Raw genomic sequence first — 187,541 nt, forward strand, 5'->3', positions numbered from 1 at the left:
GGCGGGATCAGTAGGATCGGACGAGTGAGGCGCTTCGGCCGCCAGACGTCCCGATCGAGGTGGCCACGCGGTCTCCGATCACACCGTCGTGGTTGAGGTCGGCGGAGAACAGGAGTTCGGCGGCGCCGTTGTGCGCCTTGTCGAAGGACTGTTCGCCGGACCAGTGGCCGTTGGCGTCGAGGATCCAGGCGTACTTCATGTCGTCGAACGGGTTGGCATCGAGCACCCTCGTGCGTCCCTGGTCGTCCGAGGCGATCGCGAGCAGCCCCCAGTCGCCGCGCTGAGCCTGGACATCGCCCCAGCCATCGCGGGTCAGCGCGATCGGCGATGCGCCGTGCACCGAGGCATATGCCTTTCCGGTCGCCTGGTCGACGAACAGGGCATCGTCGCCGTTGCGGGCGATCAGCTGCTTCTGCGAACCGCTGACGGTCCCGTCGCCGTCGAAGTCGCGGCCGTAGATGCCTTCGGCCTTGCTGATCTCCGACCCTGCATAGGTGTCCTCGCCGATCCAGTTGCCCTTCGCGTCCAGCTTCCAGGACCAATGCGTCGCATTGGGGCCGAAGTCGCCGGGATTGCCGTCGAGCACGCGGAGGTTGCCCTCGCCGTCGCGACCGATCGCGGAAAGCTGAGATCCTCGATCGAGCTGCACCGGCTGATCCCCGCGCATAACCGAGATGCGCGTGCCGTCCTCGAGCTGGATCAGGGCCTTGCCCTGGGCATCGACGAGCAGCTCCAGGCTGGCGTTCTTCGCGACGACCTGGGGAAGAGCCGCCGGAATGACGCCGTCCCCGTTCAGGTCCTTCTGGAAGATCGCCTCGGCGCCGGCCGTGGCGACCGGATCCGACAGCGAATAGACGGTCTCGCTGGTCCAGACGCCCTTGGCATCGAGCTTCCAGGCGTACGCGACGCCACCCCCGGCGACGACGTCCAGCACCCGGATATTGCCGTCCGCATCCTTGCCGACAGCCGATAGGGACGATCCGCCGCGGGTCAGCAGGGTCGCAGCCCCGCCCGCATCGCGGCGGACCTCCGTCATCGGATTGGCGCCGTCCTTGACGTAGGCGCGCCCATCCCCGGCGTCGACGAACAGCTGCAGCTGCCCATTCTGGGCGACCAGCTTCGTCTCGCCGCCCACGATGACGCCGTCACCGTTGAAATCGCGTCCGTAGAGCGGCTCGAGCTTGGCGTAGTCCGCGTTGTAGAGCGCGGGGCCGTTATCGGCGATGCCGTAGTTCGCGGTGAGCTTCTTGTCGTAGTAGGGCTCGCCGCCGGTGGCGTTCCCGGACATCAGGAGATGAACCTGTCCGGTCGCGTCCCGGCCCACTGCGACCAGCCGGTCGGTCGGGCTGAGCTGCACCTTCAGACGGACGCCTGCGTTGCCGACCATGGCGCGGGGCGCTGCGGCTCCCACGGTCATCCAGGCCGTCCCGGTCACGTCCTCGACGGACAGCGTGAGGTCACCGTTCTTCACGACGGTGGTGAGCTTGTACTCAGGCGGATCGGTCGGGAGATCCAGCGGGATGCCCGGAGGCCGCGCGGTGATCTCCTTCTGCTGGAAGTCGACCGTGTGCAGTACGCCGTCGGCGGTCCTGGTGACCATGTCGCCGGGAGCGACCGTCAGCTTGACGCCGTCGGAGAAGGTGATCGTCATCGACGTCGCCGCAGGATTCCAGGCGACGTAGCTCTTCACGCCGTTCTTGACGTAGACCGATGCATAAGGGGAATTGGCGCGCGTCTTCGCGTCGATCGTGCCCATCGCGACGAGGCTCTCGATGAATTCGAGCGTGTAGGGCCGCGACTCCTCGCCACCGCCGTCCTTGTACTGCGGATTGGCACGGTAGTCGGCGAGCGCCGCCTCGGGGTTGGCCATCGCCAGATACATCTGGGTGCTGTTCATCCACTCGGTCGACCGGTCCGAGGTCTCGGAACGGAGATAGGCGAAGTCCTGCTCGATCTCCTGCGGGCTGAAGCCCATGAAGAGCGAGCTCTGCGGCAGGATCGGCGTCTCGTTGATGCTTTGGACGTAGTTCGGATCCGTACCGAAATACGTGGTGTACGATCCGCCGTTCGCGCCGAGGACGCCGATGCGCGACTTGTCGAAGCCATCCGGGAACACGTCGTTGTCGACGTTCAGATAGTACTCCATGAACGCTTCGCTCTCGGTGGTGTACAGATACAGCCCGAGGTTCTCGATGTCCGTCTGGCCGGTCGCGGCGCCCCAGCGGGCGACCGCGGCGTCGAAGTTCAGAGACTCCGTCGCCGATTCCTGGGTGATGCCCGAGCCTGTTCCAGACGCCCAGTTGTGGCCAGCGTAAGGATCGAAACCACGCAGGTAGGCGAACGTCGGGTCGTCACGACGCCAGTTGTTCACGTTCGCGATGACCATGTTGACCATCGCGCCGTAGTTGCTCTGCTTGGCCCATTCGGGATCCAGCATCGCGACAGTGGCGGCGGCGTTGATCATGTAGCCGAACTGGAGCGACATGTCGTTCGACTTGTCCTCCTGGTTGTACGAGCCGGGATAGCCCAGGAGTTCCTTCCACTTGCCGTCGTAGTAGAACTCCCACGCGTCGCCGTCGGACGCCGTGAACCACGTCGACAGCTGCTTCTCGGCGGCGCCGAGGAACACGTCGCGCGCCTGGCCGTAGTCAACCTGCTGCGCCAGCAGCGCGAGGTCGGTGTATTTCGCGATCTGGCGGGTGCCCCAGTAGGTGTCCTTCGCCATCGGGTTCTCGTTGCGCGACAAGAAGTCCTTCAGCTGATCGTGGATCAGCCCCTGGAGTTCGGCCTTCTGCGTGTCGGAGCCGAGGAACGGCATGATCGGCATGATCGGCGCCATCTGCATGTCGGTGCTGAACGTCGAACCGGCGAAGCCCTTCATGTCGCCGCGGGCCGAATGGTACGAGAAGGCCTCGGTCGCCGCGTCGCTGAACTTTGTCTGGTGACCGTATAGCGCCGTCAGGGGATCACTCGACAGATCCGCGCCGGTCGCCTTCATGTCCGTGGTCAGCGTGTAGGTCGTGACCAGCGTGTTGGTCGCCTTGTCGATGGAGTACGACATCTGCGTCCCGGTCACGAACGCGTATGCGTGCTGCCGGAACTCCTGCAGCGTGGCGACCGAGTTGTCCGGCAGGACCGCCACGGAATAGAAGTCCTGACCGCCGAGGTTGGAGCGCAGACCGGCATCGGTGTAGGTCCAGGTCGATCCCGGTGGTCCGAACACGCCGTACGACACGCCGTTGATGGTGATGCCGACGACGCCGTCCTGCTGGTACCAGACCTGCCCCGGGCCCGAATAGCCGCCGATGCTCGGCAGCGGTGTGACATGGGTGGTGTCGCTGGCCACCGTCGAACCCGGAGCACCGGCCAGCGTGCTGGCCGGGCCGCCGGCGGTCGCGCCCTGCTGGAAGTAGAGCGTGGAGCCGAGCGTGCCGCCGTCCTTCGTCGTCAACCCGGAGAACGGCACCTTCACGTAGCTGGACGCGCTGTTCGTCTGCACGGTGAGATCGCCGCTGCCGTTCGCACGCCACAACTCGACCTTGACCGAACCGTCCTTGAGGTCGGCCATCGCCTTTCCGGTGGAGGCGATCATCTTGCTGGTCGAATAGTTCTCGTAGCCGATTCCGGCGTCGGTCGCGTACCAGTCGTAGGTCTCCGTGCGGTCGACCTTGCCGTCGCCGTCGAAGTCGTAGGAAACGCGGAACTGCAGGCCGTCCGCGACGCTCGATCCCGCGTCGACGGGCACGTTGAACGCGAGAGCTCCGCCGTCGAAGGCACCGGTCAGGCCCGACATGCCGTAGCTGAGCGGATCGACCGGCGTGTCGCGCGCCGTCCGCGGCTGCTCGTGCAGATCGATCACGACGTCGTCGGTGGACTGGCGCGTCACGTAGGTGAACAGGCCGCCCTGGACCATCGTCGCGCGCATCTTGCCGTCCCAATCGGCGGTCGCGCTCCAGTCGCTCTGCCCGGCGAGCTTGGTCCCGCTGGCATTCAGTCCGGCAAGACCGAGCGTCAGGCTCTCGTAGGAATCGTAGCTGTATCCGTCCGACTTGACGGTCGGCGTCGGCGTGTACCCTACGGCGAGCCCCTGGGCCTCGGTGCGGAACGCCATCGGATCGGCATTCATCCAGCCTGACGAGAAATTGTCCCACTGGTGGTAGGCTAGCGGCGTGAACACGGAATTCGTCGGCGGCGCGCCCTGGAAGTCATCCGTCAGCGCCGGATCGATCGGCTTGTTGTTCTTGCTATCCGTCAAGCCGGTCTGCCCAGCAGGAAGCTGCGTCGTGATGTCACCCGCGCCGACTTTTACGATATTGTCCATGAACATCTCCCGCCCTCAGGCGAACGAATATTGATACGCAGCTCCACTTGCCAAGCGGAGCACGACTTTTACTATGCATACTTTGGTGTGGCCGGCCTCTCTACTAAGATGACCGAACGGCTGCTCAGTTAGTGGCGCCGTAAACTGGTCGCAAGCGCGATATTTTCGGCTACGATTGTAACAATCGCGCACGCCGTCGGCTTCGCCCCGCCCGCATGTCCGGCGGCTTGTCCGGTCACTCCGCGACGGCCTCGATATGTGCCACGAAGGCATAGCCCTGGCCGCGAACCGTTCTGATCGGGTTTGGCCTCGATGGGTCCGCCGCGATCTTTCTACGCAGGCGAAGGATCTGCACGTCCATGCTACGGTCGAACACGTCCTCATGGATGCGGGTCGCCTGAAGCAGATGCTCGCGGCTGAGGGGCCTACCGGGCGATCGGACGAAGGCGCTGAGCAACGCGAATTCGCTCTTGGTGAGTCTGACCACCGCTCCGGCAGGGTCGGTCAGCCTTCGCGGACGCGGCTCGAAAAGCCAGCCATCGAAGCGGACAGGCTGATCGCGCCGCGGAGGCGGATGGAGCGCGTCCATCGTCCGGCGTCGCAGCAATGCACGCAGCCGCGCCAGCAGGGTGCGATGACCGAAAGGCTTGAGGAGGCAGTCATCCGCGCCGAGGTTCAGCGCCACGCTGAGATCGACGTCCTCGTCCTCCGGGCACGTGAGCAGTATAACGGGAACGAAGGACTTCCGGCGCAGCTCCTTGAGCACGTCGAGCCCGTCGTCACCGTCGAGTTGCCGGTCCAGTATGACGGCGTCCGGCTCCCGGGCGGATAAGACACGGAAAAGTCCTCGCCGCTTCGATACCGTGGCGGCTTCCATGCCGTTCTCGGTAATGCACTTCACGATCCTTTCGCGCAGATCGTGGTCCGTGGTGAAGACCAGTGTCCGCGGCGCGCGGCGCGATGATGGTTTGCCGATGTTCTCCATCATGCGCGCGTTCCGAACGGGCGCCGCTGCGACGCAGTTGTTGGATCTTGCGACGGGGCACGCAGCCGGAGAGCCCATGAGCCATCGCAACAGTCCGAAGCCACCGCTGTCGTCCGGCGAAACATGCCATTCCCTTGGTCCCGCGTGGGGCGTTCGCTGCCATGGCCGTCTGCCAAGAAACCCGGCCGCTTGATGACGCCTGCCGTCCACGGTGCGCAATCATACGCGAGTCTGTATTCGCACCTACGATCGAAGGACGGCGGGCCGGAATTGGCCGAAGTCGGGTTCGCACGCCTGAACGGCAGTCCTCCATCCCATACCAGCGTACGGATCGGCAGGGGGGCCATTGTGTTGGATAGCCGTCCGAGCAGCAGTTCAACATCCAGCACGCGAGGGCATCATGAGCCTATCCCACCTAGCCACGGCCATGGCGACCGATGTCGACGGAGTTCGCATCCATCATTGGGTCGCCGGACCGGAGAACGGGCCAGTACTTCTACTCATCCACGGGTACCCGGAGATCTCGATCGCCTGGCGCCGAACGATCGAACCGCTGGTCGCGCAGGGCTTCCGGCTCGTGATCCCAGATCTGCGGGGCGCCGGTGGGTCGGCGCGTCCGGCCGGCGGCTACGACAAGAAGACGATGGCGGGCGACCTCGCAGGCGTCCTCGACAGCCTCGGCGTAACCCGCCCCGTGAACGTCGTCGGCCACGACATCGGCGCGATGGTGGCGTACGCCTTCGCCCGGCGCTTCCCGGAGCGGACGGAGCGTCTGGCGATCCTCGCATCGCCCGTACCGGGCACCGACGTGTTCGACGAGGCGTCGCGGGACGGCACGAAGGTGTGGCACTATTATTTCCACCAGGCGCCAGATCTTCCCGAAGCCCTCACGCAAGGGAGGGAGGCGCTCTACCTCGAGCGCTACTATCACGACATGGCCGTCGCGCCGTACTCGATCGACAACGAGACGTTCGAGACCTACGTCCGCTTCTACTCGCAGCCGGGCGGCATGCGGGCGGGCTTCGAATTCTATCGGGCCTTCCCCAAGGACGGCGCTGACAATCGGCGGTGGCAGGCGGAACAGGGACGTCTGACGATGCCCGTCCTCGCGCTCGCCGGCTCGAGCAGCCGCTATGCCAAACTCCTGGAGCCGATGATGCGCGAGGTCGCCGAGAACGTGTCGTTCGTGCCGGTGCCAGGCGCCGGACACTGGCTGCCCGAGGAGAACCCCGAAGTCGTGACCAAGGCCCTGATCGCGTTCATCGGCGGCGGCTAATTCACCTACGACACCCGCCGCATGACGGACGTGACGCTCAGCGCCGCCCGTCCCGATCGAGGTTCAAGCGGTGCGGTCCGGCACCATCCGATCGAGACGAACGAGGTCGGCGGCGAGACGGGGAGACGCGAAGTCCAGAAGGCTTCGCGTCTTCATCGGCATCCGTCCCTGTCCCGTGTAGACGATGGACAACGGGAGGGGAGCCGCCTCCCAATCCGCGAGCACGATACGAAGTCGCCCATCCGCGATGGCAGGAGCGGCCTGGTAGAGCATCGTCTGGGTGAGGCCCAGCCCGGCAACCGCTCCGTCGACCGCCCCCTCCCCCGAATTCACGGCGAACCTGGGCCGCACGGCGACCGTATGATCGCTCCGATCCCCGGGCTTTCGGAACCGCCACCAACTCGCGAGCTGAATGTTGTCGACGCCGACGCATGGCCACCGCTGCAGATCCTGCGGTTGCGTCGGCACGCCGTGCACGTCGAGAAGCGCCGGGCTGCCGACGATCACCCACCGCATGTCCCCGATCCTCCTGGCGACCAGCTGGCTGTCCGGCAGCACGCCGATCCGGACCGCGAGATCGACATGGTCGCCAACGAGGTCGAGGTGCTGGTCGGACAGGTTCAGCCGGACTGAGACCTCGGGATGCTCGGCGAGATAGTCTCCTATGATCGGAAGCACGTGCCGACGACCGAAGGACACCGGGGCGGTCACGAGGAGCGTCCCGCGCGGCGTGACGTATTCCCCGCCCGCCTGCCTCTCCGCTTCGCCGACCTCCTCCAGAATGCGACGGCTCGCCGCCAGATAGGTCGCGCCCTCCTCCGTCAGTTCCAGCCGGCGGGTCGACCGGATGAGCAGCCGGACTCCGAGATGCTCCTCGAGATCGGCCAGCTTGCGGCTCAGCGTGGGCAGCGGAACGCCGAGCTTGCGGCCGGCGGCGGACATGCTGCCCGCCTCGACGGTCTCGATCAGCAGTCCCATGGCTTCGAAGCGGTCCATATCCTTCCATAATTCGAGAGGATGCCTTTAGAAAGCCCCGTCTTATTCCAGTCCGCGAGGCGGGCTATCTGCGGTTCAGCGGAACGAACCGCTGTCCGGGAGATCGAAATGGAACCTCTCACACAGGCTGCAGCGCACCAGTCCACGTCGATCGCGGAAGCTGGCGCCACCTGCGGCGCGAAGGAAGAACAGGGCCCTCCCCTCCGGACGTATCGTGCCCCCCTACCATCGTCCGCATAGGCCGACCGGCCCCTAGAGCTACACTCGACCATCAAGGCAGCGATCCGAACTCCGGCGCCTGCATGCAGGTGCCGGACCGGCGCCCATCGACAATCACCTATTGGAGACCAGAAAGATGTCCCTCAAGATCTATCCGATCAACTTCGGCAACATGGAATTCGAGTCGAGCGGACTGGTGATGTTCCGGTCGCCCGGCACCATCGTCACGATCCCGATCATGGGCTTCCTGATCACCGGCGGGCAGGAACCGATCCTCGTCGACAGCGGTCCGCGCAGCACGGAAAGCGTGGAAGCGCTCGGCTATCCCTTCCTGGTGACGGAGGAGAACACGATCGACTACCATCTGGCACAGCACGGGCTGAAGCGGTCGGACATCCGCCACATAGTGCACACGCACGCCCATCTCGACCATGCCGGCGGCAGCTTCAACTTCCCGATGAGCACGCAGGTGAGCATCACGCGCCAGGAGATGCAGTTCATGGCGTCCGGCATCATGGGCCCCGGCATGTACACGGCCGACGACACCAAGCACTTCATCGACCGGCTTCACACCGCAGGCGCCCTCCGGATGTTCGATGTCGACGGCACCTTCGAGGAGGAGGTCATCCCCGGCGTCGCGGTTCGCCTGTCCGGCGGGCACACGCCCGGTTCGATCTCGGTACTCGTGGAGACCGACGAGGGCATCGCCAACATCTGTGGCGACATCGCCTACAACCTGCAGGATCAGATCATCGACCCGATGATCGAACGGGCGGCCCATGAGCCGAACATCACCGGCAACCGCGCGATGACCACGCTCGAGGAGAAGCGCGCGATCAAGCGGGCGCTCGCCTCCAGCCGGTTCCTGCTCCCAAGCCACGACGTTCCGGCGCTGGTGGAGGGCGGCAAGATCGTCGGCCTGGCACACACCGCGATCTCCAATCCCGCGGTCGATGTCACCAAGGCGGCAAGCTACACCCCGCTGGTCCAGAAGTTCGACATCGAGGCATACGCGTGAACGCCCCGGTCGCGGCGGCGGGGGCCGTCCCGCAGGACGGCGTTTCCGACGCCGCGATCGGACTTTCGGGCTGGCGCCTGTTTCTCATCGGCGTGACCTGTGCGGTCTGCGTCGCGAACAACTACTACAGTCAGCCCCTACTGATACAGATCGCAAGCGATCTCGGCATGTCGAAGGCGATGTCCGGGCTCGCCCCGACGCTGACCCAGGCCGGGATCGCGGCCGGTATGCTTTTCCTGCTTCCGCTCGGTGACCGTATCGACAACCGACGGATCGTCGTGACCCTCCTGATCATCCAGGCCGGTGCGATGGCGGCGATGTCCTCGACGGCCACGGCCTCGTTCTTCCTCGCCGGCGCCCTCGGTGCCGGCATGTGCGGGATCGTGACGTACCTGCTGCCCGCCTACGCCACCCGACTGGTACCGGCCGACCGACGCGGCGCGGTGACGGGCACCCTGGCCACCGGGATAATGCTCGGCATCATGGTTGGACGGTCGCTGGCCGGCATCGCCGGCTACGCGGTCGGCTGGCGCGCCGTCTTCGGATCCGCCGCCGCCGTGACGTTGATCATGGCGCTGGTCATGAAGCGGGCGATGCCCCGGACGCCGGGTCTTCGAACCGAGCGGTATGCCGATCTGCTCGTGTCGCTCGGCACGCTCGTGCGCGACGTCCCGCTGCTGCGAAGAGCGGCGCTTGTTCAGGCGCTCAGCTTCGGACTGTTCAACGCGCTGTGGGTCGGCGTCGCGCTCCGGCTCCAGGGCGAACCATTCAATCTGAACACGCGGGAGATCGGCGAACTCGCACTCGTCGCGATCACCGGCGCGCTGGCCGCTCCGCTGCTGGGTAGACTGGCCGACCGGTACGACATCGCCATCTCGGTCCGCCTCTCGTTCCTGATGATCACGCTGGGATGGGCCGCGATGCTGATATTCCCGGCAGGATATGTTGGTGTCGTCAGCGCGATGGTCCTCATCGGCATTGGCGCGACGGGAAGCGACGTGGCACTCCGCAGCGCCCTGTACGGGCTGGCTCCGGACATACGAATGCGGCTGAATTCCGTCTACTCCTTCGGAACGTTCGCCGGCGGCAGTCTCTTCTCCCTGATGACCCCGGTCATCCTGATCCATTCGGGCTGGTCGACAGTCTGCGTTGTCGCGATCGTCGCCTCCGTACTTGGACTGATCTTGACACCTCGACGGTAGCGGTCGCGAGGACGCCTCCTTGAGCATCTTCCAGCGGCGCCGTTCAGATGCCGGCCCATCCGAAACACGTGCTCCGACTGTCGTCGCCACGCCCAGCGTGCTTCGGTCCGTGTCCAGGGCCGGAACAGACCCCTTGATTTGCCGATGCTGATTGTGGAACGCTACCGCGGCTGACGTGCGGGGGCGGGAAATGCGAAAAGGGGGTATAGGCCGCTCGCAGTCGGCGGGCGGCGGCGGCCGTAGGCAAGGCGTGCAGCTAGCCGCAGAGGATGTGGCGCGACCGTTGCGAGGCCGCTTGCTGAGGGCGCTTCCGTTGACCCTGCTGGCGATCCCGCCAGCCACGGCCCAGTCCGTCAGCGACGAACCCTACGCGGTTTCGCCTGGAACCACGACCCCGCAGGATCAGGACATCACGGTCACCGGATCGCGCATCCGCGGCGGCAAGGCCTCGGCCGTGCCGTTGGCGACGCTCGGTGAGGACGACATCGCGTCCCAGATCCCCGCGAACCTCTCCGATCTCGTGAACCAGCTTCCCGCCATAAGCCCGGGAAGCACCTCGGGCAACAGTTCGGGAAACCTCTCGAACGGTCTTGCAGGCATCAACTCCGTCAATCTGCGCGGCCTCGGCGTGACGCGGTCGCTCGTCCTCGTCGACGGCCGACGCTCCGTGGGTTCGGCCATAAACGGGGTCGTCGACATCAACACCATTCCGCAGGCGCTGGTCCGGCGGGTCGAGGTCGTGACGGGCGGCGCCTCGGCGCAATACGGGTCCGACGCATTGGGCGGCGTCGTCAACTTCGTCCTGGACAAGGAGCGCCGAGGCATTTCGCTCAAGGCCGACCAAGGGGTGTCCGCGCACGGCGACGGCGCGTACCGCCGGCTCGAGGCGACTGCGGGACTGACGCTGTTCGACCACCGCCTCCACGTTCTGATCAACGGCGACTATTTCCGGCAGCACGGCCTCGCCACGATCCGCCGCGGATGGAACAACCGGGGCGTCTTCCAGATCAACAACCCCATCTACGCCCCTGGCATCGGGCAGCCGGAGCGGCTCGTGACCTCCGGCGTGGCACCGGCGACCTACACGCCCGGCGGACTGGTCACGGCCGGTCCATTCCGGGGAACGTACTTCGGGTCCGCCGGGCAGACCGGTCAGTTGAACTACGGCGCCTACAATCCGGCAATCGGCCCCTGGATGGCCGGCGGCGATACGCGCACCACGCTGGCGGGTCACCTGGCCACCAACTCGCTGATCCCCGACGAGGAGCGGATCGGACTGTTCAACCGGACCGCATTCGACGTGAACGACCGCATCACGGTGTTCGGCCAGATATCGTGGAACCGCTATTCGGGCCGGAGCTCCTACCAGCAGACCCCGAGCACCGGCGTGACCATCCTCCGCGATAACGCCTATCTGCAGTCGCAATACCCGCAGATCGCGGCCAACCTGGCCACGCTGGGTCTGAACTCCATCGCGATCGGGACCAGCAATTCCGGTTTCCCCGTCCCGGGAAGTTCCAACCGGCGCGACGTGTACCGCTATCTGGGCGGTGTGGAGGGCTCGGTCGATCTCCTTGGCCGGCGCTGGGAATGGAGCGGCAGCTACCAGCACGGCGTCGCGAAGGCCCGCGAGGAGCTCGTCAACGTCTGGAACACGTCCCGGATGGCGCTCGCCCAGGACGCGGTCGTCGTCGGCGGACGGATCGTCTGTCGCTCGACCATGGGTGATGCGGGGAACGGCTGCGTTCCCATCGATCGGCTGGGCACGGAGGGGCCGTCGCCGGAGGCCTTGGCCTATGTGTTCGGTACCGCGCAGCCGCGCCGCGACGAGACGATCAGACAGGACGTGGCAAGCATCGGCATGAGCGGTCCGGTCTTCGCGCTGCCGGGAGGTGATGCCTCGCTGGCCCTCGGCGGCGAGTGGCGTCGGGAGGGCGTATCCTCGGCGGTCGATCCCGCACTCCGGTCCGGGTGGCTGTACGGCAACTATCAACCGGCTCGAGGCCATTACTCCGTCCGTGAAGCCTATGCGGAGATCGAGCTGCCCGTCGTCTCGGGCCTGACGCTCAACGCCGCCGGACGCGTCGCGGACTATTCCACGTCCGGCACGTTCGGCACGTGGAAGACGGGTGCGTCCTGGGAGCTGATCGACGGGATCAGGCTGCGCGGAACCTACAGCCGCGACATCCGGGCACCCAATCTCGCCGACCTGTTCGCGGGCGCGGCTTCGCGCACGAACACCGTGATCCTGCCGAGCAACGCACCGGTCAGCGGTTCCGCGCAGATGATCGAGCAGACGCTGGCTAACCCAGAGCTGAAACCGGAACGCGCACGCAGCTGGACGGCCGGGACGGTACTCAGCCCGAAGTCGCTGCCCGGATTCACCGCGTCGTTCGACTATTTCTCCATAGCGATCACGGACGCGATCGGCGCGGCCACGGCGCAGAACACCGTGAACCTGTGCTATTCCGGAGCCAGCGTCTATTGCCCCAACCTCATATTCTCCAACGGCGCGCTCACGTCGGTCCTGGTGAGGCCGGTCAATCTCGCCAGCCAGCGGGAGCGTGGCTTCGACATCCAGGCCGACTACCGGCTGTCGCTCTCCGCGATCTCCAAGTCTCTGGCCGGCACGGTCAGGATCAACGGCATGGTGACCCATTACATAGCCAACGTCGTCGACAACCACATCTTCCCGGTCGACTACGCCGGCGTCAATGGCGACAGCACCTTTGGCAGCCCGGCCGTCCCCAGCTGGACGTACCGCGTCAGCGCGTTCTGGGAGACCGATCCGCTGACGGTGAACCTGGTCGCGCGAGGCTTCAGCTCGGGGGTCTACGGGAACGACTACATCGAGTGCTCCTCGAACTGCCCCGTCTCGAGCACGCGGTACAGGACCATCAACGACAACCATATCGGGGGCGCTACGTATCTGGATGCATCGGTCCGCGTCCGCTTCGCGGCCGGCGCCCGGGACGGCGCCTTCACGCTCGCGGTGACGAACGTCCTCGACAAGGCCCCGGTGCCGGTCGGCAACGGCCCGGACGGCAACAACTGGCCCGCCTACGCGCAGACCAACCGGCTTCTCTACGATGTGGTCGGTCGAGTCTATCGGCTCTCTGCCAGCCTGAACTTCTAATTCAGATCTGAGAAACGAACGCGCCATCACCGTAAGCGACTAGTCTAAGAAACGTGAAGGGGTCGACTTGCGCTCTCGCGACGCACAATGTTCGATGGACCTTGCTACAAAAGCGTATCTCTAGCAGGATGTAGCTAGCCAGTCTCACCGGTCGGAACGTAAGCCACAGAGGCAATCAGTTGGAGTCGAGGGAATGGTACGTCTAAAGCGTAGCTTGTCGGCTTCTCTGCTCTTGGGGCTGGTCGCCGCGTCAGGCTCGTCCGTAGAGCCAACCCTCGTCACGGCCGAGGAGGCTGCTCGGCCTGACGCCCCGCCCGACCCGCGGCGGAGCCTTTTCCCCGGCCCAGCTATTCACTTGCTGTCGCCCACTCCGCGTGACCTCATCCGCCCGCTGACGTCGCCTGTCCATCTCAAGATCGCCTTCGAGCCCACCAACGGCGCGTCGATCGCCTCCTCCGCGGTCGCCGTACGCTTGATGAAGCAGCCGTCAGTTGATCTTACTTCGCGCCTCGGGCGGTCGATCAGCCCTGCCGGCATCGACTTGCCGATCATGAAGCTGCCGCCCGGCCGCTTTCCGCTCCTCATCTCCGTCGTCGACAGCAACGGTGATCGCCGCGTGACGATTTACACCCTAACAATCGCGAAATGATTGAATGTCCATTCTGTATAGCGGAAATCGACGACAGCGCTGTCGCCTGCCGCCACTGCGGTCGTGATTTAACCGGACAGATCTACCTTCTTCGCAAGGTTGCCTTGCTCCAAACTGAAGTCGCCGAGCTCACCGCGCAGTTCACTCAGACCAGGATCGTCTCGTCCAGCGCGTCATCGGTTGCCCAGCCCGAGCCCGCCAGGTCCAGTGGAGCGATGGTCGGCCGGGACATCGGCGCCCTTGTAGGACTGGCGCTCTGTCCGGCGACGCTATTGATCGTCGCGCATTACCTTCTTGCCTTACACTTCGAGCTTCCACCGATCGCCCTGCTCCTGGCGACGCTGCTCATCCCGCTACCATTCGGCTACCTCGCGATAACTGGCACGACGCGTGGCCTCATTTTCTGGGGCACGTTGTTTCTGATCACCTCGCTTGTTTCAGTCTTAATCATGGGAGTGACCACTTATTGGATGGTCCGACTGTCGTCGGATTACGTGCCCGAAATGGAAATGATGCTTTCTCCGCTTCCGCAAACGAGTGCGGAGTGGCTCCAGGACTTCCGTTTCGCCTTCAGCATCTTCTTCAGCTTTGTGACCGGGATGTTGCTGGGGGTGCTGTATATTAACGCACGACAGTCGAACCATTCCAAGATTGCAGTCCTGCGGACCGATGTCGCGCTGTTGCGGCGGGGGCTGGTAAGGATAGTGTCGGCCCAAACCATGGAACGCATTAGCAAGTACGCCACGGCCATCAGCACCATCGCCTCGACCGCCGGTGCGATCTATTTCGGCATCAGCAAGCTCTAAGGCACTTTAATCCGGCTCGCGCGATACAACGGTGAACGCCGCCCAGTAGCTTGGATGCAGCCACTTATCGGACCAGCCCAGGACCGGGCTACCGTCGCTGCGACGCCCCGAACGTACGGTCCGCATAGCCATTTGCAGCGCCTCGGCACGACCAAGACGCCGCTGTTCGCGTTCCCGCATCGCCTCAACGGTAAGCACCGCGGTCGAGCCGTCCGAAACCCGCCAATGGCTTGCGAGCAAGGCGTGGGCACCTGCGTAGATGAAGCTGCGCGACAATGCGGAGAGGTTGTCGCCGCCAGTGTCGTTTCGCGGCGAAGCGGTGTTGCAGGCCGACAGCATCAGCCAGTCAGCGGAGAAATTGAGCTGCGCCGCCTCGGAAGCCGTCAGGACGCCGTCGTTATCTGCACTGTATACGAGGCCTGGTGCCGGCGGCGTGAAAATGAGCGACGGTTCCGCAAAGCCCGCGCTGCGTCCCTCGCCTGCCAGCGATCCGTGTGTAGCGATTGCAAGGAAGCGAGCGGAGGCGACCGCCTTGTCGGCGCGGAACGCTAGCTCGGTTGCGTCGTCCTGGACATGGACGTTCGAGTCGGGCGCGCCGGCTGCATGAGCAAGCGCGGTGAGTTCGCCTAGCGTGCCTGGCAGAGGACATAACGCGCGTACAAGATCGGCATTTGCCTTGGGGAGACCACCCGAGAGCGAGACGATGGCCGGCGTGACGGCGCGATCGCAGTCATTGCCGTCGCCGGTCAAGGTCGGGTTGCCATAGCCGACGAAATTCGCGCCGGCCTGCTCGCCCCTCGTGCGGCTTCTGGCCAGGGCCGACACGGACGGGAGGTAGGTGAAGGCGAAGCGATCGGCGAGCCAAGACGCAACCTTCAGCTGGGCCAGCCCCGCCCGATCGCTGCCGATAGGGGGCTGGCTCGTAGTGAGCAGTGCCAAGGGAAGGTCAGCGAGTTCCCGCGTGGCTGACACGTACAACTTGGTGACCCCGACGAGCGTGTGTTCCACCGGCGCGATCAGTGTGCGATAAAGTCCGTAGGCTGCCTCGAGATCGTAGACGGCCGCGTCATTCCAATCGGCATGGTCGTTCGGGCAGCTAAGCGCGTCCACGTTGCATCGTAATTTCTGTACGCGGATCGACGCGGCCGATCGCTGGCCGAGCGCCCGATAACGTGCCAATCCCGTTTGGGTAACGGCGAACACATAAACGTCGTCAAGCAGCGGCACGAGTACGACGATCGCCTCACCCGGTTTGAGCGCTCGACGGGCTTGGGCGAGAGGCACAGCGACAGGCGTGACGAGCTCTTGGTATTCGGGAAATTCGCCCGCAATCGAAGCATTGATCGCGCTGAGCTGCTGCGAGATCTCGGCGCGCCGCTCCCCGCCAGCGGAACCAGCCGGCATCTCGCCGCGCGACAAGCCCAGGAGTTCGCGTGCATCGATGCCGCGCGCCTCCTGTTCTAAGTCCTGCTTGCGCCGGACGAGGTTGGCCAGTCCCAACGACTTGGCGGCTTCCCGCGCCGATGCGAGCGCCAAAGCCCGCGCCGATGCCGAATTCACCAAATCCTGCATTACTTGGAACGTCTCATCCGCCAAACCGGGCTCGTCCACGTTGCGCATCGAGGCAATATTCAGGAAAGTTGCGAAGGCGAAGGCTGCGGGATCGTCGCCCTTGGTCGTCGATGCCGTGACCGTCATCTGTCCGGCCGCCGTTGATGACACCCGGGTTTGCTCACGCGCCGAAGCCACGGCTTCGCGTGCAAGGCTCAGCACCTCGTCGCCCGTTGGGTCGCGCGCGGCCAGCGACGTCGCGAGCGTGGTCAACGCGGGGATGCGCTGGGGGCTGTTCGCGCCGAGTGCCTCACGATCGATTTCGATCGCCTTGCGTACGAAGAGCTCCGCCTCGTCGCGTCGACCCAAGCCGAGAAGGGCGATCCCGTAGTTGTTGTACGAAGCGGCCAGCATTGCGTGGCGAGTCCCGAGCGCCTTCTCCCGGATCGCGATGGCGCGCGCTGACGCATCCGCCGCCTCCTTCCACTTGCGCCGACCGATATAGAGACCGCTCAGCGTGTTGTAGCTGTTGCCGACGCTCGGATGCGCGTCGCCCAACAGGCGCCGGAAGATCGCGAGTGCTTCACCTGCGGACGCTTCCGCTTCCTCTAGCCGGTTCTGGGACTTGAGTAGCTGCGCAAGGTTGTCGAGTGCCGTTGCCTGGACAAGATCTTCGCCGCCTTTAGCGGATCTACCCGCCTTGACCTCCTGTTGGTAGAACGACTCAGCTTCGACCGCCTTCCCCTGAAGGGAGAGGGAGTAGGCCATGTTCCCCAGCGAGACCCGGGTATCGGGATGCTGGGGACCTAGCTTCGTCATTCGCGTCCGTAGTGCGGCGAGGTGCAACTCGTGCGCAGTGTTGTATTCACCCAAGTCATCAAGCACGAGCGCCAGATTGTCCGCAGTTATCGCGGTCGAGGGATCGTCTTCGCCAAGTATCTCGCGCCTCGCTTCAAGCGCTGCGGACAGCATTTTTTTCGCCTCAATGCGTTGGCCGAGTGCCTGATAGGCCGTTCCGATTGCATTGTTGATGACCGACATTTCGTATCGGTCATTAGGCGTAACCTTGAGCCGAATTTCGCGTGCCTTGTAAAGCCATGAGAGCGCCTCTTCATTGCGGCCAAGCGCCACAAATGCCGTGGCGACGTTGACGTAGCTGACCGCGGCGGGCTCGCTATCATCGCCAAAAATGCGGCGGCTAAGCTCTAGTGCACGCTGTGCAGTCGACGCGGCCTCACGCGGCTTTCCTGCATGATGCAACACGACGGCCAGGTTGTTGAGCGTCGGCACCAGATAGGCGTCTGTCGGTACGGCCTTATCGCGGATCACCACGATATTGCGGAAACCGGCCTCGGCTTCGACGAGGCGACCGGCCTTGAATGCCGCAGTCGCAGCTTTCATCGCAGCGGCAAGTTCGGGTTTATCATCCGCATCGGTATCGACCGTATCAGGCGTCGCAGGCTCGATCTTCTGACCGAATTCCACGGCGAGGGAAGCGATGTCGCGTAGCAATTCGCCGAACGTGGCTGATGCAAAACCGTCAGTGTCGGCGTGCATAGCCACGAAGTTGGTTCGTGCGCGGTCAATCCGCCTCGAAAGCTCCGCCAGCGCGGTTCCAGCGCCGGTGTTGGGCAAATCTTGAAGCTCGTTCGCAGCGGCGCGATAGGCGGCAAGTACGTCTTCACCGACGTTGTAAGTCCGCCCCTCTCCCGTGGTGGTGCTCCAATAAGGGTCGGCCGCCTTTGTAGTCGCGTCGCCAAGCTGCCGAGCGAATATCTTCTCCAACCTGTTTCGCAGGGGCAGTAGTGATATCGGAAGGTGAACAGCGTCGAACGACACCTTCACGGACCGCGTCGTCGGCGCGGCCGACGAGGCCTTTCTTTCGGAGGCGGTAGTCGGGCTTCCTGATAGAAAAAACGCGACAAGAACTGTGCTTGTCAGCAACGCCGCTCGAGTGAGCTTTGCAGTACGCATCTGCCCTCCGGCATCATGGCCTCGATTACGTCTTCCTGTCATGTCCAGACCGGGCTACGTTCAACGATAATGGTTCAAGTGCGCAAGTCTGCCAAGACGAAAGGCGCACCCCGATTATCTGCGGACCCGTCAAGCAAAGGGTAAAAGATGAAAAAGTCAGTAAGTGCACTGCTTGCAACGTTGGCAATGCTGGTAGCCATCCCAGCTGACGCGCAGGACACGCGCTACGACATCGTCTGCAGTGGGACAAAGGTAGCGGCGAAGCTGACGGCCGACCATGATGTAGTGCCGGTAGGCGGCACGTCACCTTATCGGGAGGATTTCGGCATTGATCTGGATGGCGGCACAATCACACCCAAATCCAACCCGACTCCCGTGCACGTCTCAAATCAAGCCAGCCAGCCGCCAATCCTGTACGTCTTCCAGGTCGAGACCTATCACAGCCTCGACGAAGATGCCTCCGTCGAGTTCATCGAATTTCAGCCAGACGCTCTCAGCATCCACTGGTCGAGCCGAGCGTTCGGCACAAAAAGCTGGGTCGATAGAAATACTTGGATAGTCGACGCGACCTGCAAGAAGCGTTAGAGCACAGCTGGTTCCGGCGTTCGGCTGCGCGACACCGTACGTTCACGCGCCTTTAGGGGCATAAGGTGATCAGCCTCCATTGCGACGAGCGCCCTGCGCCGAGATATTATTTGACACTCGATCGGGCACATCGGCGGACTGAACGGCCGTGTATGCCCGGCCGTTCGGGGCGGCTGTCGCGGAGGGGGTAAAGCCACCCAAGTCACTTCCTCTCATTCTCGCGGTAGATGCCTATCGGCCGGGCGTCAGCACGCACGACGCATGTCCGTTGGGCGAGGCTCCCCGATACCACCGTATGATGGGGCGCTCCGTCGAGGCTGCTACATTCGGGGACGCTTTCGCCCGAGGAGTCCCCCATGTCCCACACCGTCGCCCAGGTTATCATCGACACGCTTCGGGAGGCCGGCGCGCGGCGATGCTACGGCGTTCCCGGCGACACGCTGAACCACGTCACGGACGCTATCCGTAAGAGCGACATGCGCTGGGTCCACGTCCGGCACGAGGAGGCGGCGGGCTTCGCGGCCGGGGCCGAGTCCATGCTCACCGGCGAACTGGCGATCTGCGCGGGATCCTGCGGCCCCGGCAGTCTGCACTTCATCAACGGACTCTTCGAAAGTCATCGGAACCGGGCTCCGGTTGTCCTGATCGCGAGCCAGATCGTCCGTGACGAGCTCGGGTTCGACTTCCCGCAGGAGGTCGATTTCAAGGCCGTCTACTCGTCCTGCAGCGTCTTCTGCGAAGAGATCCGCACACCCGCGCAAGCCAGGCGGATGACGGCGATGGCCGCTCAGGCGGCGCTCGCGAAGAAGGGCGTCGCCGTGCTGATCGTTCCGGCGGACGTCTCGCAGGCGAAGGCGCCGGACGAGCCGGCCTTCGCCGTCCACCGCGCCGAGCCGCGCGTGATCCCGTCCGCCAACCAGCTGATCGACATCGCCGCGATGCTCTCCGAAGGCGAGCGCATCGCGATCTACGGCGGTTCGGGTTGCGCGGGCGCGCATGACGAGGTGGTGCAGCTGGCTGAGAGACTGTCGGCGGTGGTCGCCCACACCTCGCGCGCCAAGGACTTCCTCGAGTACGACAATCCGTTCGACGTCGGCATGACCGGGGTGTTCGGTTCGGAAGCCGGCTACCATGCCCTGATGACATGCGACACGCTGCTGCTGCTCGGCTGCGACTTCGCGTGGCGTCAGTTCTACCCCGAGCATGCGAACATCATACAGATCGACATCGACGGCACCCATCTGGGTCGCCGGCATCCGATCAACATGGGCGTTGTCGGCGGCGTGAAGGAGACCCTGGAGGCGCTCCTGCCGCTGGTCGAGCCGAAGGAGAACACCGCCTTCCTCGACGAGTGTCTGAAGCACCGGTCGCGGGCCGTGGCCGCACAGGGGAAGCATGCGATCGCCGACGACAGGCACGCCATCCACCCGCAGTACCTGACCGAGACGATCGCAGCCCACGCGGAGCCCGATGCCGTGTTCACGGCCGACGGCGGATCGCCGATGGTCTGGTGCCTGCGACACGTCCCCTCGACCGGCCGCAACCGCACCATCATATCGCTCACGCATGGCACCATGGCGAACGCCATGCCTCAGGCGCTCGGTGCCAAGGCCGCGTTCCCGGACCGTCAGGTCATCTCCCTGTCCGGTGACGGCGGCATCGCGATGCTGCTCGGCGACCTGCTGACCGCCGTCCAGGAGAACATCCCGATCAAGGTCTGCATCTACAACAACGGCACGCTAGGCTTCGTCGAATTGGAGCAGAAGGTCGAAGGGCTGCTCGAGGCGTTCACCGAACTCAAGAACCCCGACTTCGCGCAGGTGGCGCAGGCCCTGGGATTCTGGAGCCGGCGTGTCGAACGATCGAGCGACGTCGACGACGCGGTCCGGCAGTGGCTCGCCGAACCGGGCCCCGCCCTGCTCGATGTCGTGACCGATCGCTTCGAACTCGTCATGCCGCCGAAGGTCGCGGCGAGCCAGGTGTTCGGCACCGCCCTGTACTCCGCTAAGGCGGTGCTCGCGGGCAAGTCTGACGACGTGCTCGGTCTGGTGAGCGGAGCCATACGCTAGGCGAGCCGTCCCCTGCGACGGCCGAGCACCGGCTCCATGCCGCATGGAAGACCCAACCGCTTCCGCCGGGTCATCACAGCCCGGCGGGAGCCGATCCTCACGGTCATTCATACGTGCATGCCGGGCGTGCGAATGTGGCCGTGGCGCGGTCAGCATCCGTTTGCGATGCTCCGGAGCAGGGAGACCAGTCGAATGCTTGAGCCAATAGGCGCCCGTCGCGGCGAGCCAACGTCCAGGAACGCATGGTGTCACGAAGTGCAGCTGGCAGCGTCGCCCGGAGCCGCTCGATCTCGAATGGGAACCGATCGGCCGGCGGAACGACACATTTCAATGCGGCGCTTCGGCGACGCGATCGGATAGAGCAGCATGAATGCCTCAACGCCAATATCCCCAGGAACGATCGAGCGCGGCCTGGCGGAACTCGGCCTGACGCTGCCCGAGGCGCCGCCTGCGGTATCCCACTACGATCCCTTCTCGATCGTCGGAACGATGGTCTACACGTCGGGCCAGCTGCCCTGGGCGCCCGACGGCATCCTCGCCTACCGCGGAAAGATCGGCCGGGAGCTTTCGCCCGAGGAAGGCTATGCGGCGTGTCGCCTCTCCGCCCTCTTCGGCCTCGCGCAGATCGTGAAGGCCGCCGGATCGCCGGACCGGATCGTCCGGCTGGTCCGCGTCGAGGGCGTGCTGAACGTCGCGCCGGGCTTCATCGAAACGCCGGGGGTGCTGGACGGAGCTTCCGACCTGCTGAACGCGGTCCTTGGCGAGCGCGGCCGTCATTCCCGCGCGATCGCGACCAATCCCGAGATGCCACTCGACTGCGCTTGCCTCATCTACCTATGGGCGGAGATCATGCCATGCCACTGACCGATGTGAAGGCGCACACGTTCGCCGAGGCTCCCGACGACTGGACCGAGGCTGCCCTGCGCGAGCTAGAGGCGAACCAGTTCAACGGGCGGGTCGGCCAGCAACTGGTATCCGAGACGCATCTGGTGCGCGTCTGGATGATCCATCTCGAGTCGGGCGAGCGCCTCCCGTTCCACCGTCATGTCCTCGACTACTTCTGGACGGCATTGCTGCCCGGGAAGGCGCGATCGCGTTACGGCGACGGCAGCGTCCGGCTGTACGAATACGAGCGCGGCGAGACCCTGCACCTGTCCTATTCCGGCGGGTCGTCGATGGTGCACGATCTGACCAACATCGGCGACACGCCGATCGCATTCGTGACGGTCGAGTTCATTGACAGTCCCAACCGCCCGTTGGAGCTCGACGCGGCGACGACGGGTCGGCTCAAGAGTGGGGACTGAGCCCATGGCGGTGCAGGCGCGCGATGAGGAGAACGGACTTCGGATCGTCTCCACGGAACAGCTGGACATCGCGGTCGAGGTGTCGGGACCTGCTGATGGCTCCGCCGTCATGCTGCTGCACGGCTGGCCGGACAGCCCGCGCACATGGGACCGTACGCTGCCCCGCCTGCACGCGAGCGGCTACCGCACGTTCGCCCCATATCTGCGAGGCTGCGGCCCGACCAGATTCCGAGACGACGCGGCCATGCGTTCCGGGCAACTCGCGGCGCTCGGCCGAGACGTGCTCGAAGCCGCGGATGCGCTCGGGCTCGCACGGTTCGCCGTCATCGGTCACGACTGGGGCGCGCGAGCCGCCTACATCGCGGCGAACCTGGCGCCCGATAGGATCACATCCTGCACGGCACTGTCGGTGGGCTGGGGCACGAACGCTCCCGATCAGCAGCTCTCGTTCCAACAAACGCAAAACTACTGGTATCACTGGCTGATGGCGTTGCCTCGAGGCGAAGCCGTCATCCGTGATGACCGGATGGCCTTCACGCGGTACATCTGGAACATCTGGAACCCGGGCTGGACGATCGACGACGAAGAGTTCGCCGCCACGGCCGCCTCCTTCGACAACCCAGACTGGGCCGACGTGGTGCTTCATTCATACCGCGTCCGCTGGGGTCTCGCGGCCGAGGATCCAAGCTGTGCCGACATGGAGCGGAAGATCGCCGCGTCTCCAACGATCCGGGTGCCGACGCTAGTGCTCCACGGCGGCAGCGATCCGTGCAACGCCCCATCGACCTCCGAGGCGAAGGAAGGGTTCTTCGAGGGCCCGTACGACAGGGTCGTACTCCCAGAACTCGGCCACTTCCCCCAACGTCAGGCCGCCGAAGCCGTTCTCGCTCCGACGGTCGCGTTCCTCCGCGAGCACGGCTGACGGCGTCCCCGCGCGACCACGGTCGGGACCTCGTCCAGCGGCGGCGGCGCGGTACGCTCACCTGGCGCTGACCGCGTATGAGCCTCGCCCCGTACAGGCACCGCGCTTGGGTGTTGCCGGGTGCTCGCCGGCGACGTCACGGACAGGCGAGGAGAAGTGAACCGCTCAGGACGGACACTTCGCTCCCGTATCGATCCAGGCTTGGGTGAGCGCGCCGAACTCCGCCTGGGTGCCGGGTGCTGGTGTCCTACCCTTACCGGGGTGCCAGCCCCACCCGACCAGCTTGTCGGTCCCGTTGTGGACCACGAGATCCGCCAGGGATTTATGGCCGTTGCGCGCCGGATCCTTGATCTGACGACAGATCTCGGCAAGCGACTTGCCCTGCCAGGCCATCTCGATCGGAGCCAGATGCCAGTTGGGGTTGCCGGGAATGCTGCCGGTTCCATTGACGAAATCGACGTTCGCCGGACCGTGACACGTCGCGCACTCCAGCCCCGCCACGCCCTTCCCTTCGGGTCCGCGCATCACCGCGGGCTGGTGCGGCGTAAGGGTGTCGTATTGCGTCGGACGATCGCTGCGGGGGTGGCAGTTCATGCAGCGTGGGCTCTGGATGACCTTGCCCATCTCCGTGAACAGGGCCACCGAGCGCGCGGCGGGGTCACGGATCTCGGCGAACGAGGCGGCAGGGCGCAACGCCCCGTGCCCGTCCCGCTCGCCGCGCGCGTAGACCGCGATCGGCAGCAGCAGCGTGGTCGTCATCAACGCGAGCAAGCCGGGCCCAGGACGCTTCATGCATTTTCTCCATGCGCGAAGGGAAGTCGGCGCACCGCCCGTCCAGTCAGGCGGCGCCAGGCGTTGGCGACCGCAGGGGCGGTCGGCGGCAGGCCAGGTTCGCCTACGCCCGTCGGCTTTTCCGACGACGCGATGATGGCGACCTCGACGGCCGGCATCTCCTCGATCCGCAGCGAGCGGTAGTCGTGGAAATTGCTCTGCAGGACGCGTCCCCCGTCGCCGAGCGTCAGATCGCCGTACAGCGCGTGGCCGAGTCCGAAGCCGATGCCGCCTTCCATCTGGGCGCGGATGACGTTCGGATTGATCGGAACGCCGCAATCGACCGCGCACCAGACCTTGTGCACCCGCGGAAGTCCGTCGGCGCGGCGCGAAACCTGCGCGATCTGCGCGACGTAGGTTCCGAAACTCTTGTGCAGAGCGACGCCGAAGGCGTGGCCGGCAGGCGGCGCATGGCCCCAGTCGGCTAGCTCGCCCACCCGGACGAGCACCGCCTTGGCGCGCGCGTCCTTCATCCTCGCGAGGCGCCCGGCGACCGGGTCCCGACCGCCAAGCGCCAGCAGCTCGTCGAGGAAGGTCTCTACGGTGTAGGCGGTATGCGTGTTGCCGACCGAGCGCCACCATAGCGGCGGCACAGCGCTTTGCATGACATGGACGCCGACCCGGTGGTTCGGCCAAGCGTAGCTGCTTTCGGAAGCGCCCTCGACCATGGTCGAGTCGACGCCGTCCTGCACGACGAACGCCTCCAACGGCGAGCCCATGACGATCGACTGGCCGGCGAGGACCTGGTCCCACGCGACGATCTCGCCGGCGGCGTCCAGTCCGCCGCGCAGGCGATGGACGAACAGCGGGCGATAGCGGCCGCCCTGGATGTCGTTCTCTCGGGTCCACGCGAACTTCACCGGAGCGTCACGGTACGCCGCGGCGGCAGCGCCCGCCTCCGTCGCGAAATCCATGTTGGGGGTGGCCCGACGGCCGAACGACCCGCCGGCGAACTGCTCGTGCAGCGTTGCCTTCTCCGGCGCGATCCCGAACGCCTTGGCGATCGCGTTCGTCTCACCGACCTGCCACTGACTGCCCATCCAGATGTCGAGCCGGCCGTCCTTGGCCTCGATCACCGCGTCGAGCGGCTCCATCGGCGCGTGAGCGAGATAGGGGAAGACATATTGCGCCTCGATCGTCTTGGCAGCGGCTTTCAACGCGGCATCGACGTCGCCGGTCGCTTCGGCCTGCGTGCCGGGAGTGGCCGCAGCGGCGGCCCACACCTTGATCAGCGCTTCGCTGGATCTCGTCTCCGCCTGCGAAAGGTCCCAGTCGACTTCGAGCGCCGCCCTGCCCTTCAGTGCCGGGTAGGTCCCCTTGGCGTAGACCACCACGCCCTGCGGAATGGTCTCCACAGCCAGCACCCCGGGCACGGCGAGAGCAGCCGACTTGTCGACGGAAACGACCTTGCCGCCGAATGCCGGCGGATGGAGAATGACCGCATTCACCATGCCGGGGCGCATAACATCCAGCGTGAAGATCGCCGACCCGTCGGACTTCATCGAGCTGTCGAGCTTGGGCGTGTCCTTGCCGATCAACGTCCACTGGTCCGGCGTCTTGAGCGTCGGCGTCTCCGGCACTGGCAGGCGCGCGGCTGCACTCGCCAATTCACCGAAGCTGGCCTTCTTGCGACCATGACGGACGACGCCGCGTGACACGCTCACTTCCGCGGCAGGGACGCGCCAGCGGCGGGCCGCAGCTTCGACCAGCATGGCGCGAGCGGCGGCGCCGGCGTTGCGCATCTGCATCCAGCTGTTCGCCATGGCCGTCGAGCCGCCGGTGCCCATCGTCCCGAACTGCAGGTTCTTATAGAGCGCGTCATTGGCCGGCGCGAACTCCATCCGCATCTGCGACCAGTCGGCGTCCAGTTCGTCGGCGACGATCGTGCTGAGACCGGTGGACGGTCCCTGCCCGAATTCGACGTGCTTGATGATCACGGTGACCGTGTCGTCCTCGGCGATGCGGACGAAGGCATTCGGCGAAAACGGTGCGGACGGTGCCGCGGCGGCAGCCCGCCGCCCCGCCGGCAGGGCGAGACCGATGACCAATGCCGCCGACCCGATGAACTGGCGCCGCGTGGTGACGGGAGTCATGCCGCAGCCTTCGTGCTGGCGGCGGCGTCCTTGATCGCCTGCCGGATCCGCAGATACGTCGCGCAACGGCAGATGTTGCCGGTCATCGCATGATCGATGTCGTCGTCGGTGGGATCGGGTTTGACCGAAAGCAGGCCAAGCGCCGACATGATCTGCCCGGATTGGCAGAAACCGCACTGCGGAACATCGATCGCGACCCACGCACGCTTCAAGGCGTCGGCCGTCGTGCCGCCGACCCCCTCGATCGTGGTCACGCCCTTACCCGCGACACTGCCGACGGTGGTCACGCAGGACCGCCGGTTCCTGCCATCGAGATGGACGGTGCATGCACCGCACTGTGCGACGCCGCAGCCGTATTTCGTCCCCGTGAGATGCAGCGTGTCGCGCAATACCCACAGCAGCGGGGTGTCGGGATCGCCGTCGAACCTGGCAGGCTTGCCGTTCAGGATGAAGTCGGTGCTCACTACGAAGGCCCCCCTCGGCATTGTAGCCGGCAGGCTAGCATCGCGGTCCATCGGCCGGACCCCATACTTCGGGATGGGGTCCTTCAAATCACGTGGCCGCTCCCCTTGCAGACAACCCTCGGGCGATCAGGTGGACAGGAAGGCGTACCACATGATCAGCAACGACAGCCGTGCCGCGAAGGCGCTGTGGCTCAGGGTCGCCAGACCGATCGCTACAGCGGAAGCGACCGCCGCGGCGGCAACGGTCAGCAGCAGTGGATCGGGGGAAAGCCGAACGACTGCGGCCGGCAGCGCGAGCAGGATACCCCATCCGCACCCCGCCGCGATGAACGCGACCCGGCGCTTCCAGGGACCGAGCGCCGCCATGCGCGTCAGCGACAGCAGCCCGAGCGACTCGCTGCGTCCGGCATGGGCAACGAGGGCGAAGATCAACAGCAGCAACGCCGCCGGGCTGCCGATGTGCCTATAGTCCCCGGCAACGCCGACGAGCGCGACGCATGCGGCAAGCAGCCTGAACGGCCGCCCGGCCCCGATCAGGAGAAACTCGCCGCCGACGAGCCCCGCCACCGGTGCCGCGACCAGTCGAGCGGGCGGCGCATCGCTCGTAACGGCAGGCGGCGCACCGGACGCGACGATGCGCGTCAGCATCGGGCCGATCCGCCCGGGACGAGGGCGGACGTGTGGTCGATGCAGCAGTCCGGCCAACACCGCGATCGCCAGCGCCACCAACGTCCAGACGGCGCGCGACGCGACGTAGCCCGGTGCCTCGATGCCTGCCATCACGTCGAGCGAGACTCGGCCGGGCAGGATGTCGTTGCTGCTGCCGACCATGAAGTCCTGTCCCTGCAACGGAGCCGGTCCGACCAGCGGCCTGACGTATCCGGGGAAATCGTAGAGGTTGCTGGTCAGGCTGGACGGCAGATCGGCGACCGCCGCCGGCATCGTGATGCTCGCGATCCACAGAAGGAAGAACACGAAGTCACCCAGGCCGCGCCGGGTCGCGGGCAGCGTATCGAGCAGACGACTGACCGCTGCGAGCCCTATCAGACTGGGAGCGGCGATGAGCCACAGTGGCCAAGTGATCCGTACCACGTCCAGCGGTCCCGGCACGATGAGCCAGCCGAGGAACCACCCTGCCACGGTAAGAGTGGCGAGCATTCCGAGCAGGACGATGGCATCGGCGGCGAACCGCCCCAGTGCGATGCCCATGCGCGACGCGGCGGTCACCTCCTCGACCTGCCAAGGTTGACGTCGCGTCACGTTCGAGCGGAGATACAGGAACCCGATTGGCAGCAGCAGCGCCGAGACGACGATGCCTAGCGACACGCCGAGCACGGACGACGTGATCACCGGCAGGTGCCTGCCCACCGCGATCTGGATGCCCGAGCCATCGTCCCGCGCGACCATGAAGCGCGCGCCCACCGGGCCGGCAATGAGCAGCAGCCACAGTCCCCAACTCCGCGCGTAGCGCGTCAGACTGGTGACGAGCGATGCGCGCGCGACGATCGCGGTCGTCATGCCGAGGTGACCCGCCCCTGCTCAACCCGCAGGATCGCACTGGCCTCAGGGGCCAACTCTTCGGCCAGATGCGTGGTCATGACCACGGCGGCGGTCCGCGCCTGCTCAAGGATGAGGCGGCCGACCTGCCGTGCCGTCTCACCGTCGAGCTCCGCGGTCGGCTCGTCGAGCGCCAGCAGCCGCGGTGCGCCGAGCAACGCCTGGGCGAAGATCAGCCGTCGCCGCATGCCGCCCGAAAACGTCGCTATGCGTCTGTTGATGTCTGCATGCAGCCCGATGGCCTCCGTGATGGCACCGAACTGCAAGTCGGCCGCCTTTCGGTCGAGGCCCTTGAGCACCGCCATGTGCAAAGCGAACTCTCGGGCCGTCAGGTCTTCCGGCAGATCGACGGCCTGCGGTGCGTAGCCGAGCGTGCGGCGCAGCGCCGTGCGGGCGGTCGGCAGCGGAACGCCGTCCCATGATATTGTGCCACGATCCGGCCTTTCGGCGCTCGCGACGATGCGCAGCAGCGTGGACTTGCCGGCACCGCTCGGCCCGGTGAGCAGGGTCAGACCCGTCGCGAACGTGACGCTGACGTCGGCCAGCACCGACTTGCGGCCATAGGACTTGGCAACGCCGCTAAATTCCAATGTCGTCATGCCTGGTGCATTACATCTGCAACACACTCAGGCAAGCGCGTTCGACCGACCCATACCTTGGTATGGGCTCGCATGCCGCCGGGACGATACGGCCTTCGAGCTTGCCGGATCATCGTCTGGCGCGGTCCGAGGACCGCGATCGGTCACTGCCCACGGATCAAAGTTGCAGGTCCAGTGCGGCGGATCGAATGGTGCTCCTCACCCTTCCCTTGATGCGGACGGGTTCGCGCCGGTGTCGTCGACGATGGTCGAGATCGTCCTGTCCACGGCTCGCCGCACGCCGCGCGCGGCAAGCATCATCTCGACGACGAAGCAGAGGATCGCGAGCATCGTCAGCAGGATGGCGCCCCCGAAGAGAGCGAACAGGAGTGCCGCCTCGGGTCGGTCGAGCAGCGCCGCGAGGAACAGCACGAAGACCGATGCGCATGTCATCGCGGCGGCGAGAGCGGCCGCCACCACGGCGGCGTCCAGCGCCTGCGACCGACGTCGAAGACTGCGCAGCCGGAACGCGTTCGGTTCATCGCATTGCTCCTCGGCAAGCTGGTCGGCCTGGTCGCCGACACGTGCCAGCCGGGTCGCGAACACGTTCAAGAGGGAACCGATCCCCGAAAGCATGAAGACCGGGGCTAGCGCGGTCTGAACGACGTGGGCCGTCGCGACGGCATCCAACGGATCTCCAACGGACATGCGACCTACCTATGATCGGCTGGCGACGTCGCGCCGATTGACCGCCGGGCCTGGAAAGCGAGGACAGGGCGATCCGCCCGTGCCCCATCGTGCCGGCAGCGATGATCGACGGACACGTCGCGTGAGACGTGCCCGGCGATCATGGCCCGATGGCCCTTGTTCAATCCCGAGGGATGCGCTCGCTCCACCTTCTGGTTTCGATCGGCGGCGCGACCACCCCGGCGGTGACGAGCACGGCGTGTGTCAGGATTTGACGAAGGCCAGCAGGTCCGGGTTCAGGACGTCAGCGTGCGTGGTCAGCATGCCGTGGGGGTAGCCCTTGTACACCTTCAGCGTGCCGTGCTTCAGCAGCTTGACCGACAGGAGCGCCGCGTCCGCGATCGGAACGACCTGGTCGTCGTCCCCGTGAAGCACGAGCGTCGGCACCGTGATGGCCTTCAGATCGTCGGTGTGGTCGGTCTCGGAAAAGGCCTTGATGCAGTCGTAGTGCGCCTTGGCGCCACCGATCATGCCCTGCCGCCACCAGTTCTGGATGGTGCCCGGGAAGATCTTCGCGCCCTCGCGGTTGAAGCCGTAGAACGGCCCGCTGGCGACATCGAGGTAGAACTGCGCGCGGTTGGCGGCGAGCGCCTGCCGGAACCCGTCGAACACGGACATCGGCGTGCCGCCGGGGTTCTTGTCGGACTTCACCATGATCGGTGGAATCGCGCTTACCAGGACGGCCTTTGCGACGCGGCCGGGCTTGGCCTTGGCCACGTAGCGGGCGACCTCGCCGCCGCCGGTCGAATGACCGATGTGCACGGCGTTTTTCAGGTCCAGGTGATCGGTCAGTTCGATCACGTCGGCCGCATAGGTGTCCATGTCGTTGCCCGTATCGGTCTGCGTCGAGCGCCCGTGGCCGCGGCGGTCGTGCGCGATGACGCGGAAGCCGTGGCCGAGGAAGAACAGCATCTGCGCATCCCAGTCGTCCGCGCTCAGCGGCCAGCCATGGTGGAACACGATCGGCTGCGCGTTCTTCGGACCCCAGTCCTTGAAGAAGATCTGCGTACCGTCCTTGGTCGTGAAGATTGCCATAGTCGTTTCTCCCATTGAGAGGTTGGCCCCGAACGGGGCGGCGAGCGCAGGCGCACCCGCGATGAGACCGGCGGCGATCATGCCGCCGAGAAGCTGGCGCCGGTTTGGATCGAGCAGCGCGGCGAAGTCGAGATCGGCGACGTTCACCGTGCCGCCTCCAGGTTCGCGATCGTCTCCTCGGTCGACCACAGGGCGTTCGCCAGCCAGCGGAAGTTCAGCAGCGCCGCCGCATAGGCGTCGCCCTCCGGAATCTTGCTCCCCGCCGTCGCATCGCGGACGACCACCACCTCCAAGCCGTGCTCGACGAAGTCGCGCAGATGGGACTCCACGCAGAAGTTGGCGGCCATGCCCGCGAGGATCACCTGCGTGGCACCGGTCTTGCGCAGCTGGAACAGCGTGTCGTTCGTCTGCGGCCCGGCGACCTTGTGCGGCGAGCAGACGACCGTCTGTCCGTCGTCGATCATGTCCTTCAACTCGGGAAGCCAGTCGGCGCCGGAACCGGCGAAGCCCTCGACGGAAAGCGGGTCCTTGCGCTCGAACATGCCCAGCTTGTGCATCATCGCCTCGCCCGGAGCCTGGAAGGTCCAACGGTGGTCGTGCGGATAGTAATAGTGTGGCGAGATGATCAGGGGGATGCCGAACCGCTTCGCGGCTTCAAAGAGCCGCTGCAGGTTCGGGACAGTCCCCTGCTCCGCGATGCTCTCCGCGAACACCGGATAGGCCGCGCCCGTCGGTCCGAGAAAGTCGATCTGCGGATCGGTGACGACGAGCGCGACGCGCGCGATGTCGAGCTGGAACGTGCTCGGTGGCAGGGCCGGATCGACCGGGTCCGCGTATGCGGGATTGCTTGGCGTGTAGGACATGGATGCCTCCGGGCAGCATGGGCCGACCGAAAAGGCCGTTGCCCGATCTCTGCCTCGTCAGGTCGCTTGCGAACATTCTACGAGTGGAGGCGGATACCCATACCAAGGGAGGCAATGGGGTCAGGCGCGTGCGCGAAGACGCTGCCCACGATGGCGATCGAAGCGGTTGGATACCGACAATGCTCAGGTATGGCGGCGTTCAACATGGTGTCTTGCGATCGGCTCCGACCGAACCGGTCGCGGCGAGCGCTTTGAATGCAGCCATCCGCGCGTACTTCTCGCAGGGAGTCAGGGCCACGTCCTTCGCTTCGGCCCGGAGTGCCTTGATCTCGCCGTGCCAGATCATCCGCATCAGGAAGTAGACCACGTCATCGTTCGCGGAGTGCGCACGAAGATGCTCGCGCATCTCGTCGGCGATGTCGGGCCCGGCGAAGCGCTGGACCGCCGCATAGTCCGCGAACGAGCGGCCGTGCGCCGGTTCGCTCATTTCGCGGCACACGTCGCGTAGAACGCGCCGTCGGGTTTCGGGCGGCAACTGCCTGGGATCGCCCCCTTCGAAGATGACTTCCGGTGCGACAGCGAGCGTACGGTCGAGGATGCGCTGGTCGAGCAGCACGAGCCAGGGAAGCAGCGGCCGGAACGCCGGTACGATGACCGGTACGCCGTATTGCTCCTTGAAGAAAAGCTGCTCTACCCGCCTGCGAGAGCCTTGCCCGTGCATCAGCCCGGCAAGCCATTCCGCCGCCAGATACTCGCGTACCGAACGATGGTGGAACCGGACGGCGCCGTAGATAGCTTCGTCGAAGACAGGTCGAGCGAGCAGCGCGATGCAGTCTGCTGGTGCCCAGCCCGTAAGGACGGACTCGACGCGCAGCCCCTCGCCAGCCTGCGCGCCGTCGGGAACGCGTATCAGCGGCTGCCTCATAAGGGTGGCGGCAGCGGCCAATAGACGGGCGCCTTCCCGCGCACGCTCAGGGGAAAGGGGTTGCGCTTCGGCCCTGTCCTGGTCGCGTTCCACGAGACGTCGATCGATGCTTGCACGCATGATGTCCAATCGGGATCCGATCCTGCCGCTCTGCCTCCAGAACCCGGTCAACTCCTCGAGGTCCTGCGGCCTTGCAGTGAACATGCCGGCATCCGCGCGTTCCACGGCGTCGAGGAACGCGCTGGCGTCGGCCACGCCTCGCGCTTGGAGGAAGGTCCGGATCTGACGCGGCGAAAGGTCATCTAGCGCGACCACGCGAAATGGCGGTCGCTCGACGACTTCGCGCGGCTCGGGAGCCGGTCCGGCGCTGGCCAGCCAGTCGCCATAGTCGCCGACGGGGTCCACCGGCGCAATCTTGGGAAAATAGGGAAACCGTCCAGCGCAGAACGTGAGGTCGGTCGCCGGCCGCCAGGCGTTAGCGCGGCTCGCTATGAACAGGTGGGTACGCTGCAATGCCGGTTCGATACGCCGCGCCACATGGCGCATCGCGCGTTCGAAATCCTTGGCGTCTCGCAACCGAGCCTCATCGACGGAGTCGAGGAAGAGCCATCCCTCGGAAGTGGACTTGATCCATGCGTCGAACTCCGGGGCGTCGCCGACCTCGAAGGCGTCGGCGAAATCGTCGACCACATGCTCGATGCGCATGAAGAACGCGGCCTGACCACCTTCGCGCAGTCTCAACGCCGCCTGCCGGATCTCTTCGGTCTTGCCTGCACCAGCTTCGGCGAGAAGGACGACACGATGCTCCGACTGCAGCTCTTTCCAACCGGTGGCACTGCCCCCGAACATCCGGTGCATCCCGACGTCATCGGAGCCCTCGGCTTCGGCCTTGAGATCGTGGAAGGTCCGGTCGAGAGGGATGAAGTCGGTGCGGGTTCGGATGACCATGGGGTGCTATAGCGCGACCGACGCTGGAAGGTCATGCGCCACGATCGTCCGCGTCCGTGCCGTCTCTCCTCCACCGTTGGCCCTGGCGCCCATTAGTCCAGCGCACGGCGCGGGGAGAGCTTCCGTTCCAGACTGCAGGCCTTCATCCCCGCTCGGACGAGCCGCTGAAGGCCGTGAGGTTTACGCGCAGCCAGTCCGCGACTGATACAGGCCCTTTGCCCGTCAGATCAAAGACCGTGCTCGTGGTTTCCGCCAACGCCGATTCCCGGAAGAGTCTGTCGAGACCGAGCAGGAGATCGGCGACCATGCCGTCCACACCGGACGCGGCCAGCGCATCGCGATGCTCCGACACCGTACGATGCTGATACGCGACCGCGCGGCCGAGAAGGCGCGACAGCTCGTCGGCGACCTCAGGCATGCTGACCGCAGCGGGGCCCGTGAGGTGATACGCCCGCTGGGAGTCGGCGAAGCGCGTCTCGAGCAGCGATGCGCGCGCGACATCGGCGACGTCCTGGACATCGACCAGGTTGACGCGCCCGTCGCCGGCGGCACCGCCCCACGAGCCGGAGGCGACCGGCGCCGCAGCCCGTGCGAGCACCGTCATGAACGATCCGGGTCGAAGGACCGTGTAGCCGATGTCACAGGTCGCAAGGTGGGCTTCTATCCTCATGTGCCAGTCGAAGGGGTGCAACTCGGTCGGAGGCCCCATCGCGGACAGCTTGACGATGTGCGTGACCCCGGCCGCCACCGCAGCGTCGATCAGCGCGATCTCGTTCGAGACCTGCCGATCGGAGGTGCCATGCGCGAGGAAAAAGCGGTCGGCCCCGCGCAATGCTTTGGCAAGAGTGGAGGGATCGTCGAAGTTTACGACAGCGACATCCGTCGTAGTGGTCCGCAATGAAGTCTGGTGACCTCGCGTCAGGGCGACAACGTCGACGGGATCTTCGGCGAGCCCTCTCAGAAGGGCTGCTCCGACCCGACCGGTTGCACCAGCCACGGCTATCCGCCGACGATTGTTTCCAGTGTGCATATCGATCGCCAATGTCCCGTTTGCGGTGCAAGTCGAAGTAGCAAGGCGATTGACGGGTTGGATCCCGCACGTCGGTATGGGCTCGGTGATCGAGCAGTAGCGCTCTAAAGGCCGAGCCCAAGACCATGTGATACGGACGAACGGCACCGTCCTCATGGAGCCGACGATTCGAAGCGGGCAAGCGGAGCAAAACGCGGCGCAGACTAGGTTCGGTACCATGCACCAAACCATCGAACCGTACCCGTTCGACCATTCCCGCCTACACTTGGGTCGCTTCAATCACGAGCAGCCGCGGGTTCGACGAAGCAACGGTTCGTTCGATCCGAAAGCGAAAGCCCGGCGGCGTGATGATCTCGGCCTGCCAATCGTAGGTGTTGTAAGTCGCCGAGCCCTTCACCGCGCCTGCCCACATCAATATCGGATCGATCGGATTGGCGAGCCGCACGCGTAGCATCACGCCCGTGGTTTCGGTTCCGTCGGCGACACGTGCGCGGTGCTGCTTATGGGCGAAGAACAACGGCACGAAGTCGGGGGAGATCGTACAGGCCCGCATGGTCGACCAGGTGCAGACCGTGCCGATCTCCAGGCACCGAGCGACGTCCGCGGAAGGCAATGCGAAACCCCGACAGACCATCGGTATCGTCATGCCGACAAGCGGGGTGAACGCCGATTCCAGTGTAGGCCAGCTCCGTTCGAAAGCTGCGACCTTCTCCACCGCCGCCTTCTCCCGTTCAGAGGGACTTCTGTCATCGACGTCGGCCGTGCGCGCCATCTTCGTGCGAACGCGAGCCAGTCCGTCTTCCAAAGCCCAGTAACGATCGCCTGACTGAAGGGCGACGTGCAACTCGACCATCTCCGTGTTGTCACGAGCCCAAAATCCGACTGCCTTCTGGACCTCGTCGGATCGCGATAGGGCATCGGCGTTCAACGCGGCCAGCAAGGACGACGGCAGGTTCGCAAGTTCGGTCCTGCATCGGCTTCGCAGATCCAGCTCGTCGAAGTCGGGAAACGCAGCGAGAAGATCGGGCAAACCGGCGGTCTTCGCGTCAATCACGCGTCACCGTCGCGCGAAACATCGTAGCTTCTCCCTTTTTTAGGTCTTCGGCCGCCATGCCGTCAGATTTCGGGCGACAACAGCGGTAGCGTAAACGCGAATATCGCGCCGCCCCCCGCCCGGTTTCGAGCCGTCAGATCACCGCCGAGGGCCTCGACGGCAGATCGGCAGATCTGAAGCCCCATCCCGATGCCGGTGGCCTTGGTCGTGTAGAACGGCTGGAACAGCTTCTCGAGGTCGTCCTCCGGAATGCCGGGCCCCGTGTCCGAAACCTCGACGCAGATGCCACTCTCCGCACGCGCTATGTCGAGCGATATCCTTCGCTCGCCCGGCATGTCCCGCATGGCGTCCGACGCGTTCGACACGAGGTTGACCAATATCTGCTGCAGATCGACCGGATCCCCCGGCACGGTGGGCAGGCCCTCGTCGCAGTTGATCTCGAGCGTAACGTCGGCGAGGCGCATCTCGCGCTCCAGCAGATCCCGGGTCTCGGCCGCCAGACTGCACAGGTCGACCGGCTGCTGGACCCGCCGCCCCGCGACGATGCTGTCACGTGTCCGCTTGACGATGCTCGCGACGCGCTGCGTCGTCTTCGTCAGACGCTCCAGACTGCGCGCCGCCGCGGCGATGTCGGGCGTTTCACGCTGGAGCCACCGGAGCGCAGTCTGCCCGTCCATCACCATCGAAGAGATCGGCTGGTTCAGCTCGTGCGCGATCGACGCCGAGAAGGCGCCGACCGTCGCGACGCGGTTGGCCCGCGCGAACTCCTCCTTGGCCGCCACCCTCAGTTCCTCGATCCGTTCCTGAGCCGTCAGATCGACGTGACTGGAGACATGCAGATCGTTCGCCAGCCGATTGACCGTGAAGTAGATGGGTATGCGTCGACCATCCTTGCCGAGCAGAACCGTCCGGCCATCGATGTGGTTGGTGCCGTAATACCCCATCTCGAGCTGTTGCAGCAGGACGTCCGGTCCGTCATCGGCATTCTGCGCCGGAGGATTGGCGACGAGTTCCGCGACGTCGCGGTATCCCATCATGCGAGCGAGCGCGTCGTTGACCCGCGTCGTCCGGATGGCCGCGAGGCACCGCTCGAAAGTGTCCGGGTTCTCCTTCATGTACGCCCGCAGGTCGGTGACGCCGGAAGCGCGGAGCTCTTCGAGCATCGGTCGCGTGCCGCTGAAATCCATCTCCGCGAAGGTGATGTTGCTCACGTCGAACAGACCGGAGTATCGCTCCTCGCGTTCCAGAAGCTCCGCCGCCCCCTCCCGCACGCGCTGCTCCAGGGTCTCCGTGAGGAGACGGACCTGTTCGCCGGCCAGCACCTCGTCGTGGACGTCCGTGGTTCCGCCGAAACGGCCGAGCAGCGTTCCATCTCCCGACGAGATCGGCAGCGCGTAGAGCGACATCCACCGGTAGGTCCCGTCCGCGTGACGCATGCGAAACCTGCTTCGCGCCTCGCTCTTGCCACTCCGCAGCACAACCGATCCGGCGAACGCCTGCTCGATGTCTTCCGGGTGAACGACGTCCCGCCAACCCTGCCGGCCGACGGCCTCGTCAACGGACTGCCCGGTCAGATCCGCATACCTTCGATTGAAGTAGTCCACCCGTCCGTCGGCATCGGCCCGCCATAGGATCTGGGGGACGGAATCCGTTATGTTCTGCAATTCGGCGCGGCTTTCCTCGAGCTCGGCGCGAACACGCTGGAGTTCCCGTCGGGCGAGCACATCCTCGTGGACGTCCGAGGTGCCGCCGTAATAGCGGAGGACCTCGCCATCCTCCGACCTGACGGGCCGACCTACGAGCGACACCCAGCGATACTCGCCGTTGGCGTACCGAAGCCGATAGTCGTGGCGGAGTTCGGCACCTACCGCGAAGGCGGCGCGGACCTTCTCGAGAAAGATCTCGCGGTCGTCGGGATGGACGTCCCGGATCCAATCCTGCCGCTCGATCGTCTCCCGGAAGTCACGCCCGATGATCTCCGTGTACCGCTTGTTGTAATAATCCACGTGCGCGTCGGGGGTGGCGCGCCAGAGGATCTGCGGAACGGAATCGGAGAAGTTCTGGAGTTCCGCACGACTGCGTTCGAGCTCGATCCGAAGCTCCGCCAGTTCCCGTTTGCTCTCGATCTCCTCATGGACGTCGGTGGCCCCTCCGAAGCGCTCCACCTCGCCGGTGATGGGCGACCGGACCGGCTGGTCGTAGAGGTGCATCCAACGGTAGTTGCCGTCCGCGTGCCGCAGTCGCGCATAGACGCTCGACGTCTCCTGGTTCGCCACGGCCTTCGCGACGGACTCCGCTGTGGAAGCTAGATCATTAGGGTGGATCGCCTCCATGTAGCGCTGCGCATCCAGGGACGAGCGGCGGTCCAGGCCGGTCACCTCCGTGACCCGCGCGTTGAAGTACTGGATCTCGCCCTGCGCGTTGGCCTTCCAGAGTATCTGTGGGACCGAGTTCGCGAAATACTCGACCTCGGCGCGACTGCTCTCGACATCGCGTCGCGCGAGTTCGAGCGTCTTGCGGCTCACGAGCAGGGCGCCGGTGACGTTGATGGCGACGCACGCGAACAGCAGGCGCAAGCCGCTGGCAAGCGTCGCCGCCGCACCGTGGACAAGCAACCAGGATACGACCGCGAGTACCGTGCAGATCACCGCCGCCCGCGTCACCTCGCGGCCGGATCCGACGCGGGCGATCAGCACGAGGACCGCCAGGTACAGGATCGAGACCGCGAACTCGAAGCTCGCTATGCTGTCGATCGCGAACACGAACGTCGCCAACAGGGTCGCCGCGACGAGCAGTACGGGCCTAGTCCAATTCTGCGGCATGCGCTTCGTCCCGAATGTCCCTGGTGGCGACGCGCCAGGCCTCGTTTCCCTCGCCGCCGACATGGCGGCCATCCCCTACCGACGTCCATATCGCGTCGGCACCGCTTCTTCTTCAAGTATTATACCTGAGGAGAGAGACCATGGACCACCATTCTTCTGCCCCGACCCGCTTCGTTGAAGCTGGCGGAACACGATATGCGTATCGCCGCTTCGGGAACGATACGGGACATCCCATCGTCCTGCTGCAACACTTCACCGGCGGCCTCGACCATTGGGATCCGCTGCTCACCGATGGCCTCGCCGCCGATCGCGACGTCATCCTCGTGGACAACGCCGGTGTCGGCGCTTCGACGGGGACGACGCCGACGACCATCGAGGAGATGGCGGTCTGCATCCTGGAATTCGTCGACGCGCTCGAGCTTGAAACGTTCGATCTCCTCGGGTTCTCGATGGGGGGCATGGTCGCCCAGGCGCTCGCCAAGACCAATCCAGCGAGGGTTCGGCGGCTCATCCTGGCGGGCACGAGTCCGCGCGGCGGGGACCCGACTCCGTACCAGGCGGAAGTGTCGCAGCGCGCCTCGGGCAGCGCATCGCTCGACGATTTCCTATGGTTGTTCTTCGGTCATTCCGAGGCCGGCAAGGATGCCGGCCGAGCGTTCTGGGAGCGCCGCCAGGCGCGTACGGAGGACCGGGATCCGCCAAGCGGGCGCGAGACGATCATGGCGCAGGTGGCGGCCGGGCGCGACTGGCTGCAGTCGCATGGGGAGCGCTTCGAGGACCTGAAGGCGATCACGATGCCGACGCTGGTCGTCAACGGAAGCAACGACGTGTTGCTGCCGACGATCAACTCGTATCATCTCGAACAGCACATCCCCAACGCCCAGCTCATCCTGTACCCGGATGCCGGGCACGCGGCCCACTTCCAGTATCCCGAACTGTTCCTCGCCCACGCCAAGCTGTTTCTCGAAGGCTGAGCAACACCCCACGGCGGATCTCGTTTCGGCGATCGGCCCCCAACACTTCAGAAACGGGACAGAAGAAACGCCCGGCTGCTCTAGCGGCCGGGCGTTTTCCCGTTTCACGCGGTCAACGGGCTGCGCGGACCAGAACGTCCTCGAGTTCACTGACCCGCGCGTTCCCGAGGTGCATCTTCGAAAGCTCGTCGAGGGCCGCCGTGCCCACCTTCTCCTCCGCATCCTTCCGGATGATGAGCGTCGCCTGGTCGGTTCCGCCGAGCAGCCCCTTCGGTTCGGCAAGGGCGCGGATCTCGTAACGCGCGTGCAGGTACTGCGGATGCCATAGGGGAATGACCACCCACCGCTTGTCGGCCACCGCCGCCTCGAACCGGTCGAAGCACTGAGCCTCCGTGCCGGTTTCGAAATGGTAGCCTGCCGCGGCGAGACCGTACTGCTCGACGATGGCCTTCGAGAATCGGCTGATCCCCGCCCCCGGATTGATGCCCTGGATCAGGCGATCCATGCGGTCCAGGGCATGCGGGCGCAGGAGATCGGAGACCGTGGCGACCACGGTCTCGGGCACGTAGCTCGGCACGCCCCAGATGCAGTAGGGCTCGTACAGGACGGTAATCTTGCGCACGTCCTCCTCGAAGGGCGCCAGATATCCGCCGTGGCTCGCCGGCAGCCAAGCCGACACGAGCATGTCGATCTCGCCGCGCCCCATGCGACGGAACATCTCCTCGTGCGGCGCGGCCGAGCGCTCGATGTCATGCCCGTGCCGCTTGAGCACCGCCTCGACTTCGAGGGCGCTCGCGTCGTGAAAGCCAAGATCGATGTGACCTACGCGGATTCTGCTCATTTCGGGATCTCCAGTTCGTACAGGGTGATCGGCCAGACAGTTCGGGACTTTCCGCCGTGGAAAAGGGCGACCCGATCCATCTGCGCAACCGGGAGGAACAAGCGGCCGTCGTCGGTCAGGAACGGAGCGTCGACCCAGTGCAGCGCAGGATCGCTCACCAGGATCTCGGTGTTTCCGTCCGGCCAGCGCCGCTTGACGCTGTCGGTCGCGAGTTCGGCGAAGTAGAGGCTGCCGTCGGCGCCCATCACCGTGCCGCCGACGGGGGGCAGGTCGACCCAGGGCTGGACCGCCGCCGCGAGCGCCGTCGGCGCGACGGCGGGATCGTTCAGAAGAGCCGTCGGCACACGGGACCACGGTCCTTCCAGGGGTCCGAACATCAGCCAGGCGCCGTCGGGGCTCACTTCGAGGGGATCGGAATGAACCTTGAGCGGGGAGCCATCGGGCGCTCGGACGATCTCGCCGCTGAGCACGATCGGTCGCCTATCGCGAGCGACCGTCGCAGGATGGCCGTCGAGCACCCGCCGGCCGCGTCCCGTCGACAGATCCAGCACGATCAGACCGGGATGCCCCGCGTCCGTCAGATAGGCGTGATTCCCGCTGAACCGGACGTCGTCGACGTAGCTGCCCTTCACCGCGAGGTCGGCGCCGAGAGGGAGCACGCGATCGACCCGACCGGTCGACAGGGCGATGCGGACTAGCTTCGCGCCGCCGGGCAGCGGGTCGCCGCCGAACTCGGGAGATCCCGTGTCCACGACCCACAACCCACCACGACCGTCCAGACGTATCGCGTTGATGTTCACGAACCCCGACGCCGGGTCGCGTCCGGGCTTCCACGCATTCCAGGCCGTATCGGGGTAGGCGTGCGGCGTGCGGTCCGGGCCGAGAAGCGCGAGCTGCGGACCGCTTCCGCCGGCCCAGCGCGGGCCGGCGAGGAAGATGCGCTTCCCGTCCACGGCCACAGCATTCCAGATCATCGAGCGGCTCTGCGCCACCCGGACCAGTTTGGGATGGGGGGTGGCGCTCCAGCCGGTGGAAGGCACCGCCGCCATCGTCGTTGCGGCTACTATCCCGAGGGCGATCGATCGTTTGGACATGGCGTTCTCCTGCCATCAATATGGCAGGCCGGCTCGGAATCCGGGATGGCCGCCTTGGTATGCCCGCCATGCGCTCATGCATGGGTCCATCGGCCGCTCCCCCTACCAATGGATGGGCGCGCCAGACCGGCGAACGCCTGTCCCGCCGGCGGGGCCCGCTGCACAATCAGGTCGACCGGGCCGGATGAAACACACGCCCCATCTGTGACGCTGCCTTCCCCTCCCCGGCAGCGGGCCGGCCCGGCACCCGACTGGAGAAAGGCGAATGATGACGACGTCAGAACCGATCCGCCCTCAGGGTCGCCTCCGTCTCTCGGTCGGCACCGCCGGTCTCCTCGTCACGCTCCTGGTCGCCTGGCTTCTCCATGCGTGACGCGGTCCCCTATCCCTCAAGCGTCGACCGGCTCCGCGGCGCCCGCGCCCTGCGCGGACCGGCGGATCGTCTGCGGCGGCTGCCCATACGTCCGCAGAAACGCCCGGCGCATGCGATCGCGATCGGTGAACCCCGTCTGCTGAGCGACCGCGTCGATGGAATGGTTGGTGTCCTCCATAAGCGCCCGGGCCGCCTCGACCCGGAGATGCTCGATCGCCTTGGCCGGCGACTGCCCGGTCTCCGACTGGAAGGCGCGACTGAACTGGCGCGGCGACAGATGGGCGACTTCGGCGAGATCCTCGACCGAAAGCCTGTTCGTGAGGTTTCGTCGCGCGAACGTCAGAACCGACTGCATGCGGTCGGACTTCGGTTCCAGCTCGAGCAACGTCGAGAACTGCGACTGCCCTCCGCTGCGGCGGTGGTAGACCACGAGCCGGCGCGCGATCTGCCGGGCTACCTCGATGCCCAGATCCTCCTCGACGAGCGCGAGGGCGAGATCGATCCCCGCGGTCATGCCGGCCGAGGTCCAGATGGGGCCATCCGCGATGAAGATGCGGTCCTCCTCGACGCGGATCCGCGGATAGCGCAGCGCCATGTCCCGCGCGTACATCCAATGGGTCGTGGCGCGTCGACCATCGAGCAGCCCCGCCTCCGCGAGCACCAGCGCGCCTATGCAGGGAGCGGCGATGCGCCGCGCGAACGCCGGGGCCCTTCTGACGAACGCAACCACCTCGGGGGTCGCGTCGTCCATGCTTCCGCCCACCACGAGGAGGTCCAGCGCCGCGCCGTCGAACCTCGTCGTCATCACCTCGAAGCCGACGGATGTCCGGACCGGACCGCCCTCTTCGGACAGCATCCGGACATCGTACAGCGGCTCTCCCGCATGGATGTTGGCCATTTCGAAGACGGTCGAGACCGCCAGGCTCATCGGCGAATAGCCGGGGTGGAGGATGAAGCCGACCTTGCGCATGCGAATTCCCGACGAATGTCCTTAAGCGACGCTTCTATGACATTTCGGACGTCTCGCATCAAGCCTATCTGCCAATCGACCGCGACGGGCGGCCCAACCGGAGAACTATGATGACGAACAAGGGAACGGCGCTCGTGACCGGCGCCTCCAGCGGGATCGGTGCCATCTACGCCGACCGTCTGGCGCGCCGTGGCCATGATCTGATCCTGGTCGCCCGGAACACCGAACGGCTGCAGTCCGTCGCGGCACGGATCACCGATGAGACCGGCCGTTCGGTCAACGTCGTGAGCGCCGATCTCGCGGACGGAGACGACCTCTTCAAGGTCGAACGGATCCTGCGGGACAACGCGGCGATCACGATGCTCGTGAACAATGCCGGCTTCGGTGGGGTCACCCCGCTGTTGCAGTCGGACGTGGATCGCATGGAGCTGATGGTCGACCTGAACGTGACGGCGCCGATGCGTCTCGCCTACGCGGCGGCGCCGGGCTTCGCCGAACGTGGTCGCGGCACCATCATCAACATCTCATCCATCGTCGCGATCGGACCCGAGATCCTGAACGGCGTCTACGGCGGCACGAAGGCCTTCGTACTCGCGTTCTCGCAGTCGCTTCAGCACGAACTCGCCGACAAGGGCGTGCGCGTCCAGGCCGTCCTGCCCGGCGGCACCGCGACCGAGTTCTGGGGCATCGCCGGCTACGGCGACTACGCCGACAGCCCGATGGTCATGCAGGCCGAGGACATGGTCGACGCGGCGCTCGCCGGACTCGATCTCGGCGAAGTCGTGACCATTCCGCCGCTGCAGGATGGCGCGCTGTGGGACGAGTACGAAGCGCAGCGTAGGCGCATCACGGCAGACCTCGCGCACGCGACGCCGGGTGCCCGCTACGTGGCTGCGGTCGCATGACGATCGAGCTCGAGGAGCGCACCATGCCGCTCGGCCTCCCCGACCCCGAGTTCGTGAGCATCGACGGTCGGTCCATCCGGATCGCACGCGGCGGAGCGGCGACGGGGTTGCCTATACTTCTGAGCAGTCCCTGGCCCGAAAGCATCTACGCCTTCCGGAACGTATGGCCTCAGCTGGAAGCCCTAGGGCCGCTGATCGCCGTCGACCTTCCAGGTTTCGGACGATCCGATGCGATCCCGGCCGATCTCACGCCGCAAGGCATGGGCGCCTTCTATGTCCGACTGCTCGACGAACTCGAAATCGAGCGTTGCCACCTGGTTGCCCCGGATGTGGGGACTGCGGCCTCCCTGTTCGCGGCGGCCATGGCTCCGGACCGCTTCGCGACGGTGACCGTGGGGAGTGGCGCCACGGACATGGCGCTCGTCGGTGATCAATTGCGCACGATCATCGAGGGGCCGCGCGAGGCGATCGATCCCGGCGACGACGCAGGCCCGGTCGTCGACGTCATCGAGGCGCTGATCGCCATCCAGCCACCCCAGGACGTGATGGAGGACTACCGCCTCTCGTCCGCCGACGGGCGGTACATGGAAGCGGCGGCCTACGTCCGTGCGTATCCGCAGGATCTTCCGCTGCTCCAGAGACTTCTGGGATCGATCGAGACGCCGGTCCTCGTCCTGTCCGGCCGCACCGATCCGCTGGTTCCGCCCTCGAACGGAGACCTGCTCGAGCACCTGCTTCCGCACTGTCGACACGAGGTGCTCGAAGCCGGCCACTTCGTCTGGGAGGACGCGGCCGACGACTACGCGCGGGCCGTGACGGACTGGATCCGAAGCCAAGGCCGCTTCGGCTGACACCGCTCAAACAATCAGTTCACTTCGAAAGGAAAATCCAATGCAACTCACCGACAACACGATCTTCATCACCGGCGCCACCTCCGGCATCGGACGCGCGCTCGCCGAAGCGTTCCACGCCAAGGGCAACCAGGTCATCATCTCCGGTCGTCGTCAGACGCTGATCGACGAGGTGATCGCGGCCAATCCGGGCATGGCGGGCATCCGCCTGGACATCACCGATCCCGCGAGCATCGACAGCGTCGCGAGCGAGCTGATCGCACGCTTTCCGAAACTGAACGTCCTCATCAACAATGCCGGGATCATGCCCTTCGACGACGCCTCGGGCCCGATCGACGATGCCGTCACGCAGGCGATCCTGACGACCAACCTGTTCGGTCCGATCCGCATGTCGTCCGCGCTGATCGAGCATCTCAAGAAGCAGCCGCGCAGCGTGATCCTCAACACGACATCGGTCGTCGCCTACGTGCCTCTCGCCACGAACGCCGTGTACTCGGCGAGCAAGGCCGCGCTGCACACCTTCACCATGTCGCAGCGCTTCATGCTGCGCGACACGTCGGTGCGAGTGCAGGAGATCGCGCCGCCGTGGGTGGACACCGATCTGATCGTCAAGAGCGGCGATCCGCGCGCGATGCAGCTCGACGCGTTCCTGGCCGAGACGATGGAGAAGCTCGCAGGCGACGACGAGGAGATCGTGGTCGACTCGATCAAGGAGGTCCGGGACAATCCCGGCGCCGGCGAGCACGCGCTCTTCAACAGCTTCAACACGTACATGATCGACAATCCGATCCCGACGGCGCTCGCCGCCTGACCCCGAGGGACGTGCGCTCTCCTCACCCGGGCGATCGCACGTCCTTCCAATCCGCCCGAGGTATCCATGCCGACCAAGACCACCATGGCTCAGCTGGCGAGGCTGACGGCGCTCATCGTCGGCGCGATCGCACTGTATTTCGCAGCGATGCCCGCTCTGCAGGACAGCTACATCGCGTCCATGCTTGCCGGTCTCGCCGTGGTGGTATTGGCGCCCCTGGTGCTCGAGCACGTCCCGTCCGACAGGCGTTCGCGTTCGCGTCGACGCCGTGACTAAGTTCGTCGCGGGCCCGGCCATGCACCGATGCATGGCCGACATGCGCGCACGGCCGTGGAGTCTCAAGCCACCCGGCGCCATCTTCGGCTGCACAGCAAGGAAGTCGAAATGACGAATGATCTCAGCAATGCGCGCGTTCTGGTGGTCGGTGGCAGCAGTGGCATCGGGTTGGCGACGGCCGCGGCGTTCAGCCGTGCCGGAGCGGCCGTGACGATCGGCTCCCGCAACGGATCGAAGCTCGAAGAGGCAGCAGACTCGATCGGCGTTCGCTCGGTCGTCCTGGACACGGGCAACAACCAGGCGATCGAGGACTTCTTCTCCGTCGAGCAACCGTTCGACCACATCGTCGTCTCTGCCGCGCAGACGAAGGGCGGCGCGGTCGGCACCCTGTCCCTCGAGGACGCCAAGGCCTCGATGGAGAGCAAGTTCTGGGGAGCGTACCGGATCGCGCGCGCCAGCCGCATCAGCGAAGGCGGCTCGCTCACGTTCGTATCCGGTTTCCTGTCCCATCGGCCGAGCGCGGCTTCGGTCCTTCAGGGCGCGATCAACGCCGCGATCGAAGCCCTCGCTCGCGGTCTGGCGCTGGAACGCGCGCCCGTGCGGGTCAACACCGTCTCTCCCGGGCTGATCGACACGCCGATCTACGGCGGAATGGCGGATGCGGACCGGGCCGCGATGTTCGAGCGCACCGCCACCCGGCTTCCGGTCGGGCGCGTCGGAAAGCCGGAGGACATAGCCTCCGCGATCCTGCTCCTCGCAACCAACCCTTTCGCCACCGGCTCGACCCTGACGGTCGACGGCGGCGGCTCCATCGCCTGAAGGGAACATGATCATGCGCCTACTCGCAGTCGCGCTGGCCATGGCGGCCATCACCTCACCGGCGATCGCCCAGACGCCCGGCGACGCCGCCGCGGTCGCTGCGACCCGCCCCGCGGAACTCATCGTCTCCGGCGACCTGTCGTCCCGGCAGCGTGCAGAGATCCTGAAGCCCGTGGACGCGTTCTACGGCTTCTGGGCGAACGGAAGCGCGGCGCTGCTCGACGCCGCGCTCGCACGGAACTTCGTCGACCACACTCTCCCACCCAACCGTCCGCAGGGCCCTGCCGGTCCAATGGCCGCGTCCAAGAGCTTCCTCGCCGCGGTTCCAGACCTGCGGGTCAAGGTCGTCCAGCGCCTCGTGGTCGGTGACCGGGTCGTATCCCACCTCCGGTTCTCCGGACACTTCACCGGACATCTCAGCGACAAGTCCGGTTCGGGTCAGCCCATCGACTTCATCGCCACGGACATCGTCCGCGTCCAGGCCGGCCGCATCACCGACAACTGGCATCTCGAGGACAACCTGACCTTCCTGCAGCAGGCCGGAGTGGTCGCACGGTGAGCCATCAAACCAAGGAATCAGCAATGCCAAGACGTTCCATGACCGCGCTGGCCCTCGCCGCCGCCGCACTGTCGGTGCCGATCGCCGCACAGCAGAAGACCGCTCCGGTGGAAGTCGTCGCCGATCTCAATGGCGCCATGCCGACCGGCGTCACGGTCGCCCCCAACGGCCGCATCTTCCTCAACTACCCGCAATGGGGCGACAATCCGCCGTTCGCGGTCGCCGAACTGAAGGGCGGCAAGCCGGTGGCCTATCCCGACGCCGCCAGCAACGATTCCGGACAGGGCGAGACGCGGGATCATTTCGTCAGCGTCCAGAGCGTCGTCGCGGACGGTGCCAACCGGCTGTGGGTGCTGGATACGGGGGCGCCCGGCTTCTCGGCCCCCGTGCCGGGCGGCGCGAAGCTCGTCGCCATCGATCTGGCCACCAACAGGGTCGTGAAGACCCTGGTTCTCGATCAGCCAGACGTCGTCCTGCAGACCACCTATCTGAACGATGTCCGCTTCGACCTGCGGCAAGGCGCCGAAGGCGTCGCGTACATCACGGACAGTTCGATCAAGGGTCCGGGCGGACTGATCGTCGTGGACATCGCCACCGGCAAGGCGGTACGCCGGCTGTCCGGTCACCCCTCGACCCTTCCCGATCCCGGCTTCACGCCCACGATCGAGGGACAGGTGCTGATGAACCGGCCTGCGGGCGGCACGCCCTCCCCCTGGCTGGTCGCCACCGATGGGATCGCGATCTCGCCGGACGGCACCACGCTCTACTACTGCGCCCTTTCCAGCCGTCACTTCTACAGCGTGCCCACCGCCCTCCTCCGCGATCCGGCGGCGACCGACGCGCAGATAGCCGCGGCGATCCGCGACCTCGGCCCCAAGGCGCCGTCGGACGGTCTGGCCGAAGACGCGAAGGGCAACGTGTACGCCGGCGACTACGAGCATGGGACCATCCGACGGTTCTCAGGCGGCAAATGGCAGACGATCGCGCAGGATCCGAAGATCCTATGGCCGGACACCCTGTCCGTCAGCAAGGACGGCTGGCTGTATTTCACCGCGAACCAGCTTCAGCGACAGGCCGGATTCCACGAGGGTCGCGACCTTCGCAAGCAACCCTATCAACTGCTGCGCGTCCGCATCGGCGCCGGCCCCGTCCTTTTGAAGTGAGGAAGACAATGACCGACACCGACCAGATCCAGGTGGTAGCCTATCTCGTGGCGAAGCCCGGCAAGGAGCAGGCCCTGACCGACGCGATCCTCGCGATCGTCCCCGAAGTCCGCAAGGAGGAAGGCTGCATCGCGTACGACCCGCATGTGATCCGCGGAACTCCGGGTACCGTGGTCATGTACGAGATCTGGGAAAACCAGGCCGCGCTCGACGCGCACGGCGATGCGCCCAACCTGAAGTCGCTTGCCGCCCGTTTCGATGAACTGCTTGGCGAACCGCTACGCGTCGAACGACTGCAACGCCTCGACTAGTCGATGAAGCCGTTTCCGACGGCGAAGGCCTGGCCTTCGGCCCTAAGCGCCGCATTCCCGCGGAGCTGACCGGTCAAGGCACGGGTGCATGACAATGGAAGCCGAGACGGCGACCATCGCCGTGGTTCCTAACCAGCGCGCCGAACGGCGCGCTGGTTCGACCCTTTCGTTATCGAACCAGACCATCCTCTGACAGGACCCGCATACATACCTCCGTCGGGGATGTTCGCGTGAGCCGGGTTTCCTAGTCTGTATCCGTGCCACACAATGCCCTCAAACCGACTGGGTCGGACGAATCAAGCGCGACGCAGTCCAGTCTCGCGCCGCGGAGTGCCACGGGCGTTCCGCCAGCCGAAAGCGAATGGAGCGACGCCTGGTATCGGGTGTTCATGCAAATTTCGGCGATCTCGTTCGTAGTCGTTGACGCCCGTCGGCGCGTGCGCCGCGCCAAGGAGCTCAGAGCGGCCGGCGTCACGAACCTCCTCGAGCATCTCAAGGAAAGCCCTGAGGATCTGGCGATCATCCGGAACGGCGCCGTGATCCTGGACCTCAACGATACCGCGGTGCGGGTGTTCGGCGGCACCGCGAAGGCGGAGTTCGTGGGACAGTCGACCGACCGCTTCTTCTCGCGCGACTGCACCGCGCTCGGGAACGTCTCCGATGCGTACGTCCAGGGCCAGAGGGAATTCCAGCAGCAGGCGAGCACCCTCCGGCTCGACGGGACACCGTTCGATTCCCTGTTCTGCGTCGTCTTGAACGTGCCGCGTGCCGAGGACGGCATCTGGTTGGCCGGCTTCATCGACATCACGGAGGAGCTTCGGCACCGAGCGGTCACCGAGGCTCTTCGTGACGAACTCGCGCACGTGTCGCGCATCTCGTTGCTAGGCGAACTCTCGGCGTCCATCGCTCACGAACTCGGCCAACCGCTGGGCGCGATCGGAATAACAGCGCGGACGGTGCTGAACATACTCGATCAGCCGGAACCGGACCTGCAGTCGATCCGGGGCGCCACGGAACGGATATCGCTTCAAGCCACTCGCGCCGGCGAGGTGATCCGGCGGGTCAGAGGAATGGCGGCACGACGTCCTGGCCGGACTTCGCTCGTCCCGATCGGTGAACTCCTGCGCGAAGCGGTTCGGTTCGTGCGTCATGAGCTCGAGCGCAACGCGATCGCGCTGTCCATCGGCATCGACGACGAGGATGCCCACGTCGCGGTCGACCGCATCCAAATCCAGCAGCTGCTCGTGAACCTCATCATGAACGCCATACAGGTCATGAGGGATCACGGCACCGAAGCGCCGGCGATATCCCTTAACGGAAGGCACGAGGGCGGAAGGCTGGTGCTCGACGTACGGGACACCGGCCCCGGCATTTCGGACGAGGACCTCCCCCTTGTCTTCAAGAGCTTCTTCACCTCGCGGTCCGATGGACTGGGCCTCGGCCTCAGCATCTGCAAGACCATCGTCGAGGCGCATGGGGGTACAATATCGGCGACGAACCGCACAGATCGTCCAGGGGCCGTCTTCGTCATCGAGATGCCGCTCCCGACGGGCGGTTGACGATTGACCGTGATGCCGCCGCCGGTGTCCGGCTAGATCGACGCCCACTCCTCCGCTCCGTCGTTTCGCTGGGGCCAGACAACGCCTTCGGCCGGGACCTCGTAGCTGCCCAGGCCGTCCATGATGTACGCGCGCAAGATTGGCGTCTCCTTCGCCGCCACCCGGATGACCGCGCATTCGCTCGTCCACTGTGCCATCAGGATCGGCATTCCCGCCCCCATGTCATCGTCGATCTCGGCACAGTTCAAGGAGTAGTTCGCGCCGGTGACGGCTAGGCCAGCAACGGCGAGGCTCGCGAGCAGGTTGCGCGCGGCCATCTGCTGCTTCACCAGCGTGACCGCCCCAGGTGACGTTCGCGCTGCACCGCTGGGACTGCAGAACGTCTCGAGTTCCTCGATCAGCTCGGCCGTGGCCAGATCGTCGATCTCGCCGAAACCGAAATCCAGGCGGTCCGCCACGGCGAGCAGCGATTCGAGCTGCCTACCGGTCGTGATGGAGGTCAATGGGACGTATGGCTGATGGTCGGGGGTGTCATTGTCGCCGGTCAGGTCCGAGGCGGTCAGATCGAACGCCGCGGCGAGAGACGCGATGGTCCCGGCCGCGGCTGGCAGACCGCGTTCGACGCGCTGGATGGTGGCGAGGCCAAGCCCAGCGATGCCGGCGAGATCCTCCTGGGTCATCGCGCGCGATGCGCGGAGCGCCTTCACTCTGTTCCCGATGGTCATTTCATAGCCGTCGCTGCCGTTCATGGGTCGCTCCTGGTTGATGCCACGATCCTGCAGGAGTTCGTAGCCATCAGACCACGTCATCGCCCCATCATCGAGCCTGCGCAGCACGTCAGCCGCCGTTCGAGTCAGCCCGCTCGACAACATGATTCTGGAGACGACCAGGCTGCCGATGGCGAAAGGTGGGATCGCAAAAGGCTTTCTGGATCAGGCCGTTCTCCCGCAGCCCCAGCAGGCGACTGGCGGCGGCACCATGAAGGGGCTTTCGCTGGCGGTCCCTTCCTATGTCTAAGCGCCCCCCCCTCGAAGACGTTAATGCCGCGGGGCGGCTGAACAGACGCCCCCGCCGGGCGACGGCAACGCGGTCGTGCGCTGGGGCCACGGGGCGCTTGCGTCATGCAGGGAAACTCGACGACCGCTATTTCGTGTTTCCCTGCACTGGGGGGAGCGATGATCGTCGATCCTTCCGATATTGCCTGCTCACGGCTGACGGGGGAAGACGCGCTCGGGCACACCGCGAAGAAAATCGCCGTCAGCCATCATTTCCAGGTGACGACCGCCGCCTGTAGGCAACTCCGGAGGTAGCCGATGCCAGTGTCCGTCGGAAAGGCATTGTGTACGTAGGTGCCGCCGTAGTGCTTGATGAGCGTCCGGATCGTCTTGGCGCCCTCCGCGCGGGATACGAGAAAGGGATGTATTGAGGGGCAGTCGCACTTGAGCCCGACGATCGCCCGGCCGACGCCCAGCGACAGATCGGCCTTGTGGAACTTGGCCTCGACATGCAGCCGTGTCCCCGAATGATGGGGATGGGTACCCTGTTGGCGCGAGAGCGTCGCGTGATGCTGATCGATGCCGAGCACGTCGAACTCGTGGAGGACGCCCGAGTTGCCCTTGACCCTTATGCCGATGTGCAGCTCGCCCTTGTCTATCACACCGGCCTTGAAGCGGGCAAAGGTGAAGGGGGTCGCACTCTTGAAGATCCCTGGACCCATCCTGAACTTGAACTCGTTGCTCGCGGCGCCGGCATTTAGAAACAGGACGGTCCATCCCGCGCCGCGTGCCGCTTGGACGGTCTCGGCCCAGAGATAGGCTTCGTAATAGTCGTCGAGTTTCGGATTGTCCTTCGGACTCGGCCAGAATTTCGCCGACGCGCCGAGCATTGCCTTCAAGGCGGTTTCGAGATCAGCTTTGGTAGCCATCGAGCATCCTTCTGACCTCCGCAATGATCGTGCTGGCATCGGAGGCGATGCCCATCCATTCCGCCAGCCCATCCGTGGTGATGGCCACGCCTCCGGCCGAAGATGCCGGTCGCCGGGCCACATCGGTCCGCGCGTTCGTGAACCGCAGGTCGGCGGGGTCTGGCACGAACTCGATCGAGCGGGCGTCAAGGACGCGCATGGTCTCAGCCATCATCTTGGGCGCGAGGACCAGGATCGCTTCATACTCCTCGATCACCCGCAGCAGCTCTCCACGCCCGTCGAGCACCGGGCCCTCCTCAGAGGGCGCGTCGCGAGACAGTCCCGCCGTGCCGAAGCCCGCCTCCCCCAACGCACCGCGCAGGGCGCGCAGCATCGACTCGATCTCCTCGTCGTCCAACCTTCATCCCCTCGTCGCCCGGAGCAGCTGTCTGTGGAGGACGAGCGATCGTCAAGCAGTCCACCGTTCCTCGACCAGCATCATCGCCGTCCTCCGTAGCGGGATACTGGCACCTTCACGACACCTACCATCGTACGGGGCGGCACCACACTGCGTGGAATGGCGGCACAGCGCGCACGGCGCGCAATACCGTCTCCAACAAAGGTGAAGGAGGACCGTCCGCCTTCGCCGAACCCGGAGACAAGACATGCGATTTGGTCGAGCAGCGAGCCTATTCCTCACGTCGGCGGCTGCGGCACTGGCGGTTGCCAGCGCTGCTGCCGCCCAGACTGCCCCATCGCCCCGCCTTCCCATCGAGCGAGGCTCCCCAAACCTGTCGCTGCGCGGCGAGACCATCGACGAGCTGATCGCGACATTCATCGCCAAGCACGAGCTGCCGGGATTGACCCTGGCCATCGTCCAGGCGCCTTACATTCCGCGCTCTTCCGGCTACGGCAAGACCAACCTCGATCTCGACGAGCTCGCTTCGACCAAGACGATGTGGAACATCGGTCCCATCACCCAGGCCTTCACTGCCGTCGCGGTCATGCAGCTGAAGGAGCAGGGCAAGCTCAACCTGTCGGGTCCGATATCGCGCCATGTCGACGGGCTTCCCGCGGCATGGGGTCGGGTCACGATCCTCCAGCTCATGCAGCATAGCTCGGGCATTCCCGACTACCGGGGCAAGCTCGACAACGCGAAGCGGTACGCCCCGCGGGACCTGATCGATCTCGTGCGCGGTGACCCGCTGCTGTTCAAGACCGGCACGCAGGTCCGCCTGAGCGCGACAGACGCGACGTTGCTCGCCCTCGCGATCGAGCACGCCAGCGGCATGCCCTACCGCGAATTCGTCCGCGTCAACCAGATCGAGCGCGAGGCCCTGGAGAGCACGATGTTCGCCGACGACTTCGCGAAATCCGCGAAGATCGACCGGCCGGCGTCGCATCCGGGGGACAATCAGCATTCGCGGTTCAAGTCCGAAGTACCGTTCATCAACCCGGTCGAGCCCGCGACCGGCTACCAGCTCGTCAACGGCCGCATGGTGGCGGTCGCGCCAGAGGCCTCCTCGAACCTCTTCGGCTTCGGCGACCTCTGGTCGTCCGCGGAGGACATCAGCAAGTGGGATATCGGCCTCGCCGGTTCGACCCTGATCAAGGAGGCGGCTGACCGCGACGTCGTCTACATGCCGACGAAGCTGGCCAACGGGACGGTCGTTCCCGCCATGATCGGCTGGGAGTTCACACATCACCCCGGCTTCATGGAGGTGAAGGGCGACTCCCCGGGCTTCAGCTCATACCTCAGCCGTTTCACAGAGTCCGACGAACTCGTCTGCGTCACGCTCCTGTCCAACAAGCAAGGCGTCGACCTCACGGTCCTCGCGCGCCAGATCGCCGCGGCCTATCGTGGCGAACTCGGTCCCGACATCGATCAGCGGCAGATCGTGGCGCAGGAGAGCAAGTACGGCCCGTCCGAGACCGTGGCACGGCTCAAGAGCGGGCTGGCGACCGCGAAGGTGCCGGTGTTCGCGACCTTCGATCACGCCGAGAACGCCCGCGGCGTCGGCGAGCAGCTCGGTGCCACGACCGTGGTCGTCTTCGGCAATCCGAAGGTCGGCACGAAGCTCATGCAGCAGGATCAGGCGATCGGTCTCGATCTCCCGTTGCGGATGCTCGTCTGGCAGGACGCGCGCGGCCGGACGTGGATCGGCTACCCGAACCTCGACGCCCTCGCCGGTCGGTATGGCTTGAAGGACGCCGGGACGATCAAGGCGATGACCGGCTTCATGGACGGGGCCGCGCGCAACGCCGCCAACGTCTACGCCTACTAGCAGGGAGCGAACCGATGCTCGATCTTCCCATCACCCGCCGCCGGACCTTCGGTCTCGCCGGAAGCGCGGCGCTTCTCGTGGCGGCACCACAGGCGCTCTGGGGTGCGACGCCGTCCGTCGGACCGAGCGGTCTGGCACCCGGTGCAAGCCTTCTGGCCGCACTTACCCGGGGTCTGGCCGCAGCCCCGCGCAGACGTCGTTTCACGTCCGTTCCCTTCATGATCGATCGCGACGACCTGTGGGACCACGAAGCGTCCGACCTTCTTCTCGCGTATCGCGGCGCGTTGACCCAGGTATGGGAGAACTCCGACATCGCGGCGCCGTGGCTCAACCTGATGCGCGAGGCGATGAACGGACAGAACTTCGCCCACGGCCACCCCGACTTCCTCGCAGTTTCGGCCACGCACGGCACGGCTCACCTCGCCCTGTTCAGTCAGGACATGTGGACGAAATACGGCCTCGCGGCGAACACGGGCGGCAAGTTCACCGAGAACACCCTGATCCGCGAGGCGCCCGGGGTCTCCCCCGGTGACGGCAGGCAGCGACTGGACGGCTTCTACGGGCCCGCGAACAACAACATCGTCACGCTCCAGCGCCGCGGCGCGGTCATCGTGGCCTGCCACGATTCGATCCACGCCATCGCGCGCGGCATCGTGGCCAAGGCAGGCGGAGACGCGGATGCGGTGGCGGCGGACCTGACGAACAACTTGATCCCCGGCGCAGTGCTCGTCCCGAGCGTCGTGGCCTATCTCGTCGAACTCCAGCACGCCGGATACACCTATGCAAAGGGGTCCTGACGACTTGCCTCTCGAAGGCTTCGCGGACCGCCTCGCCCGGAACCTGCCGGATCCAGGGGGCGTGCTGGAGCCGGGTAGGTGGCGCCCACTGCGCAGTCTGCTGTGGATGGCCGCCATGCTCGTGGTCCTGGTCGCGATCCTGTCGCTCCAGTCGGTCGTCCGCAGCGTCACGTCCGACGCGACGGCGATCCTCGCGATGGCCTTCGTCACCGTGGTTCTCGGATACGGCGCGTACGCGGCGCTCGTGCGGTGGGGGGAAAAGCGCGCGCCCGTCGAACTGCGCCTCGCGGCCCTTCCCGTCGAGCTCGCGATCGGCGTCGCCACGGGTGCCGCCATCATCGGCGCGACGATCGGGTTCCTCGCGCTTACCGGTGCATATTCGATCACGCCCGGCGTCTGGGGCGACAAACTGCACGACGTCCGCGAGACGCTCGGGACGGGGTTGCTCGAAGAGCTGTTGGCGCGACTGGTGATCTTCCGCCTGCTGGCGCGGGCATTCCGGGTCGATGTCGCGCTGGCCCTTTCCGCGGCACTGTTCGGCCTGGCCCATCTGGCCAATCCGGACGCGTCGACCGGTTCGGCCGTTGCCATCGCGATCGAGGCGGGCCTGACCTTCGCGGGCTTCTACCTCCTCACCGGACGCATATGGATGTCGGTCGGCGCGCACGCGGGCTGGAACTTCACGCTCGGCGCGATCTTCGGCGCCCGCGTCTCCGGGATGCCCGGCGAGGGCAGCCTGTTCACAAGCCTCCCCTCACCCGGCGCGCCGGTCTGGTTGACCGGCGGAGGCTTCGGACCTGAGGCGTCGCCGGTCGCGGTCATCATCGGTCTCGCGGTTTTCGTCGTCGTTCTGAGGCTGACGTTGGCGGGGAATGCCTGGTCGAGGTCGTCGCGACCGCCCTTGAGGAAGGGCAAACCCACCAAACGCGACGCCTGCTGACGCCATCACCACCGCGAAGACATGGAAGCGGGTGACCCTACGCAGGGGCACCCGGAAAGAATGCGATCGCTCCCACCCTGACAAAATACGGAGACAACCCATGTCAAGACTGATCGCATCGATCATCGCCGGCTGCGCCGCGGCATCAGGAGCAATCGCCTTCGCCCAGACGCTCCCGGCACCGGACCTCAACGGGTCGCCAGAGGTGACTGCGGCCCCCACGAAGGGGCTGATCCCCTCGATCAGCGGCCACACGGCCGCCTCGCCCATGCTCTACGCCCTCGACGCCCAGCCGAAGGAGCAGATCTCCCCGCTGGTGCAGCGGCAGTATCTGAGCGGCGCCCAGTCGACGTTCGTCAAGTGGACCGTGAAGGCGGGCGGCGTCTTCCCCCTCCACCATCATTCGAACGAACAGATCACCTGGATCGTCTCCGGGCGGTGCGACGTCTTCTCCCAAGGGCGCCGCTTCACGATGAAGGCCGGGACGATCATGGTCATCCCACCCAACGTACCGCATGAATTCCACTGCCCCGAAGACACGGTCGACATCGACTTCTTCGCCCCGGGACGCCAGGATTGGGCGGACGGCGCCCCGTCGATCGCGGCCGGCAAATAGCAATGCGCCACCGGATCAAAGCAGCAGGCTCCGTCACCGCTCTGGACATAATGCGTAGCGCCCGTACCGAAGATCGGGGATGGTCTTCGTCGGCCGTCCCAAAAACGGAGATGGGGTTTGGGTGTCTCGACAGGTTATCATGACGTCAACCCGCCAAGGGTGATAGTTAGTCACTTTAGGACTTTACCTTGACGCGTCCCCTCGAGTCCGATGGTCTTGGAGAAAAGGGTGAACGCCGGTTTGCCGAGCTCTGTGCCGACGCGCGCCTCGTCGCCAACAAGTCCGACCGGGACAGAGTCGGTTGGGACTATGTGGTCACGTGGCCGCTCGACAATGACGCTCCACTCGACAGCCGCCCCGCCCCGATCACCTGCCACGTGCAGGTGAAGACGGTCTGGGTCGGAAACGACACCATCACCCTCAACCTTGGCACGTTCGAGAACATCGTGAAGGACAGTCGGCCCGCATTCATCGCGGTTCTCGAGGTGGAAGACCCCGACTTGACCTTCGTCGGCGTTCGTCTGATCCATGTGGCCGGGAATTTCCTGGCCGAAATCTTGAAGCGCTTGCGACAGGCACAGGCCGATGGCGTGAGATCGGTCGGCCTCACCTACCAGGCATCGGCGGCCAAATGGGGAATGCCACTGGGTTCGGTCACGGGGGCGGCCCTTAGACCGGCGATGGACCACCATGTGGCTGACGGGATGGTCGCGTACGCGCGAGAGAAGGAGCGGCAGCTCGCTGAACTCGGCTACCAGCGCGGTCGGCTCAAAGTACGAACCACGGTAGAGGCAGCATCGATCGACGAGGCGATTGACGGCTTTCTCGGCCTTCGACCGCTTCGCGTGGCCGGAACCCAGTACAGCGAGACCAGGTTCGGCATCGCGATCGATCAGGAGAGACTGCCGTGGACCGGGAAGCACGGTGGGGACGAAGAACCATACATCGCCGTCAGTCCGCGTCGCATAGACCGTTGCGAAATCCGTGTGGTTCGCGACCGTGATGGCGAGACGGTGCCGATCGCGGCGGACCTCTTCAAGGTTCCGGTCCAGGTCACGGGTCCGAACCGCCTGGTTTTCGAAGCCCGTGGACCTCTCCTGAGGGTGCGGCTCGACGTCAGCGACTCGTCGAGTGCCGTCGCGTCCTCGATTCTCTTCGCCGCCACCGCCGGGATCGAGGAAGCGGCCGCAACGACGGCTGACTGGGCTGCCTTCTACCGCATCGGCGCCTGGGCCATCTCCGAACCGTTGACGATTCAGATAAGTCCCCGGCGCGGTGATGGGCCGCCGCCCATCAGGGGTGGCGTCGCTCCCGTCCCGGATGTGGAAGAGGCGCGCCACTATGAGCTCATGGCGTACGCCGCCGATGCGGCGCACTGGGCAATGGCACGCGCTCAGGCTCCGGACACCAAGCTGACCTCGCACCAACTGCTCGAAGCCGCCGAGGATTTCGAACTGCTTCGGCTGATGGAACAGTCGCCGAACGACTTGTCCCCGCTGACCTTCACGACAGACGCTGCGCCAACGCAGCCGAGCGATCACTACGACATACTATACATAAATCGGATCGTGTTCGGCGATCGCTCGCTTGCATACGCCGCCCGTACCCGAATGAGCGCCATGAAGGACGGGAACGTCATAACCTGGACTTCCGGGCCACTTCATCTGGCAATCGTTCGCAAGGTGAAGTCGAACGAGGAGGCGATGGCGAAATTCGCGAAGAACGCCCGTTGGCTGACGGGGGTCTCGGCGTCGTTCGGCCCCAGCGAGACGATCTCCATGCCCTGAGCCAAGGGATGAGATAGTGGTTCACAGACCAGCAGCAGCCACGTCCCGCGATGCCGATCGTCTATGTTCACGATCCGAGACCATGAAATGGAACATCGATGACTTCCATAGATCCGAAATCGACCAGTTGGGCGGCGCGACGCGAAAAGTGGGATCCGCAGAAGGAGGACGCTCGAGACGGTCCCGCCACCGACTATGCGCGCGTGATCCACTCGGCCTCCTTCCGTCGCCTTCAGGGCAAGACCCAGATCCTGAACCTCGGCGACAGCGACTTCTACCGGAACAGGCTCACCCACTCGATCGAGGTCGCGCAGATCGCCGGTGGCCTCGCCCGTCAGATGAAGAAGGACTTCGCGGAACATCCGGCCTTCGCCTGGATCCCCGAACTCGCGATGATCCAGGCGATCGGCGCCACACATGATCTGGGGCATCCGCCGTTCGGACACGGTGGCGAGTACGCTCTGAACTACGTCATGAGGGATGCCGGCGGATTCGAGGGCAACGGTCAGACGCTTCGAATTCTAGCCCGGCTCGAGCGCTTCTCCGAGAACGCGGGGGCCAACCTGACGCGCAGGACCATGCTCGGCGTCCTGAAGTATCCAGCGCCCTACCTGTCCATCCGCAACCCCGATCGAAAAGCCGAACCGCGGCTCATGAAGGGCACGAGCGTCGTGCAGCTAATCGACCGGGGGAGTTGCAAGCCGCCGAAATGCTACCTCGACACCGAACAGGACGTCGTCGACTGGCTTCTGCAGCCACTGAGCGACCAGGATCGCGACCGCTTCACGAGCTGGGACGCCGTTCCGGGCAAGCACGGCAAGACCAGACACAAGTCCTTCGACTGCAGCATAATGGATCTTGCCGACGACATTGCCTTCGGCGTCCATGACCTCGAGGATGCGCTTGCCATGGGGTTGATGGACGCCGACGATCTACGGGAGATGATCCCTGAGAACGTCTCCGGATGTTTCCTGGACGCGCTGAAGGAACGCTATCCGGACGAATTCGGAAACGACGTCCATGATGGCTTCATAGCAGCGCTAGCGGACGAAGGTCGTCGCAAGCGCTGCATCAGCCGAATGGTGCACCACTTCATCACCCACGTTCAGATCATTACAGACGAGGCGTTCGAGGCACCGTTGCTGCGCTATCGTGCCGATCTCCCGCTTCGTCAGCGCGTCTTCCTCGAAGCGCTCAAGGACGCGGTCATGATCAAGGTCATTCAGAGCGCGTCGGTCCAGCACCTCGAATTCAAGGGCCAGAACATGGTCGTCGCGGTGTACGACGCGCTGGCGTCCGATCCCGAGAAGCTGCTACCGGACTCCACGCGCGCGCGATACGCCGCCGCGGACGACAAGCGGCGGGTGATCTGCGACCACATCTCAGGCATGACCGACAGCTTCCTGCTCAAGACGTACGAGCGCCTGTTCAGCCCGCGCATGGGATCGGTGTTCGATCGAATCTAGCCGTCAATTGACGCTAGGCGCCAACGGCAAACATTTGGGGACCTACCATTGCCGGACGCACGGTTCGTTCACCGTGTGCCTATGACCTGCGAACGTAATGGGCGCGACCGACTAGCCGAACCGTTCAACTTGCAGCGGACATGATCTTAACCGTTGATCAACCGTGACCGCATAGCCGTTCCATGATTACCTAAGGACGGCCAGATGCGTTTCTACGCCAGCACTCGATTCCTGTTTCCGCGCAGTTTTCAACTACGGGTGTTCACGGTGTGCTTCGGCGCCGTGCATCTGCCACTGATCGCGTTCTGCGTGACGCAGATGATCGTGAACGCTTGGGACTGGCGGCTCTTCCTATCTCTGCTGGGGGCCACGCTAGTAGGCACGGCCGCCGGCATCGCAGGGCTTTCGGCGCTGCTAGCGCCGATCGCACACGCCACGAGCCTGCTGCGCGCGGTGCAACGCGGCGAGCCCATCGGACCGGTGCCTACGGGCGGCGAAGACCTGGTCGGCGCGCTGCTCGCGGGCGTTTCGGATGCCGCCGCCGAGACCGCCGCGCGGATCGACCGGCTGGCCGAAGCTGCTGAAAGAGACGTGCTGACCGGACTGCGCAACCGCCGCGGGTTCATGGACGCGATCGTCCCGCTGCTTAATGACGATCGCAGTTCGGTGGTCGGAATGATCGATCTCGATCACTTCAAGGGCATCAACGACCGCTTCGGGCACCGCGAAGGCGACCGCGTTCTCCGCGCGTTCCTGGAACGTGGCCTGCGGCGAACCGATCTGGCTGCGCGCTGGGGTGGTGAGGAGTTTGCCATCCTGCTGCCGGACACGGATCTGGACGAGGCCAACAAGATCGTGAACCGGCTGCGCGTCACGCTGAACGGGGAAGGCTTCGGTGTCTCGCCGAACGGTCCCGTGACCTTCTCGTGCGGCCTCGCGATCGTCCGCAACTATGCCTCGCTGACCGGAGCGATGCATAAGGCCGACGTCGCGTTGTACGACGCCAAGAGGGCCGGCCGGGACCGGGTTATCGCCTGCCCCGACGCAATACTCGCCGAATGATCGGCGAGCATCAAACCGATTACGCACGGACAGAATTAAGGCATCTTCCATGAGGTTCTCGCCGTCGCCGAGAACCTCATGTCAGTTTCCGTAGGGCCGCTTTGCCGACTCCCGCATGATCGGGATCTTCGGGCGATGGCTGCATTGAGGAAGGTAGACGTCTCTACTAACGCGGGCCGCTATCCTCTGTTGAGGGAAGATGCATCACATCAGGTGCCGAACGGACTCTTCAGTCGCGTTCGATCACTACCTTGCCGATCGCCTTGCCGGACTCGACACGCTCATGTGCCGAACGCGCACCTGCGACCGTGAACGGGTGCCGGCTGTCGATCAGGGGGGTGACGGCGCGTGCGTCGATCAGTTCGGCGAGACGCCGCAGGATCTCTCCGTGTTCATGGCGGTCGACGTTGTGGATGAGCTGGATCGGCATGAAGACGAGGTCGAGCCGAAGCGCCTTGAAGTGCATGTCTGTGAGATCGTAGGTGTCGTAACCGATGATGGTGACGACATGACCCTTCATCCTGGCCAACTTCAACGCCGACTGCAGGGAGCTGCCCCCGACGGTGTCGAAGACGATGTCGAAGCCGTCGCCCGCGGTGATACGCTGCACCGCGTCCTCCGGCGCTTCGCTGGGGTAGAGGATGATCTCCTCGGCTCCGAGCCCGCGGGCGACATCGCCCTTCTCCGGCGTCGAAACAGCCGCGGTCACCCGAGCTCCCATGGCCCGCGCGATCTGCACGGCGATGTGGCCGACGCCGCCGGTCCCGCCCTGGATGAGCACGTTGGACCGCGGCGTGATCCTAGCACGGCCAACCAACGCCTCCCATGCCGTTATCCCGACAAGCGGCACGGCCGCCGCTTCTCCGAAGCTCAGGCTCGATGGCATGAGGGCGAGCAGGTCGGCATCCGCCTCCATCTGGTCGGCGAGGGCACCCGGGATCCCCACGACGCCGCCGGCGCTGCCATAGACCTTGTCACCAGGCCGGAACTTCGTAACGCCAGCGCCGACCGATCGCACGATACCCGCGACATCGAAATGCAGGATCGCGGGGAAGGTCAGTCCCTGGGTGCCCTCCGATCCCTCGCGGATCTTGGTGTCGACGGGATTGACGCTCGTCGCCTTCACATCGACGATGACGTAGCCCGGGCGAGGCTGCGGATCGGCTATCTCGGTGTCTTCGAACACTTCGGTGGAGCCGTGACGCTGAATTACTATCGCTCGCATAATTCGTTCCAATCAGTTGCTACCGGACTGATTTAATGATTACCGAGCGTCGTCCATCACTCCGAATTTGCATGTCATTCCTTCCAATGCGGCGATAATGATGCTGAACTCGATCAGCGACCTGAGGCTCTTCCTGGCGATACTGGAACAGGGCTCGATCGCCGCTGCGGCCGCGCAGTCCCGCCTGACCGCCGCGGCTGCCAGCAAGCGGCTCATGGCGCTCGAGGACGGGATCGGAAAACGTCTGTTCCACAGAAGCACCCGCGCGCTGCGACCGACGTCCGACGCGCTAGAGTTCCTTCCCCTGGTGCGGGCGCTGGTGGCCAGAGCGGATGACGCGGATCGGTTCCTTGGCGGCTCAAGCGAGGTCTCCGGCCACCTCCGGCTTACCGCCTCGGCGACTTTCGCCGACCGCTTCCTCGGGCCTGTCCTCGACACGTTCCTCCGCCTCCATCCGAAGGTCACCATCGATGTCGATCTTACCGACCGCGTCCTCGATCTGATCAGCGAAGGGGTCGATGTCGCGATCCGCTACGGCAATCTCGAGGACTCGAGACTGGTAGCTCGCAGATTGCTGAAGGGGCGACAGATCCTGTGTGCCTCGCCGCAGTATCTCGACCAGTTCGGTCGCCCCGAAAAGCCTGACGATCTTCTTTCCCATCGCTGCCTCGTCCTGGGAAGCAACGACCGGTGGCGCATCGAGCAACACGGTCAGTGGGAGACGGTCCACGTGTCGCCGGCATTCACGTCGAGCATGGGCGCGATGGTGCGGCACATGGCGATCCGCGGCCACGGTATCGCGCTTCTGGCGGACTGGCTGGTTGACCAGGATCTGTCCGAAGGCGCGCTGGAACAGGTTCTGCCGGGCCTGATGACTCCCGAGGTCGGGATCTACGCGGTCTATCCGAGCCGGGACCATATGCCGGTCCGGCTTCGCATCCTGATCGATCACCTGGTGACGAGCTTGGGTGACGGGACCGAAGTGACGCCGACTGCGATCGAGCGCGGATGACGGTTTCGGCCCCCACAGTTTCGCATAATTTGGTCGCAGATACGGCGTTAGCGCAGAGTATTGGTCGACCTGCTTTCGACGATACTTCAGCCAGGAAAGAGAAAATGGGCGTGCCAGCTGCCGTCGGGCTCTTTGAAAAGGCTGACGCCACCCGAAGCAAGCGTCTCGCGGATGATCTCGACGACAGGGGCGAGAATGTCGTCGTCCTCATTCCACTGATCCCGCGTGTCCCACATCCGCCGCAGCGCACGGTGCAGGTCGTCGACCAGCTCCCCGTAGCCAGCCGCGTCGATGATCCGGCGCACAGCGGCGAAATCCTCCCACCCAGCCCCGTCAGCATCCATACCACCAAGAAGATATGACACCGTCTTAAGCGGTGTCACGAGTTCCGTTGCCGTCTCTCCTAGCGTCCGCAGATGGTTCTGATGGAGCCGGTGTGTACGGATGTGCGCATCGCTGCGACCTCGTGCACCGGGCGTGACGGCCGCCATGCTGTCGGCATGCAGCGTGTTCTGGCTCTTCGCGAATGGTGCTGAGAGGCGGCACACGGCATACTCGTCCCAGAAGACGACGGCGGCAGGGAACATGATGGCACGGTCGTACTCGGCGATCGTCGCTCCAAGCCGTGCATCCGGCACGAACCGCTCGTTCATGGCGTTCACCTCGACATGTCCGCACTCGTGCGCGATCAGACCGATGGAGAATTCGCGATCAGCCGGCGTGAGGGCATCACCGGCGATCAGCGGCACAAGCTGCTCTGCGCCGAAGACCAGATGGGTCTTCACGACGCCATCGCGTACGACGCGACACGCCTTCGCGACGCCGGTGAGCTCGTCGGTGTTCGTCCGATCGAGCGGGGGTAGACCGGCCATGCCCTGATCCACCGACGCAAGGGCGTCGTCGTAGTCGAAGCCCACTGTGATGCCATCGATGGTCGTCAAATCGATGAAAGACCCGAACAATGCCACGGCCTCGGCGACGGCCTGTCCAAGTTGCGTCGCGGCTTCCATGTTGTCGAAACCGATGACGCGGACGTTCAGCCCGGCGGGCGTCGTGCTCTTTGGCAGGTTGTCCCAATCGATTTCGTCCAACAATATTCTCCGGCCGCGGCCAGGTACGTGAAATCCTGGGACCGCGGACATGGGAATGACACTGGCCGGCGGCAAGTTGGCTCGATCAGGCGCCTAGCGCTCCGAAACCGAAACTATGCCGGTGCGACCTCGCGGTGATCTATATTGAGCGGAAGCGAAGCACCGTTCAAATGGATGCGTGCCCACACCGCCCAGCGATCAGCCGCTATACGACATCAGATTGGCGAACATTATCGGAGGTTCTTGATTTACGTGACTTCACCAGAACCAAGTCGAATTTCGCCGACCACTGATGCGGCACCTGACAAATCAGGCTGGATCCTCGCGGCGACCATGCTCGCGTCCAGCCTGGCCTTCATCGACGGTTCGGTCACCAACGTCGCGCTGCCGTCGATCGAGCGCGACCTGCACGGGGACGCCGCGTCGCTGCAATGGATCGTCAACGCCTATCTCCTGCCACTCTCGGCACTGCTGCTGGCAGGCGGCGCGGCGGGCGACCACTTCGGTCGCCGACGCATGCTGATTCTGGGCACGGCCGTATTCGCCGTGGCATCCATCCTCTGCGCGCTTGCGCCCGATCTTCGCCTTCTTCTCGCCGCGCGTGCCGCACAAGGCGTCGGCGCGGCCATGCTGATGCCCAACAGTCTCGGCATCCTCGGTTCCTCCTTCAAGGGCGAGGCGAGAGGTCGGGCGGTCGGCACCTGGGCGTCCGCCGGCGCGATCGCCAGCGCGGTGGGACCACCGCTCGGCGGCTGGCTCGTTGGCGCGGCGGGCTGGCGTGCGATCTTCATCATCAACGTGCCGGTCGCGCTCGCCGCGATAATCATCGCGTGGCGCTATGTGGAGGAGAGCGCTGAAGGCGAGCAGCCGCTCGACGTTCCCGGCGCGGTCCTCGCGACGCTGGCGCTCGGCACGCTCACTTGGGCGCTAACCCTTTGGTCGAGCGCCCACGCCGGGTCGCCGGAGGTATGGGCGGGACTTGTCGGCGGTGTAGTCCTCCTGGCGCTGTTCGTGTGGATCGAGCGCGGCCGGCGGAGCGACGCGATGATGCCGCTCGCGATGTTCGCGTCGCGCCCGTTCGTCGGTCTGACGCTGCTGACGTTCCTGCTCTACGGAGCGCTGGGCGGGCTGCTCGTACTCCTGCCGTACCTGCTGATCGTCGGCGGCGGCTACTCGCCGCTTCAGGCCGGCCTGGCACTTCTACCCTTCTCTCTGGTCATCGGCGCGGCATCGCGGCTCATGGGGAGGACGACCGAGCGGATCGGTCCGCGGTGGCCGCTGACTATCGGGCCGATCGTCACGGGTCTCGGCTTCCTGCTGCTGGTCCGCGTCGATCCGAGCGGCAGCTACTGGACCACCGTGATGCCCGGGATGATCGTCGTCGCGCTCGGCATGGCGGGCGCCGTGGCTCCGCTCACCACCGCAGTACTATCATCGGTGGATCAGTCGCACACGGGCACCGCCTCCGGCTTCAACAGCGCGATCGCGCGGACTGGCGGGTTGATCGCGACGGCGCTTGCCGGAGCGGTGATTGCCCAGACCGGCACCGCGCTCGTCGAGACGTTCAGGTACGCGGCAATACTTGCGGCCTTGTTCGCCATTGCCTCCGGCTGCGTCGCATTCGTCACGTTGGGGTCTTTGACGCCAGTCGGGGACGACCGCCCGGGGTAAGAAGAACGGCCGGATGTCGAACTCCCGCCGCGACGATGGCGCCGCGCGGGGGCGAAAGTGCTCGTGAGAACGGCGCTAATCGCAGTCTTAGGTTAGGCAGCGGACATCTCCCCTTCATGGCTCAAGGTCGCGGCCCGCGGTGATGGCTGTGGTTGTCCAACATCCTAGTCAGGCAGTATCGGTGAGCGTCTCAATCCTGTCGGCGGCGCTCGCCATGGCGGCTTGGTCCTGCTCCGGTCCGTAAGCGACACCCTCCGCTCGGATCACTTCGACATCCTTGACGCCGAGGAAGCGGAAGATCGCCTGAAGGTAGGTCGAAAGGTAGTCGTTCGCGGCGAACGGCCCTTGTGAATAGATCCCGCCCGATGACAGGACGAGATACACCTTGCTGGTCAGCAGCCCCTGTGGTCCCTCGGCCGTGTAGCTGAAGGTCTGGCCCGCAATCGAGACATGATCGATCCACGCCTTCAGGGTCGAGGGTACCGAGAAGTTGTACATGGGCGAACCGACCACCACCACGTCAGCTTCCTTGAGCTCGTCGACCAGCTCCTTGGCTCGGTTGATCGTACCGGCAAGTTTCGGGTCGGTGCTATTCTCGGGCGTCCATGCCTGCCGGATCGTCATGTCGACGTGAGGAAGCTGATTGGTGGCGACATCGCGGTACACGACCGTTGCACGGGGGTTCGCCGCTATGAGGCGCTCGACAAGTTCGCTGGAAAGGCGGCGTGTATGCGAGGTTTCGGTGTCGCTCGCGCTGGCGTCGACGTGCAGGATCCTCATTGGGGCGTCTCCGGTCTGGAATTGTGACCTGCACCAGCTATGTGACCCAAACCGCTTCGCCAACAAGGCATATTGGAAGGACCTGGTCACATGGAGCTGACTGCCCCGGAACCGATCCACGGCGAATGCCGCCGGTTCAGCAGCGTCCTGAGCCTGATCGGCGACAAGTGGACGGTGATGATCGTGATGACTCTGAACGACCGATCGCGTCGGTTCAACGACATCAAGCGAACGATCGGCGGCATCAGCCAACAGATGCTCGCGCGGACGCTGCGCGCTCTCGAACGCGACGGTATGGTGTCGCGTACCGTCCACCCGACGGTACCGCCCCAGGTCGAGTACGCCCTCACGGATCTTGGACGATCGCTGGCCGGCCCGATCCGCGAGCTCGGCTACTGGGCCGGCGCCCATATCGCGGAGATCGAGGGCAACCGGTTGGGTTTCGACGAGGCGAAGGGCGTCCCGTAACCACGAACGTGTGTCTCCGGCCTCTTGTCGGAGACCGCATTGGATCGACGATGTTGCTATGCATTCTCGTGCCACCGACCACTTGTGGCCGTTTGGAGTGCCTTCCCCCCTCCCCAGCTGCGAACGTCCGTTCATCATCTGAAGCCCTGCAGCCCTTCCATCAAACACGAGCTTGAGCGGAAATTCGCTTGCGTAGAACCCCCTCGCTCCGTCGGTCTGGAGGACCCAATCCATGCCGCATCGACAGTCTTAGCCAAGTTCGGTCTGGACCAAGTAGGCGGAATGGGGTGAGAGCGATGGACTCTGCATCGAAGGGTTACCACATGCGACGGTCGTTCCTGCTTTACGTCTGCCTGCTCGTATCGGCCTGCAATTTCGGCCGTGATGAGCCGACCGTCATCGACGGTACTAGCGCGGAGGCGTTCGATCGAACGTTAGGCGCCGCCAAGGCCGATCTGGGCCCGAAGGACCGCCTGAAGTTCGAGGCCGCCCTCTCGGAATTCAAAGCCCGAACCTTCGCCAAGGCAGATAGCCGTCAGGAGTATAACCGGCTCGTGCGCAAGGGGTTGAACGGGTTGACGGCGCCTCGCATCGTCGCGCAGTTCAACAAGGATGTCGATCGCGTCGGGGGCAAAGCCGCCGATGCCGTGTTCGACGCGAAACGCGTTTTCAACGGCAAATAGCGCTTTGCGAAGCTGACTTTGACTGTCGCGTGATTGATTTGGCGGGTCAGGTCGTGTCCGCTGGTGGTGAACGTCGGTCCCGGTCGCCACGATCGCGGCCGGAGCGCTGCCAAGGCCAGCAACCCTCGATCTCGGTCTCGAGCGAGAAGCTGAGGAAGGTGCGGATCATGACGATGCCACCGAGGAGGGCGACGCTCTGGAACGTGAGCGGTGCAGTGATCGTCGAGATGATGTCGGCGCCAACCAGCAGCTCCAGCCCGAGGAGGATGCCCCGCCCAAGGTTGGACCGGCAAGCCTGGTAGGCGGCTTGCCAATCACCACCTCGAAACCCTGATCGTATGAAAAGGACGGCCGCAAGAACGACGCCGCATATGATGATCACGACGCCGACCAGCTCAAGGAGCTTGGCGAGATGATCGACGAAGGCGTGGGCGACTTCGGTGTTCAATTGGATACTCCCGTTCCGCACCGCAGCGGCGTACAGAGCCTAGCCGACCTGAACGACGTTGAGCGTTCCAGCCGGCAGGGTGCGGATGATGTCGGCAGCCGGCACGGTCGGGTCCAGCCAGTCGGCCCACTGGCTGCGATCCAGGACCACTATCTGACGATCATGGTACGGTGCGATGTCCGGTCCGGGTGGCATCGTCAGCATCGTGAACGCCTCCCCCACCTCAGGCGTACTGCGCCAGATACCCGCAATGCAGAAGATCGGTTCATCGCGCTTGGTGAAAAGCCACTTGTCCTTGACCTTCTTCTTCGGGTCGCTGGGCTTCGTGAATTCGTAGAACCCGTCGGCGACGATCAGGCAACGGCCGCTGGTGAATTCGCGGCCATCCGAGCGGAAATTGTACACCGGCTTGCCGGTCGGACCAGGCCAGCTCCAACGCCGCTGCACCAGGTCCCCCACCCCGCGGCCGGCAGCGGTGCGCACGATGACAGCGGGGTCGGTGATCTTGATGTCAGCACGCGCCTCGACGTTGGGAACGCCTTCGGAGAATTCGATCCTGATCTTTAGATCAGAAAAGTCCTCGGCGATCGAGGCAATGTCCACTTCCAAACGGTAGTCGTTGCACACGGTTGAAACGCCCCTTCTTGTAGGTTCCGATCATACCCCTAGCTTTCGACCATGGACCGGAAGCCCACGCCCTTCAATTCGGACGCGCCGCTCGGCGATCGCCGCGCCATAATCCGGCGAAACCCCGACGATAATCAAGAGATCGAACTGATCGAGGCGGCATGGGGATCCGCCCCCCGGTTCGGCGCCAGCGGCCCAAATCGCTTCGTCCGGTCGGAAGGGAGGTCATTCCCAAACCGCCGATGCCTCATCGCGGCCTCAGAATTTCAAATCACGGCCGGTGGCAAGCGCTACCGTGTCACCCTCATCGGCGGGGACTTCTTCTACCTCGCCGGCGTCTGGGAGACCGTTATGACTGGATGCCCAGTCGGCTACAGGATCGTTACCGTTCAAGCGAACCGCGAGGTCGCGCGTTATCAGGACCGACAGGGAGCCATCATCCTGCGCGGACAGGTGATGCAGTGGCTCGACTTCACGGTGCCCGAAGTAGAACTGCTAGCGATGCCGTCTGATCGGACCTTTCGCGTGAAGCAGATCGGCGCCGGCGGACAGGCAACGCTCCCCTTCTAGAGCCGCAGCGTCGATCGTCGACTACATCCGATCACTTGCCGATCTCACGCCAGCCCTTCTCGCTCACCTCCACGTCGAACTTCTTCGCAGCGGCTTCAATGCGCTTCCACGCCGCATCGCGCTCGTCATCCGTGACGTCCTTCACCTGATTGAATCGGGCGATGGCGTTCCGGACGTGGCTGGCGTTCTCGAGAGGCTCCTTCTCCTGCTCGGGAAAGGCGAACGATCCCTTGTCCAGCTTCTTGCGGTCCTTCGGGCTCAACTCGGCCATCACCATCTCCATCGCGTTGCGGAGACCAAACGCACGAGAGACGTAGTGGATCACCGGGGCGCCTTTGGATCTTCGGCAATTGGTTCAAACTCCATTTCCGGACACGCCGGACCGAGTCGGTGTTCTCACTATGTTCGACATATGCTACTCTCGCCGCATGATCGTCGAACCAGCCATCAGGAAGGTGATACACGTCGACATGGACGCCTTCTTCGCGTCCGTGGAACAGCGTGACGATCCCTCGCTCAGGGGCAGGCCGGTGGCCGTGGGTCACGGCGCGTCGCGCGGCGTGGTCGCAGCCGCAAGCTACGAAGCACGCAAGTTCGGAGTCCGGTCCGCCCTGCCCTCCGTCACCGCCATGAGGCGCTGCCCCGAGCTGGTCTTCGTCCCGCCCCGCTTCGAGGTGTATCGCGCCGTCTCGGCGCAGATCCATGCTATCTTCGCGGAGTTCACCGATCTGATCCAGCCGCTCTCGCTCGACGAGGCCTATCTCGACGTGACCGCCAATCGCCGCGAGCTGCCGACGGCCTGGCTCACGGCAAAGGCGATCCGGGCCCGCATCCTGGAAGAGACCGGGCTCACGGCGTCGGCCGGCATCTCATACAACAAGTTCCTGGCCAAGCTGGCATCCGATCACCGCAAGCCGAACGGTCAATTCGCGGTCACCCCCGACATGGGTGCGGCCTGGGTCGAGACGCTGCCGGTCTCGCGCTTCCACGGCGTCGGCCCGGTCACCGCGGACAAGATGAAGCGGCTTGGCATCGAGACGGGCGCCGACCTGCGCGCAAAGTCGCTCGCCTTCCTTCAGCAGCACTTCGGCAGCTCGGCCAACTGGTACCACGCGATCGCGCGCGGCGAGGACCACCGGTCCGTCAATCCCAACCGCGTGCGAAAATCGTCCGGCTCGGAAACCACTTTCCGCGAGGACCTGACATCCGACTCAGACATCGAGGCCGGCGTGCTCCGGATGGCTGAGGACGTCTGGTCCTGGTGCGCGAACCGGCGGGCCTTCGGGCGGACCGTGACCGTAAAGGTGAAGTACGCGGACTTCCAGCAGATCACCCGCAGCCGCAGCCGCCCGACCGCGATCACCTCGGACGGCGAGCTTCAGTCCGTCAGCCTAGAGCTCGTCCGGTCGGTCCTTCCCACTACCAGGCCGATCCGGCTTGTCGGCGTGACCGTCTCGAACTTCGAGACCGGCGCGTCATCAAACGCACTCGAACTGTTCGATGCGGCCCCGATTGCGGCCTCCGTGCTGATTTCTGATTAGATGTGGAGGTTACGCGCATTATACAGTAATTGTAAAAGAATATGCCTCGCTACTGGCCAAAGTGAAGCGCAGCCGGCCCTCCTTGGATTAACTATTCAATTGTTAGGCAGGTTGCCCTCTATGAATATTACGCTTATTGGCGGAAACGCCATCCATATTACGTCCCGATAATACTTTGCTTGCGAATGCTGTTTTTTGGTAAGATGCGCAAAATTGATGAACATTCTAAGTTCGGTCGAAAAGCGGATTGGCTGACTTGTGCAATCCGAGCGCCGATTTCAGCAGTAGCCGATGCTCGCATCGCTGACGCTGAATAAACAAATCCGGTCGACTTCTGCTATCGAAAGATTAACTCCGATAAGATCCTGTTGTGAACACTCAGACAACCCTTCCCCGCCCACAACGTCGACATTCGTTAAAGTGTTATAGAAGGGAGCGGTGAGACGCGCGTCCCGAACCGTCTCAAAATCGAAAACTTGCCCATAAGGCGGCGTAGGACGAGTCCCGGTATCCCGCCGCGGTCAGGCCGTTTTTGGCAAAAGCGTGCTCAAGACGGCCGGTCAATGACAACCGCGGACTGACGGTCCAGATCGTTTGCAGCCGTGCGACGTCGACAGTGCGTCGACCACCAGCGCCAGCCGTGCCCGCAAAGGGGGTCCCGTTCGATCGGTAGACGGCATCGCTCGTCGTCTCACGCCAAGTGAACTGGTACTCGCCAGTCACACGAATTGCCTTGGCCGGCGTGACGGTCAGGCTGGGCGCGATGGCGACCAGGTTGGTCGGGGTCAGATAACCCTGATAGCTGTAGTAGATATTGTTGCCGTAGGGTGCGAACGCGTTTCTCAGCTTCCCCTTTCCGTTGGCGCCGCCACCCGTTGCATAGTCGAAGTGCAGACCGAGCCGGGGAGCCGTGTTCGCTTTGCCCAGCCGGTACGTTCCAGCCAGGAGTACTTGCCATGCATCGAGATCCCGGCCGCCATAGCTGCCGCCCTGATGATTGGCGGTCCAGTCGATCGTGACCGGTCCCGCCTCACCCCATAGATGCGCGCCGACATAAGTCCGCTCTTCGCGTTCCGTCTCGGCCCCCCATACAACCGCCCTGTTGCGGAGACGCCAGACGAACGGATCGAAATAGAGCTTTGAACCGCCGAACAAATGCTTGGGAAGCACGATGCCCGCGGTAACCCCGGTGAAGCGACGTCCCCAATCGATGGGGTCATCACCGATGCCGTCATTGCCGTAGGTCGTGTAGTAGAGGTCGAACACGTCGGCGCGCAGCGTCGATCCGCGTGCCCATGCCCGCACACCGGTCAGGCTGGTCTGCACCGTGTTGTTGTCGCGGTTCGCGAGCAGCAGGTTCGAGCCATCTATGAAGACCTGTCGGCCGACACGCGCGCCCACATCGGTCTGGCCGACTTGCCACGTGCCATCGACGAACGCCTGCTGGACGAGCAGCTTGTTCGACAACGTGCCCGAGGGCGAACCGATGTTCCTGCCATCCATCGGCCCGCGCGCGAGTTCGCCGTACGCACGAAAATGTTCGCCCAGATGGAGGTCGGCGGCGAGGAAGATGCGGTAGCTGTCCTGGCGTTGATGCTCGGACTTGCGGCCTTGCGGGTTGGAGAAGTAGTTTACGCGCGTGCGCAGTTCGCCCGACAGGGTCAGGTACACGTCGTCTGAACCAATCGGGATGAATTTCAAACGGTCGAAGACGTCGTCGCGCTTGGCTGGATCGCGCATGCTGCGCCAATCTTCAGCCCAACGCAGTGGATTGTAGCCTTGCTGCGTATTGCCGTCGCCGGCAGCTGCGTCAGGATATGGGGTGGCGACCGGTGTCGCCGGCACCTGCGTGTTCTGCGCCTCGACCTGAGACGGAGGCTGCTCCTGTGCGGAAGCGTGGTGCGTGGCGCTCAAGCCTACGATCGCAAGGCCGCAGCCCTGCAGTAGCGATAGCCGGTTCATGCCGTACCTCTCCGCCGACCGGTCAATGCCAAGCCGGTCATATGTCTGCTGGAAGATCGGCAGGGCGGAGTCGTGCCGCCCTGCCGAGCCCACGTCATTCCGCGAGTTCGCGCATCACCTTGATGAGGTCGGACTTGCCCTCGAAGCCGATGCCGGGAAGTTCCGGCATCGTGATGTGGCCGTCGATCACCTTCACGCCGTCCGGGAACCCACCATAAGGTTGGAACAAGTCCGGATAACTCTCATTGCCGCCAAGCCCGAGGCCGGCTGCGATGTTGAGCGACATCTGGTGACCGCCGTGCGGAATGCACCGCGATGGCGACCAGCCGAACTGCTTCAGCACCTCCAGCGTCCGCAGATACTCGACCAGCCCGTAGGACAGCGCGCAGTCGAACTGCAGCCAGTCGCGATCCGGGCGCATACCACCATGACGCAGCAGGTTGCGGGCGTCCTGATGCGAGAACAAATTCTCGCCGGTTGCCATAGGCCCGGGATAATATTCGGAGATCGCCGCCTGCAACGAGTAGTCGAGCGGATCGCCGATCTCCTCGTACCAGAACAACGGGTATTCACGCAGCATCTTGGCGTAGGCGATACCGGTCTCCAGATCGAAGCGGCCATTGGCATCGACCGCGAGCTGCGCTTCCGAACCGATCTCCTTCAGGACGGCTTCGATGCGGCCACGGTCTTCCTCGATCGAAGCGCCACCAATCTTCATTTTCACGACGTTGTAGCCGCGATCCAGATAACCGCGCATCTCGGCGCACAGCGCGCCGTTGTCCTTGCCGGGGTAATAATACCCACCCGCCGCGTAGACGAACACGCGTGGGTTCGCCTCGCGGTCGTGGCGCTCGGCCAGCAGGCGGAACAGCGGCTTGCCCTCGATCTTGGCGGCGGCATCCCAGATCGCCATGTCGAGCGTCCCGACCGCGACCGAGCGCTCGCCGTGGCCGCCGGGCTTCTCGTTGGTCATCATCGCCGCCCAGATCTTGGTCGGATCGAGATTGTCGCGCGTGTCGTCGAGCAGGCTGTCTGGTGCAGCCTCCAGGATCCGGTCGCGGAAGCGCTCGCGGATCAGTCCGCCTTGGCCATAGCGACCGTTGGAATTGAACCCGTAGCCGACGATGCGCTTGCCGTCGCGAACGACGTCGGTGACGACCGCGACCAGGCTCGCGGTCATCTTGCTGAAGTCGATATAGGCGTTGCGGATGGGGGACGAGATCGGCTGGGTGATCTCGCAGACGTCGATAATACGCATGATTGCTCCTTTTGGATCGATGATTGTGGGTGGTCAGGAATGGGTTTCGGTGGGGCCGGCGGGATGAAGGGTGATGCTGCGTGGCACCTCGCCCTTCTGCTCCGCGATCACGGTCCGCACCGTCTCGGCATCGAGCGCGCCCTCCCATTTCGCGATCGCGATCGTGGCGACACCGTTGCCGATGAGATTGGTGACGGCGCGCGCTTCGTTCATGAAACGGTCGACGCCGAGGAGCAGGACGAGCCCCGCTGCCGGGATGTCGGGAAAGGTCGACAAGGTTGCCGCCAGCGTGACGAAGCCACCGCCCGCCACGCCCGCCGATCCCTTCGAGGTCAGCAGCAACACCCCGAGGATGACGATCTGGTGCCACAACGTCAGCGGTGTGTTGGTCGCCTGCGCGATGAAGATCGCTGCCATGGTCAGGTAGATGCACGTGCCGTCGGCGTTGAACGTATAGCCGGTCGGCAGCACCAGACCGACGACCGGCTTGGCGACGCCGAGGCGCTCCAGCTTCGTCATCATCCGCGGCAGCACGGCTTCCGTCGAGCAGGTGGCAAAAGTGACGAGAAGCTCGTCCTTGAAGTACCGGAAGAATTGCAGGAGCGGAAAACCGGCCCAGCGCGCGACGCTGCCGATCACGAACACGACGAAGATGATCGAAGTGAGATACACCGCCAGCATCAGGTGACCGAGGCCCCAGAGCGAGCCGAGGCCGTGCCTGCCGATGGTGTACGCAACACCGGCACCAGCGCCGATCGGCGCCAGCTTCATGACCATGCCGACGATGCGGAACAGCGTCTGCAGCAGGGATTCGATCACCGCCATCAGCGGCTCGCCCCGCTTGCCGATCGAGACCAGCGCATAGCCAATCAGCACGGCGATCAGGATGATCTGCAGCATGGCGCCCTGTGCGAAGGCATCCGCCATCGTCTTCGGGATGATGTTCAGGAAGAAATCGACAACGCCGTGCTGCTCGCCGGCTGTCGGCTGGTATTTGGCGATGCCGCTGGCGTCGAGCGTCGAGACGTCGATGTTCATCCCCACGCCCGGCTTCATCACGTTGACGACTACCAGGCCGATCACCAGCGCGAGCGTCGAGACGATCTCGAAATAGATCAGCGCGCGCACGCCGATGCGCCCGACCTCCTTCACGTTGCCCATCTTCGCGATGCCAAGCACCACGGTGCCGAAGATGATCGGCGCGAGCAGCATCTTGATGAGCTTGATGAACGCGCCGGCAAGCGGCTGAAGCGAGACGGCTATGTCGGGGAACACAACCCCGATGAGTGCACCGATGGCGATGCCGATCAGTACCTGGATATATAACTGGCCTAGAAGGCGTCGCACCATGGCTTCTCTCCGGCTCTCTCGCTAAAACGACTTTTCTTATTTTTCTGCGAGCGTTCTCGACGCTGTAGCCATCGCGATCAAATGCTGATGTGGTTGCGGGTTATGCTCGATCGGCATATACGTATTTCGCGGTCTGAGGTTTGGACCGCAAGTTAGGACGAGCCGTGCAACTGGATTGGCTGGAAGACTTCCTTACGCTAGCCGAAGAGCGTAATTTCTCGCGCGCGGCACAGCGTCGCAACATCACGCAGCCCGCTTTCGGCCGGCGAATCCGATCGCTGGAGCAATGGGTCGGCGCTGCCTTGTTCACGCGCACGACGGCGGGCACCACGCTCAGCCCTGCCGGCGAAATGTTCCGGGGTTATATCCAGGTATCGGTACGCGACCTGTATCGCGCACGTGCCGCAGCGCTGGAAGTCGTGGATCAGGCGGCGTCGGTCCTCACCGTCGCCGCGACCCACGCTCTATCGTTCACGTTCTTCCCGCACTGGATCGTCGAGCACGCGCCGCACGAGCCGATCAACCTGAAGTCCGACAGCATGCAGGCTTGCGAGCGCATAATGCAGCGCGGGGAAGCCTCCTTCCTGCTCTCGCATCATCATCCGCTCCTGCCGACGTCGCTCGACACGCCGGATTTCCTCCGCGTCGAGGTGGACGAGGATCTGCTCGTGCCGCTGTGCCAGCCCGACGATACCGGCGCGCCACGATGGACACTGGACTCCCCCGAGGTGCCGTACCTGGCCTACAGTTCAGAATCCGGCCTGGGCGGAATCCTGAAGGCGGATTGGGAGGCCCGTAGCCTCGCCCCCCGCCTCGAAATGGTGCTGCAATCGCGGCTTGCAGCCGCGCTGCTATCGATGGCGATCGACGGGCGCGGTGTTGCCTGGGCGCCGCTCTCGCTGGCGCAGTCGGCGCTCGGATCGGGCAAGGTCGTGCTGGCTGCCGATGACATATATTCGACGAAGATCGCGATCGCTCTCGTACGGCCGGCTATATCGTTGTCGAAGGTATCCGAGGCGCTGTGGGCATCAGCCTGCGAACCTGCCGGTTCGAAGGGGGGCTGCACCGCCCCCCTCTCCCACATCATCCCTGAGCCGCAGTGACCTCACGGTTTCGGGCTACGATCTGCTTGTGGCTGAGCGGAGTCTTCGTCTCCATAAACCCCTTGATCAAAACGTCGCGATCGACCGGCGCCCTTGCCTTGTCCGCAGCAGACAATACGACCTGAAGCTCGGGCAAAGTCAGTTCGGTGCAATAGGCGGGCGTTCCTGGTTGCTGGTGCCAGGAGTGCGCAAGGTCGCCAGCATCCAGCGCATCGAAACCTGTCTCGTCCACCAGACCGCGCGCCACAGCCATGGCATGAGCATCATCGGCCGCAACGGGAATGGCAATCCGATGAGCCGTTCCGCTAGGCGTACCGCCATTCGCCAGCGTCTCGGCGAGAACTGCGTTGAACGCCTTTACCACCGGCCGGCCGAGGTGCTCGCTGACCCAGACGCTCTCCGGCTTGCCGCCGTCGACGTCTGCGATGTTGCCGTCGCGCATCGGATAATAGTTGGACGTGTCGATCACGACCGTGTCGGCGGGTACATCGACAAAAACACCGGCGACATCGGGTATCTTCGCAAACGGGATCGAAAGGATGATCACAGCGACATCCTTGACCGCGTCCTTGGCAACGACCGGGACAGCGCCGACCTCCGCTGCCTTATCGCGAACGGCTTCCGGCCCTTTCGACCCAGCGAGCTTCACCGTGTGTCCCGCCGCGACGAATTTCCGCGCAAGCGTAGCGCCAATGTTTCCCGCGCCGATAATGCCGATCTTCATGGTGATCCTTCCCAATGGTATGTGAGCTTAGCTGGCGTGACAGCGACGCCTTGGCAATCGCGGTCAGTTAATCGTGGAAATGGACGCTGTCGGCGACTGGTACGCGGTCCATCCGCATCCGGTTTCCCGGCGCCGCTTCGTCGGGATAGCCGAACGACATGCCGAACAGCATCTTCATCTTCGCGGGGATGCCGAGAACCTCACGGATCGTACCTGCGTAGAAACCTAGTGACGTCTGTGGGATACCGCCCAACCCTCTGGCCGCGAGCGACAGCAGGAATGTCTGGCCATACATGCCGATGTCGCCGGCTGTTCGCACGTTGTCACCAAAGGACGGCATGAACAGCAGCGCGACCTGCGGTGCGCCGAAGAACGAAAGGTTGAGCGCGGCCGCATGACGCCGCCCCTCCTTGTCCTCGCGCATGACGTTCATCGCCTCGTAATAGGCCTTGCCCTGCGCGTTCTTGCGCTCGCCGTAGCAGCCATAGAAGGCGCCCATGTCGAACGAGAAATCGGGCGAAAAGTCCGCCGCATCGTTCTTCTCATGCAGTATCCGCGAAAGCTCGGCCAGTTTCGCGCCACGGACGATATGCACGTCCCAAGGCTGCGTATTGCAGTTCGACGGGGCACACTGCGCGTCCTGCAGAACTGCGTCGAGAACGTCGTCGGGAACGACCTTGTCGAGAAACCCGCGATAGGAGCGACGCGTGCGTGCCGTCTCCTGGAAGGACAGCGTGCCGTCCGGCGATGTGCCGTTGTCGGAAGCGCTTAGCGTATTGGTCACGGGGTACCTCGTTGATTTTGATGGAACGGAGCCGGAATCTTTTTAGGCCGGCAGCTACTGGAGGCGGGGATCCCGGCCATATTGCGCGGGCACGCCAAGATGATCGCGCAGTGTCGCGCCCTGATAGTCCCGGTGGAACAGGCCGCGCTCCTGCAGGATCGGCACCAGCTCCTCGACGAGCGGGGGCAGACCGTCCTCATAGACGTCGGGACATAGCCAGAAACCGTCTGCCGCCCCCGCTTCGAACCAGGTCTGCATATGGTCGGCTGCTTCCACCGCTGGCCCGACGATCATCGGGTGATAGTCGATGACGCCGTGCGCCAGCACGTCCCGCAACGACCAGCCTTCGCTCGCGACCTTGAGCGCGTACGTCGAACGCGGGTCTTGTCGCGACGGACGCGCGGCGGCGAGCTGCGCTTTCGTCAGCGGCGCGCCGAGCTGCGCCGGATCGAGTGCCAATCCGAGCATCTGACCGAGATAGCCGACACGTGGCTCGAAGCTGAAACCCGACATCGCAATCCGGCGGTCGAGCGCCGCACGCCGGTTCGGCGCGATCGTCGTCATAAGGCCAGCGAAAAACTTGATCTCGTCCGGATCGCGACCGGCCCGTTCGGCCGCAGCGCGTAGCGCCATCCGCTGCGCGCGGGCGTCTTCCATCGTGAAGACGGCCCCGATCACGCCGCTCGCATACCGTCCGGCTACCTCGAGACCCTGATCGCCTCCACCTGCCTGGAAAATCACCGGCTGCCCCTGTTCGGACGGAGGCAACGGTAGCGGTCCGCTGGTCGCAAGATGGCGGCCACGTAGATTGACCGGCTTGATTTTGGCTGGATCGGCGAAACGTCCCGACGCCTGATCGTGCAGCCAGGCGCCTTGCTCCCAACTCCCCCACAGGCCTTGCACGATCTGGACGAACTCGTGCAGCCGTTCGTACTTCTCAGCGCGCGGCGGCAAGGCGCGACCGAAATTGGCGGCGACCACAGGATCGCTCGTCGGCACCGCGTTCCAGCCTGCGCGGCCGTGACTCATCAGGTCCAGCGCCTTGAACTGTCGCGCTAGGTTGAACGGCTCGCTGAACGTCGACGACCCCGTGGCCACCAAGCCAATCCGTTCCGTCCCGCGCGCGACCGCTGCGAGTGTCATCATCGGTTCGATGTTCAACTGCTGAGCATCGGTGCCGATGTCGGCCCTCAATGCCGGGAAGTCGGGCATGAACAGAAACTGGAATTTGCCGCGCTCGACAAGCTGCGCGTAGCGCACCAGGGTATCGAAGTTGGTGAAGCCAGTGGGATCGACGCCCGGCATGCGCCACGCCCCCGCCTGAGAGCCGTAGCCGTTCCCGAAGACCATGCCGATCAGCATCTGTTTGGACGTAGTAATGTCGCGTTGCTCCCCACGACGAATGATGCCTGTTCCCAGACACCGAAGTCTATTACTGGGGACACTCCCCGATTACAGGTCAGATATGGGGAGCCTCCCCGTTTATCAAGAAAGAATTTCGTGGCGCCATCATCGACCGCTCGCACGCCTCGCAAGGACGCTCAGGAAAATCGCGCGCATATTCTGGTCGTTGCGGGTCAGGCGTTCGATACCGAAGGCATCGATGTATCGATGGATGCGATCGCGAGACAGGCAGGCGTTGGCTCTGCGACGCTATACCGCAACTTCCCCAACAAGGATGCCCTTCTGGTTGCCCTGCTGGCCCCGCATCATGACAAATTGATGCGGGAAAGGGCTGCAATAGACCAAGAGGACGGTCATAGCGGTCGTAAGCTTCAGCGATGGATCGACGCCCTTGGCGACTGGATGCTTGCCTATGACGGTCTTTCTGCGCCGTTGCGGGACGCTTGGTCCACCACGACCTCCCCTCTTAGACCGACCTGCGCAAACCTAATCGAAATCACCGATCGATTTTTACGGGGTGCGCAGACCGATGGCTTTGCTCAACCGGACTTCTCAGGTCAGGATATTTTCCTTGGAGCTCTAGCGATAGCGTGGGCAAGCGGACGATCAACCACGCATCCAGAAACGCGAAATGTCCTGCGGAACCTGTTGCGAAATGGATGGACCGTTTCGGTACGAGGGCGACGCTAAACGACGCCTGAAGGGCTACGTCCTAGCTCACGGCAGAGAAGTGCCCGCCTTTCCACGAGGCCCCATAGTCGGCCATTCGCGCGCTCTTCCCCGTTTCCCAACTCCAGACACTCATTCATCCGCCAACTGCGACCACAGCTCAACCCGACATCCCGGCTGGCAACGTTGAGACGAAACCGCGAGTACCCCTGATATCACCGACTGTGTATCGGGGGGCATGCAGCTGACCTCATCACCTCCAGCACTCAGGTCCGAAACGGGCGACAGCCTGTCACCTCGGAGCAGCTGAATGGTAGACGGCGTGAGACAAGGGCGCGGCAGTGTACCCGGCCGTCCTACCACCTGGCGTGAACGGCTGGGCGCACTGCGCAATCTACCCCCCTTCCTCGCCATGGTGTGGGGTAGCAGCAGGGCTCTTACCGCCACGACGGTCGCCGTACGGTTGGTCCGAGCGCTTTTGCCCGTGGCAACGCTGTTCGTTGGCAAGCTCATCATCGACGAGGTCGTGCACCTGACCCATTTAACGGCCCGTCCGGTCGGACTCACGGGATGGCTGGGCTCCGGCCTGCTCGATCGGCTGGAAGCACTGCTGCTGGCCGAGTTCGCTCTGGCGGTCGCTTCCGACCTCCTTGGCCGGATCGTGTCGCTCGTTGACGGACTCCTCTCCGACCGTGTCAGCAATGACGCGAGCGTTAGGTTGATGGAGCACGCTGCCACCCTGGATCTCGCCGACTTCGAGGACGCAGCCTTCCAGGATCGCATGGATCGCGCGCGCATGCAGGCGAGCGGCCGCATGTCGCTGATGGGACAACTGTTCGGCCAGGCCCAGGACATCATCACGGTCGTGACCTTCGCCGCGGGCCTGGTCGTTTACGCCCCGTGGCTGATCGTGCTGCTCGCCGTTGCCCTGGTGCCCTCGTTCCTCGGCGAAGCGCACTTCAACGCGCTGAGCTACGCGCTCAGCTACATGCGCACGCCGCAGCGGCGCGAACTCGATTACGTGCGCCAGGTCGCAGCCAGCGCGGACACGGCCAAGGAGGTCAAGATCTTCGGCCTCAGCCCGTTCCTGATCGACCGCTATCGCACCATCTCACGCGACACCTACAGCGCGAGCCGACGGTTGGCGCTGCGCCGAGCGATTTGGGGCTCGGGCTTCGCAGCTCTCGGCACGATCGCCTATTACGCCGCCTACGCCTACATTGCTTGGCGCGCGGTAACCGGATCGATCTCCATCGGCGACCTCACCTTCCTTGCTGCCTCGTTCCTGCGGCTCCGCGGACTGCTGGAAGGACTGCTCACCGGCTTCTCGTCGACCGCCGGCCAGGCATTGTACATCGACGACCTGTTCTCCTTCTTTCGGACCGAGCCCGGCATCCGCTCGCCCGAGGGAGCGCTGCCGTTCCCAGATCCCGTCCGGCAAGGCTTTGTCTTCGAGGATGTTGGCTTCCGCTATCCGGGCGCCGAGCGATGGGCGGTGCGACACCTGTCCTTCACGTTGGGATCAGGCGAGGTTGTCGCACTGGTCGGCGAGAACGGCGCAGGCAAGACCACGCTCGTGAAGCTGCTGGCCCGGCTGTACGATCCGGTAGAGGGCCGTGTCCTGCTCGATGGCCGCGACCTGCGCGAATACGATCTCGACGGCCTGCGCGCCGCGATCGGCGTGATCTTCCAGGACTTCGTGCGTTACAACCTACCTGCCGCGGACAACATCGCGGTCGGTCGCATTGAGGCGCGCGGCGATCGCGAGCGGATCGAGGCAGCAGCGTCCGCCGCGCTCGCCGACAGCGTTGTTGCCAAACTGCCCGACGGTTACGACCAGATGATCGGCAAGCGGTTCCGGAACGGTGTCGACCTGTCCGGTGGCGAATGGCAGAAGATGGCGATCGCTCGCGCCTATATGCGCGATGCCCAGGTGTTGATCCTGGATGAACCCACAGCCGCACTGGATGCGCGCGCCGAGTACGAGGTGTTCCAGCGCTTCCGGGAACTGAGCGCAGGACGTTCGGCGGTGCTGATCTCGCACCGCTTCTCCAGCGTGCGCATGGCGGACCGTATACTCGTGCTCAGCGACGGCAGGGTGGAGGCATCGGGTACCCATGACGATCTCCTCGCTGCCAGAGGCCGCTATGCCGAACTGTTCGAGCTTCAGGCCGCAGGCTATCGATGATCCGCGGGCACCCGGCGTCGTCCTCCCTAGAGAGCGAGGCATGGGATTGTGGGGCCGGAAGTCTGCAGCCCTCCAAACCGAGCGGTAGGCGACTGCGTCCCGTGCGAGCGTCTGGTGCCGTTGCCGTCTGATTACCGGGCGGCAACGCCTACATGTCCATCTTACCCGCCAAGAGCTTGCGATCACGCACCGCAAGCTCGGTCTCGTCGACCGGAAACATCATCGCCAGGCCATTGGTAGCGGCGCGCTCCTGAACCTCTTCGACGAACGGCCGCAATTCGTTTTCGTAGTGGCGAAAGGCTGCACCGTGATCGTCGGGATACCGCCCGAGTGCGTCCGCTAGCCGGCCCGCGCCGATGATCGCCATCGAGCCGCCGAACCCTGCGAGCGGCGAGACGCAGTAGCCCGCGTCGCCGACCAAGGTCACACGACCGCGCGACCAGCAGGGCATCCTGATCTGATTGATCCTGTCGAAATAGAAGTCGTCGTCCCCGTCCACGCTGTCGAGCATTGCCGGGACTTTCCATCCCAAACCGTCAAACTGGTCGTGGATAAGGCGGCGTTGTTGCGCGCGATCGCGGTAGTTATAGTCGATCTCGCCGATCGTCCGAAAACCGAAGCCGATGTCGGTTCGATCCTCATAGCCGTTCAGCATCGCCATACGCCCAGGCACGCTGAAAACTTGTGACATGTTGGCGGGAAGCAACCCGATGTGCGGCACCACCTTCAGAAAGAAATAGCCGCCCAAGAAGTAGGCGAATTGCTCGCCCTCGCCAAAAACGAGCTTGCGCGTGTTGGACCGATTGCCGTCGCACCCGAAGACCAAAGCATAGTCGAGCCGGTCGCCGTTGCTCAAGCTCACCGACACGCCGTCTGTGCCCTCATCGAGCTCGACGATCGATTGGCCAAACAGGATTTCGACGTCGTCCTTCACCGCGGCAGAAAGGATATCCAGCAGATCATCACGGTGAATCTCGTATCGTTCGTGCGCCTCTGGTTCGTTGCCGATACCGATCGATCCCAAGGTGGCGTCATCGGCGTCCTTGAACTCAAAACCACGCGGGGGCAGCGCCTTAGCGCGCACCGCATCTGCAAGTCCCATGCGACCCAGGATTTCGATCGTCTCTCCTTCGATATCGACGGGCGTGCCGCCCCGCCGCAGTTCAGATGCCGTTTCGACGATCGTGACGCTGTGCCCGAGGCGGTTCAGCCAGTAGGCAGTAGCGAGGCCGGCGAAGCTAGCGCCGCTGACGAGCACGGATTTATGGCCTGCTTTGATCGCAGCTGGCATGACGGTTGACGAAGGCATAGGAACGTCCTCAAAATTGGATACGCTACAAATCTATACTGAGTATATATTGATGTTCAAGCCATGACCGGACCGACCCCAGACCGTAGAACTCGCAAGAGGCTCGTGACCCGACAAGCCATATCTGATGCCGCCACGCGCCTGTTCATGGAGCGTGGCTTTGACCGGGTGACGATCGACGAGATCGCGGAGGCGGCCGATGTCGGACGCATGACGGTCTTCAATCACTTCCCACGAAAGGAAGACATGTTCTTCGACCGCGAGCAGGAGGCTCATGATGTCGCTTTCGAGGCCATCAGATCGCGCCCACCGGGCACGTCGCCAATCGATGCCCTTGGCGAGCTTGCCCATCGCATGGCCGACCAGCGTGAACCGACCTTCCCACTGTTTGCGGATACCCAGTCCTTTGTCGAGACGGCACAGGCAAGCGAGGCGCTGAAGGCTCGCGCACGGCAGATGCGGGACGACTTTATCCGCGCTCTGGCCGTTGCTTTGGCGGAAGCTGTAGATCGCCCCAGCGATGATGCCGATGCCTACCTTGCTGCCGCGCTGATTACATCGGCGTGGAGCACCGCATTCGTACAGTCGCATGCCGAAATGAGCGAAACGGGCGACCTCGATGCAGCGAAGGGCACTTTCCTGGCATTGGTCGACCGAGGAGTGCGGGGCACGCGTGCTGCTCTGTCTGATACACCTTACGCCGCAGGTTCTTGACCCAGAAGGCGACATTCAACCCAACTTTGCCGATCCCCAACTTCGGACGTTCGTTCATCCGTTCAAAGGGATTGCTAACCCGTTTCGCAAAATGGATGTGTCGATTCTAAGATTTGGTGAACTCCTATGTTAAAAGATATTCTTAAAATTTCGATTTAATAAAAGTCCTGTAAATATACAGATCCGTATAACGTGATATATTCGATACGCCTAAAACTAATATTCCAACCTAAATAAAGCTAACATTCACAGACTCAGTATTTATCTTGACACAATTCTATCAGTTCACAGATATTTCGGACAATCCTCCCGCAGAAATCCTCCGTTCTTCCATATTGGGCTGCCCGCCTCCAATCCATATGAATAGCTTTCCCGAAAGGACGCGGCGCTTTCCATCCGATAGAACCGAACTCATGGCATCATTGTCCAGTAGAAATTGCACCTTACGGCTTTCACCGCGCGCAAGATGTATCCGCTGGAAGCCCTTGAGTGCTCGTATCGGCCCTTCTGCCTCATTCCGCGTAATGTAGAGCTGGACCACTTCGTCGCTGTCCATGCCACCTGTGTTCGTCACCTTCGTCGATACGATCACAGATCTGCCCGGGATGAGCCGTGTGGTGCTTGTTAGCGGCTTGGCATACCTAAACCGTGTAAAGCTCTTACCGTAGCCGAAAGGATAAAGCGGCCGACCTTTGAAATACCGATAGGTTCGGTTCTTCATCGTATAATCTTCGAAAGCTGGAAGATCGGCCACAGATCTGTAAAACGTCACCGGCAAACGGCCCGCGGGACTGAAATCGCCCGCGATGAGGTCTGCGACGGCGCGACCACCCTCGCCGCCCGGATACCAAGCTTCCACGATCGCCGGGATGTTGCGGTCGGCCCATTCGATCCCGAGCGCACTGCCGTTCATCAGTACCAGGACCAGCGGCTTGCCGGTGGCGTGCAGCTTCTCGAGCAGCGCCTGCTGCGGCTCTGGCAGATCAAGGCTCGATCGGTCTCCCCCGACGAAGCCCGGTGCATGGACGCGCATCTCCTCGCCCTCGACGTGCGCATTCAGACCCGCTGCGAAGACAACCAGCTCCGAGTTCCTGGCAGCGGCGATGGCTGCTTCCTCGCGCTGGCTGAAATTGCTCCAGAATAGGCGTTGATCGCCCCGCTGGCCTGACTGCCGCGCCTCAACTGTGATGGCGTATGGCTGTCCCGCACGAAGCGAGATTTCGCCGTCCGCAATGGTCGAGGGGTCGGCAGCGTCCCAAGCCCCAACCACCTCCTTGCCATCGATGAGGACGCGGTAACCGTTCTCGCTCTCCAACCTGAAGCGGTACGGGCCGCTTTCCGCTGGCGTCACGAAGCCGCTCCACCGGATCACCGTGCTGCGCTCCACGCGCACTGGTCGCCCCCAAGCGAACGCTACGGTACGGTCGACGGAGGTCTTTACCGGCGTACCCGCTGGGTCGGCACCGGCGAACTCCTCGCGTTTCAGGCCTCGAGCCGTGCAATCGCGGTCCAGGCAAAACGCCGCCTCGGGCACCTCTTTCAGCGGCAACCCGATCGTTCCGGTACCTTCGACGAACGTAATGCTGGCACCAGGAAATCGTGCCTTCAAGCCGGCAAGCAAGGTTACCGGCTTCGACGGCGTGCCGCTGTAGTTGCCGACCAAAGCATCGATGCTGTCCGCGTTCGGCCCGATCACCGCGATCGAACGGGGAGCATTCTTCAGCGGAAGGAGTCCGTCATTCTTGAGCAGCACCAGCGACTCGCGCGCTATGCGGGCATTGAGTTCGGCGTTCTCCCGCGTGTCATTGGCGGACGCGACGATTGCGGAATAGGGATTGTCCGGAGACCTATCGATCAGACCAAGACGCAGGCGAGCCTCCACCATCCGACGGACCGCTTGGTCGAGCAGCGGCTCCGGCAGCAGACCCTGCCGGACGGCGGAAACGATAATAGCCGGATCGCTGCTGTGGTTTTCGCCGAATTCTGAGCAGAACATGTCGGTGCCGGCTTTGATCGCAGCTGCGACCGCTTCCTGCGGCGTCCTGGTGTAGCCATGCGCGTCTGGTCGAAAGAAATCGGCGATGCCCGAACAGTCCGAGACAATATGCCCCTTCAATCCCCAGTCTGTCCGCAAATGGGATCCCAGCAGGGGACTTGCACAAGCTGGAACACCGTAAAGTGCGTTGTATGCGCACATGACCCCGCCCGCCTGCCCGATGGTCACGGCTGCGCGAAAGGCCGGCAGGTAGGTGTCCTCGAGATCGTAAGGCGAAGGCGCCACATTCTGCTTGTGCCGATCAGCTTCGGGGCCGCTGTGGACGGCAAAATGCTTTACGACCGCCAGCGTCTTGAAATAGGTCGGATCGGCACCTTGCAGGCCCTTGATGAAGGCAACGCCGAACCGGCTGGTCAGATAGGGGTCCTCGCCGAACGTCTCCTGACCGCGTCCCCACCGGGGATCGCGGAAGATATTGACGTTAGGCGACCATACGGTCAGCCCACGATACAGTGTCGAGCTCCCATCGAGGCCGACGGATCCGGCATATTTGGCCCGGAATTCGGTAGAAATGGCGTTCGCCGCCTGCTGGATAAGCTCAGGATGCCAGGTCGCGGCAAGACCGATCGCCTGCGGAAAGACAGTTGCCTCGCCGGCGCGTGCTACGCCGTGAAGGCCCTCGCTCCACCAATTGTACGCGGGAATGTGCAGCCGCGGGATTGCCGTGGAGTCGTTCTTAAGCTGGCTGGCCTTCTCTTCGAGCGTCATCTTCGCGACGATCGCAGCGGCACGTGCTTCGAAGCGTGGCGCGCCCGCGGTTCCGACCTGGATCGACTGGGAGTTTGCCGGAGCGGGTCCGAGCGCTGCCGCGACCGCGATCCACGATGCGATATATCTGCCAGGTGCGTTCATGACGAACCCATCTCCCGTTGCTTGTGTTTCGACCGGCGGAACAAGTGCGCGTCACGCGTGACGCCCTATTGTGCGTTCTTATCGTTCAATCGGTACCGTTCGATCCGCCCCACTAGAAGCCAATATGCAGCGACAGCCGCCAGGACGTGGCACCCGACGTAGATCAGCGCGCCATCATACGAGCCGGTCCGGCTGACGATCGCGCCGATTGCTATCGGCGTGATGATGCCGCCGACGCTGCCTGCCGCATTGAAAAGCGCGCCCGTGACGCCAATCGCCTCCTTGGGCGCGGTATCGGCAATCACGGTCCAACCGAGTGCACCGAAACCCTTGCCGAAGAACGCCGCGCACATGATCGCGACGACGACGGCATTGGCAGCGGTATAGTTGCACAGGATGATGGTGGCGCTAAGCCCGAGCCCGAGGGTTATCGGCAGCTTACGCGCGATCGTCAGCGAGCCCGTACGACGGAGCAGCCAGTCCGAGAAGAAGCCTGCGGACACGCCGCCAAGGCATCCGCAGACCGCCGGGAGAGCCGCGACGAACCCGGCTTGGAGCATCGAGAAATGCCGGGCCTCGACAAGATAGCTTGGGAACCATGATATGAAGAAGGTCGACAGGGAAGCGACGCAATACTGGGCGAAAAAGATCCCTAGCAGCATCCGGTTGGACAGCAGGCTTCGGATGACTTTCCCCGCCGGAACCATGTGAGGCGCATCAACCTTCGACGACGCGCTTCCGAGCTGCGTCAGCGCGCCCCGTGCAGTGATGTCGTCATACTCGTCGCGCGAAAGCCGGGTGTCGCTGTCAGGAGCCTGATACTCCCACCACCAGATCATGGCGAGGATCAGCCCCAGACCGCCCATGACGGTGAAGATGTGTTGCCATCCGGCGTAGTGGAAGAGAAAGCCCATCAACGGTGTGAAGACCGCCAGCGAGAGATACTGCGCCGAATTGAAGATCGCACCCGCGACGCCGCGTTCGTCTGAAGGGAACCAGGCGGCGATGATCCGCGAACATGCAGGAGTCACCGGCGCCTCCAGCACTCCGAGCAGAAGGCGTAGCGCGTAGAGCACGACGATCGGCGCTGCCACATACCCTACGCCGCTCGTCAGGATCGTCGCGATCGACCAGCCGACGAGGGCCACGAGGATGGCGATGCGCGAGCCTATGCGATCGACCAGATAGCCCGCGGGTATCTGCGCGAGGAAGTAGCTCCACGAAAATGCCGAGAAGAGCCAACCCATCGACAGCGGATCGATCGCGAGATCCTTTGCGAGGCCGGGCGCCGCCACCGAGAGCGTCGCTCGGTCGCCCGTGCTCAACGCGAGTACGGTCGTGATCAAGGCCAGCACTAGGAAGCGGCGATGCCGCCCGCGCGGCTTGCCATCGGAGTCCGGGTGTTTTGACGTCTCCGGATCTGTTCTATCCATGGCTCAGGCGAACGCTATCGAACCGTCGGGCCGTCTGGGAACGCGGCGTTCCCAGTGGACGTATCGGTCGGTCGCGAGATGGGCTTCGTCGATCTCGACGCCCCACCCCGCCCGATCCGCGCGCAGTTCCAGATGGCCCTCGCGTGGCAGATAGGGGTCGGTCACATAGTGCGCGTCTCCGACCGCCTCCCCTACCATCCCGGCGCGGCCTGCGGGTAGGACGTCGGCGTTCGGCAACCGATATTCGAGTATCTTGAAGTTGGGTTGGGCGGCGCAGAAGTGCAGGTTCACCGCGGTCGCGAGCGGTCCCATCGGGTTATGCGGTGCGACGGTCACGTAGTGTGCTTCCGCGATGGCAGCGATCTTGCGCATCTCCAACAGGCCCCCGACGACGCAGATATCGGGTTGGATGATATCGCATCCGCCGACCTGGAGCAGACGCAGAAACTCGAAACGGCTGTAAAGGGATTCACCGGTCGCCAGCGTGCAATTCAGACCGCGATGAAGTTCCCCCCATCGTTCGAAGTTTTCGGGCCTGATCGGCTCTTCGAAAAACAGCGGGTCGTACGGCGCCAGCGCATTGCCGAGTTGCGCAGCTAGGCGTGGCTCGAAAATTTTCGCATGCGCATCGAACGCGATATCGAAGGTCGGATCGGCCGCCTCGCGCAGTGCCCGGAAATACTCCGCGCTGGTACGGACAACCTCGCCCCAGCGGTTCGCGTGTATATCTATCCTGTACGGGCTGAGCTTGAAGGCATTGAAGCCCCAATCCTCGTTGAGCATAGCCATCGTCTCAGCGGCCGCGGGAACGTCGGGCGCTGTGTAGACACCCGAATAGACTCTGATCCGATCGCGTGCGTGGCCACCGAGCAGCATGTAAACCGGTACGTTCAACGCTTTTGCCGAGATGTCCCATAGGCAATGGTCGATCGCGGAGATCGCCGCCAACCCCAGAGCGCCCGGCGGAAAGCGCGCTTGCTGAACCAGCAACTGGATGAGGTACTCGATCCGGCGTGGATCATGTCCCGCGATAAAGTCGGCCAGATAATCGAGGATCGGCAGCAGGGCGCGATCGGGTCCGTGATTGTAACATTCGCCCCAACCGGTGACCCCCTCGTCGGTGTCGATGGCCACGAGGACCCTAGGCCGCCCGCCGTCCCTGGTCATGAATGCGCGGAGCCGATCGATCTTCATAACGCCGTCTCTATCCTTAGCCTGTGGGTGGTTGCGCCGTTTCGTTTCACGCGAGATCTGGCCCGGGAGGTCAGCGCCCCGCGGACAAACCGGCGGAGGCCGAGGCGGGAATCTCGTGGAGCAGCTGACGCAGCGCTCGCCACGTGTCGTCGGGCAGCGGCCAGGCCGCGGGGACGCGTGGCGATCCGCAATCGTCGCCGAGGATCTGCAGCGCTGCCTTCACGACCGACACATTCGCGCCGTTCCGCTCTTCGGACCGCAGGACCTCGAAGCCGGCAATACCCTCGATCAATGATCGAGCCTGCGCGTAGTCGCCCGATTCCAACGCAGTGCTAATGGCGACGGAGCGCTCGGGCCATACGTTGATCAGACCCGACGTAAAGCCACGTGCCCCTACGGCGTAGAACGCAGGCGCCCAGGTTTCGGCGAGTCCGCCGCTCCATACCAGCCGCGGATCGGTCGCCCTGATGGCATCAGCCAGCTTCAACGGCGTCGGACACGCCCATTTCACTCCGACTACCCCAGGAATGCCGCAGAGATCGACAATCGCGTCCAAGCCGATGCCGTCGTCGCGCAGATAGAGCAGCGCCGGAAGCCCCTGCGCCTCCTCGACGATCCGGGACACATACGCGACGACGCCGCGCGGTGCGACGAACGGGTCTGGCGGCTGATGGATCATCAGCGCACTCGCGCCCGCCTTCCGCGATGCGCGCGTCAGCGCGAGTGCGTCGCCGATGCCGCGACCGACACCGGCAACCAACGGTACCCGACCGTCGATCAGTTCGGAGGTCGCGTGAACCATGGCCTCGGCCTCGTCCGTCGTCAGCGCGTAGAATTCGCCGGTATTGCCGTTCGCGACGAGAACCGACACCCCTGCCTTCACCGCACGATCCACCACCGGCGCCAGCCGCAAAGGAGCGATCACGTCGTCAGGGTCGAAGGGGGTGACCAGAATGCCTGACACGCCCCGCAGCGCCTGCCGCAGGCGATCTTCCGCTTCCGTGGCCATCACGCTACCCCTCCCGTTGATCCATCTTGTAATCCTTATTTACAGGTGCGCGTCCGCTGTCAACTCCGTGCAATCGTGCTAGCTATCGTCGGGATGTTCCCTGAAGGTGTACTGAATTGAGCAATCTGATCTTGGTGCCCGAGAAGAAGGAACGTCTCGGGGACAGGCTCTACGGCCAAATCCTCGAACAAATCGCGTCCGGCACCCTTCGCCCGGGAGATAAGCTGCCGTCTGAGAACAAGCTGTGCGAGTTGTTCAACGTGTCGCGGCCGGTTGTCAGGCAGGCACTCGTCCGCCTTCAGGCGGACGGTATGGTGCTTACGCGCAAGGGACTCGGCACCGTCGTCCAGAACGCGCCTCCCGAAGGTCTCACGCGATTCTCACAGCCCAGCGACGTCGCACACATGCTGCGCTGCCTGGAACTGCGCCTCGCCATCGAGGGGGAGGCTGCCGCCTGGGCTGCTACCCGTCACTCCCTGCCCGAACTGAAACGCATTGGACGCGCGCTGGAACTCCTGGAGCAGCAGATGCAAGATGGCGCGATCACCGCGTCGGCCGATTTCGCCTTCCATCAGGCCGTTGCCGCGGCGAGCGGCAACATCCTATTCGAGCAAGTGCTCCAGTCGCTCGACGACGCCATCCGCCGTGGCATGGTCATCGCGCTAGGACTGACGAAGGAGCGCAGCCCGGAGCGCGCGAGACGCGTCCTGGATGAGCACAGGGCGATCTACGACGCAATTGCACGTCACGACTCGCAGGGCGCGAGCCTGGCGATGCGCTATCATCTCGACCGCGTCCGACAACGCGTGACGGACGGATCACGGGACCAATAAACGACTATTGACGCCCGCCACCTGTTAGTTCACTTTACATGTGGCTCCGGGTCAAAGGTCACATCGTGTCGGCGAACGCGCCGAGGCGATGAACTCAACCCCTGCTGAACATTGCCGGCGGGAGGGCCTAGCCCTCTCCAAGGCGATGTTCGCCGTACGTTTCCAACAGGTCCGTACGCAACGAACGGATCGGCCAACGAAGCCGCACGATAGGGGAGAGATGCATGAACAAGAGTCTCGTAATCGCACTGCTCGCAAGCAGCGCCTTCGTTCCGCCTGCTGCGCACGCGCAGGCTAACCAGACGCAAAACTCCCCGGCCGCTCAGCGTGATGCGGCAACGGTTGCAGCCGAACAGTCGGTCGATGCGCCCCTCGAAGCTGATGTATCGGCAGGCCCGCAGGCCGGTCAGGGCGATCCAGCCGCCGCTGCGGTCGAGGACATCGTCGTCACCGGATCGCGAGTGGCCCGCGCCGGCTATTCGGCTCCAACGCCCGTGACGATGCTGTCCACCGACAGCTTGAACGCGAAGGCGCCCGGCACGTTAGCGGACGGGCTGAACCAGCTGCCCGTCTTCACCGGATCGATCAGCAACGCACAGGATCGTGGCTCCAATGCCGGGCGGGTGAGGACCGGAAACTACCTCAATCTGCGCTCCCTCGGTCCACAACGGGTTCTGATCCTTCAGGACGGACTCCGCCTGCCGCCGACGGGCAACGCGGGCGGCACCGACGCCAACATGATACCGCAACTGCTGATCGAGCGGGTTGACGTCGTGACCGGCGGCGCGTCCGCCGCCTATGGCTCGGACGCGGTATCCGGCGTGGTCAACTTCGTGCTGGACAAGAAGTTCACCGGCTTGAAACTGCTGGGCCAGGCTGGCATCTCGACACGCGGCGACAGCGGATCGACGCGCATCGGTGCAGCCTTTGGCAAGAGCTTCCTAGACGACAGGCTCCACGTCATCGGGAGTGCGGAGCGGTATCATTCGGATGGCATCACGCTCAAATCATCACGCGCCGGTATCAATGAGAACTATGCGGTCATTGGTTCCGGCACGACCGCGGATCCGTTCAGAAACGTCGCCAACGTCCGGTTCTCTGCGGTATCGGACGGCAGCTACATCGTAGATGGGCCGCTTCGCGGACAACAATTCCTGCCGAACGGACGGGTCGGTCCGTTCAACGCGGGCACGCCTACGGGTCGCGCGGGCCTTGCCTTCGGCGGCGAGGGGGCAGTTTTTCCCGCGAACCGGAGCACGTTGAGCGCGGCAGCGACGACTGAGCAGTATTTGGGCCGCGTATCCTACGAGCTCGGCAGCGACGTCACCGCATATATTCAAGGCACTTACAACCGAGCGGTAAATTCGGACACGCCCCAGCCTGTCACTCGCAATGGCGCGACCGCCAGCACGCGGATCTTCGCCGAAAACGCGTTCTTGAACCCCGCTGATCGCGCTCTGCTTGGAGCAACGCCCAGCTTCACGACAGGCCGTTTCTTTACCGACTTCCCGTTCTATTCGGCACGGCAGAAGACCCAGTCCGCGATCGGCACCGCCGGTTTGGATGGACGGTTCGGCAGCAGCAGCTTCAAGTGGGATCTGAACTACACCTATGGCTGGACGCGCCTGGACTCGTCCGCCCGCGATCTTAATTTGCCGCGATACTACGCCGCAGTCGACGCCGTGCGGAATTCCGCAGGACAGATCGCGTGTCGGATCACCGTTACCAATCCCGGACTGCAGGATGGCTGCGTTCCGCTTAACGTTCTTGGCGTCGGAAACGCGTCGCCCGCGGCGATGTCGTATGTCATGCAACAGACGTTCTGGCGCGCGACCAATACCATGCATGACGCGCAGGGAAGTATCTCTGGCGAACCGTTCTCGACGTGGGCCGGTCCGGTATCGGTCGTCGTCGGCGGAGAATACCGCCGTCAGACGCTGGATCAGGTCAGCAACAGCAACCCGGCGACGCCACCCAACTTCACCGGCATTCGGGGAGTGCCGACCAACGCCGGTGCATTCTCCTTCACCAACGTCCCGTTCGCCATGGGCAAGTACACCATCAAGGAAGGTTTCGGCGAGATCGTCCTGCCGCTTGCCAAGGACTCGGTCATCGGCAAGTCACTCGATCTCAACGGTGCGTTTAGATACACCGACTATTCAACATCCGGCTCCGTCCAGACATGGAAACTGGGTGGCACCTACGAGCCGGGCGCAGGACTTCGGGCGCGCGTGACACTGTCCCGCGATATCCGAGCGCCCACACTATACGAGCTGTTCGCCGGCCCGTCGCTGCGGGTTCAAGGCTATTCGGACAGGCTGACCAATCAGCTTGCTCAGTACAATGAAGTGAATCAGGGCAACCCGAACCTGACGCCTGAGATCGGCTCCACGCTGACCGCGGGTTTGGTCTTCCAGCCGACGTTCCTGCCCGGATTTGCGATCTCGGCCGATTACTACCGGATCAAGATCAGGGACGCGATCGCCAGTCAGTATACGAGCGTCCAAGTGCTCGATCTGTGTGCCAACAGTAACTACGCCAGCCCGGTCTGCAGCCAGGTCATCAGGCCGCTCGGTCCGACCAACACCTCGCCTGCCAACTTCCCGAGCCAAGTCAACATCTTTCAGACGAACGTCGCCAGCGTCCGCACTAAGGGACTGGACGTCGAAGCATCGTACCGCACGCCTTTGTTCGGTGGCAGTCTTTCGAGCCGGCTGCTGACGACGCGGCTGTTCAGCTACACTTCGCAGAGCATTCCTGGATCCGCCCCGATCGAATACGCAGGCAACGCAGACTTTTCAGATACGGGAAACCAACCCTTTCCGATGCCGAAATGGCGGGGCACACTTGATCTGACCTATACCAATGGCGGCTTCACGATCAGTGGGCAAGAACGCTACATCGGCAGCTATAATCGTTCGAAGATTTTCGTGTATGACAAGAATAAGGTCGGCGCCGTCGCGTACACCGATCTAAACATAAGCTACGATATCAAGACAGCGTCCGGAACATTCCAGGTTTTCACCACCGTGAACAACCTGTTCGACCGGGGATATCCGATCACCGCGATCGGGTCGAATCCCGGTCTCGCCATCTCGACGTTCCGTTCGATCTACGACGTTACGGGCCGATACATAACAACTGGCGTCCGTATTCGCCTTTAGGCCTGATCTCCGGCGAAGGCGATCGCTTTCGCCGCAGCATTTTCGAACGGACTGCGGAACCGAATACTCGTCGGAATCCTATCTGAATTGACCGGCGGCGCCAGGATGACCAGGCGTCACCGCTGGAGACCAACAGCATGTCATCTCTTTCAAGTTTCGCCTCTTTCCGGGCGAGCTATCCTAGCCTTTCGGGCAAGCGGGTGCTCGTCACGGGAGGCGGTTCCGGTATCGGCGAAGGTCTCGTGGAAGCCTTCGTCGCACAGGGATGTCGCGTCGCTTTCGTCGACATTGCGGACGATGCCAGCAAAGCCCTGGTCTCCCGCCTAAGTTCCGAGGCAACATATGTCCCTATCTTCCGTCACTGCGACCTCACCGATCTTTCCGATCTGCGGACGGCGATCACGGACCTTGCCGCATCCCTCGGGGGGATCGACATCCTCATTAACAATGCCGGTAACGACGATCGGCATGCGCTGGAGGACGTGACGCCAGAGTATTGGGAACAGCGCCTGAACGTTAATCTCCGACATCAGTTCTTTGCAGCCCAAGCCGTGGCGCCGTCGATGAAGCGAGCCGGTGGAGGTGTCATCCTCAACTTCGGATCGATAAGTTGGCACCTCGGCCTGCCCGAGTTGGTCCTCTACCAGACCTGCAAGGCCGCCATCGAAGGCCTTACCCGAGGTCTCGCGCGTGACCTCGGATGCGATAACATCCGAGTAAACACGATTGTACCGGGAAACGTTCAGACACCCCGTCAAGAACTCTGGTACACGCCCGAAGGTGAGGCTAAGATCGTTGCCGCACAGTGCCTGAAAACCAGAGTTCAAACCGCCGATGTTGCGGCTCTAGTATTATTTCTCGCTTCGGATGACGCAAAAATGTGTACCGGCCACGACTACTTCGTCGATGCGGGATGGCGATAGCCGGAGGCCGGCGCGAGCACATGGTCGACACGGTGCGCCTGGACGCTGGCGATCGACATGCCTTCGGGAACGCGGGCAAGGGCTGCCCGCGGTAATCTCATACTCACGGTTCAGACACCTCTTCAAAACAGCCGGCGCGGCGCAGCTGCCGGACGATCCCGTTGAACGCCGCGGTCACACCCTGTGCCCTGCCGATCTCGTTCTCTTGGGCTGCGGCATCCCAGTAGAGTTCGAGTGGCCAGCGTTCCGGGCAGTGCGGCAGCAGGCAGCGCAGCGCCAACCGGATTTCGACGACGTCGACGCGAGCGTCCGAGCAGCGCGCAACACCGCTCCGCAAGATATGAACCGATAGCGCGATGACAACGCGCTGATGACGGACGAGCTTGGCCATCAATGAAAGTCGTGAGATTTGAACTTCACGACGGCTTCCGGATCCATGCCGTCCGCATGGGGCGGCCAGTAGGAGTTGCGCGGGTTCGGGCTCCAGCCCTTGTCGCCGCGGTCGGGGGAGCCGGCATGTTTCGCGCCGTCACCGCGGCCGGTCCGGTGCGGGAATGACATTTCGCCGACCCGGTGCAGCAGATCGCCGTGGTCGATGATCCGGTCGCAGATGACGTGGATGACCTCGCCCTCCTTCTGCACCCTGCCCTTCATGCCGATCATCGACGCGGACATCACGGTGCGGCGTTGGCGCTCGAACCGATCGGGCCACAGGATGCCGTTGGCGATTCCCGTCTCGTCCTCGATCGTGATGAACAGCACGCCCTTGGCAGAGCCGGGTTTTTGGCGAACGAGGATGATGCCGGCGACCTCGACATGCCGTCCGTCGCGAATGGTGGCCAGGTCCGCGCATTTGGTTACGCCACGCCTGGCCAGCTCATCGCGGACGAAGGTCAGCGGATGCGCGCGCAGCGAGAGTTGCAGCGCGCGATAGTCCTCGATCACCTCACGACCGTCGGACAGCGGACGCAGTTCGACATCCGGCTCAATCCCCTCCGCACTGACCGCCTGATCCGCGCGGTCGGCTGCAGCGAAAAGCGGCAACGGCGCTTCGCCGAGCCCCCTCACCTTCCACAAGCCCTGCCGACGATCGGCGCCAAAGCTGTGAAAGGCGTCGCCGTCGGCGAGCTTCTCGATCGCCGCGCGCTGCACGCCCGATCGCCGCCATACGTCTTCGACGCTCTCGAACGCGGTCAGCTCGCGCGCGCCGACGATCTTGGCGCCGTCCGCGTTGGACAGGCCACGGATCTGCCTGAGCCCTAGGCGTACGGCGAGGTACCGCCCGCCATACGGCTCCAGCGTACAGTCCCAGCGGCTTGCGTTGACGCAAGGGGGGCGAACCACGACGCCATGCTCACGCGCATCACGGACGATCTGGGCGGGCGCGTAGAAGCCCATCGGCTGCGCGTTCATCAGACTCGCGCAGAACACGTCAGGATGATGATGCTTCATCCACGACGACGCGTAGGAGATCTTGGCGAACGAGGCCGCGTGGCTTTCGGGGAAGCCGTACGACCCGAAGCCCTCGAGCTGGCGGAAGGTGCGCTCGGCAAACTCGCGCGGATAGCCACGCTCGACCATGCCCCCGATGAGCTTTTCGCTGAAGTGCGACACGCCGCCCGTGAACTTGAACGTCGCCATGGCGCGGCGCAGCTGGTCTGCTTCGGCCGGCGTGAAGCCGGCACCGACGATCGCGACCTTCATCGCCTGTTCCTGGAACAGCGGCACGCCGAGCGTCTTCTCGAGCACCGCGCGCAACTCGGGCCGCGGGTATTCCGGCTTCTCCAGGCCTTCGCGTCTGCGCAGATACGGGTGGACCATGTCCCCCTGGATCGGTCCCGGTCGTACGATCGCGACCTGAATGACGAGGTCGTAGAAGCGCCGTGGTTTCATCCGTGGCAGCATCGACATCTGCGCGCGGCTCTCGATCTGGAAGGTGCCGAGCGTGTCGGCCTTGGAGATCATCGCGTAGACGTCCGGATCATCGTCCTGCAGATCGGCCAGGCCGACGCGCAGCCCCTTGTCCGCCTCGAGCATGTTGAAGGCGCGGTTCATGCAGCCAAGCATGCCGAGACCCAGCACGTCGACCTTCATGAACTTCAGCGCATCGATGTCGTCTTTGTCCCATTCGATGATCTGCCGGTCTTCCATCGCGGCGGGTTCGATCGGGACCAGATCGTCGAGACGGTCATGGGTGAGCACGAAGCCGCCTGGATGCTGAGACATATGGCGCGGCACGCCGATGAGCTTGCGAGCAAGCTCGAGCGTCAGGCGCAGGCGACGATCGCCGATGTCGAGGTTCAGCTCGTTGACCTGCTTTTCGCCGACGCCTTCGGCCGACCAGCCCCACACCTGGCCAGCTAATGACGAAGTGAGATCCTCGGGCAGGCCAAGCGCCTTGCCGACGTCGCGCACGGCGCCGCGGGCGCGGTAGCGTGTAACGACCGCGGTCAACGCCGAGTGGTTGCGGCCATAGGTCTCGTAAATCCACTGGATGATCTCTTCGCGTCGCTCATGCTCGAAGTCGACGTCGATATCGGGGGGCTCGCGGCGCTCGCCCGATACGAACCGTTCGAACAGCAGCTCGTGCTTGATCGGGTCGATCGAGGTGACGCCAAGCACGAAGCAGACGCAGCTGTTGGCAGCCGAACCGCGCCCCTGGCACAGGATGCCGCGCCGGCGCGCCTCGCGGACGATCGCGTAGACGGTCAGGAAATACGGCGCATAGCCAAGCTCGCCGATCAGCCGCATCTCGTGTGCAATCTGCTCGGTATAGGCAGCTGGCACCGTACCGTTGAACATTACGTCGACGGCGTCTTCCGCCAGCTTCTGCAGCGCCTCTTGCGCGGTCAGTCCGTCGATCAGCCGCTCATGCGGGTATTGATAGGCCAGTTCGCCCAGATCGAAGGTGCACAGGCGGGCGATGTCGACGCTGGCGCGCAGCGCATCGGGATACGCCTTGAACCGCCGGACAATCTCGTCGGGGGATTTGAGCGCACGGTCGGCATTGACCTCACGCCGGTAGCCGAGCTCGTCGACGGTGCATTTCTCGCGCACAGCCGTCACGACGTCCTGCAGCAGCCGTGCTTCTGGCGCGTGGTAGAGGACATCCCCCGTCACCACCGCGCGAACGCCAGCGCCGCCCGCCTGCCGCGCCAGCGCGTCGATCCGCACGGCATCGTCCGGCCGGCGCCGCTGGAACAATGCCATATACCCACGCCGGCCATAGACCGTCTTCAGGTCGGCGAGCGCTGCCAGATTATCCTCGTCCGGCTCAACGGGCAGCAGGATGGCGATCATGCCCTCCGACCAGGGCTCGAGGTCATGCCAGTGGAGAAGACAGCCACCCTTCCCCGCCCGCTTCTTGCCCACTGTCAGCAGGCGCGTCAGGCGTGACCAGGCGGGGCGGTTGGTCGGGTAGAGCAGCAACTGCCGGCCACAGGACAGATTGACGCGCGTACCGGCGATCGAGCGAACGCCCGTCGCCTTCTGCGCTTCCCATGCGCGCACCACGCCCGCGACGGTGCCGATGTCGCTGACCCCGATCGAGGGATAGCCAAGCAGCGCCGCAGCCGCGAACAGCTCCTCGGGGCTCGACGCGCCGCGCAGCAGTGAGAAATGCGTGAGGACCTGAAGTTCGACATAGTCGGTCATGCGAACACGCCGTGCATCCACCAGCTGAGATCGCCGGTATCCTCGACGAACCCGTCGCCACGCCGGAACACCCAGTAGCGACCGCCGGTATCGTCCTCGACGCGGTAATAGTCGCGGACAGCCCACACTTCCGCGTCACGGCGCCACCACTCACCGTGGATCCGCTCGGGGCCGTCGCCGGCCACGACCTTGTGCGGCCGGCCGCGCCATTCGAACCGCCGAGGCGGCTGATCGGGCATGAGCGCGATGACGCCCCATAGCGGTTCGGGCCTCGCCAGCAGGCGCGTCGGTCGGCGCCATTTCGGCCAGCCCGCGGGCGCTACCACCGGGTCGGCGCGCATGACGGCACGCTCGGGCACGTGGCTTTCAACCGGCGCAATCCGAAACACGGCATCAGCGCCAATGCGGCCGGCAACGACGTCGACGAGACGGGCTGGATCACGCACGAGCACCTCACCGGCGAGAACAGCGCCGAGATCGACAGCGTCGAGCGGCTCGGTGTGCGGCGCCGCCAGATAGAATTGCTCGAGCCCCAAGCCCGGATCGATCCGTTCGATCCTGAGCTTCATGAGCCGCAACAGGTGCGAGACCTCGCGCGTCGGGCGTGAGGTGCCGACGGCTACGACCTGCTCGGTGCCATCGACGCGTAGGCCACCGAGCCGCAGTGATCGTACGCCAAGCCCCTTCGCGCGCAGCAGTTCGGCCATATCGCCGAGGAGATCTTCCATGACCTGCGCGATCGCGTCTGCGGTGACGATCGGTTCGAGCAATCGGCGCTCGACGATCGGCATGGCCTGGTCGGTCCGCGGCGTGATGGGTTCGGCGACCGCGCCGAGGGCCTGATCGAGCCGCGTGATCGCGGGCAGCCCGAGCCGACGTGCCAATGGCCCCCGCGCGACAGGTAAAAGATCGGCCACGCGTTCGAAGCCGAATTTGCGGGCGGCAGTGAGCGCCGTGCCTGCGAGGCGCAAGGCAGCGACCGGCAGGCCGCTGATCGCGTCGACGGTCCGCCCTGCCGGGACGATCGCGATGTCGGCAGACCCGAACCGGGCAACGGCGTGGGCCGCGCCTGCTGTGTCGGCGACCGCTACGCGTGCAGTGAACCCCGCACGCTGGCAAAAGGCGCGCAGACGCCGACAGAACCGCTCTTCGCCGCCATGAAGATGCGCGCAGCCGGTCAGGTCGAGCCATAGTCCATCGGGTGGCGTGGCCGCGGCGATCGGCGACCAGCGGCGCACCGCGCGCAGCGCGAGCTGGTCCAGTAGCGCGGCATCCGCCTCCGTCTCAGACGGTCGGATGTCGAGATCGGACACCAGCGCACGCGCGTGGGTCGCGGCCATCCCGATCGTGATCCCCAATGCGGCCGCGCCATCGCAGGCGGCCACCACCTCTTCGCGCCGGCCAACCTTGCCGACCAGCGCGAGCGGTGCCCTGTGGAACGCCGCAACGGTCTCTGCGACCCTGTCGTGACTGTCGGCTTGCGCTGGTCGGTGAAACGGATGGTTTGCCGCTTCCGAACGTCGGCCAAGTTCACGCATGGGTGGCTTGGCATGCACGGGCAGCGCTGCGATCTGGCCTTCCACATCCTGCCTGGTCGTTACGTCAGCGCGAGCCCAGCGCGCACCGGGCCGCCACCCGCCGCCCCGCGGTACGGAGCACGCACCGGGATCGTCGTCGACGGGAGGCTGAAGGGCGGGCCGCTCAGGCGGCCGCGTAGCGTGCCGGTCCAGCCGTCTCAGCCGCTCGATGGCTAAGTGCGGCAGGAACAGCGAGACAACCCGTCTCATCGCAGCCCTCCAAAATCATCGAAAATGCTTCGCCGCCACGCTGTCGTGCGACCTCGACCTGCCACCGTGACCGTCCGACGCCGGCAACCCCCAGGCGCTCGGAGGACGCACTGGCGATCCGCCAGCGCGTCCAGGCCGCGGACGGTTCGGCGAGCGGATCCTGGTCGCGGTTCCGTCTGCGTCGCAGGATGAGAACGGGAATGTCGGCGTCGGCCGCCACGAGTTGCAGGCGCCGGGTTGCTACCATCGACATCCGGCTTACCTCCGCGATCACTGCCGACGGCGTTCCGTCGCGCACCGCATCCTCGACGACGGCAAGTAGCGCCGCGTCGTCGCGTGGCTGTGCATGGATCAAGTCGGCAGGCGATAGCCCCGCCTGCTCGAGACCAGGTGCATAAAGATCGTTGCGACAGCTCACCCACAGCACCGGTCCGCCGGTATGGGCGGCCTCCCGCGCGGCTATGCCCGCCAGGAACAGCGTGGCCGCGGCATCGTCGACCATCGAACAACTTTGTGCGGCGACCTCGTGGAGCGCGCCGGCGCGAAGGCCCCTGCTCGCGAGGCGATCGTCCAGCGCAGAGATACCGAACGGCATGATGCGGTGATCCACCACGGGCGTAGCGATTGTCCGCAGGTGAGCGATGGTGGCCGGCAGGGACTCGAGGGCGGTGATCATGATGTCTAGACTCTACCTGTTCCCCTTATGTTCCGTTACCAGAACCGTTTGGTCAAGCGTCAGACTCGAGACTCCTGTGGATAAGGTGTTGCTAGGAATGCGATGTCAGGGCGTACCGACGCGACGACGACAAATGTCAAATGCTGCTGGCGATCCCTCACGCAGCGGGGATCCAGGCGCCGGTCCATCGGCGTGTCCCTGATCAAGGTCGGCGTGCAGCGCCTTCGTTGGATCCGGGCGCAATTCGGATCGAAATGCGCTGAGCATCGCATCCTGCCTCCCCGTTGCCAGCAGGCGCCCTACAAGCTCGGCCACCAGAACACTGGTCGCGGGCTTCGGATCGATCGACGTCTTGGACAAGCGGTGTCGCCCTTTGGCGCGATATGGTGTCTGCCTTGGAGCGAAAACGTACGATCCAGGCCTCCACGGTCCCTGCCGCAGGTCCTGAACAATAGCATTGCCGTAGCAAGGCGGAAGCGCGCGGGTTGCCCTAGCCTGCCACCGTTCGGTTCCGATCGACGTCTAAGCAACGATCGTTGGACCATGGATCAAAGTGTGAGGGCTTCGATCGAAACATCAAAGCGCGGCTCGGGGGGACACTCTTCGATTCTTCGGACCGCGACAATTGCGGTCGCAGCGACGGGCAGCATGACCTTGAAGGCCGATCGAAAAAGCGTGGCGGACTTGCCTCTTATCAGAAGACGGTTCGCATGATGCGCCGCGACGACCTCCGGGTCCCAGACTGCAAGATCACAGAGCGTAATGCGCAACTTGGGGTCGTCAGTCGCCCAGGCGCGCTCGGCATAATCGAGTATGGCCTTGCCATAGCACGCCTCTAGCACCGGCCTCGCCGCCTCGATCCGCGCGTGTCGAGAGAACATGACGTAGAGCAGGTCATTTCCGTCCACGCACACCTCCTGCGACGGCGCATCGAACTCGATCATGAGCGGTACGTATTCGCGGGCGCTCCCATTGTTCCGACAGGCATAATGCAGCGCACCGGAGGCGTCGGCCGCGTACACAGCCGGTCGCGCTTCGCCCGGACGCGGATCGATCGAGTGAACGTCGCCGTCAAGAAGCATCCGCGGACCGGCCAACGGCCAGACTTCGACCGGGCGTCGCGGCCCAAGGGCCGTAAGTCCCTTTTCCATGATCGCCGCGATGACCTTCCCAACATCATCCTCTGCGACGGCGATGCCACGATGCATGCGAAGCACGGCGTCAGCCGATCGACACGACAAGAGGAGGCTCCTGCTCGTCGTGCGGCTGAATGACGTCGATGGCGCTGGCCTGTTCCGCATCGCCGGGCGGTGGCTTGTCGGACTTGACGGCGAATGTAACGGTCCGGCCTGTCGCGAGGACCTCCCTGATTAGCCGCTCCAACACGTCCGACTGCTCGACCGTGGTCCCGACCCAGGCGTCGGCGACGAGGCGGACGAAAGCGCTATTGTCGAGATGTCGTCCGACGTTGCCGTAGGTGACGATGCGACCGCCGCGTGAACCGACCATCGTCTCGTCAGCCTCGATGAGCTTCCAGTGGTCGAGTGTCAGGTACATGCCCTTCACAAGGGCCTGGCTGTCCGGCGTGAACTGCATGCGCGGACATAGTTTCAAGAAAAACGGGTTCTCCAGCATCCGGTAGCCTTGCCGGGTCGCATTCTGCGGGCACCCACGCAGTAGCTCAAGGTGCCGCTCCATCCGCTCGAGCTCGAGCGCCAGCTGAGCGCTCGGGAGTCGGAACACCGCCCCGTCATCGTCGTCACCCTCCATTGCCTTGTACTGGACGATCACGAACGAGCGGTAGGTCTCGTTGAAGTAGACGAGATCGGCACCGAGCTGCTCCTCGAGCGGCAGATGGTTGGCCATGACCACGGTTAGCCTCGTGCGCTCGCTCTCGAACTGAGCCGCGCCGTGCGCCACCTCGCGTACGAACTCGAACCCAGGCACCCGCATGAGGTCGGCGACGACCATCAGGTCCTCGCGCTCGCGCATCTGCGGAAGCCCATCTAGAAACGACGTCGCGCGCTCACCGTCGACCGGTGGCTCCCACTCCTGGACGGGCGCGCGGTCGATGTCGGCGATGGCCAGGGCGGTGGTCAACGTGTCCTTCTGCATGGCGAGCGAGCGCCGTTGCTCCGGTGTGAGCCGTGCCAGCCGTTCCCGTCGAGTGGAACCGAAGCGGACCAACGCAGGACGGACGTCGGCCGCCAGGTCCATCAGCGCTTCGACCGCTGCGGTGAAGGTCGCCGGCGGCATCAAGCCGCCGACGCGCAGTCTCTGAACGAGGTGCCGACGAAACCGCGGGCCGACCGCCGCCGTCAGCGCGCGCTTCGATACCGGCGACGTGAGCTCGATCATCGGGCCGATGTTTAGCCGCCTGAAGCCGACTCCAGCGCGGAAGCCTCTTCTCGCCGGCGCGACGTGCGTGATCGACCGGCCGCCGACACTGATCAAGCAAGTGAGCGGGACGTTCCGGCTATGCGCGAAGTCCGGCACGACCTCGGGGAACACCCCCCTCCCATCGGCCTCCGCCTGCAACTGCTCTGCCCGCCCGACACTGAGATTGAGCACAAAACCCGCCGCGTCCGACATCGCTACTTCTTCTTTTTTCTAGCTTGCTCGGACGAATGCTCCGGCAGGAGCCGCTCGACGAACTCGCCGTCAGCACCCGGCCGGACCAGCCGCATCTGCCGAACCACTGTCGTCAACATCGTCATCGTCCCCATCATTCACCGCCTTACCCTCTTTGATCAACAGGATCGACGCTCGGATGCCCGACGGCGGCCATTCCGCCTCCGCAATCATGGCCATGATGGAAACATACCGCGGTGGTGGCATTCACAGCCTTCTCGATGTCTCTGAGATCACCCCGTTCCGCATCCTCGACCACACCTCTTGCGGACCCTTAGCACGCGCCGACTTTGGTCTCAGACTGCATCGAGACTGAAGTCGGCGAGAGCGGACCAATCGCGGTCGCCCATCCCGGCTTCGACCGCACCCGACATACGAGCCTCGGCGGCGGTCAGCATCGGCAGGCTCTTGCCCGTAGCCGCGGCCGCCGCAGTCGCGAGCCGGAGGTCCTTGAGCCCCAGGGCCATCCGGAAGCCGGCCTCGTAATCCCCCGCAACGATCTTCGCCCCGTAGTTCTCGTAGGCGCGACCGCCGAACAGCGTCTGCGTCATCAGGGCAAGGAAGGGTTCGGCCGCCAACCCGTTGGCACCGGTCAGGGCGACAGCCTCCGCCATCGCTTCGATCGCCATCGCGATCATCATGTTGCCCGCGATCTTGGCAGCGTTGGCCTGCCGCGGGTCCTCGCCCATGACGAAAGTCTTGCGGCCGATAAGGTCGAACAGCGGCTGGACGCGTGTGATAGCGGCCTCGGCTCCAGCGGCGATGATGTTGAGCTGCGCGGCCTCGGCGACGTCCGGACGGCCGAACACGGGCGCCGCGACATAGCCGATGCCGGCCTCGCCATGCAGCGTCCGCAGTTCCTCGACCAAATCGAGCGAGATCGTCGCGGCGACGACATGTACCAGCCCGGGCCTGGCCCGTTGCAGCACGCCGTGATTCAACAGCACCTCGCGGATCGCGTTGTCGTCCGAAAGCATCGTGAAGACCACATCGGCCTGGAAGACGTCGTCCGGCGTCGCGACGATGGTCACGCCGTCGACCGATCCGTCCGCGACCGGCGACCGGTTCCACGCGTGGACGGTATGCCCACCCCTGGCTAGATTGCGCGCCATCGCGCTGCCCATCTTCCCCAGCCCGATGAATCCAATGTCCATGGTCAATCTCCTAGTCCGAAGGCAACGCGCGGCGGCACGCTTACGTCGCAATGCCGCCGCCGATCGAGGCGCGGATCGCCTTCTTGGTCCCGCGGCCGTGAGGCGGACAGGATGTGCGATCAGGCTCACCCCTCTACGGCAGAGGTCCGGCCTGATCGCGATCGCCTGGCGCATCCCCATCGAAGGTTGCCTCGGCGCAATCACCAGTCCTCAGATCTCACCGGATGCCGAGAAAGCGTCCATCGCACGGGTCGAGTAGACGAGGCCAGCGCCGGCATTCAGCGCGATGGCGACGCCGAGCGCCTCGGTCAGTTCGTCTTCGCTCGCGCCGGCCTGACGGGCCGCCTTGGTATGCACGGTGATGCAACCATCACACCGCAGACTGACCGCGCATGCGACCGCGATGAGCTCCCGCGTCTTCTCGTCGAGATGTCCGGTCTTCGCGCCAGCGCCGCTCAGCGTCGCGTAGCCACGCGTGGTGTCCGGCGAGATCTTTCCGATGGCACCGACGCCAGCAAAGACCTGGTCGCGGTATCCGTTCCAATCCATCATGTGCATGCTTCTTCTCCTTAGGTGGTGAGTTCGGTTGTCTACTCGTCACGCATCTTGCGGACTTCGCTGGCGGTCACCCGTGAGGGCTTGGCGCCGTATCTCGCGGTCACGTAGTTCGCCGCGGCTGCGATCTCCGCGTCGGTGTAGGCCGCCCGGAAACTGGGCATGAACGCGCCGGCATGTTCGGGCGAACCGGTCCCGTTCAAGATCATCATCGCGACGTTCGCGGCGCTGGCGTCGTTCACGGCGCGGTTGCCGGTCAACTGCTGGTCCGAGGTGACCGCCCCTCGCCCACTCCAAGCATGGCAGCTCGCGCACGCCCCTTCAAAGATGCGCTTGCCGGCCGCATTGCCGACCGGGCCGACACTGGCGACCGCCGCTGCAGGTCCCGCCATAGCCGGCGACGCCTTCGTGCTGACAGGCGGCACGGTGCGCAGATAGGTGACCATCGCCGCGATGTCGGACGCCGTCATGCGGCTCGTGCTCAGTTCGACGGCTTCCGCCATCGGCCCGGACGCGACGCCGTGGCCGGGGGCGTGACCCTTCGCGAGATAGGAGGCGAGATCGTCGGCCGTCCACGCGCCGACGCCGCTCAGACGGTCGCTGGTGATGTTGTAGGCGTTCCAGCCCTCGGCCTGTCCACCGGCGAACTTCCGGCGGGTGTCCATCGCCTGCATCAGCGTTCGCGGGGTATGGCACTCGCCGCAATGCCCGGCCGCCTCGACGAGATACGCGCCGCGGTTCCACTCCGCGCTCCGCTCGGCGACCGGGCGGAAGCGCTGGTCGGGACTGAAGAACGCGCTCCATATCGCCATCAGCCACCGCTGGTTGAACGGGAACGCGAAGGTGTTGGGGATGTTCGCCTGCGCCACCGCGGGCAATGTCGCCAGGTAGCCTCGGATCGCCAGGACGTCGTCATCGGTCAGCAGCGTGTAGGAGGCGTATGGAAAAGCCGGGTACAGCCGCTCGCCCTGCCGCCCGATGCCCTTGTGGACCGCGCGCAGGAACTCCGGGTTCGTCCAGGCACCGATACCGGTCGCTCTGTCCGGCGTGATGTTCGGCGTGTAGATCGTCCCGAACGGCAGCTTGAACGGCCGCCCTCCCGCAAACGGCTTCCCGCCCTTCGCCGTATGACATGCCGCGCAGTCGGCGGCCTCCGTGAGGTACCGGCCCTTCGTAAGTGGATCGGCATTCGCGAGTTCCACGGGGACGCCCGTGACCTGCGAACCGCGGTAGGCGGCGAGATCGACCTGCGTCCCGCCTGCAAACGCAAGTGCGCCTGGAAGAACGAGCAGGCGGTATGCCACCACCAACGCGAAGATCAGCGCGGCAGCGAAAGGAAGGACCCATTTGCGACGTGCGAGGGTCATGCCCGTGCGTCCTTGGCCAGCAACGCCGGTTCGATCGGCATGCGCGTGAGATGGACGCCGGTGGCCGCATAGATCGCGTTGCAGACGGCGGGCTGCACCGACACCGTTCCCGGCTCGCCGATGCCGCCGGGGGCCTCGGCGTTCCGGACCACATGGACGTCGATCCGGGGAGTCTCGTCGATGCGCACGACGCGATAGTCGTGGAAGTTGCTCTGCTGGACCCGACCGTTCTCAAGGGTGATGCGGCCGTGGAGGGCCGCCGACAGCCCGAATACGACGCCGCCCTGGATCTGCGAGACGATGCCATCGGGGTTCACGGGGGTGCCGCAATCCACCGCCGTCGTCATCCGGGTCACGGACACCGCCCCATCGTCGTCGACCACCACCTCCGCGACCGTGCAGAGGTAGGTGCCGAATGCGAACTGAAGACTGATGCCGCGACCGGAACCGGCCGGCAGCGCCGTGCCCCAACCGGCCTTCTCGGCGGCGAGGTCCAGCACGGCGCGCGCGCGTGGATGCTTGCCGATCATGTCGCGTCGGAACGCCAGGGGATCCCGCCCCGCTTCGCGTGCCACGCGGTCCACGAAGCTCTCAGTCGCGAACACGTTGAGGTTCGGACCGACGCCCCGCCAGAACGCGGTCTGCACGCCACGCGGTTCGTGGCGCACCCAGTTCACGTAGCTCGCCGGGAAATCGTAAGGCGTCTCGGCCGCACCATCGACGGCATCGTTGTCGACCTTGCCGTCGAAGGCGGGCGGAAGCCATCTGCCCACCACCGTCGGTCCGACAGTCTTGTGGTACCAGGCGATCGGCCTGCCATCCACGAGCTTGGCCTGCAGCCAGGCACCGTACACGGACCGGTACGGCGCCTTGCCGATATCCTCCTCGCGGCTCCACACGACTTTGACGGGTCCATCCACCTGTCGGGCGATGCGTACCGCCTTGCGGATGCCGTCGACCTCGAGACGACGTCCGAAGCCGCCACCGATCAGGTGGTTGTGGACGACGACCTGGTCGGGGGTCAGCCCCGCCTCCTCGGCGGCTGCACGCTGCGCCATGGTCATGACCTGCGTTCCGACCCAGACTTCGCAGTGGCCTGGCGTCAGATGCACCGTGCAGTTCATGGGCTCCATCGGCGCATGCGCGAGAAGTGGCAGTTCGTATGCGGCGGAGACCACCCCGTCACCGACGAGCTTCCCGCGGGCACCAGTGTCGACGACGGTCACGCCCTTGCTCCGCCCGGCCGCCTGCAGGCCGGCGCGCAACGTCTCCGTCGAGACGTCGGCGAACTCGCCGTCATTCCACCTGATGTCGATGGCCGCGAGGCCACGCAGAGCCGCCCAGCTCGTATCGCCGACCACCGCGACCAGATCGTCGAGGACGACGATCTGCTTCACCCCGGGCAGACTGCGTGCCTGCGAGTCGTCGACACCAGCGACCTTCCCGCCGAGCACCGGTGACGACGCCAGTGCGGCGAAGCGAACGCCCTCCGGCATCGCATCGATGCCGTACTTCGTCGTCCCGTTGACCTTGTCGGGCGTGTCCAGACGGTGATGCGCGCGCCCGATCAAGCGGAACGCCGCCGGATCCTTCAGGACGGGATCGACAGGCGGCTTCTCGCGCATCGCCGCCCCGGCGATCTCACCGTACTGCAGGCGCCGGCCGCTCTGATCATGGATGACGGCGCCGGCCTCGGTGCGGCAGCTCGCGGGATCGACGCGCCACCGGCGTGCGGCCGCCGCGACGAGCATGGCGCGTGCACTGGCGCCGACCTTGCGCATCGGCAGCCAATAGCCCCGCATCGAGGTGGAGCCGCCCGTCGCCTGCACCTTGAAGATCGGGTTGCCGTACAGCGCGTCGCTCGCCGGCGCAGCCTCCAGCGTCACGCCCTCGAGCGGTAGGTCGAGCTCCTCGGCGATCAGCATCGCGAGACCGGTGTATATCCCCTGCCCCATCTCGGTCTGCGGCATGATCAGCGTCGCGCGACCATCCGTCGCTATGCGGATGAACGCGTCCGGCGCGAAGCCGCCCGCGGCGACCGGACTGGCCGCCGCCACCTCCGCCGAGCGAAGATTGACGCCGAGGAGGAAGGCCGCGCCGCCAAGCGTACCGGTCCGCAGCAGCTGACGCCGCGAGAGGGCCGCCTCAACCATGAGACGCGGCCCGTTTGATCCCGTCGCGGATGCGGACGTAGGTCCCGCACCGACAGATGTTGCCCGCCATCGCCGCGTCTATGGCCTTGTCGTCGGGGGTCGGATTGGCGGTCAGGAGCGCGGTCGCGGCCATGATCTGACCTGGCTGGCAGTATCCGCACTGGATAACCTCGAGGTCGAGCCACGCCTTCTGCACGCGCGCTCCGACCGGCGTCGCGCCAACCCCCTCGATCGTACGCACGGATCGGTCGCCCACCTCGCCGACCGGCAGGCGGCAGGACCGGACCGCGACGCCGTCCAGATGCACCGTGCATGCACCGCATTGGGCGATGCCGCAGCCGAACTTGGTGCCGGTCATGCCGAGCAGATCGCGCAGCACCCAGAGAAGCGGCGTGTCGCCGTCGACCGCCACCTCCCTGATCTCTTCGTTCACCCGCACGCTGACCATCGCAACCTCCGCTTCCCGGCGGTGCTAGGTCAGAGGGATCTCGCGAGGCAGACGTACATCGGTATGGGGAGCACGCGCGTCGGGCTGGGTGCCTGCCATGGTCGCGTCTCACCCATACCCTCGTCCAGTGGAAACCCGCCCGCGATGGCCCGATCCTCGCGCGGTTCCCTCTGGAGACATCACAACATGGCCTATCGAACGACCAACCCCGCGACCGGCAAGGTCGAGAAATCCTTCGAGACGATCACCGACGCGGCGCTCGCCGCGATCCTGGATGAGACCGGTCGCTGCTACCGCGAGGATTGGCCGCAACGGCCGATCGCCGAGCGCGCCGCCATCATAAAGCGCGCCGCCGCGATCATACGGAACGAACAGCAGGCTCTCGCCGAAGTCATGTCGCGCGACATGGGCAAACTCGTGCCGCAGGCGATCGGCGAACTGCAGCTCTCGGCAGCCATCCTGGACTACTATGCCGACACGGCTGCCGAATTCCTGAAGCCGAAACCCCTTCCCGGCGCACCCGGTGCCACGCTCCATCCGCAGCCGCTCGGCGCGTTGCTGGCGGTCGAGCCGTGGAACTTCCCCTTCTTCCAGCTCGCCCGCGTCGTCGGGCCGCAACTTATGGTCGGCAACGTCATGGTCGCCAAGCACGCCAGCAACGTGCCGCAGTGCGCGCTCGCGTTCGAGGACGTCATGCGCCGCGCGGGCGTGCCGGCCGGCGCCTATGCCAACCTCTTTGTCTCGACGGACCAGATCGGAACCGTGATCGACGATCCGCGCATTCGTGGCGTGACCCTGACCGGCAGCGAGAAGGCCGGCGCGACCGTCGCCGAGCGCGCCGCCAGGAACCTCAAGAAGTCCGTCCTGGAGCTCGGAGGCTCGGATCCCATGATCGTCCTCGAGGACGCGCCGGTGGAGGCCACGGTCTACAACGCCATGGTCGGGAAGATGAACAACACGGGCCAGAGTTGCGTCGCGACCAAGCGCATGATCGTCGTCGGCGAGGAGCGAGGGCGGGTCTTCCTCGAGGCGATGAAGGCGGCGATGGGCGCGCTCCAGGCTGGCGACCCCCTCGACCCTGCAACGACGCTCGGGCCCGTCTCGTCGGAAGGCGCCCTCCAGGGACTGCTTAAGCAGATCGAGGAGGCCAAGGCGGCAGGTGCCGACGTGACCCTCGGAGGAAACCGAATCGATCGTCAGGGCAGCTATCTGGAGGCAACGATCCTGACCGGCATCACGAAGGCCAATCCGGTCTACGCGCAGGAGATCTTCGGCCCCGTCCTCTCCTTCTACGTGGTCCCCGACGAGGCGGCTGCTATCGCGTTGGCGAACGACGTGCCCTTCGGCCTCGGTGGATCCGTCTTCACGGCGGATCTGGAGCGCGGGGAGCGGGTCGCGCTCGCCATCGAGAGCGGCATGGCCTTCGTGAACAACCCGACCTGGTCGACCCCGCAGATGCCGTTCGGCGGCATCAAGAACTCGGGCTACGGCCGGGAGCTCAGCCAGCTGGGCTTTGGCGAGTTCGTCAACTGGAAGCTGGTGGCGATCTCGCCGGCCGGAGCCCTTCCCCCCGGTGCGGACGCCGCGGGCTGACGCCGCGACCGGGGCTGCACGGTGCGGCCCCGGTCTACAGGCTAAGCAGTTCGACCTTGCGAACCATGTCGGCGACGGAGACGGACTTCAGCTTCCGCCCGGCGCTCGATCGATGCATCTTCACGGTTATCTCGGTGATCCCAAGCTCGTAGGCGATCTGCTTGTTCAGCAGGCCGCGGGCGACCCCGCGCAGGACGTCGATCTCGCGCGGCGTCAGGTTCTCCGCGAGCACGCGGACCTCGTTGCGCTCGGTCTCGTCCAGGCGACGCAGACGGTCGCGACGCAGGGCGTCGCCAACCGCGTCGAGCAGCTCCTGCTCGCGAAACGGCTTGGGCAGGAAGTCCAGCGCTCCCGCCTTCATCGCTCGAACCGACGTCGAAACGTCCGCATGTCCCGTGATGAAGATGATCGGGATCAGCACGCCGTCGTCCGCGAGCCGGGCCTGCAGATCGAGACCGCTCGACCCCGGCAGCCGGAGATCCAGTACGAGGCAGCTCGGACGGTCCGGCACGCCTTCCTGCAGCATCTCGGCGGTCGACGCATAGACCACCACGTCCATGCCAACCGAATTGAACATGTCCGTCAGGCTCGCACGAACATCGGGATCGTCGTCCACGACGAGCACGAGCGGCGAGTCCTTCAGCGATATGGGTTCTGAGCCGCTCGATGCGGCCGACGTTGCTGCTGTCACGAACGGCCTCCCTCGACACGTCTTTTGGAGTCCAATCCTAACCCGGCGGCGGCACCGTTTCCAGCACTTAGCGTGGGCGATCCCCCATACATGAGTATGGGGCCACCACCGCGCCGCATACCGGAAGCGGTCATCCCCATACCTCGGTACGGCTGGCCGCAATCGCAGAATCCCTCATCCTAGAGACCAGGACCGGCGCTCCCCATTCGGGCGTGGGCATCTCAGGAGCGCAGAACATGAAGGCCGCAGTACTCAACGCCAACGAGGGACGGTTCGACATCGAGGAGGTCAGCATCGACGCGCCGAAGGGCCGCGAGGTGCTCGTCGAGGTGAAGGCCTGCGGCCTCTGCCATTCGGATCTCCATCTCGCCGAGGCGAACTACGGCACGCCACTCCCGGCGGTTCTCGGCCACGAGCTGGCCGGCATCGTCAAGGAAGTCGGACCTGACGTGCGCGAGCTCAAGGTCGGCGACCACGTGGTCGGATCCCTCGTCCAGTTCTGCGGGCACTGCGTGTCCTGCCTGTCCGGGCGCACCTATCAGTGCGAGAATCCCCAGGAAACCATGCGGGCGGCCGCGGACGGCCAACGCCTGACGCGCACGTCGGACGGTGAACCCGTCTACACCGGATGGGGAACGGCCGCGTTCGCGGAACAGACCCTCGTGCACGAGAACCAGCTGGTGAAAGTTCCCGACGAGGTCCCCTTCCCGCAGGCGTCCATCCTCGGCTGCGGCGTCATCACCGGTGCCGGCGCCGCGATCAACACGGCCGACATGCGTCCGGGCGAGACCGCGGTCGTCATCGGTGTCGGCGGCGTCGGGTTGAACGTCATCGCCGGGGCCAAGCTCGCGGGCGCGGAACGGATCATCGCGATCGACACGCAGCCACAGAAGGAGGAGCTCGCTCGGAAGTTCGGCGCGACCGACTTCATCAACGCCAAGGACACCGATGCGGTCGCGGCCGTGAAGGCGCTGCTCCCGCGCGGTGCCGATCACGCCTTCGAGGTCATCGGCCTGACCTCCACGTCCGAGCAGGCGATCCAGATGGTCCGTCCCGGCGGGGGAGTCTACCTCATCGGCCTGCATCGCCCGGGTCAGACGTTCCCGCTAGCCGGTCTCGACGTGATCGTACGCCAGGTAGACCTGCGCGGCGTGTTCATGGGCTCGAGCAACATCAAACGCGACATCCCGATGTACGCCGACCTCTACCTGCAGGGGCGCTTCAACCTCGACGATCTGATCTCGCGCGAGGTCAACATCTCCGAGATCAACGAGGCCTACGAGGACCTGAAGCACGGCGCGATCGCCCGGTCCGTCATCACCTCGTTCTGATCAGCGCGACTTGAAGCTCTTCACCCATCCCGGCGCCAGCTCGCTGTCGGTGCACATTCTCCTCCGCGAGATCGGCGCACCGTTCGAGCTGGAGGTCGTGAACGTCACGACCAAGATGCGGACGGACGGCTCGGACTATCGGACGGCCGCACCGAGGGGCATGGTGCCGCTGCTGGTCCTCGAGGACGGCGCGCACCTGTCCGAGAACCTCGTCATCGCGCAGTACCTGTGCGACCGGGCGGACCGCCACGATCTGATGCCACCCTGTGCCTCCATGGCGAGATACCGCGTGATGGAATGGCAGAGCTTCGTCGCGGCCGAGCTCCACAAGAGCTTCATCCCCCTGAACTGGCAGATCGACGACGCGATGCGCAAGCTCGTCCTCGCCAGGATCGCAAACCGCCTCGCCTTCGTCGAACGCGATCTGGTCGGCCCGTATCTGACCGGCGACGTGTTCACGGCGGCCGACGCGTACTTCTTCGTCATCGGTAGCTGGACCCGCTTCTACGGCATCCCGCTCGATCCCTTCCCCAGGATTGCCGTCCTTCTCGCTTCGGTCGGCAACCGTCCATCCGTGAGGGCCGCGCTCGCGGCCGAGGGACACGGCATGGTCGATGTGCCCGATCCCGCCCCCCAACCATAGAGGTCATCATGAGTCAGCTTGCCAGCACCCGCTCCTCCGCCATCGACGTCGATGGCGTCCGCATCCACTTCTGCACTGCGGGAAACGATGACTCGCCGGTCCTGCTACTGATCCACGGCTACCCCGAAATGGCCATCGCATGGCGGAAGACCGTTGCGCCGCTGCTCGCCGCCGGCTTCCGCCTAGTCATGCCCGACCTTCGAGGCGCGGGCGGTTCGGCCCGCCCCCAGGGCGGGTATGACAAGCGGACGCTTGCGGCCGACCTGGCCGGCGTGCTCGACAGCCTCGGCATCGAGACGCCCGTGACCGTCGTTGGTCACGACATCGGAGCGATGGTCGCCTACGCGTTCGCGCGGCGGTTTCCCGAGCGCACCGCGCGGCTCGCCATCCTGGATTCCGTCATCCCGGGAACCCGGATGTTCGACGAGGCGTCGCGCGACGGCACCAAGGTCTGGCACTTCCACTTCCATCAGGCGCCGGATCTGCCCGAAGCCCTGACCCAAGGTCGAGAAGCCCTCTACCTCGAGCGCTACTACCACGACATGGCGTTCGACGCCGCCGCGATCGATCACGACACCTTCCAGACCTACGTCCGCCACTTCGCTCAACCAGGCGGCATGCGCGCGGGCTTCGAACTCTACCGATCGTTCGCGCAGGACATAGCCGACAATCGTCGTCTCCAAGCCGAACAGGGGCCGCTGACGATGCCGGTGCTGGCGCTCGCCGGCGCCGGCGGCCGTTACGCCGACCGAATAGGCCCGATGATGGAGGAGGTCGCCACCAACGTGTCGGTCGGCGTGATCCCCGGCGCCGGTCATTGGCTCGCCGAAGAGAATCCTTACGCGGTCGCCGAGGCCCTCACCGAGTTCGCGAACGCCACTCAGGAGAAAACGAAGTGATCCACCGCCTTCTGATCGATGGCCGACTGGTCGACGGCACGTCGACGCTCGACGTGATAGACCCGACGACGGGCGAGCCCTTCGTCAAGGCGCCGCGCGCCAGCGTTCAGCAAGCCGAGCAGGCGATCGCCGCGGCGAAGCGTGCGCAGCTCGGATGGGCGGCGCTCGGCTACGACGGTCGACGTCCCTATCTCGAGCGCTTCGCGGATGCCATGACCGCCAACCTCGACCGCATCGCCGAGACGCTCACGCGCGAGCGCGGCGGGCCGATCGCGGACTGCCGCTTCGAAGTCGGCCGGGCCACCGACGCCATCCGCCATTTCGCAGGTCAGCGGATCGAGGACCGCGTCATCCGACGGAATGCGCAGGAGCTCATCGTCGAACAGCGCTACGCGCAGGGCGTCGTCGTCGCGATCATGCCGTGGAACCGGCCGATGACGCTGCTGTCCTTCAAGCTCGGGCCGGCGCTCATCACCGGCAACACGGTGATCGCGAAGCCGGCGCCTTCCACCCCCCTCTCGACGTTGATCCTGGGCGAGCTTGCCGCCGACATCTTCCCGGCGGGCGTGTTCCAGACGCTCGCCGACGCGAACGACCTCGGCCCGCTGCTCACCAGCCACCCGGACATCGCCCATGTGAGTTTCACCGGATCGACGCCCACCGGCAAGAAGGTCCTCGATTCCGCCGCGGAGACGCTCAAGCGCTTCACGCTCGAGCTCGGCGGCAACGACGCGGCGATCGTACTCGATGACGTCGACATCGAGTGGGCCGCCGACAAGATCTATGCGGCCGCCTTCATCAACGCCGGACAGGTCTGCTACGCGACCAAGCGCGTGTATGCACCGGCCTCGCACGTCGAGGAGTTGGCGGCGGCACTTGCCAGACGCGCCCGGGCCGCAGTTCTCGGCGACGGCCTCGACCCGACCACCACGATGGGTCCGCTGCAGAACAGGATGCAGTATGAAAAGGTGCTCGGCTTCATAGCGAGCGCACATGCGGAGGGCGGGACGTTCGTCACCGGCGGGCAACCGACGGGAGATGGCTATTTCATCACCCCGGCGATCGTCACCGGTCTGCCGAACGACGCCCGGCTCGTGCGCGAGGAGCAGTTCGGCCCGATCCTGCCGATCCAGTCCTACGACCATGTGGACGAGGCGATCGCGGAGACCAACGCCAGCGAGTTCGGGCTCGGCGGCACGATCTGGACCGGCGATGTCGAGCGCGGCATCCAAGTCGCCGGACGCATCGAGACCGGCACCATCTGGGTCAACCAGCACATGGCGCTCCCGCTCGACGTGCCGTTCGGTGGCGCGAAGGAGTCCGGCATCGGGCTCCAGAACGGCGTCGAGGGCATGGAGGACTTCACCCAGCTCCGCATCCTGAACGCTAAACTGGCAGCTTGAGGAAAAGAGAAATGAAACCGACCTTCGACATCGGCGGCGACATGACCGTGCGCCGCCTCGGCTTCGGATCGATGCGACTGACTGGCCCCGGCGTATGGGGCCAGCCGCATGACCGTGACGCCGCCCTGGAAACACTGCGCCTGGTGCCGGAACTCGGCATCGATCTCATTGACACCGCCGACAGCTACGGTCCGGACGTCACCGAGCCGCTGATCCGGGAGGCGCTGTTTCCATACACCTCCGGTCTGCACGTCGCGACCAAGGCCGGCCTGCGTCGTCCGAGCCCGGGCAACTGGCTTCCTCACGGCGATCCGGACTATCTGATCGGGCAGGCGCACCGCAGCCGCGAGCTGCTGGGGGTGGATCGGATCGACCTGTGGCAGCTCCACCGGATCGATCCGGCCGTGCCGGCGGACGAGCAGTTCGCCGCGATCCGCACGCTCCTGGATACCGGCGTGATCCGACACGCGGGCCTCAGCGAGGTCGGCATCGCGGACATCGAAGCCGCCGGGAAGGTGTTCCCGGTCGCGACCGTGCAGAACCGGTACAACCTCGCCGACCGTGAAAGCGAAGCCGTCCTCGACCACTGCGAGGCGAACGGGATCGGCTTTATCCCCTGGTTCCCGCTCGCCGCCGGGCGCCTCACCCAAGCGGGCTCCGTCCTCGACCGCATCGCGCGGGCCCACGACGCGACGCCCGGGCAGATCGCCATCGCCTGGCTGCTTCGCCGCAGTCCCGTGATCCTGCCCATCCCCGGCACATCGAAGGCCGCCCATCTCCGCGAGAATGCGGCGGCGTCCGCCCTGATCCTCTCCGACGACGACTTCGGTCAACTCGACCGCGCAAGCCGCCCGAAGGGCTGACGCATTCGCGGAAACGCACCCCACCATCGCCGCCGAAATTTCTCAACGCGCAACTTGCCGCGTCGTCGAGACGCCCTATCTGGCGCTTGGTTCACGATATGCGAACTTACGAACATAACGTTTCTGGACACGAAGGACCTGCCATGACCCCGAAGCTACTCATCGACGGCGCGCTGGTCGATGGCGCAACCACCATCGACGTCATCAATCCCGCGACCGGCAAAGCCTTCGCGACCTCGCCAAAGGCCGACATCGCTCAGGCGGAAGCCGCGATCGCGGCCGCCAAGCGTGCGTTTCCCGCCTGGGCGGCACTGCCGTTCGCCGAGCGCGCGAAGAGGGTCGGCGAGTTCGCCAAGGCGATCGAGGCGCGCAAGGACGAGTTCGCGCGTCTTCTCACGCAGGAGGTCGGCAAGCCGCTCATCGAAGCCGGCTTCGAGGTCGCAGAGACCGTCGACGCGCTCGAGTTCTTCGCAGGCCAGGATCTGCAGCCCAAGGTGCTGCGTGACAACGGAGACGAGCTGATCGTCGAGCAGCGCTACCCGCAAGGCGTCGTCGCGGCCATCACGCCGTGGAACTTCCCGCTGGCACTGCTGGCGTACAAGATCGGCGCGGCGCTGGTGGCGGGGAACACCGTCATCTCGAAGCCTGCGCCGACGACGCCGCTGACCACCCTGCTCCTCGGTGAGGTCGCTGCGGACTTCTTCCCCGCGGGTGTCTTCCAGACCCTGGTCGACCAGAACGAGCTGGGACCGTTGCTGACCAGCCACCCCGACATCGCCCATGTCAGCTTCACCGGATCGACCCCCACTGGCAAGAAGGTGCTCGGCTCGGCGGCCGACACCCTCAAGCGGTTCACGCTCGAACTCGGCGGCAACGACGCCGCGATCGTTCTCGACGACGTCGACGTGAAGGCGATGGCGCCGAAGATCTTCTTCGCGGCCTTCATCAATGCCGGTCAGGTCTGCTTCGCGACCAAGCGGATCTATGCCCCGCGCGCGATGGTCGACGAGCTGGCAGCGGAACTCGCCAGGCTCGCCGACGAGGCGGTCGTCGGCGATGGCCTCGAACCGGGCACGACGATCGGCCCGATCCAGAACAAGATGCAGTACGACAAGGTGCTGGGCTTCATCGAGTCCGCGCGGGATGAGGGCGGCACCTTCCTGGCCGGCGGCCATGCAATCGAAGGCGACGGGTACTTCATCCGCCCGACCATCGTGACGGGCCTATCGCACAAGGCGCGCCTCGTTCGCGAGGAGCAGTTCGGCCCTGTTCTCCCCATTCTGCCTTACGACACGATCGAGGAGGCGATCCAGTACGCCAACGAAGTCGAATACGGTCTGGGCGGCATCGTCTGGGCGGGCGACATCGATCGCGGCGCGGAGGTCGCCTCAAAGATCGAAACCGGTACCATCTGGGTCAACCGGCATCTGGTCCTTCCCAAGGACATCCCCTTCGGCGGCGCCAAGCAGTCCGGCATCGGTGTCCAGAACGGCATCGAAGGCATCGAGGACTTCACGCAGCGCCGCATCCTCAGCGTGAAGAAGGCCGCCTGACCGAACCGGCCGGGAGTTTAGCTCCCGGCCGGTTTCCGCGGATGAACTGCATGACCTCGATCGCCACCCCATCGCGCGATCTGGCGATCGGCGGCGGCCTCCTAGCGGCGAGCCTGGGCGGCATATTCCTCTCCGTCGCGATCGGCATGGCCGCGTTCGGTCTGATCGCGCTTCCCAACCTTCTGTTCAAGGTGGGCTTCATCCATTCCGTTCCACGAAAGACATCGTAACCATGAAACTGTTCACCCATCCCGGCGCCAGCTCGATGTCAGTCCACATACTGCTTCACGAGACGGGTCTACCGTTCGAACTCGAAGTGGTCGACGTGACGGCGAAGACCCGCTCGGATGGTTCCGACTACCGTCTGGTCGCCGAGCGGGGGCTGGTGCCGCTGGTCCAGCTCGACGATGGATCGACGCTCACCGAGAATGTCGTGATCGCGCAGTATCTCGCTGATACCGCCGGTCGGGAGGACCTGATGCCGCGCCAGGGCAGCATCGAGCGATACCGTGTGATGGAATGGCAGAGCTATATCGCCGCCGATCTGCACAAGGCGTTCAGCCCCCTGTTCTGGCCGATCGACGATGAAGCGAAGGCCTTCGCGCGCGAACGCATCGCCGAACGGCTACGCATGATCGAAGCGAAGCTGGGGAATCAAGCCTACCTCACGGGCGACACGTTCACCGCCGCCGATGCCTATCTGTTCGTCATCGCCAGCTGGGCTCTGTTCTTCCAATTCGCTTTCGCCGCGCTACCAAACCTACGTTCCTATCTCTCGCGCATCGGCGCTCGTCCCAGCGTGCAGGCCGCGCTCGCCGCGGAGGGTCCGGGACTCGTCGGGATCATCACGGACTGACGGCGGCCCTCGACGGTCGGTCTTCGGAACACTATCTCACGCCCATGCGACCGTTGGTGCACCCTGCCCTGGACGACATCTCGGTCAGCGAGATCCTATTCGCGCTGGCTGATCCGCTGCGCCTGAGGATCTTCGCGGATCTCCTCGACGCGGACGGTCCCATGGGCTGCTCACCGTATCTGCAGTTCGGCGGCCGCACGGTGGCGAAGTCGACGCTATCGAAGCAGTTCACCATCCTGCGGGAGGCCGGCCTGATACGCAGCGAGCGGAAGGGTCCCGGCCTGCTCAGCGTCACGCGCTGGTCCGAGCTGGAGGAGCGCTACGGCGCGTTGATCCGGGCAGCCATCGAGGCGTTCCGAGCCGAGACCGCGCGACGCGACATGGCAGCCATGCGATTTGGAAAGGGCCTACGCGCTGATACGACCGCGGCGGCTTAAAATGCCGTCATCCAGCCTTCGTGGCTTCGCTGGCTGACTTCTCTGCCTCGACGGAGGGTACTGGAGACAGCGAAACCGGATCGCTCGCGGGAAAACTCTCTTCGAGCGCCTCGTCCAGCAAGTCTTCGCGATGGGACGCTGACACGTCGTACTTCAAATCCGCATTCGTCATGGTGGCACTCCCGAGGGGTTCGATCCTTCGATCTTGCCCGGGCGGCCACCGCCCTTAAACACGTGACTTGGTATGTAGGTGTCGGCGGCGCGACAGCGATGGTGGGTCGTCGCGAGGACGGATAGACACGAGCTGAGATCGGAAAAGTTGTGGCCTTCGACTGGGATGACCTGAGACTGTTCCTCGAGATCGCGCGGGCGGGAACGCTGACGTCGGCGGCGACCCGACTCAAGCTCAGCCAACCGACCGCGGGGCGGCGGCTGCGTGCGCTCGAGCAGTCGGTCGGCGCGGCGCTCTTCCAGCGGACGTCGAGCGGCTTCCTGCTCACGGACGAGGGAGAGGCGATGCTCCTCCATGCCGAACAGATGGCGGAGGAGGCCGTCACCCTCGAGCGCAAGCTCGCCGGAGGCGCGCGTGGCCTGGAAGGCGTCGTGCGCATGTCGGCGTCCGACTGGGTGTCCTCGCGGATCCTCGCGGCGCCGCTGGCCGACTTCGCGATCTCGCATTCCGGTCTCACGGTCGAGGTGATCGCGGACTCCCGGCTGATGGACCTGCAGCGGCGGGAGGCGGACCTCGCCGTCCGCTTCGTGCCTTTCTCGGGCGCGGACATAATCCATCGCCGGTTCCGTCGGATCAGATACGGCCTGTACGCCGCGTCCTCCTATCTCGACCGGTGCGGCGACCCCCTTTCGTCCGACGATGGCGCGGGACACCAGCTCGTCACCATGGACAGCGCGCTCGACCGACTGGTCGACGTGATGTGGCTCCGCTCACGTTGGCCGTCCGCGGCGCCGACCTTCCGGAGCAACAACAGGGAGGCGCAGGGGGCCGCCTGTGCCGCCGGCGCCGGGCTTGCGGTTCTTCCGCGCGTCATCGGGGATGCACTGGATGTGCAACTCCTCGGCGGGGAGGAACCGCCCGCACGCGATCTTTGGCTCGGCTATCATGAGGATCTGCGGCGCCTTCGCCGGTTACGACTCCTCGTCGAGCATCTCGATCAGGTTCTGCCCACCGACATCTGACTGGTCACCATACCCGAGTAGGGGGGACCTGAGGCGACCGTAGGATGGTCGCGCACCGCGTGTTCCGGCAGATTCGCATGACCGCAAGGACTGCGGATGATGCAGGAGCGCCACGATGCCGGTATCCACCGTCGAGGGTCTGCCAATGACGTGCGGTGCCGCGTCGTCGGACGGCTTCACCAGTTTCCAATGGCTCGTCATAGCGATCGGCGCGAGAGACGGGACCAAACCCCTGCAATGGTCGCCGATCGGCCGTTTGCTGCTCTCTCTCGTCGGCGGCGGACCCCAGCCCCTCGCCTCCCCGTGCCTTGAAAGCCTTCGCCGAACCGCGAGCCTCGCCCGCCATCACGGCTGGGCAATTCCAGCCGCGGAGATCGGCGCGTTCCTCGGTGCCGGCTGGTCCGAGCAGCAGCTCGAACAATTGATCGATAGCGTCGGACCGGCCGATCCATTCATCGATGAATGGCGGCCCTGCGAACCTGTCGCTGGCGAGCTGCCGGGGGAACGCCGATTTCAGGACCGAACATTGATGGAGACAGTACAATGAAGGCGATTGGTTATCACGCGGCGGGCAGCATCAACCGCGACGATGCCCTCCTCGACCTCGACATCCCGGCCCCCGAAGCAGGTCCTCGCGACCTTCTGGTGCGGGTGAAGGCGATCTCGGTCAACCCGGTCGACGTGAAGGTCCGCGGCAGCAGCGCCCGCACGGACGGCGACCCCAAGATCCTCGGATGGGATGCCGCGGGCATCGTCGAGGCGGTCGGTGCCGAAGTCAGCCTCTTCAACGTCGGGGACGAGGTCTTCTACGCGGGCGACCTCAGCCGCCCAGGCACCAACGCCGAGCTCCACGCCGTCGACGAACGCATCGTCGGCCACAAGCCCAAGTCGCTCAATTGGGCGGAGGCCGCGGCGCTGCCGTTGACCGCGATCACGGCGTGGGAGATCCTGTTCGATCGTCTGCGCGTACCCTACGGCCAGAAGAAGGGACCGGGCACGCTGCTCGTGATCAACGGCGCGGGCGGCGTCGGCTCGATCCTCATCCAGCTCGCTCGCCGGCTTACCGGACTCACCGTGATCGCCACGGCCTCGCGTCCCGAGACGATCGAGTGGGTCAAGAGCATGGGCGCCCACGTCGTCATCGACCATCACAAGCCGCTCGACGAGGAACTAGCGCGGATCGGACATCCCGAGGTGGACTACCTCGCCGGGCTCACGGCGAGCGACCACTACCTCTCCCTGTTCCCGAAGATCGTGGCGGCGCAGGGTCACATCGCTCTGATCGACGACCCCAAGAGCTTCGACATCGTGCCGCTGAAGCGCAAGTCGATCACCGTCGCCTGGGAGCTGATGTTCACCCGCTCGCTATACCAGACCGCCGACATGATCGAACAGCACAAGCTGCTGGAGGAGGTGTCGCATCTCGTCGATGCCGGCGTGCTGCGCACGACGCTGGCGCAGACCGTTTCGCCGATCAACGCGTCCAACCTGAAGATCGTGCACACGATCGTCGAGAGCGGAAAGTCCATCGGCAAGACGGTGCTCGAAGGCTTCTGAGTCTGTTGGAGGGCGGGCGGTCGACTGGCCTCCCGCCGCTTCAGCCTTTTCCGAGGGTCTCCTTCAGAACCGACGCGAAGGCGCGAAGCGCAGCCGGGACGTGACGATGACCGGGATAGAACATGAAAAGGCCGGGATAGGCAGGGCACCAAGGCTCGAGCATGGCGACGAGCGATCCATCGTCGAGATGGGGCCTGGCCAGCCGCTCGGGAACGTAGGCGATGCCGAGGCCGCCAAGAGCGGCCTCGATCATCAGCTCGGTCCGGTTGAGCGTGATCGTCCCGTCAACCGCTATGGTGGAAGTCTCGCCCGCCTGCTCGAACTCCCATCTGAACGGACGGCCGCCCGGCGTTCTCGAACACACGCACCGATGTCGCCGCAGATCCTCGGGGCATTCCGGGCGGGGATTGACGGCGAGATAGCCAGGCGACGCGACCGGAAGCATCCGGGACGGGCCTCCCAGACGCACGGCGACCATGTCGCGCGGTACGGCATCGCCGAGACGTATCCCGGCATCGAACCCCTCTGCCACGATGTCGACGAAATCCGGGTTCGCGACGAGGTCGATCGTCACGTGGGGAAATCTTGCGAGGAAGCTCGGGATCGCTTCGCGTACGAGCAGCATCGACACCGTCTCGGACGCGGTCACCCGAAGCGGGCCGGTCGGTTCGTCGGGATCTTCGCCCACCTCCATCAGCGCGGCGTCGAGCCCTTGGAGAACCGGCGCGAGACGCTCCACCAGCATGGCACCGGCATGCGTGGGCGCGACGCTGCGCGTCGTCCGGTTCAGGAGCCGGGTTCCGAGCCGACCTTCGAGGAGGGTCATCATGTGGCTGAGCGTCGATGGCGCCAACCCCAGAACATCCGCCGCCCGCCGGAAGCTGCGGTGCGTGGCGACTGCGGAGAGAGCACGCAGCTCGCTGAGGGTTGGTTGGCTATTCATGGTATTTGGCCATCAGTCCATGCCGGATGCGGTGGCTAATCTCAAGCAATGAAGCGAATTACATAGCGCCTGAAAGGAAATCACTAATGCAACATTGGTTCATCACCGGAGTGGGCAGCGGTCTCGGCCGGGCCATGACGGAGCATTTGCTCAAGCGCGGGGACCGGGTCTTCGGCACGGTCCGCAAGCTCGACACCGTGTCCGACATCTCGGCGCAGTACGGAGACCGATTCGAGGTCGCCCAGCTCGATCTGACGGATATCGATGCGATCCGTCCGGTCGTCGACGCAGCGTTCGCCACGGGTCCGATCGACGTCGTCGTCAACAACGCCGGTTACGGGCTGTTCGGCGCCGCCGAGGGACTGTCGCACGAGCAGATCAGGCATCAGCTCGATACGAACCTGGTCGGTCCGATCGAGATCGCACGGGCTGCGCTGCCCCATCTTCGCGAGCAGGGTCGAGGTCAGATCATCGCGATCTCGTCGTACGGCGGCCAGGCGACACACCCGGGCGCTTCGCTCTACCATGCCAGCAAGTGGGGCCTCGAGGGGTTCTTCGACTCCCTGGCGCAGGAGGTCGCATCGTTCGGCATCGGTGTCACCATCGTCGAGCCGGGCGCCTCGCGTACCGGCTTCCGCTCGAATGCCTTCGAGCGCATCGGCGCGGACGTGGACGCGTACCGGGACACGCCCCTGGGCCATCTGCGCACGGTGCTGACCGATCCGGCACGGACGCCGAACGGCGATCCCGAGGCCATGGCGGCGGCCATCGTCGAGAATGCCGACAGCGGCAACAAGGAGCTTCGGCTCGTCCTGGGCAGCGATGCCCAGATGATCCTGGATCGTGCCCTGAGCCAGCGGCTCGAGTCCGTCCGATCGCAGGCGGCTTCGGCGGCGGGGACGGATTTCCCGACGTCCGCATAAGGCTCGGAGGCTCGGGGGCTCGCTCGCGAGCCCCCACAGGCCATCTGTCAGTGACGTTTTACAGCTCTCGCTCCCCGACACGGCCACCTCCGCGTCGGGGGGCCTGGCAGCAAATCCTCGCGAGCTCGCGATCTTCGAAAACGTCGTCAGCCGATCGCGACAGTTCCGTCCGCACCGTGGCGACCGAAGGGCGCGAGGGGCAGAAACAGTGTGGAACGGACTCCGGATCGATCCTCCCGGTTCGCGATCTCGACGCTACCGCCGTGCGCCTCGGCTATCGTGCGACAAATGGAGAGCCCCAGTCCGAGACCGGATGGCTTCGTCGTGAAGAAGCGATCGAACAGCCGGTCGACGTGATCAGCGTCGATGCCGGGCCCCGTGTCCGAGATGACGCAGACGACCTGCCCGTCCCTCGACGCGGTCGTCGCGGTGATCTGGCGTGTCGGGCTCCGCCCGGCCTCGATGGCGTGAAGCGCGTTCGACAACAGGTTCACGATCACCTGCTCGATCTCGATGCTGTCCGCCAGTATCCACAGCTCGTCGTCGCATGGCGATAGCAGCAGCGATGTCTTGAGCGATCTGGCCTGGGGGGCGACGAGTGCCATAGCATCCTCGAGTATGGTGCCGAACGACGAGGTCCGCTTTCGGGTCGCGCTCGGAAGCGTCATCTGCCGAACACGGTTGATGACGGACGTGGCGCGACCGGCCTGCGTCGCGATCCGCGACAGCTGCGCCCTAGCCTCCTCAATGTCCGGCTGCGCCCGGTCCAACCACCGCAGCGCCGTCTCCGAACATAGATGGATGGCGGAAAGGGGCTGGCTCACCTCGTGGGCCAGCGAGGTGGCCAGCTCGCTGATGGAGGCGATGCGCGCGGCATGGGCGAAGTCGGACTGCAGGCGGCTGAGCTCGGACTCGGCCTTCCGCAATTCGCGCAGGTCCACCATGCCCACGATCGTGAGACGCTCGCCTGCATACGCAACGGGAGAGACCGCGAACAGGACATCGATCAGTTCGCCGTCCGCGGCGACGATCTGCGTCTCCTCGTCGAAATACTCGTTGCGCAACCTCGCGGCGAGCGACCTGCGGTAGGTATCCATCCTGGCCGTCCAAACGGGCGCGATCGGCTGCCCCACAAGCTCTTGCGTAGCCGTATGCAGGATCTCCGCCCCCCGCCGATTGACCTCGGCGAAGACCGATGCGCCGGCGATCTCGGCGACCTTGTCGGGATGCGCGACGAGGTAGGCGTCGAGCTGTTCGTCCGGAACGGCAAGGAGCTCGGACACCAGGCTCGGGCACCGGCTCCCGTCGACACGGTACAGGGCGATGGGCATCGTCTCGAAGATGACCTGGAAATACTCCCGGGTCCGTTCGCTCCGGGCGACGGCCTCTCGGAGATCGGTCACGTCGGTGAGGCAGAGGACCATCCAACGGGCCGCCGCCGCGTCGGTCGATAAGAGGGTAGTCGCCCTGCAGACCAGAACACGGCCTTCGGATGAGCCGACCGCCAGTTCGGAACGGCAGCGCTCCTTCCCTCCGAGTGCGCTCCCTAGGATGCTGCCCAGCTCCTGAAGCCCCCCCGGGATGGCCAGGTCCGCAAGCGACAACCCGGCCGGCGTACCGCCATCGAATAGAAGCTCGCGCGCGGCCTGGTTGCAGTCCGTGATCGACGCCCGCGTCAGCAGCTCAAGCGTTTCACCGGGAGCCGGCACGTGTGGATCCGCATCGTTGGACCCGTGTCGGGCGGCCAGGAAATCCATGACCGCACCGAGATCCACTTCGACGATCGCGGTATCCATGCCACCGAGTATCGCCGCCGCGTAAAGGTCCATCCCGGCGCGTCGGTCTTCCTGACGTCCGCCGGCCGCAAGCCGCGTCGCGTCGATGACATGGCTCACCTCGCCGTCGGAACCACGGCACACAGTCCGTTCGAGCTCGACGGTCAATGGCGTCCGGTCGCGATGCCGCCGTACCACTCCGTTGGGTCGAGCCGTGCCGCCCATGATGACCGGCGCGATCGGTCGCGTATGTAGCGTGTCGTCGATCGACTTCCCCACCATCTCGCGCTCGGTCCATCCGTAGAGCCGTTCGGCAGCAGGGGTCCAGCCGAGTACGACGCCTGTCGGGTCGCAGATCGCGATCGCCTCACGACCGGGTGCCGACCCCTCCACCGAATGGTGCTGCGATGACGTGACAACCTCCCCTGAAGATCTTCGGCAGGTTAGTCTCGGCGACGGCAGCCCACCATCCGTACCGAAAACCAAGGCGCCCATACCAAGGTATGGGGTGAAGCCCTTCGAGGACGGTGACACGGAACAAGCAGCACCCGTCCGGCGCTTCTGACACTCCTAGCCGGAAACCACCTTCGTATCATCCATCGATGCGTGACGCGCACCGTGCGCATGCCATGTGAACTGGAGAGTCAGAGTTCGTGCCAGTACCGTCCCAAGATACCACCAGTAATGCTCTGGTCGCGGTCGTCGACGACGACGAGGATGTACGAGCCGCGCTTGACGGCCTTCTCGGGAGTCTTGGATATCGGGCCGTCCTGTTCGACACTGCGGACGCTCTGCTCGCATCGACGCTTCTCAACGAGGTCGACTGCATCATAAGCGACGTCCAGATGCCGGGATCGAGTGGACTGCAGCTTGCGGAAGCAGTGCAGCCCCAGAGCATTCCGATCATCCTGATAACGGCCTTTCCCACCCCGGAAGTGGACCAGCGCGCTGCCGCAGCCGGTGTGATCAGCCTGCTTGTGAAGCCTTTCGAATCCAGCGACCTGATCGAGCAGCTTGCGGAACTACTCGACTAGCTGCGTTCGTTTCCCCGGCAGTCGACGCTCGACGGGAAGGCACGTTCCGCGGCAGCAGAACGCCGAAGAGCCATGCCTTCGTATGGCACGCCCTAGACCGTGATCCCCATCGCCACCCGCCGTCGCCCTGCCCTAGCTTGAGCGGATTGAACGGCGCCCGACCGGGCAGCGGAGGACGAAATGGATCGCAAGGACCTGACGACGGCGGCCGGAGCGCCGGTGGTCGACAATGTCAACATCATGACCGCAGGCCCGCGCGGACCGGCGCTGCTGCAGGACGTGTGGCTGCTGGAGAAGCTCGCGCACTTCGACCGGGAGGTGATCCCCGAACGGCGGATGCACGCCAAGGGCTCGGGTGCGTTCGGGACGTTCACCGTCACTCACGATATCAGCCGGTTCACGAAGGCGAAGCTCTTCTCGGAGATCGGAAAGAAGACGGAGGTCTTCCAGCGGTTCTCGACCGTCGCCGGCGAACGCGGCGCCGCGGACGCCGAACGCGACATCCGCGGCTGGGCGCTCAAGTTCTACACCGAGGAGGGCAACTGGGACATCGTTGGGAACAACACGCCCGTGTTCTTCTTCCGCGATCCGCTGCGCTTCCCCGATCTGAACCATGTGGTGAAGCGCGACCCCAGCACCGGCCTGCGCAGTGCGCAGAACAACTGGGATTTCTGGTCGCTGCTGCCCGAGGCGCTGCACCAGGTCACCATCGTCATGTCCGATCGCGGCATCCCCCGGAGCTACCGTCACATGCACGGCTTCGGCAGCCACACCTACAGCATGATCGACGCGGCCGGCGGCCGGGTGTGGGTCAAGTTCCACTTCCGCTGCCAGCAGGGCATCGAGAACCTCACCGATGCCGAGTCCGGGGCCGTCATCGGCGGCGACCGGGAAAGCCACGGGCGCGATCTCCTGGAGGCGATCGACTGCGGGAACTTTCCCCGCTGGCAGCTCAACATCCAGGTGATGACCGAGGATCAGGCCCGCCGGCATCATCACAATCCGTTCGATGTGACCAAGGTCTGGTCCAAGGGCGACTACCCGCTGATCCCCGCGGGCGACCTCGAGCTCAACCGGAATCCGGACAACTTCTTCGCAGACGTGGAGCAGGCGGCCTTCTCGCCCGCGAACATCGTGCCGGGCATCAGCTTCTCGCCCGACAAGATGCTGCAGGCGCGGCTGTTCTCGTACGGCGACGCGCAGCGCTATCGTCTTGGCGTCAATCATCACAGCATCCCCGTGAACGCACCCCGCTGCCCCTTCCACAGCTATCACCGAGACGGGCAGATGCGGGTGGACGGGAACCTCGGGGCCACCACCTCCTACTACCCGAACAGCACCGGCGTCTGGGCGGACCATCCCGAACTCGCGGAACCGCCGCTCGAGATCGGCGGTCTGGGGGACCACTGGGACCACCGCGTCGACGAGGACCACTTCGAGCAGCCCGGCAACCTGTTCCGGCTTATGGACGCGGCCGAGCGAACCCGTCTGTTCGGAAACACCGCGCGTGCCATCGACGGGGCGAACCTCAGCGTGAAGATGCGTCACATCGCAAACTGCACGAAAGCCGATCCCGCATATGGCGCCGGCGTCGCCGAAGCGCTGGGCCTGGGCATGCAGGCGGCGGGACAGTGAGCGTCGGCCAACCTGTGGCCCGATGCCCCCACGCCGCGTTTCGGGATCGCCGCAACGAGGCGCGAGCGGTCGTCGCCCCCGAGACGATCGACGGCAACCACATCAAGTCGAGGCGATGATCCAGATGGACACGGAACACGAGATCCCCGCGCAGCACATGCATGAGCGGACCGTGACCTGGCACGATCCCGTGCACGGCGCGAAGCTGGCGACGGGGCTGTCGGGTCTCGAGATCATGCGCGGCATCCGCGACGCGCGACTGCCGGCTCCGCCAATGGCGCGCCTCCTGGGATTTCGCTGCGTCGTCGCGGAACCCGGTGAGATCGGAATGCGGCTCGACTACGAGCAATCGCTCGAGAACACGATGGGCATGCTCCACGGCGGAGTGGCCGCCACCATGCTGGACACGGCGATGGGATGTGCCGCCAACACCCTGCTGCCGGTCGGCGCCGCCGTCGTGACGCTCGACCTCTCCGTGACCTATCTCCGCCCGATCACCACAGGGCAGACGCCCATCATGGCCACCGGTCGCGTGGTGAACCTTGGTCGTCGGACGGTGTATCTGACCGGCGAGGTCAAAGGTGCGGACGGGAAGCTGCTCGCGCACGCCGTCGGAAACTTCTCGATCGTCGGTCCCGCCCGGGGGACCAGGCCCGAAGGGACGCCGCCATCCGTGTGATCGCGGAGTGCCGAATTCGTCAGGAGGGACTCCATGTCACGTACCGGCCGCTACCCCCGTATGATGTTTCGGGAGATCCGCGGCGGCTAGGAAAGCGGCTAGACATCTGCCGGATGCACGAGGCGATGGACCGCTTCTTCATACCCGTCCCCGTCGTCCGCGTCCGGCGCGAGGAACGCGTGGCGCACGGGACGTGCAGCGACCACCGGGGCTAGTGCCCCGACACGAGATCCGGGTCGGACCGATCCGGCTAACCACATCGAAGGAGCAACGCCGCGATGGCCGACACGGAAACCGCGGTAACGCTGGCGAGAGCGCAGTTCGCGTTCACGGTGATGTTCCACTTCGTCTTCCCGAGCTTCTCGATCGGCCTTGCGAGCTATCTCGCCGTGCTCGAGGGCCTCTGGCTGCGAACGGGGCGGACCGTGTACCTAGGACTGTTCCGCTTCTGGCTGAAGATCTTCGCGATCGCGTTCGCCATGGGCGTCGTATCGGGCATCGTCATGTCATACCAGTTCGGCACGAACTGGGCCGTCTTTTCCGACAAGGCCGGCGGCATCATCGGGCCCCTGATGGGCTACGAGGTCCTCACCGCCTTCTTCCTCGAGGCGGGGTTCCTGGGGGTCATGCTGTTCGGCATGGGCCGGGTCGGGCCGCGTCTGCATTTCACCGCGACGCTGCTCGTGGCCGTCGGCACGCTGTTCTCCGCCTTCTGGATCGTCTCCGCGAACAGCTGGATGCACACGCCGGTCGGCTTCGCCATGAATGGCTCCGGCCAGTTCGTGCCGCTGGACTGGTGGCGCATCGTCTTCAACCCGAGCTTTCCCTACCGGCTCGTGCATACGGTGCTCGGCGCCTACCTGACGACCTCGTTGATCGTCGGCGCGGTCGGCGCCTGGCATCTGCTGCGCAACTCCCGCGACGATCACGCAAGGACGATGTTCTCGATGGCGATGTGGATGGTCGTCGTGGTCGCGCCGCTGCAGGCGTTCGCCGGCGACACGCAGGGTCTGAACACGCTCGAACACGAGCCCGCGAAGGTCATGGCCATGGAGGGGCACTACGAGAGCCATCCACACGGCGCTCCCCTCTACCTGTTCGGCATCCCGGACCAGAAGGCGGGTCGACTCCGCTACGCGGTCGGCCTTCCCAAGGTCTCCTCGCTCATCCTGCGCCACGATCCCGACGCCGCACTCGCGGGTCTGGACACCGTGCCACGCCGCGACTGGCCACCGGTTCCGATCGTCTTCTGGTCTTTCCGGGTGATGGTCGGTCTTGGGCTCCTGATGATCGCCTTGGGAGGTATAGGCCTCATCGCCCGCGCGAGAGGCCGGCTCTGGTCGTCGCGTTGGCTCCATCGGTTCGCGGTCGCGATGGGGCCTGCCGGCACCATCGCCGTGCTCGCCGGCTGGACGACCACGGAGGTCGGCCGACAACCCTTCACCGTGTACGGTCTGCTTCGCACGTCGGACTCGGTATCCCCCCTCGCCGCGCCTGCGGTGGCCGCCTCTCTGGCCGCCTTCGCACTGGTCTACTTCGTCGTCTTCGGGGCCGGCATCTGGTACATCCTGCATCTCATGTCGCGCTTGCCGGAACCAGGTGGGCACGCAGCCGACGCCGGCCTCACGGGCCCGATCCGATCGACCGGGATCACCTGCGCGCCTGCGGTGCTCGCCACGTCCGGAGGCAACCCGCATGACCTATAGTCCCGATCTCGCCACCGCATGGGCGTTCGTCATCGCGTTCGCGGTCTTCGGCTACGTCGTCATGGACGGGTTCGATCTTGGCCTCGGCATCCTGTTCCCGCTCATCCCGGAGGGGCGCGACCGGGATACGGCGATGAACTCGGTGGCGCCGGTCTGGGACGGCAACGAGACCTGGCTTGTGCTGGGGGGCGGTGGACTGCTGGCCGCCTTCCCGCTCGCATATGCCATCATCATGTCGGCGCTCTACCCGCCGATAATCGCGATGCTGCTCGGCCTCGTCTTCCGGGGCGTGGCCTTCGAATTCCGATGGCGCGATCCGAGGCACCAGCCTGCCTGGGACGCGGGCTTCTTCATCGGGTCCCTGGTCGCCGCCCTGTCCCAAGGCATCGTCGTCGGCGCCCTTCTCCAAGGCATACGCGTGGGCGGGCGCAGCTACGTCGGGGGCTGGTGGGACTGGGCCACGCCGTTCACGCTGCTCACCGGGATCAGCGTCGCGGCGGGCTATGCGCTGCTGGGCTCCACGTGGCTGATCATGCGGACGGAGGGCCGCCTGCAGGACCGCGCATACCGGTTCGCGCGCGCCCTCGGCCTGGCCTTCGTAGCCTGCCTCGCCCTCGTCAGCGCAGCGACACCTTTCCTGAAGCTCGCCTATTGGCGGCACTGGTTCGCCATGCCGGGTGTGCTGGCGACGGCGCAGGTGCCCCTGCTCGCCATCATCGGTACGATCCTGCTCTTGCGCGGTCTCGCGGGTCGCCGCGAACGGTCCCCCTTCTTCATCACGCTGGCCCTGTTCCTGCTGTCCTACGTCGGTCTCGGCATCAGCTTCTTCCCGGACATCATTCCGGGCGCGGTGACGATCGTGGAGGCGGCTGCGCCGCGAAGCAGCCTCCTGTTCCTGCTCGTCGGCGTCTGCGTCATGGTGCCGATCATCATCGCGTACACCGCCTGGGCGTACTGGGTGTTCCGGGGAAAGGTCGGCCATGAAGGCTACCACTGATGATGCCGGCGGGATCGGGCGCCGGCTCGCCTGGTTCTTCGGACTGTGGCTCGCAGGGGTGACCGCCGTCGGGATCGTCGGTGGCGTGATCCGATGGTGGCTGTTCCGCCATTGAACGATGACCCGTCGACGACGATCGACGCAGTAACCGTGGTGGTCGGCTCGACGGGCGATCGCTCTACGCTCAGACCCGCGCCTTCAACGGTTCGTAGGTCTGCCGGTACCTCTTGGGACCGACGAACGGTAGAAGCGCGTTGCGGACGAACGGCGGTAGCTTCGCCGCCCTCGACATCGCGTCGGTGAGAGCCTGCACGTGCGCCACCCGCGGTCGGCGCTGGGCATCGAAGGCAGCCAGCGCTTCCGAAACCTCCGAGTTTGTCGACACCAGCCGAGCGAGCACGATGGCATCCTCCATCGCGAGGGCCGCGCCTTCCGCCCAGACGGGTGCCGTTGCATGTGCCGCGTCGCCGATCAGCACCGCGCGTCCCGTGTGCCAGCGGTCGAGCCGAACCTCCTCCAACGGCGAATGGTACAGGCCCCCCGGTTGCGCGATCGCGTGGGAGACTGCGCTGCGGACCCGCTCGGGGAAACCCCGCGTCATTCGCTCGAGGCCCTCGACGGAGCCAAGCCCGGGCTGCGGACGGGTCAGCGCCGCCCACCCATAGACCTCGTCGGGACCCACCGGCATGAGAAGGACCATGCCTTCGTCGCCCGCCCAGACGGTCCAGTGCTCGATGCCGGGATTGGGCGCCATGAACCGCCAGCTCGTATCGGCGAGCAGCGCGTGGCCGGATCCCGCGTCGGCACCGAACGCCTGTGCGCGCACCACGGATCTGACGCCGTCCGCTCCGACGACCAGCCGGGCGTTCAACGTCTGCCCGCTGGCCAACGAGAGCTCGCCATGGGTCTGATGAAGGGACATCGACTGCACGTCGCCGCCGTAGCGGACCGACCCGACCGGCAATCCCCGCGAGAGCATCTTGAAGAGCGCGGATCGACGTACACTGCGCGGTTGCAGCGAAGCCCCCCAGAAGCCTTCCTCATCCACTTCGAACAGCAGCTTGTCGCGTGAGGTCCGGTATTGTCGACGCCGCAGCGGAAATCCGGCCTCCTCGATCTCGTCGCGCAGTCCGAGCGTCGTCAGCGCCGCGATCGCGTTGCCCGGCAGATTTATCGCCAGTCCACTGTCGCCAGGCTTCGAGGCTCGCTCGACGATCCTGAATGGCACCCCTTGCGAATGTAGCGCGCGTCCGAGGGCGAGCCCACCGATCCCTGCGCCTACGATTATGACGGTCTCCGCGTCCAACAGTGCCAAACTCAATTCCTCAGCGATGGGAAAGCGCGACGCCTTTAGTCGCGAGTATTCGAAACCGAACCTCCTGAAGTGTTACATTCGTAGCATTCATCGGACGGAGCGCTCGAGGTGCGGACCGAGGTTTCGCCGTCGCAGTCGGAGACCTTGTCTTGGGCTCGTCGCCTTCACGGAGATTGCGTCATCGATCCGTGGCCATCACCCGTAGGAAGGTCTCGACCATCGCATTGATCTGATCCGGCACGAAGATCGGCGAGAAATGCCCGGACGCCAGCGTTTTTGCGGTCAGCAGCTTCGGGGAATGCACGAGGATCTGCCCGAGGTCGGCCAACGCATTGGCGGCACCGGCATACCCCATTGGTAGGCGTGAACGCGACAGGGCCGGCACCGGATCGTAATCCAGCAGATGGTTCTTGAATGCCGACAACGCGACGTGGTCTGGCGTCTCCGCCACCCTGCTCATGATCCCATCTCTAATCGTTGGATCATCCTGCGGAATGAAAAGAAGGGCGGCTGCCTGAGCAAGTCCGGCTTCCAGACCGGACGTCTCGAGGACGTCGAGAAGCCCGGCCAGCCCGAGGCGCAGATCAAGGGGCGGGAACAGGACCGTGTCGATCATGAACAGACCCGCGACACGCTCGGGACACCTGCGCGCGAGTTCCAATCCCACGGCACCGCCCATGCTGTGCCCGATGACGGTCGCAAGGGTGATATCGAGTTCGTCGAGTAGCCAGACGATGTCGTCGACGAACATGCCGAGATCGTAATCCTGCACCGGCGCATCGCTGGTGCCGTGCCCCCTCAGGTTCGGGACGACGATCCGCCGGTTGCCGCCGAAGTGCTTAGACTGCGCCGAGAACGTCGAGCTGTCGCAGCACCAGCCGTGCAGGAAGAGGAGAACGTCCGCCGACGACCGATCTCCCTCATCGAGAACGGTGAGCTTCACGCCCTCCTTGTGCAGGGTCACCATCGTCATGCCAGCGCGGCCCGCGCGTTGCCCACCATGAACACCGGCATGGACGTCAGGTGGTTGCCCGAACTCGTGCGGTCCGCCGTCACCCCGCCTTCGCGAAACGGTGCCATCATGAGATTATGGCCGATCGCGATCTTCGTGAGTTCGGCAGGTTTCCAGTCGGCCAACACATGTCTCCCCGTGAGGCACCGCCCCTGTCGGTTCGAGATATCCGCGGGTAGACGATACGAACATCATGCTCTCGCGTGGGTCACGCCACACCGCGGTATGGTGGATCCATGCGAGGCACGATGGCAGCCGCCACATGGCCCGCGGCACCGCTCGGAATGAACTCTGGTCGAACGCGACTGCTTTTTCGTACGGTAGATATTAGATTGAACAAACGGCCGGCATGCCAGGTGCGGGGCCCGGCATCCCCTTGTCCGTCAAGCTGGATCTCGCACCGGTCTGCTCAACGACCGAGTGCGAGCATTGGCGTCGCACTCATCCATATAGCCATAGCCACCATCATGACGTTCTCCGTCAACGACAGGAATCCGAGCGGCACGTTGGTGGCGCCGCCGACGCAGGCACACTTCAACTCCCGCCGGTCGACGTAGACCGCCTTCACGACAGAGACGACACCGATCGTCCCGATGAACAGGGCGATCGGCGCCGAGAGCCACGTCAGCACCCCTGCCGCCATCAGCGCCCCCGCCGCCCCTTCCGCGTATGGGTAGATGTAGGAGTAGGGCACCCAGCGTTTCGCAAGCAGATCGTAGTTGAGGAACATGCTTGAGAAGCTCTCGACGTTCTGGAGCTTGAGCATGGCGAGAATACACATCGAGAACGCGATGGCCCATTCGCCGGCACGTGATGTGAACGGCGTGTCGAAGGCGGCATAGCTGGCTGCCAGTGCCATGACCGCCGCCATGGCGAACACTGCGACGACGGGCCGGTAGGTCACTGCCTTGGGATCGCGGACAGTCTTGCCGAAGAACCGGCGCAGGTCGTCGAAGCCGCCGACACGTTCACCGCCGACGAAGGTCTGCGGCGTCGTCTTCACCCCATGCTCAGCCTTGAAGGCATCGGTCTCCTCGCGGGTTCGAAGCCAATGGTCTTCGACCTCGTAACCCTGGCGACGCAACAGGTCCTTGGCCTTCAGGCCGAAGGGACACGTGTGCCCCGGCATCACCATCCGATAGATCGTCGCTTTTCTTGGGGCTGCGGTTGCCATCTGCCTTCTCCATCTCGTTCGCAAAGACCATATAGGATCCGTACCATGGTACGGAGGCAAGCATGTCAGGCATGACGATCGCAGGGCTCGCGCGCGAAGGCGGCGTCGGCGTGGAGACGGTGCGCTACTATCAGCGTCGCGGGTTTCTGAAGACGCCGGACCGGCCCGAGGGCTCTGGTTCAGGCGGCGGTATCCGGCGCTACGGAACCGAAGATGTCCAGCGGCTCCGGTTCATTCGATCGGCGCAGGGTTCCGGTTTCACCTTGGAACAGATCGGAGAGCTGCTTGCGCTGGATGCGACGGATGATCGCGCTCGAGCATACGAACTCGCCAACGAGCGGATCGCGGCTCTTGATGCCAAGATCGAGGAGCTTCAGCGCGTACGCACGTCCCTACACCGTCTCGCAAGGCAATGCGGCAGCGGCTCGGAGGGTCCGTGCCCTATCCTGAAGGCGTTCGAGGACGTCAGTTAGACGCAGTCCGCCCGCCATTGATCGGCGAAGCTACAGCGGCCCTTATCCACTGCTAAATGCGACCGAACCCATATCTCCTTTTGAGCGCGTAATTGCCCAAACGATTCCTCCCTACTCCCAGCTTTCTCCCGCCGGCTTACCGGTGAGAGCGTCGTTTTTCAGGGGCACCGCCACCGCGGGAGCGGCTGACGGAGCGTCGCTCGTAACGGCCGCAGGATAACGGGTTGCGTCATGGTCATGCGCCTGCCCGACGCTCTGCATCAGCTGGTGCCACTGGCAACTCGAAGTCGAAACCGAATTGGTCATCTTCGTCGTCGATGTCATTCCTACAATGCAACAGCCCAAGGTCGTCCTCGTTCCGTTCTGGATCGTCCGGATCGGAGTCCACCGGAGGAGGTGCGGTGCCCGCTACGTCGAACGCCAGCAACTGTATGAGAAGCAGCACCAAGCGGATGTTGACGTGGAATTGGAGCAGGTGAGGATCCTCGTCCACGATCCAGCGGCTTTCGTCGCCCCAGTCCTTCGGCTCCGGCTTTCGCAGGTCGCCATGCGTGAGACGGTTCCGAAACTGCCGCAGGTGTTCGGCGGCGATGCCCGGTAGCGAGCCGAGCGCGAGCATGCGCCGCATCTCGCGGCGACCGAAGTCCGTGCCGTCACCTGCAAGCGCCGCCGCGTCGAGCAGCGTGCGCCGCAGATAAGGCAGATGGCGGGTGTTCGCCGACGCCAGGTCCCGCCCCTTGGCGCCCCTGCCCGCGCGAGCCGGTTCGACCGCCTCGATCGCCCGCTCATACGCCGTCCATGCAAACGAGAAGACGATCGTAGCCGCGAGATGCTTCTCGGTGAACTCGTCGTCGGCCGCTTCGTATTCCGCAGCGGGGCGGCAGTACGCACTGGTCCCGTCCATATCGGTGTCGGCAAAGACGTCCGTGACGGAGTAGGCGAGCTTGAGATTGTAGGCGACGTCGTTCCAAGCAGCGGCTTGTCGAAGGGACAGCTCGGCCATGGCGCGGCTGAGCCGCCGCACGTGTTCCCGCAGACCTACGAGTTCATCCACCTCGTCCACGACGTTCCAGACGGGATCGACCGCCGAATAGCGCATGCGGACCTCACCCTGGTCGAAAGCCGTCCAGTCGAGCCGTGCAGCACCCGGCAGGGCGATGAAGTCCGGGATGGTCGAATGCGGAACGCGCGCGACGGGCTCGAGGCTGAGCCCGTCGGCCAAAGTTCGAAGGAAAGCGGCCACCCGCGCCTTCAGCAAGGCTGCCATTCCGACCTGTGACGACGGATGTCCCGTGGTCCACGTGGTTGTGGCAAGGTGATCGTCGATCGTGAGCAATGGACCCCGGCCGCCACGCAGCGCCGCAGCGTCCCTACGCTCAAGAACGTCGCCTGATCTCGAGAGAGTCCGCCACTCCGTCTCGCCGATCGTATATGAACTCCCGCAGGCCGGATGCGTCGGGGTATTCGATTCCCCAGCGACGACCGAGCAGCGCGCCGGTCCAGTCGACGAGGCGCACGACGTCCCGAAGCCAGGAATGCGTTCCGCACACGATGCCCAACATGCGGAAGATCAGATCGTCATCGACCTTCTCGCAGGTAGCAAGCTCACCCTCGGCCGCCGCCACCGTCCCCGCGATGGCAAGCAGGCGGTCGGCGACCATCACGGGGAATTTCGAACCGGCTTTCAGGATTCCCGCCTCGATCTGCTGCTTCAGCGGATCGATCGAGCGTAGTCGCAGGTCGGCGGCGAAGCCCTCGAGCAGCAGTCCGTGCCCGGCCAGGCCTGCCAGATAGATGATGCCGCTGAGACTCCGAAGGGTTGCAACCCATCGTTCGCCGACGATCTCGCGTCCCGGGGTGAAGGTCTCCGACACGGCGACCGCAACGTTGGCTAAACCAGCGGAGACCAACTCGGCGTCGATCGACGCGAGCAGGTCAGGAGGATCGATGTCGACGAGGGTATGCCCGAGCTCGGACAGCGCGTGCTCCAGATACTCTCCCATCTCGACGAAGAGAAATGTCCGGGCCGCGCTCAGGTAGAGCCGTGCCGCCTCCTCGTGATTGCCAAGCTAACTCTCGCAATTGGCAAGCTGATGCTTCGTCTGGCCTTCGTTGACCGCGATCGATGCGCCGCGCTGATGCTGCAACGCGTGGCGATATTGGATGGCGGCCTCGTCCAAACGACCCAGAGCGAGCAGGGCGAAGCCCATCTGGGAGAGGGCCGATGCCACCGCATTGTGCCGTTCCTCAAGGCGCTCAGCCGATCCTGGCGAAGTGCTCTCCGAAGCCTCGATCTGCTTCTGAAGGCAGTGCCTGTAGTGCTGGAAGGCTATGCGAGCGCTCGCTTCGGCCTCCAGCGCGGCACCCTCGCTCAGGGATACCATCGAACGGCAGAGCGCAACGTCTCCAAGAAGCCTCTCGTCAGTCGTGGCGCATTCCACCTGATCGGCGATGTCCAGCCCTTCGCGGGCGATCACGCGGTCGTTCGTCCGCTGCGCGAGCACGATCGTCTGCATCGCCAGGTCGCTTGCCGCCTCTACGAGTCCGGCTCCGATCGCAAGTCTGGCAGCCTCGCGCATGACGTACGCACCCTGCTCGTGCAGACGTCGCACGAAGAAGTAACGCATCAACGCCCGGACGATCCCCGTCGCGGAACGGACCAGTTCCTTGTCGTCGGGTCGACCACTCGCGAGGTGGAGGACGTGGAGAAGGTTGACGACTTCGTCCGCGTACCGGTCCAGAACATATGGCGTGGCCTCCGGCGTGTCGTACTGGAGCTCCATCACGGCGACCCAGGACTCGAAGTTCTGCACAACGCGACCGACGATGACGAGGTAGTCGGATAGGGATTCCGACTGCGCCCGCGCGATCGCGAAATGCCTCACAGGGGCAAGCACGTCGAGCCGAGCCACCCCATCGCCGATCGACCGCTCGCGCGTCAGATGCCAGCGTCGCAACGTTGCGACCGCGTCCGCATCGCCGGCATCGTTCAACCAGCCTTCGTCCAGGTAGAACGTGTAGACGCCTCCTGGGGCATTGCTCAACGCCCAGAGAAGCGTGCGGGCATCGTCGCCGAGCGCCGCGTAGGCGACGTCCAGACACTCCTCGAGCGACGTGCGGCGGTTCTGGTGTCGACGCCCCGGAATGCGCACGCAAGCGGCACCATGGCGTCGTATGGCAGCCAACGCTCCCGCGGAGCCGCCATAGGCGTCCATCAACGCGCCCGCGATGCGCAGAGTGAGAGCATGTCCGTCGCAGAAACCAACCAGCGCCTCAAGGTCCTCCGCTCGGTCGTCCGCAGCGCGGGCGGTCGCTTGGCCGAGCAGGTCGCGACTGTCGGACGAGTTCAAACCCCATAGGGCGATACTGACTTCCGCTGGAACGACGTAGAGGGAAAGCTGGCTCGTCGTGACAAGCTGTGTGTGCCGAGTGGCCGCGAACAGATCGCGCACCGCATCCTCGAGACCGTCGATGTCGTCCAGGCTCGAGCGTTCCACGCCGTCGAGCACGACGCGGGCATGGAGGAGCTCGAGGTGCGCTGGCAGCCCCGCCTGCGAGCAGGCGACACCCTCGGGACCGACAGCGGTGCGTAGAGCACATATTATCTCGCCGACCGAAGAGAAGCGCTCGACATCCAGCCACAGCACCGGACGACCATCGTTCATCCGCGCCAGGCCCTGGGCGACGAGCTCGGACTTTCCGATCCCTCCCGCACCGCAAACCAGTATCGATCCTCCCGTCGACAAAGCGGTTTCAAGCCTTTCCAACTCGACGATGCGTCCGAAGAACGGAGCTAGCGCTTGCGGGGGGCGGAGCTGATCCAACGGCGCACGGACCCGGAGCATGATGCTCTGCCGCGTCCGCGCGACCAGCCTGTCCTTCAGAGCACGGAGTTGCTCGGGCGAAAGACTGCGATGCAGATCGTGTTCCTTGTGGCAGTTCGAGCAGACGCGGACCAGATTGTCATGGTGGTGCGACCGGCTGATGGCCCAGGCGATGATGTGGGCGTTTTCCACGGCGGTGCCGGTATGGCACCGAGCGCATTCGTTACGGGCCTCGGCCATCAGATGCTCGATCACGGCAGTCGGTATCGCGGGTCTGTCACCGACCGTGGCGGACCACGGTCCGCTAAGCACCAGGCTGAAGCGGTCAAGCTCGTTCCTGCTGAAGCAGGTCCGCCCGTCACGATCCAAAGTCTGCAAGCTGCCAAAACCGTAGTCCTGCGCAAACCTCGCCCGCGTGTAGTTGAAGAGCAGTTCCGGCGTGACGCCCCAGTTGAGAGCGGCCTCGTGCTCGTTCAGTATCACGTCGTGCTTCTGATCTGCTTCCATGCCGACCATCTAATCCGACCCGGAAGATTTGTCGCTCGACGAACCATCTTCTCGAACGAAGGCAGCGGGCCGCCGGATCGGTCTCTAAATTTGTCCCGGACTGGTTATCGTATGGGCGTCAGCAGAGGTCGATCGCCAAAGAACGCCGCCAGGTTGCCGCGTAGCTGGTCGGAGATCCGGCCAAGACTCTCCTGCGTCCTCCCGGCGGTGTGAGGCGTCAGGATAAGGTTTGGAACGTCCTGCCACTTCGACGCCGGCGTCGGTTCCTCCTGGAACACGTCGAGCGCCGCGCCGCCCAGCCGCCCCGATCGAAGGCCCGCCACGAGTGCGTCCTCGTCGACCAGTCGACCGCGCGCTACGTTGACGAGAAGGCCGGCGGCTCCGATCGCTTCGATGACCTTACGGCCGACGACGCCGTGATTCGTGGCGTCGGACCGTGCAGTGACCACCAGCACGTCGCTCTCGTCCGCCAGGGTCAGAAGACTGGCCGCCCGCCGCCACGGGGTATCCTTCTCCCTCGGCCCCCACCATGCGACGTCCATGCGGAACGCGGTCGCCCGCTCGGCGACCGCGAGGCCGATGTCGCCGAGGCCCATGATGCCAAGCCGCAAGCCCGCGAGCGACCGATTGATGCGGGTCCCCGGCGCAGGCCATTCGCCCGAGCGCACGAAATCGCCGCCCCTCACCAGGTCGCGGTAATGGCCGATTATGCAGCCGAGCGCGTGGTCAGCGACGTCACCGTCGTTGACGTGACGTGCATGCGACAGCTGCAGACCCAGGCTTCGCGCCCAGGCGACGTCGATTCCATCGTACCCCGTCGAGGCGCACGCGACGAGACCGAGAGCGGGCATTCCCTGCACGAGAGCTTTATCCAGCGGCACCTCCCCCGCGACGACGAGTGCCTGCGTTTCCCTCAACCTCGGATCGTCCGAGGCCTCCCAGCCGGTGATCACGTCGTAACGATCCCGAAGGCCCGCGCCCAGAAACGAGAGATGACGGTGTGCGAGACAGACTACCGGTTTCGTGTTCACGACCATTCCTCAAATGCACAGATCCCGACCACGCCGCGGCCGCTTCGATCGGCGCCGGTGCCGCATCCCACGACCCGGCGTCTCGATACCTAGCGGCGTCCCGCGCGGCCGACACCCCTACGTGAGTACGGGGACAGGGACACCCGAGGCCTTGCGTCAAGGTCGCACGACCGATCCGCTCCACCTTCACGGCGGACGGATCGGTCGTCCAATCGCATCTCACCCCATGACCGCCTTGGGCTCCAGGTAGGCATCGAGGCCGAACGTCCCGTACTCCCGACCGATGCCGGAATGCTTGAAGCCCCCGAACGGCGCGCTCATCTCCATGGGGGCACCATTGATGATGACCCGACCCGCGACGATCCGTTCAGCGACCCTGCGCGCCCGGTCCTCGTCGGCCCCCGCGACATAGGCATGGAGGCCATAGTCCGTATCGTTCGCGATCTCGACGGCCTGCGCGTCGGTTTCGTACGGGATGATCGCGAGAACCGGACCGAAGATCTCCTCGCGCGCGATCACCATGTCGTTCCGAACGTCCGTGAAGATGGTCGGCTTCACGAACCAGCCATCGCTCGTGCCATCCGGGCGTCCCTCCCCGCCAGCGAGGAGCCGCGCACCCTCCGCCTGCCCCTGCCTGATGTAGGACTGCACGCGGTCCCACTGCCGCCGGCTCACCATCGGGCCGATCGCGATGGCCGGATCGCGCGGATCACCGGATGGGAAGGCACCAAGACCCGCCTGGATCGCCGCCTCGAACTCACCCAATCTACGCGATGGCACCAGGATCCGCGTGCCCGCGATGCACGCCTGCCCGCTGTTCCCGAAACCGGAGTTAAGGACGAAGGGTATGGCCGCCTCGAAATCGGCGTCGTCCATGATCACCATCGGGGACTTGCCGCCCAGTTCCAGCGTCACCCGTTTGAAGGTGTCGGCAGCGCTGCGCAGGATCGAACGGCCGGTCGCGGTCGATCCCGTGAAGGATATCTTCGCGACATCGGGATTGCGGCTCAGTTCCGCCCCGACGACGTCCCCCCGGCCGTTCACGATGTTGTACACGCCTGCCGGAAGACCGGCTTCGTGAAAGGCCTCGGCGACGATCTGCGTCTGCAGGGCGCTCATCTCGCTCGGCTTGATGACGCAGGTGGAGCCGGATGCGATCACCATCGCGAGCTTCCCGGCGATGAAGCCGGGGTTCGCGTTCCACGGCGTGATGAGGCCGACCACCCCGAGCGGCTCCATCGTGACGCGGGCGGTACCGATCTGCCGCTCCAGTTCATAACCTTCCAGAGTCTGGGCCGCGAGGCGGAACACGTTGATGGCATGATCCGCCATCCACGCCGAGCGGGAGATGGGCGCGCCGTACTCCTCGATGACCGCCTCGATGAGATCCTCGCGACGGGTTGTCAGCGCCTCGCCCAGACGGGCGAGCATTTCGAGACGCTGCGACTTCGAGGTCCGCGCCATTTCGGGGAATGCGCGCTTGGCGGCGGCGATCGCGGCGCGCGTGTCCTCCTCGTCGCCGAGGCGGACCTGTCCGATGACGTCCGCGGTCGCGGGATTGTGGAGGTCGAACATCTCGGCGCCGTGTGGGGCGACGAACGCGCCATCGATATAAATGCTGTCAACGATCTTCATGAGAGGTCTCCTTCGGACCCACATCTAGGTGCCTTCCGTATCACCGATTAGGCGGATAATCGTGGATGCGTTGATGAGGAAAGTCGGACAATGAAGACCGGACTAGGTGAATACGAAGCCGTCGTGGCGATCGCGCGCCGAGGCAGCTTCCGGGCCGCGGCGGACGAGTTGGGAGTGTCGACCTCCGCGCTCAGTCACGCGGTCTCGGCGCTCGAGGCCCGTCTCGGTGCAAGGCTGTTCAACCGCACGACGCGAAGCGTCTCCCCGACGGACGCCGGCGCGCAGTTCATCGCAAGGCTCGCCCCGGCGCTAGCGGAGATCAGCGGGGCGATAGAGGAGATCAACAATCACCGCGACACCCCGACAGGCACTCTGCGCATCAACACCTCCGCCGGTGCGGGACGGATGGTCCTGACGCCGCTCGTGCTGGAATACCTCCGCCGATATCCCGAGATGGAGCTCGTACTGGTGACGGAAGGGCGCCTCGTGGACATCGTCCAGCAGGGCTTCGACGCAGGCATCCGTATCATGGAGGCGGTGCCGCAGGACATGATCGCGGTCCCGATCGGCGGTGAGATCAGGATGGTCGTGGTCGGCTCCCCGGCGTACTTCGCGGACAGGGACAGGCCGCAGGTGCCGGCCGACCTGCTGCGTCACCGATGCATCCGCGCCCGGATGGCCACCGGTTCCGTGTGGCGTTGGGAGTTCGAGCGCCGCGGAGAGGCAATCGACATCGACGTTCCAGGCTCGCTCACGCTCGACGAGATGAGCCTGATCCTGGAGGCCGCGCTCGAAGGCGCGGGCCTCTGCTACGTCAGCGAATGGTCGGCCCGAACCCATATCGCCGCCGGCGAACTCATCCCGGTGCTCGAAGACTGGAGCCCACCCTACCCCGGCCTGTGCCTCTACTATCCGGGACGTCGCCACATACCGGCCGGCCTCCGCGCGTTCATCGACCTCATCCGCGAACAGAACCGGGAGGCGGACGCCGACCTTCCCGCGGCGAACTGATACCGCGCCGGATCAATCGGATCGCACTGCGACGCCATCGGCGGCACAGATCGCATCGACTGCGAGATCGATGTCGTCGTCGTCGAGGTACGGAGCCTGCGCGTAGATGATCGAGGGTTCACCGCTGAGGCGCGCCGCCAGATGGCCCAGACCGAGCAGCTGCTCTGCCCCCTTCACGCCCAGCGCGATCTCCGACGTGCCGACGCTTGCCACCTTCAGGATCAGTCGGTTGCCGAGATTGTCCCGCAACTGCATCGGCATGACGTTGGCGTCCGGGCGCTGCGCCGCGAAGATCAGGTGCATGCCGGCAGCGCGGGCCTTCACGCCCAGACGCGACACGTTCGCTGTGACCGCCGTCTTGTACTCCTCGGTCAGCATCCACTCCGCGAACTCGTCGTGGACGAGAAAGACGTACGGAAGCCGCTCGGCCGGGACGACCTTGGTGTTGAAGGCGCGGATGTCGCGGGCGCCATTGGTCCGGAACAGCTCGTACCGACGCTCCATCTCGGCGACGAGCAGCTCCATCACCTCGACCGCCCGCGTCTGATCCACGATGACGCCGCCCTGCAGATGGGGCAACCGTTCGACCGCCGCGTAATCGACGCCCATCTTCGGATCGATCAGATAGATGTGGGCGAGATCGCTGGTGTTCGTGGCGGCGATGTCCAGCAGCAGCGCCTGGATCAGCACCGACTTCCCCGATCCCGTCGCACCCGCCACGAGCGTGTGGGGCTCATGCCCCTGGCCGCCCGCGAAGGGACCGCCGAGATTGAGATAGAGGATCTCGCCGTCGAGCTCCTTCAGCCCGAGCACGAACGACATGTTCACGCCGGCCGCATTCCGGTTCAGCGCCCTCCGGCCCCAGACATCCCACAGCGACACCACCTGTCGCTGTGGTCGGGCCACGCCGACGACGATCTCGCCCGGAAGGGGGGAGATCGAGATCACCCGCATTCCGTGCGTCGTCAGCAGCGCCGACTGCCTGCCTTCGATGTCCTGCACGCTCAGCCGATCGCTGCCCATGAAGCGTATGAGCGCCGCGTTGGGAGTCAGCCGCGTCCCCAGGACCTTGGCCTGCAGGCTGTATCCCATCAACGCCGAGCGCAGCTTCTGGGCCGTCGCCTCGAGCCAGGCCTGCTCATCCGCCGAGTCCTGATGAACCTCCTGCGCACGCGCCTCGATCAGAGGTCCGATGGCGAGCGTCGAGGCCGCCCCGGCCGACGTCGCAGAAGTCGGCGACTGGCTGACCGTCATCTCGACGGCTTCCCCCTGTCCGACGGGAACACCGTCACCGTCCGTGGCCGGTGGCACCTGCGCGACGTACGGATCAACGTGACCCTCAGTCGGCGGGATGCTGGCCCCGCCTCCGATGGCGACCGCGGATGACGGTTCGGCCGTCGTCGGGCCGCCGACGGCCGGCGACGGGGCCCCTTCTTCGTCCTCGTCCTCGTCATAGTCGTGCACGACGGGAGTAATGGGCACTTCGCGCTCCGGCTCGAGCGTGATCGCCTTCGTCCAGTCCACACGGGGCGCCGGATCGCGATAGGACGGCCGCTCCCAGCTGTCGGTCTCCCCCAAGCCGGATCTGATCGGCTTCAGAGGCTTGCCGGCCTCATACGCCTTGATCAACTGGCGGAGACCTTCACGCGTGAAGGTCTCCTGAAGGCCATCGCTCACGCCCGGAACCGGATCCTGCTCGCCCAGACTGCTGCCGTCGGACGCGGGCCCGGAGATGAAGATGTGGGAATAGCCACGCAGATCGATCGGAACGGCGCCGCGCCGGATTCCGTCACGGACCTGTTCCAGCAGCGAGGCCTGTCCGAGAGCCGCGGTGCCGTCCAGGAGAAGGTCCGCGATCCTCGACAGCCACAGGTCGCGATCGAGCCGCCCGGGATCACCGAAAAGCGCGTCGTCGATGCGTGCGACCGTCTGCCGCAGTTGCTGCTGCGACTTGCGGCTGGCCTCCGCCGATCCGGACTGATCGACATACTTCGCCTCGGTGACGATCGCGCGCAGGCGGGGTGCTCCATCCTCACCCTCGACCAGGCACAGCGCAAGGATGTCGGCGATGCCCTCCTCGCGCTGGCCGAGCCACTCGGCGTAGTCATCGAGAAGGAACCAGGCGACCGCGGCCTGAGGGCGCAGCTCCTCCGCGACGAGCGCGCGGCTCAGCACCAGTCCGATCAGCTCGCCGGCCGACACGCCGCGCTTGGCGGCGCGCAGCACGATGTCGCCGGAGATCGAATTCGCGTCGTCGATCATCCGGCGCGCGAGCGCTGAGACGCGCTCGTCATCGAGACCCAGCGAGAGTTCGGTCAGCCGTCTGCGAACGAGCACGTTGAGGATGCGGAGTTCGGAGGTGGAGGACACGACGATGTTGCGCCCGTGCGTCCGTTGCCGCCGGTACCGTATGACGCTGATGCCCTGCGCGGCGAGCTGCCGCTTGTCGAGGAGGTCGTCGTAGGTCGCGACCCATTCGGCCATCTCATGCACCTCGTCGAACATCGCCTTGAGGCCCGAGTCCTGAAAGGAGATCTGCCGCGCCGGGAGGTAGTGTTCGCCCGCGCCGTGCGATTGCCGGCGGATCACGTTCGCGACGGCGTCGACATAGGACCAGCCGGCGTCCGGCTGCCTCGGGCACGTGAGGTAGACCGTCGCCTTCAGCTCGTCCTCAGCCGTCACCCGACGATAGGACCAGCGCGCCGGCACATGCTCGAGCAGACCGGGATTCGAACCTGCCGCCGGGACCGGGAACCACTGCTCGCGCGCCTGGCGCGACACGACGTCGTGAAGGAATGCGACGTCGATCTCGCGGGTGGCGTTCCCCGGACGCACGGTACCGCTGTCGAGCATCACGCCGATGCGGAGCTTGGACATGAAGTTGCGCGAGGTCTCGCTGACGACCACCGCATCCGGATCGCCTTCCGAACGGTCGAGCAGTTCGCCATAGACGCGGGAGAGCCGGGTCCGGTCGCGATGCCGCACCAGGACGTTGCAGTGCACCTCCTCCTGGTCCTGCACCGAACTCAGACCGTTCACCGTCGCGAGCGGCAGGCCGGCCGCATCGCAGTTGAACAGCATGATGGAGAGGTTCGACCTCTCGTGCGGTTGCAGATCGAGATATCGTTCGAGCAGTGCCCGTATCTGCTTGGCCGCCTCGGCCGGGTCGACGTCGGTCGTCGCCTCGGACGGATCGCGCACCGGGCGTTCGAGCAGGCTGTAGTCGTTCACAGTCCCGGTGTCGGAAAGGAGCACGGCCTCGCTGCCGTCGTATCCCACCGCGATCTCGGGGTAGAGCGGATGCGCGAGCTCGTCGCGGAGATCGGAGAAGAACAGGCGGGAGTCGCCGAAATTCACTTCGACGTCGGAAAGCAGGTATCCGGCGAGGCCGGCGACCGACCGCATCTTGACCGCGGATGCCGCGAGCCGAAGCGGATGCCACGGCGCCACGATCGCCGAGGGTGCGCTGCCGGCCACCGGGACGACGCCGAGGCTCAGCACCGGCTCCCACAGGTCCCGGCGGTTGAGGTCTCCGGGAGCGTGCGCGGAGAGCGTGTTCAGCAACGTCCCGTAGGTCGCTGCCTGCTCGATGAGGCCGGCCGATGCGTAGCCCGAAACCTGGAGCGCGCCGATGGCACCGACGTACGCGGTCTCGAAAGCCGTCCAGGCCGAACCGATCGCCGAAACCCCGGACGGATCGATGCGACCGCTCTGCGCGGCGGCCTTCAGCGCCTTGGAGAACGCCTTGCCGACGTCCTCGCCGCTCGCCGTGCGCGGCACCAGGGAACCGGCGTCCTGCCCGAAGGCGGGCTGCAGCGTTCCGACGTCGGCGAGCGAAACCGACTGCAGAGCACCCTTGCGGCTGACCGGCAACCGGGCGACGCTGCTACGGGTCATAGGCCGCTTCAACAGGCGCGCGAGGTCCTTCGGCAGTTCGAACCCGATGGCGTTCGGCTGCGCTATCCAGATCAGCTGGACCGTCGCACGCTCGGACCCCGAGGTCAGCACCACGTCGAACTTGATCTGGAGCGCGGCCCGCGAGCTCGACTCGTTCCGGCGATACTTCTTCCGCTTCTTGGCCCTGTCGAGCAGTTCCTCATACTCGAACAGGTAGGGCACATCCCACTCGACGGCCGTGCCCATGAGCGCCGGCAGGCCACGATAGCGGAGCCCGAACGCCAGGCCGACGTCGGCGTTGATGTCCAAGACCTGGGACCGACTGCGCCGAGCGGCACGGATGGTCAGCGTGCGCTTGCTCGCGAAGTTGATCTGTCCGAACAGGCGCTCCAACGCACGCAGAACTCCTTCCAGGAAGTCGTTGCACTCGATCGGCCGGCCGAAGATGAAGCGCTCCCACTTCACGCGGAGCGCCTTGTCCTGGCTCAGGTCGTCGCGGTGGGTCTCGAAGAATTCCCGATCATCATCCCGCGTCTCCTTCAGCGACCTCGACTTCAATGCCTCGAGGTAGTCGACGTCCTTCGGACTGAGCCGATCGGGCAAGGTGAACTCGAAGAAGGACAGCGTCTCCTGCGGCAGCGTGGTCTTCTTCAGCTTGATGCCGGAGAAGAGCTGGAGGACACTCTGTCCTTCCCATTCGAACTGCGCGAGCGCGTCGGCGGCTGCGTTCCAGCCCGGCGTCGCGGCGATGAAGGCCTCGATCGCCGGATGGACCTCGGCCGGGATGTCCTCCCTGACGCCCTCGAACTGGCTGCGCAGATCGTCACTCTCGATGATCTGGCGGTTGGGGCGCTGCTTGGCGAGCAGCGGCCGCCGGTCCGACACCAGCTTTTCGAACAGCCGGCTCCAGCTCCGCGACTTCTCGAGATCCTTGTCCCGGATGCCGAGGAAGTAGCCGCTGTCGCGCGGGAGGTGGAGCGCGGGCAGAGCCCAGCCCAACGCGTCGGAGACCGTCGTCGACTCATCCGCGATCCGCTCGCGCGTGAGCGCCACGTAGTTGGAGATCTGATGAAGGGTCCAGTCGTCGGCCGCGTTGAGCCCCTTGAGCGCGGCCCGCCACGCCGAGAGCTGGTTGTCGGGAAGCCCCAACCCGGCCGCCGCTGCTCCGACCCAGGGTTCGGAGTCCTCGGTCAACTGCTTCGCGCCGATCAGCGTCACGTCGCCGAGCGAGGCGCCCTGATCGTCGTCGGTGTTGGCCAGGAGAAGCGCGGGCCGGTCACATTCGGCATGCCGGATCGCGACGGTCCTCTCGTCCGTGACGACGTGGTCGGGCAGATCGAACCCGCCGATCAGCGTTCGCGGCAACTGGATCTTGAGCAACGCGTCGGTCTGGGGATCGACGAGCAGCGCGCTCGTGATCGCCGCCACCTGTTCGCCCGTCAGTCGGTCCAGGAGGTAGCGCGCCACACCTTCGCCATCACCGATGGCCGAAAGTCGCTGGCGGATGGATGCGGCGCCGGCGGCGCCGATGAGATCAGATGGTGTCACGCGGCTTGGGCTCGCTGAAAGGGATTTTCGACATAGGCGCACGAGTCCGACAGCCGCTTCAAGAGGCCAAGGCTCGCCAGCCGCTCCTCGAGCCGACGGGCGTTGTCCGAGAAGTCCTCCTGATCGGCGTCACCGCTCGCCACGAAATCGCGGGCCTGCGCGTCGCCTATCACGATGCCGTAGCGATCGTGGAGCAGTGCGAGGAAATCCCGGAACTCGAGACGCTTCGAGACCGAGCACACCACGAGCGTCTTCAGCAGACGATCGGTCGGGGCGTAGCGGACCCGGCGGCTGGACCGACGTGAGGAAAGCCCGATCGCGCGTGACCACGTCATGTGGATCTTGCCGATGTGCTGCTTGTGCCGACTGAGCGCGCGCGCCGCGAGCTGCTCGATGAGCGCGGCCGGGTCGGGGGCGATGTCGTCGTCATCCGCATCCGGCCATCCGAAGGCCTTTCGCAGAATGTCGCCGGCGTTCAGGACTGGATCGTCGGATGCGGTCGCGGCCTGCCACTCCTCGGTCTCGGCGACTTGCCGGACGAAGCGGTCGACCGCCTGCTGCGGCAGTCCGTTGTTCCGCTGATACGAATCCGCCGAGAGGTCGCGCACCACCGACTTCCTCGGCGAGACGATCTCGCAGACCAGCCGCACCGGATCCTGATCCAGCACATCACGGGCGCGTTCGAGCTGGTAGAGCATCATGTTCAGCCCCGTCATCGTCACCAGATGCGGTATGGCGTCATATGCGGGGATCGGCAGGCTGAGGATCGCGAGCCAGTCCTCGGCCAGACGGTCGAACAGCTTGTGGGACGCACATGGCAGAAACGCGCCTGCGCGCTCCGACTTCGCCAGCTGCGGGTCCCCCTGGATGGCGCGGGCCATGCGGTCGTAGGGTGCCGCGTTCTCGAGGAACCGGCTGACGAGAAGGCCGCGCAGGGCATCCGCATCGCGGCTCCGGCACAGCATCAGGTAGAGGAGCTCGCCGGTGCGGGCGAAGAAGCGGCGGTCGTTCGAGACCCCGCCGCGCGGATTGACGTTCGCATCCTCGTAGAGGGCGTTCGGACCGAACGGAAAGACGAACTTCGAACTCCAGCGCTTGTTGCTGGTCCCTTCGATGGCCGACCCCTGGAGGAAACCTATGACGGCCGCGAAGTCCTGGAAGCTCTCGAAGCGATCGCGGAGATACGTGAAATCCGGCTTGTCGAGACCACCCGCCGTCTCCGTGATCTTTTCGAGCCAGCTCGTCCAGGACGCGTCATCCGCACGATCCTCCGCCAGCACGGTCATGATGTGCGGGTTGTTGAACACGAGGTTGCGCAGGCGGAGCTGCAGCTGCGGACGGTAGGACAGGCTGTTGAGCGCATCCTCGCGAAGCGCGCGCCCCTCCCGGTGCTCCGCGAGCAGCACGGTCATGAACTCCAGGAAGGTCAACCACGGGGTCTGCTCATCGTACAGACGATGCCCCCAGATCGCCTCGTCGATCCAGAAGTCAGGCCCGCTCCGATCGTCGAAGCTCGTCGGGCGCGGCAGTATCTCGATCGTCATATCCGCACCACCACGCGACGCGCGACCGCTCGACCGTCACCGGCCAGGTCGATGAACCGGAGCATCAGCTCTCCCTCGTTGATCTCGTCGTCACCATCCAGCCTGCGCCGGTTCTCCGTCTCCCGGAGCAGCCGCGCCTTGAAGGCGAGGAGGTCCTCGTGACACTCGAGCGAGAAGCTGCTCGGCAGCGCGCCTTCCGCGACGCGCCCGAGGAACTCGAACCGGGTGGGCGACAGTGACAGGGTCACGGGCGGGATCTCGGATCCACGCACGAGTTTGACCGACACGCAGAAGCCGCCGGCGCCGTCCGTTATGATCGACACCTCCTCGCCGCCCTGCCGAGGGACGGAGATCAGCTCGTCGAGAAGCGGGCTGCGCTTGGATTGCGAGTAGCTGCCCGACGTGGCGAGAACCAGCTCGTCCTGGTTCTGGGCCAGCATGCCCGTGAAGATGCGGTTCAGCCCGCGCACGACCATGGACACGGCCTGTCGCGGCACCGCCTGCCTGTCCGCGACCTTGGCCGCCACGTCGAGGTAGAGACCGGCATACCGGAAGACGGTCAGATCCCACAGATCGTACGTCGCGGCCAGTTCGTCGGGCATGGTGAAGAACAGACGCTGCCGCTGCGCGCGGAGGGCGCCGAGGAACGCCCGCCGGTCCGTACCCTCCGCGCCCTCGAGATAGACCCGCTGGGCGCCGACATACGAGGGGGTCGCACCGTAGATCGGATCGGCGAGCACCAGCCGCGCATAGTCGTCCGCATAGGCCGGGTCGTCGGCTCCGTAGACGAGCAGATTGTCGACTCGGTTGCTGGTCTCGGCCCCGATGCCAAACATGTTCAGCTTGCGGAAGAGCTCGGTCTTCTCCGCCTTGCTCGGCCGAAGGTTCTCGCCGAAAATGTTGCGGTAGATGCTCGCGCGGTCCGCCTTTCCGCTCTGGACGATCGCCGGAACCTCGGCGCAGCTCATCAGGCCGTCACGAGCGTCGGGGTGCCCCAGGATGCTGTTGGCGACCAGTGCGAGCAGCTGCCGGACGGGGAAGTGGTTGCCGTTCCGCTCGCTCAGCTCGATGAGAGCGGTGATGCGCCGCCTGAAGGGGTCGTCGGGCGCCTCCCCCGTCAGACGCCGGCGGTTCTCGAAGATCGGACAGATGCCATCGCCCGCATTGGCGGCGCAGCTTCCACATCCCTCCCAGCCATCGTGGGAGGTGACCTCCTCGATGATCTGCATCGCCATCTCCGCGGCCGGCGATCGGCTGAGATCGTCCAGCCCGACGGAGATGCCGGCATCGGGGTTCCTGCCAGTCACCAGCAGTTCCTCGACGACGGCGGTGACGCGCCCGACCTCGGGGCTCGGCGGCGCGGACTTGAGCTTCTCCAGGAGCTGCCCATGATTGGCGGCTAGAAGGTAGGTCGTAGAGGCCGCGGGATCGGCGACGTCGCGGGCGAAGGCGACGATGATCTCGGCGCTCTCGTCCTCGCGAAGTTCGCTCAGGTCCTTGACGATGACGAGCGTCCGGGTGCCGACCTTGAGGGTCTGCACCTTGTCGCCCGCATTCCATACACCCGCGTCCCCGCCGAGCGCGGTCCAGACTTCCCGGCAATGGTACGTCTTTCCGTCACCCGCCGTGCCGGTGATGATGTGCGAGATGGCATTCTCGCCTTCGAAGTTCGCGACCAGCCTGCCAACCAATGGCGCCGGCAGCGTTATCGGGGCGATCTTGTGACGCTTCAACGCACGCTGGATGGACTCGTCGTACATGTTGTCGTTGGTGGGAATGGGGCCGTAGTTGCGTAGAAAACGTACCCATGCCGACGTTGAAGAATGTGCCGACAAACCGTTCCCCCTTGTGCCTACCCGCACTTGTAAGGGATCATCCTACGTAGGCAACGTAAACCAACAACGACTCGCTGAGCCCCTATTCCGCTGAACCGAGCTCAATGCGCGGTGCGCGTCTTCCCAATCGTGTTCAAACCCACTGACAACTACGCCCGAGGGTTTCAGCTCGAACGGCATCATCATGGCCAGCTTCACTGAGAGGGGGGACGGGACGGTCCCTAACCTGTTGGGGCGCCCCAAGCGCTGTCCCCCCTCTTGAAGACGTCTGCTTCTCAGGCCGCCAAGCGCAGAAAAGATCGAGTTTGGACCATTTCCTCGGTCTCGAAGAACAGGACCTCGTCCTGCGACGGGCGCACGAGCTGCCGAGGCTTCACGAGAAAGCGCTCGCCCGCGCGGACGAGCCAGAGCGTACGATCGACGGGCCGGCCTGCCTTCGCGAGAAGGGATGCCGTGTCGATGACCTCCGCATCGATCGCCAGCAGCTGCCCGTCGACGTCGACGATGTGACGGAACCCGATATCCCAGAATGCCATTTCGCTTCTCCTGCTATCCGAGCTTCGACAATCGCACGCGTGCGTGTCAGAACGTGTCACCCCCATATTCACGCAGCATGCAAAGCGCGTTGACGAGCGACATCTCCTCGACCGTCCGGCATGGCGTCTCCAACAGCAGCGGACTCGCGAACACCATCGCCGCCGCCTGCGCCCGCGACACGGCCACGTTGATGCGGTTGAGCGAGAACAGGAACGCGATGTCACGCGGCAGCTCCTCCCCGCTCGAGGTCGTCATGGAGACGAGGCAGATGGGTGCCTCCTGACCCTGGAAGCGATCGACAGTGCCGACGCGGATCGCGGGCGGGAGGTGAGCGCGCAGCGCGTTCACCTGCGCGTTGTACGGCGCCACGACCATGATGTCCCCGTGGCCGACGACGCGCTCGCGGCCGTTGCGGTCGCGGTACGTCGCGCCGACGAGTTCGTCGATGCGGGACGAGATCGCATCGATCTCCTCGGGGCTGACCTGCGAGCGCCCGAGATGGCTGACGGCACGCATTCCGGCACCGACCAGATCGACGCCGGTCGATGAGATGAGCGTCTGCAGGCCCGACGCTTCGTCGCTTCCGAGCCGCCCCTCGTACACCGCGCTCGATATGAACCCGCACACAGTCGGATGCATGCGTCGACTGATCGGGATGAATACGCCGCGATCGGGCGGCACGACGCGGTGCCCATCTATCAGGTACTCCAGACACGACCGGCCGCTGTCACCGGGGTGGCTGCCCTGCAGCGGTTGCGGCAGCTGCATCGGATCGCCCACCAGGACGATGTTGCGCGCGCACCGCGCCATGGCCAGGATGTTGGCGATCGAGACCTGCCCCGCCTCGTCGACGAACAGATAGTCGAAGGTCGGCGCGGCGTACCGCGCGAAGTGCCATGCGGTGGCGCCGACGACATGGGCGGACGCTATCTCGGGCGCGTCGTTGTCGCTGACGAAGACGATCCCGGAGTGGGCGTCGTCGTCACCGTCCTCCGACGCCTTCTGGACCACGCGGCAGTTGACCCCGTCCGTCCGTGCGCGGTCAACCACCGCCTTCAGGAGGTTGCCGATCGCCTTGTGGCTGTTCGAGGATACGGCGACGCGCTTGCCCGCCCGCACCAGGTCGACGATCGAAAGCGCGCTCACATACGTCTTCCCCGTCCCCGGCGGCCCCTGCATCGCCAGCGTCGTGCCCGCCATCGCGGCGATCGCGCGGCTCGTCTCGCTCGGCAGGTCCCCGTCCGCGGCGATGATCCCGTCCGGGCGCGTGCCGCCGACGAAGACCGGCGACGATCGCGACAGAAGATGCTCCACCGCCGGAAGCCGTCCAGAGCCGGCGATGATCTCATCGGTCACGGCCGCGACCGCGTCCTTCAGGATCGTGTTGCGCAGCGGGCGTGGCGGAAGGAGGTCGAGACGATCGGGCAACGGCCCCTTCGCCGTCGAACGGCGCAGCACGAGGGTGCATGCGTCGTTGTCGATCGACCTCAGATTCACGTCCTCCGGCATAGCCGCGGGTTTCACGCAAGGCATCTTGCCGGCGCGGAGCTTAGTCTCCTGCTGCGGGAACCGGTACGTCCGTTCGAACGACTGCCGGGTCACCTGCACGGGCGGACCAACGGCCTCCAGCCCCTGGATGCATTCCAGATCGTCGAGAAGCTCCTCGCTCTCCTGGGCCAGCCGGTCGAAGATCGCCCACCAGGTCGGCTTGTCCTCGCGCTTGTGGAACTGCCCGAGGTCCAGCAGCAGATCGGCGACGCGGTCGCCGAGCCTTTCGCGAACGGGCTGGAGCCGGCCGCGCAGCACCTCGACTTCCTCGTCCTCGGCGGCCACGTTGGACAGCGCCCCTGCATCGGGCACGTCGCCAAGCACCGGCCAGGGCATCGTTGCGGGCCTCGCATCGCGGATCAGCCAGTCGCGGAGCAGCTGCGTCGAGACGCAGTCCGTGCGGTTGTAGTCGTATATGTCGTCGAGCAGTTTCTGGTCACCGGTCTGACGCCATTCCTCGTAGAAGACGACGCTCGCGCCGGCCGTCGCGACGTCCGCGGCGCGCTTCTCCATGTAGAAGGCCTCCAGATCCTTGATGGAGTAGCCCTTCTCCGAAGCGATTATCGCGCCCCCCACGACCTTGAAAAGGTCGACGAAGCGGCGCTCGCGCTGAAGCTGATCCATCGCCGCCTCGCCGGTCCGATGTTCGGCCGTCAACCGCCGGAGAGCGGCGATCTCGTAGTTGGCATAATGATAGATGCGGGCCGACGGATGCCGGCTCATGTGCTCCACGAAGAACGCCAGAAGATCGGCGACGGCGCGCCCCTCCTCCTCGCGCGTATGCGCCCAGAATGCCCGGAACACCCATTCGCCAGCCTCGCGGTACCAGAGCCCATGCAGATACTCGAGGCCGCCAGGATAATAGGGATCGCCCTCGATGTCGTAGAAGATGTCCCCGTCGTCGGGGGCCGGCAGTATGCCGAAGCCCTTACCCGGCTCGGCGTTGCGAAGCTCGAACGAGGGTGGTGATCCCGCGCGTCGAGCGGTCTGCAGCCGAGCCTGTGTCACAAGCCTGCGCTGGGTCTCGACCGCCATCTTGGGCACGCGCTGTTCGCGGACCGCAAGGGCGCCCATCGTCACCACGCCCGCGGCCTCCAGCTTCTGCCGCTGAGACCGGCTTATGCCCGCGACGAGCGAGAGACTGTTCTCCCGGTCCCAGCGCTCGGCACAGGCCTCGCTCCAACGGCACAGCGTGCATGCCGAGACCGGTTCCGGTCGGGTCTCCGGACGGGCCGCGAGGAACTCGTGCATCATGCGCCGCGCATACCGCGCATAGGCGGAAACCTCCGCCAACCTGACCGTGAACCGTTCGCCGCTTCCCAGTTCGAGATGCGCCGCCTCGGGCGCGACGCCCTGCACCGTCGCGAGAAGGTCGCTGTACAGACAGAGCTGGAGGACGTGCTTGGGGTCGGGCTTGCGCTTCAGCTTGGTGTCGGCGACCTCGTACGACCAGGCCCCCAATGCAGAGGGCCGTTCGACCCGTTCGAGGAAGTCTGTGTAGCCGCCCCAGGCCCCTTCGAGCAGCGCGCCCTGGAAGATCACGTCGGGCCCTTCGGCCATCGCCGCATGGGTGAGCCGCACCGACTCCTCGAGCGGAATGCCGTCCTTGGGAATCTCCACGACGCTGCGTCCCTCGGCCTTCAAGCGCGCCAGGAACGCGAGTTCGTGCTCGTCGCCCTGTCGTTGCAGCAGCTCCGCCTCCGCGCCGTCCCGGCGCGGCCGGAGATCCCCGATCTCCATGAGCCGCAGGTCCAGCGTCGTCGCATGCCGACAGCCCTTGAACCGCATCAGGTCGGACGCGGAGAGCCTCAGGACGTCGTTGATCATACGCATGCGCAATCCCCTTTCCTCTGCTATAGCACACATGGGTGACAAAAGCTGTCAGGGTATTCTCCATGTCGTTTGCCAAGGCCCAGGAACTGCTCAAGCTGGCCATGATGGCGACGCGACGGAGCGGCGTGTCGCTCGAGGAGATCATCGAGGAGTTCGGCTGCGTGCACCGCTCGGCGCAGCGGATGACCGTGGCGCTCGAGGCGGCCTTCCCCCAGACGCAGGCCGACGACGGCGAAGACCGGAAGCGTCGCTGGCGAATTGCCGCGCGTGCCATCGCGCCGCTCCTTACACCCTCGGCCGAGGAACTCGCGGCGCTGACCACGGCGATCAACGAGCTCGACGTCGCGGGTCTGACTACCGAGGCGACCGCCGTGCGAGGCCTCAAGCAGAAGGTGCGCGCCCTCATACCTCCCGAGGCGGGAACGCGGCTCGCCGTCGACGAGGAGGCGCTGGCCGAAGCGCTCGGTCACGCGGCCCGCCCCGGACCACGGCCAGCGCAGAACGGCGCCGTCGATGCCGCCATCTACGAAGCGCTCAAGGGCCCCTTCCTGCTCCGGTTCCCCTACCGGACCCGCAGTCAGCCAAAACCCAGGGACAGGATCGTCGCGCCCCACGGCCTGCTGCTCGGAACGCGGCGCTACCTCGTCGGTCGCGACACGGCGAAGCCCGCATCCTCGCCGCTTCAGCACTACCGCGTGGAGGAGATCACGCGGGCCGAGGTCCTGCCGGACAGCTTCGAGATCGATCCGGGCTTCGACATCCGGACACATGCCGAGAAGGGGTTCGGCTCCTTCGAGAACGAAGCAGAGCACGGCGACGTCGTCTGGCGCTTCTCGCCGGATGCCGCTCCCCATGCACGGCGCTTCGTCTTCCATCCCACCCAGACCGCGGTCGAGGAGCCGGATGGGTCGCTGCTCGTGCGCTTCCGGGCCTCGGGCCACCTCGAAATGTGCTGGCACCTCTACTCGTGGGGCACGTCGGTCGAGGTGCTGCAACCGGCGGCGCTGAGGGATCTGGTCCACGGACACCGGCGGACATTCGGCGCCCTTCCGTGATCAGCCGGACGAACGTGTGAAGCCGGGTAGAATGATCCGCATCGGATGCGATCCGACGTACCGTGTCGACGCATGCCCGAGGAGACGATACCGACCGCCTTCACATCCCTTTGAGGCTGAGCCCAGCATACTCGTCGCACGGTCTTTTCGGACGCGCGATTGCTTTTCGGTCGCGCCATCTATCTCCTTAGCCTCACGATGAGGATCAATCGCCTCATATGATCTATTTCCCACTTCTAATGCAGGCAGTTCACGACTATGTCTGATCCCAGCGATGTCGAATCGCGTCGGAACGGTCTACGGCAGCTCTGCTCCCTGCCGACGGGCCGTACGAACTTTCCTCTCATCGGGGGCGCACATCGTTGGCATCCGCGGACCGTTCGGCATCCTCAGACCATGACCGTATTCGGGGACGAGACCGCATGGGAGTTCATCGCCGACTGTCTCGGCTCCGGCATGGAGATAACGTATCGCGCGCCCAACAAGCCGGAGAACGGCGACGCGTACGAGTTGATCGCCCCCCCCGAGGGCGGATCCAAAGGCATCTATATGAAGGTTGCTCTGGTTCCCGGAGTGAAAAAATTGGTAGGACTGAGCTTCCACTATGAACGACATTAACGCGATGATCGCTGCGGCCCATGCCGAGGCCGCTGCTCTGGCGCGTGGCGAAAGCCATGCCGCCGGATGCACCTGCGCCACCGGCCGGACCGAGGAGAGATACGTCACGGAGACGATCCCCTACGGCGACGGCGGCGACACCTTCCAGGTCGAGGTCCCCGTGATCCATTGCCTGGATTGCGATCTCGGCTTCACCGACCAGCGGGCCGAACGACTGCGGCACGCCGCGTTCTGCCGCCATCAGGGCTTCCTGGCCCCGGCGGACGTGAAGGCGCTTCGCGACTCGCTCGCCATGTCCCGGCGCGAGTTCGACGAGGCGTTCGGCATCCCGCCCGCTTCGATGGAACGCTGGGAGAATGGTCGACTCATCCAGAACCGTAGCATGGACACGCTCCTGCGCGCGCTCGCCAACCCGGCGACCGCCAACCGCGTCGATCGGCGGATCGTCCGCCGGGCGCCGTCGGAGACGAACGGCAACGTCATCACGGGGAAGTTCGGCGCGCTGGCGGCGAAACCGAGCGCCGAGCAGGCCGATGCCATCCGCCGGCGCGACGAGTTCAGACTGCGGAAGTACGGCTGAGTGTTCTGCGCGACGTTCTATTCGTACAAGGGGGGCGTCGGCCGCACCCTCGCCCTCGCCAACGTGGCGGTGCTGCTCGCCCAACGTGGCAAGAAGGTCCTCGTCGTCGATTTCGACCTCGAGGCGCCGGGCCTGACGACACTCGAGCCCTTCGTCGACGCCGACGGACTGCCCGGTATCGTCGACCTGGTCACGGCCTACGTCGATGACGGCGCCATGCCGCCTCTCGACGACTACGTGCATCGCTGCGTCATGCCCGTCGAAGTCATGGGCGAGTGGGTCGAAGACATAACGCTCGACATCCTTCCGGCCGGGCGGGACGACGACGACGGATACGGAGAACGCCTGAACCGGATCGACTGGAACGAGCTCTACGACAACCAGGACGGCTTCCTGTTCATGGAGAACGTCCGGGCGTCATGGGAATCGGCCGGCTACGACTATGTCCTCATAGACAGCAGGACCGGACACACTGACGTCGGCGGCATCTGCACTCGTCAGCTCCCGGATGCCGTCGTCGCCGTGTTCTTCCCCAACGAGCAGAACCTGATCGGATTGAGACAGGTCGTTCGCGGCGTTCGCCAGGGTGGCGGACGTCCGCAGCCGATCGAGCTTCTCTTCACCGCGTCGCGCGTGCCACGCCTCGACGACGAGCACGGCCACCTCAAACGCCGTCTCAACCGCTTCCAGCAGGAACTCGGCTACTCCGACGACCGCCTGGTCACGATCGAGCACTACGACAGCATGATGCTGCTCAACCAAGCCATCTTCGTCGTGGACAGGCCGACGTCCGGCCTGGCGGTGCAGTACCGCGAACTCGCGGCCCAGCTCGCGCAGTTCAACGACGACGATGCGGACGGCGCCTTCACCTACGCGAACATGGTCGCCAACACCTACAATTCGTCGCGACTGAGCGTCGACGGCGCGCGCGAGAGATCGCCCGAGGCCCGCCTAGAGCGGATCGGCAAGCTGCATGCGGACGACTGCATCGTCCAGTATGCGCTCGCACGCGCCTTCTACAGACTACGCAACCTGACGAGCGGGGCCGACGCGGCCGATGCGGCACTGGCGTCGATGGGGTCTACGCGGACGACGCGGGAGATCCAGCCAACGCTGCCGTCGAGCGCGCACCGCCTGCGGCTGAAGATCCTTTCCGAACTCGACCGTCACGGCGAGGCCATCGAGAGCGCGCACGCCATACTCGCGGACGATCAATCGACCGAGACCATGGTGATCGACGCAACGCTGGCATTCGCGAGCATCTCTCCGGAAACCCTATCGGCCACTCGCGACATGCCCGCGATCGCCAATGCGAGCCCAACGGCACTCCTGTCGGTCGCCCGCCAGCTGGCGCAGTCGCCCGCGGGGGCGGTAGCCGCGGCGGAGCTCGTCGAGATGGCGTTGCCGCGCATACCGCGACCGATCCCCGACGACGAATTCGACATCCATAGCATGCAGGTTATCCTCATCGCGGGAGGGAGCTTCGCGCGCGCGGTCGAACTAGCGGGGCCGATCGCCTCGGACACCGACGACCTGCAGACGGTCTTCAACACGGCGATGGCGAAATGGGGTCTGGTGGGCGAACCGGACATCGACGCTTTCATGCACGTCGCCCAACTGTTCGAACGCGTCACCGACGAATTCACCAACCCGAACTGGCACCAGTGCCTGGCTCTCTGCGACGCCGTTCTCGGCCGCGTCGACGCGATGCATGAGGCGGCACAGGCCGCGCGCTCGGCGATTCTGGAGACGAATCGCCGCGACTTCAGTTGCTGGCGGTACTTCGTCGTCAGCCCGGCGGAGTTCAACGAGGATCTGGAGGCGATCATTCGCTTTGGCGCAGAAGGCGGCCCCGCTCCCGCCGTCGTGGCGAGAGCCGTCAACGGCTAGGAGGCGGTGATGGCCGCCTCGGAGACGTGGCTGCCATCGCTTTCCAGTCGCTCGCCCCGCCGAGAGCGTCGCAACGAGGTCGACGAACAGGCAAGTGCGATCGTCCACGACCTACGGCGCGACCTGTCGTGTTCGGTCGTGGACGCCCGTCGCGAGTCCGTATGCCGCGGCTCGGCCCCCGGTCGCCTTCCCAGTCGGCGTCTCCGCCGGCCACCTGCGAAATTCCGTAAAGCCCCCCCGAACGCATCCGATCCGGCATCAACTCTCGTTGACAAGAACCAGATCGGATCGGCCTATTCCGGGTCAGCCCAGATGCGAAGACGAGGGGATGGCCATGCCAGAGGATGGATCCGAGGGTGTCGCTCACGAGCAGACGACCGACCGCCGCGCGAGACTGAATTCAAACGCCCGGAGGATCCTGACGGCGCGAACGATCCTCTGGGACGTCCTGCCGAAAGGGTACGCGCATGGACCGCTGCCGGACATGCTGCTGTGGCTCTACCTACACGTGGGTCGGTCGGAGGAGGCGTTGTACGACGCCACGGTCACGCCCACGACGAGGTCCAATGCCTTCCGCTGGACGAAGGTCCTTCTGCAGGACGGGTTCGCGGTCCGGACGGCGTCGGGCCTGGCTCTCACCCCTGCCGGCGTCGGAGTCGTTGAGACCGTTCTCGAGGAGCTTCCACCGATCGACTGGCCTCCCGTCCTGCAGTGACGTCGAAACATCGACGTCGAACGACCTGCCTGACGATGTCCCGGCGCCCGCACCGGGCGGCGAAGCATTCTCGACCGGTCTGGGGGTGTTCGCTCCGACGTGGCATGCCGACGGGATGAGGCCCCGGCAGATGCGTCGGCGAAGGCGCCGTCCATGGCCGTCCGCTTGGACTTTTCGAAATAGCGTCAGTCGTCCGATCGGTGGCATAGGCGAGCGACGATGGACCGCGCCGCCTACGATTCGCTGACGCCCATGGAGCGCAACTGCCTCCGCCTCGCGCATCACGAACGCAAGACCGAGCATATCGCCCACGAGCTCGGCATCGCCGCATCGACCGTCAACACGCACATCTTCGCCGCACGTCGCAAACTCGGCGGAATATCGCGGCTGACGGCGGCGGATCAGCTGCGAACGTTGGAAGCCGGCCTGGCACCGCTTCCCCACTCCGGCGGGACGGGGCTGACCGACGAACTAGAGTTCGAGAGCGATCGGCTGGCCCGGGAGGAAGCGCCTCCACAGACGGTATCTAGACCGCCGCTGTCGATTGCCGAGATCCCCACGATCGAGGCAACCCTTTCCACGCCCACCGAAGTTCGGGAGGAACGAGCGACCTTCGTCTTCGACGACATCGCTCCGAGACCCGGTGAGCGGGATCATCATGGCACCGCATTGCAGCGCGTGTTGATGATCCTCGCGATGGCGGTGCTGATTGGCCTCGTCCTGGTCGCCGCTCCGGCGATCTACGACTCCACGGCGCAGCGCATCGCGAACAGCCTCGAACGGCCCCACGCCAAGTAACCTCGGGTCCAACCGCCCGAGGCGGAGACCAGCATGCCACGCGTCACTTCGGAACACGTCGAGTCCACCCGCAAGGCCGTCATCACCGCCGAACGGTCGACGAACCGCGGCATAACCGACACGCTGACCTGCCTGCTCGCAATGCAGGGCGAGCGGACCGACGCCCGCGTCTTCATCGACACGCACTCCATCGAAGCGATGAAGCTGATGACCGAAAGCCTCGACATGCAGCTCGTTTCGCAAGCCCGGATCGCCCAGGCACACAGCGTGATGACGGGAATGATCAGCGCGTTCGAGGTACCGGGCTATGGCCCGGGCACATGCGTGCCGAACGAACCGGGCTCCGGCCGGAACGGGGTGGGTGACGAGTCCCGCCAAGAACTCGTCCGCGCCGATTGATTCCGGCGAACGGTCGTGATCGAACGCACGGATGCATCTGTACATCACCGGCTTCTGGATCCTGCTGCTCACGCTGACGGCGATCGCATGGCTAGGTCGACCCCGATCGACCACCGTGGCGACGGCATTGCGGGAACCCGAGACCGGCGTCGCCACGCTGCTGCTGGCGGCTGCGGTTCTGACCGTTCTACTACGACCGTCCGTCGCGACGCGGTTCGTCGGCATCGACCCGAGCATGGTGCTCATCGATGCCGGCCTGTTCGTCGGTCTGGCCTCCTACGGCGTCCGCTCCGGTAGATGGTGGGTCCTGTGCGCAGCAGCCCTCCAGCTGATCTCGACCACGGCACACCTGGCGCGGGTGTTCACGCCGGACATGTGGAGACTGGGGTATCAGGTGATGGAGGAAGCCTCGAGCTATCCGACGCTCATGCTTCTGGCGTGGGGCGTCTGGTCGCGCCATCGGCGTGCGAGGAGCGCAAGGCGATCGAGCAGCTTCTCCGTCATGCCGGGTCGGGATGCCAGCCCTCGGCGGTGACGGCGACCCTGCTGCTGCAGGAGTTCGGGTCGTTCGCCGCGGTGCTGGATGGCTCGACGGCCCGCCTGCGCCGCGCAGGTGCCGACGACAGGGCGATCGACGCCCTGCGTTGGTGCCGAAATGCCGTCCTTCTGTCCCTCCGGCGGCGGGCGTTCGAGCGGCCAATGATCGGCAGCTCGTCCGCGCTGCGGGACTATCTCCGCGTCGACATGGGGACCGGCAGCCGAGAACGGCTCCGCACCCTGCATCTCAATGCCAGAAACGAACTCCTGTCCGACGACGAGACCTCGATCGGCACGATCGACGCCGCACCGTTCTACCCCCGCGAGATCATCGGCCGCGCAATCGACGTCGGCGCCAGTTCGATCATACTGGTCCACAACCATCCGAGCGGAGATCCACGGCCCACACCCTGCGACGTCAAGGCGACGATCGCGCTGGAACGTCTGTGCGCAGGGCTCGACATCACGCTGCTGGACCACCTGGTCGTGGGTCGGCACGAGATCGTCAGCCTCCGCTCGCTCGGCCTGCTCGCTCGATGAACCGCCGTCGCCTGCGACTGGCGAGTGTCGACGACGCCATCGATCCGGGCCAGGCCCGGATCGACGACGTTCCCACGGGTTTCACGAGCACGCTTCTGCAAACCGACGGGGCAGCACGGGCTCACCGGCCTTCCCACCGCGAACTCGCGCAGACCTTGTTCGACCACCGGCGCGCCAGAGTGCGCTGGTTCGGCAAGCATACCAAGGTGTTCCAGGAGTCGGCGTGGGATGTCCTGCTCGAACTGTTCCTGTGCCACGAGGACGGACGGAGTCCCTCGACCACCAGTGTCGCATACGGCGCAGGGGTGCCGATCACCACGGCGTTGCGGGCGCTCAAGAAGCTCGAGGCGAATGGACTCGTCGAGAGCCGCATGGACGACGTCGACACGCGCGTCCGACGTATCGCGATGACGACCGACGCCGTACGCATGATGCGGGGCTATCTGGATGAAGTGTAGACGTTCCGGCACTGGCCCCGCCGGTCGTCCGGAAAGTCGGCCCCGGGGTCCGACGCCAGTCCCGGTCAGGAGCCTGTGAAGAGCTACGAAACGAGACTGCGCACCACAACCGTGCCGCCTAAGCGGACCTGACGCGGGCATACAGATATTGGGAGACGAGACGTGCTGATGATGGTGGAGGAAACGGCCGACAAGCGCCGGGCGCAGCGCGATCTCGAACGATCGGTGACCGCACGCCTGAAGTCGCAAGGCGTTCGGAACATCGGCTTCCCGAGCGGAAACCGCGATGAGACCGTCTATTCGAACGGATCCGGTTCTCTGTGGTGCGCATTCGGATCCGCCGAGGACGCGAAGATCCCCAGGCGTTGGAACGCCTTCGGTGTCTTCGACGACAAGCGACACGCTCAGATCATCACGGTCGAGATCAACATCCCGACGTTGACGAATTCCGGGACGGTCGCCGGCTTCTTCGCGCGGGATCCCGCGACGGGCATCGTCTACCTGATGCATGACGGCGGGATCGGCGGCGGCAAGCCCGGGGTCGGTCAAAGCGCCTTCCTCGCATGGTCCGACCACGAACTCATCGAGGTCGGCCGTTCCAACGGGGATGTCCGCGAAGGCATCCTGATCGGCCGCGTGGACGCGGGCGACATCACGTCTCGGATCTGGCGCTACGTTCAGACCGTTCGAGACTTCAAGGATGCGGTCGAAAGCGGCGCGCTCGACACCGACGCCGTGCGGCGGCGCGTCGCCGAATGGGACGCCTATCGCAAGGAGGCTCGCGGTCGACGGCGCGGGACGCGACGGGCCGAGATCGACTACATCTCGTACCACGGCGACGTAGTCGATCTGCTGCGCGACGAGCGCGAAGGTCGCAAGACCAAACGGGAGGAGGTTCTCAACAGCCCCCTCATCGACCTGTACGTCAGGGCCGGCGGGATGATGACCGAGCTCTTCGAGGTCAAGACCAGCATCAGCCGACAATCGCTGTACACGGCCATCGGCCAGCTCGTGACGCATTCGGCGGATGGCGGCGCAAACGTCCTGAAGACCCTCGTGATACCCGAGGGCGACCTGCCGGACGATCTCGTTCGGAGCATCGCCGCGCTGAACGTCGATGTCCGCCGCTTCCGCCTCAGCCGAGGCGCCAAACCCAAGATCTCACTGCTCTGAGCGCGGTGGCGGGCTCGCCGGTCGCCAACGCCGCCGACGCGAGCCGGCGTTATCAGATGACATCGAGACCCAAAGACATCTGACTAGAGGAGAGCGTTGCATGGATTCCGGGTTCACCAGGGAACAGTTCGATCTACTGCGCGACCACGCGGGAAGCCCAGCGGAGAACGGTCCGTCAGGACACGTCTACGCGGTGCTCAAGGACGCGCACTACGCCACGCGGGACTGGGCCGACGATCTTCAGTCGGCACACTTCCCGATAGGGCGGGTCAAGGCTCGGCGAGCGCCGATCAATCAGGGGGGCAATTACACGCCCTACACTTGGGCGAAGATCTACCCGCGCCCCGACGCCCCGAAGGTACTCGCCTACACCGTCGGCATCGACGCCGTCGGCGCGTTCATCGTGAAGATCGACACCGTGAACGGGGGTGGCGCCCTGCAAACGAAATTCGAAGCCGTGCGGGGGCCCACCAACGACGGAGCGCCGATCGCCGCGGTGATGGACGCCGCGACCGGCTTGGCGATGAGCCGGGAGGGTCTCGTTTCGTGGAGCGCGAAGGCCATAAGCGGCTTCTCGCCGACCTATGACGAACTGGTGCAGATGCTCGACCTCGGAGGACCGCTGCGCCTCATCACGGAACCCGACGCCGCACGGACGGCCGCGGCTGACTGGCGGCGGGCGATGACGGATGGCGTGGTCCGGCGGGGGTCGACGCGCTGGGTGCCGGACGGTGAGATCGTGCTCAAAACTCCGAAGGTGGAAGAGGACCGGACGACGCTCACCATGGGCGTGCTGCCCAAGGGAACCGGCTGGACGGTCGGCATCGCCGATCCGCTGGAGCCGGGATCACAAAACCCGCTATCGAACTTCGCCACGGACTCGACTGGCCGCCGCTACCTCGTCCACCAGGCCCGCCTCGGTTCGAACACGAAGAACATCCTCGAGACGGAGTTCCTCGAGGTCACCGGATTGACCCCGGTGGACGTCGAGGTGCCCGACGAGGGCCTAGGGCGCAAATGGGTCATCGTCGCCGACCTCGACGCCGATCCGGTCCAGATCCGTCGATCCACCGGCCGCTTCGTCCACCTGTGCGCGCTGGTGCGAGCGGCTCGCGTCTCCGCGAGCCAAGCCGGAGAGCAGGGAGACCAGAGCGTTCATTCGAAGACCGATACGGACTGGGTCGTTCGGATCGCGCCGGACGAGGTCGGCGGAACCTACGTCATCGCCCCCCGCCCCGCCCTCGACGAACGCCTCGTCATCAAGCGCCACGGCCTCGTCTCGATGACGCTGCACGATCACCTGGCCAAGATGGACGTTACGATGCGAAAGCTCCAGCATCCCCTCGGCTTCCAGATCGACGGAGAGATCCTGCGGCAGGACTCCAAACCGCTTCTCATCGAGATAAAGACGAGCATCTCGGCCGCCGACGTGCACACCGGCGTCGGACAGCTGCACCTCTACAGCCGGCTGATCCCAGGGCTGGATCAGCATGTGAAGGTGCTGCTGCTGCCGAAGATACCCGCCGCACAGGTGGTCGACGCGATCGCGGCAACCGGCATAGTCGTGCACACCTATTCCCTGACCGACACGGCGGAGGGTGGCGAAGCCGTATTCTCCAGCGCCTTCCTCGCTGTGTGCACGACCGGCTGAACCCGTTCGAAGTCGTGCGGATTTCTCCGCTCGGGGCTCGCGCCAACCTTCGGCCGAGCCCCAGCGCTGCGGATCATGCCCCCGAGCGGCGCAACCAACCATTTACCCGTTCCTGCTACGTTGTTCCCGTGTCCACACGCAGATCCTCACGCTCGGCATCGTCGCGCATCTCCAGTCCCATGAAGGAGCCTTCCAGGCCGCCGTCCGCGGCCACGTATCTGGCCTGGGCGTCGCTGCTAGGACTTGGAGTAGGGATCGGGAGCGTCGCGGTGGACCCGGGCGGTCGGGCACGGCTCGCGGCGGTCGTGAGACCGCTGGCGGTCCGGATGGACATGGTGCGCGCACGGGAGCCGCAGCGTGGCGACTTCTGGGCTGGGTGCGACGACGCGAGGGCGGCGGGAACCGCGCCGATCTATCGTGACGAGCCAGGGTATCGGACCACGATGGATGGTGACGGTGACGGCATCGCGTGCGAGCCGTATAGTTGACGCTACCGAGCCGTCCGTGTCGGTGAACGCCGTCTGGTAATCAGGCCGTCCGGCACTACCAACCGCGGCCAGGTGCCGCGCCGCCGACGATCTGCTTCCCCCCATCGACGTGTTCGACGTCGCGAGCGCGAGCTACCGAAAATCGGCCATGAGGTCGTCGATGGTCGGGTCCTCGTCGCTGACGAATGCCACGCCCCGTGCCGTGATGCGATGGCATCCACGACCGGCGTTCTCGACCTGCCCCTTTGCATAGAGCGACGACGAGCGCGCGGGCGCAAGCGCGTTGTTTATCCGGTTCTCCCAGATGTGCTCGTTGGGCCGGGTCGGTGATGCGGCACGTTCCGACGGGGTCCACGGAAGGGCGGCGGCGAGACGCTTCTTCAGTTCGCCATTCGTCCAGACTCCGCCGTCACGCATGACTTCGAGGATCGCGATCTGGATCGAGAGTTCGTCCGTCTCGAGCGTTGAACCAGCCATGCGACCTCCTTTCAATGATGCACCCGACACCAACACCGAAGTCCGGAGCGGTCCTTGCCCGGAACACACTCGAACAAGAAGAACGCCGGTTCGGCCTCGGCGACGGAATTCAATTCGAAGTTCTGGGCGCGATCTCTTGATCTTCCGGACGATTGCGGCGCAACCGTTCTTCCGCACAGTCGAGAGCCGCGGCAAGTTGAGCGGCGAGTAGCGACTCCCCAGCATCGTCGGCAGCCTGAACGAGCTTATCGAGTGCGACCTTGATTTCCTGCACGACGCTCACGTTCATGCCCCACCTCCAAGCCGGAAAGAGCACTGCATAAGCGGCCACGACCGACGACCACAATTGAAAAATGCTTCACGCAGTTGCTAGGAACCTGAGTCCGCGTACCGGGAACGTTGCATAACTTGGACCTGCGATGTGTCCGCTCGATTGTGGGAAGCTGCAAGAGAATCGTTGTTCGATACTATGTCAGTCGGGACTGGGTATGGGCAGCACGATGGAAAAGCGCGCTCCCTGTGCCATTCCCTCGGCTTCGATCGTGCCGCCGTGGCTTTCGATGATGGAGCGGCATACCGCGAGACCGATGCCCATGCCGCCGTTCTTGGTCGTGTAGAAGGATTCCCAGATGCGCTGCTCCTCCCCCGCGGGCAGCCCAGGTCCGCCATCCTCGATCGTCAGACGAACGCCACGATCGTCCGCAACACCGACAATTCCGAGACGCCGCTGTCCCGGCTCGATCACCTGCATGGCCTGCACCGCGTTCAGCACGAGATTGACGACGACCTGCTGCAGCTGGACGCGGTCACCTTCGATCATCGGCAGAACCGGGGCGAAGACGATCGTCGGGCTGATGCCGGCATGCTGAAGCTCGTTGCGGACGAACGGAAGCGCCTCCACTACGACCTCGTTTAGATCCAGCGCGGTGCGCACCGGCATCGCGGGCGATGCGACCGAGCGGATGCGCGCGACGATTCCGACCGCTCTCTGGGAGGCGTCCAGCGTCCGGCGGTTGAGCGAACGCAGGAAGGGCATGTCCGGCGGGTCGCGATCGAGCATGCGAACCGCCGTCTCGGAGTTCGTGCTGATCGCCGTCAGCGGCTGGCTGATCTCGTGCGCGACGGTCGCGGCCAGCTCCCCCAGCGTGGCGATCCGCGACGCGTGCGCGAACTCGGCCTGCACCTGCTCCAGTCGCGAGTACGCGGCGACGCGTTCGCTGATGTCGACGATGCCGCAGAGCACCGGCTGGTCCGAACGCCGTTCGGGTTCCGCCCATACGGTGAAGGCGACGTCGATGACGCGACCATCCACACGCTGAAGGCGGGTCTCGACCGGCGGCATCGTCCGACCCTGATAACGGCCGTCGATGGCGCGGGCGATCGTCGGGTAGCCGCTCGGCGGCCAGAGCCAGCCGACGCCCGACGGCATCCGGGCTTCCGGTGGAAGGCCGAAGATCTCCAGGGCGCGATCGTTGACGGCTGAGACCCGGACGGCCTGCAGCATCTGCGCCATCCGCCCGGCGTCGGCCAGCAGGTGCCCACCGAGATCCACCACCCCCTGGCTGCGATACGCCTGCAGAAGGCGGTCGGCGTCCGAGAAGTCGTATTCGACGAACCCGATGGACATGGCGTCGAGCAGCTTCCGGTGCTTGGTCTCGCTCCGCTTCAGTTCCGCGAACGCCCGGTTCCTGTCCCCGAGATCGACGACGCCGACGATCATGATGCCGCGCTTCGCGCTCTCCGGGGACCAGGCGACCGTGAACAGCACGTCGAGCAGCCGGCCATCGAGAGTGCGCAGCTTGGTCTCGCACACGAACTGCGGCTGCTTCTCCATGACGGCGATTAGCGCCTCGACGTAGTCCGGGATGCTCTCGTCGGGCCAGTACCGCGTGCTCCGCGGCCCCTTCAGGTCCTCGACGTCGTCGGCCGCGAACAGCTTCACGGCTGCCGCGTTCGCGTCGAGGACGTTCTCGAAGTTCATAAGCTCGCGCACATAGGCGGGGTTCGCGAGAAGATATGATCGGAGGTCCGTCACCCCATCCTTCCAAAGGCGGATGAGCTCGCTACCGACCTGCCGGAAGTCGGTTTCGAAGAATCCGACCGCGAGCGCCTGGAAGAGGTTCTCGTAACGGTAGGTGCTTTCGCGCGCCTGCTGACGCAACATCGTCAATTCCGAGGCGCTTCGGCCGGTCTCGAAAACGTCGACGACCTCGCCTGCAGCGTCGCGTCGTGCCGCCCACCGAACCTGGATCGGCATCGGGCCGGAAGCGGTGGGTCTGACGACTTCGCCTTCCCATGCATCGACACCGGCCAGACGCTCCGGCCAGGCACCGTCCTCGCCCAGCAGGACCGGGAGCGACGCGCCCAATGCCGCCGGTTTCGCGATCCCGTAGAGGATCTCCGACTGCATGTTCCAACCCAGTATCACGCCTGCCGCGTCGAACCTCACGACGCTCTCGTTCAGGACGTCAAAGCTGTCCACACCGTCTCCACCGTCCACCCCGCCGCGCTGCTGTGCTTCACGACGGCCCAAGCCGTCGGGGCCGGCGGTCCGACGGCGGCGGGACGCACCTGACCGACCCGCCCCGTCGCAGGCCCGCCCGGAGGAGGACCGCCGGAATCGTCGCCAACATCGATGCCGATCACGGCCTGCTCTACTACAATCAGGCCGTGACTCCACCATACCGGCGTATGTCTTGTTGGAGGACGTTCCGCACGTAGAAACAGGACCGTGCTCCGAGGCGGGGCTGAATGGTCGTGGAGCATCCTCTCCATCCGGAGCGCATGTCGGATGTCCGCAGAACAGCACCATTACCGGTTCTCGCCAGAGGAGAAGCCGCTGTTCCCCGGGGCGCCCTACTCGCCTCGGCACACTCCTCGAAATCGCGTGATCTACGCCGTGTCCGCGCTGGTGATGGCGATGGCCAGCGGCCTCGGGAACGGGCTGATCACCTCGAACATAAACTCGATCGCCGGGGACATGGGACTCTATGTCGTGGAGGCCAACCTCCTTGTCGCGGTCTACGTCGCGTTCAATGCGACGGCGAACCTTCTCCTGGTCAAGGCCCGCGTGCAGTTCGGCATTCCAGCGACCATGCACGTCGTCCTCGGCAGCCTGATCGCCGCCCAGATCGTGCAGATCCTCTCCCCGTCGCTCGGCACCGCGATACTCGCGCGGGCGGTCAGCGGGATCGCCGCGGGCGGTCTTACGACGCTGTCGCTCTACAACATATTCCAGGTCTTTCCGCTTCGCCTGCGCCCGGTCGCGGCGGTGATCGGCTTCACCCTTCCGCAGCTCGCCGTGCCCGTCGCACGCATGTTCCCGCTCGCGTCGATCGCGATCGACAGCTGGCGCGGCCTGCACCTCGTAGAGCTCGCGATGGCCATCTCCGCATGGGCGATGCTCAATCTCATGCCGCTTCCGCCGAACGTCCAGGAACGCGCCTTCGAGCCCCTCGACATCGTGACGGCCGCGCTGACGATCGTTGCGATGCTGCTCATCTGCACGGCGCTGGCGCTCGGACGGTACTACTGGTGGACCGACGCGGCCTTTCTCGGCTGGGCCTTCGCGGCGGGCCTGCCCCTTCTGGGATTGGCGCTCCTCATCGAAGACCGCCGCGCCAGACCACTCCTCTGGGTACGCTGGTACGCGACGCGCGACATTCTGTTCTTCACCCTCATCGCCGTCGTCATCCGCATCGCGCTCACCGAGCAGACCTATGCCGCCGTCGGGCTGCTGACGCTGGGTGGACTCACAAGCGACCAGCTCCACCCCTTGTTCGGCGTGGTGTTCCTCGCGATGGCGGCGGGCATCGCGACGGCGGCGCTGCTGCTGCGTCCCGAACGGATCGGCCCCCTGATGATGGCGGCCGCCTTCATCATCGCGGCGGGCGCGTGGTTGGACACGCATTCGACCAGCGTCACGCGGCCGCAGCAACTCTATCTCAGCCAGTCGCTCCTGGGGTTCGGGACAACGCTGTTCCTCGGCCCCGCCCTCATGTTCGGCATCGGACACATCATACGGCGCGGACCGAACTACCTTGTCAGCTTCGTCGTCCTCTTCAGCACGACGCAGAACGTCGGCGGCCTCGCCGGATCCGCCCTTCTCGGCAGCATTCAGCTCGCGCGCGAACGGCTCCATGCGGAGCGGCTTGCGGAGGCCCTGTCCCTCGGCGATCCGGTCGTCACCGCCAGGATAGCACAATATGCGGCTGCCATCGCGCCGCGCCTGACCGACCCGGTGGCCCGGGCGCAGCAGGCGAACGCCCTCCTCGGACAGGCGCTGCACGCGCAGGCGAGCGTGCTGGCGTTCAACGACACCTTCTGGGTGGTCACCCTGGTCTCGCTCGCCATCGGACTCTTCATCGCCGGCATCACCATGCTCGACCTGTTCCGGCAGCGCTCGGCTCCGCAGGCGGCGAGCCCGCGATGAGCGACGCCGAAGCCCCTGGCCCCAAGACGGGCGATGCCGAAACACCCAACCCGCCGGTGAACGACGAGGGTCCGGACCCCGCGACGAAGATGCCGGTCTGGCATCCGCCGAAGCAGAAGCCGTGGGTCACCGCCGCCCTGGCGCTCGCGCTGGTCGCCGCCGTCGCGATCATCCTGCAAGTATGGGGCATCGGCCCCTGGAGCGGCCGCGTCGAGCGAACCGACAACGCCCTCGTCCGCGGTCGGACGGTGGTGATGGCACCGCAGGTGAGCGGATACGTCAACCGGGTGCTGGTGCGCGACTTCGCGACGGTTCAGGAAAATCAGCTGCTCGCCATCATCGACGACGACATCTACCGGGCTCGCGTCGCCCAGGCGCGCGGCAACCTCGACGTGCAGCTCGCGGCGTTCGCCAACAGTCGACAGGCGCACCGCGCCCGCGCGGCAGGGATCGCAGGCGAGGACGCGACGATCGCGGACGCGTCGGCGCAGCTCCTGCGGGCGAAGGCGGACATGAGCCGAGCGCTCGATCTGGTGAGCGACGGCTCGATCTCGATCAGGGAGCGGGACCAGACCGCGGCGGCACTCGCTCAGGCCGAGGCGGGCCTGCGCCGCGCGACCGCGAACACGGAGATCGCCCGTGAGGACCTGCGGACCGTGGACGTCGGCCGTGAGGGTCTCGCCGCACAGGTCGAAGTCGCACGGGCGCAGCTCCGGCTCGCCGAGATCGACCTCCTCCACACCATCATCCGGGCGCCCGAAGCCGGGCAGCTGGGAGAGATACACGTCCGCCGGGGACAGTTCGTGACGAACGGGACATCCCTCGTGGAACTCGTGCCCCCCGATCGGTGGATCATCGCCCAGTACAAGGAGAGTCAGACCTACCGCATGACGGTCGGACAGGCGGCGACGTTCGCGGTCGATGCGCTGGGCGGCCAGCGGCTCAAAGGGCGCATCGTCCGGATCGCCCCGGCGACGGGGTGGGAGTTCGCCGTGCTCAAACCCGACAACGCGACCGGAAACTTCGTGAAGGTGCCACAGCGCCTTGGCGTGCTGATAGCGGTCGACCAGGGTCAACCGCTGGCTGGCAGACTACGCCCGGGCATGTCCGTCGAGACGCGAATTGACGTCGCGCCATGAGAACCTGCGGTTATGCGATGCTCGGCGTCGCCCTGTCAGCCTGCGCCGGCCCCAAGCCCGCACTCGCCCCCGGCGCGGCGATCGTCGTTCCAGCGGACTGGCGCTCCGGCGGCCTCGGCACGCGGGCGATCGAGGCACGCTGGTGGGAGCAGTTCCAGGATCCGGCGTTGAACGCCTTGGTGGAGCGGGCGCTTGCGGGAAACGTGGATCTCCTGATCGCCGGTTCGAGGATCGCGGAGGCCCGCGCGCAGTTCCGCCTCGTGGCAAGCCGCACTCGGCCATCGGTGGATCTCACGGTCGGTGGCGGTGAAAGCCGTAGCGTGAATGCACTGGGAAAAGGCCTGGATCAGACCCAGGCGAGCGGCGAGCTGTCCGTGGCGTACGAGCTGGACCTGTTCGGGCGGCTGTCCGCCGCGACCGACGCGCGGCGGCAGGCCTTGAAGGCGACCGGGTTCGCGCGCGATGCCACCCGCATAGCGCTGATCTCGACGGTGGTGAGCGGATACGTCGGTCTGCTGGCCCTGGACGAACGACTGCGGATCGCGATCGACACCGTCAGCTCTAGAGCAGAGGAACTCACGGTCCTGCGCAGACGGTCGACGAGCGGCTACGCGTCCAGCCTCGATCTCACCCGCGCCGAGGCGGAATACCAGGCGGTCGCACGGCTCGTCCCGGCGGGCCGGCTCGCGATCGCGCGACAGGAGAGCGCCCTCAGCGTCCTCGTCGGCGCCGCACCGGGCGCGATCGCGCGAGGCGCGGGCTTCGATCGGCTACAGGTAGTCGACATTCCGGCATCGCTGCCATCGACAGTGCTGCGACAGCGACCCGACGTCGTGGAGGCCGAGACGCAGATCGTAGCCGCCGACCGAAGTCTGGACGCGGCACGGGCGGCGTTCATGCCCCGCATCCAGTTGTCCGCCGGCGGCGGAGGAGTCGTCTCGACGGCCCTTGCCGGTCCGATCAGCCTGTTCTCCATCGGCGGATCGATACTTGCCCCACTGTTCCAGGGCGGAGCGCTGCGCGCCGAAGCCGACGCGGCCGCCGCCAGGCGCGATCAGGCAGCCTTCGCCTATCGCGGGACCGTCCTGGCGTCTTTCAAGGACGTGGAGGATGCCATGGCCGGCGTCGAGCGCGTCGGCGAGGAGCAGAGGACGGCCGAGCGGCAGGTCGCCTTCGTCAGCACGGCGTTCGACCTCTCGCGGCGAAGCTACCGCGCCGGCTATTCATCCTATCTCGATCAGCTGGATGCGGAACGTTCGCTGCTCGAAGCACAACTGCAGCTCGTCGATCTCCGTATGGACCGGATGGTCGCCGTCATCGCCCTGTACCGGAGCCTCGGCGGCGGCTGGCGGCAGTGATCGCAGCTAGCGTCGCGCGCTTTGACTTTCGATCGCGACACCGGAACCGATCGCGATCCGCCCCGCGCGTTCCGGCACTCACGCGACTTCGGCAACCAACGCCAGCGGAGCATGGTCGACCGCGTGCAAGCGGTGCGCGATGTGGGTCTCCTCGACGGCGAGATAGTCTCGCGTGATCGGCAGCGCATCGGAGTCGGCGGCGATCTGCAGCTGCATGACCATGAGGCCGTTGTAGCGAAACCCCATCTCGCAGAGCGCGAGATAGAAGGTCCACATGCGGTAGAACCGCGCATCGTAGAGATGTTCGATTTCACGCCGCTGACGTTCGACCCGCTCGCGCCAGTGGCGCAGCGTCTCGGCGTAGTGGGTGCGCAGCACCTCCATGTCCGTGGTCCACAGACCGGACCGCTCGATGGCGTCGAGTGCCTGGGATGCCGCGGGAATGTACCCGCCGGGAAACACGTGGCGTTCGATCCACGGGTTCACCCCGGGACCCGGGTCCTTCCGGCCGATCGAGTGGACCAATGCGAGGCCGCCGGGCTTGAGAAGCCGCTGGATGGCACCGAAATAGGTGTCGAACTCGGAACGGCCGACGTGCTCGAACATGCCGACGGACACGATGCGATCGAAGGGTCCTGCAACCGATCGATAGTCGATCAGCTCGAACCGGACGCGGTCCGCGAGACCCTCGGCGACGGCCCGCGCGCGCGCGACCCGCAGCTGCTCCCTGGACAGGGTGACGCCGACCACCTCCACGTCCGCGACCTTCGCCAGCGAGAGCGCCAGACCACCCCACCCGCACCCGATGTCGAGGATGCGCTGACCGTCGCGGAGCTCGAGCTTGGCCGCGATGTGCGCCTTCTTCGCGACCTGCGCCTCTTCGAGCGTCATGCCCGGACGGGAGAAATACGCGCAGCTGTACTGCATGTCGTCGTCGAGGAAGAGCCGGTAGAACTCGTCCGAGAGGTCGTAGTGATGGGCGACGTTGCGGCGGGAGCGCTCGGGCGTGTTCGTCGCCATGAACCCGGCCAGGGACCGCTTGAGCGAGGTCATGAGCCCCATCTGCGGTCGTCGCACGCCATTGCGCCCGATCAGCTCCATGAGCGACCAGAGCGAACCCGCCTCGATCTCGAGCCGCTCGTCCATGTACGCCTCCCCCAGCTGGAGGTCCGGGTCGGCGGCGATGGCGGCCGCGGTCCACGCGTCCGCGATGTGGATGGCGACGTCGAGATCCGGTCGCCTAGCGATCAGGCTTCCCACGGTGAAGGGCGCGTCTTCGCCGATCCGAACGGTCAGTCGCCCGACCGTGACCATCTTCGAGATCAGATCCTTGAACGTGTGCGAGATCGTCATGCGTCGTTCCTTCGCCAGAGAACCAGGCGTCGTGATCAAGCGGCGATGGGTGTTGCCCGCCTTGCGCACGAACCACGCTGGGTGCTGGTCGAGGATCAGACATTTCATTATCCAATCGCCATTCTACCTTGGAACGCCGTCCCCCGAACCATGGGATTAGCCACTACCTACCAGGGTCTTGGCGACACGATCGACCATGCCGGCGAGACCTGCGACGACGACCGGATGGACGAGCCTGCCGACCGGTTCGCTCGGCCGGCATACCCATGCTCGGCACGTCTCACCCCGCCGGGCACATTCCCACGTGCACGGGATTGGTGAGTGTGACCAACGCCCCCGTCCCTTAGCGGCATCGCCACGATCCTTCATACCGGATCACGTAGCGGTAGGTCCTTTGGTCCAAGGGGAATGCTCGCCCGTCCATGCGATAACGTTGGAAAGGAACTGGTGATCCGCACTGACCGGAACGTGGCACTCGAACAGATGAAGAGGATGCTCGTCTGGATCTGCGTCGTCGGCGTTCTGATGGTCATCGGAGCGCTTTGGTACATCTCGCAGTTCGGCCCCCTGACGATCGTCGTCGTGACGGCGACGATAGCCGGCGTCTTCGGGTCGGTCCTGCTGGGCTGCGGGCTGTTCGCTCTAGGGTTCTACAGTGACAAAAGCGGGTATGACGACATCGTCAGCAATGCGACCCATGGCCAGGACGCCAGAGGCGACGATCCGCGACGGTGACAGCGGAACGGTTGCACAACGCAAGTCAGTCAGATGGCCCAGGGACGGTAGCGTTAAGCCGTGGCGTATAGAGAAAAGGCAGTCATTCTGATCGTCGTTAGTTGTCCGCCACATATGGTTCACCTACCTCGAATGACGCACATCACATGCCACGCATCATCGAAGCCGTCGCAACTGTATCGAAGATACTCCAAGACCGGAACATTCCAAAACGGCGTTCGGACTCCGGCCTGTTGCGCAGCTGCACCAACCGCTAGTCGAACCGCAGTTTGTCCACCGCGGCCGTTTCGTCCGCTCGCTTGGCATCCCCCTCCCAACGGTCCGCGATCGTCCCGAGCATCGCCCTCGTTCGGAGATTGCGCCCCGGCTGGGCGTAGGCCCATTCGCGAGCCTGCGTCGCAAGGTCCCGCTCCTGGATGCCGCCTTCGAAGATCGCCTTCGTATAAACACCGCGCATATTGAAGCGCTCTATCATCATTCCCTGCTCGACCTCGTCGCTTGCCAAGCGTTCGACGGCGACCGCAACCGCGGGTTGAGGCCATACGCCGTTCAACTCCGCCGAATGAGCCAGGACGCGCCCGACGTAGGAAAGAACGACGTTGGTCCGCCTCACGACGGCAGCCTCCCGGATGACACCTTCGATCCACCCGTCAAGGAGCGCGCCGTCGACCACGCCGTCTCGCTCCCCTGGGACGGCCTCGAAGGCCATGAGGATGCGGTGCGAGGCGGTCGCGCGGGCGCTTTCCTCGGGGGTGGGCTCCGTCGCGTCGGCATCAGCGCCGTCGGCGACGTAGACATGGGTGAGCATGTCCACGAAGAACTCGGGGTCGCTCGCCATCAGTTCAAAAAGCGCGAGATCGCGGTGATGATGTTCAAGCAGCGGGAAGAAGTCGTACTCCAACCGAGCAAGCTCGATCTTCGGAACGTTCGGCCGCACTCGCAGCGACTTGAACAATTCTTCCAAGAGGTAGGCGTCCATGTCGCTTCGCATCGATTTCTCCGTCGCGACCTCGGCCTCCGCGACAAGGATCGATCGAAGAAGCGGCCAAGCGAGATCGTCCTGGCGACCGTAAGTGGCGTCGAGCGCCGCGCTTGGACGGCCGGCGGCTAGGAACAGGCCGACCAGCCTTGCGAGGTCCTCGGTAGCTCCGTCGAACCCGCGCGGCCGGCGGCGGGACCAGAACGCCCTGACGGCATCCTCCCCCTGGTCCTCGACGAGATCCCACGTCGATGGCTCCTCCGGCCATTCCGACAGCAGGAGCCCGACTTTCTCCTCAGTCCAGCCGCGCGCGGTCGCGATCGCGAGAAGGTCTTCATCGAACCCCTTCCCCCTCGCCGCCCGGATCTCACCCGCCAACGTGATTGCGAAGTTGGTCGGTCGACCAGCGTCGTCCGCGTCGGCGATCAGGTCTCCGACCATGCCACCCGGAACGACCGCAGCCGCCGCGGCAGCGACCAACCCAGGCAGGCGCACCGAGCGCGCGAGATCGAGGACCGCATCGACACCGCCAATCTCGGCGACCCTCGCCACCGCTGCGCGCCTCGACAATTCCAGATCGGCTCGGGCCGTAGCGGGATCAACAGCCATACGCGGTATCCACTCGTCGAAGAGCGCCCGTGCCCTGTGGAGCGGATCCTTGCCTTCTAGGGCTTCGGCGATCCGCCGAAGCCCTTCGACTTCTGAGGTCGGCAACGACCACTCGGCCTCGGGGAAACGCGCGTGCCGGTCGGCAAGCATCGTCAACTTGCGGCGCAGTTCGTTCCGCGTCTCGCCCTTGATAGTTTCAAGCGATCCGTTGAGGAGTTCGAGAAACTGCGCGCGGCGGGTCGGCGAGAGGAACGGAAACGCTTCGACGACCTGCGCCCAGCGGCTAGTGTCATCCACGACAAGCTCAAGGACGCGGTCGGCCACGGCGTCGTAGGTTTCAGCCACCAGCGCACGCGTGAGCATATCGCGGGACGAAGCGCCTGCGTCACGAAAGCGCGGCCTCTGCGTCGGCCCCTTGGCGTCGTGGATCTTCGGGAGGAGCTGGACGAGAAGGTTCCAGCCAACGGTAGGCTGCGCCTCGACGATCGCGTTGAGCGTGGCGAGCCGTTGATCCAATGGCGCATTGGTGCCTGGATCCCAAGCCACGAAGATGTCTCGCAGGGCGTTGATCGGACGATTGCCCGACCGGTCGTCAGGGTTGAGGGCCGCAAGCCGGGCTAACGCGAGCGACGCGCGCAACAGCCGACGGGGGTCCCACGCGAGCATTTCAAGTGCCCACAGCAGGTTCGACGTCGCGTTCCGTGGCGCCCCGAAGGGAGGCCTCTCTCCTAAGACCGCGCGAATGCGCTCGTCATCGCCCCCGAGCTGGCGCTCGAGGGCCGAGAGCAAAGGGTCGGGGGCGGCCTCCATGAGATAGGGCAGCTGTCGCTCCAGTGCGAGGATGACACCAATGTCGTCCGAAAGGCCGGGAAGTGCCGCCACGACTTCGTTGACAAACGAAGGTAGGTCTTGTCCGACGTCGAGGTCGGCCTCACCGTGCAGCGTTGCCAACATCAACAGGGTCCCGCTCAGTCCGTTTCGCAGCCATGTGCTGTGCGGGGCGTCCGAGGCGTTCAGGCGCTCCTCGCCGATCCGCGGCGGTCGCCCGTCGCCGAACACCTTCAAGGCCGCCCGCGTCAACAGATCCAGATGCTCGGGCCCGAGTAGGTGGGCGACGTTGACGAAGGCGTCAACGGGCGCTCGCAATTTCCAGATGCCCCCTTCGCGATCGAATGGCGCGTCGGCGATACTCAGTAGCGGTCGGATCCGCGACTCATAGGTGGCATAGTCCGTGCCAGCGAGTTCTGCGAGAACCGCTTTGTCCCCATCCCGTCCAGCGTCCCACCCACCTGCCAGAAGCGCGGGAAGCACGTCACCAGCTTGCGCCGTCCAAGCCGGCGGCTGGAACGTCGCCGACGGAATCTGCCGCTCGAGGATGGTCAGGCTACGGCCGGACCTCGTCGAAACAGCTGACGCTTCTTCGTCACCGTATCCCATTGTCTTCAACGCTTCGGCCATGTCGCGCGTCGAAGGCCTCTCAAGCCTGTTAAACCTCGCACCGCCAGCCTTGAACCCGATCGAACCGACGACCGGTCCGTAACCCGCGAGCATTCCCGCAACCGGCTGCGCCGGAGGCGACACGATGTATCCGTACCGCTCGTTGATCGCGAGTACGCGGCCCGCCTCGCTAGTATCGACTACCAGCGTTCGAGCCTCCAGGAACTCTCGCCGCTTGGCGTCAGCTGAGCGAATGGCCGCCACGGCGACGGCGTTCACCTCCTCCGGACCGTCCCCGACGTAGACGATCGAGCCCGCCTTCCCCAGCAGATGCGTGACGATGGCATCCGCCTGAGCAGCGCGCCCGCTAAGCACCACCTGTTCTGTCAACGGAGGCTTGAAGCGACGCGAGTACTCGGCCCAGAACTCGTCGGTGCTGCGCGCACCGGTCTGGGGAATTCGCCCGAGTACCTGTCGCGCATGCTTCGCGCCGACGGCTGCGTGTTGCTCCAGCCACTGCTCGAGCTGGGCACCATCAACGTACCGCACGTCGGCGAAGTCCCTGCTCTCCTTGTAGGGCTTGATGAAGTCGGGCAGCTTCTCGGCCGCCTTGTCCCAGCGGCGCGGGGTGGCGAACACGAACGTCATGTCCTTGCGCTCGGAGGGGCTCAGTTCCCCCACCCGCTTGTCGTAGTCGTTGATGAATTTCGACCGAGGATCGGCGTTGACGCCGAACTCCCAGATCGATCGTCCCGCCGGCACATAAGGTGGCGCCCCGGTCGCGTCGAGGACGCCGTCAAAGCCGCGGATCTGCCCTGACTCTCCACCTGGAAAGCGAAGATCCGTCACATCAGCTGCGGATGCGACAATAAGATCGCGGACTAGAACCGGGAAAGCGATGCGGGCACCGATCTGATCGGCCCATTGCTTCAGGTCCGTCGATGTTATCCACTGCAACTTTCAAATCCCCCTGACTCGCGACCGCTATTCGCTTGATTCGTCGGTCGGGTCCACTGCCATCGAGCCCCTCCGGACCTACGAAATCAGAGGCACGAGCCGGTCTATCATGTCGCATCGATGCCCAGCAGGATCGTCCCCCGGTCGAAATCGCCTTTGTCGGGACGCTCTCTTGCTAAGCTGGCTACCCCGATTCAAACTGTGCCCAACGACATCAGCTACGTAGCCAGCTACGCAGATCCGACGCGGCCGCGTGATCGCACGGCGGATCTTGCTCTGTACATAACCGTGGCGGGCTGAGCCATGGCTTCGGACATGGCCGTCCTGACCACCATTCGGCAACGTTTGCTTAAGCCGTATTGATGGATACCATTGGGAAAACGCTTGGAGAGGCGCCATGCTCATCGGCCATTCGCTGTCGGATGCCACCGGACGTATCCTGGCCGTGGATCACAACATCTGCGAGCTATTGCACCGTGACGAGGCCGAGCTTCGGGGAATGCTCTACGCCGACATCACCCATCCCGACGACCTGTCGTGGAACGTCGCGCTGATCGATGGTCTCGCAGCGGAGCACAAGCCGATCACGATCCGGAAGCGCTATCTTCGACCATCGGCCGGAGTGGTCTGGAGCGACGTGCACGTTTCGCGAATGTCCTCCGGTCCGGAACGCGGACGACTGATGGGTACGATACACCGCGTCGAGACGCACTCTCTGCGCAGTTCTCCCGAAAAGCTCTGGCGTGCGGCGTGCCGGGTCGATGCGAACCTGCAACGCCGTCGCGCCCTCCTCGGAGACGACCTCTTCACCGATCACGCCTGGTTGATCCTGGTCAGCCTGTACAGGACGGAGGCGGAAGGAAAATGCATCGATCTGCCCACGCTCGTCGAACGGGTCGCGCTACGGTCGACCAATCTGCAGCGCTGGCTGAAGGTTCTCACCGAACGCGGGTTCGTTGATCAGTTCGACAACCAGGTTTGCGTCGCACAGCTGACGGCCACCGGGGTCAACCATGTCGAGCAGCTTCTGGAAGAGACCTCCGGCGTTTGAAGCCGTCGCCGATGGCAGCCCCGAAAGAGCGCGACGGCGTTCATTCTTCACCCGTCACCTGTCAGCTGCCTTAAGCCGGTCCAGCCAGAGCCTCGGCGAAGCCGATAGGCAGTACTCCTCCATGTCCTGGACGTCGGCGAAGCCAAGCGCCGCGGCATAGCCGTCATTGATCATGCTGCCATCATCGACGATCATCGGCGTGTCGCCCATCTCGCGCTCGAAGCGCGACAACGTCGCCGGACTCACTCCCGCGGCTCGAGCGGCTGCCACCTGGGTCAATCCCCTGGCCAGGCGCGCGAGCCTCAGCCGTGGACCGAACGAAGGCGCCCCCGGCAGCGCCGGGTCGCGCCAACCGGGGACGAGCTGCACGAGAGACAGTCTCTCCTCGAGCGAGTGCACCAGATGCGACGTGGGTCGATGGGATCCCTGCTCAAGACGTAGGATGGTCCGCCTATCGACCTGCACGTACCGGGCGAGCTGTTCCTGAGACCATCCGCGCGCCATCCGCGCGTGACGAACCCGTTTGCCTATAGCGGACGGAATGGCCGTGCGGGGGAAGAGCCTGTTGATTCCCGAACCCATCGGGGACCAGTGCCATTTGCAGAAACCTGTGACAAGTTTTCACGACCTTGAGGCTCCCATTCCACAAGGTGGGCATGCCGGTCACCCCCTTCCCCAAAGCCCTCGGACGCCGTGATCGCGCCATCGAGGAACTCGTTCGGCTCTTGGCACGGCAGGCCGCCGCGGAGTACGTTGCGGGCGTGGGTCAGGCCGCTGCCCGCGAGACCGTTCCAGGACGCCGATGAGACGCCTCCCCGCCATGAACGATCATTACCGGGTCAATCCTCGGACTTGTCGCGGAGCCCCGCGACGGGCTGCCGCGTCCGGGCGTCTAATTCGCCGCGGTCAGATCTCGGCACGGCGAACAGGATGCACCACAACCCTGCAATCAGGACCTGGCGCCTTTCGTTCGTACGCCAGCGAGTTGCGCGAACCGGCGACGGTCTCGTCGTGACGTTGCGGATCGCCATCTACGGTCGCCATTCGACGGACAAGCAGAACCCCACTTCGAGTGCGGATCAGGCCGACGCCTGCCAGCGTGTCGTGGACTATCTCGGCGGGGAAATCGTCGAGACCTACCTCGATCCCGAAATCTCAGGCTACCGCCGGGACCGCCCAGGCCTTCAACGGATGCTCCGCGACGTGAGGGACGGCCGGATCGACGTCGTCGTGTGCGAGGCGCTCGACCGCATCGCCCGCGATGCAGAGGACGTCGCCTGGATCGGAAAGAAGCTGAAGTTCAGTCAGGTCAGGCTTCACACGGTCTCGGAGAACGAGATCGACGACATGAAGCTAGCGGTTGCCTCCATGCTCGGTTCGATCTTCCTTTCGCAGCTTCAGCAGAAGACACTCCGCGGCATGAAGGCGGCGGCGCTCGCTGGCCGGTTCGTCGGGGGCAAGGCCTACGGCTACCGCAAGGTCAACAGGATCGATGAACGGGGCCAACCGGTAAGGGGTCTGCTGGAGATCGTTCCGGAGGAGGCGGAAGTCGTCTGCCGGATATTCACCGAGTTCGCTTCAGGTCGGTCGGCCAGGGACATCGTCAAGCGGCTGAACGAGGACGGCGTACCGTCTCCGCGCGGTGGCCTCTGGAACCAGTCCACCGTGCGCGGCGACCCGAAGAAGCATGTCGGCGTCCTGAACAATCCGCTCTATCGCGGAGAACTGATATGGGGACGCCGCGAGTGGCGGAAGAACCCGGACTCCGAAAAGCGCGAGCGCCGCTATCGTCTGCGCGCGGAGGCCGAATGGGTGCGGATCGGCGTTCCCGACCTGCGCATCGTCAGCGACGAACTCGCCCTGCAGGCTGGTGCCGAACTCGAACGTCGCGCGCTTCCCGCCGGCAGTCGGAGCGCAGTGGGCGCACGGCGCAGCCGGCATCTTCTGTCTGGTCTGATCAAGTGCGGCGTCTGCGGAGCGAACTACGTCGTCGGCTCGAAGGACTACTATCGCTGCGCGTCGGTAAAGGAGCGTGGCACGTGCTCGAACACGACATCCGTGAAGATCTCGCGCATCGAGGACCTGGCGCTCTCGACGCTTCAGAGCGAACTGCTGACCGACGCGTCTGCCGAACTGTTCGCGGTCGAGTTCAATCGCGAGGTCGAGCGCCTGGCCAAGCTGCAGGGTTCGCACGAGACCGAAGCCGAGGAACGGCTGCGCGAGTTGGAGCAACAGATCGAGAACCTCGCGGCGAACATGCTGGCGGGTGTGGTGAGCCCGACGATCGCGCGGATGCTTCAGGAGCGCGAGGACGAATGCGAGGACCTCCGCCGGCGGCTGGCCCGGAACGCCGTCCAGGCGCCGACCGTCCTCGCCCACCCGATGCTTCGTAGGAGGTTCGAGGAACGCATCCGTTCACTGCGCGAGAGCCTGTCCGATCCCGACAACAGGTCCGCCGTGGCCAACGTGTTGAGCGAGCTCATAGAGGAAATCGTGATCCATCCCGCTTCGGGAGGCGTCGAGCCTGAGGCGGAGGTGGCTGCCAGCCTGTCCAAGCTGGTCAGCTTCGCAAACGCCGAAAGCCGGCCCCCTGTAAGGGACCGGCTTTCGAAAAGTGCGATAAAGGTGGTTGCGGGGACAGGATTTGAACCTGTGACCTTCAGGTTATGAGCCTGACGAGCTACCGGGCTGCTCCACCCCGCGACAGGGTACCATCTGGAGTGATGGGACCCGGGTTCCCGTTTGGGGAAAGGGTGTATGAGACATTGTGATGGGTTTTGGATATGGTGCGTTTAGCATGTCGCACGGGCTTCAATGCCTGGCGACGACCTACTCTTCCATCGCTTGAGCGATAGTACCATTGGCGCAGTCGGGTTTCACGGCCGAGTTCGGAATGGGATCGGGTGGGACACCGACGCTATAGCCACCAGGCAATGGAGCCGGTGCGACATGCGTTTGCGTTCATATCTGGGCCCCTCGGGTTTCGCGTTTCGGCGAAGCCTGAGGGTTTTAAAATCGATACCGTGCATGGTTTGTAGCCAGCCTCTCGGAACACCGAGTGCTGGTGTAGTGGTATTCGACCAATCCCTCGACGGCGAGGGGATTGGCAATCTGGCGTCGTCTTAATCATCCGCACTATCGTTGGCTAACTGGGTTACCCCAGTGTTGTCATTGATGGTGTGAGACTCTCAAGCGCGAATAGAGCAATTAGTATCGGTTAGCTCCATGCGTTACCGCACTTCTACATCCGATCTATCAACGTCGTGGTCTCCGACGGCTCTATGAAATCTTATCTCGAGGGAGGCTTCCCGCTTAGATGCTTTCAGCGGTTATCCCGTCCATACATAGCTACCCTGCTGCGCTCCTGGCGGAACGACAGGTACACCAGAGGTATGTTCAACCCGGTCCTCTCGTACTAGGGTCAACTCCTCTCAAATTTCGACGCCCACGGCAGATAGGGACCAAACTGTCTCGCGACGTTCTGAACCCAGCTCACGTACCACTTTAATTGGCGAACAGCCAAACCCTTGGGACCTGCTCCAGCCCCAGGATGTGATGAGCCGACATCGAGGTGCCAAACAACCCCGTCGATATGAGCTCTTGGGGGTTATCAGCCTGTTATCCCCGGCGTACCTTTTATCCGTTGAGCGATGGCCCTTCCACGAGGGACCACCGGATCACTATGACCGACTTTCGTCTCTGCTCGACTTGTCAGTCTCGCAGTCAGGCGGGCTTATGCCATTGCACTCTAACAGACGGTTTCCGACCGTCCTGAGCCCACCATTGCGCGCCTCCGTTACTCTTTAGGAGGCGACCGCCCCAGTCAAACTACCCGCCACAGAGGGTCCCTGTTCCGGCTTACGGAACGAGGTTAGACATCAGAAACAAACAGGGTGGTATTTCACCTATGGCTCCACATCAGCTGGCGCCGATGCTTCAAAGCCTCCCACCTATGCTACACAGTTTCTTCCTAATGCCACTCTGAAGCTGCAGTAAAGGTGCACGGGGTCTTTCCGTCTAACCGCGGGTACTCCGCATCTTCACGGAGAATTCAATTTCGCTGAGCATGTCCTGGAGACAGTGGGGAAGTCGTTACGCCATTCGTGCAGGTCGGAACTTACCCGACAAGGAATTTCGCTACCTTAGGACCGTTATAGTTACGGCCGCCGTTTACCTGGGCTTCATTTCAGAGCTTGCACCCCTCCACTTAACCTTCAGGCACCGGGCAGGCGTCAGGCCCTATACGTCGTCTTGAAGCCGACTTAGCAGAGCCCTGTGTTTTTGCTAAACAGTCGCTACCCCCTGGCCTGTGCCCCCTCAAAGTGCTTGCGCATAGTGAGGGCCTCCTTCTTCCGAAGGTACGGAGGCAATTTGCCGAGTTCCTTCAGGACACTTCTCTCAAGCGCCTTGGTATACTCTACCTGACCACCTGTGTCGGTTTCGGGTACGGTCTATACGGTGGGGCTATTTCCTGGAACCATTTCGAAGCCATCCCAATCCGATAAGGGATGACAACACACATGATCCGTCACACACCACCAGGCCCACGAATATTAACGTGGTTCCCATCGACTACCCCCTTCGGGCTCGTCTTAGGGGCCGGCTCACCCTGCGCGGATTAGCCTTGCGCAGGAACCCTTGGTCTTTCGGCGAGAGGGCATCTCACCCTCTTTATCGCTACTCATGTCTGCATTCGCACTTCCGATACCTCCACGACCCATTACCAGATCGCTTCACAGGCTTACGGAACGCTCCGCTACCGCGTACCACATAAGTGGCACACCCTAAGCTTCGGCACGTATCTTGAGCCCCGTTACATCTTCGCCGCAGGACCTCTTGTTTAGACCAGTGAGCTGTTACGCTTTCTTTAAAGGATGGCTGCTT

At 64.9% G+C, this 187,541-nt stretch carries 158 protein-coding genes, 1 tRNA gene, 2 rRNA genes and 1 pseudogene (1 of these 162 cut by a window edge); 83 read left to right on the plus strand and 79 right to left on the minus strand.

The window, feature by feature from the left end:
* Nucleotides 1-7: 7 nt before the first annotated feature.
* Both SJY41_RS14050 and SJY41_RS14055 read right to left on the minus strand, forming a co-directional pair.
* Nucleotides 8-4,321, minus strand: a complete 4,314-nt coding sequence (locus SJY41_RS14050) for a glycosyl hydrolase (RefSeq protein ID WP_380782687.1) — start codon at nt 4,319-4,321, stop codon at nt 8-10.
* 235 nt (nt 4,322-4,556) lie between these two features.
* Nucleotides 4,557-5,309, minus strand: a complete 753-nt coding sequence (locus SJY41_RS14055; protein ID WP_380782689.1) for a winged helix-turn-helix domain-containing protein — start codon at nt 5,307-5,309, stop codon at nt 4,557-4,559.
* Between the two features lie 397 nt (nt 5,310-5,706).
* Here SJY41_RS14055 and SJY41_RS14060 point away from each other — a divergent pair, with 397 nt between their 5' ends.
* Entirely contained in the window at nt 5,707-6,582 is an 876-nt protein-coding gene (locus SJY41_RS14060) for an alpha/beta fold hydrolase (protein ID WP_380782691.1), read from the plus strand.
* A gap of 63 nt (nt 6,583-6,645) precedes the next feature.
* On the opposite strand, the gene SJY41_RS14065 is transcribed toward SJY41_RS14060, so the two are convergent.
* Nucleotides 6,646-7,578 carry a LysR family transcriptional regulator gene (locus SJY41_RS14065; protein ID WP_380782692.1) on the minus strand — a complete coding sequence of 311 codons (933 nt, stop codon included), beginning with the start codon at nt 7,576-7,578 and terminating at the stop codon, nt 6,646-6,648.
* Between the two features lie 355 nt (nt 7,579-7,933).
* Here SJY41_RS14065 and SJY41_RS14070 point away from each other — a divergent pair, with 355 nt between their 5' ends.
* The 5 genes from SJY41_RS14070 to SJY41_RS14090 all read left to right on the plus strand — a co-directional run bounded on the left by SJY41_RS14070 (nt 7,934) and on the right by SJY41_RS14090 (nt 14,608).
* Nucleotides 7,934-8,815, plus strand: coding sequence for an N-acyl homoserine lactonase family protein (locus tag SJY41_RS14070; RefSeq protein ID WP_380782694.1), 882 nt, complete (start codon nt 7,934-7,936; stop codon nt 8,813-8,815).
* Nucleotides 8,812-10,017: an MFS transporter gene (locus SJY41_RS14075; protein ID WP_380782696.1), complete on the plus strand. Its 1,206-nt coding sequence runs from the start codon at nt 8,812-8,814 to the stop codon at nt 10,015-10,017. The genes SJY41_RS14070 and SJY41_RS14075 overlap by 4 nt, the downstream gene beginning before the upstream one ends.
* Before the next feature lie 313 nt (nt 10,018-10,330).
* Entirely contained in the window at nt 10,331-13,153 is a 2,823-nt protein-coding gene (locus tag SJY41_RS14080; protein ID WP_380782698.1) for a TonB-dependent receptor domain-containing protein, read from the plus strand.
* 214 nt (nt 13,154-13,367) lie between these two features.
* Entirely contained in the window at nt 13,368-13,802 is a 435-nt protein-coding gene (locus SJY41_RS14085; protein ID WP_380782700.1) for a hypothetical protein, read from the plus strand.
* Entirely contained in the window at nt 13,799-14,608 is an 810-nt protein-coding gene (locus SJY41_RS14090; RefSeq protein WP_380782702.1) for a hypothetical protein, read from the plus strand. Before SJY41_RS14085 ends, SJY41_RS14090 begins: the two co-directional genes overlap by 4 nt.
* Before the next feature lie 6 nt (nt 14,609-14,614).
* On the opposite strand, the gene SJY41_RS14095 is transcribed toward SJY41_RS14090, so the two are convergent.
* Complete coding sequence (locus SJY41_RS14095; protein WP_380782704.1) at nt 14,615-17,944, minus strand: tetratricopeptide repeat protein; 3,330 nt, start codon at nt 17,942-17,944, stop codon at nt 14,615-14,617.
* 336 nt (nt 17,945-18,280) lie between these two features.
* On the opposite strand from SJY41_RS14095, the gene SJY41_RS14100 reads away from it, so the two are divergent.
* From SJY41_RS14100 to SJY41_RS14120, 5 genes are all read left to right on the plus strand, one after another.
* Nucleotides 18,281-18,718, plus strand: a complete 438-nt coding sequence (locus tag SJY41_RS14100; protein ID WP_380782705.1) for a hypothetical protein — start codon at nt 18,281-18,283, stop codon at nt 18,716-18,718.
* A 356-nt stretch (nt 18,719-19,074) separates the two neighbouring features.
* The gene (locus tag SJY41_RS14105) at nt 19,075-20,787 is read left to right on the plus strand and encodes a thiamine pyrophosphate-dependent enzyme (RefSeq protein ID WP_380782707.1); all 1,713 of its coding nucleotides are present in this window, start codon (nt 19,075-19,077) and stop codon (nt 20,785-20,787) included.
* Between the two features lie 366 nt (nt 20,788-21,153).
* Nucleotides 21,154-21,651, plus strand: a complete 498-nt coding sequence (locus SJY41_RS14110) for a RidA family protein (protein WP_380782709.1) — start codon at nt 21,154-21,156, stop codon at nt 21,649-21,651.
* Complete coding sequence (locus SJY41_RS14115; protein ID WP_380782712.1) at nt 21,642-22,091, plus strand: hypothetical protein; 450 nt, start codon at nt 21,642-21,644, stop codon at nt 22,089-22,091. Before SJY41_RS14110 ends, SJY41_RS14115 begins: the two co-directional genes overlap by 10 nt.
* A 4-nt stretch (nt 22,092-22,095) precedes the next feature.
* Nucleotides 22,096-23,013, plus strand: coding sequence for an alpha/beta fold hydrolase (locus tag SJY41_RS14120; protein ID WP_380782714.1), 918 nt, complete (start codon nt 22,096-22,098; stop codon nt 23,011-23,013).
* 165 nt (nt 23,014-23,178) lie between these two features.
* On the opposite strand, the gene SJY41_RS14125 is transcribed toward SJY41_RS14120, so the two are convergent.
* From SJY41_RS14125 to SJY41_RS14165, 9 genes are all read right to left on the minus strand, one after another.
* Complete coding sequence (locus tag SJY41_RS14125) at nt 23,179-23,805, minus strand: Isoquinoline 1-oxidoreductase subunit (protein ID WP_380782717.1); 627 nt, start codon at nt 23,803-23,805, stop codon at nt 23,179-23,181.
* Entirely contained in the window at nt 23,802-25,937 is a 2,136-nt protein-coding gene (locus SJY41_RS14130) for a molybdopterin cofactor-binding domain-containing protein (RefSeq protein ID WP_380782719.1), read from the minus strand. Before SJY41_RS14130 ends, SJY41_RS14125 begins: the two co-directional genes overlap by 4 nt.
* Complete coding sequence (locus SJY41_RS14135) at nt 25,934-26,401, minus strand: (2Fe-2S)-binding protein (protein WP_380782721.1); 468 nt, start codon at nt 26,399-26,401, stop codon at nt 25,934-25,936. The genes SJY41_RS14130 and SJY41_RS14135 overlap by 4 nt, the downstream gene beginning before the upstream one ends.
* A 126-nt stretch (nt 26,402-26,527) precedes the next feature.
* Nucleotides 26,528-27,919, minus strand: a complete 1,392-nt coding sequence (locus tag SJY41_RS14140) for a hypothetical protein (RefSeq protein ID WP_380782723.1) — start codon at nt 27,917-27,919, stop codon at nt 26,528-26,530.
* Nucleotides 27,916-28,557, minus strand: coding sequence for an ATP-binding cassette domain-containing protein (locus SJY41_RS14145; protein WP_380782725.1), 642 nt, complete (start codon nt 28,555-28,557; stop codon nt 27,916-27,918). The genes SJY41_RS14140 and SJY41_RS14145 overlap by 4 nt, the downstream gene beginning before the upstream one ends.
* 198 nt (nt 28,558-28,755) lie before the next feature.
* On the minus strand, nt 28,756-29,244 hold the full coding sequence (locus tag SJY41_RS14150) for a DUF2721 domain-containing protein (RefSeq protein WP_380782728.1): 489 nt from the start codon (nt 29,242-29,244) through the stop codon (nt 28,756-28,758).
* A gap of 243 nt (nt 29,245-29,487) precedes the next feature.
* On the minus strand, nt 29,488-30,318 hold the full coding sequence (locus SJY41_RS14155) for an alpha/beta fold hydrolase (RefSeq protein WP_380784154.1): 831 nt from the start codon (nt 30,316-30,318) through the stop codon (nt 29,488-29,490).
* Nucleotides 30,319-30,461: 143 nt separating this feature from the next.
* On the minus strand, nt 30,462-31,181 hold the full coding sequence (locus SJY41_RS14160; protein WP_380782730.1) for a cysteine hydrolase: 720 nt from the start codon (nt 31,179-31,181) through the stop codon (nt 30,462-30,464).
* A gap of 199 nt (nt 31,182-31,380) precedes the next feature.
* Complete coding sequence (locus SJY41_RS14165) at nt 31,381-32,811, minus strand: hypothetical protein (protein WP_380782732.1); 1,431 nt, start codon at nt 32,809-32,811, stop codon at nt 31,381-31,383.
* Between SJY41_RS14165 and SJY41_RS14170 the strand changes: the two genes are divergently transcribed.
* A complete protein-coding gene (locus SJY41_RS14170) occupies nt 32,797-33,066 on the plus strand; it encodes a hypothetical protein (protein ID WP_380782734.1) in 270 nt (89 codons plus the stop codon). The two genes, SJY41_RS14165 and SJY41_RS14170, sit on opposite strands and share 15 nt — an antisense overlap.
* A 130-nt stretch (nt 33,067-33,196) precedes the next feature.
* On the opposite strand, the gene SJY41_RS14175 is transcribed toward SJY41_RS14170, so the two are convergent.
* From SJY41_RS14175 to SJY41_RS14185, 3 genes are all read right to left on the minus strand, one after another.
* Entirely contained in the window at nt 33,197-34,096 is a 900-nt protein-coding gene (locus SJY41_RS14175; protein WP_380782736.1) for an NmrA family NAD(P)-binding protein, read from the minus strand.
* 247 nt (nt 34,097-34,343) lie between these two features.
* Nucleotides 34,344-34,856: a hypothetical protein gene (locus SJY41_RS14180; protein ID WP_380782738.1), complete on the minus strand. Its 513-nt coding sequence runs from the start codon at nt 34,854-34,856 to the stop codon at nt 34,344-34,346.
* A 344-nt stretch (nt 34,857-35,200) separates the two neighbouring features.
* The gene (locus tag SJY41_RS14185) at nt 35,201-37,960 is read right to left on the minus strand and encodes a PAS domain-containing protein (RefSeq protein ID WP_380782740.1); all 2,760 of its coding nucleotides are present in this window, start codon (nt 37,958-37,960) and stop codon (nt 35,201-35,203) included.
* 140 nt (nt 37,961-38,100) lie between these two features.
* Here SJY41_RS14185 and SJY41_RS14190 point away from each other — a divergent pair, with 140 nt between their 5' ends.
* Nucleotides 38,101-38,934, plus strand: a complete 834-nt coding sequence (locus SJY41_RS14190; protein ID WP_380782742.1) for an alpha/beta fold hydrolase — start codon at nt 38,101-38,103, stop codon at nt 38,932-38,934.
* A 112-nt stretch (nt 38,935-39,046) separates the two neighbouring features.
* Here the strand turns inward: SJY41_RS14190 and SJY41_RS14195 are convergent, their stop codons facing one another.
* The 3 genes from SJY41_RS14195 to SJY41_RS14205 form a co-directional block, all read right to left on the minus strand.
* A complete protein-coding gene (locus SJY41_RS14195) occupies nt 39,047-39,775 on the minus strand; it encodes a glycine betaine ABC transporter substrate-binding protein (RefSeq protein WP_380782743.1) in 729 nt (242 codons plus the stop codon).
* A complete protein-coding gene (locus tag SJY41_RS14200) occupies nt 39,772-40,869 on the minus strand; it encodes an L-dopachrome tautomerase-related protein (protein ID WP_380782746.1) in 1,098 nt (365 codons plus the stop codon). The genes SJY41_RS14195 and SJY41_RS14200 overlap by 4 nt, the downstream gene beginning before the upstream one ends.
* A gap of 389 nt (nt 40,870-41,258) precedes the next feature.
* Nucleotides 41,259-42,212: a GlxA family transcriptional regulator gene (locus tag SJY41_RS14205; RefSeq protein WP_380782748.1), complete on the minus strand. Its 954-nt coding sequence runs from the start codon at nt 42,210-42,212 to the stop codon at nt 41,259-41,261.
* Between the two features lie 110 nt (nt 42,213-42,322).
* Here SJY41_RS14205 and SJY41_RS14210 point away from each other — a divergent pair, with 110 nt between their 5' ends.
* The 9 genes from SJY41_RS14210 to SJY41_RS14250 all read left to right on the plus strand — a co-directional run bounded on the left by SJY41_RS14210 (nt 42,323) and on the right by SJY41_RS14250 (nt 49,466).
* Entirely contained in the window at nt 42,323-43,117 is a 795-nt protein-coding gene (locus tag SJY41_RS14210) for an SDR family NAD(P)-dependent oxidoreductase (protein ID WP_380782750.1), read from the plus strand.
* Nucleotides 43,114-43,968 (plus strand): alpha/beta fold hydrolase, encoded by an 855-nt coding sequence (locus SJY41_RS14215; RefSeq protein ID WP_380782752.1) that lies wholly within the window; start codon nt 43,114-43,116, stop codon nt 43,966-43,968. The genes SJY41_RS14210 and SJY41_RS14215 overlap by 4 nt, the downstream gene beginning before the upstream one ends.
* A gap of 40 nt (nt 43,969-44,008) precedes the next feature.
* A complete protein-coding gene (locus tag SJY41_RS14220; protein ID WP_380782754.1) occupies nt 44,009-44,779 on the plus strand; it encodes an SDR family oxidoreductase in 771 nt (256 codons plus the stop codon).
* Nucleotides 44,780-44,845: 66 nt separating this feature from the next.
* Nucleotides 44,846-45,055 carry a hypothetical protein gene (locus SJY41_RS14225; RefSeq protein WP_380782756.1) on the plus strand — a complete coding sequence of 70 codons (210 nt, stop codon included), beginning with the start codon at nt 44,846-44,848 and terminating at the stop codon, nt 45,053-45,055.
* 27 nt (nt 45,056-45,082) lie between these two features.
* Nucleotides 45,083-45,874, plus strand: a complete 792-nt coding sequence (locus tag SJY41_RS14230) for an SDR family oxidoreductase (RefSeq protein WP_380782758.1) — start codon at nt 45,083-45,085, stop codon at nt 45,872-45,874.
* Nucleotides 45,875-45,887: 13 nt separating this feature from the next.
* A complete protein-coding gene (locus SJY41_RS14235) occupies nt 45,888-46,433 on the plus strand; it encodes an ester cyclase (RefSeq protein WP_380782760.1) in 546 nt (181 codons plus the stop codon).
* Nucleotides 46,434-46,456: 23 nt separating this feature from the next.
* Nucleotides 46,457-47,596, plus strand: coding sequence for an L-dopachrome tautomerase-related protein (locus SJY41_RS14240; RefSeq protein WP_380782762.1), 1,140 nt, complete (start codon nt 46,457-46,459; stop codon nt 47,594-47,596).
* 8 nt (nt 47,597-47,604) lie between these two features.
* Nucleotides 47,605-47,907, plus strand: coding sequence for a putative quinol monooxygenase (locus SJY41_RS14245; RefSeq protein ID WP_380782764.1), 303 nt, complete (start codon nt 47,605-47,607; stop codon nt 47,905-47,907).
* Nucleotides 47,908-48,344: 437 nt separating this feature from the next.
* The gene (locus SJY41_RS14250) at nt 48,345-49,466 is read left to right on the plus strand and encodes a sensor histidine kinase (protein WP_380782766.1); all 1,122 of its coding nucleotides are present in this window, start codon (nt 48,345-48,347) and stop codon (nt 49,464-49,466) included.
* A 32-nt stretch (nt 49,467-49,498) separates the two neighbouring features.
* On the opposite strand, the gene SJY41_RS14255 is transcribed toward SJY41_RS14250, so the two are convergent.
* The 3 genes from SJY41_RS14255 to SJY41_RS14265 all read right to left on the minus strand — a co-directional run bounded on the left by SJY41_RS14255 (nt 49,499) and on the right by SJY41_RS14265 (nt 51,787).
* Complete coding sequence (locus SJY41_RS14255) at nt 49,499-50,302, minus strand: helix-turn-helix domain-containing protein (RefSeq protein WP_380782768.1); 804 nt, start codon at nt 50,300-50,302, stop codon at nt 49,499-49,501.
* 428 nt (nt 50,303-50,730) lie between these two features.
* Nucleotides 50,731-51,390: a hypothetical protein gene (locus SJY41_RS14260; protein WP_380782770.1), complete on the minus strand. Its 660-nt coding sequence runs from the start codon at nt 51,388-51,390 to the stop codon at nt 50,731-50,733.
* Entirely contained in the window at nt 51,374-51,787 is a 414-nt protein-coding gene (locus SJY41_RS14265) for a hypothetical protein (RefSeq protein WP_380782772.1), read from the minus strand. Before SJY41_RS14265 ends, SJY41_RS14260 begins: the two co-directional genes overlap by 17 nt.
* Before the next feature lie 247 nt (nt 51,788-52,034).
* On the opposite strand from SJY41_RS14265, the gene SJY41_RS14270 reads away from it, so the two are divergent.
* The 7 genes from SJY41_RS14270 to SJY41_RS14300 all read left to right on the plus strand — a co-directional run bounded on the left by SJY41_RS14270 (nt 52,035) and on the right by SJY41_RS14300 (nt 60,322).
* Nucleotides 52,035-53,654, plus strand: a complete 1,620-nt coding sequence (locus SJY41_RS14270; RefSeq protein WP_380782773.1) for a serine hydrolase — start codon at nt 52,035-52,037, stop codon at nt 53,652-53,654.
* A gap of 14 nt (nt 53,655-53,668) precedes the next feature.
* Nucleotides 53,669-54,451 (plus strand): hypothetical protein, encoded by a 783-nt coding sequence (locus SJY41_RS14275; protein WP_380782776.1) that lies wholly within the window; start codon nt 53,669-53,671, stop codon nt 54,449-54,451.
* Complete coding sequence (locus tag SJY41_RS14280) at nt 54,435-55,391, plus strand: CPBP family intramembrane glutamic endopeptidase (RefSeq protein ID WP_380782779.1); 957 nt, start codon at nt 54,435-54,437, stop codon at nt 55,389-55,391. Before SJY41_RS14275 ends, SJY41_RS14280 begins: the two co-directional genes overlap by 17 nt.
* Nucleotides 55,392-55,491: 100 nt before the next feature.
* The gene (locus SJY41_RS14285) at nt 55,492-56,007 is read left to right on the plus strand and encodes a cupin domain-containing protein (RefSeq protein WP_380782781.1); all 516 of its coding nucleotides are present in this window, start codon (nt 55,492-55,494) and stop codon (nt 56,005-56,007) included.
* Nucleotides 56,008-56,195: 188 nt separating this feature from the next.
* Nucleotides 56,196-57,794: a hypothetical protein gene (locus SJY41_RS14290; RefSeq protein ID WP_380782783.1), complete on the plus strand. Its 1,599-nt coding sequence runs from the start codon at nt 56,196-56,198 to the stop codon at nt 57,792-57,794.
* A 98-nt stretch (nt 57,795-57,892) separates the two neighbouring features.
* Nucleotides 57,893-59,260 (plus strand): anti-phage deoxyguanosine triphosphatase, encoded by a 1,368-nt coding sequence (locus SJY41_RS14295; protein WP_380782785.1) that lies wholly within the window; start codon nt 57,893-57,895, stop codon nt 59,258-59,260.
* A gap of 204 nt (nt 59,261-59,464) precedes the next feature.
* Complete coding sequence (locus SJY41_RS14300; protein WP_380782787.1) at nt 59,465-60,322, plus strand: GGDEF domain-containing protein; 858 nt, start codon at nt 59,465-59,467, stop codon at nt 60,320-60,322.
* Between the two features lie 229 nt (nt 60,323-60,551).
* On the opposite strand, the gene SJY41_RS14305 is transcribed toward SJY41_RS14300, so the two are convergent.
* Nucleotides 60,552-61,547, minus strand: coding sequence for a zinc-dependent alcohol dehydrogenase family protein (locus SJY41_RS14305; protein WP_380782789.1), 996 nt, complete (start codon nt 61,545-61,547; stop codon nt 60,552-60,554).
* A gap of 97 nt (nt 61,548-61,644) precedes the next feature.
* Here SJY41_RS14305 and SJY41_RS14310 point away from each other — a divergent pair, with 97 nt between their 5' ends.
* The gene (locus tag SJY41_RS14310; protein WP_380782791.1) at nt 61,645-62,559 is read left to right on the plus strand and encodes a LysR family transcriptional regulator; all 915 of its coding nucleotides are present in this window, start codon (nt 61,645-61,647) and stop codon (nt 62,557-62,559) included.
* Between the two features lie 86 nt (nt 62,560-62,645).
* On the opposite strand, the gene SJY41_RS14315 is transcribed toward SJY41_RS14310, so the two are convergent.
* A complete protein-coding gene (locus tag SJY41_RS14315; protein WP_380782793.1) occupies nt 62,646-63,650 on the minus strand; it encodes a hypothetical protein in 1,005 nt (334 codons plus the stop codon).
* A 333-nt stretch (nt 63,651-63,983) separates the two neighbouring features.
* Between SJY41_RS14315 and SJY41_RS14320 the strand changes: the two genes are divergently transcribed.
* A complete protein-coding gene (locus SJY41_RS14320; protein ID WP_380782795.1) occupies nt 63,984-65,321 on the plus strand; it encodes an MFS transporter in 1,338 nt (445 codons plus the stop codon).
* A gap of 168 nt (nt 65,322-65,489) precedes the next feature.
* On the opposite strand, the gene SJY41_RS14325 is transcribed toward SJY41_RS14320, so the two are convergent.
* Nucleotides 65,490-66,101, minus strand: a complete 612-nt coding sequence (locus tag SJY41_RS14325; protein ID WP_380782797.1) for an FMN-dependent NADH-azoreductase — start codon at nt 66,099-66,101, stop codon at nt 65,490-65,492.
* 90 nt (nt 66,102-66,191) lie between these two features.
* On the opposite strand from SJY41_RS14325, the gene SJY41_RS14330 reads away from it, so the two are divergent.
* Both SJY41_RS14330 and SJY41_RS14335 read left to right on the plus strand, forming a co-directional pair.
* A complete protein-coding gene (locus SJY41_RS14330) occupies nt 66,192-66,569 on the plus strand; it encodes a winged helix-turn-helix transcriptional regulator (RefSeq protein WP_380782799.1) in 378 nt (125 codons plus the stop codon).
* A 323-nt stretch (nt 66,570-66,892) separates the two neighbouring features.
* Nucleotides 66,893-67,252: a hypothetical protein gene (locus SJY41_RS14335; RefSeq protein WP_380782801.1), complete on the plus strand. Its 360-nt coding sequence runs from the start codon at nt 66,893-66,895 to the stop codon at nt 67,250-67,252.
* A 46-nt stretch (nt 67,253-67,298) separates the two neighbouring features.
* Here the strand turns inward: SJY41_RS14335 and SJY41_RS14340 are convergent, their stop codons facing one another.
* Both SJY41_RS14340 and SJY41_RS14345 read right to left on the minus strand, forming a co-directional pair.
* Nucleotides 67,299-67,700, minus strand: coding sequence for a DUF1622 domain-containing protein (locus SJY41_RS14340; protein WP_133032448.1), 402 nt, complete (start codon nt 67,698-67,700; stop codon nt 67,299-67,301).
* 39 nt (nt 67,701-67,739) lie between these two features.
* Nucleotides 67,740-68,327 (minus strand): SOS response-associated peptidase, encoded by a 588-nt coding sequence (locus SJY41_RS14345; protein ID WP_380782803.1) that lies wholly within the window; start codon nt 68,325-68,327, stop codon nt 67,740-67,742.
* Nucleotides 68,328-68,378: 51 nt separating this feature from the next.
* Here SJY41_RS14345 and SJY41_RS14350 point away from each other — a divergent pair, with 51 nt between their 5' ends.
* The gene (locus SJY41_RS14350; RefSeq protein ID WP_380782805.1) at nt 68,379-68,897 is read left to right on the plus strand and encodes an SOS response-associated peptidase family protein; all 519 of its coding nucleotides are present in this window, start codon (nt 68,379-68,381) and stop codon (nt 68,895-68,897) included.
* A 31-nt stretch (nt 68,898-68,928) separates the two neighbouring features.
* On the opposite strand, the gene SJY41_RS14355 is transcribed toward SJY41_RS14350, so the two are convergent.
* Nucleotides 68,929-69,222 (minus strand): DUF6582 domain-containing protein, encoded by a 294-nt coding sequence (locus tag SJY41_RS14355; protein WP_380782807.1) that lies wholly within the window; start codon nt 69,220-69,222, stop codon nt 68,929-68,931.
* 103 nt (nt 69,223-69,325) lie between these two features.
* On the opposite strand from SJY41_RS14355, the gene dinB reads away from it, so the two are divergent.
* On the plus strand, nt 69,326-70,438 hold the full coding sequence (gene dinB, locus SJY41_RS14360; protein WP_380782809.1) for a DNA polymerase IV: 1,113 nt from the start codon (nt 69,326-69,328) through the stop codon (nt 70,436-70,438).
* Nucleotides 70,439-70,900: 462 nt separating this feature from the next.
* On the opposite strand, the gene SJY41_RS14365 is transcribed toward dinB, so the two are convergent.
* The 3 genes from SJY41_RS14365 to dctA form a co-directional block, all read right to left on the minus strand.
* Nucleotides 70,901-72,400: an alginate export family protein gene (locus SJY41_RS14365; protein WP_380782811.1), complete on the minus strand. Its 1,500-nt coding sequence runs from the start codon at nt 72,398-72,400 to the stop codon at nt 70,901-70,903.
* A 94-nt stretch (nt 72,401-72,494) separates the two neighbouring features.
* A complete protein-coding gene (locus SJY41_RS14370; RefSeq protein ID WP_380782813.1) occupies nt 72,495-73,658 on the minus strand; it encodes a mandelate racemase/muconate lactonizing enzyme family protein in 1,164 nt (387 codons plus the stop codon).
* Nucleotides 73,659-73,691: 33 nt separating this feature from the next.
* A complete protein-coding gene (dctA, locus tag SJY41_RS14375; RefSeq protein ID WP_380782815.1) occupies nt 73,692-75,008 on the minus strand; it encodes a C4-dicarboxylate transporter DctA in 1,317 nt (438 codons plus the stop codon).
* 164 nt (nt 75,009-75,172) lie between these two features.
* On the opposite strand from dctA, the gene SJY41_RS14380 reads away from it, so the two are divergent.
* The gene (locus SJY41_RS14380; protein ID WP_380782816.1) at nt 75,173-76,111 is read left to right on the plus strand and encodes a LysR family transcriptional regulator; all 939 of its coding nucleotides are present in this window, start codon (nt 75,173-75,175) and stop codon (nt 76,109-76,111) included.
* Here SJY41_RS14380 and SJY41_RS14385 read toward each other — a convergent pair.
* The 3 genes from SJY41_RS14385 to SJY41_RS14395 all read right to left on the minus strand — a co-directional run bounded on the left by SJY41_RS14385 (nt 76,092) and on the right by SJY41_RS14395 (nt 78,981).
* Nucleotides 76,092-76,835 carry an NADPH-dependent F420 reductase gene (locus SJY41_RS14385; protein ID WP_380782818.1) on the minus strand — a complete coding sequence of 248 codons (744 nt, stop codon included), beginning with the start codon at nt 76,833-76,835 and terminating at the stop codon, nt 76,092-76,094. The two genes, SJY41_RS14380 and SJY41_RS14385, sit on opposite strands and share 20 nt — an antisense overlap.
* 67 nt (nt 76,836-76,902) lie before the next feature.
* Nucleotides 76,903-77,619 carry a nitroreductase gene (locus SJY41_RS14390; protein WP_380782820.1) on the minus strand — a complete coding sequence of 239 codons (717 nt, stop codon included), beginning with the start codon at nt 77,617-77,619 and terminating at the stop codon, nt 76,903-76,905.
* 54 nt (nt 77,620-77,673) lie between these two features.
* Complete coding sequence (locus SJY41_RS14395) at nt 77,674-78,981, minus strand: NtaA/DmoA family FMN-dependent monooxygenase (RefSeq protein WP_380782822.1); 1,308 nt, start codon at nt 78,979-78,981, stop codon at nt 77,674-77,676.
* A 138-nt stretch (nt 78,982-79,119) separates the two neighbouring features.
* On the opposite strand from SJY41_RS14395, the gene SJY41_RS14400 reads away from it, so the two are divergent.
* A complete protein-coding gene (locus SJY41_RS14400) occupies nt 79,120-79,713 on the plus strand; it encodes a TetR/AcrR family transcriptional regulator (RefSeq protein ID WP_380782824.1) in 594 nt (197 codons plus the stop codon).
* 463 nt (nt 79,714-80,176) lie between these two features.
* The gene (locus SJY41_RS14405; RefSeq protein WP_380782826.1) at nt 80,177-81,880 is read left to right on the plus strand and encodes an ABC transporter ATP-binding protein; all 1,704 of its coding nucleotides are present in this window, start codon (nt 80,177-80,179) and stop codon (nt 81,878-81,880) included.
* Between the two features lie 148 nt (nt 81,881-82,028).
* Here SJY41_RS14405 and SJY41_RS14410 read toward each other — a convergent pair whose 3' ends face one another.
* On the minus strand, nt 82,029-83,189 hold the full coding sequence (locus SJY41_RS14410) for an FAD-dependent monooxygenase (RefSeq protein WP_380782828.1): 1,161 nt from the start codon (nt 83,187-83,189) through the stop codon (nt 82,029-82,031).
* Between the two features lie 105 nt (nt 83,190-83,294).
* Between SJY41_RS14410 and SJY41_RS14415 the strand changes: the two genes are divergently transcribed.
* Complete coding sequence (locus SJY41_RS14415) at nt 83,295-83,903, plus strand: TetR/AcrR family transcriptional regulator (RefSeq protein WP_380782830.1); 609 nt, start codon at nt 83,295-83,297, stop codon at nt 83,901-83,903.
* Between the two features lie 280 nt (nt 83,904-84,183).
* On the opposite strand, the gene SJY41_RS14420 is transcribed toward SJY41_RS14415, so the two are convergent.
* From SJY41_RS14420 to SJY41_RS14435, 4 genes are all read right to left on the minus strand, one after another.
* On the minus strand, nt 84,184-86,811 hold the full coding sequence (locus tag SJY41_RS14420; protein WP_380782832.1) for a glycoside hydrolase family 3 C-terminal domain-containing protein: 2,628 nt from the start codon (nt 86,809-86,811) through the stop codon (nt 84,184-84,186).
* A gap of 65 nt (nt 86,812-86,876) precedes the next feature.
* Entirely contained in the window at nt 86,877-88,157 is a 1,281-nt protein-coding gene (locus SJY41_RS14425) for an MFS transporter (RefSeq protein WP_380782834.1), read from the minus strand.
* Nucleotides 88,158-88,247: 90 nt separating this feature from the next.
* On the minus strand, nt 88,248-89,438 hold the full coding sequence (locus SJY41_RS14430) for a mandelate racemase/muconate lactonizing enzyme family protein (protein WP_380782836.1): 1,191 nt from the start codon (nt 89,436-89,438) through the stop codon (nt 88,248-88,250).
* A gap of 70 nt (nt 89,439-89,508) precedes the next feature.
* Entirely contained in the window at nt 89,509-90,447 is a 939-nt protein-coding gene (locus SJY41_RS14435; RefSeq protein ID WP_380782838.1) for a dihydrodipicolinate synthase family protein, read from the minus strand.
* Between the two features lie 116 nt (nt 90,448-90,563).
* Between SJY41_RS14435 and SJY41_RS14440 the strand changes: the two genes are divergently transcribed.
* From SJY41_RS14440 to SJY41_RS14450, 3 genes are all read left to right on the plus strand, one after another.
* A complete protein-coding gene (locus SJY41_RS14440) occupies nt 90,564-91,280 on the plus strand; it encodes a FadR/GntR family transcriptional regulator (RefSeq protein WP_132741312.1) in 717 nt (238 codons plus the stop codon).
* A gap of 224 nt (nt 91,281-91,504) precedes the next feature.
* On the plus strand, nt 91,505-94,444 hold the full coding sequence (locus SJY41_RS14445; RefSeq protein ID WP_380782840.1) for a TonB-dependent receptor domain-containing protein: 2,940 nt from the start codon (nt 91,505-91,507) through the stop codon (nt 94,442-94,444).
* 137 nt (nt 94,445-94,581) lie between these two features.
* Nucleotides 94,582-95,367, plus strand: a complete 786-nt coding sequence (locus SJY41_RS14450; protein ID WP_380782842.1) for an SDR family NAD(P)-dependent oxidoreductase — start codon at nt 94,582-94,584, stop codon at nt 95,365-95,367.
* A gap of 103 nt (nt 95,368-95,470) precedes the next feature.
* Here SJY41_RS14450 and SJY41_RS14455 read toward each other — a convergent pair whose 3' ends face one another.
* From SJY41_RS14455 to SJY41_RS14510, 12 genes are all read right to left on the minus strand, one after another.
* Nucleotides 95,471-95,758, minus strand: a complete 288-nt coding sequence (locus SJY41_RS14455; RefSeq protein ID WP_380782845.1) for a hypothetical protein — start codon at nt 95,756-95,758, stop codon at nt 95,471-95,473.
* The gene (locus SJY41_RS14460; RefSeq protein WP_380782847.1) at nt 95,758-99,021 is read right to left on the minus strand and encodes an error-prone DNA polymerase; all 3,264 of its coding nucleotides are present in this window, start codon (nt 99,019-99,021) and stop codon (nt 95,758-95,760) included. Before SJY41_RS14460 ends, SJY41_RS14455 begins: the two co-directional genes overlap by 1 nt.
* Nucleotides 99,018-100,808, minus strand: a complete 1,791-nt coding sequence (locus tag SJY41_RS14465; RefSeq protein WP_380782849.1) for a Y-family DNA polymerase — start codon at nt 100,806-100,808, stop codon at nt 99,018-99,020. The genes SJY41_RS14460 and SJY41_RS14465 overlap by 4 nt, the downstream gene beginning before the upstream one ends.
* Nucleotides 100,723-101,484 (minus strand): ImuA family protein, encoded by a 762-nt coding sequence (locus tag SJY41_RS14470; protein ID WP_380782851.1) that lies wholly within the window; start codon nt 101,482-101,484, stop codon nt 100,723-100,725. Before SJY41_RS14470 ends, SJY41_RS14465 begins: the two co-directional genes overlap by 86 nt.
* 548 nt (nt 101,485-102,032) lie before the next feature.
* A complete protein-coding gene (locus SJY41_RS14475) occupies nt 102,033-102,692 on the minus strand; it encodes a hypothetical protein (RefSeq protein ID WP_380782853.1) in 660 nt (219 codons plus the stop codon).
* A gap of 13 nt (nt 102,693-102,705) precedes the next feature.
* Nucleotides 102,706-104,076 (minus strand): hypothetical protein, encoded by a 1,371-nt coding sequence (locus tag SJY41_RS14480; protein ID WP_380782855.1) that lies wholly within the window; start codon nt 104,074-104,076, stop codon nt 102,706-102,708.
* A gap of 2 nt (nt 104,077-104,078) precedes the next feature.
* On the minus strand, nt 104,079-104,201 hold the full coding sequence (locus tag SJY41_RS14485; RefSeq protein ID WP_380782857.1) for a hypothetical protein: 123 nt from the start codon (nt 104,199-104,201) through the stop codon (nt 104,079-104,081).
* Between the two features lie 210 nt (nt 104,202-104,411).
* A complete protein-coding gene (locus SJY41_RS14490) occupies nt 104,412-105,449 on the minus strand; it encodes an NAD(P)-dependent oxidoreductase (protein ID WP_380782859.1) in 1,038 nt (345 codons plus the stop codon).
* Between the two features lie 30 nt (nt 105,450-105,479).
* Complete coding sequence (locus SJY41_RS14495; protein ID WP_380782861.1) at nt 105,480-105,827, minus strand: carboxymuconolactone decarboxylase family protein; 348 nt, start codon at nt 105,825-105,827, stop codon at nt 105,480-105,482.
* Nucleotides 105,828-105,859: 32 nt separating this feature from the next.
* Nucleotides 105,860-107,191 (minus strand): c-type cytochrome, encoded by a 1,332-nt coding sequence (locus SJY41_RS14500; RefSeq protein WP_380782863.1) that lies wholly within the window; start codon nt 107,189-107,191, stop codon nt 105,860-105,862.
* Nucleotides 107,188-109,344 carry a molybdopterin cofactor-binding domain-containing protein gene (locus SJY41_RS14505; RefSeq protein ID WP_380782865.1) on the minus strand — a complete coding sequence of 719 codons (2,157 nt, stop codon included), beginning with the start codon at nt 109,342-109,344 and terminating at the stop codon, nt 107,188-107,190. Before SJY41_RS14505 ends, SJY41_RS14500 begins: the two co-directional genes overlap by 4 nt.
* Nucleotides 109,337-109,792, minus strand: a complete 456-nt coding sequence (locus tag SJY41_RS14510; RefSeq protein WP_380782867.1) for a (2Fe-2S)-binding protein — start codon at nt 109,790-109,792, stop codon at nt 109,337-109,339. Before SJY41_RS14510 ends, SJY41_RS14505 begins: the two co-directional genes overlap by 8 nt.
* A 186-nt stretch (nt 109,793-109,978) precedes the next feature.
* On the opposite strand from SJY41_RS14510, the gene SJY41_RS14515 reads away from it, so the two are divergent.
* Nucleotides 109,979-111,385, plus strand: a complete 1,407-nt coding sequence (locus tag SJY41_RS14515; RefSeq protein ID WP_380782869.1) for an aldehyde dehydrogenase family protein — start codon at nt 109,979-109,981, stop codon at nt 111,383-111,385.
* A 34-nt stretch (nt 111,386-111,419) separates the two neighbouring features.
* Here SJY41_RS14515 and SJY41_RS14520 read toward each other — a convergent pair whose 3' ends face one another.
* Nucleotides 111,420-112,076: a response regulator transcription factor gene (locus tag SJY41_RS14520; RefSeq protein ID WP_380782870.1), complete on the minus strand. Its 657-nt coding sequence runs from the start codon at nt 112,074-112,076 to the stop codon at nt 111,420-111,422.
* A gap of 236 nt (nt 112,077-112,312) precedes the next feature.
* Between SJY41_RS14520 and SJY41_RS14525 the strand changes: the two genes are divergently transcribed.
* From SJY41_RS14525 to SJY41_RS14565, 9 genes are all read left to right on the plus strand, one after another.
* A complete protein-coding gene (locus SJY41_RS14525; RefSeq protein WP_380782872.1) occupies nt 112,313-113,407 on the plus strand; it encodes a Zn-dependent alcohol dehydrogenase in 1,095 nt (364 codons plus the stop codon).
* A 10-nt stretch (nt 113,408-113,417) separates the two neighbouring features.
* Nucleotides 113,418-114,050, plus strand: coding sequence for a glutathione S-transferase N-terminal domain-containing protein (locus tag SJY41_RS14530; RefSeq protein ID WP_380782873.1), 633 nt, complete (start codon nt 113,418-113,420; stop codon nt 114,048-114,050).
* A gap of 8 nt (nt 114,051-114,058) precedes the next feature.
* Nucleotides 114,059-114,949 carry an alpha/beta fold hydrolase gene (locus SJY41_RS14535; RefSeq protein WP_380782875.1) on the plus strand — a complete coding sequence of 297 codons (891 nt, stop codon included), beginning with the start codon at nt 114,059-114,061 and terminating at the stop codon, nt 114,947-114,949.
* Nucleotides 114,946-116,352, plus strand: a complete 1,407-nt coding sequence (locus SJY41_RS14540; RefSeq protein WP_380782877.1) for an aldehyde dehydrogenase family protein — start codon at nt 114,946-114,948, stop codon at nt 116,350-116,352. Before SJY41_RS14535 ends, SJY41_RS14540 begins: the two co-directional genes overlap by 4 nt.
* Before the next feature lie 11 nt (nt 116,353-116,363).
* On the plus strand, nt 116,364-117,215 hold the full coding sequence (locus SJY41_RS14545) for an aldo/keto reductase (protein WP_380782879.1): 852 nt from the start codon (nt 116,364-116,366) through the stop codon (nt 117,213-117,215).
* Between the two features lie 143 nt (nt 117,216-117,358).
* Complete coding sequence (locus SJY41_RS14550) at nt 117,359-118,768, plus strand: aldehyde dehydrogenase family protein (RefSeq protein ID WP_380782881.1); 1,410 nt, start codon at nt 117,359-117,361, stop codon at nt 118,766-118,768.
* Between the two features lie 50 nt (nt 118,769-118,818).
* The gene (locus SJY41_RS14555) at nt 118,819-118,998 is read left to right on the plus strand and encodes a hypothetical protein (RefSeq protein WP_380782883.1); all 180 of its coding nucleotides are present in this window, start codon (nt 118,819-118,821) and stop codon (nt 118,996-118,998) included.
* Nucleotides 118,999-119,000: 2 nt separating this feature from the next.
* A complete protein-coding gene (gene gstA, locus SJY41_RS14560) occupies nt 119,001-119,624 on the plus strand; it encodes a glutathione transferase GstA (RefSeq protein WP_380782885.1) in 624 nt (207 codons plus the stop codon).
* Nucleotides 119,625-119,680: 56 nt separating this feature from the next.
* Nucleotides 119,681-120,061 (plus strand): ArsR/SmtB family transcription factor, encoded by a 381-nt coding sequence (locus SJY41_RS14565; RefSeq protein WP_380782887.1) that lies wholly within the window; start codon nt 119,681-119,683, stop codon nt 120,059-120,061.
* 7 nt (nt 120,062-120,068) lie between these two features.
* On the opposite strand, the gene SJY41_RS14570 is transcribed toward SJY41_RS14565, so the two are convergent.
* A complete protein-coding gene (locus SJY41_RS14570) occupies nt 120,069-120,233 on the minus strand; it encodes a hypothetical protein (protein WP_380782889.1) in 165 nt (54 codons plus the stop codon).
* Nucleotides 120,234-120,382: 149 nt separating this feature from the next.
* On the opposite strand from SJY41_RS14570, the gene SJY41_RS14575 reads away from it, so the two are divergent.
* The 3 genes from SJY41_RS14575 (at nt 120,383) to SJY41_RS14585 (ending at nt 122,812) form a co-directional block, all read left to right on the plus strand.
* On the plus strand, nt 120,383-121,255 hold the full coding sequence (locus SJY41_RS14575; protein WP_380782890.1) for a LysR family transcriptional regulator: 873 nt from the start codon (nt 120,383-120,385) through the stop codon (nt 121,253-121,255).
* A gap of 115 nt (nt 121,256-121,370) precedes the next feature.
* Nucleotides 121,371-121,802 (plus strand): hypothetical protein, encoded by a 432-nt coding sequence (locus SJY41_RS14580; protein ID WP_380782892.1) that lies wholly within the window; start codon nt 121,371-121,373, stop codon nt 121,800-121,802.
* Nucleotides 121,799-122,812 (plus strand): zinc-binding alcohol dehydrogenase family protein, encoded by a 1,014-nt coding sequence (locus tag SJY41_RS14585; protein WP_380782894.1) that lies wholly within the window; start codon nt 121,799-121,801, stop codon nt 122,810-122,812. The genes SJY41_RS14580 and SJY41_RS14585 overlap by 4 nt, the downstream gene beginning before the upstream one ends.
* 40 nt (nt 122,813-122,852) lie before the next feature.
* On the opposite strand, the gene SJY41_RS14590 is transcribed toward SJY41_RS14585, so the two are convergent.
* Nucleotides 122,853-123,755, minus strand: coding sequence for a LysR family transcriptional regulator (locus SJY41_RS14590; protein ID WP_380782896.1), 903 nt, complete (start codon nt 123,753-123,755; stop codon nt 122,853-122,855).
* Between the two features lie 86 nt (nt 123,756-123,841).
* Between SJY41_RS14590 and SJY41_RS14595 the strand changes: the two genes are divergently transcribed.
* Entirely contained in the window at nt 123,842-124,678 is an 837-nt protein-coding gene (locus tag SJY41_RS14595; protein WP_380782898.1) for an SDR family oxidoreductase, read from the plus strand.
* A 146-nt stretch (nt 124,679-124,824) separates the two neighbouring features.
* Here SJY41_RS14595 and SJY41_RS14600 read toward each other — a convergent pair whose 3' ends face one another.
* Nucleotides 124,825-126,846 (minus strand): ATP-binding protein, encoded by a 2,022-nt coding sequence (locus SJY41_RS14600; protein WP_380782901.1) that lies wholly within the window; start codon nt 126,844-126,846, stop codon nt 124,825-124,827.
* Nucleotides 126,847-127,106: 260 nt separating this feature from the next.
* On the opposite strand from SJY41_RS14600, the gene SJY41_RS14605 reads away from it, so the two are divergent.
* The 6 genes from SJY41_RS14605 to SJY41_RS14630 all read left to right on the plus strand — a co-directional run bounded on the left by SJY41_RS14605 (nt 127,107) and on the right by SJY41_RS14630 (nt 132,619).
* A complete protein-coding gene (locus SJY41_RS14605; RefSeq protein WP_380782904.1) occupies nt 127,107-127,487 on the plus strand; it encodes a response regulator in 381 nt (126 codons plus the stop codon).
* Between the two features lie 180 nt (nt 127,488-127,667).
* Nucleotides 127,668-129,122, plus strand: a complete 1,455-nt coding sequence (locus tag SJY41_RS14610) for a catalase (protein ID WP_380782906.1) — start codon at nt 127,668-127,670, stop codon at nt 129,120-129,122.
* Nucleotides 129,123-129,246: 124 nt separating this feature from the next.
* Nucleotides 129,247-129,801, plus strand: coding sequence for a PaaI family thioesterase (locus tag SJY41_RS14615; protein WP_380782908.1), 555 nt, complete (start codon nt 129,247-129,249; stop codon nt 129,799-129,801).
* A gap of 278 nt (nt 129,802-130,079) precedes the next feature.
* Nucleotides 130,080-131,507 (plus strand): cytochrome ubiquinol oxidase subunit I, encoded by a 1,428-nt coding sequence (locus SJY41_RS14620; RefSeq protein WP_380782910.1) that lies wholly within the window; start codon nt 130,080-130,082, stop codon nt 131,505-131,507.
* A complete protein-coding gene (gene cydB, locus SJY41_RS14625; protein ID WP_380782911.1) occupies nt 131,497-132,504 on the plus strand; it encodes a cytochrome d ubiquinol oxidase subunit II in 1,008 nt (335 codons plus the stop codon). Before SJY41_RS14620 ends, cydB begins: the two co-directional genes overlap by 11 nt.
* The gene (locus SJY41_RS14630) at nt 132,488-132,619 is read left to right on the plus strand and encodes a DUF2474 domain-containing protein (RefSeq protein ID WP_380782913.1); all 132 of its coding nucleotides are present in this window, start codon (nt 132,488-132,490) and stop codon (nt 132,617-132,619) included. Before cydB ends, SJY41_RS14630 begins: the two co-directional genes overlap by 17 nt.
* A 69-nt stretch (nt 132,620-132,688) precedes the next feature.
* Here the strand turns inward: SJY41_RS14630 and SJY41_RS14635 are convergent, their stop codons facing one another.
* From SJY41_RS14635 to SJY41_RS14650, 4 genes are all read right to left on the minus strand, one after another.
* A complete protein-coding gene (locus SJY41_RS14635; protein WP_380782915.1) occupies nt 132,689-133,819 on the minus strand; it encodes an FAD-dependent monooxygenase in 1,131 nt (376 codons plus the stop codon).
* 178 nt (nt 133,820-133,997) lie between these two features.
* Entirely contained in the window at nt 133,998-134,792 is a 795-nt protein-coding gene (locus tag SJY41_RS14640) for an alpha/beta fold hydrolase (RefSeq protein WP_380782917.1), read from the minus strand.
* Nucleotides 134,789-134,956: a hypothetical protein gene (locus tag SJY41_RS14645; RefSeq protein WP_380782919.1), complete on the minus strand. Its 168-nt coding sequence runs from the start codon at nt 134,954-134,956 to the stop codon at nt 134,789-134,791. The genes SJY41_RS14640 and SJY41_RS14645 overlap by 4 nt, the downstream gene beginning before the upstream one ends.
* 284 nt (nt 134,957-135,240) lie before the next feature.
* Nucleotides 135,241-136,005, minus strand: a complete 765-nt coding sequence (locus SJY41_RS14650) for a MauE/DoxX family redox-associated membrane protein (RefSeq protein ID WP_380782921.1) — start codon at nt 136,003-136,005, stop codon at nt 135,241-135,243.
* Nucleotides 136,006-136,067: 62 nt separating this feature from the next.
* Here SJY41_RS14650 and SJY41_RS14655 point away from each other — a divergent pair, with 62 nt between their 5' ends.
* Entirely contained in the window at nt 136,068-136,478 is a 411-nt protein-coding gene (locus SJY41_RS14655) for a MerR family DNA-binding protein (protein ID WP_380782923.1), read from the plus strand.
* Nucleotides 136,479-136,713: 235 nt separating this feature from the next.
* On the opposite strand, the gene SJY41_RS14660 is transcribed toward SJY41_RS14655, so the two are convergent.
* The 5 genes from SJY41_RS14660 to SJY41_RS14680 all read right to left on the minus strand — a co-directional run bounded on the left by SJY41_RS14660 (nt 136,714) and on the right by SJY41_RS14680 (nt 143,475).
* Nucleotides 136,714-137,814, minus strand: a complete 1,101-nt coding sequence (locus SJY41_RS14660) for a hypothetical protein (protein WP_380782924.1) — start codon at nt 137,812-137,814, stop codon at nt 136,714-136,716.
* 40 nt (nt 137,815-137,854) lie between these two features.
* Nucleotides 137,855-138,481, minus strand: a complete 627-nt coding sequence (locus SJY41_RS14665; RefSeq protein WP_380782926.1) for a hypothetical protein — start codon at nt 138,479-138,481, stop codon at nt 137,855-137,857.
* Between the two features lie 66 nt (nt 138,482-138,547).
* Nucleotides 138,548-140,809: a hypothetical protein gene (locus SJY41_RS14670; protein WP_380782928.1), complete on the minus strand. Its 2,262-nt coding sequence runs from the start codon at nt 140,807-140,809 to the stop codon at nt 138,548-138,550.
* A 104-nt stretch (nt 140,810-140,913) separates the two neighbouring features.
* Complete coding sequence (locus SJY41_RS14675; protein ID WP_380782929.1) at nt 140,914-141,846, minus strand: NAD(P)-dependent oxidoreductase; 933 nt, start codon at nt 141,844-141,846, stop codon at nt 140,914-140,916.
* A gap of 213 nt (nt 141,847-142,059) precedes the next feature.
* Nucleotides 142,060-143,475, minus strand: a complete 1,416-nt coding sequence (locus SJY41_RS14680; RefSeq protein ID WP_380782931.1) for an aldehyde dehydrogenase family protein — start codon at nt 143,473-143,475, stop codon at nt 142,060-142,062.
* A gap of 90 nt (nt 143,476-143,565) precedes the next feature.
* Here SJY41_RS14680 and SJY41_RS14685 point away from each other — a divergent pair, with 90 nt between their 5' ends.
* The gene (locus SJY41_RS14685) at nt 143,566-144,486 is read left to right on the plus strand and encodes a LysR family transcriptional regulator (RefSeq protein ID WP_380782933.1); all 921 of its coding nucleotides are present in this window, start codon (nt 143,566-143,568) and stop codon (nt 144,484-144,486) included.
* Between the two features lie 12 nt (nt 144,487-144,498).
* On the opposite strand, the gene SJY41_RS14690 is transcribed toward SJY41_RS14685, so the two are convergent.
* The 5 genes from SJY41_RS14690 to SJY41_RS14710 form a co-directional block, all read right to left on the minus strand.
* On the minus strand, nt 144,499-149,931 hold the full coding sequence (locus SJY41_RS14690; protein WP_380782935.1) for an FtsK/SpoIIIE domain-containing protein: 5,433 nt from the start codon (nt 149,929-149,931) through the stop codon (nt 144,499-144,501).
* Nucleotides 149,928-151,475, minus strand: coding sequence for a hypothetical protein (locus SJY41_RS14695; protein ID WP_380782937.1), 1,548 nt, complete (start codon nt 151,473-151,475; stop codon nt 149,928-149,930). Before SJY41_RS14695 ends, SJY41_RS14690 begins: the two co-directional genes overlap by 4 nt.
* Nucleotides 151,472-153,208 (minus strand): hypothetical protein, encoded by a 1,737-nt coding sequence (locus SJY41_RS14700; RefSeq protein ID WP_380782939.1) that lies wholly within the window; start codon nt 153,206-153,208, stop codon nt 151,472-151,474. The genes SJY41_RS14695 and SJY41_RS14700 overlap by 4 nt, the downstream gene beginning before the upstream one ends.
* Before the next feature lie 377 nt (nt 153,209-153,585).
* Nucleotides 153,586-153,846: a hypothetical protein gene (locus SJY41_RS14705; protein ID WP_380782941.1), complete on the minus strand. Its 261-nt coding sequence runs from the start codon at nt 153,844-153,846 to the stop codon at nt 153,586-153,588.
* Nucleotides 153,847-153,892: 46 nt separating this feature from the next.
* Complete coding sequence (locus tag SJY41_RS14710; protein ID WP_380782942.1) at nt 153,893-157,228, minus strand: TM0106 family RecB-like putative nuclease; 3,336 nt, start codon at nt 157,226-157,228, stop codon at nt 153,893-153,895.
* Between the two features lie 62 nt (nt 157,229-157,290).
* Between SJY41_RS14710 and SJY41_RS14715 the strand changes: the two genes are divergently transcribed.
* The 13 genes from SJY41_RS14715 to SJY41_RS14775 all read left to right on the plus strand — a co-directional run bounded on the left by SJY41_RS14715 (nt 157,291) and on the right by SJY41_RS14775 (nt 168,130).
* Complete coding sequence (locus tag SJY41_RS14715) at nt 157,291-158,283, plus strand: helix-turn-helix transcriptional regulator (protein ID WP_380782944.1); 993 nt, start codon at nt 157,291-157,293, stop codon at nt 158,281-158,283.
* Between the two features lie 396 nt (nt 158,284-158,679).
* Nucleotides 158,680-158,901 carry a hypothetical protein gene (locus SJY41_RS14720; RefSeq protein WP_380782946.1) on the plus strand — a complete coding sequence of 74 codons (222 nt, stop codon included), beginning with the start codon at nt 158,680-158,682 and terminating at the stop codon, nt 158,899-158,901.
* On the plus strand, nt 158,888-159,481 hold the full coding sequence (locus SJY41_RS14725; protein ID WP_380782947.1) for a hypothetical protein: 594 nt from the start codon (nt 158,888-158,890) through the stop codon (nt 159,479-159,481). Before SJY41_RS14720 ends, SJY41_RS14725 begins: the two co-directional genes overlap by 14 nt.
* Entirely contained in the window at nt 159,482-161,371 is a 1,890-nt protein-coding gene (locus SJY41_RS14730; RefSeq protein WP_380782949.1) for a tyrosine-protein kinase family protein, read from the plus strand.
* Between the two features lie 334 nt (nt 161,372-161,705).
* Nucleotides 161,706-162,086, plus strand: a complete 381-nt coding sequence (locus SJY41_RS14735; protein WP_380782951.1) for a hypothetical protein — start codon at nt 161,706-161,708, stop codon at nt 162,084-162,086.
* A 219-nt stretch (nt 162,087-162,305) separates the two neighbouring features.
* The gene (locus SJY41_RS14740; protein WP_380782952.1) at nt 162,306-162,884 is read left to right on the plus strand and encodes a helix-turn-helix transcriptional regulator; all 579 of its coding nucleotides are present in this window, start codon (nt 162,306-162,308) and stop codon (nt 162,882-162,884) included.
* 33 nt (nt 162,885-162,917) lie between these two features.
* Nucleotides 162,918-163,283: a hypothetical protein gene (locus SJY41_RS14745; RefSeq protein WP_380782954.1), complete on the plus strand. Its 366-nt coding sequence runs from the start codon at nt 162,918-162,920 to the stop codon at nt 163,281-163,283.
* Between the two features lie 31 nt (nt 163,284-163,314).
* Entirely contained in the window at nt 163,315-163,818 is a 504-nt protein-coding gene (locus tag SJY41_RS14750; protein WP_380782956.1) for a hypothetical protein, read from the plus strand.
* Nucleotides 163,815-164,360, plus strand: coding sequence for a RadC family protein (locus tag SJY41_RS14755; RefSeq protein WP_380782958.1), 546 nt, complete (start codon nt 163,815-163,817; stop codon nt 164,358-164,360). Before SJY41_RS14750 ends, SJY41_RS14755 begins: the two co-directional genes overlap by 4 nt.
* Nucleotides 164,357-164,818 (plus strand): hypothetical protein, encoded by a 462-nt coding sequence (locus SJY41_RS14760; RefSeq protein WP_380782960.1) that lies wholly within the window; start codon nt 164,357-164,359, stop codon nt 164,816-164,818. The genes SJY41_RS14755 and SJY41_RS14760 overlap by 4 nt, the downstream gene beginning before the upstream one ends.
* Before the next feature lie 162 nt (nt 164,819-164,980).
* The gene (locus SJY41_RS14765) at nt 164,981-165,991 is read left to right on the plus strand and encodes a hypothetical protein (RefSeq protein WP_380782961.1); all 1,011 of its coding nucleotides are present in this window, start codon (nt 164,981-164,983) and stop codon (nt 165,989-165,991) included.
* A 100-nt stretch (nt 165,992-166,091) separates the two neighbouring features.
* Entirely contained in the window at nt 166,092-167,642 is a 1,551-nt protein-coding gene (locus SJY41_RS14770; protein WP_380782963.1) for a hypothetical protein, read from the plus strand.
* 269 nt (nt 167,643-167,911) lie between these two features.
* The gene (locus tag SJY41_RS14775; protein WP_380782965.1) at nt 167,912-168,130 is read left to right on the plus strand and encodes an excalibur calcium-binding domain-containing protein; all 219 of its coding nucleotides are present in this window, start codon (nt 167,912-167,914) and stop codon (nt 168,128-168,130) included.
* A gap of 132 nt (nt 168,131-168,262) precedes the next feature.
* Here the strand turns inward: SJY41_RS14775 and SJY41_RS14780 are convergent, their stop codons facing one another.
* The 3 genes from SJY41_RS14780 to SJY41_RS14790 form a co-directional block, all read right to left on the minus strand.
* Nucleotides 168,263-168,607: a winged helix-turn-helix domain-containing protein gene (locus tag SJY41_RS14780; RefSeq protein ID WP_380782967.1), complete on the minus strand. Its 345-nt coding sequence runs from the start codon at nt 168,605-168,607 to the stop codon at nt 168,263-168,265.
* Nucleotides 168,608-168,716: 109 nt separating this feature from the next.
* Nucleotides 168,717-168,896 (minus strand): hypothetical protein, encoded by a 180-nt coding sequence (locus SJY41_RS14785; RefSeq protein WP_380782969.1) that lies wholly within the window; start codon nt 168,894-168,896, stop codon nt 168,717-168,719.
* Nucleotides 168,897-169,079: 183 nt separating this feature from the next.
* Nucleotides 169,080-171,419, minus strand: coding sequence for an ATP-binding protein (locus SJY41_RS14790; protein WP_380782971.1), 2,340 nt, complete (start codon nt 171,417-171,419; stop codon nt 169,080-169,082).
* A 75-nt stretch (nt 171,420-171,494) separates the two neighbouring features.
* On the opposite strand from SJY41_RS14790, the gene SJY41_RS14795 reads away from it, so the two are divergent.
* From SJY41_RS14795 to SJY41_RS14805, 3 genes are read left to right on the plus strand one after another with little or no spacing between them, the layout of a single operon-like run.
* Nucleotides 171,495-173,039, plus strand: coding sequence for an MFS transporter (locus SJY41_RS14795; protein WP_380782973.1), 1,545 nt, complete (start codon nt 171,495-171,497; stop codon nt 173,037-173,039).
* Nucleotides 173,036-174,178: an HlyD family secretion protein gene (locus SJY41_RS14800; protein ID WP_380782975.1), complete on the plus strand. Its 1,143-nt coding sequence runs from the start codon at nt 173,036-173,038 to the stop codon at nt 174,176-174,178. Before SJY41_RS14795 ends, SJY41_RS14800 begins: the two co-directional genes overlap by 4 nt.
* Nucleotides 174,175-175,536: an efflux transporter outer membrane subunit gene (locus SJY41_RS14805; protein WP_380782977.1), complete on the plus strand. Its 1,362-nt coding sequence runs from the start codon at nt 174,175-174,177 to the stop codon at nt 175,534-175,536. The genes SJY41_RS14800 and SJY41_RS14805 overlap by 4 nt, the downstream gene beginning before the upstream one ends.
* Nucleotides 175,537-175,614: 78 nt before the next feature.
* On the opposite strand, the gene SJY41_RS14810 is transcribed toward SJY41_RS14805, so the two are convergent.
* The gene (locus SJY41_RS14810) at nt 175,615-176,889 is read right to left on the minus strand and encodes a class I SAM-dependent methyltransferase (RefSeq protein WP_380782979.1); all 1,275 of its coding nucleotides are present in this window, start codon (nt 176,887-176,889) and stop codon (nt 175,615-175,617) included.
* A gap of 447 nt (nt 176,890-177,336) precedes the next feature.
* Here SJY41_RS14810 and SJY41_RS14815 point away from each other — a divergent pair, with 447 nt between their 5' ends.
* A complete protein-coding gene (locus SJY41_RS14815) occupies nt 177,337-177,624 on the plus strand; it encodes a hypothetical protein (RefSeq protein ID WP_380782981.1) in 288 nt (95 codons plus the stop codon).
* Nucleotides 177,625-177,877: 253 nt separating this feature from the next.
* On the opposite strand, the gene SJY41_RS14820 is transcribed toward SJY41_RS14815, so the two are convergent.
* Nucleotides 177,878-181,297 (minus strand): hypothetical protein, encoded by a 3,420-nt coding sequence (locus tag SJY41_RS14820; protein WP_380782983.1) that lies wholly within the window; start codon nt 181,295-181,297, stop codon nt 177,878-177,880.
* Nucleotides 181,298-182,003: 706 nt separating this feature from the next.
* On the opposite strand from SJY41_RS14820, the gene SJY41_RS14825 reads away from it, so the two are divergent.
* Nucleotides 182,004-182,657: a PAS domain-containing protein gene (locus SJY41_RS14825; protein WP_380782985.1), complete on the plus strand. Its 654-nt coding sequence runs from the start codon at nt 182,004-182,006 to the stop codon at nt 182,655-182,657.
* A gap of 54 nt (nt 182,658-182,711) precedes the next feature.
* On the opposite strand, the gene SJY41_RS14830 is transcribed toward SJY41_RS14825, so the two are convergent.
* Both SJY41_RS14830 and SJY41_RS14835 read right to left on the minus strand, forming a co-directional pair.
* Nucleotides 182,712-183,026, minus strand: a complete 315-nt coding sequence (locus tag SJY41_RS14830; RefSeq protein WP_380784155.1) for a helix-turn-helix domain-containing protein — start codon at nt 183,024-183,026, stop codon at nt 182,712-182,714.
* An 18-nt stretch (nt 183,027-183,044) separates the two neighbouring features.
* Nucleotides 183,045-183,239 (minus strand): annotated as a pseudogene (locus SJY41_RS14835) (multiprotein-bridging factor 1 family protein); the annotation flags it as partial.
* A gap of 348 nt (nt 183,240-183,587) precedes the next feature.
* Between SJY41_RS14835 and SJY41_RS14840 the strand changes: the two are divergent.
* Nucleotides 183,588-185,327 (plus strand): recombinase family protein, encoded by a 1,740-nt coding sequence (locus SJY41_RS14840; protein WP_380784156.1) that lies wholly within the window; start codon nt 183,588-183,590, stop codon nt 185,325-185,327.
* Here the strand turns inward: SJY41_RS14840 and SJY41_RS14845 are convergent.
* The 3 genes from SJY41_RS14845 to SJY41_RS14855 all read right to left on the minus strand — a co-directional run.
* Nucleotides 185,284-185,360, minus strand: a tRNA-Met gene (locus tag SJY41_RS14845). The genes SJY41_RS14840 and SJY41_RS14845 overlap by 44 nt on opposite strands.
* A gap of 113 nt (nt 185,361-185,473) precedes the next feature.
* Nucleotides 185,474-185,588, minus strand: a 5S ribosomal RNA gene (rrf, locus tag SJY41_RS14850).
* Nucleotides 185,589-185,844: 256 nt separating this feature from the next.
* Nucleotides 185,845-187,541: ribosomal RNA gene (locus SJY41_RS14855) — 23S ribosomal RNA — on the minus strand; it runs 1,100 nt beyond the window's last position.

Source organism: Sphingomonas sp. R86520, from assembly GCF_042466285.1.
Classification (GTDB): Bacteria; Pseudomonadota; Alphaproteobacteria; order Sphingomonadales; family Sphingomonadaceae; genus Sphingomonas.

What these genes read in the sequence shown, in the direction of transcription:
- SJY41_RS14050 (WP_380782687.1), bottom strand. Translation starts at nt 4,321, where the DNA reads ATGGACAATATCGTAAAAGTCGGCGCGGGTGACATCACGACGCAGCTT.
- SJY41_RS14055 (WP_380782689.1), bottom strand. Translation starts at nt 5,309, where the DNA reads ATGATGGAGAACATCGGCAAACCATCATCGCGCCGCGCGCCGCGGACA.
- SJY41_RS14060 (WP_380782691.1), top strand. Translation starts at nt 5,707, where the DNA reads ATGAGCCTATCCCACCTAGCCACGGCCATGGCGACCGATGTCGACGGA.
- SJY41_RS14065 (WP_380782692.1), bottom strand. Translation starts at nt 7,578, where the DNA reads ATGGACCGCTTCGAAGCCATGGGACTGCTGATCGAGACCGTCGAGGCG.
- SJY41_RS14070 (WP_380782694.1), top strand. Translation starts at nt 7,934, where the DNA reads ATGTCCCTCAAGATCTATCCGATCAACTTCGGCAACATGGAATTCGAG.
- SJY41_RS14090 (WP_380782702.1), top strand. Translation starts at nt 13,799, where the DNA reads ATGATTGAATGTCCATTCTGTATAGCGGAAATCGACGACAGCGCTGTC.
- SJY41_RS14100 (WP_380782705.1), top strand. Translation starts at nt 18,281, where the DNA reads ATGAAAAAGTCAGTAAGTGCACTGCTTGCAACGTTGGCAATGCTGGTA.
- SJY41_RS14105 (WP_380782707.1), top strand. Translation starts at nt 19,075, where the DNA reads ATGTCCCACACCGTCGCCCAGGTTATCATCGACACGCTTCGGGAGGCC.
- SJY41_RS14110 (WP_380782709.1), top strand. Translation starts at nt 21,154, where the DNA reads ATGAATGCCTCAACGCCAATATCCCCAGGAACGATCGAGCGCGGCCTG.
- SJY41_RS14115 (WP_380782712.1), top strand. Translation starts at nt 21,642, where the DNA reads ATGCCACTGACCGATGTGAAGGCGCACACGTTCGCCGAGGCTCCCGAC.
- SJY41_RS14120 (WP_380782714.1), top strand. Translation starts at nt 22,096, where the DNA reads ATGGCGGTGCAGGCGCGCGATGAGGAGAACGGACTTCGGATCGTCTCC.
- SJY41_RS14125 (WP_380782717.1), bottom strand. Translation starts at nt 23,805, where the DNA reads ATGAAGCGTCCTGGGCCCGGCTTGCTCGCGTTGATGACGACCACGCTG.
- SJY41_RS14130 (WP_380782719.1), bottom strand. Translation starts at nt 25,937, where the DNA reads ATGACTCCCGTCACCACGCGGCGCCAGTTCATCGGGTCGGCGGCATTG.
- SJY41_RS14140 (WP_380782723.1), bottom strand. Translation starts at nt 27,919, where the DNA reads ATGACGACCGCGATCGTCGCGCGCGCATCGCTCGTCACCAGTCTGACG.
- SJY41_RS14145 (WP_380782725.1), bottom strand. Translation starts at nt 28,557, where the DNA reads ATGACGACATTGGAATTTAGCGGCGTTGCCAAGTCCTATGGCCGCAAG.
- SJY41_RS14150 (WP_380782728.1), bottom strand. Translation starts at nt 29,244, where the DNA reads ATGTCCGTTGGAGATCCGTTGGATGCCGTCGCGACGGCCCACGTCGTT.
- SJY41_RS14155 (WP_380784154.1), bottom strand. Translation starts at nt 30,318, where the DNA reads ATGGCAATCTTCACGACCAAGGACGGTACGCAGATCTTCTTCAAGGAC.
- SJY41_RS14160 (WP_380782730.1), bottom strand. Translation starts at nt 31,181, where the DNA reads ATGTCCTACACGCCAAGCAATCCCGCATACGCGGACCCGGTCGATCCG.
- SJY41_RS14170 (WP_380782734.1), top strand. Translation starts at nt 32,797, where the DNA reads ATGCTCGATGCGCATGAAGAACGCGGCCTGACCACCTTCGCGCAGTCT.
- SJY41_RS14165 (WP_380782732.1), bottom strand. Translation starts at nt 32,811, where the DNA reads ATGCGCATCGAGCATGTGGTCGACGATTTCGCCGACGCCTTCGAGGTC.
- SJY41_RS14180 (WP_380782738.1), bottom strand. Translation starts at nt 34,856, where the DNA reads ATGGCGCGCACGGCCGACGTCGATGACAGAAGTCCCTCTGAACGGGAG.
- SJY41_RS14185 (WP_380782740.1), bottom strand. Translation starts at nt 37,960, where the DNA reads ATGCCGCAGAATTGGACTAGGCCCGTACTGCTCGTCGCGGCGACCCTG.
- SJY41_RS14190 (WP_380782742.1), top strand. Translation starts at nt 38,101, where the DNA reads ATGGACCACCATTCTTCTGCCCCGACCCGCTTCGTTGAAGCTGGCGGA.
- SJY41_RS14195 (WP_380782743.1), bottom strand. Translation starts at nt 39,775, where the DNA reads ATGAGCAGAATCCGCGTAGGTCACATCGATCTTGGCTTTCACGACGCG.
- SJY41_RS14200 (WP_380782746.1), bottom strand. Translation starts at nt 40,869, where the DNA reads ATGTCCAAACGATCGATCGCCCTCGGGATAGTAGCCGCAACGACGATG.
- SJY41_RS14205 (WP_380782748.1), bottom strand. Translation starts at nt 42,212, where the DNA reads ATGCGCAAGGTCGGCTTCATCCTCCACCCCGGCTATTCGCCGATGAGC.
- SJY41_RS14210 (WP_380782750.1), top strand. Translation starts at nt 42,323, where the DNA reads ATGACGAACAAGGGAACGGCGCTCGTGACCGGCGCCTCCAGCGGGATC.
- SJY41_RS14215 (WP_380782752.1), top strand. Translation starts at nt 43,114, where the DNA reads ATGACGATCGAGCTCGAGGAGCGCACCATGCCGCTCGGCCTCCCCGAC.
- SJY41_RS14220 (WP_380782754.1), top strand. Translation starts at nt 44,009, where the DNA reads ATGCAACTCACCGACAACACGATCTTCATCACCGGCGCCACCTCCGGC.
- SJY41_RS14225 (WP_380782756.1), top strand. Translation starts at nt 44,846, where the DNA reads ATGCCGACCAAGACCACCATGGCTCAGCTGGCGAGGCTGACGGCGCTC.
- SJY41_RS14230 (WP_380782758.1), top strand. Translation starts at nt 45,083, where the DNA reads ATGCATGGCCGACATGCGCGCACGGCCGTGGAGTCTCAAGCCACCCGG.
- SJY41_RS14235 (WP_380782760.1), top strand. Translation starts at nt 45,888, where the DNA reads ATGCGCCTACTCGCAGTCGCGCTGGCCATGGCGGCCATCACCTCACCG.
- SJY41_RS14240 (WP_380782762.1), top strand. Translation starts at nt 46,457, where the DNA reads ATGCCAAGACGTTCCATGACCGCGCTGGCCCTCGCCGCCGCCGCACTG.
- SJY41_RS14245 (WP_380782764.1), top strand. Translation starts at nt 47,605, where the DNA reads ATGACCGACACCGACCAGATCCAGGTGGTAGCCTATCTCGTGGCGAAG.
- SJY41_RS14260 (WP_380782770.1), bottom strand. Translation starts at nt 51,390, where the DNA reads ATGGCTACCAAAGCTGATCTCGAAACCGCCTTGAAGGCAATGCTCGGC.
- SJY41_RS14270 (WP_380782773.1), top strand. Translation starts at nt 52,035, where the DNA reads ATGCGATTTGGTCGAGCAGCGAGCCTATTCCTCACGTCGGCGGCTGCG.
- SJY41_RS14275 (WP_380782776.1), top strand. Translation starts at nt 53,669, where the DNA reads ATGCTCGATCTTCCCATCACCCGCCGCCGGACCTTCGGTCTCGCCGGA.
- SJY41_RS14280 (WP_380782779.1), top strand. Translation starts at nt 54,435, where the DNA reads ATGCAAAGGGGTCCTGACGACTTGCCTCTCGAAGGCTTCGCGGACCGC.
- SJY41_RS14285 (WP_380782781.1), top strand. Translation starts at nt 55,492, where the DNA reads ATGTCAAGACTGATCGCATCGATCATCGCCGGCTGCGCCGCGGCATCA.
- SJY41_RS14295 (WP_380782785.1), top strand. Translation starts at nt 57,893, where the DNA reads ATGACTTCCATAGATCCGAAATCGACCAGTTGGGCGGCGCGACGCGAA.
- SJY41_RS14300 (WP_380782787.1), top strand. Translation starts at nt 59,465, where the DNA reads ATGCGTTTCTACGCCAGCACTCGATTCCTGTTTCCGCGCAGTTTTCAA.
- SJY41_RS14305 (WP_380782789.1), bottom strand. Translation starts at nt 61,547, where the DNA reads ATGCGAGCGATAGTAATTCAGCGTCACGGCTCCACCGAAGTGTTCGAA.
- SJY41_RS14310 (WP_380782791.1), top strand. Translation starts at nt 61,645, where the DNA reads ATGATGCTGAACTCGATCAGCGACCTGAGGCTCTTCCTGGCGATACTG.
- SJY41_RS14320 (WP_380782795.1), top strand. Translation starts at nt 63,984, where the DNA reads ATGCTCGCGTCCAGCCTGGCCTTCATCGACGGTTCGGTCACCAACGTC.
- SJY41_RS14325 (WP_380782797.1), bottom strand. Translation starts at nt 66,101, where the DNA reads ATGAGGATCCTGCACGTCGACGCCAGCGCGAGCGACACCGAAACCTCG.
- SJY41_RS14330 (WP_380782799.1), top strand. Translation starts at nt 66,192, where the DNA reads ATGGAGCTGACTGCCCCGGAACCGATCCACGGCGAATGCCGCCGGTTC.
- SJY41_RS14335 (WP_380782801.1), top strand. Translation starts at nt 66,893, where the DNA reads ATGCGACGGTCGTTCCTGCTTTACGTCTGCCTGCTCGTATCGGCCTGC.
- SJY41_RS14350 (WP_380782805.1), top strand. Translation starts at nt 68,379, where the DNA reads ATGGACCGGAAGCCCACGCCCTTCAATTCGGACGCGCCGCTCGGCGAT.
- dinB (WP_380782809.1), top strand. Translation starts at nt 69,326, where the DNA reads ATGATCGTCGAACCAGCCATCAGGAAGGTGATACACGTCGACATGGAC.
- SJY41_RS14365 (WP_380782811.1), bottom strand. Translation starts at nt 72,400, where the DNA reads ATGAACCGGCTATCGCTACTGCAGGGCTGCGGCCTTGCGATCGTAGGC.
- SJY41_RS14370 (WP_380782813.1), bottom strand. Translation starts at nt 73,658, where the DNA reads ATGCGTATTATCGACGTCTGCGAGATCACCCAGCCGATCTCGTCCCCC.
- dctA (WP_380782815.1), bottom strand. Translation starts at nt 75,008, where the DNA reads ATGGTGCGACGCCTTCTAGGCCAGTTATATATCCAGGTACTGATCGGC.
- SJY41_RS14385 (WP_380782818.1), bottom strand. Translation starts at nt 76,835, where the DNA reads ATGAAGATCGGCATTATCGGCGCGGGAAACATTGGCGCTACGCTTGCG.
- SJY41_RS14395 (WP_380782822.1), bottom strand. Translation starts at nt 78,981, where the DNA reads ATGCTGATCGGCATGGTCTTCGGGAACGGCTACGGCTCTCAGGCGGGG.
- SJY41_RS14410 (WP_380782828.1), bottom strand. Translation starts at nt 83,189, where the DNA reads ATGCCTTCGTCAACCGTCATGCCAGCTGCGATCAAAGCAGGCCATAAA.
- SJY41_RS14420 (WP_380782832.1), bottom strand. Translation starts at nt 86,811, where the DNA reads ATGAACGCACCTGGCAGATATATCGCATCGTGGATCGCGGTCGCGGCA.
- SJY41_RS14430 (WP_380782836.1), bottom strand. Translation starts at nt 89,438, where the DNA reads ATGAAGATCGATCGGCTCCGCGCATTCATGACCAGGGACGGCGGGCGG.
- SJY41_RS14435 (WP_380782838.1), bottom strand. Translation starts at nt 90,447, where the DNA reads ATGGCCACGGAAGCGGAAGATCGCCTGCGGCAGGCGCTGCGGGGCGTG.
- SJY41_RS14445 (WP_380782840.1), top strand. Translation starts at nt 91,505, where the DNA reads ATGAACAAGAGTCTCGTAATCGCACTGCTCGCAAGCAGCGCCTTCGTT.
- SJY41_RS14450 (WP_380782842.1), top strand. Translation starts at nt 94,582, where the DNA reads ATGTCATCTCTTTCAAGTTTCGCCTCTTTCCGGGCGAGCTATCCTAGC.
- SJY41_RS14455 (WP_380782845.1), bottom strand. Translation starts at nt 95,758, where the DNA reads ATGGCCAAGCTCGTCCGTCATCAGCGCGTTGTCATCGCGCTATCGGTT.
- SJY41_RS14460 (WP_380782847.1), bottom strand. Translation starts at nt 99,021, where the DNA reads ATGACCGACTATGTCGAACTTCAGGTCCTCACGCATTTCTCACTGCTG.
- SJY41_RS14465 (WP_380782849.1), bottom strand. Translation starts at nt 100,808, where the DNA reads ATGAGACGGGTTGTCTCGCTGTTCCTGCCGCACTTAGCCATCGAGCGG.
- SJY41_RS14470 (WP_380782851.1), bottom strand. Translation starts at nt 101,484, where the DNA reads ATGATCACCGCCCTCGAGTCCCTGCCGGCCACCATCGCTCACCTGCGG.
- SJY41_RS14475 (WP_380782853.1), bottom strand. Translation starts at nt 102,692, where the DNA reads ATGCATCGTGGCATCGCCGTCGCAGAGGATGATGTTGGGAAGGTCATC.
- SJY41_RS14480 (WP_380782855.1), bottom strand. Translation starts at nt 104,076, where the DNA reads ATGTCGGACGCGGCGGGTTTTGTGCTCAATCTCAGTGTCGGGCGGGCA.
- SJY41_RS14485 (WP_380782857.1), bottom strand. Translation starts at nt 104,201, where the DNA reads ATGACGATGTTGACGACAGTGGTTCGGCAGATGCGGCTGGTCCGGCCG.
- SJY41_RS14490 (WP_380782859.1), bottom strand. Translation starts at nt 105,449, where the DNA reads ATGGGGATGCGCCAGGCGATCGCGATCAGGCCGGACCTCTGCCGTAGA.
- SJY41_RS14495 (WP_380782861.1), bottom strand. Translation starts at nt 105,827, where the DNA reads ATGCACATGATGGATTGGAACGGATACCGCGACCAGGTCTTTGCTGGC.
- SJY41_RS14500 (WP_380782863.1), bottom strand. Translation starts at nt 107,191, where the DNA reads ATGACCCTCGCACGTCGCAAATGGGTCCTTCCTTTCGCTGCCGCGCTG.
- SJY41_RS14505 (WP_380782865.1), bottom strand. Translation starts at nt 109,344, where the DNA reads ATGGTTGAGGCGGCCCTCTCGCGGCGTCAGCTGCTGCGGACCGGTACG.
- SJY41_RS14510 (WP_380782867.1), bottom strand. Translation starts at nt 109,792, where the DNA reads ATGGTCAGCGTGCGGGTGAACGAAGAGATCAGGGAGGTGGCGGTCGAC.
- SJY41_RS14515 (WP_380782869.1), top strand. Translation starts at nt 109,979, where the DNA reads ATGGCCTATCGAACGACCAACCCCGCGACCGGCAAGGTCGAGAAATCC.
- SJY41_RS14525 (WP_380782872.1), top strand. Translation starts at nt 112,313, where the DNA reads ATGAAGGCCGCAGTACTCAACGCCAACGAGGGACGGTTCGACATCGAG.
- SJY41_RS14535 (WP_380782875.1), top strand. Translation starts at nt 114,059, where the DNA reads ATGAGTCAGCTTGCCAGCACCCGCTCCTCCGCCATCGACGTCGATGGC.
- SJY41_RS14545 (WP_380782879.1), top strand. Translation starts at nt 116,364, where the DNA reads ATGAAACCGACCTTCGACATCGGCGGCGACATGACCGTGCGCCGCCTC.
- SJY41_RS14550 (WP_380782881.1), top strand. Translation starts at nt 117,359, where the DNA reads ATGACCCCGAAGCTACTCATCGACGGCGCGCTGGTCGATGGCGCAACC.
- SJY41_RS14555 (WP_380782883.1), top strand. Translation starts at nt 118,819, where the DNA reads ATGACCTCGATCGCCACCCCATCGCGCGATCTGGCGATCGGCGGCGGC.
- gstA (WP_380782885.1), top strand. Translation starts at nt 119,001, where the DNA reads ATGAAACTGTTCACCCATCCCGGCGCCAGCTCGATGTCAGTCCACATA.
- SJY41_RS14570 (WP_380782889.1), bottom strand. Translation starts at nt 120,233, where the DNA reads ATGACGAATGCGGATTTGAAGTACGACGTGTCAGCGTCCCATCGCGAA.
- SJY41_RS14580 (WP_380782892.1), top strand. Translation starts at nt 121,371, where the DNA reads ATGCCGGTATCCACCGTCGAGGGTCTGCCAATGACGTGCGGTGCCGCG.
- SJY41_RS14585 (WP_380782894.1), top strand. Translation starts at nt 121,799, where the DNA reads ATGAAGGCGATTGGTTATCACGCGGCGGGCAGCATCAACCGCGACGAT.
- SJY41_RS14590 (WP_380782896.1), bottom strand. Translation starts at nt 123,755, where the DNA reads ATGAATAGCCAACCAACCCTCAGCGAGCTGCGTGCTCTCTCCGCAGTC.
- SJY41_RS14595 (WP_380782898.1), top strand. Translation starts at nt 123,842, where the DNA reads ATGCAACATTGGTTCATCACCGGAGTGGGCAGCGGTCTCGGCCGGGCC.
- SJY41_RS14610 (WP_380782906.1), top strand. Translation starts at nt 127,668, where the DNA reads ATGGATCGCAAGGACCTGACGACGGCGGCCGGAGCGCCGGTGGTCGAC.
- SJY41_RS14615 (WP_380782908.1), top strand. Translation starts at nt 129,247, where the DNA reads ATGGACACGGAACACGAGATCCCCGCGCAGCACATGCATGAGCGGACC.
- SJY41_RS14620 (WP_380782910.1), top strand. Translation starts at nt 130,080, where the DNA reads ATGGCCGACACGGAAACCGCGGTAACGCTGGCGAGAGCGCAGTTCGCG.
- cydB (WP_380782911.1), top strand. Translation starts at nt 131,497, where the DNA reads ATGACCTATAGTCCCGATCTCGCCACCGCATGGGCGTTCGTCATCGCG.
- SJY41_RS14630 (WP_380782913.1), top strand. Translation starts at nt 132,488, where the DNA reads ATGAAGGCTACCACTGATGATGCCGGCGGGATCGGGCGCCGGCTCGCC.
- SJY41_RS14640 (WP_380782917.1), bottom strand. Translation starts at nt 134,792, where the DNA reads ATGACGATGGTGACCCTGCACAAGGAGGGCGTGAAGCTCACCGTTCTC.
- SJY41_RS14650 (WP_380782921.1), bottom strand. Translation starts at nt 136,005, where the DNA reads ATGGCAACCGCAGCCCCAAGAAAAGCGACGATCTATCGGATGGTGATG.
- SJY41_RS14655 (WP_380782923.1), top strand. Translation starts at nt 136,068, where the DNA reads ATGTCAGGCATGACGATCGCAGGGCTCGCGCGCGAAGGCGGCGTCGGC.
- SJY41_RS14665 (WP_380782926.1), bottom strand. Translation starts at nt 138,481, where the DNA reads ATGGGAGAGTATCTGGAGCACGCGCTGTCCGAGCTCGGGCATACCCTC.
- SJY41_RS14670 (WP_380782928.1), bottom strand. Translation starts at nt 140,809, where the DNA reads ATGGAAGCAGATCAGAAGCACGACGTGATACTGAACGAGCACGAGGCC.
- SJY41_RS14675 (WP_380782929.1), bottom strand. Translation starts at nt 141,846, where the DNA reads ATGGTCGTGAACACGAAACCGGTAGTCTGTCTCGCACACCGTCATCTC.
- SJY41_RS14680 (WP_380782931.1), bottom strand. Translation starts at nt 143,475, where the DNA reads ATGAAGATCGTTGACAGCATTTATATCGATGGCGCGTTCGTCGCCCCA.
- SJY41_RS14685 (WP_380782933.1), top strand. Translation starts at nt 143,566, where the DNA reads ATGAAGACCGGACTAGGTGAATACGAAGCCGTCGTGGCGATCGCGCGC.
- SJY41_RS14695 (WP_380782937.1), bottom strand. Translation starts at nt 151,475, where the DNA reads ATGACGATCGAGATACTGCCGCGCCCGACGAGCTTCGACGATCGGAGC.
- SJY41_RS14705 (WP_380782941.1), bottom strand. Translation starts at nt 153,846, where the DNA reads ATGGCATTCTGGGATATCGGGTTCCGTCACATCGTCGACGTCGACGGG.
- SJY41_RS14710 (WP_380782942.1), bottom strand. Translation starts at nt 157,228, where the DNA reads ATGCGTATGATCAACGACGTCCTGAGGCTCTCCGCGTCCGACCTGATG.
- SJY41_RS14715 (WP_380782944.1), top strand. Translation starts at nt 157,291, where the DNA reads ATGTCGTTTGCCAAGGCCCAGGAACTGCTCAAGCTGGCCATGATGGCG.
- SJY41_RS14720 (WP_380782946.1), top strand. Translation starts at nt 158,680, where the DNA reads ATGACCGTATTCGGGGACGAGACCGCATGGGAGTTCATCGCCGACTGT.
- SJY41_RS14725 (WP_380782947.1), top strand. Translation starts at nt 158,888, where the DNA reads ATGAACGACATTAACGCGATGATCGCTGCGGCCCATGCCGAGGCCGCT.
- SJY41_RS14735 (WP_380782951.1), top strand. Translation starts at nt 161,706, where the DNA reads ATGCCAGAGGATGGATCCGAGGGTGTCGCTCACGAGCAGACGACCGAC.
- SJY41_RS14740 (WP_380782952.1), top strand. Translation starts at nt 162,306, where the DNA reads ATGGACCGCGCCGCCTACGATTCGCTGACGCCCATGGAGCGCAACTGC.
- SJY41_RS14745 (WP_380782954.1), top strand. Translation starts at nt 162,918, where the DNA reads ATGCCACGCGTCACTTCGGAACACGTCGAGTCCACCCGCAAGGCCGTC.
- SJY41_RS14750 (WP_380782956.1), top strand. Translation starts at nt 163,315, where the DNA reads ATGCATCTGTACATCACCGGCTTCTGGATCCTGCTGCTCACGCTGACG.
- SJY41_RS14760 (WP_380782960.1), top strand. Translation starts at nt 164,357, where the DNA reads ATGAACCGCCGTCGCCTGCGACTGGCGAGTGTCGACGACGCCATCGAT.
- SJY41_RS14770 (WP_380782963.1), top strand. Translation starts at nt 166,092, where the DNA reads ATGGATTCCGGGTTCACCAGGGAACAGTTCGATCTACTGCGCGACCAC.
- SJY41_RS14780 (WP_380782967.1), bottom strand. Translation starts at nt 168,607, where the DNA reads ATGGCTGGTTCAACGCTCGAGACGGACGAACTCTCGATCCAGATCGCG.
- SJY41_RS14785 (WP_380782969.1), bottom strand. Translation starts at nt 168,896, where the DNA reads ATGAACGTGAGCGTCGTGCAGGAAATCAAGGTCGCACTCGATAAGCTC.
- SJY41_RS14790 (WP_380782971.1), bottom strand. Translation starts at nt 171,419, where the DNA reads ATGGTGCTGTTCTGCGGACATCCGACATGCGCTCCGGATGGAGAGGAT.
- SJY41_RS14800 (WP_380782975.1), top strand. Translation starts at nt 173,036, where the DNA reads ATGAGCGACGCCGAAGCCCCTGGCCCCAAGACGGGCGATGCCGAAACA.
- SJY41_RS14805 (WP_380782977.1), top strand. Translation starts at nt 174,175, where the DNA reads ATGAGAACCTGCGGTTATGCGATGCTCGGCGTCGCCCTGTCAGCCTGC.
- SJY41_RS14810 (WP_380782979.1), bottom strand. Translation starts at nt 176,889, where the DNA reads ATGACGATCTCGCACACGTTCAAGGATCTGATCTCGAAGATGGTCACG.
- SJY41_RS14820 (WP_380782983.1), bottom strand. Translation starts at nt 181,297, where the DNA reads ATGACGTTCGTGTTCGCCACCCCGCGCCGCTGGGACAAGGCGGCCGAG.
- SJY41_RS14825 (WP_380782985.1), top strand. Translation starts at nt 182,004, where the DNA reads ATGCTCATCGGCCATTCGCTGTCGGATGCCACCGGACGTATCCTGGCC.
- SJY41_RS14840 (WP_380784156.1), top strand. Translation starts at nt 183,588, where the DNA reads ATGCACCACAACCCTGCAATCAGGACCTGGCGCCTTTCGTTCGTACGC.